The organism is Bacillus sp. 165, from assembly GCF_017742235.1.
Classification (GTDB): Bacteria; Bacillota; Bacilli; order Bacillales; family Bacillaceae_G; genus JAGHKQ01.
In genome coordinates, this window is the sequence record NZ_JAGHKQ010000007.1 from 1 (window position 1) to 230,686 (window position 230,686).

The window sequence follows — 230,686 nt, forward strand, 5'->3', positions numbered from 1 at the left end:
TCCATCAGACTTTTCGGACGTATAGTTAAGCTCGCACAGTGCAGCATGGCCCGTACCAGCATTATTCCATTCATTAGAGCTTTCTTCTCCCGCTTTTGCAAGTTTCTCAAATACTTTGATTTCCCATTCAGGTACTAACTCTTTCAGTAATGCTCCCAAAGTTGCGCTCATGACTCCTGCACCAATTAAGATCACGTCTGTTTTTTTCTGTAGGCTGCTCATTATAACCATCCTTATCCCCAATATTTGCAAAAAAAAAGAGTAGGCACTCCTGCTTAGATGTCACAAAAAGGAAGGCTCCAACTTGGAACACATCTTTTCTGTCTCAATTATACCCCTATCATAGTTCATTATAATTATTTATTGATTAAAATATCTACTGTTATCTGATAATTATAAACTATTTAAAGCTGGTAAAAAAGGAGAAATTCGCCCATATGCTCCTAAGAATACATAAAATATAAGGTTTTACCTCTACTTCTTACATGAGGATACTTTTAGTTTTCCGCTATATGGGCTATGATGCTAGACACTTAATAGACTTTAAAACGTTTTTTTAAAAAACTGTGTATACAATAGATACACCCTTTTATTCAGCCGCCATGGCATCAGCTTTTGTTACATGGACAGTACCATGTGGATGTTGTAAAGGTGCATATATCGAGTAAAGCTTTAGCGGAATATTCCCTGTATTAGTTACGTTGTGCCATGTTCCAGCCGGTATCATAATGGCAAAGTCATCATAGACTTTTCTTTCAAAGTTTAAATTATCTTTACTCTGGCCCATTTGCACAATTCCTTGACCTTGTTCGATACGCAAGAATTGATCAACGTTAGGATGAATTTCCAAGCCAATATCTTCGCCAACATTGAGACTCATTAATGTAACTTGCAAATGATTTCCTGTCCATAAAGCGGTACGATACGTATTGTTTTGCTTTGTAGCCTCATTAATATCAATTACAAACGGCTCTGGTCCATAATCTTTTAACTGCATTTTATTTCTTTCCTTTGATGATTGTAAAAATCGTGTAGCAGCCCCTATCTCACTAGGAATAGTCCAGTAACCAGGCTGTCTTCCATAGTTATACATTGGTAGGTTAACATAATAAGGATACGGATACATATAAGGAACAAAATACATTTTTCTCATTCCCTTCGCAAATTTATAACATTATACTATGCATTATGTATAAGCAATGTACTTAGATGCAGGATGACCTATTTAAAGGTCTAAAGCACATTCCTCAATAAAATGGGCTGTTTGTGATAGCCAGTTCCATCCCCTCGTTTTCATAGTAATCTCATCCTTAAACTCAATTACTTGTTAGTTTCATTTACTTACTTAAAATAAAAAGACCATCTTATGATATTATCCCCTTATAGTATTCTTAAAAAAATTAGATTAATTTTAAAAGATAGAAGGACAGGTTTCCTGTCCCTTAGCATCTTTGAAAGAATCAAACTATAAGAATGGTGAAAACATGGCTAAAGATAAAAATAATCAATTTAAGAATAATAAAAAGACTCTATCAAAAGCAGATGCAGAATTTGCGGGAGAAAACGGTCTTGAACAAGTAGTATTAAGAGCTCAAAAAAAGCCAAAGTAAGTACAAGCATTAACACTATATAAATATACCCAAGTAGTATTTTTTCATTACCGGCACTCAGGACTTTAGTTTGCTTTCTTTTTTGTAAGGTATGCTATTTGATGGTTTTCTTTATTTCTCTAAACTTTTCCTAGTTACCATAATTCTTAGTTGCTACACAGCAAACAGATTTATTTGAGAGTTACATAATTAAGCAAAAATAACACTATAAAAACACTAACCAATATCCCCACTCTTTGAATGGAAGATTTTTTTATAAACCATTTCCATCTCTTTGCCTCAGTATGAAACATAACGTAATCAATAAAACTTACTAGTACAGCCCCTAGTACGAACCAAGTAACAGCCAACACGAAAATTCCCCTTTATTATGTATTTTACCTATTAATAGTACTTTGATTATAAAAATCCTTTTGTCGTATTTATGGAAATTGAGCATACTATAAAGAAGCTATGTTGTAGACAGAGGCAGTATAAATCTGCATTAGAGACAGTACATATAAGTTTACATGGAGGGGATTTAGTATTGGATTGGAAATCTATTTTAATGTTTACAGTAATTTTAATTATATGTAGTATTGCATTCAGGCTATTTGACTTTATGATAGTTATTTTTCTAAAAAGATTTGCTCACAAGTTTAGGGAGGGCTCCATCATGTACCATTATTGTAAAATGAAGAAGATTATATAAACAAAAGAGGAAGGCTCAAAAGGTCGTTGTAACACGATCTTTGAGCCTTCCTCTTCTTCAACTTAATTCAATTCCTCTAGAATGTCCTCCAACCTTTTACCATGCGCATTTTCACTCGGCTTTTTGGAAGGCTGTACTGTAGGGTTTTCAAGCAAGTAGTTCAGCTTGATATATTCCATATCTTTCATATCCACTGTACCGTCAAAATTGATATCTGCATTGCGGTCTGATGTATTCCAATGATCTTTCACATAAACGGCATCTTGTATATCAATTACGTTATCTTTGTTCACATCGCCTGCTATGGCCGTTTTGAATGAAAAATATTGTAATTCCCCAAGACCTTGTTCACGACCGATTGTGAACGTCTTTTCTACTGTAAAGTGGCCTGGTATATCTAACTGGAATGTTAACGGCTTACGGTCAGAAGGCAGTCCGCGGATTTCGAATTTAGCATTCGGTAAAACTTTCCCTTCATACCAATTGCCTTCTCCATCCTTTACTCTGATCTTCGCGCCCAATGCAAAATAATCGACATACGTAGTAAGTAACTTTCCGTATGGATCTCTTGCATAAATCGCTTCTCCATCTATATTTGCTTGCAGTTCCGAATGTTTTGCCCAAATTTTTACGGATGGATGCGCAGATTCCGCTTTTGTATTTGTTCCTGTAGCATCTGTATAAACTGCATTCACTACTGCCATTGATGCATAATCATTGATAAACTTATCATCTTTCACTTTGGCTTTCACGTGTAATAAAGGAAGCATGTCTGCTGGTGAAATAGCTCCTTGCAACGCTTTAACAGTAACCGCAAGACCACTGCTTGTTTCTTTTGTTTCCACTGAGACCTTACCTGTCAACTCTTTAGAAACTTCAATTCCCTCTACTTCTAGATACGCTTTATTAAACTGATAGTTCCATTTTGCTTCCATCCAGCTGGTACTATTATGTGCTGTTGATGTAAAGCTAATGGTATCGCCTGTTTGTACTTCTTTTTGATTGGCAACGGTAGCGATATAGTTGGTACCTTTTTTGACGAAATAAAACTCCTTTTGAACAGTAGGAAGACCTACTCTGTCTTTCCCCTGGAAACTAACAGGAAGTACTTTTAAATAACTAGGAAAAGCTCTAATAAAATTGAAACTCCCATTTTCATCAAGACTAGTCTGTGTAGCAGAAGAGTTAGAGTAGCGATAATACAATCGGTTATTGCCTTGTTTAACTGCTGATCCTATTGCCACTGCATCATCGATTTGTTTATCATGTACTGTACCATTCACTTCAATAGTAGGCGTGGCAGAATCTACTTCAACAATCCCTTCTTCTAGATCTGTTTCCAACGTAGGCATCTCATTATCTAGTACAAAAGGTTTTTCAATAACCGTTTCTTTTCCTCGATCATCCGTAAAAACTAATTTCACTTTATATGTACCTGGCTCTGGTGCTTTTGCTTCATAGGCAATTGGATTTTCTTTATCATTAGTAAACGGATAGTACTTGCCAGCAAAGATTCCGTATAGTGATATCGTGGTATTTTCATTTATTACATTGCCATCCAACTGTCCGAGAAATCCAAGATCTTCTCCTGTTTCAGCATCTGTAAGAAACGTATCAATAGATTTCATATGAGAATTCAATCGGAAGGTACTAGATAAAGATGTAGTGACCGAATTTGATCCATCTTCTTTTATAGTTGTCACATTATCTCCCATTTGGACAAATTCAACACCCTCTTTTACTTTCCGTACAGCAAATGGAATTTGATATACCTCATCAGCGTTTTCTTTATTGGTAAATGTAACAAATCCTTCATACGTCCCGTTTTGCGCGCTAGATGGAATGTTAATACGAGCAGCTACAGTTTCTTTTCCTCCTGCCTTGATGGTAACGAAAGAAGGTGTTTCCAATACTACACCATTTTCCTCCGCATTAATAGAACCCCTAAGAGCTTGGTAATTCACCTTAACCTCATATGTTTTATCTTGATTTTCATAGTTTGTAACGGTTATGTTTTTCTCATCTTCTATCCCATTTTCAGTGCCGTAAAACGTTCCAAAACTTAATGCTCCCGTAATTTCTTTGATATTTTTTTCTTTGTCGCTATTACTTAATGTAATCGTCTTACCTTCCACTTCAAAGGAAGCAGCAGTATGGACAGCCTCATAAGCATCCACTCTTCCAGCACCAGATTCATATACACTATTTTTGCTTTGGAGAGCATCTGCTGTATTCATCAAAGAACTTTTGACATCGCCTGGAGTAAACTTCGGATTTGCCTGAAGCAACAGGGCTGCTACCCCTGCAACATGCGGCGTTGCCATGGAAGTTCCTGAAAGCTTAGTGTACGCATATGAATAATTCCCTACGTAATCTTTCCCTTGATAATAGCTTGGCACAGTAGACATAATAGTACCGCCTGGAGCTACAACTTCCGGTTTGATATCATATGTATTTCGCGCTGGCCCTCTTGAGCTAAAGTACGATAACACATCATCAGAAGTCAGTGTATTTTCCTTTACTTCATCAAACGTAAAGAATACTGCTTCTGTTTTTAAAGACTCCACTAATGCTTTTCCCTGTTTTCCATCCATGCTTTGAGCCGGAATATTATCAAGTGAATCTGGCAATTTATCCCCTATGTAACCAGATCCATATTGGCTATAGATGAAGATTGCCGCAGCTCCTTTTTCTTTCGCAATTTTCACTTTCTGTTGTACTGTAAGACCTCCGCCTGTCGAAACCAGAGCAATGTTCCCTTCAATATCAACACCGACATAGTCTTCCTCTTTTCCTACCTTCACATCTTTCATTTCAAGTGTTTGGCCTTTAAGTAATCTAGCATCCGCTAGGAACCCTGTTCCGATATAACGAGTTTCTGTTGTTATTTGTCCACTCTCTGATTTAATGGTTCCGATAAAATTCGGAAGAGCAATCTCCGTATCTGTTGACCCCACTGTAATAGCCAACGGAGAAGCTGCCGGTGAGCCAATTGTATACAGAGATGAACCTGCATTCCCTGCTGCCAACACGGCAGTCACGCCCGATAAAGCAGCATTGTTAATCGCAACAGAAATTGGAGATAATGGATCATTATAATCATTTCCAAGTGAAAGATTGATGACATCCATCTTATCTTTTACCGATTGTTCAATTCCCGCCATAATATCTTCTGTTGTTCCCCTTCCATAAGGACCAAGCACACGGTATACATATAGATCTGCATCAGGAGCTATCCCCTCCATCGCAAACTGTGCATCATTTTTGTGCTGCCCCGCGATAATACCAGATACATGTGTTCCATGAACTGTGTAATAGCTGTGGCTTCCCAAAAATTCAGGCTGCCCAGATTTTTGCCAATCTTCATAAGTTGCTTCCATTGGATCATTGTCTTCATCTACAAAATCGTATCCGCCTTTGAAAGCATCCTTCAAATCTGGATGGTTGTAGTCGATTCCTGTATCGAGTACAGCAACTTTGACTCCTTTTCCTGTAATCCCTTCTTTATGAAGCTTATCCACTCCTAATGTCTCGGACGGACTGTTTCCTGTATAAGGTGTGTAAGCTGGTGCTTTTTGCTCTTCTGAAGCAACCGGAAGCTCTGATTGAACTTCTTGGTTTTCCCATACATTTTTTACTGCTTTTGATTTTAGTAGATTCTTAATTTCATTAGCAGGTAGTGTAAGAGCAACGCCATTGTATACTTGACTATATGATTTTGTAATTTTTCCTTTAATATGTAAATCTTCTAAATCCTTTTTAAATGCACCGTGTTCTTTTTCAACCGCATCATTAGCTTCTTCTACAGACATTTCTCTTCCATTCAGCTTTTCTACTAAAACCGCTGTTTGAGCAGGTTTATTTTTGAATTCCACGATTACAGAAACCTCTTTATCACTTGATAAATCCATATCAGGTGATAACTGGAGACCAGATTGTACTGTACTTGTCAAATCTTGAATCGCCCTTCTCTGCTCTGATGTAAGCTGCTGCATAGCTTGTTCAATTTTGGATTGCGTCTGTGCATGTCCTACGGGCTGCAGCATAGCTGCAGGAGTAAATGTTCCAGCGAGCATAGCTGCTGCCAGCGCCGCTGAGGTAACTTTCTTTTTCAATTTTTTTCCTCCTTTTTAAACTCTATAAACTACTACAAAGTACTGAATATTCAGTTACTTAATAGTGCACAAGATTTATTCTATACTTTTTTCAATAAAAGAAATAATAAGCTATGGTTATTTTGATATAAGTAAAATATATACCAAAATTTAACAAAATATAATAAATAGATATATTTACATATTGATATTAGAAATATACAATGATTTGATTGTTGTTTCGGAGGAATTATGTTTTAAACGAAGACGAACATTTAGCTGTAACAATCGAATACTAGGGGAAATAAAAAATGAAAAGGACCATGAAACAGGTCCTTTGCTTTTACGTATAACATCTACATTATTATTTAACGGGTTATGATAAATAGTGATATCAACAATTCACCAGCCTCGGCTCGCACCTCCGCCCCCAGAAGAACCCCCGCCTCCTCTTCCACCGCCTCCTCTTCCACCGCCTCGAGAGATAATAGAAAGAAGGAAATAGGTAATGGTGCCGCCAAAGAACTTAAAATCAAGGAGTACAACAATAACAATAACTAAAATGATTAACCATGAAGGAATACCTATCCCCTCATTCGCAGCTGCTTCCTGTCCACCTTGACCATATTCTGCAAGAACTTCATTTGCTAATGCCTTATACGTTCGAACAATTGCTTCATTTGGTTGCTGATTTTTAAGATACGGAATGGCATATTCATCAAGAATTCTTCCTGCCTTTCCATCTGGGATTCTTCCTTCAAGACCGTACCCTACTTCAATTCTGATTTTTTTGTCGTTCATGGATAGCACAAGCAAGACACCATTATCTTTCTCCTCGCTTCCTAGCCCGTACTTCCGAAAAGCTTCATTAGCAAATTCTTCGATCGTTCCATTACCTATTGTTTTGACTGTCAGTACTGCTATTTGTGCAGTTGTCTTATTTTCAATCGTCCTGCCTAAGTTTGTTAATTCCGTTTTTTCCTGTTCGTTTAAGACGTTGGCAAGATCCTGTACATAAATATCCCCAACAGGGGCTGGAATCTGACCATCCGCAGCAAACACATTTGCTGCTATAAAGAAAAAAGTAAAAAAACCAAAAAGAAAGCTAAAAGCTCTCTTCCTATTCATTAGTCATTGCCCCCAAAGTCAACCTTTGGCGTTTCTGACGCTGTAGGGTCCGCTTTAAAATATTCTTTTTCATCAAATCCTGCAGTCCTAGCAATAATTGATCCCGGAAGTCGTTTCACTTTTTTGTTATAAACCGCGACTTGATCATTATAATCTTTTCTTGCTATAGAAATTCTATTTTCCGTTCCTGCTAACTCATCCATTAGTTGTGTAAACTGCTGGTCTGCTTTCAGATTCGGATAATTTTCAACAACTACAAGTAAGCGGCTTAGCGCACTTGATAATTCGGCATTAGCGGTAGCTTCTTCCTGTGGTGTATTCGCCCCGGCTAGCCTTGCACGTGCATCTGATATAGAGGCAATCACTTCTTTTTCGTGAGCTGCATATCCTTTCACCGTATTCACAAGGTTCGGTATTAAATCTAGCCTTCTTTGCAACTGATTTTCAATTTGAGCATAAGCCTGGTCAACATTTTCTTCTGAATTGACAAAGCCATTATAACTGGACATGAACATCAATCCAAAAACAACAATCACTGCTACAACAATTCCAATTCCTAAATAGCCTTTTTTCAAACAAACCACACTCCTTACTTATTAGTATGAAACAAATAAAGAAATTTCATATTCAGTTTGAATAAATAACCTTTGATTATGTATCAATCCTTCCTTTGTACTAATATCTAAATGCAGTTCTTTCTCTTTTGTACAATTCGATATAGATTCTCATAGAGTATATGCAGGTTTTTATAATTTTTTTCAAGATTTCATGCTGCAGTTGTCTTTCCAATTGCCATTCCACCTTGTAAAGATATTACAAATAGCATAATCCCCTTTATAAAGTACTTTGTTACTATTCCATATACCATTATAAAATCCTTGTTCAACTAAGGTTTTTCGTTAATTGTATTATTGGTAACATCCCCCTTGATAGCAGCCTTGCAGTAGCAAAATGCATTTCTATTTTTGGGTCATTCATGAAAATATATGGAAATATAAAAGCCTGTGTCGCAGACACAGGCAGTAGAAAAGAAATACAGCTTATATAACATTGATTCCTAATTGTCGAACAAGGAGATATTCTTACGAACACTCAACTCTTTACCAATTACCACGACATTTAAAAATTTGTCGAACTAATAGTACGAGTACTCTGCTCTCATTCCTTCTGATAAATTCCATTCTATTCTTCTTGTAAATATTTCTCCATACGGATATCAGACCACATTTTCCCTTCCCAATAGGTAAAATTATCGATACGGCCGATTTCCTTGTAGCCCTGCTTCCCATACAACTTCTGTGCCTGTATGTTAAATTCAAAAACACCTAATTCAATACGTTTCAGACCATGTTTCTTAATCTCTTCCTCTAAATATCGCATTGCCAGATAACCAATTCCTTTACCGCGGCCTTGGGGTTCACCAATTGTAATCCCTATCCAAGCAGTTCCTGTCTCTTTTTTATACAGATGGCTTGGATCAACCGTATAGTTCATTTCGCCAATCAATTTGTCATCCATATACATCAAGTATATATGATGATGTTCCAATCGTTTTGTTAAGTCATCAAGAGTCATTATTCTCTGACTTTCCAATTCTGACTTACTTCGGTTAGGCCGAGTCAACGGAACTAAGGCAGGATCATTGTCCCAACGATTAAACATGTCTACAATGGTTGAGGTAGGTTCAGTTAATTTGATGAAGTACGTATTCATGAGGCACTCCTTTCCAGTTAATTAAGAAGAAATCTAATTTCTTATTAACTGTTCATATTTTTGGGATATTGTTTATTTTCACTAGATTTTTTATATTTTACCATACATTCCCTATTCATTCTGAGCTTTTCCTTTAAAATCTGGAATAGACGCATAGCCCTTTATCTCTCCTACTTCCTTTAATAGCAACAGGCTTTCTCCTATTCAAAGAAAGCCTTTGATTAAATCCAAGCTTCTATGTTGGGGAATTTACTTAGACATCATATCTTGAATCAAAGTTTGGTCAATATAGGGAAGAATTGGAAGAATTTCATTCATTCCTCTTGTAGAAATAGTCTTTTTGGCAAGTTCATTCAGAATCTCTTTCTTAATAAATGGAGCTATGGCTACAAGTGATTGAATCCCTTGTAATTCATAGCTTTTTTGGGCACAAATACTTAATACCTCTCCACTTATAGAATGAGCCATAGATACTAAAGCAGCCAAACCGTTTGATTCAAACTCCTTCATAGCGCCCTCATCAATGACCTCTTGACTGATAAACGGTGCCATCGTGGTTAAATTTTTCAACCCATTTGCTTCAAATTCCTTCTTAGCACTTTCATCAATGATTTCTCGGCTAATAAACGGCGCCATCGTGGTTAATCCGTTCAAACCATGTAACTCAAGCTCTTTTTTGGCACTTTCATTAATAACCTCTTGGCTAATAAACGACGCCATCGTTGTTAAATTTTTCAACCCATTTGCTTCAAATTCCTTTTTAGCACTTTCATCAATGATTTCTCGGCTAATAAACGGTGCCATCGTTGTTAAGGCATTCAAACCACGTAACTCAAATTCTTTTTCTGCACATGAATCAATCAATTCTTGGCTTATATACGGTGCTATAGTCGATAATCCTTTTAAGCCCCTTACCTCAAATTCTTTCTTTACTAATGAGTCAAGTAAATCTTGACTGATGTACGGCGCGATAAATGATAAGTCTTTTGCAGAGATTTCTCCTTCTATATGCTGATAAACCTTATCTGCTTGGTCTAAAGAAAGTATGGGCGCTACATTTATAAATTCTTCTTTATCAATTGATTTTGACTTCTCTAATGTCTGATTTTCAACTAGATCTTTGACTAATTGTATTCCTTTACTACTACTTAAAATGTCGTCAATACTAACATGAAATATCCTTGCGAGTTCTGGAAGTTTAGAGATGTCTGGCATCGTTTCGCCGCGCTCCCAGTTACTAACAGCTTGAAAGCTTACCCCCAAAAGATCTGCAAGCACCATCTGTGTTATTTTATTTTCCTTTCTTAACTGCGCAATTTGTTTTCCTACTTTTTTCATATCGAACAACGCACTCACCTCATTTATTAATATAAATTCAGTGTAGCTTTTTAAATCCAGTATTTCTATCAAGTATTGCTTGAGTTTACGAATGAAGCTAATTCAAGAATCAGTTGAATTCGTGCTGTTATGGTCGATTGCCCGTATAATAAGGGCAATCGACCATAACTTTCTTTTCATACAAAGCCCCCTAACACTCATTGCTCTAAGTAAATCGTACTTTAGAGCATTCAAGTTCATTAAGGGACTCAACAACAATCTTCTCGCTAATTCAAATTTAGTCTATTTTAGAAACTAAAGCATGGTTATTTATCTTTGTTACATCAGTTTATTCCTATATTTTGCTTAAAATCTTCTAACTTTTGATATTACACATCTTACGATAAGCGAATCATATCTCGGCACTGAATACCATTTTCGTAGATTGCTATAGAGTAACCCCTCAAGAAAAAGTCTTTGTCGATACCCGTTATTCGAAAGCCACATTTTTGATAGGGACCGAGCTAGATTAAAAGCTACATTTTTATCCAAACTAACTATGCTCAATAACCAGAAAGGAGATATCTATGATTAAACTCGTACTTATCCGTCACGGCCAAAGTCTATGGAATGTCGAAAACTGTTTCACCCGATGAACTGACGCGGACTTATTAGAAAGCGGACTCACTGAAGCAAAAGAAGCCGGCATCATTTTAAGAAAGAACAGATATGCCTTTGATGTCGCTTATACGTTTGTTCTTAAAAGAGCCATTCGTACCTTATGGGATTATGTATGGGTGCCTGTCTACAAGTCATGGAGATTAGATGAACGGCACTACGGTTCACTGCAAGGCTTGAATAAAGCAGAAACAGCGAAACAATAGGAGAAGAACAAGTACAAATATGGAGACGCTCCATGGATGTGAGGTCGCCCGCATTGGAAGCAAATGATCCGAGGTATGAGATTAACGAACCTCGATATAAAGACTTGAGAGAAGGGGCATTTCCTCTGACCGAAAGCCTTGAGGATACAGAAAAGCGTGTGTTAAAATACTGGGAAGAGGCAATTGCGCCAGCCCTGAAAGCCAAACAAAGAGTGATTATCTCCGCTCACGGCAATACATTACGAGCTATCGTCTAATACCTTGACCAAGTTTCGCCGGATGGAATTGCTTCCCTCAATATCCGGACAAGCATACCGCTTGTCTATGAACTGGATGATAATCTTGAGCCTATTCGGCATTACTATTTAAGCATGGACGGCGGGCTTCCTCCAGATGTAGTTCCGAAGCATATCCCGCCTGAATTACTTGATGAGGAAGAAGCTGAGCATCCTTATATCGATCCGCAAGAAGAATAGTTATGATTACATATTCAAGAGGAGGTTTCTCATGACCGATGCAAAACTTCCTGGAAGAATTAATATATCCCTCGTAAGTAGATTAATCGCGGCGCAATTTCCGCAATGGGCAGACCTTCCCCTTGAACCATTCAACTCTACCGGGACTGTTAATGTAATTTATAGACTCGGTAAGGAAATGGTTGTGCGATTACCTCTTGACGAAGGGGGATCAGGACAGCTAAAAAAGGAGCATCACTGGCTCCCAATTTTGGCACCGCATCTACCGCTTACGATCCCTACCCCACTTGCCATGGGGACACCTATCGAAGGCTACCCATGGCACTGGTCGGTGTATAAGTGGATTGAGGGCGAGAACGCAATTACAGGACACATTAATAATCCATATCAAGTTGCCACCGATCTGGCTCAATTCATAGTTGCCCTGCAACAAATCAACCCTGCCGGCGGTCCGCCTCCTGGTCATCATAACTTTGGGCGCGGTTTGCCGCTTGCAACGCGCGATACTAATGTCCGGGACGCTATCACAAACCTGCATAATATAATTGATACCGATGCAGCAACCTCAGCATGGGAAGCTGCTCTCCAGACACCACCTTGGCAATCTCCTCCTGTCTGGATCCATGGTGATCTCCTTGCTGGTAACCTGCTTATCGAACAAGGACAGCTAAGTGCTATTATCGACTTTGGCGGGCTCGGTGTGGGAGATCCTGCATGTGACTGGATGTTTGCATGGAATTTGCTTTCCGTTGATACTCGAGAAATGTTACGCTCAGCACTTTCAATTGAACACGCAACCTGGGCAAGAGGACGTGGATGGGCTCTATCAGTAGGACTGATTGCCCTTCCTTACTATCAAAATCGGAATCCTGTGTTCGCTGGTGTTGCTCGGCGCTTAATTGATGAGGTTCTCGCAGATTACACGAAAAGTGTATAAACAGACAGTTTTTATTTATGCGGCAAACACCATTCTATGATGAAGACAGGAGAATATTTACTTTTGGAAAGTCATAACAGAAGTTGGCTTTCTTTTTCTTTGCCTACTATCTACTTAAGTAAAAAAGCCTATCTGTCGAAACAACCCTTCAAATAAATCTCACGCCTATGCTTATTTTTTCAATACGGGAATCCATATTTCACTTTTAAAGTTTGGTGAGGTTACGTCTTTATTTTCGTTCCACAGAATTTCTGGTCCTTCTATTTGTTCATAGTTAGAGGATGGGAACCATTCAGAATAAATACGCCCCCATACATCTTGCAGCGTACCAGGAAACGGTCCAACTGCTTCAAATACAGCCCATGTTGAAGCAGGCACTTCAAGCTGCATTAAATTATCTGGGCACTCCTTAGTTGTTGCAACACCTATATAGTGATCCAGCTCTCCTTTTTCCTCCATCCTGCCTTCGGAAAAATTTGCAGATGCACTAATCAACCCCCTCGGCTCTACATTTGAAAGACTTTTAAGCTCTCTAATTGTTTCACTATCTAAGCTTGCCCACATAGCAGCAATCTCGGGATTCACTCCATTAAAAATGATTGGTACCCTTTTCTTAATACCAATAATGTAAAATGCCTTTTTTTCTTTAATCCGATAGTTCATTTCACTTCCTCCTTTAATTGATAATTGGAAGGTCATTGGCGGATAAGCTTTAAGTGACTGGCCGTTATGCCTAGCTTCTGACGGTGTGATACCATGTAAATTTTGAAAAGCCCTTGTAAAAGAATCTGGTGAGTTGTACCCATATTTCACAGCAATATCAATGATCTTCACCTTGCTGTCTGTAAGGTCAAATGCTGCAAGAGTTAGGCGTCTGCGGCGGATGTATTCCGATAGCGTAATCCCTGCAAGGAACGAAAACATTCTTTTAAAATGGTATTCTGAGCAGAAAGTCCTCCTGGCCGCTTCTTTAAAATCAATATCGTTCGTAAGATTCTCTTCAATGTACTGTAACGCCCCATTCATGTTCTTAAGCAAATCCATTTATCTGACCCCCTTTATCAATAAAATATCAGGAATTGAATGCACCCATCCGACATTTCGTGCACCATTATGCAGGGTTTGCTTTGCTTAAGATGCTACCGCTTGCTTTGAATGATTGTGGGCGGCAAATTTTTCTCATTTTCAGCAAACTCCGCTTATCCTGTCATACAATATATAATAAGAAAGAAAAATGAAGTATAAACCTTAATATTGATACTCTGTTCTGTATGATATAATTATAGAAAGAACAAATGAAAGAGGTGGCAAAAAATGAACCATGGCACACATTCTCTTCATAAACGTTTCACGGCAGCATTTCACAAGGAACACAATCAACGCGTAGCAGAGTTTCACAAACATCATGCTGCACAAATAGCCAATGGTGAAAATGGAACTAGCTTGTTAGCCCAATGGGAGCGGTACGTCTATCACAAAGGCCTTCATATCTTCAAGACATTTAAAAAATTATTCTGGTAGGGACTGCTTGTCTGGGAGCAGTCTTTTTTATACTGACTGAATTTAAAATAAGGTAACACTTTCATCTAAGCACACGTTCTTCTCACCTGATGGAAATGTTACCTTAATTGCATTCATAAAATTACTGTTACATATGAGAGTAGTTAGGATAACTAGTAAATTTATAGTCGCGCCCAATTTTTGAAATATCCATATCTATGAGCTCAATAGCCTCACTCATTTTATCCAAACCTGCACCCTCTAAAAACGTTGAAGCATGTTTTCCTCCAATTAATTTTGGTGCAATGTATAATACAAGCTTATCCACCAAGTGTTGCTCCATAAACGATGCATTCACTTCTCCCCCGCCCTCGATTAACAAAGAGGAAATAGACTGTTCTCCAAGAATTTGCAGCGTTTCCACCAAATCTACTCGATCAGAGCCGCTTGTCACAAATACAGTTACACCCAATTCTTCTAATGCACTCTTTTTATAAGGTGAATGGGCCGCACTTGTAAATACCCATGTTTTTGCTTGTTTGTCTGTCACAACCCTCGATTGTAATGGAATTTTAAGTGTACTGTCTAATATGACCCGCACAGGATTTCGTCCATTTGGAATCCTGGTAGTTAATTCTGGATTGTCTTTCATTACAGTATTTACTCCGACCAATATAGCACCATGCTCATGTCGTAATTGATGTACATCGGCTCTTGCCGCTTCAGAGGTAATCCATTTGCTATCCGATGTGTGTGCAGCAATCTTTCCATCAAGTGTAGAAGCTGATTTCATCGTGACAAATGGTACTTTTTTCACAATATACTTATTGAATACTTCATTCATTTTTTTTGATTGCTCTTCACAAACTCCTATAACAACCTCAATACCCGCTTGCTCCAATATTTTAATGCCTCTACCAGATACAAGAGGATTCGGATCAAGGACAGCAACAACTGCTCGTTTAATTCCAGCCCGCACAATAGCTTCCGCGCAAGGTCCGGTTCTTCCGTAATGGGAACAAGGCTCTAGTGTTACATAGATTGTTCCTCCCTTCGCCTTATCTCCCGCCATTTGGAGCGCATGGATTTCAGCATGAGGTTCTCCTGCTTTTAAATGTGCTCCAATTCCAACAATGCGATTATGATTTACAATAACAGCCCCCACTAAAGGATTTGGATCCGTTTGGCCCTTCATCGACAAAGCATTTTGCAGAGCTAAATTCATATAAAATTCATGATTACTCACTTACACATCTCCCTACAGTATGAGAATCTCCTTATTTACTTACACATAATTCAATATAATTTCCTGAGGGGTCTTTTGTAAACAAGGCTCCATTTTTTTCTATTACAGACGCAGGAATTTGTTGGAGTTGTTGCATCACTTTCTTTCTCTCGTCTTCATTTGGAAACACCAATGAAAGCGACTTTAGGCCAACAGTGTTTCGCGCAGGCTGCGGTGCTCCTATACCATTCCACGTATTTAAACCAATATGGTGATGATACCCCCCATTAGATAAAAAAAGGGCTTGCGAGCCATACCTGCTTACCACATCAAGTCCAAGTCCCTTACAATAAAATTCTTCTGCTTTTTGTAAATCGGATACATGTAAATGAATATGTCCCATTACTGTTCCCTCCGGCATACCGTTCCAGCTTTTATCCTTCCCTTCTGCCAGAAGATTTTCTGCATTGATAGGTCCTGTACTCATCAAAACAGCGCCGTTTTCCCACTGCCACGTTTCGTTGGAACGATCTGCATAGATTTCAATTCCATTTCCATCAGGATCCGCTAAATAAATTGCCTCACTAACAAGGTGATCAGACGCACCTTGCAACGGATAACCAGTTTCAAGAAGATGGCGAAGTGCTACAGATAAGTCTATACGACTAGGAAGCAAGAGGGCAAAATGGTATAAACCAGTCGTACGTTTTTCTTTTGGCAGCACCCCTTGGGGCTGTTCCACAATCAAAAGAGGTGTTTTACCATCTGCAGTTAACACAATCTTATTATCAGTACTCGTTAATAATTGTAAACCGATAATCTCTTGATAAAAAGCTAACGAGCGATTTAAGTCCGTTACCAATAAATGAATCGGTCCAGTAAATGTAATTGGTTCCGCATGAAAATTCATATTTTTTCCCCCTTCTTTCCTGTTTTAATGAACATAAGCATCGTTTATATAAAGGAAACCTTCTATCTCTGATTTTAATTACACCGTTTTCTAAAAGGTTAACAAACATATAATAATTTAATTACTTTATATAAGTTAATTTATATTAATAACTTATATACGTCAAGTAATTCCGTGTTAGCAACCTTATAAAAAATATCGGAACGTCCTTATTCTTTCCCTCATTTCGAACAAGGTTAACGTTCGGCTTTATAACCTTTCCTTTAGAAAAAAGAAAAAGAGCAGATGCTCTGCTCTTTTTATCAACTGAATTACTTCTTATCCTCTTTTTAATCGAAAAACATCAATTTTCCAAGTCCACTACACGCACTTGACGTACTAAAGCAGCGTTAATAATGCACGTTCCCGCGTCCCCTTGTAAAGTGACAAATCTAGATCCTTCTAATCGATTTAATACTTCATCTGTAACTTCCTCAACTGATGTACCTAATTCTGTTGTCATCTGCTCCCACTGTATATTAGATTCAAATGTATAGCAAACACTAAATGCTTTCATATGTTCCTCTCCTTATACTCATCTATGTTTTCGTATATATCCAATTTTCATCAGTTTCATCTTTATTTTTTATAATATTCGAATGTATATCTTTTTTTAGGGGGGTAAACAAGCATTTTTCTTAAAAAATAAAAAAACTGCTCTAAGAGTATAAAGTTTGTACCCTTAGAGCAGTTACTAAAATCGATTAACTATGATTGTTTTCGAAGTATAACCATCGCTGCAGTAATAATGGTAAATGCAACAAAGGCTAGAGAAGGGATAGTGATAAAGCCTAACCAATTAATATATTGTCCGGAACAAGGAACACCGCTTGTACATGACTCGAACTTTTGCAAAAATGCAATTTTTTGGAGGCCATAGTGGTACCCTGAAACCAACATACCTATAAAGGAGAAAGGCAGCACATATCTATAAACAAATGTATCATTACGGTAAAAAGCAATCCCAAGTGAAATGGTTAATGGATACATTAAAATGCGCTGATACCAGCAAAAATCACATGGAATGAAATGCATCACCTGACTAAAAAACAGGCTCCCTAATGTCGCTATTATTGCTGTAATCCAAGCAAACAGAAGCGACTTATTCATCCTTCTTCTCCTTCGCAGCCTGCTCAACCATCTTTTTCAAATCTTCAAAAGAATTTCCTTCAAACTGCTTTCCATTAACAAATAAAGATGGTGTTGATTGAACATTTAGTTTTTGTACGTATGATTCATCCTTCTTTAATGCTTCTTTATACGGCTGTGTCTCGAAGGCTTGTACTACCTTTTCAACATCGTCTTCATTTGCCACTTCTTTTAAAGTATCTGTAAGAAACGTTTCTGTATATAAATCAATCTTCTCGTACTTCATATCCTCGGGCTGTTTACTATATAAACGCTCATGAAACTTCCAGAACATATCATTGCCAAGCACTTGATATACTGTCTCTCCGAACTGAGCCGCACGAGTGGAATCTACATTAATAAAAGCATAGTTGATAAAATAAAATTTCGCTTGGCCTGTCTCAATCAATTCTTTTTCAATTTGAGGAAGAAACAGTTCGTTAAAATTTTTGCAATACGGGCATTTATAATCGCCAAATTCTAAAATTTTCACTGGAGCTGTTTTGTCTCCTAAATAAGGCTGATCCTTATAATCAATTGCAACCTCTTTGCTTGAAGACCAGTTCCCCATAAAAAGTAAACCAAGTATACATACGCTGAATACCCCAATAGTCCAAAATATCCATTTGGAAGAACTTTTGGACGTATTTTTTTTCTTTTGCTTTCTGTTAGCTTGTCCCATACATTCACCCCATTATTTCTGTTCAATATAACTGTAAAAAATAAAGTACTTTCAGAATCCAAAGTTAGTATATAAAAGTTTAGCTGCTTTAACAAGGAACAAATAGTGACAAATCAATGTGGTATCTATATTTAAATTCACTTTTTTTCCAGTTATCTATTGCGGTCCCTTTTGAAAAAATAAGAAAAAAAAGACGGGGTCGTTATCATGAATATAAAAGTTATACATAAAACATTGCTTATGCTTGTAATTTTATTTTGCATGTTAAATCCTTCCACTTATGCAGCCTCATTGGAAGATATGGATTTACCCATCAGCTTTCGAGTAGAGATGCTTCCGTGGCAGCAAGTGGATAAAATCATTCCGAACAAAAGTATATTTACCATTATCGATATTGATACCGGCTTGCAATTTAAAGTCCAGCGTAGAGCTGGGAATAAACATGCAGATGTGCAGCCCTTAACAAGAAGTGATACTAAAATCATGAAAAAAATCTATGGAGGCAAATGGAGCTGGAAACGAAGAGCCATCCTGATTTTAGTCGATGATCAATTGTTAGCGGCTTCTATGCACGGCATGCCGCACGGAGCAGGAGCACTACCCAATGGATTTCCCGGGCATTTTTGCATTCATTTTTATGGAAGCACTACACATCGAACCCACCATACGGACCTTTGGCACAAAGTAATGATGTTAAAAGCTTCCAGTAAAATTGATAAATATATAAATAATGCCTCTCCGCATGAGCTGATTGAAATATTCGCAATCAGCATCAGCAGCAGAGATCGTGATTTATTAGATTTAACTCTTTCAAACAATAAAGAAGGCCTTGAAGCATTACACCACTCAATGAAAAATATTGATTACTTTGTTATTAAGACGATGTCCTTGTTACCGAAAAACGATATTATAAACTCTGTTTCAGTAAAGATTTCTGTGCAGGCAGACATGTATACTGAAAATCAACAAAGAACGAAAAAACTGATGGATTTTATTATTCAAAGAAACAGTGTAACAGCCCCTTGGAAAATTGACAGTGTTTCGTTAAGTAAACAATTGAAATAAGATAAGCGGACAATTTCCATTTTGGTTTTCATATTTGTTAAGAGCGGATATTCGATAACCTCTTAATCCATGAGAAAAGTGCCGAACCTGCATTTAGCACTTTTCTTACTATGTAAATTGGCTGTCAGTCTTGCTCTCGTTGCTTGTGACGTTTTTTCATTGATTTTGTCAAATAGCCCCCTGAAAGGAACGAATTTCGTAAGAAGCCAAAAATGCTTTCGGTGCAATTGTATTGACAATCTGTAAAAACTCTTTTTCCCTCGAACGCTTGGAAACAATATCAAGACGATAACGCGGTGAATTTATTCCTTCACCTGTAAAAACAGTCACTCCAAATCCAGCTTGCCGCAATGTATTCACCAAATCATCACATTGTTCGAGTAAACTGACATTGTATGTAACGTACCCGAATGCTAACTTTCTTTCTATGTAGCCCCCTAGTAGCAATCCTGCGCTGAATCCCACTACATATGCGCCTATATTCCATATATTCGAAAGATCTTGAAATACGATTCCCAAACTAACGATATAAATGATTCCTTCAAGTAAACCCACTCATGCGGCAGACTTTGTTTCGTTTTTAACCAAAAGAATAGTACGAATCGTCAAAATGGGTACATATATAATTTGCAGTAAAAAGATTAACACAGCTTGCAGCACTTGTAACACTCCTTAGGAAAAATGTTTTGTTCATGATATACGAGGCAGAATAAAGAGCCAGCACGACGCTAGCTCTTCTGGTTGTGAAACAGAATCAAGAAATCTCCATATCCCTCTTTTTCCAAATTTTCTTTAGGAATAAAACGCAAGGCTGCAGAATTGATGCAATAACGAAGTCCATTTTTCCCTGGACCATCAGGAAAAACATGCCCCAAGTGTGAATCTGCCTCTCGGCTCCTTACTTCTGTACGTGTCATATTATGACTAAGATCTACTTTTTCCTTTACACTAGCTGACATAACAGGCTTCGTAAAGCTTGGCCAGCCACACCCGCTGTCGTATTTATCCAATGAACTAAACAACGGTTCCCCTGAAACTATATCTACATATATGCCTTCATCCTCATGGTTGTAATACTCGTTTTGAAAAGGAGGCTCTGTTCCGCTTTCTTGTGTCACATAAAACTGCATTGTTGTCAGTTTTTCTTTTAGATGTGAATTGTCCCTGGGCCAATGCTCTTTAATAAAGGCATCCCTCCCCGATCCTTTTCGATACAGTGCATAACGAAATGGATTTTTCTTATGATAATCTTGATGGTATTCCTCCGCAGGATAAAACGTAGATGCCTGTATAATCTTTGTGACAATCGGTTTACGAAAACGTCCGCTCTCTTCCAGGGCCAGCTTCGATGCTTCAGCCTTTTGACGCTGTTCTTCACTATGATAAAAAATAACAGTTTGATATGACTGCCCCCGATCATGAAACTGACCTCCCGAATCGGTTGGATCGATTTGCTGCCAATATAAATCAAGCAGCTTATCATAAGAAAAAAGTGCGGGATCAAATGTAATTTGAACTGCTTCATAATGACCGGTTGTTTCTGAACATACTTCTTTATAAGTCGGATTTTCTTTATGTCCTCCCGTATAGCCGGATTCAACTTGTATAATCCCTTCCATCTCCTCAAACGGAGAAACCATACACCAAAAGCAGCCGCCTGCAAATGTCGCTAATTCATAATTAGATGTATTGCCCATCTTCTTCACCTCATCCTCGTATATTTAAACTTATTGCATATTATATCACCACAGCTGCTGCTTCTACATTTTAATGCTTCATATATCCTCTTCCCCTATATAAAATAACCTTCTTCAGATTAAACATGCTGAATTAATCAATACTTCAAAAATAATATAACGGCTTCCTTACTCTAGTAACGACAGAAGTGAATCCTTTTATAGAATTCGATATAATACCTCAAATTTTTTACGTTGTTTCTCTATAGTTATCTAACTATTCTAAAAAATGATATAATTCTATAGACATATATTTCGAAAGGAGCGATATATAATGCGGATTCAATCATTAGACGTAACCCGCCGTACGATACCATTAGTCGTACCATTTAAAACAGCACTTAGAACAGCGACAGAAGTAGAAAGTATAGAAGTAGAACTTACTTTAGATACAGGTATCAAAGGAAGAGGTGCTGCCGCTCCAACATACGTCATCACAGGTGATTCTGCACAAAGCATAGAAGCCGCTTTGCTTGGCCCCATCCAAAGCGCACTGATAAATGCTGATCTTGAGCATTTTCAAGAAACCCTCCGAAAAGTACAAGCATGCTGCATAGGAAATATGAGCGCTAAAGCTGCTGCTGATATAGCTTTGCATGATGCTTATAGTAAAGCTATAAATATTCCTCTGTATGCCTTTCTTGGCGGAAACAAAGCTCTTTCTACATGCATGACCATCGGCGTTGATAGTGTCGAAAAGATGACAGCAGATGCCAAGAAAAGTGTGATGGAAGGATTCGATGTACTAAAAGTAAAAGTAGGAGCTTCTCCTGAATTAGATATTGCACGTATTGAAGCGATTCGCACAGTTGTTCCCGCTCATGTGAAATTACGCCTAGATGCTAATCAAGGATGGTCGGCCAAACAAGCTGTTCAGCTTATTCAAGAGATGGAAAACCGCAGCTTTGGCATTGAACTGGTAGAACAGCCTGTGCCAGCCTATGATTTGGACGGCTTAAAATTTGTTACCGAACGTGTAGCAACCCCGATTATGGCAGATGAAAGCATGTTTTCTCCCCGTGATGCAATGAAGCTCGTAACAGGGCGTTACATAGATTTATTAAATATTAAACTTATGAAGTGCGGGGGTATTAACGAAGCTTGGAAAATTGCTAGTATTGCCGAAACACATGGTATCACATGTATGGTAGGGAGCATGATGGAAGCCTCTCTCTCTGTCAGTGCAGCGGCACACTTTGCAGCTGCTCACCCAAATGTTCGATATTTTGATTTGGATGCTCCTCTTTGGCTGTCTGAAAAACCGTCCGGTCTCATTTATAATGGAAAACACATTACTCTTCCTAAAGAACCTGGACTTGGAATCAAGGATTCAACGATACCGTTATCTTAATAATAAAAAGCAGCCTCTTACAAAATAAGGGCTGCTTTTTTATAAAGCTCCTATTCTAATCCGCCATTAGTAGCAAACTAGCCAGCTTACACATTAAGGTTTTGCTTTTGTACTTTATACTGCAGTGTTTGTCTTGGAATTCCCAACAGGACTGCAGCTTGCTGAACATTCCCATTCGTTTGCAGCAGCGCTCGCTGAATCAGCGATTTTTCTGTTTCCTGAAGTACCTTTCGAAGAGGCTGCAGCCTCTTATCTACTTCTCGTTTAATTCCCTGCAGTTGAATGGGTAAATGTTCGAGATGCAGCATATGTCCGTCTGCCATAATCATTGCATGCTCAATTGTATGCTTTAGTTCTCTCACATTTCCCGGCCAATCGTATTTATAAAAAAGCTCAAATACATCATTATCTACAATACGGACATGCTTAGCAAACTTTTTATTAAACTGTTCAACGAAGTGATAGGTTAATAACTCCATATCCTCACTTCGTTCTCGCAGGGGCGGAATAAATAAAGAAAATACATTTAAGCGATAATACAAATCAGAACGCAGCTTTCCTTCTTTTACACAGTCTAAGGGAGCTTCATTCATAGATGCAATAACGCGTACATGCACCTTTCTTGTTTTTTGATCACCAATACGCCGAACCATCCCATCCTCCAGCACCCGTAAAAGCTTCGCCTGCAATTCTAAAGGCATGGAGTTAATTTCATCTAAAAACAACGTACCCTCATCTGATAACTCAAACAACCCTGGTCTATCTACCGCTCCTGTATAGCTCCCCTTTACCGTTCCAAATAATAAGCTTTCTAAAAGAGATTCAGGCAACGCAGCACAGTTTTGTGCGATAAACGGGCCCTTAGCAGAAGATGAATTACAATGAATAGCTTGCACAAATAGCTCTTTACCTGTCCCTGTTTCCCCAAATACGAGCACTGCTGAGTCAGTGCATGCTACCCTTTCAGCATGCTTTTTCACTTCCATTAAAATAGGGTCTTTTGTTAATATATCTTCAAACGTATAGAGGCTTGTATGCTTCCTTTCCTTTTGAACCGAAGATTTTTGTATTTTCGCTTGTAAATCTAATACTTTCTCTCCTAATTTCTTGATTGTAGAATAGTCCTTTGCAATTTCAACTGCTCCTATAACTTCTCCTGCAAGAATAATAGGAATCGTTGTATTAATAGTATCAATATACTGGCCTTTTATATTTTGATAGCGCTGCGGCTGATGAATGATAGCTTGTTTTGTTTGTAATACATTCAATAGTGTGCTGCTTTGCTTTGTAAGTGAAGGAAAGGCCTCTAGCACATTCTTCCCTAGTACATCTTCGACAGAAAGACCATCGTGTCTCGCCGCTACCTGATTATAGAAAATAGTAATTCCATTCCTGTCAACGGCATGAATCGCTTCATCAATACTGTTTAAAATTGCATTAATCATCTCATTTGTTGGTATCGTAAGCAATTTCTTTCACCACCCTTAAAGCGCAAAATACAAGCGGAGCGCCGCATTTTCAACGCTTTTGCATTACTACAGCCTTATTGATAAGTCTTTAACCCAAACATTCATATCCTCTAGCTTATCAAAGATATAACAGTTATTAGTAAGTCTTCCTGTATAGGTGTATCCTAGCTGGTGAAATGCCGCATTCATTCCGTAGGATAAGGAACGCGCAATAGTATAAGAGCAATAAATAGCTCGGTTAAACAGCTCCTCTTCTAACTTCTTCAAAAGTTCTTTCATTAAACCATAATTTCGATGCTCTTCAAGCGTAGCGCAATTTGTAAGCTCAGCATTTCGCTGCACAACATCCAGTTCAGCAGAAGCTGCACTTACAATTCTTCCTTCTTTTTCATATACATAATAGATGGTTCCTTCTTCCATTGTTTTCTCAATATAATCCGCTTGATTAAGAGGCGTCGGATATACCTCGAAGACATGTCCATATAATGCTGCAAGCTCCGTCGCGTCTTCTTTCTTCGCTTTCCTTAATACATACTCTTTTGGAACTGATTTTTCCTTAAAAACAGTGGTGTGTAAAATAGCAGATACGATGTTATCTTCCTTTACCCATTCCCCACTGTTTCGCCTCTTCTCATCACGATATTTTGTAACAAAATATCCGTCGCTTCCCTGAAAATAGCTTTGCAGGAATGCTTCCATTACATATCCAAACTGTAAAAAAGTATGTAAATGTTCTTTTCTTACTTTAATAATAATTTTTGTATAGTTATACGCTTCCGCCAATGCTTCTACCTTCGTTACTAAATCAGAAATATTCCCTAGATAATAATCGATTCTAATCCGTTCATTGAAATGGTCAAGTGCTCCTTGTAAATAAAATGCTTCTTCTCTGTGTGTAATAGTTTCATAATATTGGTTGCTTGTCATAGTTCTTTTCCCCTCTCCTTATTCTTGTATACCACACCAATCCAGCAGTGTATTGGCAATAATTTCTGCAGCTAAAAACATTTCATTAAGGTCGATATATTCATTAGGATAATGTGCTATCTTAGTCTCTCCTGGTCCAAATACTATCATGGGAATAGCAGCCACTTGCGTAAATAATCCTCCATCTGTTCCCCAAGGGGCCGCTGCGATAATAGGCTCTTTATTCGTTGCCTGTATATAATTTTGCTTTAATGTTTCTACTAATGGATGATCCGCTTCAATAGCACCGGGTATCCATCTTGCTCCAAACCATTCGATTTCCACAGGGTGACTTCCAAACCATTCATCTTCTTTTGAAAGCTGCGCCATCCAGCTTTCAAATTCTTCTCTTGCTTCTTCAATTCTTTCATGCGGAGCTACTCCGAACCTTCCTTCTAGCACAACAAGATCCGCAACAGAGGATGGCCACGTTCCTCCATGAATCGTTCCAATATTGATGGGAATCGGTATCGGTATCCCTTCATATAAAGGATCGTCCACTCGATTATTTCTCAATTTTTCCAGCGCTTGAATTTTTTGAATGACTGCCAGACTTTTTTCGATAGCGCTAACTCCTTCATAACGTGTGCCCCCATGTGCAACACGACCTTTTATCTGAAGCCGGAACCACATAGACCCTTGTTGTTTAATGAAGAATTTCATATTGGTCGGTTCAGGAATAATGACTCCATCTGCCTTATATCCTCGTAAAATAGCAGCCAGTGTTCCTGTTCCCCCGCTCTCCTCTTCAATGACACTTTGAAAATATACATCTCCTTTTAATCTAATGCCGCTTTGTTTAATTGCTTCGATTGCTAAAATGAGGGCTGTATTTCCGCCTTTCATATCAGTGGCGCCCCGTCCATATAGCTTATTATCAATAATCGCGGCCCCAAACGGATGATGCTCCCACTGTTTTATTTCCCCTTCCGGCACGACATCAATATGACCGTTTAAAATCATAGATTTTCCGCCGCCAGTGCCTTTTAATGTAGCCACTATATTCGGACTGCCCTCGAAGCCCTCTCTTCTCGAAATAAAATAAGGATGGTCTTGCATGTCTTCAACCGACGGCTCCCAAATATCTAGCTGTAAGCCTAATTCTCTCAGCTTTTCAATCACAATCGCCTGTGCTGTACTTTCATTGCCAGACACACTTCTTTCCTGCACAAGTCTTTGCAGTAATTCCGTTGTCTTTTTTTTGCTGCGTTGTATATACTGATGTACCTTATCTTTGTAATCAGTCATCCTTTTCCTCCCACCTACATAATGGTTTTCAACTGTTCACTGATTTTTAGCTTTGCTCCGGTACACTGTATGACTTCTTCTGCTGTATAGGGATGCATTAACTCTTTTAGTACTAAAGCTTCTTCTGTTACTTGAAGTACAGCCATTTCTGTGATAATTAGGTCTACACATCGCTTTGAGGTCAAAGGCAAACTGCACTCTTCTACAATTTTGGGATTTCCGTTCCTATCTGTATGATTCATGACAACAATCACTTTTTTTGCTTTTTGCGCTAAATCCATTGCTCCTCCGATCCCGGGTACTCGTCTTCCAGGAACAATCCAATTCGCCAAATCTCCTTTTTCACTTACCTGTAATGCCCCGAGTACAGTCACATCAAGTAAGCCTCTTCGGATTATGCCAAACGCCATCGCACTGTCAAAATAACTTGCTCCTTTTATAACAGTGACCGGAAACCCGCCGGCATTACATAAATTTTCGTCTTCTTCTCCCTTTTTCGGACTTGGTCCCATACCAATAACACCATTCTCTGCATGGAACATTACATGCATATCTTTCGGCAAATGATCCGCAACAAGTGAAGGAATCCCAATACCTAAGTTAACAATCATACCATTTTTAATTTCTTGTGCCGCACGTTTGGCAATACGGTGACGAATATCTATTCCCACGCCCATTTCCAATTCACTCCTTCCGATGGAACGATATAATTGACAAACACGCCGGGAGTTACAATTTCCTCAGGATGCAACGAACCGAGCGGAACAATTTCTTCTGCTTCAACAATTGTAATATCCCCTGCCATCGCCATAAGAGGGTTCATATTTTGTGCACTTTTATCAAAGACCAAGTTACCGAATGGATCAGCTTTTTTAGCAAAAATGATACTGACCTCCGCTGTCAGTCCTGTTTCTACCAAATATTGCTTTCCATTAGCTGTAACTTTCTGTTTCTCACTCTCTACAATGCTGTCGAGCCCAACATCCACCAATATACCGCCAAGTCCGACTCCACCCGCCCGTATCCTTTCAGCCAACGTTCCTTGCGGAGAAAACTCCACTTGTATTTTCCCTTCTGTCATAAGCTGACCAGCAAATGGATTGGAACCGATATGGGAAGTAATAATAGACTGAACCCTTCCTTCTCGTACAAGAGGTCCAATTCCAATATCAGGAAACCCAGTATCATTGCCTATAAGGTGCAGATCCGTTATATCGCTTTCCAACAATGCCTGTAAAATTGTCGGTGGAGAACCTACTCCGCCAAATCCTCCAAACATTAATGTCATGCCGTTATGAAAGAACGGCATAATCTGTTCCATGGTGCTGATTTTGCGGTAGATGTTTTCAACTTTGTTCATAGCTCACTCCTCCTTTGCAGCACATGCAGCTAATTTCTGTTCTGTTTCTTTTACGCTTACCTCAAGAATGTTCACAAGTTCATCCATTTCGGCATATGTGATTGTCAGCGGCGGTGCCAGTAAGCACCCGGTTTCTTCTTTCCCATACCTTCCTGCTACTGCTGGATATAAAAGAAGCCCGTTTCTCATCGCCGTTTGGATTAATATGCTGGACTTAATTTCGGATAGCTCAATACCAATCAACAATCCTTTTCCTCTCACATCCTTCATAATAGAAGAATGCCTTTGTAATTCAGTAAGCTTTTTCATTAAATACTCGCCTTTTTCTTTTGCTGCTTGCACAAGGTTATGCTGTTCCACATATTCAATCACCGCTAATGAAACTGCTGCTGAAAGGGGATTTGCACTGAAGGTATGACCGCTCATCACGACTTTTGATCCTTGTAAAATAGGTTCCATTACTCTGTCGCTTGCAATAGCAGCTGCCATCGGTGTATAACCTGACGTTAACCCTTTTCCTAGAGCAACAATATCAGGCTGTACACCCCAGTGCTCCATTGCAAACATTTTTCCGGTACGCCCAAGTCCGGTCATCACTTCATCTGCTATAAATAAAATGTCATGCTTTTCACAAATATCTTTAATTCTTTGATAATAGTTTTGTGGGGGCACAATAGCTGCTCCTGCCGCTCCAATAATCGGCTCAGCAATAAACGCAGCAATATGCTCTGCTCCAATTCTTTCAATTGCTGTTTCTAATTCGGTCGCACATGCAGTATTACAAGAAGGATATTCTAAGTTGAATGGACATTGATAACAATAAGGAGGAGATACTGAAGGATATTCTTCTAATATGGAAACAAAGCGTTGCCGACGCAGCGGATGCCCTGACATGGAAAGGGCTCCCATTGTAATACCATGATAGCTCATCCAACGCGATACAATTTTATTTTTCCCTTGCCTGCCTTGCTCTTGATAATGCTGAATAGCAAGCTTCATAGCTGTTTCTGTCGCTTCCGTTCCGCTATTGACAAAAAAAGTCCAATTTAGATCACCTTGTGTAAGTTCACTGATCTTTTTAGCAAGCTTTTCAGCTGGGGCACTTGTGAACTGTGAACGATATACGAAGGACACTTGCTTTGCTTGTTTTATCATCGCTTCAATAATTTCATCGACGCCATGCCCAATTCCGACCGTAATAGCACCGGATGAACCGTCTATATATCGCTTTCCATCAGTGTCATACAAATATACCCCTTTTCCATGCGATATCATGGGGTAATGCTGCCCGACAAACGGCTTGATTAAATAATCACGCTTCATACTGCTCCCCCTTTCTATATCCTTACATCTTTATTTTATCACGAATATTCTTAATATTCTTTCTAAATTTCATTGTCCCTTTATTTTATGAATCCTCTTACGTCCAAACTTCCTTAGCATACGGAAGCAAGGTACACCACAGAACACATCTGATTTAAAAGTATGCAGGGGTTGGCAACCGTCAAGATGAAATAAAAAAGGGATAACCTTAATAGGCTTCCCTGAAGAAAGTATAAAACTAGTTACAACTTCTCGTACCTCACTTCAAACATCTTTAACAATCGTTTTGTTACTTCCATTTTCATCACATCTCTTCCGTATCGGTATGTCCTTTCATATCCTCGAACAATACAATTGTAGGAAACAAACAGGGCTTCTTGTTTTGCTTCTGAATGTAACTTGATTCCGGTCTTTAACATAGCTTGCTTTATACTTTGCAGCTGATGCCGCAAATGTAAAATATGTCTGCCAATCCATTCAGTATAGGGTATTTTAAGCTTAATACAGGATTGGTGAATCGCAAGCATATCCCGTTCTAAAACCCGAACAAGCAAATCGGTATAGACATACTCTTGGATAAGCTCTTCATCTCTCTGTTCAATCATCTTTATCGCTCCCTTAAACAAGAACATTTGTTCTTATTATATTCATAAAAAGATGATTTGAAAACTCAGGAAAAAGAAAAAAGATGATTTTGCTGGAAAATCATCTTTTTCTTTTCTATTTTATTAAGGACTCTGTATCTTTTTAAATATACCTATTCAATAGGAGCAACATGTGAAGCGACTATTTCATACTTATCCAGCTTGGCGCCAAGCATGTACTCACGGCTGTTGCCGCCTCGCCCAGCATGCGCTTGTTTAAAAGCATCGCTCTCTGTCCATTGACGAAATGCTTCTCCATTTTCCCAAGTGGTGCATACTTTAATTTCATCATGCTCTTCCAACCCTTTCGTTTGCCATAATTCCAAACGCACGAATCCTGGAGAATGCTGTACCCCTTTCGGGTTTTTAAAACCCTCTAATACTTGCTCTGCATAACCAAGCTTAATACGGATTGTATTTGTTACTACAAACATAAAAATTCCCCTTTCTATTGTAAGCTTTTTAAATATGTAAATATCTCTTTAGCTTGCTCTCCGCCCATCTTTGCATGATGCAGCAAAGAAATGCCATGCGGACCGGGCGCGTATATTACATTAGGCTGAACAGCAAGTACTGCTTTTACTATCTCTTCATATCCTAACATTGCTGCGGCAAAAATGTCCATACGCGCACCTCTCTCGAGCAAATAGAGGGCAATGTCCCTTCTCCCAACATGAGCAGCTGCCCCTAATGCGGTTTCCCAATCATCATTGCCCCAGTTATAGCTGGCATGCAAAAGCCCAGGTTCTTCCTCTAACAATTCCTGCACCTTGCCAAAATCCCCATGAGCCGCGATAACAAACTCTTTGATCAGCTCTATACTGATAGTTTGCTGCATCATATCCCTCCATTATCACATAGTTTTTAGCATAAAAGTCCATCATCATTTGTTTAGCTGTAAGCTGCTCTTTTTCCTTCTCTCATACAAAAAAAACACCCTTTTCGATAAAAGGGTGTTTTACATCTCTTCTACTTCTATATCACGCAGCTTTTTAACACGATAAAAGAAAAATAATGATGCACCTAACGCACCAAGACTTGCTCCTATCATCACCAACAACTGCGATAATTCTTTCTCATTGTCAGGCAGTATGATGCCAATAAACAGCAAGGTTCCTACTGCTAATAACACTTGACCAAAGCGTGTATAGTCTGCAATTTTATGTTGCAAAGAATTTAGTTTGTTTTTCATATAGCATCACCTATATTCACTATAACACACTCTTTAAAACTATAAAGCAAGTAAATATCACCAATGAAAATAGCTTTTTCCTTTCATAGAAAAGGCATCCTATAGACCCTAAAATACTGTGATTTTATGCCAACGCCTGTGCCAAGTCAGCAATCAAATCTTCTCCATCTTCAATACCGACAGAAATGCGGATTAACGTATCAGTAATCCCCAGCTCTGCACGGCGTTCAACTGGAATAGATGCATGCGTCATTTTTGCAGGAACGGAGATTAAGCTTTCTACTGCTCCTAAGCTCTCAGCTAATGTAAAGTACTGCAGCTTGCTCATCACGCGTGTTAATGTTTCCTCGCTATCTACATCAAACGAAATAATAGCACCGAAACCGCCTGCTTGCTTCTTTGCCGTTTCATGATTCGGATGCGCTTCTAGACCCGGATAGTACACTTTCTTTACTTTTTGATGCTGCTCGAGAAATTCTACAATAGCGCGAGCATTGACTTCGTGTTCTTCCATACGTATCCCTAGCGTTTTTAAGCCACGGAGCAACAGCCAACTGTCCTGCGGTCCTAAAATACCCCCTGTAGAATTTTGAACAAAGTGCAAATCAGTTGCTAATTGTTCATTATTTACTGCCACTACCCCTGCCACTACATCACTGTGACCACCTAAATACTTTGTCGCACTATGCAATACGATATCCGCTCCTAATGAGAGAGGGGTCTGCCAATACGGTGTTAAAAACGTATTGTCTACAATTGTTAATAACCCACGTTGTTTTGCCAGTACTGCAACTTCTTCAACATCCGTCACTTTCAATAATGGATTTGTCGGAGTTTCAATATATATAGCCTTTGTATTCTCTTGTATAGCGTTTATAATATTCTCTAAGCTCGTTGTGTCTACAAATGTGTGCTCTAATCCGAAACGATTCAGCACCTTTGACATTACGCGATACGTTCCACCGTATACGTCATCCGTTAAGATAATATGATCACCTTTCGAAAACAGCATCATGACCGCTGTGATAGCCGCCATACCCGACCCAAAAGCAAATCCTGCATATCCGTTCTCCAGTACTGCAATCATTTCTTCTAACGCACTGCGCGTAGGGTTTCCAGTACGGGAATATTCGTAACCACTGTGCTTTCCTACTTCTTCTTGTTTATAAGTACTCGTTTGGTAAATCGGTACCGTGACTGCTCCAGTATACGGATCTCCCATTTTGATTCCATGAATTAGTTTTGTTTTTGCTTTCATCTTACTCCCACCCTCTATAAATCTCTTTACTCAAATACCGTTCACTGCTGTCTGGAAAAATCGTAACGATATTTGTTCCGCTCTTTGCTTGCTGAGCTTCTTGCAAAGCTGCATACAGTGCAGCACCCGAAGAACTTCCAACGAGTAATCCTTCCTTTTGCGCCAGTTCCTTTACAAGCTGAAATGCATCTTTATCTTGTACTGTATAAATAGCGTCAAAATATCGTTGGTTCATGAACTGCGGCAAGAATTCCATACCAATTCCTTCTGTCATATGCGGACCCGGTTTTCCACCATTTAAAATGGATCCCTCCGGTTCTACGATTACAGTTTTAATGCAATTCTTTTGTTCCTTTAAATATGTTGCTGTTCCCATAAACGTACCGCCTGTACCGGCTCCTGCCACAAAAATGTGGATATTGCCGTCCAACTGTTTCCACAGCTCCGGTCCTAATGTTTTATAATACGTACGCGGATTCGCTTCATTAGCAAATTGCTGTGGACAGTATGAGTTAGGGAGTTCTTGCAGCAGTTCCTTCGCTTTAGCTATCGCTCCTGTCATTCCTTGCTCAGTAGGTGTATTCACTACAGTTGCACCAAGCGCTCTCATTAATTCTTGCTTTTCCATACTAAATTTTTGGGGCACACAAACAATGACCTTCAAATTATGCTGCAAAGCTGCGAGCGCAAGTCCAATACCTGTATTTCCTGCAGTTGGCTCTATAATGGTTCCTCCTGGACTCACTAATCCTTTCTTCAATGCATCTTCAATTAACTCTTTCCCCAATCTATCTTTTACGCTACCTCCCGGATTATAAAACTCCAGCTTCGCAAATAGCCGAACACCTTCCGGCAGCGAAAATTTTGTGATTTCTACTACTGGAGTGTTGCCAATCAGCTGATGTACTCCATGATAAACCTCCATGTTCTCCACTCCTTCAATCATAAAAGAAGACAACCGCCAGATCTTCCTTTTCTATTCGACAGTTGTCTTCCCTCCTCTTATTCTAACTCTTGAAGCATACTCACAATTAAATTTGTAGAATGAAGAGCCGCCTGGTCTAAAAACTGCTCGAAGGATACGTCAGATTCCTTCCCTGCTATATCCGATAATGCACGAATAATAACAAACGGAATTTTATACTGATAGCATACTTGCGCTACCGCAGCTGCTTCCATTTCTACTGCATGTAAATTTTCGAATTTGCTTCGAATGAACTCTACACGTTGCGGGTCATTCATAAAAGAATCGCCTGTCGCAATTGCTCCTTTTACAACTTGTATATCATCCATATTTCTCACGCACTTTTCAGCTAAGTTCACAAGCTCTTGATCAGCTTCAAACGCAGCAGGCATACCAGGAACTTGCCCGTACGCATAATTAAATGCTGTTACATCTACATCATGATGGCGAACCTCTGTGGAAATTACTACATCTCCCACATTTAAAGAATGATGAAATCCACCGGCAGAGCCTGTATTAATAACTTTCTCTGGTTTGTAACGCTCGAGCAAAATAGTTGTTGACATTGCTGCGTTTACCTTTCCGATACCAGATTTTAAAAGTACAACCTCATGACCGCCTAATTTTCCTTTTGTGAATTCACATCCTGCCACTGTTTCCACTTCTGCATTCTCTAGTTTGTCTCGTAAAATACGCACTTCTTCTTCCATTGCACCGATAATAGCAATTTTCAATGTTATCCCTCTTTCTTACTCCTTGATTGCTTCCATCACCCACACATAATGATTATAACGAGAGAATGTAACATGGAAGCCGTTGTTTTCAAATATGGAATGCATGATTGGAATAGTTGTATAATATTCCGTCTGCAAATCCTTTACTAAGTTGTGAAATCCTGCTTTAACTGCAGTTTCCACAGTCTTAGCATGTGCCTCTCGATCTGTAAATATAGTGTCAGCAAACACTATTTTACCACCTTTTTTCAGCAACTGACCATATTTACAAACCGCCTCATGCTTTTCCTCATCTGTAAGATGATGAAAAGCATATGTGCTAACAATCGTATCAATTTCGGTCACAGGAATAAGAAAGTTCAGAAAATCTCCTTCTATAATCTTTACTTTATTTTGAAGTTTCTGTTTTGCAATTTGTCTCATTTGTTTTGATGGCTCTACACCATATACATTTAGGCCGGCTTCAAGAAGCTTATGTGTAAGGTTGCCTGTGCCGATTCCAAACTCTAACACAGTACCAAATGATTTTGCCACCACGCTATTTAAAATGTCCTCATAATTCGCGAATGCTTCCTTATACTCTATATTTTCACCGGAGACGAAAGAGTCATATGTGTGTGCCCATTCGTCGAATAATTCGTTGAACTCTGTCCCCATTTTAATTCCACCTTTTCTTATAGGTTTTATAAGTATAGTATGTTGAAATATAAAAAAAGTCAACTAAAATGCGTTATAATAAAAAAAGGGAAATATATGAAAGGAGTGAATCAGCATGCAATTTTCCTTTGACATGATTGAAGACAAGATAGAATTTTTTGAGGCAGCAGAGTTAAAAACGTTAGAAAAAAAAATCACTGAAAAAATTGACGATAATCGTGCATTGCTCCTTGAAGTTCACCATGTCTCTCACGAAATGGTATTAGATCCTGAAAGCAAGCGTCCATACTATAGTGCGGTCGTTCATTTCAAACAAAAAAAGAAGAGCGCTTTTTAATCGCGCTCTTCTTTTTAATTTAGTTGTTGTACAAGAGTTGGTTTCCAGCCTTGCCCTTCTATCCACTCAATGTGCACTTTATATTTTTGTTTATCTTTTGTCATGATTGTTCCAACAGCTTTATTTACACCGTCATTCCCAAGAAATAGAATAGTAAAGTCCTGTTCATTACGCTCGATTGCATATGCGAGCGTTTGCGTCATTTCTCTCCAATCTTGGGAGGATTTCGAAAACTGTGTTGTATGCGGCTCACTTTGAGACGTTCCAATCGGCTGCCAAGATGGATTTGTATAGGCTTCTATTACACCAGATTCTTGCTGGTCTGTAACAACCACCTTTTCATCCTTTGGTGTCTCCGGTTGTACTGCCTCTTCTTTATTTGCTTGTTCTTCGTTTGTATCGCCGTTTTCTTTATTTTTTTTGCTTTTTACTTCCTTCACTTCTTTTTTCTCTGTTTCTGGTTGCTTTGCCGCTGGTTCGCTAGAAGAAGAAAACAATTGGTATGCCACTGTGGCAGCTAAAACAAGTACAATCCCAATGGCAAGACTTAAAATCATGCTCTTTTGACGTTCTTTTCTTTTTTGCTGGAATCGTGACCCGTCTTTATTTTGTATCATACCTTCCCCTCCGTTAACAATACTTCACATAGTTGCTATTTTAACACTAAACCTAGATGTCTTGAAGGAATATGACACGTTTTTTTAGAAATGTAACCAATTTGTTACATACCTTGTCCATTATATACTCGCTTTTGTTCTGCTTGATTTAATTCGTAGATTGCTTGCACATAGTCTCTATAAATATTTTTTGAAACACTTTCCGGGCTCGTTGTTTCTAAATCAACTACAACCAATGCATATTTGGGATTTTCATATGGGAAATAACCCGCAAACCATTTATTCACTACTTCCTCCTTGCCGCCTTCTGCAGTACCTGATTTTCCAGCTACACTGTAAGGCAGCCCTTGAAAAACAGCTCCCGTTCCATTAGATGTCGCTACAACTGCACGAAGCAGTTGTTGAAGCCGAGCAATCGTTTTATTCGAAAGATTATCCTCTGCTATTTTATGGGTTGGAAACTGATATAACTTTGTACCATTTTTATAATCAATTTCCTTGACTGCTTTCACCTCCAGCTTTTCTCCGCCTCTTGCGATAGTAGCCATCATGTTTGCGACCGCTAAAGGAGTCACCCTTACATCCTTTTGTCCAATTGAGGTTTGAGCAACAGCCTTCGGTACTCCCTTATCTTTTTCATCTGCCCATATAACGCCCTTTTCTTCTTTTGACAACTGAGAAAAGTTTAAAAAATGAAATACATCGCCTTTCCATCCCGTCGTATTGATTAACCCAAGCATATTTGCATACTTTTCAATCATATTGCTATCTTTTTTTAACAACTCCTGCCCCAAAACAGCAAATGTCCTGTTACAGCTTCTAGCAAAGCTTTGTTCAAAAGTCAGATTGCCCATAGGATGTTCAGGTTTTCCTGTGCCGTATAAATCTGTATCACAATTGAACGTTCTTCCTTCCTGTATCATTCCTTGATCTATAGCGGCGGCGGCGATTACGGTTTTAAATACTGATCCTGGAAACTGGGACATCAACATTTGATTATTCCAAGTTTCACCTTTTACATTAAAGGAAGGTTTACTCACCATTGCCAAGATTTCGCTCGTTTTTACATCGAGTAAAATAAGACCGCCCTTTTTCATATTATATTTACTCACAATATTTTCCGCTGTTTTTTGTAATTCCTTATCTATTGTTGCTTTAATGACCACAGGATAATAAGGATTTGCAGGTTGTGTATACTTCACATTTTTCCCAAAAATAGGATCTCCCTGTCTGTCTACGTGATATAAAAGCTTCGCTTCTCCATCGGTCAGCAAAAATTCATCGAATGCTTCCTGTAATCCTGTAATGCCGATGGACGTTGTTTCTGTAACTTTTCCTTCTTGTAGTTTTTGTGGATACCTTTCTTTGACTAAGTTTGCATTTTGAGCCACAATTCCAATTAAATGTTCAGCAATGGGCTGGTGTTCTTTCGTTTGTGCCTTGGCAGCCACCACTCCCGGAATTTGCAACGCATTAATTTTTTCCATTTGTGCTTGTGTAAGCCGGAGTGGCTTGCTGTCTCCATATGGAAAGGGAGCCTTAGCAACAGCAATTTTGGCAAGTAAATCATCTTTTTTTATATTAAGAATACTTGCAACCTGTTCTACTGGCCAATTCATCCCTTTCAAAAATGGAAATAATATAAGATTCGGATAAAAATCTTCCGAAAGTCCTTCCCCATTACGGTCCACAAACCTTCCTCTTCCATCATCAATTACAATGGTATGTGTACGCTGTGCTACACTCTTCTCAATCAAATTGATGCCTTTCTTTGTAAAAGATTCTGTGGACACAAGCTGTACTTGAATAAGTCTTCCAATCAATATACTCATCGCCGTCATAATGCATATCAATACAAATATGATACGTTTTTGAATTTTCATAAAAAAACACCTCGTCTTCAGTTTCGACGAGGTGTTTCTCTTTTAATCTTATTTGATAGATACAATTTTCACTTGCATATCTCCGCCTGGAGTTTGTACTGCAACTTCATCTCCAATTGTTTTGCCAAGTAAGCTTTTGGCAATTGGAGAATCATTTGAAATTTTGCCTTCAAATGGGTCTGCTTCTGCACTTCCTACGATAGTGTATGTTTCTTCTTCTCCGTCAGGAAGCTCAACAAATGTTACAGATTTCCCAAGAGAAACGATAGAAGAGTTAGCAGCATCTTCTTCAATAATCACTGCATTGCGAACCATGTTTTCAAGCGTTGTAATACGCCCTTCCACAAACGCTTGCTCGTCCTTCGCCGCATCATACTCAGAGTTCTCAGAAAGATCTCCGAAGCTGCGAGCGATTTTAATTCGTTCTACCACTTCTTTACGCTTTACCGTTTTTAAATATTCTAATTCTTGTTCAAGCTTTTGCTTTCCAGCTTGTGTCATTGGATACGTTTTCTCTGTAGCCATTATTATTCACTCCTTTTCAGTCTACCGATCCCCCACAGTTGAGGAGCTGAGTGCACTCATATATAAGAACGCCCTCACCTACACAGTAGGTGAGGCTGAACTTTGCATGTTCAAATGTATTCGCTCTATTTGCCGAAAATACCTTCCATAAGTGCATCTTTTTCTATGCTATTACAAAATTACTTTTTCTTCAAGGATTGTTCCAATTTTTGTTACCATTAAATCGACAGCAACGTGATTCTGTCCGCCTTCAGGAATAATAATATCAGCATATTTTTTAGATGGTTCAATGAATTGATTATGCATTGGACGTACAACCCTTACGTATTGTGTAATAACCGACTCCATTGTGCGTCCTCGCTCTTCGATGTCTCGCTGCATTCTGCGTAAAATGCGAATGTCCGCATCTGTATCCACAAAAAGCTTCATATCCATTAAATCGCGCAAGCCCTCATCCTCTAATACAAGAATTCCTTCTAAAATAATAACATCCTTTGGCTCTACATGAATGGTTTCTTTCGATCTTGTATGCTGCTTATAGTCGTATACAGGCTTTTCAATCGCCTCATAATTTTGCAGCTTTTTGATGTGTTCAATTAACAAGTCGTTATCAAAAGCAAGTGGATGGTCATAATTTGTTTTTAAGCGTTCTTTCATTGGTAAATCACTTTGGTCTTTATAATAATAATCCTGCTCAAGCATTAAAATGGAGTGCCCTCGAAAATGATCGAAAATCGCTTTCGTCACGCTTGTTTTACCAGATCCGGACCCTCCTGCAATTCCGATTACAACGGGTTTTTTCTTCCCCATAACACTACCACTCTTTCTTATTGAAGTATGCTTTTTCTCATCATGTTGTAAGGGTGTACAGGCTTATCTACTTTAATCTTTACAATTTGCAGTGGATGTCTTGCTGCATCTAGTTCATTTCCTTCTTCATCCCAAATCGTTTCCACTTTTTGTGTAAAGTTCTCGATTTCCGGACCAAAAAACTCCACTTCTTGTCCAGGTTTAAAATAATTGCGCTGCTGAATTGTAGCAATGCCTGTCTCTGCGTTATAGTCCAATACTAAACCAACAAAATCAAATGTTGTTTTCTTACTATGATTTCCATACATTTGCTCTTGATACCCTGGTGTCCCCTCAAAGAACGCTGGAGCAGTATCACGGTTTGCACATTTATCTAGCTCATCAATCCATTCCTGTTTGAACACAAAATTATCAGGATCTGCACAATACGCATCAATTACTTTACGATATACACTCACAACAGTAGCAACATAGTGTATAGATTTCATGCGTCCTTCAATTTTTAAACTGTCGATTCCGATTTCAATCATCTTTGGTATCGATTGTACAAGCGTTAAATCTTTCGGGCTCATTGCGAATGGAGCATCTTCTTCCGTAAATAACGGAAGTTCTTGTGCATTTTGCAATTGCGTCTCTGTTTGAATTAAATCATAGTCCCAGCGGCAAGATTGACAGCAGCCGCCGCGATTCGAGTCACGAGCTGTCATATGATTACTTAATGTACATCTGCCGGAATATGCGATACACATTGCCCCGTGGATAAAAGCCTCTATTTCAATATCCACTTTTTCTTTCATCTCTTTCATTTCCTCATAGCCCACTTCACGCGCTAATACAACACGTTCTAATCCTTCTTCTTTCCAATATTGGACTGCTTTCCAATTCGATAGCGATTGCTGTGTACTTAAATGAATTTCAAGCTTAGGTGCTGCTTGTTTACATGTTTCAATGATAAGTGGATCAGCGACAATAATCCCTGTCACACCAGCTCGTTCAATTCCTTGTAAATATTCTTCCAAGCCTTCCATATTTTCATTATGCGCAAAAATGTTCGTTGTTACGTATATTTTCGCACCATATTTATTCGCAAATTGAACACCTTCTGCCATTTCTTCCAAAGTGAAGTTATCTGCATTAGAACGCAAACCGAACTCCTGACCGCCGATAAACACAGCGTCCGCACCATACCGAACGGCAATCTTTAATTTCTCCAAGTTTCCTGCCGGTGCCAACAATTCTGGTTTTTTGGTGATGACACGTTTTCCGTCAATTACACGTGAAATTTCTTTTACAGTCACGTTTCATTCCTCCCTTTTTAATACACTGTCTCTTTATAGAAAAATCCTGTATCCAACGAGCGATTCACAGGCTGTATATCTTCAATTTCATTGTAAAGCTGACCTTTTATACTGTCATAAGCCTCGCGATCTTCCACACATAAGTCGATAGCTTTACGATACTTTTTGGTTACTTCAATAATATATTCAGAGCTTTTTAATACACCGTCGATTTTGAACGAATCAATTCCACCGTCGATAAGCTCTTCTAATTCATCAATCATACAAATATCATTCGGACTCATAATATGCGTGCCGTTGCTGTCTTCAAAAATCGGATATTTATTTTCACGTTCTTTATCGTGCAGGAACATATTTTCCTCGTATTTCTTTTCAAGTTCCATTTGTTTTCCTTGATATTCAAAATAGTTTCCAATCAAAGAACGCTTGGACTGAAACATACATGTCATTCCATGAACTTGCACTTCAATTTCTACGTGAGCATGTTCTTTTATTTCTAAGACAGCGTCTAAGCTTAATTCACGTGCCAGTACAGCTCGCTTTGCCCCTCTTTTTCCCCAATAATTACAAGTAAACCAGTTTGTCGCTGTTATTTCTGTGTTCCAGTGCAGCTTCATATTTGGCGCCATTTCACGAACTGCCATCACAACAGCTGGATCCCCAAATACAATAGCATCTACTCCTGCTTCCTGTAAGAAAGCGACATACTCCGTTACATCTTCAACCTTTTCATTGTGAAAAAGACCATTCATCGCTGCATATACTTTTACATTATGTTGATGTGCGATTTCTACCGCTTTTTTAATTTCTTCACGTGGAAACTCGCCTGCTAGACGCAAACCGAATTTTTGCTCACCCACAATTACTGCATCTGCCCCGGCTTTTGCCAGTTGTTCAATATCGTTTACTGTTTTAGGTGTTACTAACAGTTCAGGTTTCTTCACCATCGTTCATCCCTTCTTTTTGCTAACGGCTACTCCATCCCCAACCGGAAAGATTGTTGTATCGTAGCTTTCATGTCCCATTAGCCATTCATTATAGCTTCTTATCTTCGTTACTAAACTTCTTTTCCGTTTATTTTCAATCGTTCCCCCCGCAACAAGACCACGGAAGAGAACATTGTCGGTGATTATAACGCCATTTTCATCAAGCAATCCTTCATACAGTTCAAAAAAGCGTTGATACTGTCCTTTTGCCGCATCGATAAAAATAACTTGAAACGTCCCATGCTTTTTCACTTCTTCAAACGTTTCCAGCGCATCTCCATAGATTAATGAGAGTTGTTTTGCAGAATGAGAACGACCGACGTATTCCTTTGCTTTTTCATAGCGTTCCTCATCCCTCTCAATAGTAACAATACTCGCCTTCGGAAGAGCTTGTGCCATACGAATTCCTGAGTATCCTATTGCAGTTCCAATTTCCAAAATAGAAGACGGCTGAATTAATCTCAATAACTGCAGCATAAATTCCATCCCTAATTTGTCCATAATCGGGACAGTATGCAAGTGCGCGTATTCTTCCATTTCTACAATAAGCGGGTCCTTGTTATGAATAAAGGAAGACAAGTACTCATATATTTCATTTTGTTCCATAGGAACCTCCCTTAACAATACGCCAATAAAATAAAGAGCCCCGTTTTGCCATTTCGGCATGGAGCAAGGAACACAGATAGGAAAAGTACAAAAGGATTCTAAATCTTTCATTGTAGCTTTTGCTTTCCTTCTTTATATTAAATCCTTTCAAGAGAAAAGAGCCTATACAGCATTATATTGTAATTTCTTCCCTCATAAGGAAAGAGGACATTTTTTATTTTGAGCCCGATATATTTTAACATAAAACAAAAGGATATGCGAATTTTTCACACACCCTTTGTAATACATAACTATTTCTTTTGTGTAATATATTTTGCTTTTGCCGCGTTATGTTCAGCCAGTGTCTTCGAATAAATAACCTCACCTTCTGAAGTTGCCAAGAAGTAATAATACTCCGTTTTCGCAGGCTGCAATGCCGCCATTACTGATACTTTTGCTGAATTAGCAATCGGCCCAACAGGAAGTCCCTTAACGATATACGTATTATATGGAGAATTTACCTTTAAATCACTGTACAATACACGTTCTTTATGTTTGCCTACTGCATATAACACCGTAGGATCGGTTTGCAGAGGCATATTGACAGCAAGACGATTATAAAAGACACTAGAAATATTTTGGCGATCTGTTGTGCTCGTAGCTTCTTCCTCAATCAAAGATGCTAGAGTCAGTGTATCATGTACATCTAATTTCTGCTCGTCCATAAGCAATTTGTTCTTCTTAATTAGTTGATCAGTTTTAGTTAACATCGGTTTGATGATGTCTTCAATGGTATTTTCTTCTTTATAGAATGAATATGTTGCCGGGAATAAATACCCTTCCAGCGGATACTTAATATTCGGATTGAATATTTTATCCGTAATGAGTGTGGGATAACTAGCTTGCAGCTGCTTTAAGAAAGCTGGATCATTTAATTGCTGAATAACCTGCTCTTTTTCCATTTTAAACTCTGCTGCAATCTTCCCTGCAATTTCAACAAGCTGACTACCTTCCGGAATTATCAATTTATGCTTGATGGTTACATACGTTTTTCCAGACGCCAATATATCGATAATTTCTTGCACATTCATTCCAGGACTTAATAAATATGGCCCTGCCTGCAGTCCAGTTTCTGATTTATATTTGGCATAATACCGAAACACAGTACCGCTTTTGATAACCTTTTGTTCCTCAAGCAGCTTTCCAATAGAAGCAGTGGAAGTACCGGGCTGAATAGTAACTTCAATCTTCTCGTCACTATTCTTTGCTAGAGGCTGCAACGATAATATCACATAATAAACTGAACTTACTGCAATAATCACTGTAAGTAACAAGCTTATGAAAAAAAACATGCGCTTTTTCCTTCGCTTGTTATAGCTGTTGTTTATAAGCAAATAAGTGCCCCTCCTTAATATAATCTTCACCATTATACTATAAAAAAACGATAAATTTCGATATAATTTGACAACCTTAGTTTCACAAACATGTATTTCCTATATACACAAAAAAAGCGAGCTCATCAGCTCGCTTTTTTTGTTATTCCTCTATTCCTCGTCTTCTTCATCTTGGAATGTATTAAATACCTCTTGTACCATTTCCCATTCTTCTTCGGATTCAATTGGAAGAAGTTTTCCTCCTTCAACATCATCGCTCTCTTCAAAAATCATAGCATCGTATACAGGCTCTCCATCTTCGTCTACTTCTCCAACCGGAGAAAATACAACATAAGCTTTCGGCCCAAATTGCTCTGATTCGAATGTTAAAACGATATCACATAAAATTTCATTGCCGCTTTCATCAACGATAGAAAATTGATTTTCATCTATCATGTTTTTCACCTCATCATTGTTTGCTATCTAAGTAGCTTTGTAAAATTACCACTGCTGCCATTTTATCAATGACCTGCTTACGTTTCTTACGGCTTACATCAGCTGAAATTAACAACCTTTCTGCCGCCATAGTGGAAAGACGCTCGTCCCAAAGCACAACTTCCATATTGAGAACCTCTTGCAGGCGCTCTGCAAATTGCTGACACGCTTCGCCACGCGGGCCAATTGTACCATTCATATTTTTTGGGAGCCCCACTACTATGCTATCCACATTATAGCCTTTTACTAATTCTTCGATTCGCTCAAAACCAAATTGATTGCGTTCTTCATTGATTTTGATTGTTTCAATGCCTTGTGCCGTCCAACCCATTTCATCGCTGATTGCGACTCCAATGGTTTTCGTGCCGACGTCGAGTCCCATTATGCGCATGATTAGTCCTCACGATGATGTTTTAAGTATGATTTTACAAGCTCTTCAATCAGCTCATCGCGCTCCAGCTTGCGAATAATATTTCTCGCATCTTTATGACGAGGTATGTATGCCGGATCTCCGCTTAATAAGTATCCTACAATTTGATTAATCGGATTATATCCTTTTTCTTGAAGTGCATCATACACCGTAAACAAAACATCGTTAACATGAACGCTTTGTGTTTCTTCTTGAATGCTGAATTTCATTGTGTTATCGAATGAGTCCATACCAAGCACCTCACTTTAGTGGTATAGGGAGAAAAAACCTCTCCCTATAATCTTACACCAATACACCCTTAATTTGAAGCTGATTTGATATACTCTTCTACAAATGCGAGAGCATCATCGACTTGCTCTGGATTTTTCCCGCCTGCTTGCGCCATATCCGGACGTCCGCCGCCGCCGCCGCCGCAGCGAGATGCCACTTCCTTCACAAGCTTGCCGGCATGATATCCTTTTTCAACTAGGTCTTTTGTTACTCCTGCCAATACGTTTACTTTTCCTTCATTCGGAGAAGCCAGAACAATCACAGCAGAACCAAGCTTATTCTTCAAGTCATCTACCATTGTACGCAGATTGTTCATGTCAGCAGCATTTACTTTGCTCACAAGAACCTGAACACCATCGATGTCACGTACTTGATCTGCTAAGCTTCCAGCTTCAATATTGCTTAACTTCGCAGCAAGAGATTCGTTTTCCTTTTGCAACTGCTTCACTTCAGCAAATAAACCATCCACTCTTGTTAAAATGTCTTTTGGATTTGTTTTTAACTTTGCTGCTGTTTCTTTTAATAAATTCACTTGACCATTCATCAGCTCGTAAGCCGCTTTTCCTGTCACTGCTTCGATACGGCGTGTTCCTGCTCCTATACCAGATTCGGAGATCACTTTAAAAATACCGATAGAAGCTGTGTTATCTACATGGCAACCGCCGCAAAGCTCTAAACTGTAGCTTCCTACTTGAACAACACGCACTACGTCGCCGTATTTCTCGCCAAATAACGCCATTGCCCCCATAGTCTTCGCTTCATCTAACGATTTTTGTGAAATTTCTACAGCAATACTATCCCAAATTTTTTCGTTTACGATTCTTTCAATTTGTTCCAATTCCTCTGGCTGCACTTGTCCGAAATGAGAAAAATCAAAGCGTAAACGTTCTGAGGTCACTAACGAGCCCGCTTGGTTTACATGCGTTCCTAGTACATCTTTTAATGCTTGATGCAACAGGTGAGTGGCTGTATGGTTTTTTACGATGTTAACACGCTTTTGTTCATCAATATGAGCTGTTACTTTCGCATTTTCACATAATACTCCTTCTTGCACAAGAATTTTATGCAAATGTTGACCATTTGGAGCTTTTTGCACATCTTTGATAACCGCTTTTACGCCTTCGCCAATTAAATACCCTTGGTCTGCAATCTGACCGCCGCTTTCCGCATAAAAAGGAGTGGTATCTAATATAACATGAGCTTCCTGACCTTCCGACACTTCTTCTGCATAGTCTCCATTTTGTAAAAGAGCCACAACTGTACTGTCTGTTTGCAGATCGCTATATCCGACAAAACGGCTAGCTACTTTAATTTCTCCTAATACACCGCCTTGCACTTGCATGGAATCTACCTCTTGGCGTGCTGCTCTTGCACGCTCACGCTGTTTCTCCATCTCACTTTCGAATCCGTCATGATCCACTGTCATTCCCGCTTCTTCTGCATATTCATCTGTCAGCTCAATCGGGAAACCATATGTGTCATATAATCGAAACGCATCTTCCCCGGAAATAATACTGCTGCCCGTTTTTTTCGCTTTTTCTATAACATCTGACAAAATTGCTTCACCTTCATGAAGCGTTTCATGGAAGCGCTCTTCTTCGTTTTTAACTACCTTTTGGATAAATTCTGTCTTTTCTTTTACCTCTGGATAAAAATCAACCATGATTTCGCCCACTACTGGAACAAGCTCATACATAAATGGACGGTTGATATTTAATTTTTTCGCATAACGTACAGCACGACGCAGCAAACGGCGCAGTACATATCCGCGACCTTCATTAGAAGGAAGAGCTCCATCTCCTACTGCAAATGTTACTGTACGGATATGGTCAGCAATTACTTTAAATGCTGTATCCTTTTCTTGATCGCCTTTACGGTATTTTTCACCTGAAATAACTTCCGTAGCTTCAATGATTGGTATAAATAAATCCGTATCAAAGTTTGTCGGCACATCCTGTACAACAGAGGTCATACGCTCAAGCCCCATACCCGTATCAATGTTTTTCTTTGGAAGCGGAGTATATGTACCATCCGGATTATGATTGAATTGGGAGAACACTAGATTCCATACTTCTAAATAGCGTTCATTCTCGCCTCCTGGATATAATTCCGGATCATTTGAGTCGTTTCCATAAGATTCACCGCGATCATAGAAAATTTCTGTATTCGGACCGCTTGGACCTTCTCCGATATCCCAGAAGTTGTCCTCTAAGCGAACAATACGATCCTTCGGAACCCCGATATTTTCATTCCAAATCTGGAATGCCTCTTCATCTTCCGGATGAATAGTAACATGCAACTTATCTTTATCAAAGCCAATCCACTTTTCACTTGTTAAAAATTCCCAAGCCCAAGTGATTGCTTCTTCTTTGAAATAGTCTCCGATAGAGAAGTTTCCAAGCATTTCAAAGAACGTATGATGACGAGCTGTTTTCCCTACGTTTTCAATGTCATTTGTACGGATAGATTTTTGTGCATTTGTAATGCGCGGATTTTGAGGAATAACACGTCCATCAAAGTATTTCTTTAATGTCGCAACCCCGCTGTTAATCCATAATAGGGATGGGTCATCATGTGGAATAAGAGATGCACTTGGCTCTACAGAGTGCCCTTTTTCCTGAAAAAACTCTAAATACATTTGGCGAATTTGTGCGCCTGTCAGCTTCTTCATAATTTGTTCCTCCTTTATTCTAAATCAACCATTATAAAATGTTTTTCAAGTCGGCTCCGCTTTTTATAGACAAACAAAAAACTCCCGCCCCTGCTAAAGGGACGAGAGTTGACTCGCGTTACCACCCTAATTATGAACAAAAACTGTTCATCACCTCAAGTCGCCGTAACGTGGCAAGACGGCAGGGATTAGCTGCTCTCAGGATTAGCCTTCTGTTGCTCTTCATCTAGAGTTTCTTTCAGCCTGAGGAAACTCCTCTCTTAAGACGGGCTGCAACATACTCGATCCTTCATAGATTTGTTTAGTTCATTTATGCGCCATTATAAATAATTATTTGAATTTTGTCAATGCTTAGCGAGAAGTGTTCTTGTATGTATAATAACGACACGTAAAACTGCTAAAACCGGAACTGCTAAAATCAAACCAACAATTCCCCCTACTTCCCCTCCTACCAGTAAAGAAAGCATAATAACAATTGGATGCATATGCAACGACTTCCCTACTATGTATGGAGAAAGAATATTACTTTCTACAAATTGTAGTATAGCCAATACCACTACAGCTTTAATCACCATATTGGTTGAAATAGTAGCAGCCACAACCAAAGTTGGAATAGCTCCTAAAATCGGACCAAAGTATGGAATAATATCAGTAACCCCAATAACTACTCCAAGCAATAAAGGGTACTTAATTTTAATAAACCAAAGTGCAAGAGATGCGAAGCCGGCTAAAATCGAACAAATTAATAACTGACCGCGAATATAGCTGCCTAATGATTTATCTATGTCTGCTGCCACACGTTGTCCTTCACTTCTCCACTTCTGTGGTACCATTTTCCAAAAAATATGATAAAACTCTCCGTAGTCCTTTAACAAATAAAATACGATAAATGGAATAAGAACAATGATAAGAAGCGAATCAAGCAACCCGCGCGCTGTACTCACCATTCGATTAAGCAATGATTCCATTTTTGCTTCTATGCCTATAAAAGCGAGCTTAATTTTTTCATTAATAAAATGAGGGAAGTTCTTTGTTTCTGATTGAATGCCATCAGTCCATTTTTCGTACATCTCAACAAATTGAGGCAAATTTTCATTCATCTCTCTCATTTGAGACACAGCTATCGGAATGCCTTTATACACTCCGTATCCTATTCCCCCAAAGAATAAGATATATATTAATAAAATAGCCAACGTACGAGGCACTCCCTTTTGATGGAGCTTTTCGATAAGGGGATGAAGCAAATACGCTATAAAATACGCCGTTAAAAATGGAATAAGAACAAGCTTTACTAGTGTAAGAACGGGGGCCCACATGGGCTTTAACTTTAAAAAAACATAAAAACATAAAAAAAGGAGCAGCAATAAGCCTAGACGATATATCCAAATCAGCTTCAAGTTTTTCACATGTATCCCTCCGTTACACATATTGTGTAACCATATTGGAAATTTATACAAAATCCCTCATCTGTTATGATGAGGGATTTTTACTACATGTAAGACTTAATCATTTTTCGCATCTTTTTCATATTTCTTCGAGAAAATACACCGTGTTTAGCTGCATATTGGTAGGCTGCCGCTCCTACTCCAAGTGCAACTAGTGATGATTTCAATTTCAAGCTCCATCACTCCTTGGCTACATGCTGATTGTACGTTCGTCATCTCCGAATAAATCATCTAATGAGCTTAATGAACCATCTTCTTCTACCTGATGTGTATAGATAACCCCTTTTGCCACCGAAAGCTCAATAAAACAGTTCCAACAATAATATTGGTTGACACCGATTTTTCCAATATCTTTTCCTTTACAGTTGGGACACTTAAACAAACCGCTCCATCTCCTTATTCCGATGTTTTCTAATAGAGCAGTATTCCCAAACTGAACTGACTTTATACGAGGCAAAAGTGACGAGCATTTCTATACACTTATAATGTTACTCTGTTTACATAAAATCATAAGGCGAAATGTTTTCCATTTCATCTTCTTCCAAGGAAGGCATTTCCTCAAATCTTTCTTGTAATTTTTGGCATAACGATGTTTGACGTTCATTATCACTCTTTTTGTTTATTCCATATTGAAATGCTTCAGGCTCGCCGCATAAAATTAAAAAGCGTTTACTTCGAGTAATGGCTGTATAAATTAAGTTCCTCCGGAGCATTCGGTAATAGCTTTTGACAACGGGCAAAATCACAATAGGAAACTCGCTTCCCTGTGATTTATGGATAGAGCAGCAATAAGCATGCGTAATTTGATTAAAATCTGATTTTGTGTAAGTGACTTCAATTCCATCAAACGAAATAACCATCATATCCTGCTGTTCAACATTTTCCTTTGCATAAAAAACAGACACAATTTCACCAATATCCCCATTGAATACTTGGCTTTCCGGCTGGTTTACGAGCTGTAGTACCTTGTCTCCCACTCGATAAATAACTTCCCCATGATGAAGCTCTCGCTTTTTATTAACATTCGGGTTAAATACCTCTTGCAGCGAACTGTTTAATACATTAATTCCTGCCGGACCCCGATACATAGGAGCAAGAACTTGAATATCACGAGCTGTAAATCCTTTTGCTTGTGCATTTGTACACACTTGTTTTACTACTTCAACTACTTGGGCATTGCTGCACTGCAGAAAAGAGCGATCTCCTTGCTGCTTGCTAATATCTTGAGGAACTTCTCCATTTTTAATAGCATGAGCGAGCTGCACAATAGAAGAGCCATCTGCTTGCCTGTATATTTCCGTTAATCGTACTGTGGGAAGCAAACCAGAAGAAAGCAAATCCTTTAATACTTGTCCCGGACCAACAGACGGAAGCTGATCTTCATCTCCGACAATGATGACTTGAATCGTAGATGGAAGCGCCTTAAACAACTGATTTGCAAGCCAAATGTCAACCATCGAAAATTCATCTACAATCAGTAGTTTCCCTTGAATTGGGTCATGTTCATCCCGTTGAAACGATCCCTCCTGAGTATAACCAAGCAGTCTGTGAATTGTGCAGGCAGGCAAACCTGTTGATTCACTCATTCGTTTTGCTGCTCGTCCAGTAGGAGCTGCCAATAAAATAGGAAATGGCTTTTTCTCACCGTAATCTTTTGGATCTAATGAAATTCCATGAAGGGCTGCATACATTTCCACAATCCCTTTAATAACTGTTGTTTTCCCTGTACCTGGTCCCCCTGTCAAAACCATGACAGGATGATGAATTGCCGTTTGAATCGCTTCTTTTTGTAAAGGAGCATATTGCACTTGCAGGCTTTCCTCAATGTTTCCCAGCGTCAGTAAAAATTCAGATTCTGGAAATTCCTCTATCTCTTCTTCCCTATTCAATAAACGGTGAAGGGAAGAAACAACCCCTTTTTCTCCGTAATAAAGAGAGGCTAAATAGATGCGCTCTTCTTCTATTACTACCTTCTCATCTTGTGCCAATGATACTATTTCCTGCAAAATATCGTCATCTGTAACTTTTGTTTCTTGATTGTTCAGCAGCGACATCGTTTGGGAAAGCAACAGATTCTTCTCAAAGTATACATGTCCTTCTTGCAGAGAAACATGCTCTAGTGTATATAAGCATCCAGCCCGAATGCGGTCGGAATGATTACCCGAGATGCCAAATGCTTTCCCAATTTCATCTGCTCGTCCAAAGCCAATACCATCTACATCTTCAATCAATTGATATGGATTGGTACGAATAACCTCCAATGTTTGCTCGCGATAGGTTTGGTATATTTTAATGGATAATCGGGTTCCAAATCCGTATCCGCTTAAAAAGCTCATTACTTTTTCTAATCCTTGATGCTCTATAATGGTTTGATATATTTCCGTTGCTTTTTCTTTATTTACAATTCCGCTTAATACGGAAGCATCATCCATAATTTTAGAAATCGCTTCTTCCCCAAGTTCATTTACAATTTTTTCTGCTGTTTTTTTTCCAATTCCTTGAAATAGATTACTTGATAAATATTGGATGAGACCATTTTTCGTTTGGGGCATTTCTTTTTTAAAACTTTCAATATGGTACTGCACTCCGTAACGAGGATGATCTTTGAAACAGCCGTAAAGGGTGAACACCTCTTCTTCATGTATGCGCGGAAAGTGACCTGTTACAATAATTTCTTTTTCATTGTGATTTTCGTTTGTTTCGATAATCTTCATTCGCACAACAGAATACAAATTTTCTTCATTATGAAAAATAGTGTGCAAAGCCTGCGCTTTTATGTATTTTTGTTGTTCCTCAAACAGGTCCATTGAATCTTGCACATTGTCACCTTCCTTCATTTACACATGAGACTATTGTTTATCTTTCAGTAAGCGGACAGCGTTGCCCGCCAATAGATGATCCGCCTGATGAGCCAATGCTTTTTCAAACATATTCAGAGCTTGTTCTTCATTTTCCTCAAACGCATAGACAACCCCTAAATTATAATAAGCATCTGCGTGTGCTTCATCTTGTTGTACTACTTGTTCGAATATTTGTTTTGCTTCTTGAAGATGATTTATCTTCGCTAAACACAGTCCGTATTGAAATAATGCTTCAGTATCTTGCGGATTCAATTCTGTGGCACGCTGTAAAAATGGAAGCGCCAGTTTGTCATGTCCCAATTGTACATAGGAAAAGCCAAGCATGAAATACACATCGCCTTCTTGCAGGCCATGCTGCACGGCATGCTCAAACATCTCCTTTGCTTCTGTAAATCGTTCCTGTTGATAATACACATTGCCTAAGCTGTAATAAGCTGTTGCTGATGTTTCATCCAGCTCAATTGCTCTCTTATAAAACGATACGGCACGATCCAAATCTCCTAATGCATCCAACAAATTCCCAAAGTTAATATAGCCGACTGGATTATCCGGATGCTCCTCGATTTCCTCCGTAAACAGTTTGGCAGCTTCTTCAAATTTCCCTTCTTGCATATATTGAATTCCTTGTTCTAGTTTTGATTTCATTTTTTTCACCTCATTAATATGAATTATATCGGGAATTACTGTATTATGCCAAGAAAACCGTTACTCTTATCCATAGATACAGAAGAAACCTCAGCGCAAAAGCTGAGGTTTCTATCTCTTATCCTAAATACCATAATTTTTCGCTATTTCGGTATACTTCATCTATTGTAGCTCCACCTAAACACTCTTCTCCATCATAAAAGACAACTGCTTGTCCCGGTGTAATAGCACGAATCGGTTCGTCACATATAATACGAACAGTATCATCATCTGAAATATGAACAGTTACGCTGTTATCTGCTTGACGATAACGGAACTTTGCCGTGCATTTAAATTCTTTTTCTTTTGGTGTATCACTTACCCAGCTTATTTTCGTTGCAATTACCTCGTCTCCATACAATAAATCGTTATGGAAGCCTTGATCTACATACAAAATATTCTCTTTCAAATTCTTACCAACAGCAAACCATGGGTCGCCGTTTCCGCCAATTCCAAGGCCGTGACGTTGTCCGATTGTATAATACATGAGACCATCATGTTTTCCTTTTACTTCCCCTGATAAGGTTTGCATTTGTCCCGGCTGTGCAGGCAAATAGTTGCTCAAAAACTCTTTGAAATTACGCTCTCCGATAAAGCAAATCCCCGTGCTGTCTTTTTTAGAAGCTGTTGCCAAGCCCGCTTCTTTGGCCATTTCGCGGATTTCAGGCTTTGTATAGCCTCCTAATGGAAACATAACCTTAGATAGCTGCTCTTGAGTGAGCTGATTTAAAAAGTAGGTTTGGTCTTTATTATCGTCAACGCCGCGCAGCATTTTGTACTCATCATCACGGTATTCTACACGAGCATAATGACCCGTTGCCAAATAATCTGCTCCTAACGTTTTGGCATGCTCTAGAAACGCTTTAAACTTGATTTCCTTGTTGCACATCACGTCTGGATTAGGAGTACGGCCTGCTTTGTATTCCTCTAAAAAGTACGTAAACACTTTGTCCCAGTATTGCTTTTCAAAGTTAACTGCATAATAAGGGATTCCAATTTGGTTACATACCTCAATTACATCATTATAATCTTCAGTAGCTGTACATACTCCGTTTTCATCTGTGTCATCCCAATTTTTCATGAACACACCGATTACGTCATATCCTTGCCTCTTCAAAAGCAATGCAGCTACAGATGAATCAACGCCGCCTGACATCCCGACAACCACTCTTGTTTCATGCGGTAATTTGTTGTCCATCCCTTACACCTCCTGTAAAAACTGATCTATGCTGTTAATCGTTTGATAATTTTCACGGTCTCGTAGGCTGCTTTTTCAACTTGTTCTCTCGTATTACTATAGCCAAAGCTAAAACGAATGGACGAACGGGTTTTGTCGGAATCTTTTCCAAACATCGCCACTAATACATGAGAAGGGTCTATTGAGCCGGCTGTACATGCCGAGCCACTCGATACAGCGATACCTGCTAAATCTAAATTGACCAGGAAGGACTCGACATCAATTCCTTTAAAGCTCACATTTAGAATATGAGGCAAACAATAGTCTTGTCTTCCATTAATTTCAAACGAAATTCCTTCACTTTGGAAGATGGATAACATTATATCCTTAAACATATGGTATTGGTTAGTTTTTTGCTCACGCTCTTGTGCAGCTAGTCTGACAGCATGATGCAACCCTACTGCTCCTGGCACATTTTCAGTACCTGCTCTTCGTTTCCGCTCCTGTTCTCCCCCGGTTACCTGCGGGCTCAAAGCAACGTTTTGAGCAGCATATAAGAAGCCAAATCCCTTCGGTCCATTAATTTTATGGCTGGAGATAGACATTGCATCAATTTTTAATTCTTTTACATTAATCGGGAGCATGCCGTAAGCTTGTACCGCATCGGTATGAAAAACAGCTTGATGGTCTCGAAGCGCTTCTCCTATTTCTGCGATTGGCTGTATCATACCTACCTCATTGTTACCAAACATAATAGAAACCAATATAGTATTTTCAGTCAATGCTTGCTGCAAGTCTGTCACTGAAATTCGACCAGCCTGGTCTACTGGTAAATACGTCACCTCAAACCCTTCTTTTTCAAGTGCCTTACATGTATTTAAAACAGCATGATGCTCGATAGCACTCGTAATAATATGATTTCCTTTATGGCGATTCGCCCTTGCAATCCCAAGCAATGCCAAGTTATCCGCCTCTGTTCCCCCGCTTGTAAATACAATTTCGTTCGGCTGAGCACCAACGCTTGCAGCACACGCCCTGCGCGCTTCATCGATTGCCTGGCGGCTTTGTCGTCCAAAAAAGTGAATGCTCGACGGATTGCCAAACATCTCTGTCATATAGGGGATCATTTTTTGCACCACTTCTGGATGGGTGGGTGAGGTTGCCGCATGATCTAAGTAAATGCGTTCCATTCTATATTCCTTCTTTCTTTAATACTGAGCCCAAAACTAAATAAAAAACATATATCCTTGCTGATTTTCTTCATCATATCGTACTAAGTCTTCGAGCGTCGTGCTGTCTAATACTTCTTGGACTGCATCGCGAACACGCTCCCATAACTGCCTCTGAGCCGGTTTTTCTTCTTCCAGCATTTCAACCGGACTGATAGGTCCCTCCAGCACACGGATAATATCGCCTGCTGTAATATTGGCTGGTTGATCTGATAAAACATACCCTCCATATGCACCTCTTGTGCTTTTTACTAATCGAGCATTTCTCAATGGAGAAATGAGCTGCTCTAAATAATGCTCAGATAATTCATGTGCTTGTGCGATAGATTTTAAAGAGATTGGCCCTTCTCCATATTTTTTAGCAAGATCAATCATAATAGTTAAACCGTAACGGCCTTTTGTAGAAATTTTCAATCGTTCCACCCCAACTTTTTTATATCATCTATTTGTTATGTACATTTTCTCAGTTATATTTAGTGTTGCCAAAAGAACTGAATTTGTAACTTAGCTTCAAAATAAGCCCCTAAAATTATAACATACAATGACAGTCTAACAAATTTCAACTCTTGTTTGATAAATGATAAGATAAAGTGGGGCTTCCATCAGAGGAGGTTCTTTCTTCTTCAGTGATCTAAAGGAGCGGTTAAAATCACAGAAATAATCAATAAAAATTCTCTATCATGGAATCAATCCAGCCTTTCATACAGAGTTTTTGGATGAATGCTTGCTAGAGATACTATAAAAATATTGCACATTTTTTATATGATAAAAAGAAACTGTTGTTAGGAGAGAAAAAAATGAAGCAACCACTTGCCTTCAGAATGAGGCCAAACTGCCTAGAGGATGTCATAGGACAGCAGCATTTAGTCGGAGAAGGGCGGATTATACATCGCATGGTTCAAGCGCAGCATTTGCAATCTATGATTTTATATGGTCCTCCCGGTGTAGGCAAAACCTCGATTGCAAAAGCTGTTGCTGGCAGTACAAAAACGCCCTTTCGTATGCTCAATGCTGTTACTCATAATAAAAAAGATATGGAAATTGCCGTAGCAGAAGCAAAAATGTCTGGCCGTTTAATTTTAATACTGGATGAAGTGCATCGCTTAGATAAAGCGAAGCAGGATTTCTTGCTTCCACACCTAGAAAATGGACTGCTTATTTTAATTGGAGCTACCACTAGTAACCCATTTCATTCTATTAACTCCGCTATTCGCAGCCGCTGTCAAATTTTTGAACTGAAGCCTTTAACATCAAAGGATATTTTGATAGGATTGCAGCGTGCACTTGAAGATAACCATAACGGACTCGGTACATATCCTGCATCTGTTTCAAAAGAGGCGCTTTTGTATCTTTCAGAGCGTTCAGGAGGGGATATTCGCTCTGCCTACAATGCGCTTGAACTTGCTGTTTTATCAACTCCGCAAAATAAAAACGGGACAATTGAAATTACCCTATCTATTGCTGAAGAATGCCTGCAGAAAAAAAGCTTCGTTCACGATAAAGACGGAGACTCTCATTACGATGTTCTTTCAGCTTTTCAAAAAAGTATTCGAGGAAGCGATGTGAATGCTGCCCTTCACTATTTATCAAGGCTTATCGAAGCGGGCGATCTGCCTAACTTAACTAGACGACTCATTGTCATTGCTTATGAGGATATCGGCCTTGCGAACCCTCAAGCTGGACCACGCACACTGGCTGCAGTCGAAGCAGCAGAACGAATTGGGTTTCCAGAAGCACGCATTCCACTTGCCAATGCAGTAATTGAACTTTGCTTATCCCCAAAATCTAATTCAGCGTATCAAGCGATTAACAGCGCTCTGCACGATTTGCGAACAAAGAATATTGGAGATATCCCTGCTTATTTAAAGGATGCTCATTATGCTGGAGCCGCATCTCTTGGACGAGGAGTCGGCTACTTGTATCCTCATGATTTTCCAAATGGGTGGGTCAAGCAGCAATACCTGCCTGACAATATACACAATCGCGTATATTACGAGCCAAAAGAAACAGGAAAATTTGAACAGTCTCTAGCAGCTGTATACGCACGCTTACAGAAAAAATAATAATAGAATAAAAAACACTCTTGCGGTAAAGCTAAATGAAAACAAAAGCGATACTGGAGGATAAAAATCTATGAAAGTTCGCCAAGATGCATGGTCTCCGGAAGATGACTTCCTTCTTGCAGAAACCGTGCTCCGTCATATAAGAGAAGGAAGTACACAACTAAAAGCGTTCGATGAAGTCGGAGATCACTTGAATCGTACATCCGCTGCGTGTGGATTTCGCTGGAATGCAGAAGTGCGTCAAAACTATGAAGAAGCTGTACAAATCGCCAAGAAACAGCGTAAACAATTAAAACGTGAAGAGGTAGCTAAAGAAAAAAACAGGACGCCTCTACGGCAGTCACCCAAAAAACTCATCATTGATGCTGAATTCTCAGAAGAAATGGTACCAAAATCATTCGAACTTTCTATGGATGCCGTTATTTCCTATTTACAAGGCTTACAGGTGCACGATCAAAATATAAATGCCGTTCAACAGGAGCATACACAATTAACACGAGAAAATGATGAGCTGCGCAAGAAAAATGATGCTCTCGAAAAAAGAATACGTAAGCTTACTGAACAGCAAACAGCAGTTCAAGAAGATTATGAAACTTTAGTACGAATTATGGAACGTGCACGAAAGTTGGTGCTTCTTGATGAGACGGATAACCGCATTGCCCCTATTTTTAACACAGATCAAAATGGAGAGCTAGAAATTATATCAAAATAAAAATCCTCCCGAATCGGGAGAATTTTTATTTTATTCTTGTCCAACTCGCTGGAGCATTACATTTTTTAACAACTCACGTATAACATAGCTTGCCATAATCAATCCTGCTACTGAAGGAACAAAGGCATTTGAGGACGGCGGCATTTTCGCTTTGCGAATTTTTGTATTCTCATCAGGTACGATTGATTGACGAACATCTTCTCGAATTACAATTGGACTTTCGCCAGAAAATACTACCTTTACCCCTTTTTTAATCCCTTCTTTCCGTAACTTCGTACGAATTACTTTTGCAATTGGGTCAGTATGTGTTTTCGATATATCAGCAATTTGGAATTGTGTGGGATCCATTTTATTGGCTGCTCCCATGCTGGAAATAATTTTAATTTTGCGTCTTAAGCATTCTTTAATTAAATGGATTTTATACGTAATCGTATCAGAAGCATCTACCACAAAATCTAAGCCATGGGAGAAGAACTCCTCATATGTCTCTTCTGTATAGAACATTTGCAGCGCGATAACCTCACACTCTGGATTAATATCAGCAATACGTTGTTTCATTAGCTCTACTTTCGATTGTCCAACCGTAGATAAAAGTGCATGAATTTGACGATTGACATTCGTGATATCTACAACATCCTTGTCAACTAGCACCAACCGCCCCACACCTGAACGAGCTAAAGCTTCTGCTGCAAAAGAACCTACACCGCCAATTCCTAGCACACCTACTGTACTGTTTTTTAATATTTCAAGCCCTTCTTTTCCAAAGGCCAATTCATTACGAGAAAATTGATGTAACATACACTCTCACTCCTACTGCAAAATAGTCCAATTTGTATTTTACCCTCTTTTCCTACTATTTGTATAGAAAAAGTTACAAAGAAAAAGCCGAGTACAGACAAATCATCCATGCTCAGTCGTTATTAGATAGTTGTATCCCTAGTTGTTAAGTCTAGTGATAGTCCTTTCTCTACTATGTCATTCTTTTCATTACGCACCTGCATACATAAAAACACCTCAATAATACGTTCTTAACCAATAAAAAAATCCTATGTGAATTAGTATATCCACATAGGATCGTATTGATAGGTTATTCTTTTTCGATTCTTTTTAACTGCAAGTGAAGTTCATCTAACTGAGCTTCAGCTACTTCACCTGGAGCATTAGTTAACAAGCAGCTTGCACTTGCTGTTTTTGGAAAGGCAATAGTATCGCGAAGATTCGTTCTTCCTGCTAACAGCATAACTACACGGTCTAGCCCTAATGCAATTCCGCCGTGCGGAGGAGTTCCATATTCAAACGCCTCAAGTAAGAAGCCAAACTGCTCTTTTGCCTCTTCCTTTGTAAAGCCCAATACGCTGAACATTTTTTCTTGAATCTCGCGCTCGTAAATACGTAAAGAACCACCGCCAAGTTCATACCCGTTTAATACAAGGTCATATGCTTGCGCACGTACTCGAGCCGGGTCTGTATCTAATAACGGAACATCTTCACGCAGCGGCATTGTGAATGGATGGTGTGCTGCAAAATAACGGCCTGCTTCTTCATCGTACTCTAAAAGCGGCCAATCTGTTACCCAAAGGAAATTGAACTTGCTTTCATCTATTAATTCAAGCTCTTTTCCAAGCTTTAAACGCAACGCTCCTAAGCTGTCCGCTACAACTGATTTTTTGTCAGCCACAAACAACAATAAATCTCCTGCTTCCGCTTGTAAAAGCGTTGTAATTGTTGCACTGTCTTCTTCATTAAAGAATTTTGCAATTGGTCCTTTTAAACCGTCTGCTTCTACCTTTAACCATGCAAGCCCTTTTGCTCCGTAAATTTTCACAAATTCTGTTAAGGCATCAATATCTTTACGAGAATACTTATCTGCTGCTCCCTTTGCATTAAGCGCCTTCACTTGTCCACCGCTCTCTACTGCGCTTGTAAATACTTTAAAACCGCAGCTCGCCGCAAATTCAGAAAGGTCAGTCAGCTCCATTGAAAAACGAGTATCTGGCTTATCAGATCCATAACGGCCCATCGCTTCATCATAAGTCATGCGCGGGAACGGAGTTGGAATCTCCAGGTTCTTTGCCTGTTTCATCACAGAAACCATCATTACTTCCATCATTTCAATGAGCTCATCCTGCGTCAAAAAGGATGCCTCAATATCAATTTGCGTAAATTCTGGCTGACGGTCAGCACGTAAATCTTCATCACGGAAACAACGTGCTACTTGATAGTAACGCTCAAAGCCGCCTACCATAAGAAGCTGTTTAAAGATTTGTGGAGATTGCGGCAATGCATAAAATTCACCAGGATGCACACGGCTCGGTACTAAATAATCACGCGCTCCTTCTGGCGTGCTCTTCGTTAAAATAGGAGTTTCTACTTCTAAAAAGCCTTCGTTATCCAAGAAATTACGCATCGCCTTTGTTATATTGTGTCGCAGCTTGAAAGTTTCAAGCATAACCGGACGACGTAAATCCAAGTATCGATATTTCAAACGTACATCTTCTGAAACATCAGTTTGATCTGCAATAACAAATGGAGGAGTTTTCGCACTGTTTAAAATAGCTAGATCAGTGGCTTGGATCTCAATCCCCCCTGTCGCCAAGTTTTCATTGACTTGTCCTGTCGCACGCTCTACTACTGTCCCTGTAACTTGAAGAACATATTCATTTCGAACTGTTTCTGCTTTTTCTAAAGCTTCTTGTGAAACTTCAGGACTAAATACTACTTGCACAAGCCCCATACGATCACGCAAATCGATAAAAATTAATCCGCCTAAATCTCTACGCTTTTGCACCCAGCCTTTCAACTGAACTTGCTTGCCAATATCTTCTACTCTCACTTCTCCACAATGATGGGTTCTTTCAGCCATTTTTGTCTCCTCCTACAACGCTTTTTCTGCTAAATAAGAAACAAACAAATCTAATCCTACTTCCTCTTGTTGTCCTGTATTCATGTCTTTTACATTAATGATATTACGTTCCAGTTCATCTTCCCCTAATACAGCGACAAACTTGGCGCTTGCACGGTCTGCTGCTTTAAATTGCGCTTTTACTTTGCGGTCTTGATAATCCTTATCACAAGTAAGTCCTGCCTTGCGTAAGTCAAATAGCAGCTTCGCAGCTTGATCTTTTGCTTTCTCTCCTAATGCCACTACATAGCAGTCCATTTTTTGAAGAACAGGAAGCTCAATTTTCTCTGCTTGTAATGCCATCAACAAACGCTCAATACTTAATGCAAAACCAATCCCCGGTTCTTCTGGTCCGCCAATTTCTTGAACTAATCCATTGTAACGGCCTCCGCCGCTTAGTGTTGTGATAGCTCCAAATCCCTCAGCCTCACTCATGATTTCGAACACAGTATGCTGATAATAGTCCAAGCCTCGTACAAGATTCGGATCTTTTTCAAACGGGATTCCTACCAGGGTCAGCAGTTCTTGTACTTTTTCATAGTATACTTGAGAGCTTTCATTTAAGTATTCAGTAATGGATGGAGCAGTTTTCATCAGTTCATGATTGCGGTCTTTTTTACAATCCAAGATACGAAGCGGATTTTTGTGAAGCCTTGTTTGACAGTCGCTGCAAAACTCTTGAATTCGCGGCTCAAAATGATTTACCAATGCTTGTCGGTGCGCTTGACGACTCTCTGTATCTCCAAGGCTGTTAAGCATCAGCTTTACATTTTTTAGCCCGAGTCCTTTATAAAATTCCATGGCTAATGCGATTACTTCTGCATCAATGGCAGGATCATTGCTACCGATAGCTTCAATTCCGAACTGAACAAATTGACGATATCGGCCAGATTGCGGTCGTTCATAACGGAACATCGGCCCAATATAAAACAGCTTTGTCGGCTGAGAGGCATCTCCATACATTTTGTTCTCGACATACGAACGGACAACAGAAGCTGTCCCCTCTGGACGCAATGTTAAGCTTCGCTCCCCACGGTCCTCGAAAGTATACATTTCCTTTTGGACAATGTCCGTTGTATCTCCCACACCGCGCAAAAACAATTCTGTATGCTCAAAAATTGGCGTACGAATTTCTTTATAATTGTAACGACGGCAAATATTTCGGGCTTGTTCCTCGATATACTGCCATAACTCTACTGTTCCAGGAAGGATATCTTGTGTTCCTCTTGGAATTTGAATGGACATAACATTCTCCTCCTCATTCAACAAAACAATTTCTATACAAAAAAACTCTCGTCCCTACTTGAAAACAAGTAGGGACGAGAGTTTAATACCCGTGGTGCCACCCTAATTGAAGCTAAAAGCTTCCACTTTTTAGTTAACGCCTAACACGTTCTGCTCCTAATAAGCCATGCCTTTCAGAGCGAAACCTACGGAGTGTTCTTTCGATAAGTCATCATGTAGAAATGCTTGCAGCCTAAGGCATTCCCTCTCTATTCATGTGTATTCTTATGTACTCTTCTCCATCATCGGTTGTAGCTATGTACTTGTAAATTAGAATTTGTTTATTACTATACGTTTCCATTATAAAAATGTCAAGACTTTTATGAACGCTCTAATCTTTTTTTCAACTGTTTCACATCATTCAATGAAATCCCAAACTCACTTGCAAGCTCCATGGACGAAACGCTCGGATCTTTCGACGAAAAATCATGGAAATTCACATGAAACAGCTGATTAGCACTATTGATTACGTTATTGCCTCTTTCATTCATTCTCATACATTTTTCCCTCGCATTCTTGTAGACGTTATTTTTCTATCTTTCCATGTTTCCCACAGAGATATTCATCGTAAAGCATGTTTTCCGTTACTTTAACCTGTCAGTACTGCTATCTAATTTTTTACTAAGTGCTTAGGTGCGTAGCCCTACCTATAGCTTTCCAATGCCTTTAGCTTATATAAGGAAAACATATATAAATAAAAACACTGAACGGTAGCCGTTCAGTGTTTTTATTTACTTTCTACAATTAAGGTAACAGGACCATCATTGACAAGACGAACATCCATCATCGCCCCAAATTCACCAGTTTCTACATGAATCCCTTGCTTACGAAGTTCCTCATTAAAGACATCATAAATATGTTTTGCATGGTCCGGCCGAGCTGCTGCCATAAAATTCGGGCGCCTTCCCTTTTTACAATCTCCATATAAGGTAAATTGAGATACAGACAATATTTGTCCGCCTACATCCAATAAGGAATGATTCATTTTTTCTGCTTCATCCTCAAACACACGTAAGTTGACTATCTTTTCCGCTGCATAAGCAGCATCCGCTTCCGTGTCTTCATGAGTCACTCCAACAAGCAGCATAAAACCAAACGGAATTTGTCCTACTATGTTATTATCAACTGTCACGGATGCTTCTTTTGTACGCTGTACTACTATCCTCATTCTCGAACCCTTTCTAGTGCATTAATCTTCGTACTGAATATATATCCCGCACTTGCTTGATACGATCTACTACCTTCTGTAAATGATGCAAATTATTAATGGAAATGGACATGTGAATAGTTGCCATTTTATTTCGGTCGCTTCGCCCTGAAACGGCAGAAATATACGTTTTTGTTTCATTCACTGCCTGCATTACTTCATTCAGTAATCCCCTTCTGTCATACCCTGAAATTTCAATATCCACATTATACTCGATTTCTTTTTCAGGACTGCTTTCCCACTCTACATCTAAAAGACGGTCTTGTGCCTCCTCTATTTGCACATTCACACAATCTGTACGATGAATAGACACACCTCTTCCTTTTGTAATGTACCCAACAATTTCATCGCCTGGCACCGGATTGCAGCATTTTGACAAGCGAATCAATAAATTGTCCACACCACTTACTTTAATTCCGGAATCACGTCGCTTAATTTTCATCGGCATACGAACTTCGGTAATTGCCTTATCTAATAATAGTCCTTCCTGCTCCTGCTTCTTCCGAAACTTGTCTGCCAAACGTGTCACAATTTGTGCAGCAGTAATGCCGTTATAACCAACGGCTGCATACATATCTTCCTCATTTGCAAAATTAAATTTCTCAGCTACTCGTTTTAAATTTTCAGACGTTAATACTTCTTTTATATCGTATTCAAGTCCTTTTAGCTCTTTTTCAACTAATTCTTTTCCTTTTTCAATATTTTCATCACGACGTTGCTTTTTGAAAAACTGGCGAATTTTATTTTTTGCATGAGAAGTTTGGGCAAGCTTTACCCAATCTTGGCTTGGACCATACGAGTGCTTTGATGTTAAAATCTCAATGATATCACCAGTCTTTAGTTTATAATCTAAAGGAACCATTTTACCATTAATTTTTGCTCCAATTGTTTTATTGCCAATTTCCGAGTGAATGCGGTAAGCAAAATCAATTGGGACAGAGCCTAAAGGGAGCTCCAGGACATCTCCTTTTGGCGTAAACACAAATACCATATCTGAGAATAAATCGATTTTTAAAGATTCCATAAACTCTTCTGCATTGCTGGCATCATTCTGCCATTCCACGATTTGACGAAACCAGGTTAACTTTTTCTCTAATGACTCATTCTCTGTTACAGGTTTTCCTTCTTTATATGCCCAGTGAGCCGCGATACCGAACTCGGCAATTTCATGCATTTCTTTTGTACGAATTTGTACTTCAAGCGGCTCTCCCTTTGGACCAATTACAGTCGTATGAAGAGATTGATATAGATTTGCCTTTGGCATAGCAATATAATCCTTAAAACGTCCCGGCATTGGCTTCCAGCATGTATGGATAATCCCTAATACTGCATAACAATCTTTAATACTATTTACAATGACACGTACAGCTAACAAATCATAAATTTCATTGAATTGTTTATTTTGCAGCACCATCTTACGATAAATGCTGTAGATATGTTTCGGCCGTCCTGAAATCTCAGCATGGATGGATACTTCAGACAATTTGTCATGAATCCCTTCCATAACCGTTTCTAAATATTCCTCCCGCTCAGCTCGTTTCTTTTTCATTAAATTAACGATACGGTAATATTGCTGCGGGTTTAAATAGCGCAGTGCCGTGTCTTCAAGCTCCCATTTGACAGTAGAAATTCCAAGACGATGAGCAAGAGGCGCAAAAATTTCTAAAGTTTCATTTGCAATGCGCTGTTGTTTCTCACTTGGCAAATGCTTTAAAGTTCGCATATTGTGCAAGCGATCCGCAAGTTTAATTAAAATCACACGAATATCCTGTGCCATTGCAACAAACATTTTACGATGATTTTCTGCTTGCTGCTCTTCTTTTGATTTATATTTAATTTTGCCTAGCTTGGTCACTCCGTCCACAAGCATAGCCACTTCGTTGTTGAATTCTCGTTCTATGTCTTCTAATGTTACTGCCGTATCTTCAACGACATCATGAAGAAATCCAGCAGATACAGTCGCCGGGTCCATTTTTAAGTCTGCTAAAATTCCAGCTACTTGAATAGGATGAATTATATACGGCTCTCCAGACTTTCGATATTGCTCACTGTGTGCTTCCCGTGCAAATTCATACGCACGTTTCACCAGTTCTCTATCATCCTTATTCTCTAGATATGCATTTGCTTTTTCAATTACTTGTTCTGCAGTTAGAACTTGTTCATTCGCCATTGAATCACCTTTTTATTCCTGTTATTCGTAAAAGCTCCGCTTTAACAAGCAGTATAGTACCTAGTTATATCCGAATCGTTCCTTTTGAAACAGCTCTTATTAATATAAAAAGTTCAATTATATTTCTTCATTATAACGTAATTATTAGGAATTGTGAAAAAGAAAGAGCTTACAAAAACTGTAACAAAATATGGATAACAAAAAGAGCACTCATAATGAGTACTCAATTCTTTTAATACGTCATCAATGTTAATACATCGTAGTCTTTGAGTTTCTCTCTTCCGTTCAAATACGAAAGGTCTACTAAAAAGGCAATACCAGCAACTACTCCGCCAAGTTCCTCTACAAGCTTAATTGTAGCTTCAATTGTACCTCCTGTTGCAAGCAGGTCATCTGTAATTAAAATACGTTGGCCCGGTTGAATAGCATCCTTATGAATTGTTAAAATATCTTTTCCGTATTCTTTACCATAATCTACTTTCACCACTTCACGAGGAAGTTTTCCTTCTTTGCGAACCGGCGCAAACCCTACTCCCAGAGCATAAGATACAGGACAACCGATAATAAATCCGCGTGCCTCTGGTCCTACAACTAAATCAATCTGCTTATCTTTTGCAAACTCTACAATTTGATCTGTTGCATACTTATATGCTACTCCATCATTCATCAACGGAGTAATATCTTTAAATACAATTCCTTCTTTCGGATAATCCGGAACAATTGCAATATAATTTTTCAAATCCATTACTTTAAAGCCTCCTCATGTATAAAAGAACCATCTCGAAAGGTACTGAACCACTGCTTCAATTGCCCATAAGTAGAATACAGCAATTCTCGCTCTAACTGCAGTTGGCTTTGTTTTTTACGATACGCTTTCGATTCAGTAAGATCCCGTTTTTTTACATCTTTAGATATAAAAATAACACCATTCTTTATTGTAACAAATTCTAGCTCAAAAAACACCAGTGTCATAAAATTTACTGTATCTTTTGACCAGCCTCTATGTTTACAAAGCTGCTCTCCATATTGCGTAATATCGAACGAAGATTTCTGCATAAGAAATTTATAATACCAGCTGAATTGCTCTCGAGTAGGGTTCGTACTAAACATATGATGATTTTCTTGATAAAATACGGCATAAATCCGCGATGGAAATCCTTTAGATAAAAGCTGTTCGATATAAGACAACTCTGACGGCATATCTAGAAATACTACATATCTATCACGCATATCATCTGTTGCTTGTTCGAGTGAATCAATATGCAGCATGCATGATTCATATCCTTCAAGTGTAAAAGCCTGCAAGCTTTCTTCTTCGAAATATACGATAGTAAGCAGCTCTTTCGGTAATTTTTGTAAATCTTTTTTAATATTTTTAGCACTTCTTAAATCAAATAATTGCCACTCTTCCACTGCGATATCTTGAATCACAATTTGAGGCTTGCGGAAATTATTCCATTCATTAATAGCTGCTTCTCCAACGACAGACACACAGGAAGCTGGAGAAATCTCTTCTGCTAACGCCCCAAACCCAAACCCAATGCCGTCTAGCTTTACTTGTCCACTTTGTAAAACTAGTTTCAAATGGGTACCTTCAGCTCCAATTTGCCTAATATTATCTATGCCAGCATTTTTGATTTGTAAACGTGGCTTTGGATTTCCCATTCCAAATGGTGCCAGCATTTGGATTTGCTCAATTGTTGAAATAGTTACATCTTCTATCCCGCACGCAATATCTACTGATGTAATTGGAATTAAGTCTTCCTCAGTCAGCTGTTTGGAAGCCACCTCATTTAACCGGGTACGCAGCTCCTCCACATGCTCTAGGTTTAGAGTCATACCTGCAGCCATAGGGTGTCCGCCAAAATGCGGCAATATATCGCGGCAATCAGATAAATTGGCAAACAAATCAAAGCCTTCAATGCTTCTGGCAGAGCCTTTAGCAATTTGTTTATCTTGGTCAATGCTCAATACGATAGTAGGCCGATAAAAACGTTCCACGAGCTTAGATGCAACAATTCCTATAACCCCCGCATTCCACCCCTCTTTGGCCACCACAAGCACCTTATTCTCTTCAGGCGGATAGTATTGCTCTACTTCTTGAATCGCTTCTTCAGCAATTTCTTGCACAATTTCCTGTCGTTGGCGATTCAATCCATCAATTTCCTCTGCAAGTATACGTGCTTCCTCTGATGATTCAGTTAATAATAAATGAACAGCTGGTGCAGCATCCTCTAAGCGCCCGACTGCATTGATACGAGGTGCAATTGCGAACCCGACACTGTCTTCATTCAATTCACTTTGCTTGATATTTGCAATTCGAAACAATGCCTGCAGTCCAATCCGGCTTGTTTGCTGCAGCTTTGCAATTCCTCGTTTAGCAATCAAACGATTTTCCCCGTGCAAAGGTACCAAATCTGCAATCGTACCGAGAACGACAATATCCAGTAAATGCTCTGGCATCTCTCCCAACAAAGCATGCGCAAGCTTAAATGCCACTCCAACTCCAGCAAGCTCTTTAAAAGGATATTCACTGCCTTCTAGCTTGGGATGAATGATTGCATATGCATCAGGAAGTTTAGGAGGCGGCTCATGATGGTCGGTTATGATTAAATCAAGTTCTAGCTCCTTTGCAACTGCCGCTGGCTGTAAAGCTGAAATCCCTGTATCTACTGTAATAATAAGTGTAAAACCTGCTTCCTTTGCCCAACGAAAAGCCTTTTCGTTAGGACCATATCCTTCTGTGAAGCGATTTGGAATGTAAAACTCTACATGCGCCCCCAGTTGTTTGAGAGCAAGGAGCATAACTGTTGTACTACTCACACCGTCTGCATCATAATCCCCATACACGAGTATCTTTTCTCCGCTCTCAATAGCCTCTCTAATTCTGGTCACCGCGATATCCATGTCCTGTAATAAAAAAGGATCGTGAAAATCTTGATTTTCTATATAAAGAAATTGAGTTACTGCCTCTTCTGTATCCAATCCTCGGTTTACAAGTAACGAAGTAACGAGAGGGGGCAGCTGTAACGAATGTGCAATCCTAGTTACCAGCTTTATATTTTGTTCTTTCTGTCTCCAACGAGTTCTTGCTTTTAACAAAGAAATCCCCCCTTAACTTATCCATTATACTAAAGCCATTTTACAGTTACAATGTTCGCCTGCTATTTCAGCAGTATGAGTCTCAAAAGAAACGCCTTATTCTAAGTAACTCCTCTCATGAATAAATTGAACGGAACATAATTTGCGATAAAAAAAGACGATGCCTCTATCCATCAGAAGAGCATCGTCTTTTTACTGTTTGTATCTTGTACTTAGAAGAAAAAATATATCTATTATACTTGCGGCTCGTCTGTAAGTTCGACTCTAGTAGTCGTTTTCCCCTTTTTAAATCGTCTCGTTTCAAGCATCAGCCATATTTGAGAAGCTACGAAAACAGATGAATACGTACCAACAATAAGCCCTATAAATAATGCAAGCGAGAAGCTGCGAAGCGATTGACTTCCAAAAATCAATAATGCCGCTACAGGAAGAAGAACTGTAAGAACTGTATTCACAGAACGATTTAGTGTTTGGCGAATACTTTCATTTACGATTTCTTTCAAATCATCTACAGAGCGAATTTTTTTCTTCGCCTTGTAAAGCTCGCGGTTTCGGTCAAATGTAACGATAGAATCATTGATTGAGTATCCTACAATTGTCAATACTGCTGCGATGAACGGCAAATCTACCTCTAGGCGAACAATGCTAAAGAACGCAATAATAAAGAATGCGTCATGAAGCAGTGCTAATACTGCAGATACCGCATACGTAAAACGGAAACGCATGCTGACATACAAAATAATCCCAAGAGAAGCAATCATAACAGCGATAAACGCATTACGTGCCAACTCTTTTCCAACTGTTGGAGATACGGTGCTCACATTAGGTTCTGTACCGTATTCTTTCGTAAAGAAGTCTTTTGCCTCTGCAATTTTCTCTTTAGATAGAACTCCTATTGTACGAACAGCTGCGTTTCGATTATCAGTTCCTGTTAACACAATATCTTTTGCATCGATTCCGATACTTTTTAAATCGTTTTGAAGTTCTGTTGTGGTAATCGTTTCTTTACTTGCAATATCCATACGAGTACCGCTTGCAAAATCAATTCCAAGGTTCAGCTTAAATATTGATAATACAATTATACCCACAATTACAGATATAACAGAGAATACTAGGAACTTATGACCCAGTTTCACAAAATCAATCCGGTCGTATCGAGTTGGAACACGAGAAACACCTTTAGAAAGAGATGTAATTTGACTCGGTTTTACCCCGAAGTACCCTGGCTTCTTATCAAATAAACGACTCTTTACAAGTAAGTTCATCATAAAGCGCGTACCGAATACGTTTGTTATAAAGCCTATCAAAATACTGACTATCAAGCTTGTTGCGAATCCTTTAACAGAGCTTGAACCATATACAAACAGTACCCCTGCCGCTAAAAGTGTCGTGATATTTGCGTCCAATATGGTCGATAGAGAGCGCTGGTTACCAGAACGGTATGCTGACATAACCGACTTTCCAAGCCTTATTTCCTCTTTTATACGCTCGTATGTGATGATATTATTATCCACCGCAATTCCGACCCCTAATACTAGCGCAGCAATACCTGGAAGCGTCAAAACTGCATTCATCCAATCAAAAATAACAAGAGTTAAGAATAAATACGTCGATACCATAATAACGGCTATTACCCCAGGTAAACGATAAAATGCAAGCATAAACAGATAGATAAGAGCTATACCAACTGCGCCTGCAAACACAGTTTTTTGCAATGCTTGTTCACCAAATTTTGCTCCAACTGAAGTAGAATACAATTCTTTCAATTCAACTGGCAGCGAACCGGCATTTAATAAGTCCGCTAGTTGCTTAGCTTCTTTTGCCGTAAATGAACCAACAATTGAAACATCCGTTTGATTAAATACTTGATTTACCGAAGCTGCTGATAAATATTTCGGATCAGCCTTTCCTGATTCTGCTTTATAAGAGTCTTGTCCATCTTCAAAATCAAGCCAAATGACCATCAAGTTGTCTGGCTTCATGCCTAAGACTTTTTCAGTTACCGCCTTGAATTTGTCTGCACTTTTTAAAGTCAAAGCGACACTCGGTCTGCTTTGGTCATCAAATGTTTGCTTAGCACCGCCCTCTTTTAAGTCACTTCCATCCATCAATATATTATCATTTACATCACGGAATGTAAGCTTTGCTTGCGTAGAGAGAATTTCGCGCGCTTTATTTTGATCCTTTACGCCCGCCAATTGCACACGGATACGATCATTTCCTTCAATTTGAATATTTGGTTCACTTACACCGAGTACATTTACACGCTTTTCCAATGCTTGTACCGTACTCACAAGAACCTCATGATTCACTTTGTCACCTGGTTTTGCCGGCTTTACTTGATATAAGATTTCGAAGCCGCCCTGCAAATCCAATCCAAGACTGATTTTATTTGTTACGTTTTTGCTCGTTGTTCCAATAATCCCTCCAATAAGTAAAACAAGGAGAAAGAATGCAACGATTCTGCTTCTTTTTGCCATTATGATGTCTCCTCCTTCTGCCTTTCCCAAAGCACACGCATTACAATTAATTATACAGACTTTTCAGAATAAGTGTCAAATTCCCCCCTTATTTGTATTCATCAAACGACCATAGAGGTGCTTTATATGCCTCAACTGTCAAGAAATTCATATACTCGCTTGTCGATAACGTCAATACATCGTTAACCAATTGATGGATTTTGACATCACCGTGGATTTTCTTCCATTTTTTACTTTTTAAACAACTCCAAATATCATCATCTGTTACTCGGTCGTATCCTATCATTTTAAACTCATCTACCTTGCTTTCAATTACAATTTGCAACTGTTCACGATAAATATCTACTGGATGTTCTTTCACAACCATATTAGGGCCTCCCTTTATAAATTAGGTACGAAATGCGGCAAGTAAACAAGACATATTCTTCTAAAAAGTGCAAAAAAAGATTATAAAAAAATTTCGTTATGATATACCTTGTCATGCTTGCCCACTATCCGAGCATATAGATAATTGTAAATCATTCTATAGCATTTGAGAAGGTGGGAAAAGGATGACGAAGCAAAGCTTTTTACGAGGAACGTTCATTTTAATTCTTGCCGGTCTCCTAACAAGGGTGTTAGGTTTTGTTAATCGTATTGTTATGGCAAGAATTCTTGGAGAAGAAGGGGTCGGACTCTATATGATGGCTGTTCCGACTTTTATACTCGCTATTACTATCACACAGCTTGGTCTTCCTGTTGCAATCGCAAAGCTTATTGCAGAAGCAGAAGCTGTAGGCAATAAGCAAAAAGTGCAAAAAGTATTAACAGTATCTTTAACAGTCACTCTGACACTAAGCGTTATATTGACTGCAGCTCTGATTGTAGCTGCCCCTATCTTATCCCGCACCATGTTAACTGACCAGCGCACTTATTACCCTTTGATAGCTATTTTGCCTGTAGTCCCGATTATTGCTGTCTCCTCAGTTTTACGAGGATATTTTCAAGGAAAACAAAATATGAAGCCAAGTTCCTTTGCTCAAGTACTTGAACAAGTAGTTCGCATTACACTTATTGCTGTTTGCATCCGAACATTTTTACCCTTCGGAGTAGAGTATGCCGCTGCTGGAGCCATGCTTTCTGCTGTTGCGGGAGAACTCGCCTCTCTTTTATACATGTTCATTATGTTTAAAAAAGAAAAGCAAACGCACCTCAGCTTTGGATTTGCTCGCATAATAAGGGAAGGACAAGATACATTTTATTCCCTTATGAGAATCGGACTCCCTACTACTGGAAGCCGTTTTATAGGCTCTATTTCTTATTTTATGGAACCCATTGTTGTAGCACAGAGCTTGGCTGCAGCAGGAATAACGGCAGCCATAGCGACCAAACAGTACGGTGAACTAACTGGTTATGCCCTGCCCCTGCTCTTTTTACCTTCTTTTATCACTTATGCATTATCCACTTCCTTAGTACCTGCCATAAGTGAAGCGATGGCTAAGAAGCAATATCGTTTAGTAGAATATCGTATGCAGCAATCCATGCGTCTCTCTATGGTATCAGGTGGCTGGGCAACTGTCATACTTTATGTGTTTGCTTCTCCCCTGCTGATGCTTATGTACGGAACTGATCATGCAGTCATGTTCATTAAGATACTTGCTCCGTTATCCATCCTTTATTACTTTCAAGGTCCGTTGACGGCAGCTTTGCAGGCATTAGACTTGGCAAAAGCCGCTATGTTTAATAGTTTGATAGGGTCTATTGTTAAAATTATCGTTATTGTTGCTTTAGCTTCCCGTCCAGAGTTTCAAATTATGGGCGTTGCTATAGCGATTGCTGTCGGCTTTATTACTGTTACCCTGCTCCATTTTGCCACTGTCCTGAAGCGTGTCCAGTTCACTATTTATTTAAGAGAGTACTTATACGAGCTTATTTGTATCGCTCTGTCTGGGTATACAGGCTGGTATCTCTATAATGAAGTTGTATTTTCCGCATCACTCAGTATTCAGACTTTGTGTTCTATATTAATTACAAGCCTTGTATATTTCTTGCTCTTGATTACTTTCTCCCTTATTAAGAAGGAAGAATTACAACGATTGCCTCTCATTCGAAAGCTTTCGTCTTTATCTATTCTTAAATAAAGATATCTTAAACTGTACCTGTATAACAGTATACCCATAAGCTATGAATAGAAAAAGCATGCTCTCTAACCCGGCTTTCATTCTGCAGATACAAGCAAAAGATAAAAAGACATCCCTTCTTTCACAGGAAGGGGTGTCTATTCATCTTTTATATCTACAAAAAACTCTCCGTCCTGAAGCGTACAATATGAAATTTGCCGTACATCTTTATACCCTAAATTTCGAAGCTTTTGCCGCAGCCATAAATTTGTTTGTTCAATCATAGCCAAATGATCTTCTTGTATCACTCCATCTATAATTAACGGTAATGAAAATTTCGGTTTTGTCATCCATTTTTTGAGAGATCGATCTTTTTCAAATACAGACAGCTTTCCAGAAGGCTCCAATATAGCATATTCCACATCACGAATGTCTCCAATTTCCTTTTCGCGCAGCTGTAGCAGCAAATCATCAAAATTATAGCGTTGTTTTTTCATTTGTTTTTCATCAATTTTTCCTTCTTTAATAAGAATGACCGGTTCTCCATCTAATATTTTTCTCACCTTTTGACTTTTTAACGAAACCATCGCAAGTATAATTTGAACAAGCATTAGTATAAACATAGGAAGCATCGCATGGATTATAGATAACTTGGGGTCTTCAATGGCGATTACAGCAAGTTCAGCTATCATAATAAATACTACTAAATCCAAAATACTCAGCTCTCCTATTTCCCGTTTTCCCATTAAACGAAAGATAAAAAGAATAACACAATATACAAAGAAAGTACGAATAATTATCGGAAAAACTTCCATACAACTTCCCCCAATAACCGAAAAAATTTTGTACATTTTATAAGTTTCCCCAATTGTTTAGAATCATAATAATGCTCGTTCGATTTTTGTATTCTATCTTTATATTTCAAGAATATGCTTGTATAAAGGACAGAATCTCGAAGGGAGACAATGACATGACTGGAACGAAAAATCTTGGAAAAGCTGTTATCTTTGGATTATGTACAATTTTATGTTTGGCTGTCTTAATGAGCGCTTGCCTTTCATTACTTTTAAAGCTAACAAAAATTGATGAATCATCTTTAACCATTACCACTCTTGTCCTCGCAGTGTTATCCATGCTCATTTCAGGTTTTGTCTCGGGTGTAAAAGCTAAAGTTAAAGGGTGGCTTGCCGGCGGGGGAACAGGTGTTATTTTTTCTCTATTCGTTTTTCTTATTAATTATTTAGGTTACTCTCAAACTCTCTCAAAAGAAAATTTACTTTATCATGCATTACTTCTAGCTGCTAGTACTGTTGGAGGAATTTTTGGAGTTAATATTACGAAGAAGGCATAAAAAAAGCCCTTTGCATAGCAAAGGGCTTTTTTTATGCCTTCTTTACTTCACGAATCGCGTTACGCTCGAAAGTAAGATGGGATCCATTTCCAGCCTTTACAACAACGGTCGCATCTGTAACAGAATCTACAATTCCGTGTAAGCCGCCAATTGTTATTACTTGGTCACCTTTTTTCAGGTTATTTTGCATCGCTACAACTTCCTTTTGACGCCTTTGCTGCGGACGAATAAGCAGGAAGTAAAAAATTGCGAACATTGCTACTAACGGTAAAACATTCATTAAAATTCCATTCATAGTTATGTCCTCCTTTCCCTTATGTACAAATATTAAAAGTTTTTTGCATTTGGCTTGTTAAAGCCGTATTGCTCAAAGAATTCTTCCCGAAAATCTCCAAGTCGGTCTTCTCTGATTGCTTGTCTTACTTGCTCCATTAATTTTAACAGAAAATGCAGGTTATGGTAAGATGTTAAGCGAATTCCAAATGTTTCATCACAACGAATGAGATGGCGAATGTATGCACGAGAGTAGTTACGGCATGTATAACATTCACAATTCGGATCTAACGGACTAAAATCTTCCGCATATTTTGCATTTTTAATGACCACTCTTCCATTGCTTGTCATACATGTTCCATTACGTGCAATACGCGTCGGCAACACACAGTCAAACATATCGATACCGCGAATCGCACCTTCAATAAGAGAATCCGGTGACCCTACTCCCATCAAATAACGAGGTTTATTTGTTGGCAATAACGGTGTTGTGAATTCAAGCACACGATTCATAATATCTTTCGGTTCACCGACGGATAGTCCTCCCACCGCATATCCTGGAAAATCTAATGAAACTAAATCCTTTGCACTTTGTTTACGCAGCTCTTCAAACTCTCCACCTTGCACAATTCCAAATAATCCTTGATCGTGAGGGCGTTGATGAGCACTTAAGCATCGTTCTGCCCAGCGGCTTGTACGTTCTACAGATTTTTTCATATAGTCGAACGTTGCCGGGAACGGCGGACATTCATCAAATGCCATCATAATATCAGAGCCTAATGCATTTTGAATCTCCATTGCCTTTTCTGGAGATAAAAATAATTTATCTCCGTTTAGATGGTTACGGAAATGAACGCCTTCCTCTTCAATACGGCGGAAATCGCTTAAACTGAACACTTGAAATCCACCAGAATCTGTTAAAATGGCACGATCCCAGTTCATAAATTTATGAAGCCCTCCGGCTTTTTTCACGATTTCATGCCCTGGACGAAGCCAGAGATGGTAGGTATTACTTAAAATAATACCCGCTCCCATTTCTTTTAAATCTTCTGGAGCCATCGTTTTAACCGTTGCCAGCGTTCCTACAGGCATAAATACAGGCGTTTCAAACGTTCCATGCGGTGTGTGGACCTTTCCCAAACGAGCTCCCGTTTGCTTACAAGTTTTAATCAATTCATATGTAATAGCTGCCATTATATTGCTCCTTTCCTAAATTACAAAATCAACATGGCATCTCCAAAGCTGAAGAAACGATATTTTTCTTTTACGGCTTCGTTATATGCATGCAGAACATGCTCTCTTCCAGCAAATGCACTCACAAGCATAATAAGCGTAGATTTTGGCAAATGAAAATTAGTAATCAGCCCATCAATTGCCTGAAACTCATAACCAGGGTACATAAAGATGTCAGTCCATCCCGATTCCCCTTCAAACTTACCATTATGCTTTGTTGCTATTGTCTCCAACGTACGAGTGGAAGTTGTGCCTACTGTCACGATACGGCCGCCTTCTTCTTTAACGCGATTCAGAAGATGAGCTGTCTCTTGAGACATGTGATAATATTCTGCATGCATTTCATGCTCCAATACATTTTCGACAGCTACAGGCCGAAACGTTCCGAGCCCCACATGAAGAGTAATAAATGCTATATGCACTCCCTTTTCCTTCAACTTTTCAAGAAGGTCTGTTGTAAAATGCAACCCTGCCGTTGGTGCTGCAGCGGATCCTACTTCACGAGCAAAAACTGTTTGATAACGGTCGCGGTCATCGAGCTTTTCCTTTATATATGGCGGCAGTGGCATTTCACCGAGTTGGTCCAATATTTCATAAAAGATACCTTCATAAGTAAACTGTAGTTTTCGCCCTCCTTGCTCTCCCATACCGACACATGTTGCTTTTAACCTACCGTCTCCAAAAGAAAGAACCGTTCCTTCTTTCACACGCTTCGCCGGTTTAATGAGTGTATCCCAACAATCCTGTTCTTCCTGTTTGAGCAAAAGCACTTCAATATGGGCTCCTGTATCTTCTTTTACCCCATGCAGCCGTGCAGGCATAACTTTTGTTTCATTCAATACGAGACAATCTCCCTTTCTTAAATAAGAAAGCACTGCAGGGAAGTTCTCATGTTCAATATGACCGTTTGCACGATCTAACACCATTAGACGAGAGCTTTCACGTTCTAAAAGAGGAGTTTGAGCAATCAATTCCTCAGGCAAATGAAAATCAAATAAATTTACGTCCATAATTCCACCACTCGTTATTTTAGTCTATTTATAATATAAAGAATTGCCGATAAGATAATACTAATGATAATAGAGGTAACAATTGGAAAATAAAAAGTTGTGTTTCCTTTTTTTATAAGGATATCTCCCGGTAATCTGCCGACAACCTTCCAAAGCAAGCCCATCACAAGAAAAATCACTCCTAAGCTTACAAACAATTTCGAAAAATCCATCATGCTTCTGGAGCCTCTATATGAAAATGTTCGTATGCTGCACGCGTTGCAATCCTTCCTCTTGGAGTACGCTGTAAAAAACCGATTTGCAGCAAATACGGTTCATATACATCCTCTATCGTAAGGGCCTCCTCACCAATCGTAGCAGAAATAGTATCCAGTCCAACCGGACCGCCGCGAAACTTTTCAATAATCCCTTTTAAAAGCTTATGATCAATATGATCTAATCCAAGTTTATCTACTTGAAGCAGTTCAAGAGCCGTATCGGTAATGTTCAGGGTAATAATACCATTTCCTCTTACTTGTGCAAAATCTCGTACACGCCTTAATAACCGGTTCGCTATTCTAGGTGTCCCTCGTGCTCGCTTTGCAATTTCTACGGCAGCACTTCGCTCAATTTCAACTGCAAAGACTTCGGCTGTCCGCTCAACAATATGAGAGAGCTGATCTACACTGTAATACTCTAATCGGCATAGAACACCAAAACGATCACGAAGAGGAGCCGTTAAAGAGCCAGCGCGAGTTGTGGCGCCTACAAGCGTAAACGGAGGTAAATCAATTCGAACGGATTTTGCAGTAGGGCCTTTGCCAATAACAATATCTAAACAAAAGTCTTCCATTGCCGGATACAATACCTCTTCGACGGAACGAGGGAGACGGTGAATTTCATCAATGAACAACACATCTCCCGGTTGCAGAGCTGTCAACACTGCGGCTAAATCCCCCGGTCTTTCAATCGCAGGTCCTGATGTTGTTCGAAGGTTCACTCCCATTTCTTGTGAGATAATATTTGCCAACGTTGTTTTTCCTAATCCAGGAGGTCCATATAACAATACATGATCCAATGTTTCTTCTCGTAATTTAGCTGCCTCAATAAAAACCTCAAGATTGCTCTTTACTTTTTCTTGTCCAATATATTGCTTTAAGGTTTGAGGGCGCAAGGAAAACTCCAGTTCAGCATCTTCATATACCAATTCCCCTGATACAAGCCGTTCCTCCATTATATTCACCTCTTCCCGTTTAATAACAGCTGTAACGCTTTCTTAATATACTGATCTGTGGAAAGAGCTTCCTTAAGAAGTTCAGGTACAACACGAGCCACTTCTCTCTCGGCATATCCCAATGCTTTTAAAGCCTCCAGTGCATCATCAAGTTCTGCTGAGGTGCTGGCTGACTTCGTATCAAATACAGCGGAATCAGAAAATAAATCGGGTGCAGTATCTGTAAGCACTTCTCCAAGTTTTCCTTTCAAATCAAGTATCATTTGGCGCGCTGTCTTTTTGCCGACTCCCGGAAATTTAACTAAAAATTTTTCGTCCTCATTTTCAATCGCCTGCACAACTTGTTCCGTTTGTCCTGCCGCTAAAATTGCTAATCCACCTTTGGGACCTATTCCAGACACATTTAACAACTTTATAAATAATGAACGCTCTTGTCTTGATTTAAAACCGTATAAGGCAAGAATATCTTCTCTGACATATTGATATGTATAAATGCGAATAGGTTCGCTGCTTTTATGAAACACGTACGGATTGGGAGTGAAAATCTGATATCCAATCCCATTATGGTCGACTACAACATACTCCGGTCCTATAAATTCAATTTGTCCAGTTATATATTCAAACAACGTATGTTCTCCCCTTTTTGAGCATGTATCCTATTGTAACATAAACCGATAAAGTTAATCTATTTTTCTATAGAGAACTCTGAAAGAGAGGCTCGAAAAACAACAAGACCAGCAAAAGCTAGTCTCGTTTGATAGAATATGGTTTCATTTGGATTAATACTTTTTCATAACGCTCTTTTGATTTAATGCGGATTCCCTTTTCAAGTTGACGTCTTTGATAGCTTTTCATTTTTCGAGTGTCGATTTGAAAAAACGATTGAATTACGTTGTTTGTCTTGGGAACGCCTTTAAAAATTTGTAAAATCCCTTCCTTCGATACTCCAAAATACCCACTCGTTTTTAATAAAGGAGATATATCATCAATGCGCTTTTGCAGGACGATTTGCATATCATCTCGGTCCACAAGCTGCCAATCTGTACGCTGTTCCAAAAATTTTTCTAATGTGTGTACTCGCTGACTAAGTATTTCTTCACTGACTTCTCCATCTAAATACGTTCGCTGTAAAATAACTGTAATATAGGGTTCTGCCGTTTCATTCTTTGGTTCAGAAGAACTAATATCTGGCACTTGTGAAGTAACAGACTGGATAGTTAATTCATGAATAAACAACATAAAACATGTAGCGATAACTACTTTAACCAAGAACTTCATTTTCTGTCACCTCTTTGGAAAAGTAAAAATTTCTATTTCAATATCACACTTTTAGTGTGACCATAAATAGAAGTTTTATCCAATGAGTCCTCGCGCCATATCTTCTGCTTTTACTGTCTATTCAGTTACTAAATAAAAACAGAGAAGAGGAGCCTCTTCTCTGTTTTTATTTAGTACTTCAATTGGTTTAGCGTGTCATGTTATTATATTTTGTTCGCAAGGAATTAAACATATTGTCTAGGTCTTTATTAATACCATTTGATACTTTACCGTACCGTAAATCATTATTAAGGTCTTTAATTTTGTTATACATTGTTTCATCAACTTGCACGTGAACTGTCCGATTTTTCGCATACGGTTCAACAGCCTTACGGATCTCATTCTCCACCATATCTTTATTTGCTGTATTAGATTTTACAGCAACTAAAATATCGTCTCCATATACAACAGTTGATGCCTTATCAACATTAGTCATTTTTTCAATGCGATTAGAAATTTTTTCAGCAATTATCCCGTCTCCATTGCTGTAATTGCTCCAATTTACACGGCGCATGCCGTAATTATCATCCGTGAGGTGGCCATGAAAATTACGATCGGCATAATAATGGTAATCAGCATCATTATTATTATCATGGATTCGTTTATTGATTTCAGAATACCTAACATCGCCGTTATGATCATTTTTCACAAGGTTTACATCGCTTTTTTTCATACCGTATATATTTATATTGTTATTATCGCGATTGATAACCGATTTAGGTGCATATCCATATGCATTTGGATAATTGTTGAAGCTATAATACCCTACTCGATCATAACTATAGTTGGCAGGTAATTTTCCTATACGATTATTAACGTTACTCATATTCAATGAGTTATTTGTATATTGGTTTACGTTCGGGTAGTTATAGCTATAGTAACCTGTACGTTCAAAACTGTAATTAGACGGACGGTTGTTACGAACTTTTTTCATGCCATACATATCGTCGGTTCTATATTTATTTGCAAAAAAATCATTTACAGGCTTCGGTGCATAACCATATGAGTTCGGGTAATTGTTATAGCTGTAATACCCTACTCGATCATAACTATAATTGGCAGGGAAATTTCCTACATGATTATAGTTGTAAGCGGTATTCATTTGTCTGTCCATAGCGGTTTTATTATCCACATTACAAGCACTCAACGCACCAAATACTAATAAAGAAGTTGTCAATACTTTGATCTTTTTGTTCAAAACAAAAACCCCCTCTAATTAGTATGAAGCACCCTAATAAGGATGCTAATCATAGGTTGAGTTAGAAGGAGTTTTTTTAAACTGTAAGTACTTTCCTTAATACATCAGTTAAAACTTTGGAGGTGCTGCAGCTAAGTGGCGTTTATGTTCAGAACGAGCATGCATTCTTTCAATAATCAATCGGTCTTCTTCTGGAATTTCTCCGCCTTTTAAGTATTTATCAATCATGTCATACGTAGTGCCCATTTCATTCTCATCCGTTTGCCCTTCCCATAGCCCTGCGCTTGGTGCTTTATGTATCACTTCATCTGGCACGCCTAATTGTTTTGCCATTTCACGCACTTCTCCTTTTGTGAAATGCACAAGCGGAACTAGGTCAACTCCTCCGTCACCATATTTTGTGAAGTAACCTGTATGCCATTCCGCAGCGTTGTCTGTACCCACCACTAAGTAACCAAAGTTATTAGCTACCGCATACAAAGTTGTCATGCGAAGACGCGCTCTTGTGTTAGCATCACCAAGCTTTGCCTTTTCTTCGTCCCACTTTCCATTGGATTTAACTTGTGTTTCAATTGTAGAAAATAACGTTTGATGTGTTTCTGTTAAGTCCACCACATAGTAATCGATTCCAGAGCTCTCAACCACTCTTAAAGCATCTTCTTGATCTTTCGGGTTACTTTTACAAGGCATTATCACACCAAGTGATTGTTCAGGAAAAGCTCGCTTAATCAAATGGGTAACTACTGCTGAGTCAATACCGCCGCTAATGCCAACAATTGCTCCTTTTGCATTTGCTTCTCTTACTTTAATTCTCAGCCATTCAACTAATTTTTCAATTTGCTGTTCCATTTGTTACTTCCTCTCACACATTTATAGTAATAATCATGTTACCATATTATATAATTTTTGGACAAATTTAGCTCGTAATGCAAAATTTTTGTTTGTAAAAGTTACTAAATTTTTTTCGAATTTTACTTTTTCCTCCTCGGGCAAAGATAAAAAGTAGCTCCATTCACGTAATAAATCATTTGGGAGTAGCAAAGCCAGTAAAAACCACGGCTTTTTTAAAAATGGAATAAGAGGAGGATGCTCATATAATGCGTCGTATGACCAATTAATAAAAGGTAAAATACATTGACAATATTTAACATAATCATAAGCAACAGGACCTATACTAACACAGTCAAAATCAATAATGTATAAACCTTTGTTACTTTGTACAAAGTTATGGTCAATAATATCACCATGAATAAAGCTCAAAGGAAAGAGTTCGTTTTTTCCTATATTCCGTAATTTTTCTAATGCAAAAAAAGACCACGCCAATATGTCAGCAACCATTTGTTCTCCAATATATCTTTCTGCTTCCTTCCTGAATTTCAATATTCGTTGTACTCTGCTGGACCATTTTTCATACCAATTGAAATTTGTAATATAAGGAGACACAAAAGGCGGCATTTGAAACGCATAAAGGTGATATTGCTCTAATAAGAGGATGGCTTGTAAGCGATTTGATCTAGAAGAAAAATCAAAAGGCTGAAGATGTTCAATATAATCGGTAATAAGCCAATACCGATTATTTACTTCAATATAGGATGCTCCAGAAGGAAAAGAATCAGGATACGATGTAGATAGAAATCCTGTTCTTTTTAGAGTGTGTAAAAAATGCAATTGTTTTTGCAAAGACACAATTGATGAGTAGCCTTTTATCACTTTCTTTTTTTCTTTTGTGGTTATTGTAAACACATGGGGTTTGATTGTTTTACTTTCCTGCACCTCTACACCATGTTGTAAAAGCGATAAAAAAAGGCGATTCGGAAAGAAATCGCCCTTTTTATTATTTTTATACATCTTCTTCCTCGTCATCGATAATCGGCACACCGAACGCTGGGTTCGGCTCAGCACTATTATACATATATGGAGCGCCTGGTTGCTGGGCATACGGTGCAGGATATGGCGCATGCTGATAACCATAAGGTGCTCGATAACCGTAAGGCATTTGCTGATAACCATAAGGCGCCGCCGGGTAGCCATATGGCTGCGCGGTATAAGGATAAGGATATGGCTGCGGTCCTCCACAACCGCAATCATCACTTTGTGCCCCCATATACGGGTTCATATTTTGCATTGGGGCATGTGCATTTTCATCATACTTCGGCATATACATTGCAGATGATTCAGACTGTATATTGGCATTATTCGGCATATTAAATGAAGAAGAATCTGCACCATGCGACGCACTGTTAACATCATATGGCATATATGGTACCGGTGCTGGCATATACGCTCCTTGAACATACTCTGGTGCTGGCTGCATATATGGCATTGGCGGCATATACGGCATTGGTGGCGGACAATATGGCATTGGATACGGCTGCGGCATCGGTGGCGGATAATAAGCAGGCCCTGCATACGGCATATATGCAGATGGATCTGTATACATAGGCATTTGACTTGTATCTGCCGTTGGCATTTGATTCGCCTCTGCCATTGGCATTTGATTTGTATACATTGTTGGAGATACAAATGTATTAGTTGGAAAGACCGGTGGGATAAATGTATGATCGAATCCAGCCGGTGAAACAAAAGCAGGATCGGCTGCTGGTGATACCATCGGGTTTGACTGGTCTGCTACTGGCGATACCATTGCATTCGATTTATCCGCTGCTGGTGATGCCATTGCATTCGATTTATCCGCTGCTGGTGATGCCATTGCATTCGATTTATCCGCTGCCGGTGATACCATTGCATTCGATTTATCCGCTGCTGGTGATGCCATTGCATTCGATTTATCCGCTGCCGGTGATGCCATTGCATTCGATTTATTTGCTGCCGGTGATACCATTGCATTCGATTTATCCGCTGCCTTCTCCCCTACACTAAATTGTTTAGAAACATTAAATGGTGATTTCGGCGCTTGTGGTGCTTGTGGAAGAATATTAACAGAAAAATATTTTGATGTGTCTTTCTGAGCAGGTGGGTTCGCTTTAGAAACTGGTTCTGGCGTCTTCGTTTCTACTGGCTGCGCTTTCGGTACTTCTTTTTGTTTCATTTGTTGCGGCTGTGCTATCGGCATTTCCTTCTGTTTCGTTTGTGCAGGCGTTTTTGATGTATCGGTACTCTCCTCTAATGTAAGAGGTGTCGGCTGAGCAGATTGTTTCATCTGTACTTCTTTAACATAGCCTTTTGGCGGAGCAGAACCTGCCCCCATGCTGTTTTTCACTGGTACACCACCAGCAGGTACCTTCACTTTCATTCCCGGCATAATTAAATCTGGATTACTCAGCTGGGCGTTCGCTTGTTTCAATTGTTCCAAGTCCACATTATACTTTTTTGCAATTTTGAAAAGGGTATCCCCTTTTTGTACTACGTGAATTTTCACGTTTCTCCCCCTCCTACAAACAATATCTATAATGAGAAACTTTGAAGTTCATGTACACTACTGTTTCATCACAATGTATGCGTGAAAAAGTACAATTATGTACAAAAATTCCTTAAGCTCGTCCATATAATAAAAGAACATCATTGCGAGCTTGCTTACTTGTTATCAAAAAAAAAAACGGCGGAATATTCCGCCGTTTTTATGCAAGTGCCAGCATACGATCTAATGCCAGTAATGCTGTGCGCGCTGTGGTTTTATCCACTTTAATCACATTTACTTCTTCACTATTTTCTAACGATTCCAACGCCCAAAGAAGATGAGGCAAGTCAATGCGATTCATAGTTAAACATGGGCACATAAAGGGGTTTAATGAAATAATCTCCTTATCAGGATGTTGACTGATAATACGCTTTACTAAATTCATTTCAGTTCCGATTGCCCACTTGGTGCCTGCAGGTGCATTTTCAATTGTTTCAATAATATATTTTGTTGAGCCTGAGTAATCAGATAACGCCACTACTTCTCGTGAGCATTCAGGATGGACGATAATATTCATATCCGGATATTGCTTACGGACGTTTTCGATATTTTTAACTGTAAAATTTTCATGAACCGAGCAATGCCCTTTCCATAAAACTACTTTAATATCTTCAACGTTTCCTTTATATTCTAACGTATCTTTATGTGGGTCCCAAACTGCCATATGCTCAAGAGGCACACCTAAATCAAAAGCAGTATTTCTCCCTAAATGTTGATCTGGAAGAAATAGAATCCGCTCTTTTTGAGTGAAAGCCCAAGATACCATGGCTTTTGCATTCGAGGATGTTACAGTCGCTCCTCCATGCTGTCCACAAAAAGCTTTAATCGCAGCTGTAGAATTCACATACGTTAACGGCAAAATCGTATCACCGAATATTTCTTGCAGTTTTGGCCAAGCACGTTCTGTTTGATAAATATCGGCCATATCAGCCATAGAGCATCCTGCACGCATATCAGGCAAGATTACTACTTGCTCATCAGTTGTTAAAATATCAGCTGTTTCCGCCATAAAGTGCACTCCACAAAATACAATATACTTTGCCTTTGTGTTTTGCGCCGCTACTTGCGCTAACTGTAAAGAGTCCCCTGTTGCATCCGAAAATTGTACTACCTCATCTTTTTGATAATGATGTCCAGGTATAAACAGCTTTTCTCCAAACTTTTCTTTAATCTCTCGAACACGCTGCTCCATTTCTTCCCTTGACATGGTTGTGTAGCGTTCTGGAAGCTTCGCTTGTGCTTCATTCACCATTTCTAAAATATTCATAAGTTCCAGCCCCTCTTCCTGCAATTCTTTTTCTCTCTATTTCACTTCAATATTAAAACTAATATCCAATGCTTTTACGGAGTGAGTCAGCAGTCCGAGAGAAATGTAATCCACTCCTGTTTTTCCGTACTCGCTTAAATTTTCAATTGTTATACCGCCTGATGCCTCTGTGATAACGCCTTGCGGAACGAGATTGCAAAATTGCGCTACCTCTTCCGGTGTACGATTATCAAACATAATCACATCTGCCCCTGCCTCAACTGCTTCAAGCACTTGTTCTCTTGTTTCCGTTTCCACCTCTACCTTTACCATATGTCCCAGCTGCTTCTTGACAGCAGCGACTGCCTTAGAAATAGATCCAGCGAACGCAATATGGTTATCTTTTATCATGACACCGTCATATAGACCGAAACGATGATTATAGCCCCCTCCGCATGTAACTGCATATTTATCAAACATGCGTAGGCCCGGCATAGTTTTTCTTGTATCACAAACTCGCGTATGCTCACTATCCATTGCTGTCACTGCTTTATTTGTCATTGTAGCAATTCCGCTCATTCTTTGAATTAAATTCAAAATCACGCGCTCACCTGTCAATAGCTGTACAATCGGGCCTTTAATAGTCGCAAGGATATCTCCCTGCTGAACCATATCTCCATCTTTTTTATACAGTTCAATGACAATGCTATTGTCTAGTAATCTAAATCCTTCTTCAATGACCTTTACACCTGATAATATTCCATTGTCTTTAGCAAGGAAAGTTCCTTCAGCCTGTAAGTTATCAGGAAAGATAAGATGTGATGTTACATCACGGTCTCCAATATCTTCTAAGAAAAATTGCTGTAACGCTTGTTTAAGTTTTAGTTCGTTCATATCCTTCACTCCTTACACAAGTTGCAGTATCATCGTTTTTTTAGAAAGCTCCGTTCTGTTTCGCCCTTCCGCTCTCAGCGGATAGTCTATTCGATAATGTCCCCCTATACTTTCTTTCCTCTGTAATGCGGCGGAGGTAATTAACCAGGCTGTTGTAAGCATATTCACAATAACAATTTGTTCACTCGTTAACGAGTCAGAAGGCAGTGTCCCAAATCCATCTAATTGCACCATGTACTGCTCAAGCCATTGTTTTGCATATAATAATTGTTGTTCTGATCGAACAATGCCAACATATTTCATCATAATATCCTGAATATGTTCCTTTTGTGGTAAAAGGATTGAACACCCCGCAGTGCTTTCTCCGCTTATACTTTCTGTGATGCCTTCCACCTCTTGCGATAAGATGTGTTCACCAACTCTGCTGCCAAACACTAGTCCTTCCAACAAAGAATTACTTGCTAAACGATTGGCTCCATGAACGCCATTACAGGCTACTTCGCCCACAGCATATAATCCATGAATTCCTGTGTCTCCCTGTAAGTTTGTTTTCACGCCGCCCATATGAAAATGAACACCCGGCATGACAGGAATGAGTCCAGAATCAATCTGTATTCCATTCTCTTCACAAAGAGCTGAAATCGTCGGAAAGCGTTCCGAAAAATGTGGAATCATGGATATATCAAGATACACTTTTTCCTCCAAAAGGATTTGCTCATGTATAGCCCTTGCTACTACATCACGCGGAGCCAAATCTTTTTGTTCATGCACCCTCTCCATAAATTTTTCTTGTTTTGAATTAAGGAGAACTGCCCCTTCTCCGCGAACTGCTTCCGAAACAAGACCGCAGCAGCGGCCATTTACATATAGCATAGTCGGATGGAATTGTACGAACTCTAAATCAGTCAAAATCCCGCCTGCTCGGTACATCATAGCAATTCCATCACCCGTAATCGTACTGTCGTTAGAAGTATAAGTATAGAGAGCCCCGATTCCGCCAGCGGCTAATATAGTATGAGGAGCATAGTACGCTTTCGTCACTTGCTCTTTATCTCTTGTAATAACGCCTAGGCAACGCCCATTTTGAATAATAAAGTCCAAAACCATCTCATCTTCAACAAACGTCACTTTATCTTGCACACGCTTTAAAAGATGATCCATTAGATTAGCTCCTGTTGCATCTCCTCCGGCATGTAATATTCTTCGTTCTCTATGAGCTCCTTCTTGACCTAAACTCAGCTTCCCATTTCCATCGTAATCAAATTGCATTCCTTGTTGTATTAAACGCTGTACCTCTTTTGGTCCAGTTCCTACTAAAAGCTGTACTGCTGTTTCATCATTATGAAAACACCCTGCAATAAGCGTATCTGTGTAGTGCTTTTGCCAATGATCATCGTCGGCAATTGCTACTGCCACACCGCCCTGTGCCAGATTTGAATTATTATTACGCAGCTTTTTCTTTGTGATAATTATCACATTCTTTGTCTGACAAAGCTTTTCTGCTGCACTTAAAGCAGCTATCCCGCTACCGATGATAACTACGTCTGCAAAAGGCATATGAACGCCTCCCATTTACACTTTTTTAATACTGTCTTGACACCTATATTTACACATATTTAAATTAATGACAAGAACTTTTTTATTCGGCATGTACAGAAAGGGGAGTTTTCTTTATGATATATCTTGATTATGCAGCTACAACACCAATGAGCAATGAAGCATTGCAAACCTACTCGGAAGCTGCAAAGCACTACTTTGGAAACGAGCAAAGCTTACATGATATTGGCTCTACCGCATCTTCTTTACTGCAAACCTGTAAAAAAGCCTTCGCCGGCATGATTAATGGTAGACAAGAAGGAGTGTACTTTACAAGCGGCGGTTCAGAATCAAATATCTTAGCGCTTCATTCTTTACTTACAGCTCATAAAGAAAAAGGAAATCATATTATAACTACCTCTTTTGAGCATGCATCGATTCGAAACTATTTTGCAGAGTTAGAAACACAAGGATTTCGTATCACTTATTTGCCTGTGGATTGCTACGGCCTGCTAGATTGCAGCGAGCTGGAAAGAGCCATAACAGATCAAACGATTTTAGCCAGCATCCAGCATGGAAATTCTGAAATTGGAACCGTGCAAAATTTACAAAAAATAGGGGCGATTTTAAAAGAACACAATATCATTTTTCATAGTGACTGTGTGCAAACCTTTGGCAAGATTTCAATTGATGTACAAAACATGCATATCGACAGTTTATCGGTCTCTAGTCATAAATTGTATGGACCGAAAGGCGTAGGTGCTTGTTATATTAGTCCAAATGTAAAGTGGAAGCCAGCTATTGAAGGAACCACTCACGAAGGCGGGTTCCGTCCTGGCACAGTAAATATACCAGGTATCGCCTCCTTTCTTACTGCCGCACAGCACATGATGCAAAGTATGGATACAGAAGCTTTACGAATCAAGCAATTGCGGCGTATGCTATCGGAAGGACTAGAAAGCCTTCAGCATCCCATAGAGCTTGTCGGCCATCCTGAGCAGTGCTTGCCTTATATCGCTGGAATCATAATAAAAGGCATTGAGGGACAATATACTATGCTAGAATGTAATCGGAACGGTATCGCTATTTCAACAGGCAGTGCTTGTCAAATAGGCAAGCAAGCCCCTTCTAAAACAATGCTGGCTATCGGAAAATCAGCAGAAGAAGCAAAACAATATGTACGTCTTTCATTTGGAAAATACACAACCGAACAAGATATACAAAAAGTACTGACCATATTGCAAACAATGATTGTAGAGTATTTTAAAGGAGTCGTTAATTATGAGTAAAGAGAAAAAAATATTGGGAGAAGAACGGCGACAAGTAATTTTAAAGTGGTTAATGGAAGCAGATAAACCATTGTCAGGAAGTGAGCTTTCTAAAAAAACTCATGTGAGCCGACAAGTGATTGTACAAGATATTTCTCTTTTAAAGGCACGAAATGAACCTATTATGGCAACAGCTCAAGGATATGTGTTTTTAAAACCGCCTGTTCAGCAAAATAAATATGAAAGAGTCATCACTTGCTACCATCCACCAGAGAAAACACGGGAAGAATTAATCCTTCTCGTAGATCATGGTATTACAGTAAAAGATGTTAAAGTGGAGCATCCTATTTACGGAGACTTAACTGCCTCTATTATGGTCAGCAACCGTTATGATGTTGAGCAGTATTTAAAACAAATGAAAGACACTAATTCAACCTATCTCTCTCAATTAACTGGAGGGACTCACCTTCATACAATTGAAGCTGATTCTCTGAGTAAATTAGATGCAGCATGCGATGCGTTACAAGCATTAGGTTTTTTACTTGACTGATTAGAGGCTGGATTTTAAGAATGGGAAAAAGAAGCGCGGATATACATTTCGTGCTTCTTCTTTTCAAGTGATATATACTATCCACTTAGACCTCATTCATCATAAACCAGAGAACATTTAACAAAATTTTAATGCAATAGTCGCGTGAAACAAGATTCCCCCTAATTCAATAAGTAGCATGGATAGCTGCCAAGAACTTGTACAGAACAGCCTAATGCTTCTAACTCCATTTTCACACCAGGCAGCAGTACAGCATCGTAAGCCATGTCCACATCAATTAAAAAAAAGTAGTTGCCAAGTCCTGTTTTCATAGGTCTTGATTCAATCTTCGATAAATTTAATTTTCTCCATGCAAAAGCCGATAATACTTGATGTAATGCTCCGGCGTAGTCTGATGGTAACGTTACCATCAGAGTTGTTTTATCACTGATAAATTTTTCTCGGCTAGCCAATGGGACAGCTGCTTTATGCAGAATAACAAAACGTGTATGATTTTTCTTATATGTATGGATATCAGGTCGAGCAATACATAATGCATATTTCTCTGCAGCAGCTTCATTGGCAATGGCAGCAATCTTTTGATCAGGGTGTTCGCTGACGTATTTTGCTGCTGCACTCGTAGAAGTCATATTTTCAAATAACGCTCCTTTTAATTGCTGATGAAGGAATTTATGGCATTGAGCAATGGCATGCGGGTGAGAATAGACGTGTGTCACCTTGCTCCACTCTGTTTGATGGCATGGATGAACAAGCAAGTGCTGTCGGATCGGCACAATAAGTTCTCCTACAATATACAGTGGCTGCTCATGAATAAGATAATCGACCGTAATATTAACCGATCCTTCAATTGCATTTTCTAAGGGAACAACAGCAAAATCAATTTCATTGCTTGCTGCTGCGTCCATGCACTCCGGGATGGTTGCATATGGTACACTATCTTCATTGAAGAAAAAACGTGTTACTGCAATATTGGTAAATGTCGCTTCCGGTCCTAAATACCCCACTTTATACCTCATATTTCAATCTCCTTTTTTCTTCTACAGTATATTATCACTATTTATATCACGAAATATTTTTCTATTCCATAAAATTTTCTAAATATTACAAATAATATTCAAGAACTTCATATATACTGAGCAATCTAAAGAATCCGTTGTAATTTCTTATAAAAAAAAGACTGCTTCAGCAGTCTTAATCAATAAATTCAAACTCATAATCCATAATTTTAACAATGTCTCCGTCTTTCGCTCCGCGAGCACGCAACGCCTCGTCAATACCCATGTAACGCATCTGACGCGCAAAGCGACGGATAGAATCCTCACGAGAAAAGTTTGTCATCTTAAACAGTTTTTCAAGCTCCGGTCCAGATACCACAAATGTACCATCACTTTCGCGCGTAATCTCAATAGACGGATCGTCTTTTTGAAATTTGTACATAACACGTGTATCTGTATCTTCCTCCTCAACCTGATGAAGCGGGAATTCAGGTGTCGTTTCAAGCAAATCGGATACCGCGAATAACAAGTCACGTAACCCTTCTCGAGTAACAGCAGAAATTGGAAAAACTTTGGTGTTTTGCTCTAGCTTTTCCTTAAATATTCTTAAGTTCTCTTGTGCGTCCGGCATGTCCATTTTATTAGCAACAATAATTTGCGGACGTTCTGTGAGGCGTAAATTGTATTCTTTTAATTCCCTGTTGATAGTGAGATAATCCTCATACGGATCGCGCCCTTCCATTCCAGACATATCGATCACATGTACAATAACCCGAGTGCGTTCAATATGGCGTAAAAATTGATGACCAAGGCCAACTCCTTCATGCGCTCCTTCAATTAGCCCAGGCAAGTCAGCCATAACAAAGCCTCGGTTATCTTCTGTCTCTACTACACCAAGATTAGGTACAATTGTTGTAAAGTGGTATTCTGCAATCTTTGGACGAGCAGCAGACACTACAGAAAGTAACGTAGATTTTCCGACGCTCGGAAACCCTACTAGCCCTACGTCCGCAAGCACTTTCAATTCTAATGTAACATTGCGCTCTTTTCCCGGCTCTCCATTTTCAGCAATTTCCGGTGCTGGATTTGCTGGTGTTGCAAAACGACAGTTTCCACGGCCTCCACGACCTCCCTTTGCAATGACAGCCCGTTGTCCATGAGTTACTAAGTCTGCAATAATTTGCTGCGTATCATCATCAATTACAACCGTCCCAGGCGGTACTTTAACAAGCATATCTTCAGCATTTTTCCCATGTTGACTTTTGGACATTCCATGCTCTCCACGCGTAGCTTTGAAATGCCTTTGGTAGCGAAAATCCATAAGTGTGCGTAGCCCTTCATCTACAACGAAAACAACGTCACCGCCTTTTCCACCGTCACCGCCTGCAGGACCACCCTTCGGCACGTACTTTTCACGGCGAAAGGCAACCATTCCATTTCCTCCATCGCCGCCTTTAACATATACCCTGACCTGATCGACAAACATAGTATCACCATCCTTGTTATATTATTTTCTTTCCTTAAGTTCAATTGATACTTCTTCTTCTGTACAGGTATAGGAAATCTCTAACAGAGTTTCTTCCACATTCGCAAGCCAATGCTCAAGTCTTTCCCTATCTATTAGTTTCCCACGAAAATCAAAAAAGAAACAAACGTCTTTTTCTTTACATTCGATTGTGACACTTAAATGATTTTCCACATATGTATCCAGGCAAAGATTCAATACGTGTATAAATTGTTCTGACCAATTTGTTATAGATTCATCCATGTGCGATACGTTATGTATATGACCGAGCACTTCATATTCTAAAACACAAGGGTGCTTTTCCCAACTGTATGTGAGCAATAATTCCGTAAATAACGGTAATTTCAAGCTCATTAAACGCGCTTCGCTTTGTGATTCTGCAACGAAGCGTTCAATCAGTTCTCCAACCCGCTCCATTTGTCCAAGTGACAAGTGCCCTTTAATCAATTGTAAACGATTCAGCCAGTCATGTCTGGAGTGGCGTAAAGCATCAGTTACAGTCCACTGTTTTTTCATCTCCCCAACCCCTTAGACAGTAATTGGTTTCAATAATATAGAAAAACTCTAACCTGCACTTAGGTTAGAGTTCTCATTGGTTCCTTATGCTTCTTGAGCAACAGGGTATACGCTCACTTGCTTGCGGTCACGACCAAGACGCTCGAAACGTACAACGCCGTCAACTTTAGCAAATAGAGTGTCGTCGCCTCCACGGCCAACGTTCAAACCTGGGTAGATTTTAGTACCGCGTTGACGGTATAAAATGGATCCACCTGATACGAATTGACCATCTGCGCGTTTAGCACCAAGACGTTTCGCTTGAGAATCACGACCGTTCTTTGTACTACCTACTCCCTTTTTAGAAGCGAAAAGCTGAAGATCTAATCTTAACATATCTTACACCTCCTGCATTAATCATTTACTTTTATAAAATCACCGTAGGCTGTTTCAATTGAGCGCAGAGAAATCACCATGCCTTCAAGCAACACCTGTGCTTTTAGAAAAACTTCCTTCTCAAGCTCCGGTAATCGAAACTCTAAAAATCCGCTCTTCATCACAGTATGCTTTTCTGCTGGAATGGAGCATAATGTTTCAATCGCATTGACCGTTCCAACGGCTACGGCTGAAGCACCTGCACATATTATATCCTGACCATGCTCAGCAAAATTGGCATGTCCAGTCATTTTAAATGATTGAATAGTGCCTGATGGCGTTCTTTTTATCGTTGCTTTAATCATTTCAACCTTACGCGTTGATTGCTTCGATTACAAGCTTAGTGTATGGCTGACGATGACCTTGCTTACGACGCATGTTCTTTTTCGCTTTGTATTTGAAAACGATAATTTTCTTAGCGCGACCTTGTTTTTCAACTTTCGCTGTAACTGTTGCGCCTTCTACAACAGGGCTGCCAACTTTTACGTTGTCACCGCCTACGAAAAGAACTTTGTCGAAAGTAACTGTTTCACCTTCTTGAACATCAAGCTTTTCTACGTAGATTGCTTGACCTGCTTCAACTTTAATTTGTTTTCCACCAGTTTCAATAATTGCGTACATAATTGCACCTCCTCATAAGTACTAAGACTCGCCAAACTCAGGTAGACATATGTCTTTTAAACCTGTTTTGCGCGGTTGTAGCATATAGCATAGGTGCTATAAACTATAACATAGAGATACTATCACGAAATGCCGTATCATGTCAACTTATGTTTTTTTCCCTTCTCTTATTTATCCTTAGCTCTCAGCAGGATCTCTGTTTATTTTATTTTTTATTTCATTCTTTGTTCCCAGCTGACGAATCTGATATCCATTAAGACTAGCATCTTCTGTTACATAAATCATAAAGCCAAGCGCTTGTTCCATGCGTTTTTGATGCTCGCCTTCTTTTCCGGTAAATATCTTGAGCACTTCTCCAGTCGCTTCAATCCAAACAGCTTCATGCTCCATTCCTTTCAGTTCCCACAATTCCCGTTCTAAACGATAAGCAATGGTTTCAACTGAAAGAACTCGTCCGTTCCCCCCGCACTCAGTACATTGTTCCATAAGCTGTTCCTGTAAAGAAAGTTGTTTTCTCCTTCTTGTCATTTCCAATATACCAAGAGATGTAAATTGCAATATTCTTACTGCTGCTGAATCATGTTTAAGTGCGTTAATAAGCAGGCTGCGTATCATCTCGCGGCTCCGTTCATCATGCATATTAATAAAATCGATTAAAATCATCCCCCCAATATCACGTAAACGAAGCTGGCGGGCAATTTCTAAGGCAGCGATTTTATTCGTTTTCACTACCGTATCCTGTAAGTTTTGTTTACCGGTAAACTTTCCTGTGTTCACATCAATAACTGTCATCGTTTCTGTTTGTTCAATTAAAAGATAGGCCCCGTTTTCCAGCCATACTACTTTCTTTAATGCTTTCTCCAGCTCTTGTTCCACTCCAAAATAAGAAAAAATATTTTCTTTTCTAGGATAAAAAGATACCTTATCCTCCTGTATACGTTCACGCAACTCTTTAATTACTATCATATCATCTGCAACAATATGCTCAATTGTATCTTCCGGAAGCTGCTTCAATAATCGATCAAGCCATGAATGAGATTCACACACAAGAGCAGGGGATTTCATTGTTTCTTGCTTCTTTTTTATGTTATAAAACTGCGCCTGTAAATGCTCAATTTCAGAAACAATAGAATGCCGCGCCGCTTTTTCGCTGGCTGAACGAAAAATATATCCACCCTCATATGCGGCCCCGATTTTAAGTAATTCTTCTCTTCTTTCTTCATTTGTAATTTTACGCGAAACAGCAGTCGTTTGATCATATGGCATATAAACCACATATTTCCCAGTAAATTCAATCGTTTCTTTTACTTTTGGTCCTTTTGCTTCCATTTGCTCCTTCACAACCTGCAACAGAAGCTGCTGACCTTGATGTACAAGTGAGGTAATAGATGCATATTCTTTTTTTATATCAGGCAATACCTGAAATGCCACTATATCATCCCGATGAAGGTAAGCATTTCTCTCTCCTCCAATATCAACAAAGGCAGCCTGCATGCCTGGAAGTACCTTCACTACTCTACCTAAATAAATATTTCCTATTTTCTGCTCTTGATTTGGTCTATGTATGAAAGTTTCCATTATCTTTTTGTCTTCTACAACGGCAATTCGCTTCTCATTCGATAGCACATTCATATATATTGTTCTCAATCTGTCTTCCTCGCTTTTAATGTTTGTCTCAAAAGTATAAGAAAAGGTTAGTGCTGGCGTCAACACTAACCGATTAGTTCTCCTACTGAGGAGTTTATACGTTTTTCTGTAAAATACGCATATAAAAGCTCATTTTCATCTAACGTATATTGCTCTCGAGCCGCTCCTTGAATGATGATAGAATGCTTATAGCCTCTTCGAAATTGCGTAAAGATATTATATAGCGGTTCTTGTGCTGCGACTACAATAGGAGTAAGTTTACTTATATTCCTTTTATTTCCATAATAACGTTCCAGCAAGAAGCGAATAAAGGTATATTGCCGCTGCTTCCATTCCGTATACATGGAGATTGCAAGAAAACAAGTTATCATCCACATAGTGATATTTGTTGGATTTACTATCGTACTGATACTTATCATTATTCCGAATACAATCCCTGATATATACAGCATAATCCGATGCGCTTGTAAGAAAGGCAGCCAATTCGAAAGAATATTTAATACAATTTTGCCCCCGTCAAGAGGCCAAATCGGCAAAAGATTAAATACCAATATAATCATATTATTCCATAATAACAATTCATACCACTCTGCCTTAAGCCATCCATTCTGAAACAATACAATAGAAACACCAATCATCCACACATGTTGAAACGGACCTGCAAAAAGTACAATCATCTCTTCTTTTAACGGTTTGTTTCCATGCTCCTCCAGCTCAACAACCCCTCCGAACGGGAGCAGCTGAACTTGCTTAATACGCCAGCTATAATAAGCAGCAGCAAAGGCATGCCCAAGTTCATGAATGAAAACAATACCAAATAAAATCAGCAATTCTTTAAAATGAGCTGTCGCCACCCCAATTGCAATAACCACCCAAAACAACGGATGAATTCTCAACTTAGATAACATATCAATATACTTATTCAAAGGAAATCACCGGAATCGGATCAATAAATTTTTCATCCTTCTTTAAAGCAAAGTAAAACTTCCCAGATTTTCCGTCATTACTATTCGCTACCGTCCCTAATTTTTGTTCTTTTTGTACGTATTCATATACCGAAACAGACATATTTTCCAAGTTTCCATACCATGACTCTGTTCCATCTGCATGCTGAATAACAACTGTGTTTCCTAAATCCGGCTTACTCCCTACAAAAATAACAAGCCCTTCATTTACAGCATCTACAACAGCACTAAGTCCAGTCTGGACAAATACTCCCTGTCCATTAGCTTCAAACGTTTGCATAACCTTTCCAGATGCAGGAACCGCATATTCTTCCTTTTGTGTAACCGATTTTTCCTTTTTCTCTGAAGGAAAGAAAGAAAGAGGTTCTCCGAACTGCTGCTTATACCAATCAGAAACAGTTGCAAATTGAAACTCTTTCTTCATCGTATTTGTAACAACTGATCGAGCTTTATCAAAGTCCTCATTTGTATTTTTAAATAGAATAGCTACGAGCAGAACTAAGCACACGGAACACAACAGTTTAAAAAGAAATACTTCTTTTTTGAATAAGGGATGTGTTTCTTTATTATCCTCATCAAAAATGCTTTCACTATCTATGCTGAATTCTTCTGTATACTGCGGAGATGTTACAATATCCGTATACGCTTTACGTTGTTGCTGTTCTTTTCTTTTAGCAATACGCTTTCGAATATCATCGATTCTTTGTTTATCCATTCTTTTCCCTTCCTCTACTTACAGTTTGTACATTTTTATGAGTTGTCCAAGGAAGATATTACTTTTAATTGATACGTAATGATGATAAGTAGAGAACTTTTTATATTGAAATAATCCAGTACCCCTCTTATGACCTCAGTTAAACAGTGTGATTTTGCTTATCGTTTCACTTATCCTTCTTATTTTTCAAATACATGCCTTGCATATATTGTTTATAAAACTGATCGGATGCCTAGCTAACCATTTATTCATTCTACAAAAAAACACTTCGTTACAATAACGAAGTGTTTTAACGTATTCCAAAAAACTTTTTCATTTTTGTCAGTACATTAGGTCTCTCTTTTCCAAAAGCTTGTAAAGGGACAGATTCTCCCAGCAATCGGCGCGCAATGTTGCGGTAGGCAATAGCAGCTTTGCCCTCATTACTTAATGCAACAGGCTCTCCTGTATTTGTCGCTTTAATAACCGCATCATCATCCTCTACTACTCCTAAAAGCTCAATAGACAGCGTACGCTGAATTTCCTCTACATCCAGCATGTCATGATTTTGAAGCATATGACTACGAATACGGTTAATAATAAGCTTTGGCGGTTCTGTATCTTCTTTTTCTAACAATCCGATAATACGGTCTGCATCCCTCATAGAGGATACTTCAGGTGTTGTCACTACAATTGCTTTATCTGCTCCGGCAACTGCATTTTTAAACCCTTGTTCAATTCCTGCCGGACAGTCAATTAATATATAATCAAAATCTTGTCGTAATTCATCGATAATAGCTTTCATTTGTTCTGGAGTTACCGCAGACTTATCACTAGTTTGTGCAGCAGGTAAAAGATGTAAGGATTCACCAAAGCGTTTATCCTTAATAAGTGCTTGACGCAGGGCGCAATCACCACGTACAACGTCAACAAGATCAAATACAATTCGATTTTCAAGTCCCATTACAACGTCTAGGTTTCTAAGTCCGATATCTGTATCAACCAAGCACACTTTTTTACCGGATAGAGCTAGTGCTGTACCGAGATTAGCGGAAGTCGTCGTCTTACCGACTCCTCCCTTACCGGATGTAATAACTATTGCCTCTCCCACAGCTATATAACGCCCCTTTCTACCCTTGTTAAATTAGGTCTGAGATGAGTGAGAAGTTGAACACGGTCTACTACAATTTGATTTTCCTTATTAATGTATGCGCATTCCATTTCATGACCGTCTCCTGTATAATCAGGAGCACGGTTCGTAACATCACTAATTTTCAATTGCATAGGATTCATTAGCGATGCAGCAATAATCGCTTCCTTATTACCGTAATACCCTGCATGGGCAATCCCGCGCAGAGCACCTATTACAAAGATGTTTCCCCCGGCAACCACGGTTCCCCCTGGATTTACATCTCCTATTAATAACAAATCTCCTTTTACTTGAAGCACCTGCCCCGAGCGCACAATTTTGGTTACAGGAACGATCTCTGTTTCTCTCCTCCACTCCAATGCTTGCTCTTTAGACACAACATCACTGTCTATCGAATCCACCACTAAGTTTTTTTTATTTCTAATCAGGGTACGAAGTTCTTCTTCCTGCTGATCTGTTAGAAAACGTCGCCCCACTTTCACATGAACTTCGATAAGTGAGCGTTCTTCAGCACCATAATAGCTTGTTGAAAGCTTTTCATCAAGTTCTGTTAACAGTTCGCCAAAAGAACAAACATCGTCGAGGTGTAATGTTAAACCTTCTTTTGTACCTTTTATTGTTACATATTGCTGCTTTCTTTCTGTCATAATGAAGCTCACCCCATCGATTTAATTCGACATAAAACAGGGAATTCCTCTTTTATTTTTCGTCTCTTGCCTCCTTTAAACGTAACATTTGCTTTCTGAGAGGAAAACAAATAATAAGTAAAAAAATGGCATTGACTATTAGCGTAGGCAGCAGCCGATCTACAAAGAACATAGCTGCCGGCATATCTGTACGCTTCAGCAACATTAAAAACCCATATACATAATACTCCAATGCAGTAATGGTTAGTAAAATGAGCGTGAAGACAATAATCAAGTTAACCTGAAGTACTCTCATAGCATTATAGGCAAAGAACGTCAAAATTGGGTAAGCAAACAAATATACTCCAATGAGCTCTGTATAGACGATATCAAACAAAAAACCGAAGACCAAAGCATAATAAATAGCATGTGTCGGATTATAATAGACCGCAATGAAAAGTAAGACAATGATAAGAAAATGAGGGACAACAATTGAATCTGTTCCAAACGGCCGATACGGAAAAACAGATACAAATATATTTTCACTTATAAAAGTCAAAAACAAAAAGAGCGGAAGAATAATGCGCTTCATATTCAATTCCTCCTCACTTTTACGGTGTTTTGCTGACTTTCGGTATAATACGGTTTACGGCCATAACATGACTAATGTCGTTAAAATCTGCAGCAGGTTTTACATATGCCGTTTGTGTTAATCCGTAATCATCCGGTGTTACTTCTATTACCTTACCAATGACAAGATTGTCCGGAAAAACACCACCTAAACCAGATGTAACAACAATTTGTTTCTTCTCAACTTTTACATCAGATGGTATTTTGGTAAACAACAGCGCTTGTTTTTCTTTGTCGTAACCCTCGATTAATCCGAAAATTCTCGTATCTCCTTGCACCACTGCAGAAATACGATTTGTACGGCTGGCAGAGCTGAGTAATTCAACAGTAGAGGTAAACTGAGAAACATTTTTCACTTTTCCAATTAACCCCTTTGCTGTAATAACAGCCATATCTTTTTCAATCCCCTGCTGTGCCCCTCTATCGATCGATATGACATCTTCCCACTTATCTGGATTTCGTTCAATCACGGTTGCCTGTATGGGCTTAAAATCCCGCATAGACTCTTTCTTGTCCAAAATCTCTCGTAATTCCTGATTTTCTTTTTCTAAGTCTTTTACTTTTACAGAAAGTTCCACATACTCATCTAGCCTTGTTTTTAGCACCTTGTTTTCCTTATATGTACTCTTAATATCCTCTATATCTTGAAAGAAACCCGCGACATATTGTGCGGGTTTTTCAAACAATGATTGTACAGATCCAATAGAGTCCTTTACAAACTGCTCAGGCCAAGTCAGCTTTTGACGATCTTTCAAGGAAATCCCTATTAATGCCACCAAAAGAATGATACTCACTAATAATACAATTAATCTTTTGTTTAAAAAAAATTGTGGCACACTTACACCCTCTTAGCTTAACTTAATTTTGTTTTAAATAAATCAATGTTGTCCAGTGCCTTTCCTGTTCCAATCGCTACACAATCCAATGGATTTTCCGCTACAAAAACAGGCATTTTCGTTTCTTCACTGATCACCACATCTAAATTACGAAGCAGAGCACCACCGCCAGTTAATACTATTCCTCGATCCATAATATCCGCAGCCAACTCAGGAGGAGTTTTTTCCAATGTATTCTTAACAGATTCGATGATAGCGTCTACTGTATCTTTTAAAGCTTCTGCAATTTCTTCTGGTCTTATTAAAACTGTTTTTGGAAGACCTGTAATTAAGTCTCGTCCTCTAATTTCCATCGGCTCGATGCCTTCTGCAGAACCAGCAGATCCAACTTCAAGTTTTAACGCTTCCGCTGTACGTTCCCCAATCATAAGGTTGTAATTCTTTTTAATATATTGGATGATAGACTCGTCCATTTCATCGCCGGCTACGCGAATAGATTGACTTGTCACGATACCTCCCAATGAGATAATCGCTACTTCAGTTGTCCCGCCGCCAATGTCTACAACCATGCTTCCTGTCGGCTCCCATACAGGTAAATTTGCACCAATCGCCGCCGCAAATGGCTCTTCAATCGGATAAGCATCACGTGCTCCAGCCTGACGTGTCGCATCAATTACAGCACGTTTTTCTACTGCAGTAATTCCCGATGGCACACATACCATTACATATGGTTTACGGGAGAAAAAGCCATTTGATTTTTGTGCTTGCTTAATATAATACTTCATCATAGTAGCTGTTGTTTCATAGTCAGCAATAACGCCATCCTTCATAGGGCGTAATGCTACAACATTTCCGGGAGTACGACCGATCATCTGTTTCGCATCGTTTCCTACAGCAACGATATTTTTTGTATCTGTTTGCAGTGCTACAACCGAAGGTTCACGCACTACAACTCCCTTTCCTTTTACATAAACTAAAGTATTTGCTGTTCCTAAATCTATTCCCAGGTCACGTGTAAAACCGCCAATTCCAAACATACGTGTATCTTCCTTTCTAAAACGAAAATACTTTTCATTTTATTCAAAAACTAAACGTTTCATATTTCAACATTTCTTATTGTTAGCTAAACCCTACAAAAAACTCATAAACCACATTATAAAACAAAACAAAAAAAATAGATAGTATAAAATACAGCACTTTTTAATCTATTTTGAAAATATTCCCATATAAAAATTACTCGCGAGCTAAAGCCAATTTTTATTTTATGACTTGTTACTCACTAGGTCAAAAAAAATTATATGCAGACAAATACAGCTAGTTTAAAACCATAGAAATGATAGGGAAAAATGAATCTTCTCTCCTAGGCGTTCAATGAATATATCCTTTTTCCTTTAAACTGACAAATTTATGCTCTCCAATAATAATGTGGTCAAGCAGCTCAATGCCCATCATTTTACCGCATTCAACTAAACGCCTTGTAACCTCAATATCTTCAGGGCTTGGAGAGGGATCTCCCGAGGGGTGATTATGCAGACAAATAATAGAAGCAGCAGAGCGGCGGCATGCCTCCTTGAAGACTTCGCGAGGGTGTACTATAGAAGCGTTTAAGCTCCCTATAAATACAGTTTGCCGATGAATAATTTGATTTTTTGTATTTAAATATAGACAAATAAAATGCTCTTGTGTTAAAAATCGCATTTCTTCCATCATATATTTGGCACAGTCTTCTGGGTTACGAATGCTGTATCTTTGATCATATTGAAGACGAACCATTCTTCTCCCAAGCTCAAAGGCCGCAAGAAGCTGTGCTGCTTTGGCTTCTCCTACTCCTGGCAAGTCTGTAATTTCTTCTACTGCGGCATCTTTTAACAGCCGTAATCCGTCAAAATGATGTAAAATACGATTTGCTAATGTAAGAACCGATTCATTTTTTGAACCGGTTCTCAATAAAATCGCTAATAATTCTACATTAGATAAACTGCCTGCTCCTTCAGTAAGCAGACGTTCTCTAGGACGATCATCCTTCGGAACGTCTCGAATAAGAAATGAATGAGTGGTCACTTTCTTTTTCTCCTTTCTCTTAAAAGCCGAACTTCCTTAGTTCCCGAATGGTTCTAGCTACAGGCAGCCCTACAACAGAATAATAATCCCCAACAATTCGTTTCACAAGTGAAGCCCCGAAGCCTTGGATGCCATAAGCTCCCGCCTTGTCAAACGGCTCTTTGCTTTCGATATAAGTTTGGATTTCATGTTCTAACAGCTCCCAAAATGTAACCTCTGTCCGTTCAAAAAATGTTATAGTTTGCAGCGGAGAAATAATAGCAACTCCTGTGTACACTTCATGAGTTTGACCGGACAACATTCGTAGCATCGCTTGCGCTTCTTCGGTGTTTTTAGGCTTTCCTAAAACATGAGTACCGTATGTCACAATTGTATCAGCTCCAAGAACTATATCATGAGGAAAACGGCGACCTACATCCGATGCTTTTTGCAGGGCGAGTGACATGACCGTTTCATGCGGGGGAGCATGTTCATCAATGATTTCTTCTACTTCACTTACATAAACCTCAAAGGACAGACGAAGATTTTCGAGAAGTTCCTTACGACGCGGTGAGCCTGAAGCTAGGATAAGACGTTGCATGTTATCACCTTTCTTTTTTCGTTTTAACAGGAAGATACACAAATATCCTATCAAAAGTAAACAAAGCTAACAAATTTACAAAATATGATTTTCAATATGTTTTTATAAGGTTTAAATACAGCTAAACCCGGCACATAAACTACTCTAACAAAGAAAAATAAACCTATTCTTACTAGGAGCACCTGTATACAAACTATATGGACAAAGCGGCTCTCTCAAAATTAGTACAAAGTGAACCTTCTCTCTTATAGCTAAAACAAAAAAAGCAATGCTTTTTAGTGCTCCAGTATTTTAGATGCGACTTCTTCATATGCAGCAAAACCATCAAGCAAGAACTGCTGCAATTCTAAAAAATCAGCTTCACTTTTCGATTGTTTGTATGCTGCTAAAGCATTATAGGACAACGTACTGTACCCTAAAAATTTTTTAATTTCTCCTTGCTTGATTTCCTTACTTTGGCTCGAAAGACTCTTAAATTCATTTTGAAACTCGTCCCATTTTTGTTGACTTATCTTTCCACCCGAATAAAGAATGGAAGCAGCTTCAATCATATGTGTAAGAAAACTATTTCCTGCAGCAATTGTTTCCGCTTGCTTCTCATACTCCTTACGAACTGGTCCACCCGTTGTAGTCATGTTTTTCTCCCAAATGCTTATGCCCTTCTTTTTATAAGTGAGTTCTATAGCTTTAGCCGTTTCTTTTTCATTGAAAATCCCTATTAAAACCAGCATCTTATCTCCCGTCTTCATGATTGTTGCCGGTAGCCCTTGCTGCTTGATTTCTTGTAACGATTGATCAGCCTTCTCCATTGTCGTAAATGCCCCGCCTTGAATTATACGGAGAGAAAACGGTTCAATGGTTCGAACGGAACCTGACTTAGAGGATTCTGTTGCCGGAACCGCTGCTGATTGTTTTATCTCCTTTACAGAATTTTGGGAAGAGATTTGAGAGGCTGTTCTTTCATTTCCTCCGATTACATGTAATACAATAAACCCAAACCCGGTACCAAGAAGAGAAGCAGCTAAAATAATAGCCGTTATTTTCTTGCCTGCACCTCTCTCTTTTTGATGGATGAGACGAGGAGATGATTTTTCATGTTCATTTTTATGATAGAACGGAACCACATTACTATATTTCTTCTCTGCTACAGGCAGTACCCATTCAAAATCGGCTGTCTTAACAGCTCTCTGATTTTCCTCTTCCTCTTTGTTTACGTCTTCTGAAAAATTCTTTTCTACTCCGTTCAGCTTGACAGATATTTTCCTTGAATGCTTGTCCATATGCTCAGCTCCTTTACTGTATTCCGTTCAATTCATTGGTAGCATCGTAGCACATATAAGGAAAAAAATAACAAGATATTTGTCATCGCACTTTATAAGGTTTTCGTCAATTTCCTTTATCATTCCCAATGATTCTTTCTAAAGTTTGTACTATATGTATTCATTCCTTCCTTCTCCTAGAACTCCATCCTCCCTATATTTCCGCAAAAAAAAAGCAGACAGCATAGCATGTCTACTTTTTTTCACTTAATATGAATTTGCGTACTTCGGATATGAAGTAAAGAGATCCTGTAATGATGAGAGTTTCATTTTCTCCTAAATTATCTATCGTTTCAACAATTCCTTCTTTCCAATCCTCAAATACTTCCTTATTCTCTAATTGACCATAGGTAGATAGCATTTTTGCCGAAACTGCTCGCGGAAAGTCAAACGTTGTAAATATCATTTTGCTTGCTATCTCCTCAAGTTTACCCACCATGATTTCAATAGGTTTGTCAGAAAGAGCTGAAAATATAATGGTTATCCTGCTCGTACTGTAATGAGCTCGGATTGTCTGAACTAAACTGTCTATCCCTTCCGGATTATGAGCACCGTCTATAATAATAGACGGGTTCTCTGCAACCTGTTCGAATCGTCCAAGCCAAAATGCCTCCTGCAATCCGCTTCTTATATGCTGCTCTTCTATTAAAAAAGATAAATATGTTTGCAAATATTTAACGGCCATTACTGCTACTGATGCATTTTGAACTTGATGAACACCTTTCATGGAGATACTCAAATTCTTATATACACCAAACGGACATTGAAATGAAAAGCTTTCCCCGGTTTTAACAGATTTAATGTCCTCTACTGAAAAGTCCCGGTCTAATTCGTATACTTTCGCCCTTTTTCTCTCTGCTTGTTCTTTAATTACCTGCAACGCTTCAAACTGTTTCACCCCTGTAACAAGGGGAACACCCGATTTAATAATCCCTGCTTTTTCTCCCGCAATTTCTCCAAGGGTTTCTCCTAAAATTCGCATATGATCAAATCCGATAGTTGTGATAATCGTCAGAACTGGATGAATGACATTTGTTGAGTCCAATCTTCCGCCAAGCCCTGCTTCAAATAACACAAGGTCTACCGCATTCATTTTTCCAAAATAATATAGAGCCATTACCGTAATGACTTCAAACTCAGTTGCTGCACCCAAATCCGTTTCATCCAGCTCCTCTGTAATCGGTTTTACCACACTTACAAGCTGAATGATCTCCTCATCTGAAATCGGGATGCTGTTGATGCTGATTCTTTCATTAAATGATTCGATATAAGGAGAGGTGAACGTCCCTATCGTATAATCTGCTTTTTGCAAAATAGAACGGATATATGTTACTGTAGATCCTTTTCCGTTTGTTCCAGCAATATGGATGCACTTTATTCTTCTTTCTGGATTCTCCAATCGTGCAAGCATCCATTGCATGCGTTCTAATCCAGGTTTAATCCCAAACTGGAGACGATTATGAATCCATTCTACTGCTTCTTCGTATGTATGTACCATGCCAAAACCCTCACTTTTTAAGTATAAAATATTTGGCAAGCTTAACTTGCTTTTAAGATTGTAAGTATTATGGTGTAATAAAGAACCCGGCACGGGGTTGTTCCTAGCTTATTATACGCTATTTGAACGATACGTGTCGGGTTCTCTTTTATTATTTTGTTAATTCTTCTAATCGTTGATGCACTGTTTCGCGCTTTTCAAGATAATCGCGTTCTTTAGCACGTTCTTCTTCAATTACTTTTTCCGGTGCTTTCTTCACAAAGCCCTCATTGCTTAATTTTTTCTGTACACGTTCTACTTCTGCATTCAATTTATCTAATTCTTTCTTTAAACGTGCGATTTCTTCATCCAGATTAATTAAGCCTTCAAGCGGCAGGAATAATTCTGCACCTGTTATAACAGCAGTCATGCATTTCTCTGGTGCAGCTACATCAATTGCAATTACCAGCTCGCTTGGGTTACAGAAGCGTTCAATGTAGGAACGGTTATTTTCAAGCTTTGTAAGAATTGTGCTATCCTTAGCGTTCAGGTAAAGCTGAATTTTTTTGCTCATCGGTGTGTTCACTTCTGCACGGATATTACGAACAGAGCGGATAATCTCTACTAGCAAACGCATTTCATCTGCTGCTTCCTTGTCTGTGAACTCTTCACGTACTACAGGCCAGCTTGCAACTGTAATAGAGTCTCCTTGATGTGGAAGATACTGCCAAATCTCTTCTGTTACAAATGGCATGAACGGATGAAGCAATCTCATTGTATTATCTAAAACATATGCTAATACAGAACGAGTGGTTAGCTTCGCTGCTTCGTTTTCACCATACAATGGAAGTTTTGCCATTTCAATGTACCAGTCGCAAAGGTCATCCCAAATGAAGTTATACAATGCGCGGCCTACTTCACCGAACTCATATTTTTCAATATTCTTTGTTACACTTTCAATTGTTTCGTTTAAGCGAGTCAAAATCCATTTATCCGCTACAGATTTTTCACCAGATAAATCCAGTTCTTCATATGTCATGCCATCCATGTTCATTAATGCGAATCGAGATGCATTCCAAATTTTATTGATAAAATTCCAAGTTGATTCCACTTTTTCGATGCTAAAGCGTAAATCTTGGCCAGGTGCGCTTCCTGTTGATAAGAAATAACGCAGAGAATCTGCACCGTATTGATCAATAACATCCATAGGATCTACACCGTTTCCTAATGACTTACTCATTTTACGGCCTTCAGCATCGCGAACCAAACCATGAATCAACACGTCTTGGAACGGGCGTTGCCCTGTAAACTCAAGTCCTTGGAAAATCATACGAGATACCCAGAAGAAAATAATATCATATCCAGTTACTAACACATCAGTTGAGTAGTAACGTTTAAAATCCTCTGAATCTGTATTCGGCCATCCTAAAGTTGAAAACGGCCATAACGCTGAGCTGAACCAAGTGTCCAGTACGTCTGGGTCTTGTTTCCAATTTTCAATATCAGCCGGCGGATTGGTATCAACGTATACTTCTCCAGTTTCTTTATGATACCAAGCTGGAATACGGTGACCCCACCATAACTGACGGGAAATACACCAGTCACGTATATTTTCCATCCAACGTAAATACGTTTTTTCAAATCGCTCTGGTACAAAATTTACCTTCTCTTCTTGCTGCTGAAGAGCAATTGCTTTATCTGCCAGCGGTTGCATTTTTACGAACCACTGTGTAGATAAATACGGTTCTACTACTGCTCCGCTCCGTTCACTGTGACCAACAGAATGCATATGCTCTTCAATTTTGATAAGAACCCCTTGCTCTTGCAAGTCTTTTACAATTTGCTTCCGGCACTCAAAACGGTCCATGCCAGTATACTTTCCTGCATTTTGATTCATTGTACCATCTTCGTTCATTACCAAGATGCGAGGCAAGTTGTGACGGTTTCCAATTTCAAAATCATTCGGATCATGCGCCGGTGTAATTTTCACCGCACCTGAGCCAAATTCCTTATCTACATAATCATCGCCTACAATTGGAATCTCACGTCCCACAATCGGCAGAACCGCCGTTTTTCCGATTAAATGTTTGTAGCGATCATCTTCTGGATGAACTGCAATAGCAGTATCTCCCAGCATTGTTTCCGGACGAGTCGTTGCAACCTCAATATAACCAGAGCCATCAGCAAGCGGGTAACGCATATGATAAAATGCGCCTTGTACATCTTGGTATATAACTTCGATATCAGATAACGCTGTGCGTGTAGCAGGGTCCCAGTTGATAATATATTCGCCGCGATAAATCAACCCTTTTTTATAAAGAGTAACGAATACTTCACGAACTGCATCTGATAGCCCTTCATCTAGCGTAAAACGCTCACGTGTATAATCTAAGCCTAGTCCAACCTTTGCCCATTGCTGACGAATATGAGAAGCGTACTCTTCTTTCCACTCCCATGCTTTTTCCAAAAACTTCTCGCGCCCTAAATCATAACGCGTTACTCCTTCTTCACGAAGCTTTGCTTCTACCTTAGCCTGTGTTGCGATTCCTGCGTGATCCATACCTGGCAGCCATAAAACATCATAGCCCTGCATGCGCTTTACGCGTGTTAAAATGTCTTGCAGCGTTGTATCCCATGCATGACCTAAATGAAGTTTCCCTGTTACGTTTGGAGGCGGAATCACAATCGTATACGGCTCTTTTTCAGCTTCGCCTTTCGCGTTAAAATATTGGCCTTCGAGCCACCACTGATAGCGGTCTTGCTCTACGGATTTCGGATCATATTTTGTCGGTAAATTTCTTTCCGTATGTTCCATGTTTATCCCTCCTGTTTTTCATAAAAAATAAAAAACTCCATCATCCTAAAAGGACGAATGGAGTTATATTCGCGGTACCACCTTTTTTTGCAAACATACTATGTACATCTACACTCTCAATTCTGTAACGGGTTACAACCGACTTCTCCTACTAAAGGTTCAAAGAAGCTGCTCAAGGGCGACATTCCAACTCTGCCATCTAAGAAATCTCCCAGCTAATGATTTCTCTCTCTGAAGATGCAGGAAGCTGTACTCTTCCCTGTCCATGCATTTTTTGTATTCAGGTTATACACTATAGTCTAAAAAAGAAAAATCGAATCGTCAATAAGGTTAGCCATTTTTTTTACATTATATGCAGAAAAAAAGAAAAAAGTTCAGGATAGGCACATAAATCAAAAGTTGGGCATACCTTGATAGCACTTAATATCGGGAGGTATAACACTATGAAACGCTATCGTCGCCCGTATAATTTTGCTACCCCTCATTGGATGAGAAATATACAAAACGTACTTCGTGACTGTATTATTCCACTTACAATTTTCCAAGCTATACGTACCCTTCTTTTGCCCACCTTCTTTGATTTTATATTATTGGTTGTATTCATTTATTTAACCGTTCGTTCTCATTACAATCCGTTATAAAAAAGCTTTGTTCAAAGATCCTTAAAAATAAAGAACCCCCACAGAAACTTTACAATGGTCTCTTAAGGGGTTCTGATTGTCTCGGTTTCCTTCCTGCTTCAGAAAGTTTTGGATTTATATTAAATTAATTTCATTATGTCTTCAGTAAGAAAAGCTATACGGATAAAAACTTCTCTCTACTGCTGACTTTGTTCAGCCTGCTGCTCGGCTGCCTGCAATTGTGTAATAAAATATTCTGTATTACTGATAAGCCACTCTGAATGCTGCAGCAGCTTCGCATGGGAAAGTTCATTTCGTTCGTCTCTGGCATTTTCAGTATTGCTATAGCGAATAACTTGATTGATGAATTTCTGCGGATAGGCCATATATCCAAGCATAAGCGTCTTCTCTTCCTGTTGAAGAGGAAAGTTTTTTTCGTACTCCTGAAACCACTCGTATCGGTCATTTCTTGCAACAGGATAGGTCTGAAAGGTACGTAGGTAAAAAGTAACTAAATCTGTAATTGGTGAAGAATATCCAGAATTCTCCAAACTGATGAAATATCCATTACGTTGATAATCAAACAAAAAATGCTGACTGGATAGATTACCGTGAATAAGAGAAACTCGCGTCTTTTCTTTTTCTTTCATTGCCTCATACCACTGTTCCATTTTTTTTGTGGCAAATTCATGCGCTCTCATAACATGATGGTAATGAGACACAAACTGTAGTTCGAACGGCGACATATACCAGCTGCTTTCACAACCTGTTAAAAACTGATCCAATCCATTCCGCTCTTCTTCCCAGCGCTTTTGAATTACTTCATAATGTTGTGTTATCATTTTTTCATTGATCGTTTCTTCTCGCTGCGTTTTTTGATGCATGAGAGCCAATGTTCTAAACATTTTATGATAACGATCATTTTCGTCAGAGGATTGGTCCATTTGTTCTAGCCATGGCATTAAATAATAACTGTTTTCTTCATCATATAATACATATCGGCCGTCTTGCGTATGATAGATAGGAGCATAATGAGTAAACCCTTTTTCTGTCAACATCTGGATATGCCGCATAAATGGATTTCGACTCATTCGATCATGGTTGATTTTCTTTAAAGCGTACGCTCCTTGATTTGTATACACTTTAGTAACATTGCCATAATTCTCAAAATAGTCAGGCTTTAATTGATACATTTGCAAAAGACCGCTGTATTTCTCCCTCACTGCTGTCTCCATACCATTTTCCTTTCTGAAAAAATATGTCTGAAACAAAACAGGTGAGGAAGCAAGAGCTTCACTCACACTGTATTTAAGCTACGATTTCGATTTTGACTTCGGTACCGGAATATATAGCATTTTCCCTTCCTCTAAATGAAAATCATCCAATTGATTTACCCGAGTAATTTGTTGAACATTAAGTTCGTAACGCTCTGCAATAGATTCTACTGTATCACCATTTTGAACAAAGTAAATACGAAGTTTTGTAAAATCCTCTTCTCGTTCCTTTGAAAACAACTTCGTTAAATAAAGTGCATTTTCATCACGAGCAGAGTATGCAAACTCTTCTTCCTCAGTTTGTGCTTCTTTCTCTAATATCTCTTGCGCACGGCTAAATAATTCTACTTGAGGGAAAGTATCTTTTCTATTCACATGTAAATCTTGCGGTGCTTTTTCTTCCTTTTCGGCTACAGGAGCTTTTCTTATTTCAAGCTCAAATGGTTCAAATAACTCTTCTTCTTCTAATTCTTCTTCATACCGTTCTTGCTCAACTGGAACATAGAACTCTTCCTGATTTTCTTCTTCATATACTTCTTCTTCACGACCTTCCTGACATAGCCCCGAAATTTCAATGTCAGCTAGAAGCTGAAGACATCCTTTTTCCGGCATTTCGTAATCAAAGGATTCAATTGTTACATATAGATTATCAACTTGTTGTACACGAGCTTTCGGGATAGAAATTTCAAGCGGAAAGGCATGGGAAAGTTCATTCACTCCATCTTCCCTCACATTCACCTCATCTACTGTTCTCACTGGTGAAAGCTCGCGTAACGAAAAGGCTGCTTCTTCAGCTTCTTGCGGGATATATTCACCGCTTAGCTGTAATTCCCCTTTGACAACTACATCATAATCACGCTCGTGTATGACAATGTACGGATCTAACGAAATAGAAAGTAATTCCTCTACTTCCTGTCCTTTTTGAAACCATACAGACTCTTTTAAAGAAAAACGTAAAGACGTTTGATTGTCCGCAGTCACTGCATGAGTCCTCCTCTCAACGAACCTTTTTTCGTATGACATTACAGATTTATGAACAAAGACGAGGTTTTATGAATAAAAGTTGCAAGACAACTTAGGAAACTGACATCAGCAATGACTTCTTAGGTTCTTTACGGTAAAGAAGTTTTTGTTTGATTCGAGGACCGACATTTTCAAATCTGGGGGCAGGCTGCGGAAATTAGAAAAGATTATTTTGTATCATACTCATATATCTTTCTCGAATAATTGTCTCAAAATTACTGTTACATCCGCATTATAAGCTAAAACAAGCGCCCTTTTACAGGCGCTTGTTTTATTTCAACTTAGACATTGCGATTTCTGCAGCTTGAATGGTTCGTTCAATATCCTCGCTGCTGTGTGCAGTAGACAAGAACAATCCTTCAAACTGGGAAGGCGGCAAAAATACACCCTGCTCAATCATTTCTCGATAGTACGAAGCAAAATATTCTAGGTTTGAAGTTTTTGCTTGTTCATAGTTTGTTACTTTTTCATTCGTGAAGAAGAAACCGACCATAGAGCCAGCACGATTAATGCAGTGCGGAATGCTATATTTATTAGCTGCCTCTTTTAACCCTTCCTCTAAACGCTCTGCTTTCTTTTCAAATTCTATATACGATTCAGGTGTTAGCTGTGTCAATGTTTCATAGCCTGCTGTCATAGCTAACGGATTTCCGGATAAAGTACCTGCTTGATAAATCGGACCGCTTGGAGCAATTTGTTCCATAATCTCTGCCTTACCACCGTATGCTCCTACAGGCAAGCCACCACCGATTACCTTTCCTAAACAAGTTAAATCAGGAGTTACACCATAGTAGCCTTGTCCACAATTGTATCCAACACGGAACCCGGTCATAACTTCATCAAAAATGAGAAGTGCACCATATTGTGTTGTGATAGCACGCAAACCTTCTAAAAACCCAGGGAGTGGAGGAACAACACCCATGTTTCCAGCCACGGGCTCAACGATAACTGCTGCAATATCTTCTCCATATTGCTTAAACGCTACTTGTAAACTTTCTAGATCATTGTACGGAACGGTAATTGTATTTTGGGCTACTCCTTCTGGAACACCGGGACTATCCGGCAATCCAAGTGTAGCGACTCCTGATCCGGCTTTGATTAAAAGGGAATCACCGTGACCGTGATAACACCCTTCAAACTTCACAATTTTATTACGGCCTGTATAACCGCGGGCTAAACGCAAAGCACTCATAGTCGCCTCTGTACCAGAACTTACCATACGAACAATTTCAATAGAGGGCACACGCTCAATTACAAGCTTAGCCAGTTCATTTTCAATTTCCGTCGGTGCACCGAAGCTCGTTCCTTTTTCAGCTACTTTTTTTATAGCTTCTACTACTTTATCATTCGTATGACCATGGATAAGCGGCCCCCAAGAGAGTACATAGTCGATATATTCATTGCCGTCAATATCGTAAATTTTTGAACCTTTGCCGTATTCCATAAATAAAGGATTCATCCCAACAGATTTAAACGCACGAACCGGGCTGTTTACACCGCCAGGCATTAATGTCTTGGCTTCTTCAAATGCCGCAATAGATTTTTCAAAGCTTTTCATTTAACGATTGCTCCCTTCATCCAGCCATCTTGCTGCATCTTTAGCATGATACGTAAGAATCAGGTCTGCTCCTGCACGTTTCATACTTAGCAGCTTTTCAAGCACAGTTTCTTTTTCATTAATCCATCCGTTCGCTGCCGCAGCTTTGACCATAGCATATTCTCCGCTCACATTGTATGCAACGACCGGTACACTGAAGTTGTTTTTCACATCGCGTATAATATCCAAGTAGGAAAGCGCTGGCTTTACCATCAAAAAGTCAGCTCCCTCCATAATATCAGACTCCGCTTCACGCATTGCTTCTAAACGATTAGCAGGATCCATTTGATACGTTTTGCGATCTCCGAATTTCGGCGAACTGTGTGCTGCATCACGAAACGGACCATAAAACGCTGACGCATATTTGACTGCATAAGACATAATTGGAATATGTTCGTATCCCGCTTCATCCAATCCATGGCGAATGGCCGCCACAAATCCATCCATCATATTAGAAGGAGCGATGATATCTGCACCTGCTTTCGCTTGGCTTACTGCCGTTTTGGCAAGCAGCGCTAAGGTTTCATCATTTAACACATTCCCTTCCTCAATAACACCACAATGACCATGACTTGTAAATTGACATAAGCATGTATCAGCAATAACAACCAGCTCAGGAAACTCCTCTTTTAATTGAGCAATTGCTCGCTGCACAATACCGTGGTCACAATAAGCAGAAGAGCCCTCTTCATCTTTGTCATGAGGTACGCCAAACACGATCACTGACTTGATCCCTAAGTCTACTGCCTCTTTTATATCAGTATTCAATAAATCTAATGAAAGCTGATACACACCTGGCATAGAAGCGATAGGATTACGTTTATTTTCTCCTTCTACCACAAAGAACGGGTAAATTAAATCTTCCTTATGTAGATGTGTTTCACGAACGAGCGCTCTCATATTAGCACTTTGTCGCAAGCGACGATGACGTTGGAATTGCAAATGTTGCATAACTCTCCATCTCCAATACTGTTAATTTTTTACTATAATAACTGTTAGTATGAAGCTTCACTTCTATAATATTCTGAAATACAAGAAAGCAGCCCGCCTATTGTATACTCTTCTGGAATCATATGAGGATATAACTCATACATTTGTGCTGCTTTTGCTGTTATAGGTCCAATACATGCAATTTTACAATGACTTGTCCATTTTTTCCAATCTGTACCCTCCACCATCTTCATAAAAGTATGTACAGTTGACGGACTAGTAAACGTAATTACATCCAAAATTCCTTGGGACAAAACAGAAAGAAGCTCTTCTTTAGCGGCTTCATTCTCCAGCGTCTCATATACTAAAACATCGTCTACTATAATCCCTTGCTCACGAAGCGTTTGCGAGATGATGTCCCGTGCTAAATTCCCTTTAGGAAACAATACTCTTGTCCCAGACTTAAGTAATGGTTGGATTTCCTTCGCGAATGATTCTGCAACAAATTTTGAAGGAGTAAATATTGTCTCATAGCCATATTCTTGTATTGCTTGCTTTGTTTTTATCCCCACCGCAGCAATATGAATTCCTTTCGGCAAGGTCATATCATATTCATGCAAACGCTTAAAGAAATGGTGCACTGCATTTTTACTCGTAAAAAAAACCCACTCATATGTAGTAAGCCTTTTCAAAACACATTCAATTTCATGATCATTTTTTGAAGGAACTATACAAAGGAGAGGGATTACAAAGGGAATCGCATTGTATTCCCGAATTGTTTCTCCCGTCTCCTTCCCTTGTTCCGCCGCTCTCATAATAAGAATGGCTTTATGTTGAAGAGGAGAATCAGTCATTTAACCCCTGCTCCTCTTTTGCTTGTTCTACCAATTGTTTTGCCCCTCGCTTAATGAGCTTAGCTGCCGCTTCTTCTCCTACTGCCTTCGGATCTTGTCCTGTTACAATTTCCTTTAACAGAATAGAGCCGTCTTTCGAACCAACAAGAGCTGTCAAGGTGATTTCATCATTCTCGCCTAACGTTGCATACCCCGCAATCGGTACTTGGCAGCCACCTTCTAGCTGATGAAGGAACACACGCTCCGCGGCTACAGTTTTCTCTGTTGCTTTGTCAGTAAACAGTTGCAATGCCTCCAACAGTTCCGTATCATCAATGCGGCACTCAATTGCCAATGCGCCTTGTCCTACTGCTGGTACACAAGTTTCAGGCTCCACATAACTTGTAATGACGTCCTCTGCCCAGCCCATGCGCTTCAAGCCTGCTGCTGCTAAAACAATAGCATCGTATTCTCCATCTTTCAATTTCCCAAGGCGTGTATCAATATTGCCTCGAATCCACTTCATTTCAAAATCAGGACGCAGTGCCAGCAATTGGGAACTGCGGCGTAAGCTGCTTGTTCCAATGACTGCCCCCTCTGAAAGCTGCTCAAACGGTACTCCGTCCTTCGAAATAATAACATCCCGCGAATCTACACGCTTTGGTATACAACCGATCGTCAACCCTTGCGGCAGTATCGCCGGCATATCTTTCATGCTGTGAACAGCCATATCAATTTCTTTATTGAGCATAGCTTGTTCAATTTCTTTTACAAACAAACCTTTGCCTCCGACCTTTGAAAGAGTCACATCTAAAATAACGTCACCCTTTGTCACAATTTCCTTCACTTCAAATTCATAAGGAAGGCCTAACTGCTTTAATTGATCAATAACCCAGTTCGTTTGTGTTAGTGCTAATTTACTTTTTCTTGAACCTACAATAATTTTACGCATTTTTTTCTCTCCCTTAGAAATTCCAAAGATGAAATGAAGATAGATTGCCTAGTAAGAAAATATTAATCAACATAACAAGGAATGCCCCAACATTCCAATAGGCTAAATTTCTTCCTTGCAGTCTCTCAGATATTCGTATATACAAGCCTGTTCCATACACAAATAAGACGACAAATGACCCTATTACTTTCGGGTCATACCAATGAAAACTATCAAGCTTGGCATAAGCCCATATACTTCCAAGCAAAATAGCAAGCATAAAAAAAGGAACAGCGAAAACATTTGTGAAGTAGGACATCGTATCTAGCTTCATCAAATCTCCCAATCTTCGCAGCCTTGTATTCCATTTCTTTTGCTTTAATAATCGATATTGCAATAAATACATAATCGAAAAAATAAACGATACCGTAAACGCTGCATACGAGATAACTGCCATACCGACATGGACATACAGAAGCTCAGACACTAAACGATTAGCCAATACTGGTGGAGTTCGTCCAAATGGAGTAAACGTAGAAAATGCGCTTACACCGAATGCCACAACATTTAAAAAAAATACTAGAAAATCAACTCGTAAAGCCCGATTAATGATAAGTGAAAGCGTAATCAAGAGCCAGACATAAAAATAAACTCCTGACAACATTGTTAAAATAGGATTTGCATGTGTTTCCGTGTAACGGACGGATATAAAAATGGTTTGAAGAACCCAAACAATGGAAAGCAACCAAAAAGCAATCCGATTCGCCCTTTGGTTACTTTGTAAAAAATCTATGAAGTATAAGCTGATACTGAATGCATACAAAATAATGGCTATGTGATAAATAAAACTGTTTTGAAGCATTTTGTTCCTCTTTAGCTACGCATGTCGAGCAGAAGCAAGAAAGCGTTGCTCATGTTCTTTAAGTTCGCTTGCTCTATCCGTTGTTTTTGGAACAGAAGGCTCAATGTTAAAGATTTTCATGAACAATTGCAGCTGTTCAGATGCATTCGGCTCAGCTGCTAACTCTTTTGCTACTAAAATTGGATCTTTCAATAGCTGATTAATAATGCTTTTTGTATGCTTACTGATGACTTTCCGTTCACGATCTGTTAAGTTAGGCATTTTACGTTCAATGCTCTGCATAGTTTCACTTTGAATAGCCAGCGCTTTTTCTCGCAAAGAAGAAATCACAGGAACCACACCTAATGTATTCATCCATGCTTTAAAAATAACCATTTCCTCTTCAATCATAATTTCGATTTTTTCTGCTTCTTGCATTCGCTCTGCTAAATTAGCTTCTACAATACCTTGTAAATCGTCTATATCATAAAGAAAAATACTTTCCAGCTCACTGATTTTCGGATCTAAATCACGAGGAACTGCAATATCAACTAAGAACATCGGACGCCCGCGGCGCATTTTTTCTACCTTTGCCATCATGTCTTTAGTAATAACATAATCTACCGCACCTGTAGAGCTAATTAAAATATCCGCATCAAGCAGCGCACACTGCAATTCGTCCATCTGCTTTGCTTGTCCCGCATATTTTTGTGCCATCATTTCTGCTTTCTCAAAGGTTCTATTAATAACTGTTACCTTGCCGACACCGCTTCCATGAAGATTTTGCAATGCCAGTTCTCCCATTTTTCCTGCGCCCAAAATAAGTACATGACAATTGTTTAGCTGACCGAATATTTTTTTTGCCAGCTCTACTGCAGCATAGCTTACAGATACCGCATTTCCTCCAATTGTCGTTTCAGAATGAGCTTTTTTTGCTGTCGTCACTGCTTGTTTAAAAAGCTCATTAAAAATCGTTCCAATCGTCTTCACTTGCTGTGCTTGCATGAAGCTGGAACGAATTTGCCCTAATATTTGCGTTTCTCCTATAATCATAGAATCTAATCCGCATGTCACTCGAAATAAATGATCAATCGCACCATCATTTTCATAAATCGATAAGTATGGAGAAATTTGTTCAACATCTATATTAAACCAATCTGAAAGAAACTTTTTTATATAATAGCGTCCTGTATGCAATTGGTCTACAACCGCATAGATTTCTGTTCTGTTACATGTAGAAACAATAATATTCTCTAAGATGCTCTTTTGCTGCTTCAACTGCAGCATTGCCCGTTCTAACTCTGTTGCCGCAAACGTTAATTTTTCACGTATTTCAACAGGGGCTGTTCGATAATTCACACCAACAACAACAATATGCACTCTACGTGCCCCCCTTCATCAATCAATCCCTATCCTACCCATTATCATAATACAAACTTTCAGTCTTAAATCTAACAAATATGTGAACATATTTAAATAATTGTGCTATATTAACTGTATCATAATTTGTCTATGAATAAAATTTTTTTGGAATACAATACACTCTATTATGTACGTTATCAAAAAAACACCCGTGAATCAAGCAATGGAAAAATTTTAAGAGGTTGACACAAATGAAAAAACAGCAAATATTCTTAGGAACGATTTTACTTGGATTCGGTCTTATTTTCATATTGCAAAGCTGGAACATCCTTCTCTTTCGCACGATGTACGATTGGCCTACTGCCGCATGCATTATCGGAATTGCGTTTTTACTGCAAGCTTACGCAACGCGAGAGTATGCATATCTTCTTCCTGGAGGCTTACTGTTTTGTATTGGTGTTCATTTCCACATCATTGCCTATTTTCCTTCTTGGCCTTCCCATTGGTCCATAATTCTTTTCATCACCGGTGTTGTGCTGCTTATATATAACCATAAAACAAACATGGAACGCTTTACAGCTAGCTTACTCATTCTTCTTTCATTAGTATTTATCTTTCAGAAGAAAATTATGAATTCTATTTCTTCTTTTGGAGAAGATTTTGCAGCGTTCAGTACATATTGGCCCTTTCTTTTGGCTATTATTGGAACCTACCTTATTATTCGAAAAAAATAACCGCGAGACCATTTGGTCGTGCGGTTATTTTTTATTATTGATTAATATAATGCCAAATAGCTTTCCACGCTTCCTCTTTTCCCATCCCAGTTTCTGATGAAAATAAGACAAGTGTATCTTCTTTTTCGATATCGAGGGTTTCTTTGACAACTTTCAAGTGCTTTTGCCATTTTCCCTTCGGAATCTTATCAGCTTTCGTTGCAACGATAATGACTGGAACGTCATAATGCTTTAAAAATTCATACATCATAACATCATCATTTGTTGGAGGATGCCGCAAGTCAACAAGTAGAACCGCCGCTTTTAGCTGCTCTCTCGATGTGAAATATGTTTCTATCATCTTCCCCCATGCTTCTCTTTCCTTTTTAGATACTTTTGCATATCCGTAACCAGGAACATCCACAAAATGCATTTCATCATTGATAACATAAAAGTTCAGTGTTTGTGTTTTACCTGGCTTAGAAGATATACGTGCTAAGCTTTTTCGATGTAACATTTTATTGATAAAAGAAGATTTCCCCACATTGGAGCGGCCAGCTAATGCTATTTCAGGCAAGCCGCCTTCAGGATATTGTGCTGGTTTCACAGCACTGATTACAATTTCTGCTTTTGTTACATTCATTTCCTCACTCCTACTAGCGCATGTTCCAATACCTCATCCAAATGGGATACCGGAATAAAGGTGAGCTGTTCTCGTACACTTTCTGGAATATCATCTAAATCCTTAATATTCTCAAACGGTATAATTACTTTCTTTAACCCAGCTCGATGTGCGCTTAATGACTTTTCTTTCAATCCGCCAATTGGAAGTACTCGACCTCGCAGCGTAATTTCCCCGGTCATACCTACCTCTTTGCTTACTGGTCTGCCTGTTAGCGCTGATATAAGTGCTGTTGCCATTGTAATACCTGCTGACGGACCATCCTTCGGCACTGCTCCTTCCGGCACATGAATATGAATATCGTTCGTTTCATAAAAGTTCGGGTCAATATCCAATTCTTCTGCTCGAGAGCGAATGTAGCTAAAAGCAGCTTGCGCAGATTCTTTCATGACATCGCCAAGTTTTCCGGTTAAAATTAATTTTCCTTTTCCTGGATAAAGAGATACTTCAATAGAAAGCGTATCTCCGCCAACTGTTGTATATGCTAAGCCTGTAGCCACTCCGACTTGATCTTGAAGCTCTGCTTGTCCATAGCGAAATTGTTTCTTCCCTAAAAATTCCTCTATATTCTTTTCAGTCACAACAATCCGTTTTCGGTCTTCTGCCACAAGAATACGTGCTGCTTTACGGCAAATAGTGGCCAACTGACGCTCCAGTGTACGAACACCTGCTTCACGAGTATAATAGCGAATCACTTGCAGTAGTGCTTCGTCACGTATTTGCAGCTTTCCTTTCCGAAGACCATGCTCCTCAAGCTGCTTCGGAAACAAATGATCTCGTGCAATATTTACCTTTTCTACTTCTGTATACCCTGCAATCGAAATGATTTCCATACGGTCCAAAAGAGGAGCAGGAATCGTAGATAGGTTGTTTGCCGTTGCGATAAACATTACATTAGATAGATTATACGGTTCCTCAATATAATGATCACTGAAGTTATGATTTTGTTCTGGATCTAACACCTCTAGCATTGCAGCAGACGGGTCTCCTCGAAAATCACTAGACATTTTATCGATTTCATCCAATAAAAAGACAGGATTAATTGTTTTTGCTTTTTTCATTCCTTGAATGATTCTTCCCGGCATAGCCCCAACATAAGTTCTGCGGTGACCACGAATTTCCGATTCATCACGTACACCGCCAAGCGAGATACGAACAAAATTACGGTTCAATGATTTCGCAATAGAGCGGGCCAGCGATGTTTTTCCAACCCCGGGCGGTCCTGCCAAACAAAGAATCGGACCTTTTAAAGAGTTTGTCAGCTTTTGAACAGCTAAATATTCCAGTACACGTTCCTTTACTTTTTCCAGCCCGAAATGGTCTTCATGTAAAATTTTTTCTGCCCGGCGAATATCCAATCGGTCTTCTGTAACTTCTGTCCATGGAAGAGAAAGGAGCCAGTCAATATAGTTTCGAATTACTCCGCTTTCCGCAGAGCTGGCTGGCAGCTTTTCATAACGACCAAGCTCTCTGATAGCTGCGGCTTTCGTTTCCTCCGGCATTCCTGCATTTTCTATTTTCCCGCGAAGTTCTTCTACTTCACCAGCTTTTCCTTCCTGCTCACCAAGTTCTTTTTGAATCGCCTTCATTTGCTCTCGCAAAAAATATTCCTTTTGTGTTCGTTCCATGGAACGCTTCACACGCTGACCAATTTTTTTCTCTAAATTTAATAATTCTTTTTCATCTTGAATTAACTCAATAATAGCATTCAATCGGTCCTTCACATCAATAACACTTAAAATATCCTGCTTATCCTTCATTTTTAACGGTAAGTGTGAAGCAATCAAATCGGCAAGGCGACCTGGCTCTTCTACATCCACTACGGTTGCTAATGTTTCACCGGATACTTTTTTGGACAACTTCGTATATTGTTCAAAATGTTCCACCAATGAACGCATCAATGCCTTTTCTTCTAAATCCGCTTCTTCTCGTTCTTTTAGAATACGAATTTCCGCACTTACTACATCCTCTTCTTCCATAAAACGAAGCATTTCTGCTCTATGTAATCCTTCTACAAGCACCCGAATCGTGCCATTTGGCAGCTTTAACATTTGCTTTATATTCGCTAATGTTCCGATTTCGTATAAATCATCCTGTACAGGCTGATCCAAGTTCACATCTTTTTGTGTAACAAGAAAAATCAGATTGTCGTCCACCATAGCGTTTTCTAGTGCTTTAATGGATTTTTCACGTCCTACATCAAGATGCAGAACCATCGTTGGATACACTAAAATACCTCTTAATGGCAGGAGGGGAACGATTCGTTCGTTCTTGTCCATCTGTAAAACACCTCCAATTGTAAATTCCCTATTAAAATATTGTATATTACAACTAAACATTTATGCAATTATGGAGGGTTTCCTCAGCAAGCATTTCCGTTAATTTATTTCATGGAAAATGGAAATACAGGATAAACAAAATGGACTTCGTTTGAATAAAAAAACTCAAACGAAGTCAACTTACTTAAACAGACTGAGCATCCTCGTCTTCCAAATGCAATGTTGGTGATATATCCCCTGCTTCAAAACCTGGAAATTCTTGCACAAACACATTTGCAAATACTTCATGTAAATAAGTGACGGGAATAATAGTAATGCCTTTAATAGAGCGAAGAATAGGCTGCATGTTTTCTGCCGGAATTAGTACTGTTGTAGCACCTGCAAGCTTAGCCGCCTTCACCTTAGCATACACTCCCCCGACCGGCTTTACCAATCCATGTATACTTACTTCTCCAGTCATGGCTATGTCATGTTTTACTTGCTTACCATGTACTGCGGAATAAATACCAGTTGCAATAGCAACACCTGCTGACGGTCCATCAACTGGTATACCGCCAGGGAAATTAATGTGAATATCAAATCCGTCAGGAAACAGATTAAGTGCTCTTAGCACAGTAACAACATTATCAACAGATCCTTTCGCCATACTTTTTCGACGAATGGATTTAGATTGTGTTCCTATGTTTTCCTCTTCGACAATGCCTGTGATAGTGATTGTACCCTTTCCTTCTACAGGAATGGCCGCTACCTCAATTTCCAATAAAGCACCTGCGTTCGGACCGTAGACTGCGAGACCGTTAATCACACCAATTTTCGGCTGCTGATGTATACGCTTCTCGTATTTCGGGGTAAGCTGACTAGAATGAATCACCCATTCAATATCTTCTTCTCGAATAGATATACGATTTTCATTTATCGTCATACCTGCTGCAATTTGCACGAGGTTAATCGCTTCTCTCCCGTTCCTTGCATATTGCCCAATCATGGCCACACCTTTCTCACTGATCTTTAAATTCACTTTTTGTGCTGCATTTTTTACTACTGCTTCAATTTCCTCTGTATTCAGTTCACAGAAAAATATTTCTAAGCAGCGCGATCGAATGGCAGCTGGAATTTCTTCTGGTGAACGCGTAGTAGCACCGACAAGACGAAAATCTGCCGGTAAACCATTTTGAAAAATATCATGAATGTATGTAGGAATAAGTGTATTTTCTTCACTATAGTAGGCACTTTCTAAAAATACTTTTCGATCTTCCAAAACTTTCAGCATTTTATTCATCTGAATTGGGTGTAATTCACCAATTTCATCAATGAATAAAATCCCTCCGTGAGCATCTGTCACTGCTCCTTTTTTCGGTTGTGGAATTCCCGCTTGCCCCATTGCGCCGGCACCTTGATATATTGGATCATGCACTGAACCGATAAGAGGATCTGCAATGCCGCGCTCATCGAATCTTGCAGTTGTTGCATCTAGCTCAATAAAAACAGAAGAAGTACGAAATGGTGATTTCCCGTTCTTTTTCGCTTCTTCCAAAACCAGTCGTGCTGCAGCTGTTTTTCCTACCCCTGGCGGACCATAAATAATAACATGCTGTGGATTCGGTCCGCACAATGCTGCTTGTAATGATTTTATACCTTCCTCTTGACCTATAATATCTGCAAAACTGGAAGGGCGAACACGTTCTGCTAACGGCTCTGTTAAGGAAATAGCTCTCATTTTACGAAGTTGTTCCATTTCTTTTCGCGATTCTTTATCGATAGAAACCTTTTGTGTACGCTGGGTTCGCAACAAATGCCAAAAATATAATCCTACTATAACCCCAAATACTAACTGAACTAAGAGAATGATGTTAGTCCAACTCATTGTCTAACCTCCCAAACACTTCGATGCTATATTAATTGTAGTATCTCCTAGGAGGAAAGGTACTAAACAAGAATAGAGAAATTTATCATTTCTCTATTCTTGTTTAGTCGAAAAAACAAATCGCAAGAAAAGGCTGTACTCTAGAACAAGTAACACTTACACTAAGAAAACTCTAAAACCACAATAATGCTTAACCTTAAACTATACAGCTCCCATTCATATTTTCGGAGGTAATACTATTCCCACAAACATACTTTGAAATGGATACAATTTTCTTTTTTACTAGCAGAAATACACCTCTGAATACTCCCTTATCAAAAAAAGAAGCCATTAAATAATGGCTTCTTTTTTCTTATGCGGATGTTTTTTTATCGCTTTCCAAAACAGTTCCGTCATGAAGCACCAACTTTGGAGGTGCCTTTTCAGTCACTGTTTCTGCAGAAAGAATACATTTTTCAATATCCTCGCGGGATGGAAGTTCAAACATAACATCCAGCATAATACCTTCAATAATAGAACGCAATCCGCGAGCACCTGTTTTACGCTCAATTGCTTTTTTAGCAATTTCACGAAGTGCTTCCGCTTCAAATTCCAGCTCCACATCATCAAGCTCCAGCAGCTTTTGATATTGTTTTACTAATGCATTCTTTGGCTTTGTCAAAATTTCTACCAATGCATCTTCATCAAGCGGCTCTAGGTTTGCGATTACTGGAAGACGTCCAATAAACTCAGGAATTAGACCGAATCTCAATAAATCTTCCGGTAGTACAGAAGAAAGAATTTTTTGCTCATCTACATGACCTTTTTTCGTTTCAGAACCAAATCCGATAACTTTCTTCCCTAAACGACGTTTGATAATCTGTTCGATACCGTCAAATGCACCGCCGCAGATGAATAAAATGTTTGTCGTATCAATTTGGATAAATTCTTGATGAGGATGCTTTCTTCCTCCTTGAGGAGGAACACTTGCAACTGTACCTTCTAAAATTTTAAGAAGGGCCTGCTGTACTCCTTCACCAGATACATCACGCGTAATAGAAGGGTTTTCAGACTTACGAGCCACCTTATCAATCTCGTCTATGTATATAATTCCCTTTTCCGCTTTTTCAACATCATAGTCTGCTGCTTGGATGAGCTTTAATAAAATGTTCTCTACATCTTCTCCAACATATCCTGCTTCTGTTAGAGATGTAGCATCTGCAATCGCAAAAGGAACGTTCAAAATACGAGCCAAGGTTTGGGCAAGTAATGTTTTTCCGCTTCCAGTCGGTCCGATTAAACAAATGTTGCTCTTAGCAAGCTCCACATCATCAATTTTGCTGTTAGAATTGATGCGTTTGTAATGGTTATATACAGCAACCGCAAGAGCTTTTTTTGCTGCATCCTGTCCAATTACGTACTCATCCAAAATTTCACGGATTTCCATCGGCTTCGGAACATCTTTGAATTCTACTTCATCATCCTTCGCCAGTTCCTCTTGTACAATTTCTGTACAAAGCTCAATACATTCATCACAAATGTATACACCAGGTCCTGCTACCAGTTTTCGTACTTGCGTTTGTGTTTTACCGCAAAACGAACACTTCAATTGCCCTTTTTCATCGTTAAATTTAAACATCAACTTCACACCCCTTAAAAAGTGCTGACACTATGAATTTTTCGTAACCAATGTATATGTAATAATATTTACTGCTTATGTAAATAAATATTATGTCATTATGTTCCAAAGAATACAACTTATCTGTTTGGACATATACAAATTCATACTTCTTTTTAATTTGTAGAATATATATTCTCTATTTTTTCTTCAGTACCTTCTTAAGATACAAAGAAATTGATTACGAAAAATTGTCAATATTTCATACTTCACAAAGTCTTGATTGTATAAAACAAGGCACGATCAAGCATCGCGCCCTGTTTCTTTATGTTTATTATGCAACAGTTTTGCTGCTTTCTACAAGCAATTCAACTGCTTTACGAATCTTGATGTCTTCTTTCACACCTTCAAGATTTCCGATCATTTGCTTAATGTTTTCAACAGGAATGTTGTACATTGCAGCCATTTTTTCTACTTCTGCATCAACTTCTGCATCTGTAGCTTCAATGTTTTCAGCTGCGATAACAGCATCAAGAACAAGGTTTGTTTTCACGCGTTGTTGTGCATCGTCTTTCATTTGTCCTTTTAATGCAGCCTCATCCGTACCAGTGAACTGGAAGTAAAGCTCTAAGTTCATTCCTTGTTGTTGAAGGCGTTGTTCAAATTCTTTCACCATACGCTCTAATTCTGTTTCAATCATCGCTTCTGGAATTTCAACTTCAGCGTTTGCTACAGTTTTTTCTACTAAAGCATCACGCATATTTCCTTCAGCTGCATTCTTTTTGCTTACTTCTAAATCAGAACGCAATTTTGCTTTTAATTCTTCAAGAGTTTCTACTTCTTCGTTTACATCTTTTGCAAACTCATCGTCTAAAGCAGGAAGCTCTTGTGCTTTGATTTCGTGAACTGTTACTTTGAAAGTTGCAGGCTTTCCAGCTAAATCAGGAGCGTGGTATTCTTCAGGGAATGTTACTTCTACTTCTTTTTCTTCGCCTGCTTTTGTACCAACTAATTGATCTTCAAAGCCAGGGATGAATGTGCCAGATCCGATTGCTAAAGAATAGTTTTCGCCTTTTCCGCCTTCGAAAGCAACACCATCAACAAATCCTTCAAAATCGATTACAGCTGTATCTCCGTTTTCAACTGTACCTTCTTCTTTCACTACAAGCTCAGCTTGGCGCTCTTGCAATGCTTTTAATTCGTTTTCTACATCTTCGTCAGTTACTGCTGTATCCATCTTTTCAACTTCAAGACCTTTGTAGTCACCTAATTTTACTTCTGGCTTTACAGTAACCTTTGCAGTAAAGATAAGGTTTTTGCCAACTTCCATTTGCTCGATGTCGATTTCTGGACGGTCTACAGGGTAGATACCAGCTTCTTCTACCGCTTTTGTGTATGCTTCCGGTAAAATGATATCTAAAGCATCTTGATATAAGGATTCAACGCCGAATTTCTTTTCGAAAAGAGGACGTGGTACCTTTCCTTTACGGAAACCAGGAATATTAATTTGCTGTGAAACCTTTTTAAAAGCAGCGTCCAATCCTTTTTTAACGTCTTGAGCGTCAACCTCTACAGTTAAAACGCCAACGCTTCCTTCTAATTTTTCCCATTTTGTAGCCATTTATTCTTTCCCTCCAACTATATTGATTAAATAGGTATGTTTGTCCGAGAATAAAACGTGCAGCGATAGGACACTGCGCAGTTCACCCATCACTGTAAGTATATACAAAAAAGCATGATCACACCTTCTGCAACCATTACATTATAACATAGAATGCTCTCGTTTCAACATACAAGCTGTCTTTTTCATTATACGGTCATATAGGCATCTTTCTCAATATCCAAAAATAAACTATACGCTTCCAATAATTGCTTGCGCGTAATCTTGTACATACGTTCAATCTTTTCATCTGATAATTTTTCCGTAAACCGTTCATACCCTATTTTATGCAGAACTGCCGCCCATACAGATGCATCCGCCTGATTAGGTATAAAAGGATAGAAAATAAAGGAAATTTGATACCAGTGCTCTTTCATCGCTTCAAATAAGGTTGGGTTATCATTGGCAGCATTTCGTTCAAATGCAGCAATGACATCACGGCTAAACGCCCACTCCTTCACATTCTCCAACGAAGCAGGAATGATAGTTATTCTATCTCCGAACTTCTCAATCTCTATCTCTTTTTGCACTTCTGCTTCTATTAGCAAATTAATAATGAGTGACTTGATAAACGGATGCTTCATCTCGTCACGTAAAAATTCTAATAAAAACGGAACTGGTCGAACAGAGCCGTACTCTTTCATCTCATTCACAGCCTGAAGCTGCAGCATTACATCGTCCCCTTCGAAAATAGGAGCGAGTTCTTCATATTCCGTCGCAGTATTCACGTCGTTCCCGGCTGTCATCTTTTTTGAAAAAGAAAGTAGCGAATATAGTTTTTCACGTTGCGTATCGGCAAGCTTATATTCTTCTAACACTCTCTGCACTATTTCCGCTAATTCATCGTAGCGTTGCAATTGAATCAATATAGTCATATACATTTCGATTACGTCATAATGTGCTTGTTTGCTATTTTGAAAAAACAATTCACAATAACGCTTCGCTTCTTGTAATTCATTTAGCTCCATCAAACAAATAACAGTTGCAATTTCCGTACGCTCCTCTTGCAAACCATGCTCTGCAAGCTGCTTGAAGCATTGTAGCGCTTCTTCAAATCTTTTTTCATGGAGCGCTGCAAACCCTTTTTCCTGAAGGCGATGAAGCAAGTTAGGAAAAAGTATGACAGTATCTTGCTTCTTATTCATGTTTCCCCCCCTTTTTCACAGTGTATTTTTGTAAGGATTAGACAAATCCCCGCATACCTTAAATAACCGGATATGTTTGCATAAACGGATGAATAACAATCTGATCAATTGTAATATTCCCAGGTGCGCTCGCCATATAAATTACAGCATTAGCAATATCGTCGGCTTGAATCATCGTTTCTTTTCCAGCCGCTCCTTGTGTGCCCCCAGCAAAGTATGTATCTACCATTCCTGGATTAATAGTGCCTACACGCACATTGTACTCTCTCATTTCTTGGGCTAACGACCCGCAGAATCCCTGTACAGCATATTTCGTCGCTGTATACGCCCCGCCATTCGCAATAGTATAGCGCCCGACATCAGAAGATACGGTAATAATGCTTCCGCCTCTCTTTTCCTTCAAGTACGGCAATACCGCTTTTGAACATAAGAAAACACCTTGTACATTTACTTCAAATACGCGTTTCCATTCTTCTAAATTCGTATCTTCTACAAGCTTAAAAAATCCAATTCCTGCATTGTTTACGAGTACATCTATCGTACCAAATACTTCTACAGTTTTTTCAACCGCCGCTTGAACATCCTGTTCATTAGACACGTCTGCTTGAATCGTTTCTATCATCGTGTATCCTTTTTCTTTTAATTCCTGACCTACACTATGAATTTCATCGCTGCTTCCCCATAAGGACAGCTTCATTCCCTGTTCTGCTAAGCGCATGGCAATCGATTTTCCAATCCCTCTTGTTGCTCCAGTCACGATTGCTACTTGATTTTGTAACATTTTACTTCTTCCCTTCATTTTAAACTATAGTTAAGAATATACGACTGAATATTTGTTTGCAAATCCGAACCATTCATAGTCATAAAAAAAAGCCATACCATGACTCGACAGAACGCCTCCTTCCTTGTTATCTTTTGTCTCATAAATTTTATAGCAAAGATGCTCTGTACAGCTTAAAATATGTTTGTATCTACATATTAAATAGAAATAGAGGTGATACACAAAAGCTGTTATTAAAAATAGCAAACTACATAAAGGGGGAGAAAAATGAAAGTACTTTTACGCCTAAAAACTTCGGTGGCTGTCATTCTGTCTGCAGCATTGCTTTTTATGTTTGCAATTCCTGACGTATCACAAGCACAAACACTCACGAAAGAGACTATAAACTATGTAGCATTGGGAGATTCTTTAGCGGCAGGGGTTACCCCGTATAAAGCAATCAATAAAGGCTATCCTGTCTTCCTCTATGAGCGCCTTCAACAATCTAGTCAAAGGACTGTCACCTACCAAAACTTCGGTGTACCAGGGTATGCCACCAGCGATGTATTATTAGATTTCAAACAGAATCGAAATAACATTAAACAGGCCATCAAGAAAGCAAATATCATCACAATTGATATAGGAGCCAATGATTTGCTTCCTGTTGTGCTCTCAGGCTCTGGTGATGTAAAGAACACCCTCTCTCAAACATTTCTCAATACTCTATTAATCATAGCCAAAATTAAATCTTGGAATCCTAAAGCACAAATATATATCATGGAGTATTACAATCCGTTCCCTTATTTACCAGCAGCACAGCAAGCTCCTCTTTTAGGTGTATTGGCCCAATTAAACAATTCTATCTTGTTAATCTCAAAAATGAATCCATCAACATACTATGTTCCGACTGCCGCCATCGTTGCTCAAAACTACCTCACTTATCTGCCAAATCCTGCTGACATCCATTTGAGCTTGACAGGCTATGAGGCCGTCAGCAATCAATTCTTTGAAAAAATTAGCAGCGTCAATAACCTTCAAGCCGTAATTCAATAAATTAAGAGAAAACCGGGCGCAGATATATTTGCACCCGGTTTTCTCTTAAAAAATGAAGTAAGGTTTTTATTATTACGTAAATAAGAAATTATCTTACATATAAAAAAAAAGAAATTGAATAAAAATAGCGATAAGTGCTATAAAGCCTACCCATACGATGGTTTTTACATTTTCTTTCGCTTTTGGTTCTACTAAAGGATGCTCCTCTTGTTCCATCTGCTTGTGCTGTTCTTTATCCACGATGCCACACCCCTTTTTATATCCCGTTATCTTACTATATTTCTTTATAAACAAAAAAAGACGGAGAATTCACCCGTCTTTCGTATACGTATCTATTTCCCATGTAGGTTGAGTATTATGCGACTTAACTGTAACCGTGATAATGCTGCTCCCATGAAGCACCCCGTACACCATATAACCAAAGAGAAAAATGACTCCCGTCAACAAAATACAAAATATAATTTTCATATTATTCTTGGCAGCCGGATGAATTAACGGTCTTTGCTCCGTTCTCAGTTGTTTGTACTTTTCCAGTTCCATAGAATTCCGCCCTTTACATAGAATGGGTAGGAAGATTACATATTTGTAGTACAGTATATTCCAAAAGCAGTGAAGGGTTGCAGTTAAGTTATAAAGGTGTATCTATACAAAAAAAGCTGATACAAATGTATCAGCTTTTTTTGTGACGTCCCGGGAGGGATTCGAACCCCCGACCGACGGCTTAGAAGGCCGTTGCTCTATCCAGCTGAGCTACCGGGACATATTTGGAGCGGGTGATGAGAATCGAACTCACGACCAGAGCTTGGAAGGCTCTTGTTTTACCACTAAACTACACCCGCAATATGTTAAATTATTGAAATGTCCTATCGACATTCTTTATTATATTCTTATGGCTATATGAAGTCAATACCTTTTTTAAAAGGTTAGAGAAAAAATTCTCTAACCCAATATAAAAGACTGCATAGCTACTATACGACCGTCTAAGTCAAAAAATGTAACTGTCGCATTTTTTTCTTCCCATTCTAATACCGCATATGTTCTTTCTTTGCGAGAGCGCGGCAGCAATATGCTGCCGGGATTAATTAACAATATACCATCTAATAGCTCTGCTCCCATAATATGCGAGTGACCGAAGCATGCTACAGTTGCTTCTAATTCTTTAGCACGATACCAAAGAGATTGCACGGTCATTTTAATATTGTATAAATGACCGTGGGTTACAAAAAAACGAATTTCTCCTACATCTTTCACAATCTCGTTCAGAAACTCTCCGTTAAAGTCACAGTTTCCTTTCACAACCTCAAAGCCGGCCAGCTCTGTATTATGCACCGACAATTCTGAGTCTCCGCAATGAATCATAATATCAACATCATGTTCAAATTTCTTTTTTAAGGCTTCAAGTTCGCTTGTCAGGCCGTGGCTGTCACTGACAATCAATGCTCTCATTGCTTCTCCCCCAAAAACCATTGTGGAATCTTTTCTTCCAGCTTACGCAAAGCTCGGGCACGATGACTGATTTTATTTTTCTCCTCTTTTGTCAGCTCTGCCATCGTATTCTTCATTTCTTCTATGTAAAAAATCGGGTCATATCCAAAACCGTTTTCTCCTCGAGGCTGATCAATAATCTTACCTTCACATGTGCCGTTTACAATCACAGTCTTTTTATCTTCTTCTGGAAAAGCAACTGCTAGAGCACAATAAAATCTCGCTGTTCGCTTTGCTTTATCTACATCCTTGAGTTCCTCTAGCACCTTTTGAATGTTAGCTTGATCATCTTTTTGTTCTCCTGCAAAACGAGCGGAACGTACACCTGGCTTTCCGTTTAGTGCATCTACAATTAATCCGGAGTCGTCTGCAATCACAATTTCCTCAAGCTGCTTACACAAGCTTTCCGCCTTTAAAATAGCATTTTCCTCAAAAGTAGTTCCTGTTTCCTCAATTTCCTCAATGTAAGGAAAATCATGAAGGGATTTGACTTGCAGTTCATATTTTTCGAACAATGATGCAAACTCTCGAACTTTACCTAGATTTTTTGTGGCAATCACTACTGTTTTCATACAGAGCACCTCCCGTCATTTAATCGTTTCAGCTAATACCCCTAACGCTTCTTTCTGCATTTCAATCAGCTTCAAAATCCCTTCCTCTGCTGCACCAAGCAATTCATGAAGCTGATTTTTACTGAAAGTAGCTTCTTCGCCTGTTCCTTGCACTTCGACAAATTCTCCTTTGCCAGTCATCACAATATTCATATCTACATTCGCTTTAGAATCTTCTACATAATTTAAGTCTAACACTACACCCGTTTCCTCTAAAACCCCAACAGAGGTCGCTGCTAAATAATCTACTACTGGAAGCTTAGATAAACTTCCTTTTTCCATAAGTTTTCCAAATGCCAGCACCATTGCAACATAGGCACCTGTAATGGACGCTGTCCTTGTTCCTCCGTCCGCCTGAATAACATCACAGTCAATCCAAACCGTCCTTTCTCCCAGCGCTTCCAAGTCCACAACAGAACGGAGCGCGCGGCCAATCAGGCGCTGAATTTCCATCGTTCTGCCGGCTACCTTTCCTTTACTGGATTCACGGATTGTTCGTTGTTCAGTTGCTCGCGGAAGCATGGCATACTCAGCAGTAATCCAGCCTTTCCCCTCGCCCCTCATAAAAGGAGGAACACGCTCGTCTATACTTGCCGTACAAATAACTTTTGTATCTCCTACCTCTATTAATACGGATCCTTCCGGATGCTTTAAATAATTTGTTTGAATATGCACCTGACGCAATTCATTCGGTTGACGTCCATCAACTCTCATATAAAACCCCTCCTTAATTCTTACCAATGTATAGTATAGCCAAAAGCCCTTATGTATAGGAAAGAAAACTTGAAGCAAGCAGCACAAAAAGAAAAGGAAGCTGCTTCAAGCTTCCCTTTCTTTAATAAGTATAGCAAATTTTCTTCTTTAAAAACTACCTGTATTCACATTTTGCGGACGTGTTACCGGTTTTGTAAGTTTTTTCCCTTTTTCATTCAATACATTAGCTTTGCCGTCTACTTCAATTGCAACACTCTCTACTCCTTTTTGTTCCGTTAAAGACAGAACAAGGGAATCAAGTACATAGCTTGAAATAATATTTTTTCCTAGATTACCGTAAATATTTTCATTGAAGTTCAAGGTTACCTTACCATCTTGGTATTCTGGTGCATCTAGCAGTTTTACATCGGCATTAAAGTCGCTGACAAGGTTCGATTTATAAGAAGGTCCTTTTACAAGCTCTTGTATTACAACCGCAACTTCATCTTTGCTGTCGTTTGAAATACGGCGTGTTACCGGTACATAGTAATGGCTTTTACCGTTTTGCGCTACAAAATATAATGTAACAGGCTTTGTATTGTGTATATCCACTACTTCTTCGTCATCAAAGTTAATACCGTCTGCACGACTCAAACCTTTTCCAATCGGCGTTTTATCGACAGGCATAGCTGTTAAATCTTTTCCATTAATGCGGAACTTGACATTTCTTACATTTTCAAATTGCGTAAGCGTCCAAGTGACCGCTTCTACAATTTTCCGTTCATCTTCTTTTTTATAGTTTTTAAAGTCTGCTGAAAAGTCCGCTATAGCAGTTCCGTCTTTCGTAATATTGACTTGCTTTACTTCCGTATCTGCTGGCAATACTGCTTGGAAGCCATTTGGGAGAAGTTCAGTCACAGGACCATCCTTCACTAAATATTGCAAGGCTTGTTTCACAACTGCTCCATCCTTTGCAGCTGGAATTGGAATAGATTGCGGTACCACATACCCACTTTTATCAACCAAATACAATTCCCTTGTAACAGTTGCTTTCGCTTGCTTTTCTTGTGTTTTATTTGCACCCTGCTGCTCTTTTGTGTTTGCCGGAGTTGTCTCCTTATCTGTGTAAGTGACCTTTTGCGGCGGATCAACTTCTTTTACCTCTTTATCCTGCCCCAATAAGCTGCACCCTGATAGCATCATAGCGCCTGCGAAGACAGAAGTGATAAATTTCACCCCAGTAGCTTTACGCATAGCATCCCCCTCCTAAGCCGGTTTGTACTACTATGTATACGAGCCCTCTATTTTATTTAGACCAAGCTTTGTGAAAAAATTTAAAGAAACCTTATCCTCATATACCCTAAAAAATAAAGCCCTCCTTATACAGAGGGCTTTACAAAGTAATAGTTTTTACATTCTCAATCGGCTTCTCGAACCACCGAGAAGCAATTTGCTTGAACTTTTCAGTCGAGCCAGTTGTTAAGAAAAGATGGTCTTGTTGTTCTGTTTCTTCATTTAACAGCTTGCTGTGATACAGGATAGTGCTCACTTCTCGTGCAGTCTCATCGCCAGAGCTGATAAGCTGTACATTCTCTCCCATTACTTCCTGAATAACAGGACCGAGGATCGGATAGTGTGTACATCCTAAAATTAATGTATCGATATTTGTATTTTTCAAAGACATCAGCGTATCCGCTACAATTTCATAAGCTTTTTCTTCTTCATGCTCGCCATTTTCAACAAGCGGCACAAACGGCGGACAGGCCAAGCCTTTTACTGTTACACGATTATTGATCGCCTTTAATGCATGCTCATATGCCTTGCTTTCAATCGTTCCAATTGTTCCAATAACTCCAACCTGATGATTCTTAGTTACCTTCAAGGCAGTTCTCGCCCCCGGATGAATCACGCCAACAACCGGAATACCGAGTTCAGCTCGCATTTCTTCCAAAACTACAGATGTAGCGGTATTACATGCAATGACAAGCAGCTTAATATCTTGCTTCATCAGATAATCAGTCATTTCCCAGGTGAACCTCCGAACCTCTTGACTCGGACGCGGGCCATACGGGCAACGAGCTGTATCTCCTAAATATATGATTTCCTCTTTCGGGAGCTGACGCATTATTTCTCTCGCTACCGTTAATCCACCTACACCAGAGTCAATAACACCAATTGGTCTGTTCAAAAGATCGCCCCATTTTCTGTTAAAATACTGTCTGCTGATCAATGAGCTTTTTCCTCTCCATTGCGTGACAAACCATGCTTTATTTTCCTCCTTTTTCTCAAAAAATGCAACTGCGAAATTACTGAATATGTAACATGATAAACATAAAAACTAGCCGGCTTTCTTCAAGTGAAAGCCGGCCTTTATTATAGTTCAAGTTCTCCCATACGAAGAAGCTCAACTACTGCTTGTGAGCGCCCCTTTACTCCAAGCTTCTGCATTGCATTTGAAATATGGTTCCTTACTGTCTTCTCGCTGATGAATAGCTCACTTGCGATCTCCTTCGTTGTCTTATCTTGGACTAATAGTTCGAATACTTCTCTTTCTCGTTTCGTAAGTAACGGTTTGGATGAAAAGTCTTTTTCCTTCAACTGGTATAACCCTCCTTGCTTAAGCCAGAGCTGTCTGTGCGCATTGGGTATCTATTTAGTCATAGTATTCTATGACTATCTTCAGCTTTCGGTGATTACATTTGGATGAAAAAAATCCCCTTTATTCTTACTGCTGCGGTTGATTGAATCAGTCTCAAAGGTACAGAAAAAAACGTTTTCATCAAGAGTGAGTAGGACGTAGATATTTCTTGCTTATCTTAATTGAATATACGAAAAGCGGGCAGGTTATCCGCTCGCTTTCCTCTGTTCATATACTATTCAATCCTGATGTAAATGGCCGCTCATAAAAAATAAAATAACTACCCCTGTTTAAAAGCACATTTCTTGGACATACTAAATAGGCAAACTCAAATTGTAGTTTTGTGTATTTTTTACTTATTTAGGAGGCAATAAAATGGAACGCGGTAAAGTAAAATGGTTTAATTCTGAAAAAGGCTTTGGATTTATCGAACGTGAAGGCGGCGAGGATGTATTTGTACATTTCTCAGCTATCCAAGGCGAAGGGTATAAATCTTTAGAAGAAGGTCAAGAAGTTACATTTGATATTGAAAACGGTCAACGGGGTCCACAAGCAACAAATGTAAAAAAAGCATAATTGACTAAAAAGGCAGGCAGACTTGAATTTTCAAGTCTGTTTTTTATTTTTACAAACAGCACTTGGCTTCCATAAGCGCAGGAAAACACATCCAGCTTTTTACGGAAGCTCTATTTTATTATGTATCTTTTTTTCTTTGCAGCACCTGAGTAAAACTTAAAAATCCAATAGACAGCACAATTGTTGTGATAACCCAAAGCCATGCTAATGTCATATTTCCCGAGTCAATCGCAATATAAATAGCCATTGGAATCGTTTGAGTTTTACCAGGGATATTTCCTGCAAACATTAACGTAGCCCCAAATTCTCCTAAAGCTCGCACAAAGCTCAAAATAGCTCCGCCTATTAAGGAACGGAACGCTATTGGAAGTGTGATATACCAAAATACCTTCCATGCATTCGCTCCTAGATCCTGCGCTCCTTCTTCTATCTCTATATGCTCATTTGAAAATCCTATTTTGGCAGCTTGATACATAAGCGGGAACGAAACGACGACAGCTGCAATAATAGCTGCCCATTTTGTAAAAATAATGGGATGGTCAAACACTCTCTCAATCATTTGCCCTATAGGGCTATTTTTTCCAAATATAACAATTAACAGAAATCCAATGACAGTTGGAGGCAACACCATAGGGCATATAAAAAAGGTTTCCAAGACAAGCTTGCCTCGAAAAGAAGAACGGGCCATTATACGCCCTATTACCGTCCCAAGTATAATTACCACCACAGAAGCAAAAAGCGCAATTTGTAACGATAGCCAAACCGGTTCGAAAAAGTTCAAGCTCGTACACCTACTTTAAAATTGTAAATCCATATTTTTCAAAAACATGCAATGCTTCCTCTGTTTGAAGGTAGTGATACAATGCCGCTGCTTCTTTTTTATGACTTGTGGCCTTTATAATACCAAGAGGATATATAATGGATTCGTGCATACTAGCTGGTACTGTATCCACAATGTCCACCTTATTTGAAACCAGTGCATCTGTCTTATATACCAAGCCCCCATCAACATTATTTGTTTCCACATAGGTTAGTACTTGGCGCACATCTTTAGCATAAACCACTTTTTGTTCTACGGCGCTCCACAACTTTAAATTCATTAAAGCTTGCTGAGCGTATTTTCCAGCTGGCACTACTTCAGGCGTCCCTAATGCAAGCTGCTTAACATCTAGTTGTTCTAAAGATGTCAAACTTGTAATACGCTTCCCGCTGTTTTTCGGAACAATAAGGACTAGCTCATTTCCTAGCACTCCAGTTCTTTCTTCTTTATCAATAAATCCTTTCTTTACAAGTGTTTGAAATTTATCCTCCGCAGCAGAGAAAAACAAGTCTACAGGCGCCCCTTGCTCAATTTGCTGCTGCAAGGAACCGGATGCACCAAAATTGAACGCAAGCTCTATATTCGGCTGTTCTTCCTTATATTGCTTTTGTATATCTATCAAAGCATTTTGTAAACTAGCAGCGGCAGAGACTGTTAAAGTAACAGACTTTGCTTTCTTTGTTTGTACAGCCGTACATCCCGTAGCCGCACATATAAGTACCGCACCTGCCAATAATCCGAATAAAGCTTTCGCATAGTGTTTCATGCTCAATCTCCTTATAAATTCCAAAGTAGTTATACTTAATTATATCGAAAGCAAATTAAAACCACATCTATTTTATCCCCATTGCTGAAATATCCCTTTATACTACCATAGAGAAAAAAGGATACTCCCTCTTCATAGCCCTTTTCTTAAGTTTTGGTAGCATTCAGATACTTGCTTCAATTCACTAATTGTCATTTTATACAGATGACTATCCATTTCTTTATAAATCCCTGCACTCAATAGCCTTTCAATATATACTTGTTTTTCCTGTTCAACTGCTTTCTCAATATATTTGTTATGCCGCCCCCCTTATATCACCATACTCTTAACTCCTAGCGATTTTGCAAGTCTCTCAGCAATTCCAACGCAGCACTTCCGGTAAGTACCATTAATTCCTCTAATAATTCATCCCGCCGTATATCTAATTCAATAATTTTCTTTGCAAGCTGCACTGACTTCTCTTCTGTATTTTCCATCCCCGTTGCCTACCCTTCCCGTCATCTGAAATCACTTATTTTTGTAAAACCCTTCTACCCTTACCCATATGATATATTCTCATTGTATTCAAAACGCTCTTCTTCATCTCTAATTTTGTCAGAAAATCTTACACACATTTCTTTTCGGAATTGAAATTCATGTTAGAAATTCTTACACACAAGTCGCCATTTTCAGTTAATTCCTATATAGTATATAAAAGAACTTTAAAAAGGCGGGGGTAGGAGTGTCAGGAAACGATCATTCTTATAAAGAGAAAAAGGTAATTTCTATTGGCACTGTAAGTGAAATAACGGGATTGTCAGAACGGCAAATTCGCTATTATGAGGAACGAAAATTAATTTTTCCTGAACGAACAAAAAAAGGAACACGAAAATATTCATTTAACGATGTAGAACAATTGATGGAAATTATAGAAAAAATGGAGGACGGCGTTCAAACGCACGAAATCAGAAAGGATATACTAAAAAAAGAACGTAAGCTAGATGAACGGGCACTTCGTAACAGCATGATTCAAGGACAATTAAATGCCAGATTCGGATTCCCTAAATCTCCTTAAAATATCTATTTCCATATAAAATGAACCTTGAATCAACAAATGTCTCTGCTTAATTTTTTGAGCTCCTCCTGTCTTAAAATCTCCTTTAAGACAGAAAAAAGCTTACCCATCAAAGGTAAGCTTTTTCACCGTATATTACTCTAAAATCCCATGCCCTACTATCTTTATTTTCACTTTCGGCTTAATTTGAACATGTTGGTAATAATTCTTTTTATCAAGAGATTTCCATGTTTCAGGATGATACGCCATCAATTTCCTACCTATCCCCAAAAAGTCACAATTTGCTTCCTGCAACAGGTTAGCAGCCTGCTTTGTTTTTTTGGTAAACTGCTCGGACAAAAGTTTATTCAATTTCAGCAGCGTTGAATCCGTGTCAACAGCACCTTGCGGATGTTCTTTTACCGAAACGTTAAGATGTAAATTGAGGTCTACTTGGATTACTCCATCTTTTTTTGGAGTTATTTTCATATTCCTTTTCATTTTTACCGTCTGTATAGAAATAAATCGATTTCGATATTGCTTTTCTTTCGGATACGCTTTAATTGTAAAACGAGCCGTTTTTCCCATTTCATTTCTCATCAATAACAGTATAGTCGCCTCTGCTCCTTTTGCAGTAATTCCAGTAAACTTTTGATTATGGAACAGAGCAATCGCAGATAATTCCACCTCGTTATTCTTTGTTATATACATATAGGGAAGAGCAAAATCCTGTCCAGGATCGAGCATAACCGGACATATGGATTGAACGGTCTCTTTTGGAGTATTCGTTGCTTCTTCTCCCGATTCTATAATTTCCAGCAGCTCTTCAGCAATAAGGGTATCATTTACACTCTGCAACTTTAAAATATTGCCTGCCTTGCCTTTTGCTATAATTAATTTCGCTCCTAAAGAATTTTTCGGATCTCTATAAAGAATATCAAGAATAGGGTAAATATTATTTTCTGCCAGCTTTTCTCCCAATAAGATTACTCTCGCTTTGTTCGCTGCATACTCTCCCCCCAGTTTCCTTCCTATTTTCATTCTCATATCCCGCATTGTTTCCCCCTTAGCAGTAATCGTTAAATTGTCAATCTGGTAATTTTGTGCACCAGTGCTTCCAAGTTTGATTGTCCGAACCACTGCAGTCGACAATAGCTTTTGATTTTCTAGTAAATCCACTGCTACCCCATAGACCAAATTGTCATCTTTCAACGGCTGCTGATCCCAGCAGCCTGCTGTAACAAAGCAAAATAAGATTGCTGTCAATCGTAGCCATATCTTCACGATACACTGCCCCCCGTGTTTTTAGCCTTTTTAAACAAGAAGGAGAAGAGTAAAGTAATCGCAGGGATGCAGCCTACAAAAATGTAGGATAAATAGGCTATTATCTTACTTAACTGTGCCCAAGGCATAAAGTTATCCAGCGGCATACATAAAATAGTAATCAACAGAATAACAGCCATAAGCCTAACTATATTTCCATGATGTGTTCTGTTAAACACAACCTTGACTCCCATACTTAGGATAAAGAGATACGTAATACTCGACGTAATCATTGGGATGACCCATACAGATAGGAACAATAAATCCAGACGTTCTATTATGTCAAATGAGATTGCTTTTAGCATATATAAAATAGGTTCAGGCACTAATGTCAATTCCTCAGGACTAAATACAATCAAACCGGTAAACACAAAAAATGTATATAACACCGCAACAAATATATTCGCACCTATGGCAACCTTCAGCTTTTGGCTCGTTTTCCCTGCAGTGTCAGCAAAAGCGATAAACACGAATTCAAATCCGAGCATAGCAATGGTGCTCTCATGGACCCCACGCATAATGTTTTTCCATCCCATGTGTCCCACAGGTAAAATATATTCCAAATTTATATCTGCATAAGGACCTATCATTAAAATCAGTAAGAGGAAAATAAAAAGTGTGGCAAGCACATAAAAACGAGCAATAATGTGCAGGCTTTCTTTTGCTAAATAAGCGCTCGTGAATATGATAAGAAGAACCAAAATCCAGGATGGAGTATATGCTAAAATCCATCTTCTTATGATATCTACGTACATAGCAATTACTAGAAGAAACACCATTACAAAAAAAATAATGTACGTGCTTACCACAATTTTCCCTATAAATCTTCCATAAATATAAATAACAGCCTCAAAAAAATTAAGCTTAGGGGTTCTTCTATATAAAAGCCAGATGATTGTTGTGAAGACAACCACTACAACACCTGAAAGCATAGTAGAAATCCAGCCATCCCCTTGTGCGATGTTATGAACATTGTAAGGGAGAGCTAAAACGCCTATTCCTATTTGTGACTGTAAGATAATAAAAAATAACTGATGCAGTTCAATTGATATTTTAGGATGTTTCATTATTATCCCAGCCTCTTGGATTAAATAGCCGTTTTGCTTTTTTCGGTTGTAAACTCTTTGGTCTCTCTTTCATTTTACTAAAGGGCACTCTTAGTAAAGTGTCTTTTAAATCAACTATCCGTAATGGAGCAAAAGGAGTAAAATATGGCATGCCAAATGACTCCAATTTACATAAATGCATTAGTAAAATCATTAATCCAAACACAATACCGACAAACCCAAATAACGAAGCTGCAATCATTAAAGGAAAGCCTAGTAAACGAACCGTCGTCCCCATTTCATGAATTGGAACGACAAAGGAAGCGATTGCTGTAAGAGCCACTACAATAATCATCGTATTTGATACAAAATTAGCTTGTACGACCGCTGTACCAATAACTAAACCGCCTACCACCCCAATCGTTTGTGCAATAGGCTGCGGCAATCGAATGGATGCTTCGCGAAGCATCTCCAATGCAAGCTGCATCGCCATTGCTTCCACAAGAGGGGGAAACGGCACAAACTCCAATGATGCTTTAATCGCAAATACTAGTTCAATCGGAATTACTTCAAAATGATAAGAAACAACCGCAATATACAACGCCGGCAAAGATATAGCAATAATGAAGCTGATTAATCTTAATAGCCGAAAAAATGATCCTATATACCACCTATTTGAATAATCGTCAGAAGATCGATAAAAAGAAAAAAAAGTGGCAGGCATGATAAGAGCCGAAGGATCTCCTTCCACAATTAAAGCAACCCGGCCCTCCAACAAGTTATATGCCACTCTATCAGGACGTTCTGTATGCAGCAATTGAGCAAAAGGGGAATATATTTCGTCTTCAATAAGCTCTTCTACCTCTCCAGAGTTGCTGATATAATCTGTTTTTATAGATGATAAGCGCTTCTCCACTTCTGCAATTAATTCTTCATTTGCAATAGTATTTACGTAAATCATCGCCAGCTTCGTATACGCTTCTTGCCCATGGATTTGGTATTTGATCGTGAGATGAGGACTTTTGACTCGCCTCCGTATCAAATTGAGATTTATATTTAAATTGTCTATCAATCCCTCATGGGAACCTCTAATAACTTTCTCACTTACCGGTTCTTCAATTGCTTTTGATTCATACAATTCTGTTTTCAATATGTAAGCAAGGTTACAGCCTTCTTCTAATAACACGGAACTGCCATTGAGCAACTCAATCACAATTTGATGAAGCGTGGAGGAAGTTTGCATACTCAAAGCAGGAATTACATCCTGAATATCACCTTGTTTTATCCGTATGAGCGGCTTGATTATGCTAGATTCAATTTTTTGCTTATCCACAATAAGGTTCAAAAATAATAAACCATATCGAATATTATTGAAAACTAAATATCTTACAGTAAAATCATCAGCACTAATAAAGGATTGTTGAATTAGATTAATATTATCTTGTAATGACAGCCCTAGCTTTATTTCATTTGTACCTTTGGAACGACCATTGTCTTTTCTTCTATTTGTTTTGCTAGTTAGAAAAGAAAAGAAATCCACCGACTCTCCTCCTTACTTATACCTATTACACGTATTGTTCCGCAGTCCCCAGACAATATACTTGTTGCCTACAAACCGCTCTTTCTTCATGTCGCTGTCTAATGTCCTAGGCTATCAAATATGTTGGAAAATACAAACAATAAATAAACCCCAAAAAAAGATTGTGTTCTACAAAAAACAGTGTCATAATAAGTCGGAAATATAAATCTCTTATCCAGAGAGGTGGAGGGACTGGCCCTTCGAAACCTCGGCAGCGGACTATGTAAGTACTGTGCCAAATCCAGCAGGCTATATGCTTGAAAGATAGGGGGAAGCAAGGACATTAGTATGTCTAAGACTTCTTCTTTCATTTGAGAAGGAGTCTTTTTATGTTTATAAAAAGAGGAGGAACTTCAGTGAGTATACAGAAAAAAAGCGCAGTTGCCTTGCTACCGCTTATAATCTTTGTTGCTCTGTTTATCGGATCAGGAATTATTACCGGTGATTTTTATAAAATGCCCGTATTAGCTGCCATCTTGGCTGCAGTTGGAGCGGCTTTATTCATGAACAGAAAAGAAACCTTGACCGCTAAGGCAGAACGCTTTGCAAAAGGCGCAGGTCATCCTGATGTCATGATTATGGTACTTATTTTCATTTTAGCAGGTGCATTTTCAGAGACTGCTAAAGGTATGGGGGCTGTACAGTCAACTGTAAACATGGCCTTAACTATGTTTCCACAAAGCTTTTTAATTATTGGTTTGTTTATTATCGGTATCTTTATTTCATTAGCTATGGGAACGTCCATGGGAACGATTGCTGCCCTTGCTCCAATCGGTGTTGGAATCAGCTCCCAAACCGATATTTCTTCAGCTCTTGCGATGGCAACTATTATCGGCGGGGCCATGTTCGGAGATAATCTTTCGTTTATTTCAGATACAACGATTGCAGCTGTACGTACACAACGAACAGAGATGGCTGATAAATTTAAAACAAACTTTTTTATCGTTCTCCCTGCAGCTATTTTAACTGCTATTATATTATTTTTTATGACAATGGGAAGCTCTTCAGCTGTTCCGGCACAAGATTTTCATTGGGTTAAAATCTTGCCGTATGCAGGTGTACTCATCACAGCTTTACTAGGTCTTAATGTTCTTGGTGTATTAGCTGGTGGCACACTGCTTGCTGGTATCATCGGATTATTAGATGGAAGCTACACAATAAGCAGCTTTGCCCAAAGTGTAGCCGCAGGTGTGACAGGTATGGCAGAGTTAATTATTTTAGCTATTCTAATAGCTGGTATGGTCGAAATCATTAAATATAATGGCGGGATTCAATACTTATTGCACATCATGACCCGCAATATTCACTCTAAAAAAGGAGCAGAATTCAGCATTGCCGGATTAGTAGCAATAACAAACCTGGCAACGGCAAACAATACGATTTCTATTGTGACTACAGGTTCTTTAGCTAAGAATATCGCTGAAACATATGAAATCGATTCACGAAAATCAGCGAGTTTGCTTGATATATTTTCATCCAGCATCCAAGGTATGATCCCTTATGGCGCACAAATGCTTACAGCAGCAGGCTTTGCCTCTATATCGCCAATCAGCATTTTACCTTACTCATTTTACCCGCTGTTCATTGGCCTTTGCGGAATCGTCTCGATTTTAATCGGATTTCCAAAATTCGCTCTAAAGAAGCAAAAGCATCAAAAGCTATCGGCATAGTTGTTTCATGCAACAAAAAGGAGGCCTTCTCGTACTGAGAAAGCCTCCTTTTCTTATACATACATTTTCGATACACTAAACATGATCCTATTCAAAAATGAGGGATATTATGCGTACATTTTATATCAGTGACATACACGGTCATTACATTCCTTTAAGGAAGCTGCTCGATTCAGTTAACTGGAATCCTGAAGAAGACAAGCTTATTCTAGGAGGAGACCTTATCAACAGAGGACCTGATAGTGCAAAGGTTTTACAGTTTGCTCAAACACTCCAACAGCAGCAGCCTGCAAATGTTCATGTACTTTGCGGTAATCACGAGGAAATGCTGATATGGTATCTCCGAAACAAATCTCCCATGTGGCTGCAACACGGGGGGCTAGAAACATTATACAGCTTGCGTCAGCACTTTGAAGATGTGTGGAAAGCAGCTGAAGCTTATGCTTCATGGCTCGAGTCGCTTGCACTCGTCTATGAAGACAATAGTGCAATTTACACCCACTCAGGAATCAATCCCTCTTTCCCTAAAAGACAGCAGCCGCGTGAAATATTGTGGATGAATATACGTGAAGTGCTCTCACAAAACCCACAAAAATTATTAACATGGAGTGATGAAAAGCCTATTTTCCGAGGGCATAGTCCGGTTCGGACCGTACATACAAAAGGCGCCTATACACATTGCGACTTAGGTATGGGAGTCATCCCTTCTTCTCAAGCAGCACTTGCGTTAGTGAATGTTACAGAAGGAATCTATTACCGTTGCACAACAGATGGAATAATTACTGTACATTTTATTGAAAGCTTTACATAACCCCCTGCTTTATCATCAGGGGGTATCAAAACAATCAACTCAATTCTTTTATAATTCGTGCAGGATTTCCGCCTACAACCACATTATCAGGGACATCCTTTGTCACTACAGCACCAGAAGCAACGACCGCATTGTTTCCGATTGTAACCCCCGGATTAATGATCGCTCTTCCTCCAATCCAAACATTATCTCCAATTGTCACTGCTTTACCGTACTCAGCTCCGCTGATTCGCTCTGTAGCATCCAAAGGATGGGTAGCTGTATAAACGTGCACCCCAGGTCCCATAAAACAGTTTTCTCCGATAGTCACTGGGCATACATCTAACACTACACAATCAAAATTTGCATAAAAGTTATTGCCCACATAGATGTTGTATCCATAATCACAACGAAATGCAGGCTCTATGTACAAGTTTTTTCCTGTCGAACCAAACAATTGTTTTAACAAAGCTGTACGCGTATCATAGTCTGTTTCAATCGTTTGATTGTATGCACGTGTTAGTTTTCTAGCTGCCTCTCTTTCTTTTACAAGCTCTGGGTCGGATGCAAAATACAATTCTCCGTTTATCATTTTTTGTTTTTCTGTTTTCATAAGCTACATCCCTCTTGTTAGATTCAGTTAACCTTGCTTTCAAGATTGCTCCTTCTTCAGTTTTTCCATTATATTTTTATCTTTGCTAACACATTAAAAGTTGTTCTTTTTTCGCAAGTGCACTGACAAAATTTCCTCTGAAAGCCATAGCTATACAATTCATTGGTATTTCTCACTTCGCACTCGAAAAATTAATCCTTCTTCTCATCGTTTTAAAATCATCGTTGTAGTGCCACAAGAACCGTTTAGCTTTTCAGAAATATCTATTGTTCAAAATTTTGATTTCGTAACGTTACTTTCCCTACAGCTTGTCCTGATGCTAGAAATTCATGGGCTTTTGATACATCCTCAAACGAAAAGGAATGCGAATCAACAAGCGGTTTGATTTTTCCTTCGTCTACAAGATGCGCTAGTTTGTTTAAAATGGCACCATGATTTATACGTCCCTCTTGCGACATTTGGGCTAAAATCATAAAAACGACGTGCAATGTAAGCCCCTTGTTATGCAGTGGTGTTAAGTCATGAGTAGATCTTGCTGCAATAGCAGCCACCGTTCCTCTTGGTTTAACCGCTTGAAAAGAACGATCCAAATTCTCTCCGCCCACAGTATCAAATACCACATCGAAGCCTTGTCCATTTGTATGCTTTGTAACATACTGTTCTACAGACTGCTCACGATAATTGATGACTGTGTCTGCACCGAGCATCTTTGCAAGCTGCATTTTCTCATCCGTAGATGCAGTCGTGTATACTTGTGCACCTAAGAATTTTGCTATTTGGATTGCCACATGACCGACTCCGCCTGTCCCTGCATGAATAAGCACTTTTTGCCCAGGCTGCACCTTACATCGTTCTACTAATGCTTCCCATGCAGTAAGAGCTACAAGAGGGAGTGCAGCAGCTTCGGTAAAAGTTAAGGATTTCGGCTTTACAGCGACCAACGAAGCATCCACGAGTGTATAATCAGCAAGGGCACCTCCTAAACCGACAGTCGTATACACTTCATCTCCTGGCTGAAAAGAAGAGACTCCTTCTCCCACCTCTTCAATTACTCCGGCACAATCACTGTGCAAAATGAGAGGAAGCTCTAAGTTCATAGTATTTTGCAGGAGGCCGCCCCGAATCTTTAAATCAATCGGATTTACACTTGTTGCAGCTACTCGAATTAAAACATGCCCCTTCTTTATAGAGGGACGAGCCAATTCCATTGCCTGAAACACCTCAGGACTTCCATATTCCTTGATTACTTGAGCTAACATTTGTATTCACTCCTTATCTATTCTATTAGTTGGTAGTATATACACTATTATAAAGTAATTGTGACTGCCTAAATCTCTAATAGTCTTTATCAGCGAAGAACATTTCTTTTATATCTTTAACTTAAAAAAAGGAATCGATATCGATTCCTTTTTTGCTTATATGATTATTTAGTATCTAACGGCTTCAGCTTAGCTTCAATATTCTCCCGATACGGCTCTAAAAACGGAGGAAGTGCCAAGTTCTCGCCTAATTCTTCTAACTTTTCGTCTGCGGTAAATCCCGGTCCATCTGTTGATAATTCAAATAAAATTCCGTTTGGTTCACGGAAATACAACGCTTGAAAATAATAGCGGTCCACCATGCCAGACGTTGACAACCCTGTTTGTTCAATAATTTCCTGCCATCTTAATAACTCTTCTTTATTCTCTACCCGGAAAGCAACATGATGAACAGCACCGCGTCCTTGACGTTCCATCGGCAAATCGGTTCGTTCTTCCACGTGCACCTCTGCTCCTGAGCCGCCTGCACCGGTTTCAAATACTAAAATAGCAGGCTGATTCTCCTCAAGAGACAGATAGCTTTCTTTCTGCCGGAAGCCCAGAACATCAGTTAATACTCGTACTGTGGATTGAACTTTACGCACGGTTAACGTCACTGGCCCCAATCCAATAATGCCGTATTCATGCGGGACAGGGCTCTTAGACCAAGGAATCCCGCCCGGTACTCCTTCAAATTTACTGTCAGCAGTCAATATAACATGCTGGTTCTCAAAGTCACGAAATGCCAACGTTGCACGCCCTGCACGCTCTATTACCTCATCACGTTCAATTTGATAATCATCTAATCGTTTTGCCCAGTAATCTAAGGCATCGCGATTCGGCACACGCAGGGAGATGGAAGAAATGCTGCTTACGCCACGATAATGACGCCCCATCATCGGAATTTCAAAAAACGTCAGCTCTGTTCCCGGATTTGCTTCACCATCTCCGTAAAATAAATGGTACACAGAAGTGTCATCTTGGTTGACCGTTTTTTTAATGAGTCGAAGTCCCAAAACTTTCGTATAAAACTCATAATTTTTCACTGCATTTGCAGTTAAAGCAGATACGTGATGCAAACCTTTTAGCTCCATAAAGTAATCCTCCTTCAATATAATCTCATTTAAAAATAAACTTCATTTTAGTTAGTTACATACTATTATATAGTTTTGTTTATGTCAATAATTTGCCTCTTATGGTTAAACTACAGAGAAAGCTTATATGTTGAAAAGAATATAATAGTGCCTTTATAGTCCCGATCAGCAGAAGAAATACACAGAGTCACAATGTTGTCACTTTACTCATAATATTTCAATGTTAAAATGAAGAAAAACATGCTATAGGAGATATGAAAATGAGTAACACAAATAATCGCCCCACAAGTCAAAAAAACTATACTGGTATCGTAGTTACCCTTTCCATCGTCGTGAACGCTATAATTTTAATCCTGTTTTTCTCACCAATAGGTTACGCCGGAGAAGTTAGCTTTGATATCAAGATTTTCCCGCGTATGAACGCAATTTTAAATGCCTTTACGTTTGTATTTTTAGCCGCAGGACTGTATTCCATTAAAAAGAAAAATATTACCCTGCATAAACGATTCATTCTTGCCGCATTTACTACCACCTTATTATTTTGTATTTCTTATTTAACGTACCATTATTTATCTGTCGCTCCAACACATTATGGAGGAGAAGGAGCGCTCAAATATGTTTATTTCTTTATCTTGCTGACACACACGGTTCTTGCTGCCATTATCGTTCCTCTTGCTCTATTTTCTCTTATTTGGGGATGGACCAATCAATTAGACAAGCATCGAAAAATTGTTCGCTGGAGTATGCCAATTTGGCTGTATGTCAGTTTCACAGGAGTACTAGTGTACATTTTGATTTCTCCATATTACTAAGAAAAAAGCTCAAATCTGCGACAGATTTGAGCTTTTTTTTTCGACACTATCATTATTATTCCCCCTGCAATATTTACAGAAATCTTGTTTTTGCTCAACAAAATACGAGGGTTTTTAACTTACAAAAAGCAATCTTATCTCTAGTATTAGTTCTTACCTATAGTTTTTTGAGTATGATGACCTTTATGTTTCCCCTTCACTAGTACCTCCATCTGTCTATTATAAAACCGTGCTTCTGTCGCTGTTCCTGCCATTTTCACTTTCTTTTGGAGAGTATTTATTTGATTAGATTCTTCATCAGGAACTCTGTCTATTTTGAGTATTTCTTCTTCTTTCTCATCCGTTTGATGAGTATACATATCAGACTTTTCAAGCTCTCTCTGCAACGCTTTTTCCGCATAACTTTTCAAAAAAGCACTGCTGCCAAACCCAGCGATTAAAGCGCTTTGTACCGTAATAGCAAGAGAAGCATTTTCATACATAGATAAAGATACAAGCACTGCACCTAAAGCTCCTGCGATTGGTTCTTTAATAGAGCCGAATACAAACTTTTCTTGCGACCCATCCTCAGAAACGACTTTTTTACTTTGCACATAGCCCTCACTTACAACAATGTTAACGATTCCTCCAATTATCCCACAGCCCATCATTAGTAACACGTACCATCCCATATTAAAAGGGAAAGTAAAATCAGCCATACGCATCCCCCAAGCTGTATATTTCTATATCATCTCTCCTGCTACTTTATGAGGTTATTCACCATAGTATAACTGCTTTTTCATCAAGATACCTGTCGCTAATTCTCCTTAGGCATGTTTCATAAAAATGATATTTTTTCATTACTTTACTGGTCAGTGAATATTCTTTTTCCTTTGAGAAACTATAACACTAGGAAAGCAATCTACATCTTTCACAATACAGGAGGTATTCTCCAATCATGAAATTTATTATTTTCATACTTGGATTAGTCGTGACATTCGCATTAGCACTTTTGGCAAGCAATGGAAGGCGAAAAATTAAATATATGCCAATTCTTATAATGCTGGTAGTACAGCTGATCCTAGCCTACCTACTTTTAAATACAGAACTTGGCCTGATTCTTATCACTGGAATTGCCAATGTGTTCGGCAAATTACTTGAGTATGCCGCTGCCGGTGTAGACTTCGTATTTGGCGGAGTTGAAAATGAAGGAGCTATGACATTTTTCTTACGTGTATTACTTCCTATCGTTTTTATCTCTGTCTTAATTGGTATTTTGCAGCACTTTAAAATTTTACCTCTCATTATTCGCTGGATTGGCTGGGTACTAAGCAAGGTTAATGGATTAGGTAAGTTAGAATCTTACAATGCAGTTGCGTCTGCAATTGTAGGGCAATCAGAAGTGTTTATCACTGTAAAAAAGCAATTGGGTCAAATTCCCAAACACCGTTTGTACACACTCTGCGCTTCTGCTATGTCGACAGTCTCAATGTCTATCGTAGGCGCCTACATGAGCATGATTGAGCCTAAATATGTAGTAACAGCGCTAGTTCTAAATTTATTCAGCGGCTTTATTATTGTCAATATCATTAACCCCTACTCAGTAACAGATGAAGAAGACATACTGGAAATACAAGAGGAAAAGCAAACTTTCTTTGAGATGCTGGGAGAATACATTATGGATGGGTTTCGCGTAGCCGTTGTAGTAGGCGCAATGCTCATCGGATTTGTGGCTTTAATTAGCGCTATCAATAATGTGTTTGACTTAATTTTCGGTATTACATTCCAGCAAGTACTGGGATATATCTTCTCTCCAATCGCTTTCATTATGGGTGTTCCAGCTGCTGAAATTGTTCCTGCTGGGAGTATCATGGCGACCAAACTAGTATCAAATGAATTTGTAGCTATGATAGATTTAGGAACAAGAGCTCAGGATATGTCTGCACGCACAGTCGGAATTATTTCTGTATTCCTTGTATCCTTTGCAAACTTTTCGTCTATCGGTATCATTTCAGGAGCAGTCAAAGGACTCAATGAGAAGCAAGGCAATGTTGTTGCTCAGTTTGGATTAAAGCTTCTGTATGGTGCAACTTTAGTAAGCATTTGGTCTGGAATTATTGTAAGTGTTATGCTGTAAACTCAGCATCACCTAAAGAGAGAGGATGTCTCATAATCTTTGAATGAGACATCCCTTTTTTAATCACTTCATCTCTTGAATACTGTCAGATTCATAAATGTGAATTCCCGGCTTATTCTGCAATGCTGTAACATACATGCCAAGCGCTACTTGCTTTCCATAAATAGCCTTATATTTCCGAAGTGGTCCTATAAATAAAAAAGAAAACAACCGTGCAGCTCCTTCACCCATTTTCTCCCCCATCCGAAACTCTTGCCGTTCTCCTAGCAACAGTGACGGACGAAAAATATGAATGCCGTTTATGTCAAGCTTTTGGAGATCGCGTTCCACTTCTCCTTTTACACGATTATAAAAAATATTAGACTTTTCGTTTGCTCCCATAGCTGTAACAGTGAGGAAGTTTTTAACTCCTTGCTTTTCAGCAAGCCGAGCTGCCTGTAATGTATAATGATAATCCACTGTTGTGAAGTTTTCTCTGCTCTTGGCCTTCTTGATTGTTGTTCCGAGACAGCTATACACATCATCAACTTTAAAATAAAACTCGCAGCTTTCTAATTGATCGAAGTTTATAATAACTTGCTCCAGCTTCTCATGCTGAAATGGCAGGTAATTACGAACCAACACTGTTACTCGTTCATATTCATTAGACTTCAGCAGTATTCCCACAACTTCCTGGCCAATTAACCCTGTAGCCCCTAGTACTACAGCATGTCGTTTCATTGTTATACCTCCTTTACAGCTTGCATGTTGTTTCTATTCATTTCTTGCAATGCAGGTGAACAATATCCCTGTGTCCTCTTCTCTTCAATATTTATTGTATATCCTACAATGCTTTTAAGTGCTGTAATGCTCTGCTACTCCTTAACCGGTACCTGTTATGCCAACCGTAAAATCTACCCATACGTAAATACAAAAACGAAAAACATTTAGTATTTCTCTGGCCATAGATTGCTTCCCTCTTTGTTCAATTAATTTTTTGTATCGATTTCCTCTTGTACGCTTCGTACGATAGAAGTAACTATTTTTCGAGGCATAAAACGGACAAAAGCTGCCGTTAAACGATTTTTCATACCTGAAATGACAACCGTTTTTCCATCCATGAATCCTTTATAGCCAATTTCTGCTACATCTTTTACATCCATTACACCGCTTTTAAATAATTTTGATTTCCCTAAATTTGCTCGACTTGAAAACTCTGTTTTTGTCGCTCCTGGGCAAAAAGCTGTGACAGTTACATTCGTACCCTTTAATTCGTTTTCTAATGCTTCTGTAAAAGATAAGACATATGACTTTGTCGCATAATAGACTGCCATTAAAGGACCCGGCTGAAATGCTGCTGTAGATGCGACATTTAACACACGGCCTTTATTTCGTTCCACCATATGCGGTAAAAATAGCTTTGTAAAATGGGTTACTGTTTTTATATTTAAATCGATCATATTTAATTCAGCGTTAATATCTGTATTCACAAACTCTCCGAATAATCCAAATCCCGCATTATTGACCAGATAGTCAATTGTAATTCCTTTTTTCTGTACTTCTTCATATATCTCTTTTACTGCCTCTTGATCTGAAATATCTTTCGAAATAATCGTTACATGAACATTGTATGCTTTTTCTATATTTTGTTTTAACTCAATCATTTTTTGTTCACTTCGGGCCACCAATACAAGGTTATAGCCATCCTTCGCAAAATGATAGGCTAGCTCTTTTCCAATTCCATCTGATGCACCTGTAATAAATGCAGTTTCATGATTTTTCATTTCAATCTCCCTTTCTTGATTATACGTTTAAACATTTAAACATATAATTGTTTGAGTACAATTTACTATACTCCGTATAAGAAGTCAACAAAAAAAGCCCTACATTGCGGGCTCCTTATTTTCCCAATAATTTTGTTTTCCATGCCTCTGGCCAAGACTCGCTCTTTCCTGTTGCTTTGGACGCTTGCACCATTGTACTGCGGCCAACAATGCATATTTCTTCCTTTTCATTTGTAATCATATAATGCAAATCGGCTGAGGAATTTCCGACAGCTTGCACCTTTACATACACTTTTAATTCTTCATCAAAATAAACCTGCTTTATATAATCACACTGTAAATTGGCAACAACGATCATCAGTTCAGCATTCTTTTTTGTCCACTCCTGCATAAAACCAAGTTCTTTAAAAAATTCAATACGCGCTTCTTCGAAATATGTAAACGGCACTTTATTATTTAAATGGCCGAACATATCTGTTTCAGAAAAACGAACCTTTGTCGGCATATAAAAAGAAAACTCCTGTGCCCAGCTAACAGCATCTTCAATATAGGAAACCTGTTTCATACCCTTTCTCTCCTTTTATATAGTGTAAAAATGGCCTCTTCCATTTGAAGAGGCCATTTGCTATTAATAGTTGTTATCGCTGCCAAAGAAGTCTTTAAACATTTGAATCGTTGTATCACGGTTCAATGCTGCGATGGAAGTTGTCAATGGAATACCCTTTGGACAAGACTGTACACAGTTTTGAGAGTTACCGCAGTTAGCAAGTCCTCCATCTCCCATAATAGTACGTAAACGCTCCGCTTTATGCATAGAACCTGTTGGATGCGCATTAAATAGACGTGCTTGAGACAGTGGAGCTGGTCCGATAAAATCAGATTTGCTGTTTACATTCGGACATGCTTCCAAGCAAACACCGCAAGTCATGCATTTTGATAATTCATATGCCCATTGACGCTTTTTCTCAGGCATTCTTGGTCCAGGACCTAAATCATACGTACCGTCTATTGGAACCCATGCTTTTACGCGCTTTAATGCGTTAAACATACGGCTGCGGTCGATTTGCAAATCACGAACAACCGGGAATGTTTTCATTGGCTGCAAACGAATTGGTTGTTCCAATTGATCGATAAGTGCTGTACAAGATTGGCGCGGTTTGCCGTTAATTATCATAGAGCATGCCCCGCATACCTCTTCTAAGCAGTTCATATCCCAAGAAATAGGTGTTGTTTCATTTCCATGTCTATCTACTGGATTACGACGAATCTCCATTAACGCAGAGATTACATTCATATTTGGGCGATACGGAATTTCAAACTCCTGTTCATAAGGAGCCGCATCCGGTGTATCTTGTCTTGTAATAAGTAGGCGGACTGTTTTCTCAGACATGTTGCTTATCCCCCTTCTTCCCCTCTGTTTCTGCTTTCTTCTTAGAAGAGTAGTCACGCTTACGAGGCGCGATTAGAGAAGTATCTACTTCTTCGTAATGGAATACAGGAACTTTTTGTTCTGCATTGAATTTTGCCATAGTTGTTTTTAAGAAATTGTCATCATCACGATCTGGGAATTCAGGCTTATAGTGAGCTCCGCGGCTTTCGTTACGGTTATAAGCGCCCAATGTAATAACACGTGCTAAATGAAGCATATTTTCCAGCTGACGAGTAAAGGCAGCCCCTTGGTTGCTCCATTTCGCTGTATCATTGATGTTAATGCGCTCATAGCGCTCAAGCAGCTCTTGAATTTTTGCATCTGTCTGAAGCAGTTTATCGTTATAGCGAACTACTGTAACGTTATCTGTCATCCATTCTCCCAGCTCTTTATGAAGCACATACGCATTTTCATTTCCGTTCATGCTGATAATCTTATTGAATCTTTCCATTTCGATAATTTCATTATCTTCATATAGTGAAGAATTCATTGCGTCAGCAGATTTATCAATGCCCTTAATGTACTCTATTGCCTTTGGTCCAGCTACCATTCCGCCGTAGATTGCAGACAGTAAAGAGTTTGCTCCTAAACGGTTTGCTCCGTGCATAGAGTAATCACACTCACCAGCCGCAAACAGCCCTGGAATGTTTGTCATTTGATCATAATCTACCCATAGTCCACCCATAGAATAGTGTACTGCCGGGAAGATTTTCATAGGTACTTTACGCGGGTCATCACCCATGAATTTCTCATAGATTTCAATGATTCCGCCAAGCTTAATATCAAGCTCTTTTGGATCTTTATGAGATAAGTCAAGGTATACCATGTTTTCGCCGTTAATACCTAATTTTTCGTCAACGCACACATGGAAGATCTCACGAGTTGCAATATCACGTGGCACAAGATTTCCATACGCAGGATATTTTTCCTCTAAGAAATACCAAGGCTTACCATCTTTATATGTCCAAACGCGGCCGCCTTCTCCGCGTGCTGATTCACTCATTAAGCGAAGCTTGTCATCACCAGGAATAGCCGTCGGATGAATTTGGATAAACTCCCCGTTAGCATAGTATGCACCTTGGCGATATACAGCTGCCGCTGCTGAACCTGTATTGATAACAGAGTTCGTAGACTTACCGAAGATGATACCAGGTCCTCCTGTTGCCATAATAACTGCCTCTGCAGGGAAGCTCTTAATTTCCATAGAAGTTAAGTTTTGCGCTACAATCCCGCGGCATACGCCTTCATCATCTACTATAACTCTTAAAAACTCCCAGCCTTCAAACTTTGTAACAAGTCCAGCTACTTCATGACGACGTACTTGCTCGTCTAACGCATATAAAAGCTGTTGTCCTGTTGTTGCACCTGCAAATGCCGTTCTATGATGCTGTGTTCCTCCAAAACGTCGGAAGTCTAGTAGCCCTTCTTCTGTACGGTTGAACATAACCCCCATACGGTCCATTAAGTGAATAATGCCAGGTGCTGCATCACACATTGCTTTAATTGGCGGTTGGTTTGCTAGAAAATCGCCACCATAAACTGTATCGTCAAAATGCTCCCAAGGCGAATCTCCTTCACCCTTTGTATTCACGGCACCGTTGATCCCGCCCTGCGCACATACAGAGTGAGAACGTTTCACTGGTACTAATGAAAACAATTCGACGTTAACTCCTGCCTCTGCTGCCTTAATTGTTGCCATTAAGCCGGCTAATCCGCCGCCTACTACGATTACTTTCCCTTTCATTGTCTCTCACTCCTTACATATTTGCTAGCTGCGGGTCAACGAATGCGAACAATGTACGAATTGCCATAATGGCTAAAAGGAAGAATACAATCATTGTTGCATATGTTGAAATGCGTTGTGAACGCGGTGTTACAGTAATACCCCAGCTGATAAAGAACGACCATAATCCATTAGCAAAGTGGAAGATGGTAGATACAACCCCAACAGTATAGAACACGAACATTCCAGGATTGCTTAAAATACTTTCCATCATTTCATAGTCTACCTCTTGACCCATAGCTGCCTGAATGCGGGTTTGCCAAACGTGCCAAGAAACGAATACTAATGTTATAATGCCTGTTAAGCGTTGCAAATAGAACATCCAGTTACGGAAATAACTATAGGAAGTTACATTGTTTTTTGCAGTAAATGCAATGTACAACCCATATACCGCATGGTATAGCAGTGGTAAAAAGATAATAAAGATTTCTAGCGCATAGCGAAATGGAAGATTCGCCATAACTCCAGCAGCTTTGTTAAATGATTCTGCTCCTTTTGTCGCAAACTGATTCACGATCAAATGCTGCGTTAGAAAAATTCCGACTGGAATTACACCCAATAGAGAGTGTAATTTTCGATTGGCAAATTCACGACCGTTCATACTCCCTTGTACCCCCTTAGAAATTCACTGCAAGGTCATAAAATTATTACTTTCTAACTATAATTTTTTCCTTTTCCACACATTGAGTAAAAAATGAAAAAAGAATTCGCAATATTTAAGCGATAATTTATGACACATCCATTCTACTCCTATTGTAGCAGAAGCGTCAAGAAAACGGATACAGAATCTTGTCATAAAACCAAAAGAAATTGTTGGCATTTGCCGAATTTTAATTATTCATTTTATCTTCCCAAGAAATAGAAGTGTTACTTTCCCTCAAATGTTATATAATAACCTCATACAGAAAGAGGGGAAAATCGTGTGACTAGTAAAATAATTGAAGCTGAGAGTTTACAACATATACAAATTAATGCGTTTGCATACGAGCTTCTTCGAGAAGAGGTGCTCCCTGATTTAATGGGAAAAGAACTCCCTCGTATTTTATACTGGGCAGGTAAAAATATAGCCCGTAACCATCCGCTCAAATCTATGGATCAAGTTTCTGAGTTTTTCATACAAGCCGGTTGGGGAGAACTGACTATCTTAGAACAAAATCGGCATGCCATGATGCTGCAGCTTACGAGTCCGCTTATTAAAGAACGCTATCGAACCCGCACACGGCAAGCTAATACAACATATCAATTAGAAGCAGGATTTATTGCGCAGCAAATTCAGCAAATGCAAGGCATCGTTACCGAAGCTTATGAAGAACAGAAAAAACGTGCAGACAGTGTCCATTTTATTGTAAAGTGGGACCATAAGGATAAGATAGAATAAGAAAAAGGAGCACCAGCTGATGCTCCTTTTTCTTATTCTTCCAACTACATGTGTAAGGCTCTCACCTTCAAGGCTCTTTCTTCACTCACTTCTATTCCCGCGTGTCTCATAATCTTTCCCTGTCGTTGCAGCCTCTTCTACTTCATTTTTTCATATACTTTTTCCGCCACATTACGTGGCAAACCTGCTTCTACAAACTCATCTACAGAAGCTTCTCTCATTCTTTTAACAGAACCAAAGTGCTTAAGTAATGCTTTCTTGCGTTTTTCTCCAATTCCCGGAATATCATCAAGCATGGATTGAAACGCAGATTTCCCGTGAATTTGGCGGTGAAATGTAATCGCAAATCGATGCACTTCATCTTGTATACGCTGGAGCAAATAGAACTCTTGACTGTTTCTATCCAATTCGATCAATTGCGGCGGATTACCAAGTAACAGCTGGGAGGTTCTATGCTTTTCGTCTTTTACCAGCCCTCCAACAGGAATATACAGACCCAGTTCATTTTCCAGTACATCTGAAGCAACTGCCATTTGCCCCTTTCCCCCATCTATAATAATTAAATCCGGGAGCGGCAAGCCTTCCTTCAATACACGTGAATAACGCCGACGTACCACCTCACGCATGGATTCATAATCATCTGGGCCTTGAACTGTTTTAATTTTATATTTTCGATATTCTTTTTTCTCCGGCTTTCCATCAACAAACACGATCATAGCGGAAACTGGACTCGTTCCTTGAATATTAGAATTATCGAATGCCTCAATACGGAGAGGGGGATTGATACCTGCTTGTATTCCTAAGTTTTCTACTGCTTTAATGGTACGTTCTTCATCGCGCTCGATTAACAAGAATTTCTCTGTTAATGCAATGGTTGCATTCTTGCAAGCAAGGTCTACGAGCTCCTTCTTCTTTCCACGCTTTGGCTGTGTCACCTCTACTTCCAGTAATCGTTTAAGCAACTCTTGATCAATCTGATTAGGAAGAACGATTTCTTTCGGTTTAAAATGATTATCTTGCGCATAAAACTGGCCGATAAATGTCAAAAACTCTTCTTCTGGTTCATCATAAATCGGAAACATGGAAACATCACGTTCAATCAACTTACCTTGACGCACAAAAAAAACTTGGACGCACATCCAGCCTTTATCTACTGCATATCCAAACACATCTCGATCAACCAAGTCGTTCATAATCATTTTTTGTTTTTGCATGAGAGCATCCATGTATGCAATCTGGTCACGCAGTTCCTTTGCCCGTTCAAATTCCAGCTTTTCTGCTGCTTCCAGCATTCTTTCTTCTAACTCTTTCCGGATATCTCCATGACCTCCATTTAAAAAGCGGATGATTTGGTCTACAATGTCCTTATTCTGTTCATCCGTCACTTCTTTTACACAAGGGGCCAAGCACTGTCCCATATGATAATACAAACACACCTTATCCGGCATATTTGTGCATTTTCGCAGCGGATACATACGATCGAGCAACTTCTTCGTTTCGCTGGCTGCTTGTGCATTCGGATACGGACCAAAATATTTGCCCTTGTCTTTTTTTACTGTTCTTGTAATAAGGAGACGTGGCTGCTTCTCCCCTGTAATCTTAATAAAGGGGTAGCTTTTATCATCCTTTAAAGCAATGTTATATTTCGGGTCATATTTTTTGATTAAGTTCAACTCTAAAATAAGAGCCTCTAAATCAGAAGATGTGACGATATATTCAAAATCCTCAATTTCATTCACGAGCCGATATGTCTTTCCATCATGCGTGCCTGTAAAGTACGAACGAACACGATTTTTCAACACTTTAGCTTTCCCCACATAAATAACTGTACCGTGACGATCCTTCATTAAATAGCAGCCCGGCTGATCTGGCAAAATGGCCAATTTCTCTCGCAAATGTTCATGCATTCTTTTTCCTCCTCCCTCAGTTAGTCAATCCATTTATACAAAATAATATCGTTATAGACCGGATCAAATATTTCATTTGAATGAAAGCGCGCCTCTTCTTCAAGGTGACCTGATACCTCAATTCCCTGACGGCGAAATCCGTCTACTAAGTGATTTGTAACGTATATTGTATCATTAGTATGATATTTTTTGTCTTGTAAAAAATAGTCATATTTATAAAATCGTTTATGTTCATATGGTACGTGCAAGTACTCCATCACGCGTGTTTCTTCCCATGTATAGACAATAAATTCTCCCTCTTGCTTCTTCAAATATTGTGCTAATTGATATATTGCAGGATTTTCAATCGCTTGTTCCTTCATAAGCGAAATGCTCGTAAAAAGCTGAGCCATTGCCAAGCCAACGAATAGTATTCGTGTGCCCTTTCTATTTTTGGATAAAAAAACAATAAGGGAAAAAAGGAGCAGCATGACAATTGGAAAAGAGTGACGAGGCTTATCAATGTTTTGGGCAAGCAGATTCCAAACAAAATAAACCAAAAGCAGCAGTACAACTAACCAATGCTCTATCAAGTACTGTCTTAATGAAAACCTCCGCCAATATAACAGGAACGAAGTCAAGCCTATTACTGCGAGCCAAACTGATTGAACAAACATCCCCGTCCAGCCTATATTATGAACTACCAAACGGTACAATCGCCCATACAAAGGTTCTTTCGTCTGAGTAATCGCACCACCCCATTCTGTAAAATGCCCTTGAAGAAATCCATAGGAAAGCTTAAGAAAACCGACCAGCCCCCCTTCAGAAAATATAAGAGCCCCAAGCCATACACATTGAAGCAACAAGGCCAGTACAATGAATGCAATAAGGCGGGATGCCTTTTTATATCGTTTCCAATCTTGCCTCCACAGTATCAGAAGTGCTATACCAAATGGAGCATATGAGAGGCGAATTCCCATCAAGACGGCAAATAGAACTAGCGGCAGTATTTTCATAGTAGTTTCTTTTCTATGTAAAGCGAGAAAGAGGCTCCAAATATACCACCATAATACACCGAGCGCTGCTCCTTCTGACATTGGTTGCATTGTTAGTATCGATAAATAGCCGTTTGTCTGCATGACAAGCACGACTATGCTGGCTGAAATTCGACTTACATGCTGCCGTGCTAATAAATACATGGGGATAGAAGCAGAGGCAACTACGATACCATTAAAGACGGCAAGTGCTTGTGTTGGATTGTGTATAAATACATGAACAAGCATACCGCCCAAAATAAAAAACGGATAACCTGGAAAATGAGGCTGCATCGCCAGTAAATCGTAACGATGAAGAGCGAGGGCGAAATCCACTTCATCCCATGTTGCTGCAAAAGGGCTCGTATATCGAAAGCGGAAATAAAAAAGAACTGCTAATAATGCTATAACTCCAGTTACAATAAAAGAATGTTTGCGTACCATATGATCCTCTCCTGCTCTAAAGCCGAAAAAAGTACAAGGTCATGGACCTTGTACTTTTCATCCCGCATGCACCCTCACACGTCTGTGAAGGGACAACTGCTCGTAACAGCGAATCATCCATACAGGATTCGTGAATGTCACTTCACTTTATCAGCTTACGCGATTATTTACTTTTGCTTCTTTTCTCGATACCGTTTCTTTTTTCCTAGGAGACTTCTTTCCTGTAACAAGAAGAAACACTACTATAAAATACCCCAGGTAAGCAACAACCTCTTCAATAGAGGGCATAGATGAATACCCCAAAAAGGCTTTTAAGAAAATACCTATATCCCCTGAAAGAAGCGGAGCTGTACCATGATCACGCAAATAATGATCATAATCAATCGGATGCTCTGGAAGCAGCCATGTAATATCATATACATGAGGTATAATGCTCCCTAATATTTTCAAGTCCTGCAGCATGGCAATTCCTTGTACAAAAAGCCCTGCAGCAATTAGAACAATAAGCGCTCCTGTCACTTTAAAGAACGTTTTGAGTGAAATACGCATCGATCCTTTAAAAAACAAATAGCCTACTACAAAGGCAACAAGACAGCCTGAAATTGCTCCCCAGCCTTCTAAAGCTTTTCCGATGTTGCCTCCTGTAATGGCGGCGAAAAAAAACACGGTTTCTACTCCTTCACGAACCACTACCAGGAAGGAATGGATAACTAAACCAATTATATTTCCTGTCGTAATATAATGGCTCATTTTTCCTTCAACATTGGATTTAATGTTTTTGCTGTGTTCTGCCATCCAAAAGACCATTTGAGTGAGGAGAATAGCAGATATAAAGATAATAGATATCTTCAAATACATTTCGCTTCCCATGGCTGCAAAGCCAGTAAACACCACTTGGAACAAGAGGGCAACAAGGTAGCTGGCGGCAACAGCCAATCCTGCCCCAATATACACATATTTTACAAATTTCTTATTATCTGTGCGCTGCAAGTACGTCGTAATGATACCAACAACAAGCAATGCTTCCAATACTTCGCGAAATGTAATCAGAAATGCTTGTAATTGCATTTCCTTCCCCTCCCCAAACTATGTTATCTTCTTCTGCGAGCTGCATATACAATCCCAATAATGAGTACTCCGGCAATAATTAGAATCGGCAGCCAATTTTTGACCTTGCTTATATCTGTCCACTCTGTATTCTTTCCAGCATTCTCACTTGTTTTTGTATTTTCCTTCTCTTTGAAGTGCCCCACCTTGAATTCCTCTATTTTAAACTCTTTTTGCAACGAATCTACAATAAACTTTTTACTTTGCTTAAATGTCTCATAATCGGCTTCTTTTTGCCCTACTCCGAACAATCCGGGATTTCCAAGTGATTCTAGCGCCTTGTTAAATTCATTCGTCATTTGTGTATCAAGTTCTTTATCTTTCTCCGCTACTATCGGTGAAAGAGCTTGATAGGTAGCAAACGCTTTCGCAAGCAGACGCTTGCTTACATCGTAATCTTTAAAATTTTCATCTACATTTGTTAAACGACGATGTATGTTTAGCGCCAATGTTCTTTGCATGTCGTCAATCACTTGTTCTTTATCTTTCTTTTCAAAGCTTTGCATAATTGCTTTAGATGGTTCTGCCCCCATATGCATATCGATTTCTTCTTGAACTGTTACATAAATTTCCTTTGCTGCTGTAAAATTCGGAGGATTTTCATCTAGTTTGATGACCATTTCTTTATATGCCTCTGCAATCTTTTCTTCATTCGGATCTCCATATGAATATGCAAAAGCGCTTGTATGTATAGAGAATATTGCAACCACGAGCACTATAAATAATAATAAATTTTTTTTCATTAAATTCCCTCCTGTTTACAATGATAATGATTATCAGTTTCGAAGTCAATAAAAATTATGAAGAAATAGCAAACTAGAGCTGCTTTATACAAAAAGAAATGCCTTTTTACGAGCATTTCTTTTTTTGTATATCACTAGACATGGCGTGTGCATGCTTATTGATAGCTGCCTTTTTTACCGGACGTCCCATCTCTTTCATAATAGCCGGTAATACGGATGTCATATACTTACGAAATTTAATAAAGGATTTTCCAGTTGTTCTCACCTTGTAAGTGATAGGTATTTCTTTAACACGAAATCCCTTGCGCACGAGGTTTAACGTTAATACTTGCGCATAGTTATAATCATGAATAATTTCTGCATGTTCCATAGCCTGGCGAGAAAAGGCTCTCATGCCGGATTGTCCATCATAAATCCATTTCCTAAGCAATATCGACTGCAATAATGTGAAACAATAGTTTCCGAGACGGCGGTGCAGCTTCATTCCCTGTATAGTGCCTAAAAAACGAGACCCCATTGTATAGTCAGCTTCTCCGTAAAACAAGGGTTCCAGCACATTCGGAATTTCATCAGCTGGATATTCATTATCCGCATCGAGCATAACAGCAATATCTGCACCCATCTTATAGCATTCCTCCAAGCCTCTGCGAACGGCAGCTCCAAGCCCTCCATTTCTTTCAAGGGATACGACATAATCCGCACCAGCTTCCTTAGACACCTCCACTGTCCTATCGGTAGACCCATCATCAATGACAAGAACCTCTACAAATACACGCGGATGAAACTCTCTTGGAATATTGCGAATCACGTCACCAATAGCTTGCTCTTCATTATAAGCAGGTAAAAATACGACTACATGTTGTTTCATTTACTGCTCTCCTCCATTGCCTCCATTAAAACAGGGCCGCGGCTATGAGACGGGTACGGAGCCCCTAATAAATACGAAAGAGTTGGCGCCATTGAAACTAAGCTGTGTTTCGTCTCGACGATCTCACCTTTTTTTATAGAAGGACCATACATAAAGAATGGCACAATGCGCTCTCCTTCATCCAGGTGTCCGTGACCTCCGATACCGTCTGCTTGACCGTGATCGGCGCAAATAATGAAAGTAGCGTTCTCAGCTTGTCCTCTTGTTTGTAAATATTCAATAAATGATTGGACATGCTTGTCCGCTTCTTGTATTTTTTGAATATACTCGTCATATAATACACCGCGGCTATGACCTGTTTGGTCAGTAGATATTAACTGTACAATAAATAAATCTGGATTTTGTTCATCCATAATCTGTCTTGCTTTTTCCATGATTTTAAAGTCGACCACATCATTTTTCATAACAGCCGTAAACGTTTCCACATCTGTACCAAATGAATCAACTAAATGTGCGACAGCAAGCATCTTCCCCTTTTTCCCTATTTTGCGCAAAGAATCAAAAATACTTTCCGTCCTTACCCCCAGCTTCCATACCATATTCGACTTAATGCCATGTTCAAATGGATACGTACCAGTAAACATAGATGAAAAGCATACAACTGTCCGTGCAGGATATACAGTTTCCATTTTTGTGAATTCAGTTCCATTTTTACGCAAATAGTCTAAATAGGGCGTATGTGCTTCTTCAAAGCGATCTTTTCGCATCCCGTCAATAACTATAACAATAACTTTTTCATTAATTGCTTTTTTTGGCACTTCTATATTGCTTGTATATGTTTCAATCGGCTTTGGCTTCCAATCAAAAAGATTGCGGTGAAGTATCATAGTATATATAAAAATTCCTGCATAAAATATGAGCAGCATCGTCCAATTGACTTTATCTAAGCTACCGGTATCCAAATAATAGTTCCATACCGAAAGAATGAGCAGAAATTTCGGAAGCTGCTCCTGTGCATTACCGCTTGTAGAGTCGCTGTTTTTCAAGACGAGCTTCCAAAAGCGTGTAAAGTTCAGCCATGACGTTCCAATACGCAGATGATAATACAATGTTCCCCAAAAAAAGACGGTAAAAAAGAAATATAGCCCTAACGCAAATAATAATAAAGAAACATTAACTGTCTGAAATACTATTAAATATACAACAAACGGCAACCATAAGTAATTCCGTAAAAACAGCGGATAATCATATAAATAATAGACCGCTAATAAAGGTAACACGAGCATAAAACTTATAAAACATGCGCTCCAAAAACTCCCTTCCCCAAAGTGAGAAATATGAAATAACAAAAAGGTCCCTACTACAAAAATCGGAGTAAACGGCTTTCCCTCATTTAATAAATTCCAGCAGCGTGCTGCTATCTTTTCAAACTTTGAAGCTTTTTTTACTTCTGTCACTTCCCCTTCTCCCCCTTCTTTCTTAAAAATGTTGTTAGTTTTATAGGATACAGGAGCATCAGAATGATGCCTGCTCCGTAGGAAAATAGAAATTTAAAGCCATGACTGACCACCGCAAAGGCATAAGCATCAGTCAATGGCAGTCCGACTGCTTGCAGGGCAAATGTCATGACTGCTTCATACGTACCGATACCTCCTGGCGTCAACTGAAACAATTGTCCGGCAATGGTTACACTATTAACCCAAATCGCATCTAAAAATGAAAAAGAGGGAGAGTGTACCACCCCATAAATAACAAATGCTTCCATCCCCCAACTTGCTGCAATCAGTAAGAATATAGCAACCCCTTTTTTCCCTCGTAACGCATGCTTCAGCTGATTTAGCTGTCCCTTCATAAAGCTTGGAAATAATTTGTGTCCAAATATGAACAACCCCAATCCGCCAACACCGCCAAGCACGAGAATGGGGATATTAAAAGACAGGTTTCCAAATAAAATAAGTAGCCCAGTTCCAGCAAACAATCCTAGTATAAGCAAATCTAACATCCTCATGGCGATGACCGACTGTGCCGCTTCTCCTACTGATACTTCTTTTTCTTTCGTTATAACCGCAACCCGAACGGCATCTCCAATTTTTAAAGGTGTGATGTGATTGACAAACAGGCTATAAAATAAACCGTACAAGCTTTGTTGTATGGAGATTCTGTTCAGTAAATACAGCCGCCAAGCATACGCGCGAAGCAAAAAAGCACATCCATACGCAAAAACCAGCCAAACAAACAAAAATGGCCGTTGCAAAAAAGAAAGCAGCTGCTCATATAATGCTGCTCCCTTCATTGCATGAACAGATAAAACTAAAAAAAGCAACAGAAGAATAATACCTGCCGTTTTAAATAAGCTGCGGATGTTTTTTTGCCCAAGCAACAGTGCGCTCCAACCCTTCTTCAAAAGCTATATTTGGCTTAAAGCCCAGCTTTGTTTTTGCTTTTGTAATATCGGCCCAAGTTGAGGTAGCATCTCCTTTTTGACTCCCTCCCCAGTTCACCTGCATAGAAGGAAAGTGCCGTACAAGTTCCCCTAATACATCCGTCATCAATATGGGAGAATTGGAGCCAATATTATAAACATCGCTGTCTTTAGCATACAGTGCAAGAACGATTCCTTGTACAATATCATCCACATATGTATAATCTCGGCCTGTCCCCTTGCCGTATACTGTAATAGAATCCTTGTTCAACAGCTTACGAATAAAGCTCGCCATTGCCATATCTGGCCTTCCCCACGTTCCATATACAGTAAAAAAACGTAAAATAGTTGTTTGAAATCCATACATATGTTCATAAGCATGAACAAGTGCTTCCGCTCCGAATTTTGAAGCTGCATATGGTGAAAGCACTTTTCCATCAGCCATATGTTCAGCAAGCGGTTGGTTTTGTCTTTCACCGTATACAGAGGAGGATGAGGAAAATAAAACATGTGCCACTTGTTCCTCACCTGCACATGCTAACACATTGCTTAGCCCTTTCATATTGACATCAATGTACAACTCAGGCTTTTGAAGAGAGGTTCTTACTCCTGCCACTGCTGCCAAATGGACAATAGCATCCGGCTTTTCTTTCTCTATGACTTTCTTTACATCCAGTTTTTGTAAAATATCACATTCATAAAACGAAGCAAATCCTGCCTGCTCAATTTGTTGTAAATGATACAGCTTGCGTGATTTTAGATAATAGTCATGGAAGTTATCAAGCAAGGTAACTTGATGACCATCTTTGAGCAGGCGAATAGCAAGGTGGCTACCTATAAATCCGGCTCCCCCTGTAATCATTATCTTCATAAATGATCCTCCCATTCCTAAAAAGAAGAAACCTTGTCATCAACAAGGTTTTCTTCTTTTCTAACATTTATTTTGCTGCTTCAATTGCCTTATTTAGTACTTCTTCAATATTTTTCATATGCTGCTCTGCTTTTTCTTTATCTTTTGCCTTCGCTGCATCTAAATACACTTGGGCTGTTTGTACTAACGCTTGCGTTTCCTGCTCACCGATTACTGTCTTTAAATCATTTTCAATCATGTTAATGAATAATGCACCTTCAAGTGCCGTAATCACGCCTTTATCTTCACCGAAATCTTCCATGCTTTCTTCATACTCATGAAGTGCCACTTTTGCAAATCCACGAACGAATGCTTTATTAACAGCTGCTGCATCGAGTGCTTTCACATCTGTTTGAAGATCAAATTGTGTTAAGATGAAGCCCGCTTCTTCACTTGCGTTCTTGTTCAAATACGGATACACAGTTTGGTAGAATGCCCACCCTTCAGCTTGTTCCACCTTTGCTTCTTTTTCGTCTGTTTTTGCAGCAGCTGCAGCTTTTGTAGCATACCCATTTGGAAGCGCTCCTGTTGCAAAATAGAATGTCTTCATTAACGTTTTATCTACTACTTGCTTACCAAGAGCAAATGCAAGTTGATCACCTGTCTCAATCGCAGCTTTTATTTCATTGAAGCCGCCTTCAATTGCATCGGCCATATTCGTACCATAAGCAGTATCACGCTTACCAACAGTACCTTCAATTGCTTTATAGAAATTCAAAGCTTCTTCATATTCTTCTAGGACTTCTTCTTTATCGCCCCAGTTTTCATTGATTTCAGTGAATTCATGACGAATAGTTTGGAAGAACTCTTTTTGCATCAATTTATCAAATACTTGTTTAACAATCATTGGTTCCATTTCTTTGTTTTTCCCTGCTTCTAATGCAGCTGTAATCGTTTGATCGATTTGCTCGCTGAATTCTCCATCACGCTTTTGAACCAATGCTTGCAATTTGTCATTATATAATTTTGTTACAAATTCAAAATCTACCTCTTGCCCTTCTTTCGCTTTCTCAAGCTCAACAATTGCATCTTTATATGCTTGTACAACTTCTTCCTCTGTTACCTTTGCTTCTTCTTTTTCTTTTGCTTCTGCTTTAGAAGGTTCTTTTGTTTTCTTTGCTTCTGTATCTGTTTTTTCTTCTTTTGCGCATCCTGTAAATACAAGTGATGCAGCTAATACTGCAGATAGTGCTTTCCATTTGAAAGACATACTCCCGTTCCCCCTAAACCTCTTAATGACAATGATTTTCATTCTAAGCAAGTTTATTATATGTGAGAATAATTATCAATGTCAACCCTTTTTTCAAGAACATTTTTTTGGTGAATTGCGTTGCTTAAAAACAGCAAAAACCGCCCGGATATTGTCCAGACGGTTTCATTTCTTATAAATGCTTGGAAACTAGTGCTTCTAACGCTTCCTTTGGTTGGTATCCCAACGTTTTTTCAACCACTTGCCCATCTTTTAATACAAACAATGCTGGAATGCTCATTACCTCGAACTTAATTGCTGTTTCTTGGTTTTCATCAACGTCAACCTTAACAACTTTTACTTTTTCGCCCATTTCAGCATCTAGTTCTTCTAGTACAGGAGCAATCATCTTACAAGGGCCGCACCAAGGTGCCCAAAAATCAACTAACACAACACCACTATTAGTTTCTTCTGCGAATGTTTGATTTGTTGCATTTACAATAGCCATTTATTTTTCCTCCTTAATATTCCATTTAAAATACCCTATAACAGAGTATATCATTATCAAGATTGTCTTGCGAATAATATGTATCGTTATGTATTTTACGTTATTTTGTTGGGATTATACAGCAAGAGCATTGTGACAGAAAATACTAAAAAGCGAGAAGCAGGGGACTTCTCGCTTTTATTAAATAGGGATAGTATTACAGGAACAATTATATTGCTATTAAGAATGAACTTTTAACTTCTTGAATTCTTCAGTTAATAAAGGTATTACTTCAAATAAATCGCCTACAATCCCGTAGTCTGCAACCTTGAAGATATTAGCTTCAGGATCTTTATTAATAGCTACGATTACTTTAGAGTTGGACATACCTGCTAAGTGCTGGATTGCTCCAGAAATACCACATGCAATGTAAAGATCTGGAGTTACTACTTTACCTGTTTGTCCGATTTGCAGAGAATAATCACAATAGTCTGCATCGCATGCACCACGGGATGCGCCTACAGCTCCGCCTAATACGTCTGCAAGCTCTTGTAAAGGCTTGAAGCCTTCTTCACTCTTCACACCGCGTCCGCCCGCAATGATAACCTTAGCTTCAGATAAATCTACACCTTGAGCTGTTTTGCGAACAACGTCTTTAATAATTGTACGTAAATCTTTGATTTCAACTGATAAAGAAGCTACTTCACCTGTGCGAGCTGCATCTTTTTCAAGTGGTGCGATGTTGTTTGGACGCACCGTCGCAAAGATTAAACCGTCTGTTACAATTTTTCTTTCAAACGCCTTACCAGAGTAGATAGGACGAGTGAATACGATGTTTCCACCTGCTACTTCCAATGCTGTTACGTCAGAGATTAATCCTGCATCTAATTTAGCTGCAAGCTTTGGAGATAAATCTTTTCCTAATGCAGTGTGACCCATTACAAGGCCTTCTGGCTTTTCAGCATCCACTGCTACAAGTACTGCTTGAGCATACCCGTCAGAAGTATACGCATTTAACTTTTCATCTTCCACTGTTACAACGCGATCTGCACCGTAATTGATTAATTCATTTGCTAAAGAAGCTACTCCTTGTCCAACTAAAAGACCTACCACTTCTCCGCCTTCTGCAATTGTTTTTGCAGCTGCAATCGCCTCAAAAGAAACGTTTCTTAAAGATCCGTCACGTACTTCTCCTAATACCAATACTTTACGAGCCATTCGTTTCCCCTCCGATATATGCTGTTTCGTTTTTTAGATCGTCATTTAGATTACTTTCGCTTCTGTGTGCAATAAAGAAACAAGCTCTTTTACTTGATCTTGAAGCTCACCTTGCAATACTTTTCCTGCTTCTTTTTTAGGAGGCAGGTAAATTTCGATTGTTTTTGTTTTTGCTTCAACATCATCTTCTTCTAAATCTAAATCATCTAGCTCCACTTCATCTAATGGCTTTTTCTTCGCCTTCATAATTCCTGGTAAAGAAGGATAGCGAGGTTCATTTAATCCTTGCTGTGCTGTAACAAGAAGAGGCAATGAAGTTTCAATTACTTCTGTATCTCCTTCTACATCACGCTCAATCTTCACGTCTTTTCCGTTGATTTCGAGCTTCGTGATTGTAGTTACGTAAGGAATGCCTAAAGCTTCAGCAACACGAGGGCCTACTTGACCAGAGCCTCCGTCAATTGCCACGTTTCCAGCTAAAATTAAATCTACATCTTTCTCTTTCAAGTATTCAGTCAGTACTTTTGCTGTTGTATATTGGTCGCCGTTTTCAACATCGTCTTCGATATTGATTAACACAGCTTTGTCACAGCCCATTGCCAATGCTGTACGCAGTTCTTTTTCAGAATCTTCACCGCCGACAGTCACAACCGTTACTTCGCCTCCTTGTGCATCACGCACTTGGATTGCTTCTTCAATTGCGTACTCATCATAAGGGTTGATGATGAATTCAGCTTCTCCATCATAAATTGCGCCGTTTTTAATTACGATTTTTTCTTCTGTGTCGAATGTTCTTTTCAATAGTACATAGATATTCATCGTATTCCCTCCTAAAGTTAAAAACATTAAGTTAATTAGAAGTATTCAGTTAATTATTTTCAAAAAATAATGATTTACATTATTTTCCGCTGAAAACCGGCTTTCGTTTTTCAAAGAATGCCTTGACGCCTTCACGGCCGTCTTCTGTAACGAAAACTTCCCCGAACAGCTCGGCTTCTCGCTCCACGCCTTCATAGTACTCGGACGTTTTTGTTGTCTGCAATAACTCTAGCGCTGCTCGAACAGAAACAGGACTTTTACCCGCTGCTTTCTTTGCAAGGGTCATCGCTTCTTCTAATAACACTTCTTCTGCAACAGCCTTATTGGCAAGACCCCATTGCACCGCTTCTTGACCAGTAATCGGTTCAGCAGTAAGCAACAGTTCGCAAGCCTTCGCTTTCCCTACATAACGAGCCAAGCGCTGTGTACCTGCAAACCCAGGGATTAATCCCAAGTTTAATTCTGGTAAGCCAAGCTTTGCATTTTCTGTTACGATACGCATATGACAAGCCATCGCAAACTCCAGACCTCCACCTAAAGCTGCTCCGTGGATCGCTGCAATAATCGGCTTTGGAAACTTTTCCATGCGCTCAAACACAACTTGTCCGGTACGAGCGAGGCTGGATGCCTGTTTTGCATCTTGAACGGAAGTAAATTCGCGGATATCAGCTCCTGCTGAGAAAAAACGCCCCTCTCCATGCACTACTACCGCACGAATCGCATTATTTTTCTCTACTTCCTCCAATAAATTAGAAAGCTCGTGAAACACTTGAGAAGATACTGCATTTGCAGGTTGGTGATTCACCGTGATAATACCTACGTTTTCTTCAATCGCTAATGACAGAAAATTCATCTACTCTTCCTCCTCTTTGCTTTCACTTTGCGCTGCATGCACCGACTAAAAGCTGTTGAACCGCTTCAGAAAGAGCAACCAAATTGTATTTGTGATCATTCATCACCCAGTTTGTCACTACTTCATCAATCGTTCCAAATATCATTTGTCTGGTGACGCGAATATCTAAGTCTTTTCGAAATTCTCCGGTTTCCACACCGACTTTCAACATTTCATCAATCACTTGCAAATATCCCTTTAAAACTTCATTGATTTTAAAGCGCAGCTCTTTATTAGACTGTCTTAATTCAAGCTGCGTAACAATCGCAAGATGCTGATCTTCATAAAGCCATTGTAAATGTGTTTCTACCAACATTATTAATTTCGACACAGCGCTTTCAATTCCTGCTGTTTTATTACGAATTTTGTCAGTAAATTCTCCCATTTTTTCTTCAAATAAAGATATTAGGATATCTTCTTTATTTTTAAAATATAAATAAATGGTACCATCTGCTACTCCCGCCTGTTTGGCAATTTTGGAGACTTGCGCTTGATGATAGCCATTTTCTGCAATAACAATAACCGCCGCATCAATAATCTGTTTATATTTCGGTTTATGTTTCTTCATGAATATTATCCCCTTCATCATGAATGACTGTTCATTCACAGTATAATAATACTGATAATTTTAAAAATTGTCAATAATAAGAAACACATTTATAGTATAATACAAAAATATATTTTTGCATTAAGAAAAGGCCCGAAGGCCCAAGTTATGCATTCTTTCTCTTTTGCATTTCTTCTTCAACCAACACACGCCGTAAAATTTTTCCAATCGTTGTTTTCGGCAGCTCTTTACGAAATTCATAAACCCTTGGTACTTTATAGGCAGCTAAATATTTTCTTGTAAATTGATTCAGTTCTTCCTCCGTACACTCTGCCCCTTCCTTAAGAACGATATACGCCTTTACCGTTTCTCCTCTATATGGGTCAGGCACCCCCACCACAACCGCTTCCTGTACATTTTCATTTTCATATAACACTTCTTCCACCTCGCGCGGATATACATTAAACCCGCTTGCTACAATCATATCTTTTTTTCGGTCGACAATATAAAAGAATCCTTCTTCATCCATGTACCCCATGTCTCCTGTATAAAGCCATCCGTCCTTCAGTACTGCAGCAGTTTCCTCTGGTTTATTCCAGTATCCCTTCATAACTTGTGGCCCTTTTACGATAATCTCGCCGATTTCTTTGTGTTCAACAGGTTCTCCCGTTTCCAAGGATACGACTCTCGCAACTGTATCCGGCCATGGAACACCAATGCTCCCCGCCACTCGCCTTGACCATAGGAAATTACTGTGTGTAACCGGAGAAGATTCTGTTAGGCCGTAGCCTTCTACCAGTTTTCCTCCTGTCGCCTTCTCAAATTGCTCTTGCACCTCAACAGGCAGCGGTGCAGACCCACTTAAACAAGCACGAACAGAAGAGATATCATACTTTTCAAGCGCTGGATGATTCAACAAACCGATATACATCGTAGGTGCGCCCGGAAATAATGTTACATGATGCTTTTTAATAGCCTTCAGCATCTCTAACACATCAAACTTAGGTATAAGTACCATTTTATACCCTTGCATAATAGAAATGTTCATCACAGTAGTCATTCCGTACACATGGAAAAAAGGCAGTACACCAAGGAGAACCTCTCCCCCTTTTTCACAGTTATATAACCAATGAATGCCCATTACTGTATTGGATACAAGATTTTCATGAGTCAGCATCACACCTTTTGGAAAGCCTGTAGTACCTCCTGTGTATTGCAGAAGCGCTAAATCCTCCTTCGGATCAAAGGACATCTCCAGTTCTTCTTTTGAAGCCGTTTTCAATATATTTTTGAAAAGACGAATGTCCTCGGTTTCTTGCACTTTTATAATCATTTTTGTTTGCTTCTTTTGTACAAACGGATATAGTAGATTTTTAGGAAATGGCAGAAAATCTTTAATGCTTGTGACGATGACGTGTTGCAGATTTGTAGAGGATTTTACAGTTGTCACTTTCGGGTATACTAGGTCGAGGCAAAGAATGATTTTGGCACCGGAATCTTGCAATTGATATTGCAGCTCACGCTCTGTATACAGAGGATTCGTCTGCACAACGATGGCACCTGCTAAAAGAGTACCATAATATCCGATAACTCCTTGCGGACAATTCGGCAGCATAATGGCGACCCGGTCGCCTTTTTCAATACCTAATGATCGTAAATAATTCGCAAATTGCAGTGCTTGTGAATACACTTCCTGGAACGTAATATCCTTTCCCAAAAAATGAATCGCGATTTTATTTGGCAATTGCGCAGCTGTATCCTTCAAATACCATTGCAGCGGCTTACATTCCTGCTCAATTGTATACGGAATTTCTTGCGGATACTGCTTCAACCACGGTCGTTCCTGAAATAGTTCAGATGTCATAGGCTGTCTACCTCCCCATACTAAAAAAATGAATAAGACCCGTCATTATACACTCAAGTCCATACTTGAAATCCATTTCATTATAGTACACAGAAGTTACTGTTACAATCATAATATTTTAAAAATTCAGAAATTATTATACTGATTCAAATACGGACATATAAAAAGATTTCTATATAAGGTTAAGTATCTTTTGTATGGCTTGCTCCTTATACACGATTTCTTAAAATTAACTTTTCCATGCGCATCTGAAAAATGTGCTTCCTTCCTTCAAAAATACATATTATTACCCTCACTTCTTGTCCACCACCACATACAATATCGTAGGAGGTGATATCATGAGTTGTAAAAAACCTATCTGTCCCATCGCTTTTCCTGTTTTTGATTCCCATTGTGTTCCTTGTCCTCCCCGGCCGGTCAATCCTACCAAAACTCGAAAATGCTTTGAGAACTGTGTTCCATTTCGAGTAGTAGGAAATCAAAAAGGCTCAACGATTTTTACAGCAGGGACTTCCACATTCCCAAACACTATAGCAGCTACTGTTGAAAACACTTCAGACTTCTTAATCAACGTCATTGTTTCTTTTGAAGTTGGTCAACAAACCATTGGAATCCAACCACACTCCTCTTTATCCTTCGTATTTGACGATGTAACCCAAATCAATGTATTCGGCTCAAACCAATCCGGATTTAGTGATGGTATTTTCAAATTCGATGTGTGCTACACATTCGAGGTATAAAAAAACTGAGCACAGCAAACCAGCTGTGCTCAGTTCTTTATTTATTCCCCTCTTACTTGCTAAAAAATAACATATAAATAACACCTAACACTAAAAAAGTTCCACAAATGGCAAGGAGCACCTTTGCCAATTTTTCCATGAACATAGTTCCGTACCCCTTTATTTTAATTCTACGACCGTCACTCCGAGTCCGCCCTCACCAATATCTCCATAACGGAAGCTCTTAACTGCCCGATGCTTCTTCAAGTATTCTTGCACACCTTGGCGCAAAGCTCCTGTTCCTTTCCCGTGAATGATGGAAATACGCGGATAGCTTGCAAGAAGAGCATCGTCAATATACTTCTCAACCCTGTGCAAAGCATCTTCGTATCGTTCGCCGCGCAAGTCTAGCTCTAAACTAACGTGATAGTCTTTTCCTTTTACTGTCGCCAGTGCTTTTTTCTCTGTTTGCTTTGGACTGCTGATATATTCCATGTCCTTTTCTTTGACTTTCATTTTTAAAATTCCAATTTGGACTTGCCACTCCGTGTCAGTTACTTTTTCAAGCAGCTGTCCTTTTTGTCCAAATGTTAACACCTTAACTTCGTCCCCTAGTCGGAAGGTTTGCTTTGGTTTCGCTTCCGTGACAGCTTTTTTCTTCTCTACAAGCTTTGGCACTGCGCCTTCCAAACGGCTTTTTGCTTCAATCAATTCATGCTCTTTTACATTAACAAGCTGCTCTTTGCGCAGATGGCGAAGCTCTCGAATAATGGATTCCGCTTCCTTCTTAGATTGCTCTACCTTTTCCTCTGCTTTGCGCTCTGCTTCTTCAAACATTTTGTCACGCTGCTCATTAAACTCCAAGATTTGGCGCTGCAATTCTTTATGAAGCTTTTCAGATTCCTTGCGAAGCTCTTCAGCTTCCTTCCATTCTCGTTCAGCATTCTTTTTACTTTCTTCCAGCTTGGCAATCATATTTTCTACTTTATTAGCTTCTGAACTTGTATGGCTTCTTGCACGATCAATGACACGCTCTGATAAACCAAGACGCTTGGAAATTTCAAACGCATTACTTCGTCCAGGAACCCCTATTAACAGCCTGTATGTAGGACTTAATGTATTTACATCAAACTCCACACTCGCATTAATAACTTTTTCTCGGTTATAGCCGTATGCTTTCAATTCTGGATAGTGCGTTGTAGCAACCACACGTGCTCCACGGTGATATACTTCGTCTAAAATAGAGATGGCAAGAGCTGCTCCTTCTTGCGGATCTGTTCCTGCTCCCAGTTCATCAAACATAACTAAGCTTTCAAAATCTGCTTGTTCTAAAATATCAACAATATTCACCATATGAGATGAAAATGTACTTAAGCTTTGTTCGATAGATTGTTCATCACCAATATCAGCAAATACTTGCTTAAACACGCAAATTTCAGAACCGTCAAGCACTGGAATTTGCAAGCCGGATTGAGCCATAAGCACACATAACCCTATTGTTTTTAATGTAACAGTTTTCCCACCTGTATTCGGCCCTGTAATAACAATTGTCGTAAAATCTTCACCAAGCTCAATATCGTTCGGTACCACTATATCTTGTGCAATAAGTGGATGACGAGCTTTAAGCAGCTTCATATAACGATTGTTATTCAATTTTGGCTTAGAAGCTTTTAACCGTTTTGCATAAAGCGCTTTGGCAAAAATAAAATCAAACTCGGCTAACACTTCCACATTTTCTAAAATGATATCAGCTTCAGTTGCAACAGCTGCAGACAATTCAATTAAAATTCGTTCAATCTCCTGCTTTTCTTTTACTTTAGCTTCTTGCAGCTGGTTATTCAAATCAACAACAGACTGCGGTTCGATAAACAGGGTTTGCCCGGAAGCAGACTGGTCATGAACAATTCCTCCATACACATGACGATATTCTTGCTTTACCGGGATAACATAACGCTCGTTTCGAATTGTTACAATAGCATCAGACAGCATTTTGGACGCATTAGAAGAGCGAGTTAAGTTTTCTAGCTTTTCACGGATGCGAGATTCTGCACCGCGTATTTGCTGGCGGATGCTTCGCAGCTTTTCGCTTGCACTGTCAAGCACTTCTCCCCCATCTCCGATACAACTATTAATATTTCTTTCTAAATGATTAAGAGGCTCAATTCGTCCTGCAAATCCTTCTAAAATCGGCAGCTCGTGTTCATCTTCTACCATAGATTCAATAAAACGTTTCATCTGTCTACTCGCATACATGGTGCTGGAAATATCCACGAGTTCTTGCGGGCTCAATACACCACCGATTTGCGCGCGCTTCACATGCATACGAATATCGAAAGCTCCTCCCATCGGAGCATTTCCCTTTAACCGAATAACTGTGACAGCTTCATCTGTCGTTTCTTGTAAATGCACTACCTCTTCAAAATCTATGCTCGGCTGCAGCTTACGCACTTTTTCACGTCCTAAAGAAGAAGAAGTGTGTTCAAATAGCTGCTCTTTCACTTTGTCATATTCAAGTACTCGCAATGTACGTTCTAACATAAAAATCCTCCTACTACTTATGGCGGCGGATAAAATCTAAAAGCTTATCAATTTCCCATGTATTCACTACATTTTCTTTTTGAATCCAGCCCTTCCTTGCTGCCGCAACGCCGATCTCCATATGCTCCAACATATCCAACTGGTGCGCATCGGTATTTATCGCTATTTTCACGCCTGCATCCTGTGCTTTTTTTAATAAATCCGCTGATAAGTCCAAACGCTGTGGATTTGCATTCAATTCAAGCACCGTGTCTGTTTCTTTTGCAAGCTGAATTAATAATTCTGTATCTACATCGTAGCCTTCCCGGCGGCCAATCAGACGTCCCGTCGGATGAGCTATCATATTGACATGATTGTTTTCAATTGCCGTGCGAAGACGCTTCATAATCTTCTCTCGTTCCTGTGAAAAGCTTGAGTGGATCGCTCCGATAACAAAATCCAGCTGCTGCAATACCTCGTCATCAAAATCTAATGTAGCATCTGGTAAAATATCCATCTCAATTCCCCGTAAAATTGTGAAATCGGGGTATTTGTCGTTGATCTTTTTAATTTCCTCTCCTTGCTGAAGCAACCGTTCTTTTGTAAGGCCATTGGCTACCTTTAAATACTGAGAGTGATCTGTAATAGCAATATAGCTGTATCCTCGTTTGATTGCAGCCTGAACCATTTCTTCAATGGAAAATGCACCGTCACTCCATGTTGTATGCATGTGCAAATCTCCTCGAATATCCTCAAGCTCAATCAAGTTGCCATACTCATAAATCCACTCAATTTCCTTTCCGTCTTCTCTTACTTCCGGTGGAATATAGGGCAGGCTAAAATGCGCAAAAAACTCTTCTTCAGACTTGAATGTTTTTACTTCTCCACTTTCGAGATCTTCAACACCGTATTCACTTATTTTTTTATTTTGCGCTTTCGCAATTTGACGCATTTTTACGTTATGATCCTTAGATCCTGTAAAATGATGAAGTGTCGTAATATATTCATCCGGCTTCACTAAACGAAAGTCGACACCAAGGTCATATTCATACTGCAAACGAAACGATACTTTCGTATCGCCATTTGCAATAACCTCCACAATCTTATCCAACTTCAGCAATTCTTCCCTTACCGCTTGCGGCTCATTTGTCGCAATAATGAAATCAAGATCCTTCACAGTCTCACGTACGCGGCGCAAGCTTCCAGCACGAGAAAAACGCTCAATTGCTTCGATATGCGCAAGCCTTTTCTCTATTTCTTCTGCAATAGGAATAACAAACGCAATCGGCAAACGCTCTGGACGATTCCCAAATTGCTCGATCGCTTCCAATATTTTTTCCTCTGTTTTTTTACCAAACCCAGCTAGAGCTTGTACCTTCTTCTCATGGCAGGCCTGTTTTAATGTAACTAAGTCGACAACCCCGAGCTCTTTATAAAGCTTAGCAAGTTTTTTTCCTCCAAGACCGGGAAGCTTCAAGAGCGGAACCAGGCTGCTCGGCACTTCTGTTTGCAGCTCTTCAAGCGCTGCTGATGTTCCCGTTTCTATGTACTCTAAAATCACTGCAGCTGTCCCTTTTCCGATTCCGTTGATTTTTGTAAAATCTTCAATCTCAGATAAGCTGCGGTCATCTGCTTCCAATGCAGCTGCCGCCTTGCGAAATGCAGAAATCTTAAACGGGTTTTCCCCCTTCAATTCCATATATAAGCCTATTGTTTCCAACAGTTTGATTACTTGTTTTTTGTTTACGCTCATTTTTTCCACCTCTTTTTCAGAACGCCCTCTTTGCATACCTTTATGAAAAAACTTCCCTTATTAAAAGAGAAGTTATACCTTGTCCCCAAACACCCATAACTCTTTTACTGTTTCAGAAAGAATCGGTGTATCTTCTACGATTAATTTTGGCAATACAGATTTTTGAAACGACGCTTGTACATGTTGCTGCGGAAATAAAGATAACGCGAACATCACTATAAATAAAATTACATATACTTCTAGAAATCCTAAAAGGGCTCCTCCGAATGAATTTACTTGCTTCAAAACCGGAATTTGCGCAAACATATTGAGCAAATTCCCTGCCAACATAAACACGATTTTTGTTGCTATAAACAAAATAACAAATGCAATAGCCTGGTAGAAAACATCTTCAACATTCACCTGCTCAAGCCACGTATGCATTGTGACTGTCGTTTCTAACGGATAAGGAATAATTCCTTTAAGTACTGGTGCTATATCATCATAATACACATACGCCACTATATATGCCGCAACAAAGCCTGCCAAACGTACAACCTGAAGAATTAGCCCCCTCTTTAATCCAAAGAAAAACCCAAGCACCAATAAAAGGACTATGAGCACATCCAGCATTATTCCATCATTCCTTTTGTTTGAAGTCGTTCCCTTAGTCTTTCATGTTCTTCACGTAATTTTATGTAATCATGCACTACATTGACGGCTGTAAGTACTGCCAATTTATTTATATCAAGAGACGGGTTTTTAGCATTGATTTCCCGCATTTTATCATCTACAATCGCAGCAACCATACGAATATGGCTTGTACTTTCATCTCCTACGATTGAATATTGTTGTCCATATATATCAACGTTAATTCGTTTTTTATTTTGTTGTGACAAAGCAATGTCCTCCAATCAACATACAAAATCCTAAATTTAATCATACCATGAAAAAACGGTATATGGAAAGATTAACACCAATTCTGTATGATTAAAAGTAGAAGTCCAAAACAAAGGAGCGAATATTTTGTCAAATCAAGTCGTATTAAAAACAACTGCAGCTGCTATTGAAAAAATGAAAGCTTATTACGTATCCAGTCTGCAGCCCAAGGTACCGCAAGGAGGCATATTTTCCGCAAAAATTCCCGGCTGCACTATCACTGCCTATAAATCAGGAAAGGTGATGTTTCAAGGCCCTGAATCGACACAAGAAGCTAGCCGCTGGGGAACTGCTGAAAGCAATGAAATTCCTAAAGCTCCTACAGTTAAGAAAACGACAAACTATACTCCACCTGCTTCTATAAGCAGTATGTCCATTATTGGGTCAGATGAAGTCGGAACAGGAGATTATTTTGGCCCAATCACCGTTGTTGCAGTTTATGTTGATAAAAAACAAATTCCTCTACTGAAGGAGCTTGGAGTACGGGACTCCAAGAATTTGAATGATGATCAAATTAAAAAAATTGCCAAAGATCTGCTTACCGTTGTCCCGTACAGCTTACTGTCCTTGCATAACCCTAAATACAATGAATTGCAGCAACGCGGAATGAATCAAGGTCAGATTAAAGCCTGGCTTCATAACCAAGCCATTCGAAACGTATCAGAAAAAATCACACCTGAAGCACCGGAGGCTATCTTAATCGACCAGTTCGTGCAGCCAGATACATATTATAAATATTTAGCAAGGCAAAAGGATGTACAAAAGAAAAATGTCTACTTTGCTACAAAGGGAGAAAGCGTCCACGTCGCAGTTGCAGCTGCTTCCATTTTAGCCCGGTATGCTTTTGTAAAGCAATTTGACGAACTCAGCAAAAAAGCAGGCTTCTCTTTACCAAAAGGCGCTGGTGCACAAGTGGATGCAGCAGCAGCTAAACTGATTAAGAAATACGGAGAAGAAAGCTTGAAAAAGTTCACAAAGCTGCATTTTGCAAATACAGAGAAAGCCAAGCGCCTTATCTAATAACAAAGGAGGCACAGTATGGTACTCGAAACTGCCACGTTATATGTAAAAGAGGGGATGGAGCACGAATTTAAAGCTGCTTTTCAAAAAGCTTCTGTCATTCTCTCATCTATGAATGGTTACATTTCTCACAAGCTTCTTAAATGTATAGAAGCCGAAAGAAAGTATTTACTTTTAGTAGAATGGGAAACGCTAGAGGACCACACTATCGGATTTCGTACGTCTAAAGAATATCAAACATGGAGAGGGATGCTGCATCACTTCTATGAACCCTTTCCAGTAGTAGAACATTTTGAGGATGTTTCTTATAAGAAACATTAATAAGTATAAAAAAGAGCTGAATTCAGCTCTTTTTGTACTGCTTCTCTTCCTACGTAAAAAAGCAGCCCTCAAGCAAAGGGCTGCTTTTTATTATTTACGCAATGCTGCGCCAAACTTTTCTTCTACAGCTTGCAATACATTGTTGTGAGCAGCTGTTACTTCTTCGTCTGTTAGCGTACGTTCTGGATCAAAGTAGCGCAGAGAGAATGCAAGAGATTTCTTGCCCTCTTCCATCTTTTCACCTTCGTATAAGTCAAACAGCGTTACTTCCTTCAGTAGCTCGCCGCCTGCCTCAATGATTGTGCTGCGAATTTCACCTGCTACCGCAGCTTTATCTACTACAAGTGCCATATCACGAGTCATGGACGGGAAACGTGGAATGCTTGTGTATTGCACTTCTTCAATATTCGCTTGGAATAATTTTGCTAATGACAGCTCGAATACATAAGTCTCTTTAATATCAAGCTGCTTTTGTAATTCTGGATGTACTTGACCGACAAAGCCGATTTCTTCACCTTCTAATAAAATGCTCGCTGTACGCCCAGGGTGCATACCATCTCTATTAGCGGCCTTATATTCTACTTTGTCCGTCACTCCTAGAAGCTCGAACACACCATCAAGCACACCTTTTATAACGTAGAAATCAACAGCTTTCTTTTCACCTTGCCATGGATGATGAAGAGTAAAGCCTGTCATCGCGCCAGCCAAATGCTGATGCTCTCGCGGCAGGTCCTGTTCAGATGTCGGAACAAATACAGACCCAATTTCATATAAAGCCACATTTTCGACATTACGATTAGTATTGTAAGCTACCGCATCTAAGAGATGAGGAAGCAGGCTTAGACGAAGCTGACTGCGGTCTTCGCTCATTGGCAATGCCAAACGAACCGGCTCTTTGTCCCCACCTTGCAGTGCAAACTGCGCTGCTTTTGCTATATTTGTTAAAGAATAAGTAACAGCTTCGTAAAGACCCGCACCTTCTAAATAGCGGCGTACTTTACGGCGTTTTGCTTGGTTCTCAGTTAAACGTCCGCGAGTTGTTTCAGCAACCGGCAGCGTAGCAGGAATACGATCGTATCCATATAAACGACCAACTTCTTCCACTAAGTCCTCTGAAATAGTAATATCCGGTCGGCGCTTCGGTACATTCACTTGGAATGTTCCTTCTACTTCTGTATACGGGAACTTTAAGTTATGGAAAATTGTTGCAGTCTCCTGTGCTGTAATCTCTGTACCAAGCACACTATTGATTTTCTCAATGGAAACAGAAACAGTCGTTTGTTCTAAACGAAGATTATCTACTTCGGCAACACCTTCTAGCGCTTCACCACCCGCATATTTCGCCATTAAAGCGGCTGCATGCTGCATAGCTTCAAATGTACGAGTCGGGTCGATACCCTTTTCAAAGCGCGCGCTGGATTCACTGCGAAGTCCTAAATCTTTAGAAGCTTTACGCACTGTTGCACCTGTAAAGTAAGCTGATTCAATTAATACATTTGTTGTATCGGCATCTACTTCAGAGTTCGCTCCCCCCATCACACCGGCAACTGCTACTGCTTTTTTGCCGTTTGTAATAACAAGATGATCTCCTTGTAATGTACGTTCACTGCCGTCTAACGTTTCGATAGTTTCACCTTCCTCAGCAAGACGAACAACGATTTCCTTTGAATTTAGTTTATCGTAGTCAAATGCATGAAGCGGCTGACCGTATTCCATTAAAATGTAATTTGTAATATCTACTACATTGTTAATTGGACGAACACCTGCCGCCATTAAACGTGTTTGCATCCAAATTGGAGAAGGAGCCACCTTTACGTTTTTCACCATCTTCGCAATATAAAGCGGGTTTTGCTCTGGTGCATTTACCGTAACACGAATATAGTCTGATGTTTTTTCTTCAACTTCGTGCAATTCAACAGAAGGGCGTTTTACTTCTTGACCTAAAATAGCTGCAACCTCGTATGCTACACCGAGCATATTTAAGCAGTCTGCACGGTTAGGTGTCAAACCAAGCTCCAATACCTCATCATGAAGGTTTAATAACTCCAGAGCATCTGCTCCTACCTCTGCATCATTTGGGAATACGAAAATTCCTTCTGAATACTCTTTCGCAATTAGCTTAGATTCAATTCCAAGCTCTTGCAAGGAGCAAATCATCCCTTGAGATACTTCACCGCGGAGCTTCGCTTTCTTAATTTTAAAATTGCCTGGTAATACTGCTCCAATTTTCGCAACAGCTACTTTTTGACCTTGTGCTACGTTCTTTGCCCCACAAATGATTTGCAGTGGTTCGTCTTCGCCAACATCCACAAGACATTTGCTCAGTTTGTCAGCTTGCGGATGCTTTTCACGCTCTTGTACATAACCAACAACGACACCGCTGATGCCCTTATTTAAAACCTCAACACCTTCTACCTCAATACCACTCTTTGTGATTTTATCAGCCAGTTCAGAGGCAGTAATACCGTTTAAATCTACATATTCTTGTAACCATTTATATGATACGAACATTGGTTAATTCCCTCCTTTATTACAGTCGTTTGAATTGTTGTAAGAAACGAACGTCATTTGTATAGAAATGGCGAATGTCATCTACTCCGTATTTTAGCATTGCAATACGCTCTGGTCCCATACCAAAGGCAAACCCTTGATATTTTTCAGGATCATACCCAGCCATGCGCAGTACGTTTGGATGTACCATTCCTGCTCCTAAAATTTCAATCCATCCTGTACCTTTACAAGTACCGCATCCTTTTCCACCGCACATCATGCAAGAAATATCCATTTCAACAGACGGCTCTGTGAATGGGAAGAAGCTTGGACGAAGACGAATTTCACGCTCTTCACCAAACATTTTTTTTGCAAATGTTTGCAGTGTTCCTTTCAAATCGCTCATGCGAATATTTTCATCTATTACAAGACCTTCGATTTGCATGAATTGATGAGAATGCGTAGCATCATCATCATCACGGCGATATACTTTACCCGGACAAATAATCTTAATTGGACCTTTGCCCTCATGTTTTTCCATTGTTCTTGCCTGCACCGGCGATGTGTGAGTGCGAAGCAGAACTTCTTCTGTAATGTAGAAGGAATCTTGCATATCACGAGCTGGGTGACCCTTTGGTAAGTTCAGTGCTTCAAAGTTGTAATAATCTTGCTCAACTTCTGGTCCTTCTGCAATCTCGTATCCCATTCCGATAAATAAATCCTCAATCTCCTCAATGACAGCTGTCAGCGGGTGATGACCGCCTGTTGATACCGGGCGGCTCGGCAATGTTACATCAATTGTTTCTGCCGCTAATCTGCCTTCAATCTCCGCTTTCTCCAGCTGCTCCATTTTTGCTTCGAGCTGCTGTTGAATAGCTTCACGCACCTCGTTGACTAAAGCTCCCATACGCGGGCGTTCTTCTGCAGACAGCTTGCCCATACCTCGCAATACCTCTGTAATTGGACCTTTTTTACCTAAGTACGCTACGCGAACATCATTTAATACTTTCACGTCGTCAGAAGCTTGAATTTTCTCAAGGGCTTCTTGCTGTAACTCTTTTAAGCGTGCTTCCATGTTTGAAACCTCCTATATTTAAAATAAAAAAATAAACATAAAAAAACCTCATCCACATAAGGGACGAGGTTATCTTCGCGGTACCACCCTAATTAGCAAAATACATCTGCTCACTTCATTGATTTAACGGCTTTCAGCCGGAATGCCTTTACATTTTCATGGTCCTGGCATCAACTCCAGAGGTGAATTCACTTGTTTCCTCCATAAAAATGCTTTCAGTCTGCGGCATTTTCTCCCTGAATGGCGAGCGACAAGCTACTTTTCTCTATCATCGTTTTTTTCATTATTTCACTTTTTACTATTATAGAGAGTTTTTTTTCAATTAGCAACATGAGTACGTAAATAATATGTTAAAATTCCTGCTGCTACGGATACATTCAGTGATTCTGCTTGTCCATAAATCGGAATATACAGGTTTTTGTCACACTGCTCAAGCAGCTCTCTTCGTACACCGCTGCCTTCGTTTCCAACAAGAAGTGCAAATGATTCAATCGGCTGTACTTCTTGGTACGGAACTGCATCTTGTAAAGACGTTCCAAATATTGCTATTCCCTCATGCTTTAGCTTCTGAATCCATTCCAGCAGGCTTCCTTTAATGATTGGCAAATGAAAGACAGCACCTTGTGTAGAACGGAGCACCTTGCTGTTGTATACATCCGCGCAGCCCTCTCCGATAATCACGGCGCCTATCCCGGCTGCATCTGCCGTACGAATAATAGTTCCAAGATTCCCAGGATCTTGCACACCGTCAAGCAATAAAAACGTTCCACCCTGTAAAGGTACGTTTTGATAGTTGCTTTTCTCACAGACCGCGGCTATCCCCTGCGGTGTTTCTGTTGCGCTAATAGCTTCCATTATATAAGAGGGTACTACATATATTTCTACATTGTCGACGTTCCAGCCAGCAGGAAAAGTTACTTCTTCGCTTATGATAATCTCTTGAATACACTCTTTCCTTTTTAACGCTTCTTCTACAAGATGAAAGCCTTCCACAAGAAACTTCCCTGCTTTATCACGTTCCTTTTTCATCTGCAGCTTTTTCCACTGCTTTACTCTTTGGTTTTGAATTGAATCAATCTTTTTCATGAGACGTTCCTTTCTTTCCTAACATGCTCTCATTATAGCCTAACTCGCATACATATTTACAAGAAAATTAACGGAAACTATCGATAAAATGAAACTTCCATCCATCTGCTCTCTCAGAACAGATGATTTGGATTCATTATTTTTATTACATAAAAGAGGTGTATACAATGAGTTTTAATTTACGTGGTGCTGTTCTGTCAAATGTGGCTGGAAATTCTCAACAAGAGTTAGAGGCGACCATTGTGGATGCAATTCAAAGCGGAGAAGAAAAAATGCTTCCAGGACTTGGAGTATTATTTGAAGTCATTTGGCAGCATGCCAACCAAGATGAAAAGCATGAAATGCTGGCAACATTGGAAAGCGGACTAAAAAAGAGCTAAGGCGCCTCAGCCTTAGCTCTTTTGATTAATTAAATGTAATTTGGTGAACAGCATCTGTATCCAAACGTTTAATAACCTCTACAACTAACTTCACAGCATTTTCATAGTCGTCACGGTGAAGCATGGAAGAATGAGAGTGGATATAACGAGTTGCAATACCGATAGATAATGATGGAACCCCGTTCATAGAAACGTGGATAGCACCAGAATCTGTGCCTCCTCCAGGGATTGCATCGTATTGATAAGGAATATTAAGCTCATCTGCTACTCCTACAACAAAGTCACGAAGACCTTTGTGAGATACCATAGACGCATCATACAGCACGATTTGCGGGCCATTGCCCATTTTTCCTTGTGCTTCTTTTTCAGTCACACCTGGCGTATCTCCTGCGATGCCGACATCTACAGAAAAAGCAATATCAGGCTGAATGAAGTTTGCAGATGTTTTTGCACCGCGAAGCCCTACTTCTTCTTGTACAGTTCCTACACCATATACAATGTTCGGATGCTTTTGGTCTTTTAATTGCTTTAATACATCGATCGCAATTGCACAGCCAATACGGTTGTCCCATGCTTTTGCAAGCAGCATTTTTTCATTTTTCATAACTTGGAATTCAAAATAAGGCACAACTTGGTCGCCTGGACGTACGCCCCATTCCATTGCTTCTTCCTTGCTCGCAGCACCAATATCAATAAACATATCTTTAATATCTACTGGTTTTTTGCGCGCTTCAACTGGCAAGATATGCGGCGGTTTAGAGCCTATTACGCCTGTAACATCTCCATTTTTTGTCACGATTGTCACTCGTTGTGCAAGCATAACTTGGGACCACCAGCCCCCAACAGTTTGAAAGCGAAGGAATCCCTTATCATCAATTTGCGTAATCATGAAGCCAACTTCATCTAAGTGGCCCGCAACCATAATTTTAGGACCATTTCCATCTCCCACTTTTTTTGCTACAAGACTTCCAAGATTATCTGTTGTAACTTCATCTGCATACGGAGCTATGTATTTTTTCATCACTTCACGAGGTTCACGCTCATTGCCCGCAACCCCTTTTGCGTCTGTTAATTCTTTTAACATAACTAACGTGCTGTCTAATTGTTTCATGTTACAGACCTCCTTTTTCACTATCCCTTCAATTATACAAGAGTTATCAGAAATGTTCAAAATTAGTTTAAAAGTGCGGCAAGATTTACTTATACAAAAAACCAGCAGCGATGCGTCGCTGCTGGTTTCACATACCCTTAATACCCTTGTGTTTGACGTGCATGATTCACTTCATTCTTTGCCAAGTAAGCACCTTCAATATCTGATTCTGTGAAATTCAATGCCTGTCCTAGACGAAGATAACCTGTAAACATTTCAATATAGTTTGTAATCGACGGCTGTTCTCTGAATCGATTGATCTTCGTATATACATCTAAAAAAACTTCCACTGTTGTTTTAGTTGTTTGTGCACACTTATAAAACAAAAAGTTTTTATCGATTCCGAGGTCAATACCAATAGATAAAATAAAATGAAGGCCGTCTACGTACTCTTCCAGCACGACTTGACGCTCAGAGGACGGCTTATTGCTCCAATATTTGAAACAGCGTGTTTCATTTGCTAGTTCACCCACTTCTACAAGAAGTGCCAGCATTTTTTCTTTTAGTAATTTTTTAGGCTCTAAGTTATGTTCACGTAGAATACGCTCATCCAATTCCCGTTGCAATTTAAATAGATGCAGTAAATCCATTTTCATGCCCCCTAATTTCGACATGAAACCATTATAACAATGGAGGGCACCTGAGAAAAGATAATTTACATAAAAAATATAAACTTATGTATTGGTTAAAGAGGAAAAAACAAACAGAAAACAGCATATCTTCTCTAAACTTCTAATAAATGCAATATATGCCGTCCTACATTGGTAGTATCATTATAAAAATTATGCCAAAATGACATCGAATTGATCCAAAATAAGAATTAATTGCTCCAAATCCAAAATTAATTGCTCCGAAACAACATCGAATTGATTCAAAACCAGAATTAGTTGATCCAAACATGGCTTTTTCCTACAAAAAAATCCTTCAGGTATTCACCCAAAGGATTTTTATATCATTACTTATTTACGCTGTTTTTTGCAACTGTTGCTAATTCAGCGAATGCTTTTTCGTCAGTGATCGCTAAGTCAGCAAGCATTTTGCGGTTAACTTCGATACCAGCTAATTTTAAACCATGCATTAAACGGCTGTAAGAAAGACCGTTCATACGAGCTGCCGCATTGATACGAGTGATCCATAATTTACGGAAGTCACGTTTCTTTTGACGGCGGTCACGGAATGCATACATTAAAGACTTCATAACTTGTTGGTTAGCAACTTTGTATAAAGTATGTTTGGAACCGAAATAACCTTTCGCTAATTTTAAAACTTTTTTACGACGTTTACGAGTAACTGTACCACCTTTTACTCTTGGCATATTGTTTCCCTCCTAGATAATCTATATAAACCGAGATATTATTTAATGTTGTCTAACATTTGACGGATACGTTTGAAGTCACCAGCACTTACTACTGCAGACTTACGTAATTTACGTTTAGCTTTTGTAGATTTGTTAGCGAATAAGTGACTTGTGTAAGCATGAGAACGCTTAAGCTTACCAGATCCTGTTTTTTTGAAACGCTTTGCAGCGCCGCGGTGAGTTTTTTGTTTAGGCATGAAGGTTTCCTCCTCTATCTATTACTTATCGTTTTTAGGTGCTAAAATTAAGAACATGCTGCGGCCTTCCATTTTCGGCGCAGATTCTACCGTACTTACTTCTGCACAAGCTTCTGAAAAACGGTTCAATACACGTTGTCCGATTTCTTTATGAGTAATCGCACGTCCTTTAAAGCGAATAGACGCTTTAACTTTGTCGCCTTTTTCAAGAAACTTGATTGCATTACGAAGCTTCGTATTGAAGTCATGCTCGTCAATTGTCGGGCTTAAACGAACTTCTTTAATGCTAATAATTTTTTGGTTTTTGCGTTGTTCTTTCTCTTTCTTTTGCTGCTCAAAGCGGAACTTTCCATAATCCATAATACGGCATACCGGCGGTTTCGCATTTGGAGCAACCATTACTAGATCAAGATTCACATTTCCAGCTATTTCTAATGCTTCTTGGCGAGTTTTGATTCCAAGTTGATCACCGTTAGAACCAACTAAACGTACCTCACGAGCACGAATTTGCTCGTTGATCATCATGTCCTTGCTAATAGTAAGCCACCTCCAAGGTTTCTTTAGAATACGTCTCTGGCTATAAGGATTTACACCCAATAAAAAAGTGCGGGCATATATACACCCACACTTTTGACGTCATAAATTTATCACGATCATCATCTATACCTGTCAACTGCTTATTTGCGTCGTTCAGGTGAGAAGCGGGTGCTCCTGCTTTCCATAAACAAGTATTCTGTTTTTCCCTAGCAACTATATCACAATACATAAAGACATGTCAAGAAGCGAATAGCTTTCATAACAACAAAAAATATTGTAACAAACTATTTGCAGGATGGCAATAGTTTTTTTGATGTATTTTAAAATGCCTCTCTTAATAGATATGTTGCGGCACAGCTTCTTTCTTCAATTCTTGACCTTAGGCAGACAAAAACCACCTATTGTTTGTGTATCAAAAAGCTGCGGCAGCAGCCGCAGCTTCTCTTGTTAACGCTTCGCCTCTGCAGCAATCATATCCACAAATGCAGCAAGTGGCATTGTTTCTGATTTTTGTTCACCGTATTTGCGCACATTCACACCATTGTCTGACACTTCATTGTCGCCGACAACAAGCATGTATGGAATTTTTTTCATCTGTGCTTCACGAATTTTGTAGCCAATTTTTTCATCTCGAGTATCGACTTCTACACGAAGACCAGCCAGTTGCAATTCATCTTGCACCTTCTTAGCATAGTCTAAATGCACTTGCGGTGAAACAGGAATCACTTGCACTTGCACTGGTGCCAGCCAAGTTGGGAATGCTCCTTTGTATTCTTCAATTAAGAAAGCGACAAAACGTTCCATTGTTGAAACTACACCGCGGTGAATAACAACCGGGCGATGGTGTTTACCATCTTCACCGATATAAGTTAAATCAAAGCGTTCAGGTAACAAGAAATCCAGCTGAACAGTAGATAATGTTTCATCTTTCCCCAGCGCTGTACGCACTTGTACGTCAAGCTTTGGTCCATAGAACGCTGCTTCGCCTTCTGCTTCGTAATACTCCAGACCCATATCGTCCATCGCTTCTTTTAGCATGCTTTGTGCTTTGTTCCACATGTCATCATCATCATAGTACTTCTCTGTATCTTCCGGATCACGGTATGAAAGACGGAAGGAGTAATCATTTAAACCAAAATCTTTGTATACTTCTAACACCAAACGGACAACGCGGATGAATTCTTCTTTAATTTGATCTGGACGTACGAAGATGTGAGCGTCATTCAACGTCATCCCGCGTACACGCTGCAAACCGGATAATGCTCCAGACATTTCATAACGATGCATTGTACCAAGCTCCGCAATACGAATCGGCAATTCACGATAGCTGTGAATATCATTTTTGTACACCATCATATGATGGGGACAGTTCATTGGACGAAGTACAAGCTGCTCATTATCCATCTCCATTGGAGGAAACATACCGTCACGATAATGGTCCCAGTGACCAGAAGTTTTGTATAACTCTACACTTCCCATTACAGGAGTATATACATGATCGTAGCCTAAGCTTACTTCTTTATCGACAATATAACGCTCAATAATTCGGCGAATAGTTGCTCCTTTTGGAAGCCAAAGCGGCAACCCTTGTCCTACCTTTTGAGAGTTAGTAAACAAATTCAACTCTTTGCCCAACTTGCGATGGTCACGCTCTTTCGCTTCTTCTAATAAGCGTAAATGCTCATCCAGTTGTTCTTTTTTAGCAAATGCTGTACCGTAAATACGCTGCAGCATTTTGTTTTTGCTGTCCCCGCGCCAATACGCACCGGCAATGCTCAATAATTTAAATACTTTTGCTTTTCCTGTAGACGGAAGATGCACACCGCGGCAAAGGTCGAAAAATTCACCTTGTTCGTAAATAGAAATTGTTTCTCCTTGCGGCAGCTCGTTAATCAGCTCTAGCTTCAAATCATCACCGATTTCTTCGTAGCGGCGAAGCGCTTCTTCACGGCTTACCTCCAACCGAGTGATTTCAAAATTTTCTTTAATGATGCGCTCCATTTCTTTCTCAATTTTCGGAAGATCCTCTGGAGTTAATGACTCCTCTAAATCCACATCATAATAAAATCCATTTTCAATAACTGGCCCAATTCCGAGCTTCACATTTTTATACAGACGCTTAAGAGCCTGTGCTAAAATATGCGCAGAAGAGTGGCGCAAAATCTCTAACCCATCTTGGGAATCCAACGTAATGATAGAAATGCTTCCATCTTCTTGGATTGGTGTTCTTAAATCAAGTAATGTATCGTTAAGCTTACCTGCCACGGCTTTTTTCTTTAAGCCTGGGCTGATTGAAGCTGCGATATCTTCTGTAGTCGTCCCCTTCGGAAACTCCTTCACTGCTCCGTCAGGAAATGCGATTTTTACTAATTCTGACATTACGGTTCACTCCTTTTAGATAAAATAAAAAACACCCGTCCCCCAAAAAGGGACGAGTGTTGATTTCGTGGTTCCACCCTTGTTTCAGCCAATTCACTTTGACTGCTCAAGTTCAAATAACGGTCGCATCCGTCAGCAATTACTATATGTTCACTGCTGAAGTTCAGAGGCGGTAAGACAATTTCCCGTATTAGGAAGCTTCCAGCCAAGGCTTCCCTCTCTAAAAATCGTAGAAAATGCTCATGTCCTCATCATAACTGTTCAATATCTTATTATGTAGCATATTATATGATTATCTGTATAGAAAATCAAGGTGTTATCTGCCTATTTTTATTCTGCTCGAAACTTTTTTTCAAATTCTTGCACAGAGTATACTTTCACACGTTCCTGAAACACGTTTTGAATAGTAACTACCATGTTGTCGTCCAAATAAGCTGTGTACAGATGGATTTTCTCTGGAGCAATCGATACAAGCGGAGCAATAACATTCGCATCAATGTAAAACTCATTGTGCTTGACGATTTTCTCATCTATATATTGGACAAGCTTTTCTTGATTTAAACATCCTCCCTTTTCATCGTAAAAAATAAAATCACCATTAAATACGAGATGAATACTAGACAGTCTTGCCTTACGATTGCTTACATGCTGCCTTAATGTTTCAATGAAGGTTTGATAATCTTGTTCAAGCTTATATTCATCTATCGCTAATTCCGTAACCCTGAGTAGATACATCATATATGGCTTCAATCGAAAACGTACAAGCGATTCAAATGAGAAAGAAATAGGATTTTGAATAAAGCCTTGGAGGGCTTCAAATAAAAGCTCGTCTCGCGATTTACCTGTCCCCTTTTTCGGTATATCCTTTCGACTTCCGTTCATGATGCTATGAGCAATATGTAAAATCTCATTATGTTCTTCTATATCATGATAATAGAAGACTCGAGACAAAACTGACATAATCCATTTATATTCCTTTGTTTTCAAAATAAACTGTATGAGTACTGGTATTAAAACCACTTGGATATAGACATCTTCCTCAAAAGGAAGATCGATAAGAACAGTATATTCTTGCAGCCTCACACTTCCTGTATTTGAAACACCAGAATGGTATTTTTCTAATTGTGCGTACACGAATGCAGCATCATTTAGTTCTTCAAAGTGGATTTCGATCACTTTTGTCCCCCCTTCAAGGTTAAACATCTGTTCTTATGTATATTAAAGAGATGTCCAAAAAATGATAAAGGGAATAAGAAAAGCTTTTTAAATCCCCAAAATACGATATAGAAAAAAGAACCACTGTTCAAAAGAGTGTTTGATTCACCACTTGCCTTATGAGAGTTACATTCATAAAAAAAGAGAATGACAACATGTCATTCTCTCCGATTTTTTCCGGATAGCTTTACCGGTGTTGCTAAATATTTAATACGCTCCATGACACGGGCTGCCTTCAGTTTTTCTTCTTCTCCGCGCTGCGTATAGGTTAAATGATGCTCTAACGCCTTCATGTCAAAATTCGAGGTGAAAAACGTCGGAAGATTTTCAAGCATACGGAACTGTAGAATAGATCCGATGATATCATCCCTGACAAAGCTAGACATTGCTTCGGCCCCTATATCATCTATCATCAGTACAGGGATTCGTTTTACGACTTCAATTTTCTCATTCATCGTATTATCTTGCATAGACCCTTTTAATTCCCTTAAAAATTCCGGTAGATAGACGAGCATAGAAGCAATATTACGCGAAGCAAGTTCATTGGCAATTGCACCTAAAATATAGGTTTTTCCCACACCAAACGAACCGTACAAATACAGCCCTTTTGTCATTTTTCCAGGTTCATACGCATCTAGAAATGCCTGTGCCGCTTGGATAGCCTGAAAACGCTGCGGATCAGAAAGATCCATTTCACCCATAGAAGCACCTAAAATTGCTTTTGGAACATACAAGCTTTGAATAAGAGATTCATGCTTTTTCCGTTCGTCATGTACAACTTTTTTAGGGCAGCGATCATATTGAATATCGATCATCTTCCCTTGTATAACTAAGTGCGGATGATAACCTTGCAGCATATTTTTACATTGTGCTAAACTGCCGCATCCTTCACACTCTATACTTTGTCCAATGTATTCATATAGCTTAATTAAGCTGCGTTCAATCATTTCATTTGTTACGGTATCCTTATGCTCCGCCAGAAATAACTGAATACGCGGATGAGACATGACCTCTTCCTTTAGAGCTTCATATCGATTTTTAAAATTTTCATTTTTAATTAACTTTGCAAAAGCATTCTGCATTCGTTCCATTTTCTTCACCTCAAAGGGTCATTTCCTTTGTTAGTTTTTCTTATACTTCTTTAATGCCTCTTCCAGCATTTTTCTCTGCGCCTCCACATCAACCTCTTCCTGAACTGTTTGGTCACTAGTCAATTCTTGACCAAGCCATTCTGGTACCAGTTCTTTACGAGTCGGCTTTGAGGATGCTGTTCTCTTTTCTTTATTTTTTGATTCCGCCCATGTTTGATATTGACGATGCTCTTGTTTAGCCAGCTCCATAGCCTCAGTTACTGTATTAATTTTTTTACGAGCCCAATGACTTGCAATTTTTTCTACGTATGTTTTTGAAAGCTTCATATCTGATTTTAGCATCACATAATGAATCAACACATTCACCACACCAGGAAGCAGCTTTTGTTTAAACATCACTTCTTCAATGATTTGTAAATCTGCGACAGCAGGTTCAGCCCCGCCGGAAATTTCAATAAGAAGCTCTCGAGGTGAAAGAACTTCTAGCTGCTGGATAAGCGCCTCCTCTTGACTTACAGGTACTTTCCCCTGCATAAGCCGTTTCTCTTGCGGCTGTGTACGTTGGCTGAATTGAGGCAAGACGCTGCCGTGTTCGAGTTGATACCAATCCCTTGCATTTTTTCTTAGCTGCTCTAAATTGATCGTATTACTTTCTGTGATGGCCCCCATGATGATATTCTTCATGTTAATCGTATCAATTCCGTATACAAAAGAAAGCTTCATGATACACTCTTTTACCGGTTTAGTAATAGATCGTTTTGGAATAACTGCACCTGCTATCCCTTCAAAAAACAGTTCAAAATTAAAATGAAGGTTAGTGACCGGTGGGGCAGATGCTTCGCTTCTTCCCATTACCTGAGGCTCACGAATCACTTCACCGGTATCAGACTGCAAAGAAGCCGAAAGCTGAGAGGGAGTAACAGAATCAAACACATCATTAAATGCGTGTGTCACTTCTTCATACGAAGTCATGTCCCTTTCAGGCTCTGCAAAATATTGCTTTACTTTCATATACTTCGTCTTTCCAAGACGGTTATATAGAAAAATATTTAATACAATATCATCAAAAAATTGCTTTGGATTCAAAGGAGGCTGAATCTCATAGAGAAATTTCCGGACATCTTCTTCCTTCTTTACATATACCTTCAATAAACCGATTGCTTCCAGCTTCCTGCGCTCAGCAAAAATATCCGGTAAATTCATATCCATGCTGACAAGCAATGAATGATGGGTATTTTCTTGCCCATACAATTCATTTTGTTCAAGCTCTCCCCACAGTGTCATATATAAACTGAAGGCTCGAGCACCGATTAAAGGCTGATACAGCATAGTCAATACTTTGCGATCATAACTATGGAGCAGGCCGCCTGTGCATACCATATATCGATCTACTGGAAGTAATTCCATCCAAGATTGTCTTTCCATAATACTCTAATTCCTTTCTATATTAGAAAAGCAGACACGATTTCCATGAGAAGCCGTATGGTAAAAAAGAGCTGACAGCCTGGGCTTGCAGCTCTTCTTTTATTTTCGTTCTTTTTGTAAGATATCTCTAAGCTCGTCAATAAATACGTTTAAATCTTTAAACTGACGATAGACAGAAGCAAAGCGGACATACGCCACTTCATCAATTTCTCGTAAGTGATCCATAACCATTTCACCGACATGCTCACTATTCACTTCTGATGCTCCTAAGTTACGGAGTTCCCGTTCTACACTTTGCGTCACTTCTTCAAGCTGTTTCAAAGATACAGGGCGTTTTTCACATGCTTTAATAAGCCCCCGTAATATTTTTTCTTTACTGAACTCCTCCCGTGTTCCTTCCTTTTTAACAACAACAAGAGGCGTTTCTTCCACTCTTTCAAATGTCGTAAAACGATGCGTACACTTCTCGCATTCTCTTCGTCTTCTAATCGAGCGCCCCTCATCTACAGGACGTGAATCTAACACTCTGGTTCCGTTATGAAAGCACGTTGGACAACGCATACAATCAACTCCATCCCCTTAATCCATAATGTCCCCTTACATCTTTTCGCTCAAGCTTGTTCCAATGAAAATCAATTGTTTGTCTAATCGTTCATACATATCTAGTATAACACGTTTACTAAATCCAAAATCAGTCGGCAGCATAGTTGTATCGGTAGAAACAGAAAAATCAACAGCAGTTTCAAACGGCCGAATCGTAATAACGGTAATAATCATAAGCGCTTGTTTACCAGAGGAAACTAAAACACTGATCTCTCCGCGTTCTTCTGAAACAGAAGTGATCTTATATCCGTTCAATCCTGTCAAAATCTCTTGTACAACCTTTAATGCATTTTTTGTATTCGTTTTATAATAACGGCTTTTTAATTGTTCATCATGATGATTGTCATTCGTTTCGGCATGAGCGCTGAAGAAATTTTGCGCTTTTTGAAACAATCCCATATGTACACCTCTTCTAGTGTTAGTACGTATTTTACAGTGAATCTTCTGAAAGCATAGCATACCGTATTGATATTTCCAGTATTAGCTAACCCTCCGCTGTTTAGCAGGGTAAAATTAAAAAGAGGTGTATAATACACCTCTTTACATTTTAAAGCAATTATTTTCTTTTTTAAAGAACTTTTGCATCTCGTTGTTTAATTTCAATAGATCCCATACCGCGAGGAAGCTCAATGCTCTCTCTCGTTTCAGCACCTAAGCCTTCAGCAATAAAGTCTGCTGCAACATTCGGATCAATGCGATCTCCACAAGTATAAACATCAATGCTTGCATAACCGTGCTCAGGGAAGCTGTGAATTGTTAAGTGAGATTCAGAAATAATAACAACTCCGCTTACTCCTTGTGGTGCAAATTTGTGAAACGCAACTTCTCGTACTTCCGCACCTGCGCGCAGTGCAGCATCTACAAATAACTGTTCAATATAAGGCATGTCATTCAATTTATCAAAATTGCAACCCCAAAGCTCTGCAATTACGTGACGACCCATAGTTTCCATTGTACAGTTCCCCCTTTAACTATTATGAGTTTAGCATAGATAGGTTGAACCACCACGGGGGAAAGTTAGTCCAAAGAGGTCCTAACCCTTTAAGTAGTTACTTTACCCATGCATTTAAAGTTTACGAAAGATAGTATACTTCGTTTAGTTTTATTTTGCAATAAGTGTTTTTAATTTTTTTACTATATACACAACGAGAAGACACTTCTCTCTAGATACAGCTATGTATAACACTATAAAAATGCCTAAACATTTTTTCAATGTTTAGGCATTTTTTGAAATTAGATATGCTGTACACTTTCTTGCTTCGCAAATTGTTCCACTACAATTTTCACAAGATCTACTACACGACGGGAGTAGCCCCACTCATTGTCATACCAAGCAAGTACTTTAACTTTGCGATCCCCCATTACCATTGTAGATAGTCCATCAATGATAGCAGAATGAGGATTTGTATTGAAATCAATAGATACAAGCGGCTCGTTACAGAATTCGACAATACCTTTCATCGAACCTTCAGACGCTGCAAAGAATGCATCGTTGATTTGCTCTACTGTTACATCTCTCTTTAAATCTACTACAAGGTCTACAAGCGACACATTTGGAGTCGGTACACGAAGAGCCATACCATGCAGCTTTCCAGATAAATGCGGCAGCACTTTTGATAGCGCTTTCGCAGCACCCGTCGTTGTAGGAATAATAGATTGTGCACATGCGCGTGCTCTGCGTAAATCTTTATGTGGATTGTCGATATTTTTTTGATCGTTTGTATAAGAATGTACAGTTGTCATTAAACCGTTTTCAATTCCGAATTGCTCATCTAATACCTTCACAACAGGAGCTAAACAGTTCGTTGTACAGGAAGCATTAGAAATGACATCATGATGAGTAATATCTAGTGTCTCATCATTTACCCCTACTACGATTGTCACATCTTCATTTTTTCCTGGAGCTGTTAAAATAACCTTTTTTGCACCTGCTTCAATATGAAGACTTGCTTTTTCTTTTGAGTTAAATTTTCCTGTTGCTTCGATTACAACATCCACGTTTAACTCTTTCCAAGGCAATTCCTTCGGATCTCTTGAGTTTAAAAGGCGAATCATTTTTCCATCTACTAGTAAATGATCGTCAAACGCCTCAACCGTTCCCTCAAATTTACCGTGAATTGTGTCATATTTAATCAAATGTGCTAACGTTTCTGCCGGATAGCTGGCGTTAATTGCTACAATTTGAAATGTATCCTCTTTTACCGCTTGACGGAACACCATTCTTCCGATACGACCGAAACCGTTAATTGCAACATTCATCATGTGATTATCCCCCTTGATTGAGTTATACTATTCATCCTGAACTCCAATATTAGTATAGCACAAAATGAGTATAAGTCACTAAACAATTTCATTAATTTTAATAAATTTACCTAATTATTTTTAATAAAAAATTCCCCATTTTCTAAAAACACCCTGTAGCTGCTTTTCTGTTTCTTTTAGCAGTCCATTATTATTAATGATTTCATCAGCAAGGGCAACCTTTTCCGAAAGGGGCATTTGAGATGCAATGCGCGCCTTTGCTTCTTCTTCAGATAAATTATTCCGCTTCATCAACCGCTCCAATTGTATATCCTTATCAACATATATAAGTAACACTTTCTCTACAAGATGCTTCAAGTTACTCTCAAACAACAAGGGAATATCCAATATAACGGCACGCTCTCCTGCTTGAATGCATAAGTCTTTTTGCTCATTCATTCGTTTTCGTACGGCTGGATGTACAATACTATTCAATAAGAGCCGTTTGTCCTCATTATGAAAAATAATGCTTCCGAGCTTTGCTCTGTCAATTTCACCATTAGATAACAAAATTGTTTCTCCGAATACTTGTACAATTTGTGAATAAGCTTCTTCCCCAGCTTCCACTACTTGACGAGCAATAATATCTGCATCAATAACCGGAATACCCATCTCTCGTATCATATTTGCCACCGTGCTTTTCCCACTAGCGATTCCGCCTGTCAATCCAATAACTATTGTCATAGTTCTCTCCTCTTCTACTGTATAGTAAGCTTTCTATCCCTGTTAATGTTACTTTCACCCCACTCATTACCTGTTCATAAAGAAAAACGCGAAAATGAGCATCTCATCTTCGCGTTCCGCTACACTACATTTTCCATATTCCAATCATAATCAACAACACACCCGGTAAAAATGTCAGCTTTTGCAACCATGCACTGTGAGAAAATAATTGTCCAGCCTTCATCCCTGCAGCCAGAAAAACGGAACTCATCACCGCTACCAAAGCAGCCATAATTAATGGAGAGTATCCTAACATGGATGCTCCGATTCCTGCACCGAACGAATCAAGCGACAAAGCTAAACCAAGCAGCAATGCTTCAATTCCAGAAATGGTCCCTGACTTATCAAAGTCAGCCATAGTCGGTTTGCGTAAAATTTGAATGACGATTCCCAATGATTTGATTTCAAACTTTAACAATGTTTTTTCCTCTATAATTTGCTCACTGTCTTTTTTATCGCTTTGAAAAAATTGATAAAGCACCCAAGCTCCAATAGCTATGAGTACAATACCCCCAATTCTCTTTGCAATCACAGGAGAAAACACTTGAGCAATGCCATGACCAATCCCCATCGATATCATCATGACAACAGCTGAACAGAGTGCTATGACAACAATCGATTTAATAGGGATGCGTAAATTTCGCAATCCATACGTAAACCCTACGCTACCGCTGTCTAGACTCAATGTAAATGCTAAAAGAAGAAGTGATAAAGAATGAGACATCGTCCAGCTCCTCTCATACATAATGTATATGTATATATATGACAGAAGCCTATCCGATGTTATTCATCTATGAAATTTTGACAAACAGGACAAAAATGAGTACCTCGTCCCCCCACAACAGTTTTTTCAATCGCCGAGCCGCACCTTACACATGCCTCTCCTTTTCTTCCATACACATAGAGACTATTTTGAAATGAACCGATTTGTCCTTGTGAATTAATATAAGTACGAATTGTGCTGCCGCCTTTTTCGACTGCTTCTGTGAGAGTCGCAACAATTTCTTCATAAAGCTTTTGAGTTTCCGCTTCCCCTAATGAAGATGCAGGGCGTTCAGGATGAATCCTTGCTCGAAATAATACTTCATCTACATAAATATTACCGAGTCCGACAAGCACCCGCTGATCAAGCAAAACAACTTTCAGCTTTCGGCTTGTTTTTTCGAGTTGCTCTGTTAAATACTGAGTCGTCAAATATTCAGGAAACGGTTCTGGTCCTAAGTCAGAAAGCGGGAGCGATAATTCTTCCTCACCCTTTCGAAATAAATGCATCGTACCAAATTTCCTTACATCGTTATACTGTAATTCTGTTCCATCTGTGAATAAAAAACGGATATGGGTATGCTTATCTATCGGTTCACCCGTTTGATTCAAGCGATACTTTCCTTCCATGCGCAGATGAGACACGAGAACATAATGTGTGAAATAAATAAGCAAAAACTTGCCTCTTCGTCCTACCTTTTCTATCGTTTCTCCACGCAAGCGCTCCTTAAACTCTTCTACATCATCTGGCTCTTTTACAAGCTTTGGATAATCCACTAGCACATCTTCTATCATCTTACCCTTAACGAGCGCTTCAAGCGTTCGTCTCACTGTTTCTACCTCTGGTAGCTCTGGCAATACTCTCACTTCCTTATTTTGCGTCGTACCAAGTCGGACCATAGGAGTAATCTACTTTTAACGGAACAGACAATGCGATCGCATGCTCCATAACTTCAGGAACAAGCTGCTCCAGCTTTGCGATTTCTTCCTTCGGTGCTTCAAAAATCAATTCATCGTGTACTTGAAGCAATAATCGCGTTTGCAAATTTTCTTGTTTTAGCCTTTCTGCCATCACAATCATCGCCTTTTTAATAATATCAGCCGCACTTCCTTGAATAGGTGTATTCATTGCAGTTCGCTCTGCAAAACTCCGCAAGTTAAAATTTCTACTCGTAATTTCCGGAATGTACCGGCGGCGCTTAAGAAGTGTCGTTACATATCCATTCTGTTTCGCTTCTTGAATGATAGAATCCATATATGCTTGTACACCTGGGAAGCTTTCTAAATACTTTTCAATAAATTCCGCAGCAGCCTTCCTAGTAATGCCTAAATTTTGTGATAATCCATAATCGCTGATTCCATATACGATTCCGAAGTTAACTGCTTTCGCTTGCCGTCTCATATTAGATGTAACCTCATCTTTAGATACCTCAAAAACGTCCATTGCCGTTTTTGTGTGGATGTCCATATCATGCAAGAAAGCATCCTTCAGTCCTTTATCACCTGCAATTTCTGCCAGTACACGAAGCTCAATTTGAGAATAGTCGGCTGCGAATATCACCCAATCACTCTGTGACGGAATAAAAGCCTGACGAATTTTCCTTCCCTCCTCCAATCGAATCGGAATGTTCTGCAGATTAGGATCAGTTGAACTTAATCGTCCCGTTTGAGTTAATACTTGATTAAAACGAGTATGGATTTTTGACGTATCTTCGTGCACAACCTTTAAGAGCCCTTCAATATATGTAGAATATAATTTACCGAGCTGACGGTAATTCAAAATTTTAGAGATAATTTCATGGCGATCCATCAGCTTTTCCAATACATCTGCTGATGTTGAATACCCTGTTTTCGTTTTTTTAATAACAGGCAAATTTAATTTATCAAACAATACCGCACCAAGCTGCTTAGGCGAGTTAATATTGAAAGTCTCCCCCGCCAAATCATGGATTTCTTTTTCAATCTCTTGTAACTGTGCTGCCAATTCCTCTCCCATTTTTCGCAGCCGGTTTGCATCAACAGAAACCCCGGTATATTCCATGTCTGCCAACACAATAGCAAGGGGCATTTCCAACTCTGTAAATAACTCATATTGTTCATTCTTCTGCAGTTCTTCAATAAACGATTCTTTAACCTTATACAATGTGCCTGCTTTTCGTACAATGTGATCAGCCAGTACCTCGAGATTCGGCACTGCTTTCTTTGCACCTTTTCCATATACTTCCTCATCCGATTTAATTGCTTGAGAGTCCTTCATCTTTGCTACTGCCCGAAAATCCTTATCTGTCTCTGCAGGATCAAGCAAATAAGCGGCAATAAGCAGATCAAAATCCACTCCCCGCAGTTCGATGCCCTTCCACTTTAGTGCGACTGCTGCACCTTTTACATCGAATGTGGATTTAGTGACTGCTTCATCTTGCAGCCACTCTACAAATCGTTCTGACACTAAAGCAACATCAGTCGGGATAAAATAGTAACCCGTTTCATTGGCAATTCCGAAGCCTTGAATCGGTGCATTATGATAATTATCATCATTTACTTCTACAATGAGAGCCGAATTCGGACGTAACACATCATCATTTATTTCTTCTACTATTTCAAACGAGATATCATCGAGCGGTGCAGCTTCCTTCATCTCAACTCCCGCTCCCATTTTATCAAGCAGCGAGTTAAAGCCTAGATTTTCAAATAACGGAACAACCTCTGATGGATTATATGAGCTATAGTTAATATCATTGAGCTGCATTTCAATTGGAGCATTTGTATTGATAGTAGCCAATTCCTTACTCATGAAAGCTTGTTCTTTATTTTCTTCAAGTTTTTCTTTCAGTTTCTTTCCGCTGACACCCCCTAGATTTTCATAGAGGCTTTCTATCGTTCCATACTCCTTTAAGAGTTTAATTGCCGTTTTTTCTCCAACCCCCGGCACACCCGGAATATTGTCAGAAGCATCTCCCATGAGACCCTTCATATCAATAATTTGTTCTGGTGATAAACTGTACTTTTCATATAATGCGTCTGGTGTATATTCATCTACTTCTGTAATGCCTTTTCGAGTAATGCACACACGTGTTGTGTCTGATACAAGCTGAAGTAAATCCCGGTCTCCGGAAATGATTTTCACTTCCATCCCTTGTTCACCTGCTTGCTTAGCTAGCGTACCGATAATATCATCAGCTTCATAATTTGGAAGCTCATATCTGGAAATATGGAACGCATCTAAAAGCTCCCGAATAAAAGGAAACTGTTCAGATAATTCAGGAGGCGTTTTTTGACGTCCTCCTTTATATTCACTAAACGTTTGATGGCGAAACGTTGTTTTTCCCGCATCAAATGCCACTAGTATATGTGTCGGCTTCTCTTCTTCTAAAATTCTCATCAGCATCATCGTAAAACCGTAAACCGCGTTCGTATGTATTCCTTTGTCATTATTAAGAAGCGGCAAAGCAAAAAAAGCTCGGTATGCAATGCTGTTTCCGTCAATTAAAACTATCTTTTCTTTCACGTCACGTACCCCCATTCAAAATGCTAAATACCGTTCTTTCCTTCTTTATATTATCATGACCTGAAACAAGAAGGAAAATAACGGTTTTCTGAAAAGAGATATTTTCTGGTAAAAAACGGTTAAGACTCGTAGCGATTATACCCCATCAGGTATAAAAAGAACAGACAGCTTTAGATTACAGAAAAAACCCCCAGTCCTATAGACAGGGGGATCGCTCGCTAAACAAAACGAAAACACTTGTACATCAAAAAGGAAGTGACGAGAATAGAAGGGAATCTACTCTCGTCCAAAACTACTCCTTGGATGAAGGGGTTTTCGTTAATTAGAATAACAGAATATTATTAACGAAAAATGAATGTAATGTTAATATAATGTAAACTAGCTATTTTTTTGGTATTTCGGCAATATGACTATAAATGTCGTACCTATCCCAACCGTGCTCTTCACCTTAATCCTTCCATTATGCGCCTCTACAAGATGCTTTACGATCGACAACCCAAGCCCAGTTCCTCCTGTATTGCGGCTACGGGCCTTATCCACACGATAAAATCGTTCAAATATGCGCGGAATTTCCTCCTGGCTGATTCCGATTCCTGTATCGCGTACAGTAACACAAATCTGTTTCTCTTGATTTTCAAGAGAAACTTGTACTTGTCCTTCAACAGGAGTATACGAAAGCGCATTGCTCATTAAATTAATAAAAATTTGCTTTAAGCGAAACGCATCAGCTGAAATGATAATATGTTCATCTGCTTGTAAATCTAACTGAATCTGCTTATCATCTGCTTTTCCCTGCAAGATAACCGTAACTTCTTCCAGAAGCAGCTTCATATCCACTTCTCCTATATTAAGCTTAAAGCCCTGCTGCTCAATTTTGGAAAGCTCAAGCAAATCTTGAATTAATCCTTGCATTCGATCGCTTTCTTTCAAAATAATGGATAAAAAGTATTCACGCAGCTTTTGATCTTCCATAGCACCATCCAAAAGTGTTTCTGAAAATCCTTTTATCGATGTAATAGGTGTTTTAAGCTCATGAGATACATTAGCAAGAAAATCTTTTCTCATTTGCTCCAGCTTTTTCAGTGCAGTAATATCATGGAACACAAGCACGATTCCCTTCCACTCATGGTTCGTCCCAATAATCGGTGCTCCATACACCTCAAAATGTTTCCGTTCAATCTTCACCGGAAGCAGGATTTGCTTGCGCACTTTTACTTCTGTCATAAAAATTTCTTCAACCAGTTCAATAATCTGCGTATGTTGAAATGCTTCATAATATAGTTGATCTAAGTATTCATCGTTATTTACATGAAAGGTTTCCTTAAACGAACGATTCACAAGGTTAATATAGCCCCGGCTGTCAATTAAAATCATGCCGCTTCCCATATTTTCAATAAGAGTATGAAGGCGGTCCTGCTGCATTTCCTGAGCTGATGTCATCCGTTGCAAATTCCGTGCCAACACATTAATAGCTTCACTAAGCATTCTTGTTTCATCTACATGATCTTCATAAGCCCTTGCTTTATAATTTCCTTTGGCAAGCTCAATGGCAACCGCCGTTACTGATTCTATCGGCTTTGTATACTGAGCTGCGATTTTTATTCCTAAAAAAACAATAACTATAAAAGCAATGCCAAGACTTCCTATTAACAAGCCCCATATTTTTTGATTAATATTCATCAAAGACTCGACAGAAAGACTTGTAATTAAATACTCCTTTTCGTTCCCTTTACTTCCTATTACTATCCCATAATAATGCTTTCCGCTATTCGTATCGACAACGTGCACTTTATCCCCATCATTTTTCATTTGCTGCAGCAACTGCTGTATTTGTTCAGTTTGCTCAGCCTTTCCTTCTATACCATTGGAGTCATATACGATGCGTTCTCTCTCATCAAGCAACGTAAACTTTACCTTCAAATCTTCCTCTATATCCCTAAGACGCTGTGGTTGTTCCGTCTTTGATATTCTTGTTTCCTCAATTAACGAGGAAACAAGTTTCAATTCATTCTCTATACGTTTATCTAACGTATCCGTATAGAAACCTTTAAATAATTGTCCTAGTAACAAACCAAGTCCAATGAGAACGGTTATGATAAGAGAAATTAAAGCAAAAAGAAGCCGGGAGCGAAATTTATTCATCACCCTTCGGCTCCTCCAGCTTGTATCCTAGTCCCCTGATAGTCTTTATATAAATTGGCTTTTTCGTATTTTTTTCAATTTTGTCTCGCAAATGGCTAATATGTACATCTACGATGCGCGTATCCCCTGCAAAGTCGTAATTCCACACAGCACTTAACAATTGATCTCTTGTTAGAACACGACCTTTATTTTTAGCCAAATACATCAACAATTCAAATTCTTTTGGAGTCAACTCGAGCCTCTCTTCTTGAAAATATGCTTCATAGTATTCAGGCATAATTTTCAAATCAGCAATATTAATTGTGCCGTCTGCCTTTTCATCCGGCGTATTTTCTTCGCTCAACTTAGTACGGCGCAAGATAGCCTTCACACGTGCAACAACCTCTCTCGGGCTAAATGGTTTGGTCATATAATCATCTGCCCCAAGTTCTAACCCTAGCACTTTATCAAATTCGTCATCTTTTGCCGTCAGCATTAAAATTGGTGTCATCACACGCTGTAACCGAAGTTGCTTGCATACTTCCATTCCATCCATTTTTGGTAGCATCAAATCGAGGACGATTAAATCAGGACGCTCTTCCATAGCCCTCTGTAATCCTGTCTCCCCATCCATCGCCGTTATAACTTCGAACCCCGCCTGTTGCAGGTTAAATTCGATTAACGTTGAGATAAATTCTTCATCATCTACCACTAAAATTCGATTACCCATTCTGTTCCTCCAGCCTATATTGTAAAACCACACTTCATCCGTATATTATCTATCTATTTGTACATTTTAATCATACTATTAAACACTACATTTGTGAACTACTGACTATTTGCTTGAGTAGCATTCTCATACAAAATGAAGCTACTATCAAAGGAAAGGTTCTCCGCTGACAGAAGCGGGCTATTACGAGCTATTATCTCCTTTTCCCCTCACACTCTTGTATCAAGGTCATTGAAACAAAATAAAAAAGACGCAGACAGCGTCTCTTAAAAATTATCCATTGCTTTTTCCATAATAGAAGAAAGTTGGTGCGGCGGGCATACTGTTAACATTCCTTTAATAACTGTATGTCCTTGTTCATCCTCACCAAATATTCTCATCTCAATCAGATTTTCTTCAGGATAAGCGGCTACTACTTCAAACTCTAATTGAAGGGTTGCATAGTGATATACTGGCTTAGAAAATTCAAGCTCTTGCCTTACTACATGACTGCCCGGTCCTGGTAAATATTTTGTAACAGCAGTCGTTACAATTCCTGTAAGCATTGAACTCGGCACAATCGGTTTTTGGTATGGCGTTTGAGATGCATAATCATGTTGAATATACAAAGGGTTGGCATCATCAGTCAAACCAAGGTAAAGAAGCAAATCCTTATCTTCTATCTTTTCTGTTAACGTAAGCTTTTCTCCAACTGAAATCTCTTCCATTTTACGACCAAGCTTGCCTTTTTTTCTTAGCATATGAGCACCTCCGTTGTCTTTACCAAAACTAGCTAACTCTTTCCTATAGCAATGTAATATTTTCTAAAAATTAAGTCTTTTAAAGCTAGAATCCATCTAATTACGAAACTCTCATATCAAGATGATAGCGGTTTCAAATTATATCAAAAAAATAATGTTTTATAGTTGGAAAAAGATTCGGAAACATATTCCCGAATCTTTTCCTTTATGTCCAAAGTTATTCTAAAACCTTCATGACGTTCTTAACGGATTCAGCAGAGCGGTCTAATGCTGCTTTTTCTTCTTCCAAAAGATCCAGCTCGATGATCTTTTCAAGGCCGCTTCCGCCAAGGATTACCGGTACACCTAGGTAAAGATTACTGTAGCCGTATTCACCTTCTAAATAAGCGATGGCAGGAAGAACGCGACGTTGGTCTTTTAAAATAGCCTCTGTCATCTCTACTAGGGAAGCTGCAGGGGCATAATATGCGCTGCCATTTCCTAATAGATTTACGATCTCACCGCCGCCTTTTCTTGTACGTTCAACGATTGCATCGAGACGCTCTTTTGGAATTAATGTTTCAAGCGGAATACCGCCCGCATAAGAGTAACGTACAAGAGGAACCATTTCGTCACCATGTCCTCCTAATACGAAACCTGTAACATCCTTCACGGATAAGTTTAATTCTTGTGCTACAAAGGTACGGAAACGAGCGGTATCTAATACGCCAGATTGTCCGATTACACGCTCTTTCGGGAAGCCAGACTCTTTAAACACTGTATATGTCATCGCATCTACTGGATTTGTTAATACGATAATTGTACAGTTTGGAGAGTATTTTACAATTTCTTGTGTAACAGTTTTCATAATTTTGGAGTTTGTTGTCACAAGATCATCGCGGCTCATGCCCGGTTTGCGTGCGATGCCGGCAGTAATAACAACTACATCCGAATCAGCAGTGTCAGCATAATCAGAAGTACCGATAACATTTGCATCAAAGCCTTGAATCGGACTTGCTTCTAACATATCTAACGCTTTACCCTTTGTCGGATTTTCTAATTGTGGAATATCAACTAATACCACATCACTTAACTCTTTTTGAGCTAATAAGAAAGCAGTTGTTGCACCTGTAAAACCTGCACCGATTACGGAAACCTTTTTACGTTTGATCGCCATATTTTTCCTCCCCTACATTCTTATACGTTTTCTACTGCTGTTTTTGCATCCATGTTTTTAATTAATTCATTTGCAAACTCAGAGCATTTCACTTCTGTTGCTCCATCCATTAAACGAGCAAAGTCATAAGTTACCACTTTAGAAGCAATTGTCTTCTCCATGGAATTAGTGATTAATTTTGCCGCTTCGTTCCAGCCCATATGCTCAAGCATTAACACGCCAGACAGAACGACAGAAGAAGGATTCACTTTATCTAAGCCTGCATATTTTGGAGCAGTACCGTGGGTTGCTTCAAAGATAGCATGTCCTGTTACATAGTTGATGTTTGCTCCTGGAGCGATTCCAATACCGCCCACTTGAGCAGCTAATGCATCGGAAATATAGTCTCCATTTAAGTTCATTGTAGCAACTACATCAAACTCGCGCGGACGAGTTAAAATTTGCTGTAAGAAGATATCCGCAATGGAATCTTTCACAATAATTTTACCAGCAGCTTCTGCATCAGCCATAGCTTGGTTCGCAGCAGCTTTGCCTTCCTTTTCTACAATGCGATCATACTCAGCCCATGTGAATACTTTATCAGCGAATTCTTGTTCTGCTACTTCATAGCCCCAGTTTTTGAACGCGCCTTCTGTATACTTCATGATGTTTCCTTTATGAACTAATGTTACAGATTTGCGGTTTTCGTTAATTGCATATTGAATTGCGGCACGCACAAGACGTTTTGTTCCTTCTTCAGAAACAGGCTTAATACCAATTCCAGAAGTTTCAGGGAAGCGAATTTTTTTAACTCCCATTTCATTTTGTAAAAATTCTACTACCTTTTGTACTTCTGCGCTTCCTTTTGCATATTCGATTCCAGCATAGATATCCTCTGTGTTTTCACGGAAAATAACCATATCAGTGTCTTCTGGACGCTTTACAGGAGAAGGAACTCCTTCAAAATAGCGTACTGGACGCAAGCATACGTACAAGTCAAGCTCTTGACGAAGCGCTACGTTTAAAGAACGGATACCTCCGCCTACCGGAGTTGTTAACGGCCCTTTGATTGCCAGTAAATATTCATCAATTATATTCAAAGTTTCTTGCGGAAGCCATTCCCCTGTTTGATTGAAGGCTTTTTCACCCGCTAATACTTCTTTCCAAACAATTTTCTTGTCACCGTTATATGCCTTTTCAACAGCTGCGTCTAATACGCGGGAAGCAGCTGCCCAAATGTCGGGACCAGTGCCATCTCCTTCAATAAAAGGAACGATAGGATTATTAGGCACATTCATGATGCCGTCAATTACTGTAATTTTTTGCCCTGTAGTCAATGCGATTACCCCCATATGTCAAAAATATATGCATGAAGCCAAGGAAGGCAAGGTTGCCTCCCTAGCTCAAAACAATTAATCAATTTCAAATGTTGCAATGATTAAATCTATCCGAAAGAATCAGAATTCTCCAGACGAATTAACCTCTTTGTTCTAATGGTACATATTTTTGGTGCGTTGGCCCAGTATAATCTGCACGCGGACGGATTAAACGATTATTTTCATATTGTTCTAGAATATGAGCCAACCAGCCAGATGTACGGCTTACAGCAAAGATAGGTGTAAATAAATCGTGCTCGATTCCTAAACAATGATATACGCTTGCAGAATAAAAGTCTACGTTTGGCGGTAAATTTTTAGAAGATGTTACAATCTCTTCAATTTTTACAGACATATCATACCATTTTCTTTCACCGTTCATAATACATAGTTGTTCGGACATTTGTTTCAAATGCTTCGCACGCGGATCGCCGTTTTGATATACGCGGTGACCAAAGCCCATGATTTTCACTTTATTGTTAAGCGCATTCAAAATATAAGGCTCTACATTTTCAACCTCACCAATCTCTAATAACATCTTCATTACATTTTCATTTGCTCCGCCATGAAGCGGGCCTTTTAATGCTCCAATGGCAGCTGTAATGCCAGAGTATACATCAGACAATGTTGCTACACAAACGCGTGCAGTGAATGTAGACGCATTCAATTCATGGTCTGCATGCAATACTAATGCTTTATCAAAAGCTTCAATCTCCACTTCATTTGGAATACGCTCATTCAGCATGTACAAGAAATTAGCTGCGAAGCCTAAATCAGCATGAGGTGCTACTGGCTCTAACCCTTTTCGGATTCTTGCAAATGCCGCTACTAAAGTAGAAATTTGCGCCTGTAATTTAACCGCTTTCAAATAATTAGATTGCTTGTCCATTGCTTCAGCATTTTCGTCATATAATGCTAGCATGGAAATAGCTGTACGTAACACTGTCATCGGATGTACATTATCTAATTTTGTTGTTTTTAAATAATGGAGAATTTCTGTAGGAACGCTGGTATTCTCAGACAATTGTTGCTTTAATTCTTGTAGCTCAGCTTTATTTGGAAGCTTTCTATGCCATAATAAATAAACAATCTCTTCAAAACTAGCATACTCTGCTAAATCATCAATATTGTATCCTACATATGTTAATGTATCATCAATAATAGAGCTGATTGATGATGTTGTAGCAACTATCCCTTCAAGACCTCTAATAACCGTCATAATGATCTCTCCTTTTCTCCAATGTCCCCATCCTACGCTCACCCTTCTTAATATTATATCTGGGCTAGAGCATCATCTTGTGCAATTGTTACTCTTCTCGCATATTCTACCTTATTAACTATTGAAAAATGTAGAAGGGGCATATCCCTATAATCATTATAAACAATTATCTGACTTTTGTGAATGAAAAGAATTCAATAAATTTATATTAAAATAAAATATTTCTATTTCCATAGGCTCACAAGATTCATAAATACGTACGCAATCCCTGCTCCGATTAACGGTCCGACAGCAACTCCTCGGAATAAAGCGACAGCTAAAATGGTACCAAATACAAGAGCAGTTGTAATATGCGGATCCTTTGCAAGAAGCTGAACTCCCCCTTTAGCCAATAACGCGACCAGGATCCCTGAAATAAGGGCGATCCAAGCGTAATATGATTTTACCGCTTCTGTAAGCTGCTTAAAACCAATCTCTCCCGTTGCAATTGGCACTAATACAGCAATTGTGATAACTGTTACTCCTAAATTGATTCCCTTTTCCTGTAAATAAGGAAATACCTTGTCCCCGAGCATAGTCCATTTAATTGCCAACAAAATCATAACTGCTACGGTTAACGACTGGTTTTTAGCAAAGTATCCGATTGCCAATAAAACTAATAAAAAGATTGTGGATTGGCTCATGATGTTCATCCTTTCAATATTTTATATAAAGTTGCACACACTGCTTTTCTTTATTTTCAGAACATTGTAAAATTAAGCCATATATACTAGAGTATACACATTCGTGCCAGCATTACATCGTAAATTCGTATGAACTATATACAAGCAGGGGAGGATATATTTGAATAAAAATTATGTCTTCGGAACCATTCGATTTGCTGTTGTACTCGTTATTGCCGTTACAGGATTTTACTTAGCATGGTATGTATCCGGTTTGATCTATCCCTTTATTATCGCCTTTCTTTTGGCTTATATTATGAATCCAATCGTAAATTTTTTAGAAAGAAAGGTTCGGTTTCCACGCGCTTTAGCAGCTTTTTTTTCACTCATTCTTATGTTTGGAATATTAGCAGGATTAGTGACTCTCTTAGTTACAGAGATTATTGCAGCCTCTTCTTATTTATTAGAAGTACTGCCGGATAACTTTGCCAAACTGATTACTTATTTACAGGAATTTACTGTCAATACTATTATGCCGCTTTATAATGATTTGTTGGCAAAGTTTAATCGTCTCGAAGATTCACAACAGCAAACCATCATGGATAATATACGAAATTTCGGTACAGATTTAACTGAAAAAGGACAGGAAATATTAACAGATATTCTACGAGGGCTCAAAACATTTCTTGGCGCTTTACCTAATACAGCAACCGTATTAATTTTCGTTCTGCTCGCTACCTTTTTTATCAGTAACGACTGGTATCGAATAGGCAGATGGCTTAAACGCTTTATGCCAAATCGAGTGCAAGGCTATAGTCATTACATCACAGAAGACTTAAAGAAGGCTCTGTTCGGGTTTGTAAAAGCTCAATTCACTTTAATTTCTATGACCACTGTTATAGTGCTAGTGGGATTACTTATATTACATGTTCCCTATGCTATCACAATCGCTCTTATTACCGGTCTGGTTGATTTACTCCCTTACCTGGGGACAGGCGCTGTGTTTGTACCATGGATCATTTATTGCTACTTTACCGGGAATACAACGCTTGCTATCGGCTTACTTATTCTGTATATTGTAGTGATTGTCCAACGTCAACTGATGGAACCAAAAGTTTTATCTTCTAATATTGGATTAGACCCGCTTCCGACTTTAATTGCTCTCTTTGTCGGATTTAAACTGTTTGGATTTTTCGGGTTAATTATCGGTCCTGTTAGCCTTGTTATTTTAAAAACATTATATAACGCAAATATTTTTAGTGATTTATGGAGATTTATTAAAGGGAAAAGCGTATAAACTTGCATAAAAAAACGCTCGCAATAGTCGAGCGTTTTTCATTTATTCATCTCCAAATAATTTTCGTGGATCCGTCACGAATTTTCTTTTCCATCCATTTTCCGATTAACACTTTAAATGGCTTGCGTGTAACTGGAATCAACAACAAAAATCCTAAAATGTCAGTCGCATATCCTGGAGTCAGCAATAGCGTTGCTCCTATTAAGATACATACGCCATCCAGTAGCGAATCTGTAGGAAATTGCCCCCGGCTCATACGGTAACGTATTTCTCGAACCACTTCTACCCCTTGCTGTTTCGCTAAATATGCACCGATAATCCCTGTTCCCAAAATAATGAGAAACGTTGCCCAAATTCCAATAAGATGACTGGAAGTAACCAGCAATGTCACTTCTATAGCAGGTATTAAAATAAAGAAAAATACAAGAATTTTATACATAGTATCCCTCCATATAAATAAGACGAACGAAACCTGTGCCAAGTTTTACATATCCTTGTGTTTACATAAAAAAAGAGAAGGATATCTCCTTCTCTTATTATATGCTTACAGTACTACTGCATGTCCATTATAAATAATTCCGCGAGCCGCATCTACAGTGATATCTTGTCCATCTTTCAATAGAACCGTTGCATTGTTTACACCCACGATTACCGGAATGCCAAGTGTTACACCAACTATAGCTGCATGACTTGTCAATCCACCTTCTTCAATGACAAGAGCACCTGCTTTTTCTACAGCCGGCATCATATCTTTTTCCGTTGTGTTTGCGACAAGGATGTCACCTTTGTTCATTTTTGCCATTGCTTCCTCTGCTGTTTTTGCGACAACGACTTTTCCTGTTGCTGTTCTACGGCCAATCCCTTGACCTTTCACAAGCGGCTCACCAACAACATGCACTTTCATCATATTTGTTGTACCTGTTTCTCCTACTGGAACGCCTGCAGTAATCACAACAGTGTCTCCAAAGCCAATCAAACCGGTATCCATGCTTGTATTTATAGCAGTCTCAATTATTTCATCTGTAGAGCTTGCCTTTTCACTAGCCAAGAGAGCATGTACTCCCCAAACAAGAGCAAGCTTACGGCATACTCTCTCATCAAATGTAACAGCAATAACCTGAGATTTTGGACGGTATTTTGAAATCATCTTTGCTGTATAGCCACTTTCTGTTGGCGTTAAGATAGCTGCTACATCTAATGCGATAGCCGTATGTGCAACTGATTGACTAATAGCATCTGTAATAGTTGATTTTGCTTCCTTCATTCGCTTTCTGAACAAATCTTGGTATTGTAGAGAGCGCTCTACACGAGAAGCGATAGTTGACATCATCTTTACCGATTCTACTGGATAAGACCCAGCTGCCGTTTCACCGGACAGCATAATAGCATCCGTACCATCAAAAATAGCATTCGCCACGTCACTTGCTTCTGCGCGTGTTGGACGAGGATTACGCTGCATAGAATCTAACATTTGCGTAGCTGTAATCACCGGCTTGCCTAATAGGTTGCATTTTTTAATTAAGCGCTTTTGTACAAGCGGCACTTCTTCGGGGGGAATTTCCACACCCATATCTCCGCGTGCAACCATCAAACCATCCGATACTTCCAAAATAGAATCGATGTTATCGATTCCTTCTTGATTTTCAATCTTAGGAATGATTTGAATGTGAGATGCTTTATACTCTTCCAGCAGCTCTCGAATTTCTAAAACATCTGACGCCTTACGCACAAAAGAAGCTGCAATGAAGTCTACTCCCTGCTCGATACCAAATATAATATCCTTCACGTCTTTTTCTGTAATCCCCGGAAGCTTAATGCTGACGTTTGGTACATTTACACCTTTTTTATTTTTTACTATTCCGCTGTTCAGTACTTTTGTACGAATTTCATTATTTCCCTTTTCTAGTACTTCCAGTTCAATTAAACCATCATCAATTAAAATACGAGATCCGGGCTCGACATCATCATAAAGACCAGAATAAGTTACAGAAAACTTCTCTGCTGTCCCAAGTACTTCGTTCATAGAAATAGTGACTTCTGCACCCATTTTCAATTCTGCTTGCCCGTTCTCAAAGTCGTTCGTACGAATTTCTGGTCCTTTTGTATCAAGTAAAACCGCTACTGTTTTACCTGTTTGTTTCGCAGCCTCACGAATGCTTTGAATTCTTGCCGCATGCTCCTCATGATTTCCGTGTGAGAAGTTCAAGCGAGCTACGTTCATTCCTGTTTCAATTAACTGAGTTAACTTTTCAATACTTTCACTTGCAGGTCCAATTGTACATACAATTTTTGTCTTGCGCATTTTTTTACCTCCACTTTTATGGAAACGTTCCCAAACAAGGGACAATATCCTGAATAAATTATTAAATAGACAGCTCTTGAGATAATCGATACATCTCTAAATCGATTGTATGCTTTTGTGCTAAGGCTTCAATAATATCATGATCTACAACCTTATTATTTTGAATACCTACACAGCGCCCGCCTTTTCCTTCTAATAACAGTTCTACCGCTCTTGCACCCAATCGGCTTGCCAATACTCGATCAGCTGCGCTTGGGGAACCACCGCGCTGTACATGACCTAACACGGTCACACGCGTATCAAAGCTTGTCGCCTCTTGAATTTTCTTTCCGAAATCAATAGCACTGCCTACACCTTCTGCTACAACGATTATGCTATGTTTTTTCCCCCGTTCATGACCTCTCTTTAAACGTGTAATCACGTCCTCTAGGTCAATATCTACTTCAGGAACTAAAATAGTTTCCGCACCATCAGCTAAACCAGCCCATAAAGCAATATCTCCTGCATGTCTGCCCATTACCTCGATAACATATGTACGCTCATGAGAAGTAGCTGTATCACGAATTTTATCAATTGCATCAATAACAGTATTTAATGCTGTGTCAAAGCCAATTGTAAAGTCTGTGCCCGGAATGTCGTTGTCAATTGTGCCGGGAACTCCTACACAAGGAAAGCCATGTTCTGTCAATTTTTTTGCGCCTTGATATGAACCGTCTCCACCAATAACAACCAAGCCCTCAATTCCAAATTTCTTTAGCTGTTCAATCCCCTGCTTTTGTCCTTCTAATGTTTTAAACTCTGGACACCTTGCTGAATACAACATAGTTCCACCACGGTGAATAATATCACCAACAGAGCCCAGCTCTAATTTTTCAATATTTCCACCAATTAACCCTGAATAGCCGTGATATACTCCGTATACCTCCAAGTTATGGTAGATAGCTTTACGGACAACTGCACGAACAGCTGCATTCATACCCGGTGAATCCCCACCGCTTGTAAGAACACCTATTCTTTTCATTTTCTTTCACCTCAATAATTTATTTGCTTGATATAAAAATACCATGAAGCTGTATGGAACACAATGTGCAGGCTGGGTCAATTAAAAAGGGAAAAAACGTGCACTCCTACAACAGAATGCACGCTTTTATTATTGTACCCAAACCGATTCATTTAAAAACGAAATTTGACCCATTTGCATATATTTATTGTATCGCTGTTCCATAAGTTGTTCTTGTGTCATGTTTTCTAATTGCTGGAGCGAATTGGAAAGTGCTTTATCGATAAATTCCGCTTGTGCCTTCAAGTCGCGGTGAGCTCCTCCCTGCGGTTCCGGAATAATTTCATCAATTATGCCTAAACGCTTTAAGTCTCCAGCTGTAATGCCCATTGCTTCCGCAGCTGTTTTTGCCAAGCTTGCATCTTTCCAAAGGATAGAGGCCGCTCCTTCAGGAGAGATAACAGAATACGTGGAGTTTTCCAGCATATGGATGTAATTTCCAACCCCTATTCCTAATGCGCCTCCGCTTCCCCCTTCTCCTATAACCACACAAATAACTGGAACAGTCAAACCTGCCATTTCAAATAAATTGCGAGCAATTGCCTCGCTTTGTCCCCGCTCTTCAGCTGCTTTCCCTGGATATGCACCCTTTGTATCAATGAAACAAATAATCGGACGGTCAAATTTTTCCGCCTGCTTCATTAAGCGGAGTGCTTTTCTGTATCCTTCTGGATGCGGCATAGCAAAATTACGACGAATATTTTCCTTTGTATCTTTTCCTCTTTGATGCCCGATGACTGTAACCGGTTTGCCTTTATATTTAGCAATTCCTCCAACAATAGCTTGATCGTCTCCGAAAGCGCGATCCCCGTGACATTCAAAAAAGTCAGTAAAGAGCTGTTCAATATAATCGAGAGTTGTCGGTCGTTCTGGATGGCGAGCGATTTGAACACGGTCCCATACTTTCATATTGCCGTATACCTCTTTCTCCAGATTCTCCAATTTGCGTTCTAAAATCTGGATTTCATTGCTGAAATCTACATTACTGCTCTTTGTATATTCTTTTAGCTCTGCTATTTTTTTTCGCAACTCTAAAATCGGCTTTTCAAATTCCAGTTCAGCCATGTGTTATCCCTCCTTGATGTATTTCAAGAATGGTGCCCAGCTTCTCTTTCATATCCAATCGGTTAATAACTGCATCTAATTGTCCATGCTCCAAAAGAAATTCTGCCGTTTGAAAGTCCTCTGGCAATTCTTCACGAACAGTTTGTTCAATTACACGTCGTCCAGCAAATCCGATTAAAGCACCCGGCTCAGCTAAATTATAATCTCCAAGAGAAGCAAAACTTGCAGATACACCACCAGTTGTCGGATGAGTCATAATAGAAATGATTAATCCGCCTTCATTGCTGAATCTTTTCAAAGCTACGCTGGTCTTAGCCATTTGCATCAGACTTAGCACACCCTCTTGCATCCTTGCTCCTCCTGAAGCTGTAAAAATAAGAAACGGTACTTTCATTTCTCTTGCTTTTTCAACCGCACGAGCTATCTTTTCTCCTACAACAGAGCCCATACTACCCATACGGAAACGAGAATCCATTACTGCAACAACAGTCAGCATATCATTAATTGTTCCTTCTCCAGTCACAATTGCCTCGTTTATATTCGTTTTTTTGCGGTCGCTTTCCAGCTTCTCTTCATAATCTGGGAAGTTAAGAGGGTTTAAAGAAATCATTTCCTTGTCATATTCTACAAAAGTATTTTCATCTAATAAACTTTCAATTCTTTCGTATGCATTCATAGGGTGGTGATATCCGCAGTTCATACATACTTTCAAGTTTTTTAACAGCTCTTTCGAATATATAATTTTCTTACAGCCCGGGCATTTTGTCATAACACCAGTCGGTACGTCTTTTCTAACTTGTTCTGAAGGAATAGCTGCATACTTCTTTTTCTTAACAAACAAATCTCTTATTATCACGTTGACCCCTCCTTTAGATGATAAATTATCAGGATGCTTCTTTTTTCCTTTTCTCAACAGAAACTAATAGAAGCAGTTACGATCTTTTTATATTAATCAAAGGGCAAATTGACCTGCTTGTCTGCAAGCCAACCGTCTATCTACTACTTTAAGCATTTCCAAGAAAAATGTGTGTCGCAATCTGTCACGTTTTTCTAAAGAAATATAATTATAACTTTTTTATAAAACAGGGCAGTCTTTTAATTAGAAACTATCTTCTCCGTTAACGCATTATATAAAACAATAGCCTCTGTCTCATTCTTTCTTTCTATCGCTCTATAAATATTCCAATAGTCGCTTTTTTCTTCAACCATAAAACTATACTGCAATGAAGAAAAATAATCGCTAGCAATACTCCAAATGCGGTACAGTAAATAGTTTTGCGTTTTCTCTACAATTTTGGCAAAGAAAATCTGATGAAATTGCGGAGCAGGGAAGCTGTCGTCTGACAACAAATCCTTTAATTCCTGCAATGCACCTTCCGAACTATGTTCACATAAAAGACGAAGAGCATCTTTTTCAAGCAAAAGCTTAGTTTGCAGCAAATCCTTCTTTGTCTTCTCATCTTGCAGCAAAAACGTTCCGATCAATTTCACAAGTCCATGCTCATAAAAGTTTTTAACAAAAGTTCCTTCACCGCGTCGAGTTTCAATTAAACCGAGCAGTTCCAACGCTCTGAGCGCTTCTCGTACGGAAGATCGTCCTACTGCGAGCCGGGAGCTTAGCTCCCGTTCAGACGGCAGTTTGTCTCCCGCCTCTAAGGCATCTTCCGTAATGATTGCGCGAATCTTATTTACTATCTCAAGATATACTTTCGTTTGTGTATCCGTCAACGAGCATTCCTCACTTATCTTATCTGATAGTCGCTAACCTTCTTGTCTTTTCAGCTACTTCATTCGGGTCTACCTGACGGCGAGCTACTCCTGTTTCCATCGCTGCTCTTGCTACGTAAGCGGCTACTTGCGGAGCCACACGAGCATCAAATGGAGCTGGAATAATGTAATCTGAACTTAATTCCGCTTCTGTTACAAGCTCTGCAATTGCTTGTACAGCAGCCACTTTCATTTCTTCATTAATCTGTGTTGCATGAACATCCAATGCACCGCGGAAAATACCAGGAAAGGCCAATACGTTGTTTACTTGGTTCGGGAAGTCAGAACGCCCTGTACCTACTACTGCTGCTCCCGCTTCCTTTGCATCTGCCGGCATAATTTCCGGATTTGGATTTGCCATGGCAAAGATAATTGCATTTTCATTCATAGAACGAACCATATCCTTCGTCAATGCACCTTCTACAGAAACGCCGATAAAGACATCTGCTCCCTTAATTACATCTTCAAGAGTGCCTTCTGCTCTGCTTCTGTTTGTATACTTTGCAACTTCATCTTTCACTGCATTCATTCCTGTAGGTCTTCCTTCAAAAATTGCACCTTTTGTATCACACATAATAATATCTCGAACACCATAGCGGTATAAAAGCTTGATGATTGCAATACCTGCTGCACCAGCTCCATTTGCTACCACTTTTATTTCAGACATTTTTTTACCGACAATTTTCAATGCATTTACAAGACCTGCTACCGTTACAATCGCTGTACCATGTTGATCATCATGGAATATAGGAATATTTGTTTCTTTTTTCAAGCGTTCTTCAATAATAAAACAGCTCGGAGCTGCGATATCCTCAAGATTCACGCCGCCAAACGTCGGTTCCAACAGCTTTACAGTTTCAACAATCTTGTCTACATCATTTGTTTTTAATGCAAGAGGAAACGCATCTACTCCTGCAAAGCTTTTAAATAATACTGCTTTCCCTTCCATAACAGGAAGTGATGCTTCAGGACCGATGTTCCCTAATCCAAGAACCGCGGTTCCATCTGTTACAACGGCTACCATATTGCCTTTCATTGTATATTCGTATACTTTGCTTTTATCATCATAAATAACCTTACAAGGTTCAGCTACTCCAGGAGAATAAGCAAGGCTCAAATCTCTCGCATTTTCAACCGCAACCTTGGAGACAGTTTCCAATTTCCCTTGATTTACTCGATGCATATGAAGCGCTTCTTCACGAAGTGTTGACAAATCATTCACTCTCCTACAACTTTCTCATGCTACATTCTTGTTCAAATAAGTGGTCTGACCACATAAGCTATTATTACTATATAAAGAATGCAGAAAAAAGTCTATCTTATTTTTAATACAACATTTTCCTCTCCTGCTAACTCTTTTAAGTTTTGTAAGCAATTATCCACAGGATGAATAGAAAATCCCCGCGCTAATTGTACCATTTTATGCTCTTTTTCATAATAAATATATACTGCGGCATAACCAGGATATTGAAATAAGGTTTTGGTAATTGTACTTATAAGCATTTTATCGTTCTCTGAAGGCAATTTTATATAAACAGACTTGGCTTTATCTGTTTCATATTCTTCTGCTTTGTCCAAAGCATATATACCATTTACAATAAATTGGGAAGTATCATTTCTCCTAGTCACAGTTCCCTCTATTAAAGCAACTTTTCCTTCTGCCACCAAAGAGAAATTAGAAAGATAGCTGTCTGGAAATAATACAGCTTCCATTTCAGTACTTTCATCACAAATTGTAAGGAACGCCATCTTTTGCATTTTTTTTGTCCGAATAATCCGACACCCGCTAATATAAACAATCGCCCTTGCAAATTTTGGCTTATGCTCCACAGCTTCTGCTAAAGAAGGCATTCTGAGTTCCTTTGCAAGCGGACGATATACACTTGTCGGATAGCTTGAAAGATACAGTCCTAATGCTTCCTTTTCCAACGTAAGCTGTTCAAGAGAACCAAGTTCCTCCATTTTCACATAATTCGGCTTTGGGATGATATCGTCTAAAAACATATCGATTTGTCCAGACTCATCCGGTCTTACAAGCTCTGCATATTCCAAAGCAGCATCAATACTGGCCAGCAGCGACGCTCGGTTTTCACCAAATTCATCGAAGCACCCTCCAGAAATAAGAGCTTCTAATGTACGTCTATTCATGGATTTAGGAGGAATACGGACACAAAAATCAAATAAGTCAGTAAACCGTTTTTTATTCCGTTCTTCTATAATGTCTTTCACTGTCGCCATTCCAATACTACGAATAGCTAAAAGTCCATAGCGAATTTTTCCCCCTTCTACCGTAAATCGGTATCCGCTTTTTAAAATAGACGGCGGCAATACTGAAATCCCTTTTCGCTGCGTTTCTCGAATATAGGACGCAACTTTATCTTCATTTCCCACTGCACTTGAAAGCAGTGCTGCAGCAAATTCAGTTGGATAGTTTGCTTTTAAATAAGCTAGCTGATATGCAATCATACTATAAGCAACTGCATGACTGCGGTTGAATCCATAATTTGCAAAACGCACAATTAAATCATATACGTCATGAGCAGTTTTTTCATTATAGCCCTTATGTAAACAGCCTGTAACAAAATGAGCTCGTTCACTGTCGAGTACTTCTTTATCCTTTTTGCTTACCGCCCTTCGAAGCATATCAGCTTCTCCAAGAGAAAATCCTGCCATCACTGAAGCGATTTGCATAATTTGCTCTTGATAGACAATCACACCATATGTTTTCTGTAAAATAGGTTTTAAATCAGGATGCGGGTAAGTAATAGGACGTTTGTTATGCTTCGATTCTATATAGAGTGGTATCTGCTCCATTGGTCCTGGACGGTACAAAGCGTTAACTGCCACTATATCTTCAAATTCCGTCGGCTTCAGCTCCATTAATACCTTTCTCATCCCAGCTGATTCAAACTGGAAGACACCTGTTGTATCTCCGTTACACATCAAAGCAAAAGTATTTGCATCATCAAGCGGGACCTTGCGAAGATTCTGTTTCTCTTTTATCGAATTTCGAACAGTTTCCAGTAACGTTAAATTGCGGAGTCCGAGGAAATCCATCTTCAGCATACCAAGCTCTTCTAATACTTCAGCAGGATACTGGGTAAGAAAGACATCTTGATGACCTTCTTGAATCGGTGCTATATCCGTAAGCGGAGACCTACTCATAATAACCCCAGCTGCATGGATAGAAGTATGACGCGGCAAGCCTTCCACTTTTCTTGCGATTTGAAAAACTTGTTCGTACAAAGGACTATATTCCACATGCTCCCTTAGCAAGACTGATTCATCATACGCCTCCTGCAATGTAATCCCAATGCGAGATGGGATTAATCTAGCGAATGTATCCAGCTCCCTTTGAGACAAACCCATAACCCTTCCTGTATCCCGAATTGCAGCCTTGGCTGCTAAAGTACCGAATGTTACAATTTGTGCCGCATGCAATTGACCGTACTTATTGACGACATATTGTATGACTTCATCTCGGCGGATATCTGGAAAATCAATATCAATATCTGGCATAGTAATACGCTCTGGGTTTAAGAATCGTTCAAACAACAGATCATACTGCAGCGGGTCAATATCCGTAATCTCCAATACATAAGAAACAAGAGATCCAGCCGCCGATCCACGACCTGGCCCTGTTAGGATACGATGCTCATGCGCATACTTCATAAAATCCCATACAATAAGAAAATAATCACTGAATTTCATCCGCGTAATTATATCCAGCTCATGCTGTAATCTTCGCAAGTGTATCTCCTTTACTTCCCCGTACCTCTTCTGTAACCCTTCCTTACAAATACGTTCTAAAAACTCTTCTGAAGTTTCTTCCGTAGGAACAGGGTACTTAGGAAGCTGACTCTGACCGAATGGAATGTCTACATTGCATAAGCTTGCAATCTTTTGACTATTTTCTAGAGCTTCTGGTAAATAGTCAAATAGTTCCTCCATTTCTTCAGTCGTTTTTAGGTAATACTGGTCTGTATGTAAACGAGGACGTTGCACATCTGACAGCTTAGTTCCCTGCCCGATAGATAACAAACATTCGTGAACAAGAGCATCTTCCTTCTGAATATAACGAACATCATTTGTTACCGTAAGCGGTATGTTCAGTTGCTCACTCAGCTTAAGCAATTTTGCATTAATCAAGCGCTCTTCTTTGATCAAATGATTTTGCAAATTCAAATAAAACTCTGGAAACATCTGCTGGTATTGTTTCACATAGCTTGCGGCCTCTTCATCCTTATTCGAAAGCAGCAGCTGTTCAATCTCTCCTTCCATTCCGGGAGTAACAGCAATAATCTCTTCCGCATAACGAGCAAGCCATTTTTTAGGAATGCCTTGCTTTGACTTTGTTGCTATACTGCTGGAAATTTTAATTAAGTTTCGATATCCCGTATAGTTTTTTGCCAGCAAAATAAGCGGATATGCCTTCTCCTCTTCTTCATTCCAAACAGAAGCTGTAAGTCCAATAATCGGCTTGACCCCTTCTTTCTTACACATCTTATAAAAAGGAAGGACCCCATACATCACGTTCTCATCAGTAACAGCAAGCGCTTGAAATCCAAGCCTCTTAGCTTGCTTTACAAGCGATTCAATACTGCAGGTACTGCTGAGCAAACTGAATGCCGTGCGCACTTGCAGATGTACAAAACTCATGGTTCTCCCCCCTTAGTCTTTTATCTCGTTCCTTCATTATATTTGATAAAACTGCAGTAAATCAAAACATACCACCTGTTGTTTGTCCATATATATGTAATAGAGAGGGTGATTCAAGTGGAGGTTAAACAAGGTTTTTTGTCGCTGCTTATCACAAGCTATTTTGTTGCATTCGGAGTGATGCTTGGCGGCTCGTTAATCGGTGGTATCGGCTCCTTTGTAGCAGGCGAGCCTCCTTTAACTGCCATCAGGCGGCTTTCTAACACTTTACGCATTTGGGCGCTGATAGCTGCGATTGGGGGGACATTTGATACTTTTTACAGCTTTGAACGCGGCATTTATCAAGGGGAAACTCGGGATATTATTAAGCAGATTGTACTTATTTTATTTGCCATGGGCGGGACACAAACAGGGTTGATTATCATTAAATGGTTGACACAGGAGCATGTGTAAATGCGTATTCCACCACTGTATAAATCAAAAAGTTGGCAATTATTGTTTGGCGGAGCCGCTATCGGCTCCATTATTAGCTGGGGTATTTTCCTTCACGTTTACGGAGAGCTACGAGAAAAACAAGCCAAAACAATCATTGAACAAAAACAGGAGATTGAGCAACTAGAGCATGATTTACAAATTTGGAAAGATGAAGAAAAAAAACGTAACAATCAAATGAAGCGCACATTAACGATTCAGGATATTAAAATTAAAATCATTAATCATGAACAATATGACCTAGATGAATTAGCAGTCTATAGCCTCACTGCAGCAATACGCGGAGATTTACGGAATCTATTAAAAGAAAATATTCAGGGAGTAGCTAGAAATAAAGAACTTCTCAAAAAAGTGATTGAAAATAAAACATACGAACGTGACAACAGAACATATCAATTTAAAGTCGACACAATCTACTTTGATACTGTCCTTGAAATCACTTTGAAAATTCAGCAAAAAAAATGAGTGGAATTTTTGTTTCACCGATATATGTAGGGGAGCTTTATGGCGATATCTTCGGTGGGGCCTCCCATATAACCCTAGTTATGAAGAAAGCAGAGTTTTCTCTGCTTTTTTTATATTTCCTCCTCTTTTTACAAATACTAGCTTTATCTTTGAACATATACATGGGGAGGATATAGATTTGAAATGGCAATCGATTTTTATTGCTTCTCTGATTATTATGCTTATACGTAGCCCTTCCGCTTCTTTTGCTGAAAAAGGAGGAGATGCAAAGGTGAAACTGCGCTTGCTGGAAACTACGGATTTACACATGTTTTTAGCAAACTATAACTACTATCAAATGAAAACCGATAACACAGTCGGTCTCGTGAAAACAGCGAGTCTTATTAAACAAGCACGAAAAGAGGTAAAAAACACGCTTTTATTTGATAACGGTGACTTTCTTCAAGGCAATCCTTTGGGAGATTATATAGCAAAGACTCCAAGCGTGAGAGTTCACCCGGCTATCCGTGCCTTTAATTTACTGAATTATGACTCCATTACTCTTGGAAACCATGAATTTAATTATGGCCTGCCTTTTTTAAATCGCGTACTCAGCCAAGCAAAAATGCCTATCATTAATGCAAACATTTACTATCCAGACAGTAACAAGCACTACTATCAGCCATACGTTATTTTAAAACGTATGCTCGAAGATGCAATGGGTACAAAACATTTGATAAAAATCGGGGTCATTGGCTTTGTTCCTCCACAAATCACTCAATGGGATAAAGAACATTTATACGGAAAAGTGGAAACACGTTCCATCGTGGAAACAGCTAAACAATACGTTCCCATCATGAAACAGCAAGGGGCTGATGTTATTATAGCTCTAGCACACAGCGGAATTAGCAATGAGCGGTACAAACCAGGCTTGGAAAATACGGCTAATTTTTTAACGCGAGTGGACGGCATTGATGTTGTGTTCGCGGGGCATGCTCATAGATTATTTCCTAGCCCATCCTATGCTGCTGAAAAGCATGTAAATATAAAGAATGGTACCATAAATGGAAAACCGGTTGTGATGGCTGGAAGCTTTGGAAGCCACCTTGGGGTAATTGACTTGGATTTAACTTATAAGCAGAGCAAATGGACAATAACAGATGCAAAAGCATCACTTCGGCCAATTGCTGATGATAAAGGAAATACACTTACCGAAACAAACCAAGCGCTCTTTAATGCTATTAAACCAGAACATGAAGCCACTATTGCATACATAAATCAGCCAGTAGGAAAAACACGTGCACCCATCCATAGCTTTTTCGCACTAGTGCAAGATGATTCCTCTATTCAAATTGTAGCAAACGCACAAAGATGGTATGTAAATCAAGCATTGCAGGATAAAACATTTAACAAATATAAAGGGATTCCTATTTTATCAGCAAGTGCACCATTTAAAGCCGGCGGCCGCGGCGGTGCAAGCTATTACACTGATATTGAGGCAGGAACGCTAACAATTAAGGATATAGCAGATATATATGCTTATCCAAATACTCTTCAAGCTGTTCTTATAAACGGAAAGCAGCTAAAAGAATGGCTGGAAATGAGTGCTGGACAATTTGAGCAGATAGATCCATCTACAAAAGGGGAACAAAATCTCATTAATCCTAACTTTCGTTCTTATAATTTTGATGTAATTGATGGTGTACAGTATCAAATCGACGTTACACAGCCGGCAAAATACGACTATAAGGAACAGCTTATCCATCAGAAAACAAGTCGAATTATTAATCTGACATACAAAGGGAAACCGGTTACATCTCACCAAAAATTCATCGTCGCAACAAATAATTACCGAGCAAACAGCCATACCTTCCCTGGGGTAAGTAAAGGAGCCGTCATCTTGCAAACGCCTGATGAAATACGGCAAATTCTTATGGACTATATCAGCCAACTGCAGACAATCAATCTAAGTGCCGATAATAACTGGTCACTTGCATCCGTTTACGGAAATGCCATACCGATTTTTTACTCTTCATCGAAAGCTCAAAAATATGCAAATTCACTCAACAATATTACATATTTAGGGCCATCTTCTGCAGGCTTTGCCAAGTATTCACTTAACTTGAAGAAGAGCTAAGATTTCACTAGCATGGAAATTACTTGCTGTTCATTCAAAAAAGGGGTACGGGAAATATCCCGTGCCCCTTTTTTATCCTTTACATATTTCCTTTAAGTCTGCAATCAAGCTGTCTGCTTCTTCCCATGAATATACAGAGGCGCCAGAAGCCATAGGGTGGCCGCCGCCATTATATTTCATCGCCAATCGATTAATGACAGGCCCCTTCGAACGCAAGCGAACACGAATAACATCCTGCTCTTCTAAAAACAGCACCCATGCTTTTAAACCTTCAATATTCCCTAATGTACCGACAACTGCAGATGCTTCCCTTGTCGTTACATCAAACTGTTTCAAGATTTCCTTTGTAATTTTCACATAGGCTGCGCCTTCTTCCGATATCTCGACATTTTGTAAAATATAACCGTTCAATCGAGCAACGCGAATATTAGTCTTATACATCTCATTATAAAGTTCTGGAAAAGAGATTCCCGTTTCTACAAGCTGTGCGGCATATGAAAATGTCTTGGAGGTTGTACTCGGAAATAAAAAGCGTCCTGTATCTCCAATAATACCAGCAAAAATAAGACGCGCTGCCTCTCGTGAAAGAACAAGCCCCTTATCCTGCCCGTATAAATATAATTCATAAATCAGTTCGCTTGTTGAGCTTGAAGTAGTATCCACCCAAACGATATCACCATAAGGCTCTTCATTCGGATGATGATCAATTTTAATAAGTTTCTTGCCGGTTTTATAGCGTTGGTCGCACACTCTTTCTTGATTTGCCGTATCACAGACAATCACAAGCGCATCTTCATATACGCTATCATCAATTTGATCCATTAGGCGTAAATAAGACAGTGATTCATCATTTTCCCCTACTACATAAATTTCTTTATCTGGATAGGATTCTTGTAAAATCGCACCTAAACCACATTGAGAACCTAATGCATCCGGGTCTGGACGAACATGGCGGTGAATGATGATTGTACTAAATTGTTGAATTGCCTCTAGTATACTTTGTTTCATACAGTTTTCTCCTTTTCTGGAACTCTTCTTTTTTTCATTATATACGAAAAGTTGTCTGATATAAGTGGAATTGTGTCGAAAGAATCGTTAGAATAGTAGATAGATTAGACAAAATGGGGGAAAGTAAACATGTTAGTATTGGTGTCACTTATTCTAATTTCACTGATTTTATATGTGTTTTATAAAGCAAAATATTTTCGTACACATCGTCCGATGGAAAAAGGCTGGGTAGCCGGAAAGTCTTCTATGGCGCTTGGAGCGTTCATAGGGTTTTATGGGCTAAACCAATTAGCAGCGTATTCATCCTCAAAGGTAAGCCTGTTTGTCGGTATCGTCTTTTTATTATTTGGTGCACTGCACGTTTATAAAGGAATTCGTCAATATAAACATTTTTTACCTTTAGCTGTCGAAGAAGCTGAAAATACTAAGTAAAAAAGCTTGGCTTGCTCCTGTCTCTTCAGGTGCCGGCCAAGCTTTTTTATTTCTCCTCTTAACTTCATTACCGGTCGATTAATTGTACCATCAACAATGCTTTTCCAACCACGTTTCCTTCTTGATACACTTCCACATCTACTTTTCCAAACTTTCGTCCAGTTTCTAATACCTTCGGCTGTACTTCAATCACAGTGTCAATTTGAACAGGCTTAACAAAGTAAATCGTTATATTCTCGACTATCAAATCTCCTTTTTTATGAGAACGAAGTACGCGATTGCTTGCTTCTGTTACGATTGTTGTGAATACCCCGTAAGACAGCGTACCGATGGAATTTGTCATTTGAGGAGTAACAGAAAAACGATAGCTATTTTCAAGTTTCGCTTCCCTACTGTCGATAAATTGGTTTGTCACAATATCTTCAATCGTTTCTCCGACTTGCGGCTGACGCTGAATCATCTGCAAGGCTTGCAGCACATCCTGACGGCTGATAATCCCTTGAAGCTTGTTATTGTCATCCACAACCGGCAAAACTTCAATTCCTTCCCATACCATCATGCGGGCAGCAGAAGCCACAGAGATTTTCCCACTTGCTGTAATTGGGTTTTTTGTCATAATCTTTTCAACCGGTGTTGTTTTAGACACACCGATAATATCCTTAGCTGTAATAATACCCGCTACTTTCAAGTTTTCATCTAAAACAGGATAGCGTCCATGCATCGTTTCTTGGCTATATTCATGCCATTTCGCTACTTGGTCCTTTACTGTTAAATAGACGGTTTTCTCTAAAGGCGTCAGCACATCTTCCACAAGAACAATTTCTTTTTTTATTAACTGATCATAGATTGCCCGGTTAATCATTGTTGCAACAGTAAATGTGTCATAGCTGCTTGAAATGATTGGAAGCTGTAATTCATCTGCAAGCTTTTTAACATACTCATCTGTGTCAAAGCCTCCTGTGATTAACACAGCTGCTCCCGCTTCTAACGCAAGTTCATGTGCTTTTACACGGTTTCCAACAATCAGCAAGTTTCCTGCTTCTGTATAGCGCATCATTGCTTCTAGCTTCATAGCCCCGATAACAAACTTATTTAGCGTTTTATGTAAACCTTCGCGTCCCCCAAGTACTTGTCCATCTACAATGTTAACGATCTCTGCATAAGTGAGCTTCTCAATATTTTCTTTTTTCTTTGTTTCAATGCGAATCGTTCCCACACGTTCGATTGTACTGACATACCCTTTGTTTTCAGCATCTTTGATCGCACGATAAGCTGTTCCTTCACTTACATTTAAATCCTTTGCGATTTGCCGCACAGAGATCTTATGTCCAATCGGTAAACTATTAATATGTTCTAATATTTGATTATGCTTTGTAGCCAAACAGCTTCACCATACCTTCAATTTCTTTCTTTATTTTAATCTGTCTTTAACCAGTATACTACAAAATGAAAACTGTTACACTGAAAGGACGGAAAACTGTATTAGTATTTTTAAAACAACTATCTTAAGTTTAACAAAAAAGGAAAATGCTCTGTACCGGCATCTTCCTTTTGTCTATCGAATATATCACCAACAATGAACAGTTACGTCTGTTTGCTTTTTCAATGATAAAACATGAATTTTGCATATGGATATGACTATAATTCAACAGCCTCACCCGGAGCCAGCACTCTTCCTACATTGTGTGGTAATAGACTGACAAACTGCTCTGGATCTTGTTTGATAGGTGGGAATGTATTGTAATGAATGGGTACAACGATTTTTGCTTTCAGCCACTCTGCAGCCAATGCCGCATCTGCCGGCCCCATTGTAAAATTATCACCAATTGGTAAAAATGCAACTGTAATGTCGTTGCGAGAACCGATAAGCTGCATATCAGAAAACAATCCCGTATCTCCAGCATGATAAACAGTTTGTCCTTCGGCCTTAAAAAGAATTCCTGCCGGCATACCAGTATATGTAATCGTTTTTGTTTCTTCATCAATATAGCTTGATCCATGGAACGCTTGTGTGAATTTAACGGTACCAAAATCAAATTGATGTGATCCGCCAATATGCATTGCATGTGTTTTCACACCTTGCCAGCTTAAAAGGGTTGCCAATTCGAATGGAGCTACAACAACAGCATCATTACGCTTTGCCAGCTCTACAGTGTCACCAACATGATCACCGTGACCGTGTGTTAATAAAATAGCGTCTACTTTCAATTCTTCTGCTTTTAAATCTGACAGCTCATTTCCTGTAATAAATGGGTCAATGATAATGGTTTTTCCGTTCGTTTCGATTTTTACTACTGAATGGCCATGATAAGAAACTTTCACGATGGTTCCCTCCTGATTTAAAATAGTCCACATACTCCATTCTATACGAAGCTGCATTTTCCTTCCTTCAAGATAAAGGCAAGAGATTTGCAACAAACGTTTTCTAAGAGTAAAGTATAACTATAACTACCACGAGAGGTGATTTAGATGCATCAACGATTAGAAAAACTTACACACTGGTTAAAGGAAAACGATATTCAAGCAGCATTCCTTTCCTCAACACCTAGCGTATTTTATATGAGTCAATTTCATTGTGAGCCGCATGAGCGCTTGCTTGGTTTATTTGTATTTCAAGAAGCAGAGCCGCTTTTAGTTTGTCCGAAAATGGAAGAAGCAGCGGCTAAGAAAACATGGAAATATGATATTCTTGGTTATACAGATACAGATAATACATGGGACATGATTGGAAAGGCTTTGCAAGCTCGCGGGATTAAAGGGCATTCCATCGCGATTGAAAAGGAACATCTAAATGTTGAGCGCTATGAGTATCTGCGTTCTTTATTTCCAGAAGCTTCGTTTATTTCAGCAGAATCTCAAATCAATGAGCTGCGCTTAGTTAAAGATGAACAAGAATTAACGATTCTTCGTCAAGCCGCATCTATGGCAGATTTTGCAATAGAAATTGGTGTAAATGAAATTGCAGAGGGCAAAACTGAACTAGAAATTTTAGCGACCATCGAGAACGAAATAAAGAAAAAAGGTATTAACAAAATGTCCTTTGACACTATGGTCTTAACAGGTGCAAACTCTGCATTACCTCATGGTGTACCTGGCCTCAATCGTATTGAATCAGGTGATTTTGTTCTCTTTGACTTAGGAGTCGTAATTGACGGATATTGCTCAGACATTACACGTACTGTGGCTTTCCGCAGTGTGAATGAGGAGCAACAACGTATTTATGATACTGTTCTTGCAGGTCAGTTAAAAGCAATTGAAGCCTGTAAGCCTGGTGTAGCAATTGCAGAAATCGATAAGGCAGCACGTTCTACTATCGCAGATGCTGGCTATGGCCAATACTTCCCGCACCGTCTTGGTCACGGTTTGGGCATCAGTGTTCACGAATACCCATCAATTACAGATGTAAATGAAACTCCTTTGAAAGAAGGTATGGTCTTCACTATTGAACCTGGTATTTATGTACCAAATGTCGGCGGTGTTCGTATTGAAGACGATATATATGTAACAAAAGATGGGGTAGAAATTTTAACAAAATTCCCAAAAGAATTGCAGCTTATTAAGTAACACGATATTTCACAACAGAGGCAGATTCCGAACCAACGGGACTTCAGCCTCTGTTTTTTTGTGTGATACGTTATCTGATTTCAATAAGCCAAATTGATACTGTTTGGAGTTGATTCATCTCTTTTCCCCAACTATCCATTTACAAATAGAATCAAAGACTGCATATAGAATGAAGAAATAAATTATCAGTACAGAAAATATGGTGTTAGCCTCATCTGTAGAAAGTGCTAAGGCAGGAATAAAAGACAATGCTTTAAAGAAATAGAAGCTATACGCAATTGGAAGTAAAATAAAGGAAAGAAGAAAAAAGAAGAGATGCGGATGTTCTGTTTTAGAGGTTATCTTTGAAAAAAAAGCACAAATAAGAATGTAAGGGCCCATCAGTATCGCTGCTATACGAAGAATAACAAAAAACTCATCCCATTCCAGCGGATTATTGTATTCTGGTGTAACCAAAGCAGAAAAAATATAAAATAGACCCGCAACTCCTGTAAGGAAACTTAGAACAGCACTTATCCATCGACCCAATTGAATCACCTTCCGCCTGTTTTTGTTTCCATACTATGTCCTCCCCTAGTAAAAAATGTAAAATATTACACTTAAAAGAATCCCGTTTTTAAAGAAAGTTATCCCCAGCATTAGTGAAATGTGAATTAACATATATGAAT

Annotated in this window: 222 protein-coding genes, 2 tRNA genes, 3 pseudogenes, 1 riboswitch and 7 other annotated features; of the genes and pseudogenes, 33 read left to right on the plus strand and 194 right to left on the minus strand. The window is 39.2% G+C overall.

Going from position 1 to position 230,686, the window contains the following annotated elements:
- Both J7Q84_RS11930 and J7Q84_RS11935 read right to left on the minus strand, forming a co-directional pair.
- Nucleotides 1–222, minus strand: a 222-nt coding sequence (locus tag J7Q84_RS11930) for a malate:quinone oxidoreductase (protein ID WP_209094795.1), incomplete at its 3' end; no start/stop codon positions are given.
- A gap of 367 nt (nt 223–589) precedes the next feature.
- Nucleotides 590–1,144: a cupin domain-containing protein gene (locus tag J7Q84_RS11935; protein ID WP_209094796.1), complete on the minus strand. Its 555-nt coding sequence runs from the start codon at nt 1,142–1,144 to the stop codon at nt 590–592.
- A 340-nt stretch (nt 1,145–1,484) separates the two neighbouring features.
- Here J7Q84_RS11935 and J7Q84_RS18590 point away from each other — a divergent pair, with 340 nt between their 5' ends.
- The gene (locus J7Q84_RS18590) at nt 1,485–1,610 is read left to right on the plus strand and encodes a hypothetical protein (protein WP_280635587.1); all 126 of its coding nucleotides are present in this window, start codon (nt 1,485–1,487) and stop codon (nt 1,608–1,610) included.
- A 753-nt stretch (nt 1,611–2,363) separates the two neighbouring features.
- On the opposite strand, the gene J7Q84_RS18595 is transcribed toward J7Q84_RS18590, so the two are convergent.
- The 6 genes and pseudogenes from J7Q84_RS18595 to J7Q84_RS18380 all read right to left on the minus strand — a co-directional run.
- The gene (locus J7Q84_RS18595; protein ID WP_209094797.1) at nt 2,364–6,416 is read right to left on the minus strand and encodes a S8 family serine peptidase; all 4,053 of its coding nucleotides are present in this window, start codon (nt 6,414–6,416) and stop codon (nt 2,364–2,366) included.
- A 381-nt stretch (nt 6,417–6,797) separates the two neighbouring features.
- Nucleotides 6,798–7,523, minus strand: coding sequence for a TPM domain-containing protein (locus J7Q84_RS11945; RefSeq protein WP_209094798.1), 726 nt, complete (start codon nt 7,521–7,523; stop codon nt 6,798–6,800).
- Nucleotides 7,523–8,038, minus strand: a complete 516-nt coding sequence (locus tag J7Q84_RS11950) for a LemA family protein (protein WP_481747550.1) — start codon at nt 8,036–8,038, stop codon at nt 7,523–7,525. The genes J7Q84_RS11945 and J7Q84_RS11950 overlap by 1 nt, the downstream gene beginning before the upstream one ends.
- A 667-nt stretch (nt 8,039–8,705) precedes the next feature.
- Entirely contained in the window at nt 8,706–9,236 is a 531-nt protein-coding gene (locus tag J7Q84_RS11955; protein ID WP_209094799.1) for a GNAT family N-acetyltransferase, read from the minus strand.
- Between the two features lie 249 nt (nt 9,237–9,485).
- Nucleotides 9,486–10,574 (minus strand): helix-turn-helix domain-containing protein, encoded by a 1,089-nt coding sequence (locus J7Q84_RS11960; protein WP_247739241.1) that lies wholly within the window; start codon nt 10,572–10,574, stop codon nt 9,486–9,488.
- Nucleotides 10,575–10,951: 377 nt separating this feature from the next.
- Nucleotides 10,952–11,077 (minus strand): annotated as a pseudogene (locus tag J7Q84_RS18380) (GNAT family N-acetyltransferase); the annotation flags it as partial.
- Between the two features lie 63 nt (nt 11,078–11,140).
- On the opposite strand from J7Q84_RS18380, the pseudogene gpmA reads away from it, so the two are divergent.
- Together gpmA and J7Q84_RS11970 are read left to right on the plus strand one after the other, a co-directional pair.
- A pseudogene (gene gpmA / locus J7Q84_RS11965) lies at nt 11,141–11,913 on the plus strand (2,3-diphosphoglycerate-dependent phosphoglycerate mutase).
- A 31-nt stretch (nt 11,914–11,944) separates the two neighbouring features.
- Nucleotides 11,945–12,850 (plus strand): aminoglycoside phosphotransferase family protein, encoded by a 906-nt coding sequence (locus tag J7Q84_RS11970; RefSeq protein WP_348519851.1) that lies wholly within the window; start codon nt 11,945–11,947, stop codon nt 12,848–12,850.
- 171 nt (nt 12,851–13,021) lie between these two features.
- Here the strand turns inward: J7Q84_RS11970 and J7Q84_RS11975 are convergent, their stop codons facing one another.
- On the minus strand, nt 13,022–13,894 hold the full coding sequence (locus tag J7Q84_RS11975) for an AraC family transcriptional regulator (protein WP_209094802.1): 873 nt from the start codon (nt 13,892–13,894) through the stop codon (nt 13,022–13,024).
- A 270-nt stretch (nt 13,895–14,164) separates the two neighbouring features.
- Between J7Q84_RS11975 and J7Q84_RS11980 the strand changes: the two genes are divergently transcribed.
- Nucleotides 14,165–14,371, plus strand: a complete 207-nt coding sequence (locus J7Q84_RS11980) for a hypothetical protein (RefSeq protein ID WP_209094803.1) — start codon at nt 14,165–14,167, stop codon at nt 14,369–14,371.
- A 127-nt stretch (nt 14,372–14,498) separates the two neighbouring features.
- Here the strand turns inward: J7Q84_RS11980 and ribD are convergent, their stop codons facing one another.
- The 5 genes from ribD to J7Q84_RS12005 all read right to left on the minus strand — a co-directional run bounded on the left by ribD (nt 14,499) and on the right by J7Q84_RS12005 (nt 18,334).
- Entirely contained in the window at nt 14,499–15,596 is a 1,098-nt protein-coding gene (ribD, locus tag J7Q84_RS11985; protein ID WP_209094804.1) for a bifunctional diaminohydroxyphosphoribosylaminopyrimidine deaminase/5-amino-6-(5-phosphoribosylamino)uracil reductase RibD, read from the minus strand.
- Between the two features lie 31 nt (nt 15,597–15,627).
- On the minus strand, nt 15,628–16,485 hold the full coding sequence (locus J7Q84_RS11990) for a VOC family protein (protein WP_209094805.1): 858 nt from the start codon (nt 16,483–16,485) through the stop codon (nt 15,628–15,630).
- A 343-nt stretch (nt 16,486–16,828) separates the two neighbouring features.
- A complete protein-coding gene (locus J7Q84_RS11995) occupies nt 16,829–17,041 on the minus strand; it encodes a hypothetical protein (RefSeq protein ID WP_209094806.1) in 213 nt (70 codons plus the stop codon).
- A 191-nt stretch (nt 17,042–17,232) separates the two neighbouring features.
- Nucleotides 17,233–17,634, minus strand: a complete 402-nt coding sequence (locus J7Q84_RS12000) for a disulfide oxidoreductase (protein ID WP_209094807.1) — start codon at nt 17,632–17,634, stop codon at nt 17,233–17,235.
- Nucleotides 17,627–18,334, minus strand: coding sequence for a DsbA family protein (locus tag J7Q84_RS12005; protein WP_209094808.1), 708 nt, complete (start codon nt 18,332–18,334; stop codon nt 17,627–17,629). The genes J7Q84_RS12000 and J7Q84_RS12005 overlap by 8 nt, the downstream gene beginning before the upstream one ends.
- Nucleotides 18,335–18,541: 207 nt before the next feature.
- Here J7Q84_RS12005 and J7Q84_RS12010 point away from each other — a divergent pair, with 207 nt between their 5' ends.
- Entirely contained in the window at nt 18,542–19,399 is an 858-nt protein-coding gene (locus J7Q84_RS12010) for a hypothetical protein (protein ID WP_209094809.1), read from the plus strand.
- A 124-nt stretch (nt 19,400–19,523) separates the two neighbouring features.
- Here the strand turns inward: J7Q84_RS12010 and J7Q84_RS12015 are convergent.
- Nucleotides 19,524–20,059 (minus strand): annotated as a pseudogene (locus tag J7Q84_RS12015) (DUF2179 domain-containing protein).
- A gap of 68 nt (nt 20,060–20,127) precedes the next feature.
- Complete coding sequence (msrB, locus tag J7Q84_RS12020) at nt 20,128–21,096, minus strand: peptide-methionine (R)-S-oxide reductase MsrB (RefSeq protein ID WP_209094810.1); 969 nt, start codon at nt 21,094–21,096, stop codon at nt 20,128–20,130.
- Nucleotides 21,097–21,409: 313 nt separating this feature from the next.
- Here msrB and J7Q84_RS12025 point away from each other — a divergent pair, with 313 nt between their 5' ends.
- Nucleotides 21,410–22,486, plus strand: a complete 1,077-nt coding sequence (locus J7Q84_RS12025) for a dipeptide epimerase (protein WP_209094811.1) — start codon at nt 21,410–21,412, stop codon at nt 22,484–22,486.
- A gap of 86 nt (nt 22,487–22,572) precedes the next feature.
- Here J7Q84_RS12025 and J7Q84_RS12030 read toward each other — a convergent pair whose 3' ends face one another.
- The 14 genes from J7Q84_RS12030 to J7Q84_RS12095 all read right to left on the minus strand — a co-directional run bounded on the left by J7Q84_RS12030 (nt 22,573) and on the right by J7Q84_RS12095 (nt 34,301).
- On the minus strand, nt 22,573–23,955 hold the full coding sequence (locus tag J7Q84_RS12030; protein ID WP_247739231.1) for a sigma-54 interaction domain-containing protein: 1,383 nt from the start codon (nt 23,953–23,955) through the stop codon (nt 22,573–22,575).
- A gap of 66 nt (nt 23,956–24,021) precedes the next feature.
- Nucleotides 24,022–24,882 (minus strand): putative beta-lysine N-acetyltransferase, encoded by an 861-nt coding sequence (gene ablB / locus J7Q84_RS12035; RefSeq protein WP_209094812.1) that lies wholly within the window; start codon nt 24,880–24,882, stop codon nt 24,022–24,024.
- An 18-nt stretch (nt 24,883–24,900) separates the two neighbouring features.
- Nucleotides 24,901–26,169 (minus strand): peptidase, encoded by a 1,269-nt coding sequence (locus J7Q84_RS12040; protein WP_209094813.1) that lies wholly within the window; start codon nt 26,167–26,169, stop codon nt 24,901–24,903.
- Nucleotides 26,170–26,183: 14 nt separating this feature from the next.
- On the minus strand, nt 26,184–26,846 hold the full coding sequence (locus J7Q84_RS12045) for a 3-oxoacid CoA-transferase subunit B (protein ID WP_209094814.1): 663 nt from the start codon (nt 26,844–26,846) through the stop codon (nt 26,184–26,186).
- The gene (locus J7Q84_RS12050) at nt 26,831–27,457 is read right to left on the minus strand and encodes a CoA transferase subunit A (RefSeq protein ID WP_280635590.1); all 627 of its coding nucleotides are present in this window, start codon (nt 27,455–27,457) and stop codon (nt 26,831–26,833) included. The genes J7Q84_RS12045 and J7Q84_RS12050 overlap by 16 nt, the downstream gene beginning before the upstream one ends.
- 75 nt (nt 27,458–27,532) lie before the next feature.
- Entirely contained in the window at nt 27,533–28,852 is a 1,320-nt protein-coding gene (locus J7Q84_RS12055; RefSeq protein WP_209094816.1) for an aspartate aminotransferase family protein, read from the minus strand.
- A gap of 242 nt (nt 28,853–29,094) precedes the next feature.
- Nucleotides 29,095–29,457: a YhjD family protein gene (locus J7Q84_RS12060; protein ID WP_209094817.1), complete on the minus strand. Its 363-nt coding sequence runs from the start codon at nt 29,455–29,457 to the stop codon at nt 29,095–29,097.
- 152 nt (nt 29,458–29,609) lie between these two features.
- Nucleotides 29,610–29,930: an antibiotic biosynthesis monooxygenase gene (locus J7Q84_RS12065; RefSeq protein WP_209094818.1), complete on the minus strand. Its 321-nt coding sequence runs from the start codon at nt 29,928–29,930 to the stop codon at nt 29,610–29,612.
- A gap of 14 nt (nt 29,931–29,944) precedes the next feature.
- Nucleotides 29,945–30,334 (minus strand): ankyrin repeat domain-containing protein, encoded by a 390-nt coding sequence (locus J7Q84_RS12070; protein WP_247739232.1) that lies wholly within the window; start codon nt 30,332–30,334, stop codon nt 29,945–29,947.
- Nucleotides 30,335–30,454: 120 nt separating this feature from the next.
- Nucleotides 30,455–30,688, minus strand: coding sequence for a YrhC family protein (locus J7Q84_RS12075; RefSeq protein ID WP_209094820.1), 234 nt, complete (start codon nt 30,686–30,688; stop codon nt 30,455–30,457).
- A 124-nt stretch (nt 30,689–30,812) separates the two neighbouring features.
- Complete coding sequence (locus J7Q84_RS12080; protein WP_209094821.1) at nt 30,813–31,946, minus strand: bifunctional cystathionine gamma-lyase/homocysteine desulfhydrase; 1,134 nt, start codon at nt 31,944–31,946, stop codon at nt 30,813–30,815.
- A 1-nt stretch (nt 31,947) separates the two neighbouring features.
- Nucleotides 31,948–32,871 carry an O-acetylserine dependent cystathionine beta-synthase gene (locus J7Q84_RS12085; protein WP_209094822.1) on the minus strand — a complete coding sequence of 308 codons (924 nt, stop codon included), beginning with the start codon at nt 32,869–32,871 and terminating at the stop codon, nt 31,948–31,950.
- Between the two features lie 77 nt (nt 32,872–32,948).
- Entirely contained in the window at nt 32,949–33,644 is a 696-nt protein-coding gene (gene mtnN / locus J7Q84_RS12090) for a 5'-methylthioadenosine/S-adenosylhomocysteine nucleosidase (RefSeq protein ID WP_209094823.1), read from the minus strand.
- A gap of 15 nt (nt 33,645–33,659) precedes the next feature.
- Entirely contained in the window at nt 33,660–34,301 is a 642-nt protein-coding gene (locus tag J7Q84_RS12095) for a class I SAM-dependent methyltransferase (RefSeq protein ID WP_209094824.1), read from the minus strand.
- Between the two features lie 115 nt (nt 34,302–34,416).
- Here J7Q84_RS12095 and J7Q84_RS12100 point away from each other — a divergent pair, with 115 nt between their 5' ends.
- Nucleotides 34,417–34,638 carry a YrzA family protein gene (locus tag J7Q84_RS12100; RefSeq protein WP_209094825.1) on the plus strand — a complete coding sequence of 74 codons (222 nt, stop codon included), beginning with the start codon at nt 34,417–34,419 and terminating at the stop codon, nt 34,636–34,638.
- Nucleotides 34,639–34,652: 14 nt separating this feature from the next.
- Here the strand turns inward: J7Q84_RS12100 and J7Q84_RS12105 are convergent, their stop codons facing one another.
- From J7Q84_RS12105 to cymR, 20 genes are all read right to left on the minus strand, one after another.
- On the minus strand, nt 34,653–35,255 hold the full coding sequence (locus J7Q84_RS12105; RefSeq protein ID WP_209094826.1) for a YrrS family protein: 603 nt from the start codon (nt 35,253–35,255) through the stop codon (nt 34,653–34,655).
- A gap of 104 nt (nt 35,256–35,359) precedes the next feature.
- Complete coding sequence (locus J7Q84_RS12110; protein WP_209094827.1) at nt 35,360–37,138, minus strand: peptidoglycan D,D-transpeptidase FtsI family protein; 1,779 nt, start codon at nt 37,136–37,138, stop codon at nt 35,360–35,362.
- 48 nt (nt 37,139–37,186) lie between these two features.
- Nucleotides 37,187–37,663, minus strand: coding sequence for a transcription elongation factor GreA (gene greA, locus J7Q84_RS12115; RefSeq protein WP_209094828.1), 477 nt, complete (start codon nt 37,661–37,663; stop codon nt 37,187–37,189).
- Between the two features lie 171 nt (nt 37,664–37,834).
- Nucleotides 37,835–38,473 (minus strand): uridine kinase, encoded by a 639-nt coding sequence (udk, locus tag J7Q84_RS12120; RefSeq protein WP_209094829.1) that lies wholly within the window; start codon nt 38,471–38,473, stop codon nt 37,835–37,837.
- A gap of 17 nt (nt 38,474–38,490) precedes the next feature.
- Nucleotides 38,491–39,771 (minus strand): peptidase U32 family protein, encoded by a 1,281-nt coding sequence (locus J7Q84_RS12125; RefSeq protein ID WP_209094830.1) that lies wholly within the window; start codon nt 39,769–39,771, stop codon nt 38,491–38,493.
- 17 nt (nt 39,772–39,788) lie between these two features.
- Nucleotides 39,789–40,715 carry a peptidase U32 family protein gene (locus tag J7Q84_RS12130; protein WP_209095007.1) on the minus strand — a complete coding sequence of 309 codons (927 nt, stop codon included), beginning with the start codon at nt 40,713–40,715 and terminating at the stop codon, nt 39,789–39,791.
- A 6-nt stretch (nt 40,716–40,721) separates the two neighbouring features.
- Nucleotides 40,722–41,363, minus strand: a complete 642-nt coding sequence (locus tag J7Q84_RS12135; RefSeq protein WP_209094831.1) for an O-methyltransferase — start codon at nt 41,361–41,363, stop codon at nt 40,722–40,724.
- A gap of 290 nt (nt 41,364–41,653) precedes the next feature.
- Entirely contained in the window at nt 41,654–42,694 is a 1,041-nt protein-coding gene (mltG, locus tag J7Q84_RS12140) for an endolytic transglycosylase MltG (protein ID WP_247739245.1), read from the minus strand.
- Between the two features lie 192 nt (nt 42,695–42,886).
- Nucleotides 42,887–43,168 (minus strand): DUF1292 domain-containing protein, encoded by a 282-nt coding sequence (locus J7Q84_RS12145; RefSeq protein ID WP_209095008.1) that lies wholly within the window; start codon nt 43,166–43,168, stop codon nt 42,887–42,889.
- 16 nt (nt 43,169–43,184) lie between these two features.
- Entirely contained in the window at nt 43,185–43,601 is a 417-nt protein-coding gene (gene ruvX, locus J7Q84_RS12150; protein ID WP_209094833.1) for a Holliday junction resolvase RuvX, read from the minus strand.
- A gap of 2 nt (nt 43,602–43,603) precedes the next feature.
- Nucleotides 43,604–43,870, minus strand: coding sequence for an IreB family regulatory phosphoprotein (locus tag J7Q84_RS12155; RefSeq protein ID WP_209094834.1), 267 nt, complete (start codon nt 43,868–43,870; stop codon nt 43,604–43,606).
- A gap of 68 nt (nt 43,871–43,938) precedes the next feature.
- Nucleotides 43,939–46,581, minus strand: a complete 2,643-nt coding sequence (gene alaS, locus J7Q84_RS12160; protein ID WP_209094835.1) for an alanine--tRNA ligase — start codon at nt 46,579–46,581, stop codon at nt 43,939–43,941.
- A 94-nt stretch (nt 46,582–46,675) separates the two neighbouring features.
- Nucleotides 46,676–46,883 (minus strand) — a binding site (T-box leader).
- A gap of 42 nt (nt 46,884–46,925) precedes the next feature.
- Entirely contained in the window at nt 46,926–47,987 is a 1,062-nt protein-coding gene (locus J7Q84_RS12165; RefSeq protein WP_209094836.1) for an AI-2E family transporter, read from the minus strand.
- Between the two features lie 83 nt (nt 47,988–48,070).
- Nucleotides 48,071–48,199: a YrzQ family protein gene (locus tag J7Q84_RS12170; RefSeq protein ID WP_209094837.1), complete on the minus strand. Its 129-nt coding sequence runs from the start codon at nt 48,197–48,199 to the stop codon at nt 48,071–48,073.
- A gap of 17 nt (nt 48,200–48,216) precedes the next feature.
- Nucleotides 48,217–48,408, minus strand: a complete 192-nt coding sequence (locus J7Q84_RS12175) for a hypothetical protein (protein ID WP_209094838.1) — start codon at nt 48,406–48,408, stop codon at nt 48,217–48,219.
- Nucleotides 48,409–48,523: 115 nt separating this feature from the next.
- On the minus strand, nt 48,524–50,863 hold the full coding sequence (recD2, locus tag J7Q84_RS12180) for an SF1B family DNA helicase RecD2 (RefSeq protein ID WP_247739235.1): 2,340 nt from the start codon (nt 50,861–50,863) through the stop codon (nt 48,524–48,526).
- 12 nt (nt 50,864–50,875) lie between these two features.
- Nucleotides 50,876–51,532: a tetratricopeptide repeat protein gene (locus J7Q84_RS12185; protein WP_209094839.1), complete on the minus strand. Its 657-nt coding sequence runs from the start codon at nt 51,530–51,532 to the stop codon at nt 50,876–50,878.
- Nucleotides 51,533–51,650: 118 nt separating this feature from the next.
- The gene (gene mnmA / locus J7Q84_RS12190; protein WP_209094840.1) at nt 51,651–52,769 is read right to left on the minus strand and encodes a tRNA 2-thiouridine(34) synthase MnmA; all 1,119 of its coding nucleotides are present in this window, start codon (nt 52,767–52,769) and stop codon (nt 51,651–51,653) included.
- Nucleotides 52,770–52,795: 26 nt separating this feature from the next.
- On the minus strand, nt 52,796–53,938 hold the full coding sequence (locus J7Q84_RS12195; RefSeq protein WP_209094841.1) for a cysteine desulfurase family protein: 1,143 nt from the start codon (nt 53,936–53,938) through the stop codon (nt 52,796–52,798).
- A 36-nt stretch (nt 53,939–53,974) separates the two neighbouring features.
- Nucleotides 53,975–54,391 carry a cysteine metabolism transcriptional regulator CymR gene (cymR, locus tag J7Q84_RS12200; protein ID WP_209094842.1) on the minus strand — a complete coding sequence of 139 codons (417 nt, stop codon included), beginning with the start codon at nt 54,389–54,391 and terminating at the stop codon, nt 53,975–53,977.
- A 383-nt stretch (nt 54,392–54,774) separates the two neighbouring features.
- Between cymR and J7Q84_RS12205 the strand changes: the two genes are divergently transcribed.
- Together J7Q84_RS12205 and J7Q84_RS12210 are read left to right on the plus strand one after the other, a co-directional pair.
- On the plus strand, nt 54,775–56,040 hold the full coding sequence (locus J7Q84_RS12205; RefSeq protein WP_209094843.1) for a replication-associated recombination protein A: 1,266 nt from the start codon (nt 54,775–54,777) through the stop codon (nt 56,038–56,040).
- Nucleotides 56,041–56,110: 70 nt separating this feature from the next.
- Nucleotides 56,111–56,752, plus strand: coding sequence for an RsfA family transcriptional regulator (locus tag J7Q84_RS12210; protein WP_209094844.1), 642 nt, complete (start codon nt 56,111–56,113; stop codon nt 56,750–56,752).
- 30 nt (nt 56,753–56,782) lie between these two features.
- Here the strand turns inward: J7Q84_RS12210 and J7Q84_RS12215 are convergent, their stop codons facing one another.
- The 10 genes from J7Q84_RS12215 to J7Q84_RS12260 form a co-directional block, all read right to left on the minus strand.
- A complete protein-coding gene (locus J7Q84_RS12215; protein WP_209094845.1) occupies nt 56,783–57,550 on the minus strand; it encodes a tRNA threonylcarbamoyladenosine dehydratase in 768 nt (255 codons plus the stop codon).
- A 289-nt stretch (nt 57,551–57,839) separates the two neighbouring features.
- Nucleotides 57,840–59,615, minus strand: coding sequence for an aspartate--tRNA ligase (gene aspS, locus J7Q84_RS12220; protein WP_209094846.1), 1,776 nt, complete (start codon nt 59,613–59,615; stop codon nt 57,840–57,842).
- Nucleotides 59,616–59,627: 12 nt separating this feature from the next.
- Entirely contained in the window at nt 59,628–60,899 is a 1,272-nt protein-coding gene (hisS, locus tag J7Q84_RS12225) for a histidine--tRNA ligase (protein ID WP_209094847.1), read from the minus strand.
- A 67-nt stretch (nt 60,900–60,966) separates the two neighbouring features.
- Nucleotides 60,967–61,193 (minus strand) — a binding site (T-box leader).
- Nucleotides 61,194–61,258: 65 nt separating this feature from the next.
- Nucleotides 61,259–61,435 (minus strand): hypothetical protein, encoded by a 177-nt coding sequence (locus tag J7Q84_RS12230; protein WP_209094848.1) that lies wholly within the window; start codon nt 61,433–61,435, stop codon nt 61,259–61,261.
- A gap of 230 nt (nt 61,436–61,665) precedes the next feature.
- Nucleotides 61,666–62,106: a D-aminoacyl-tRNA deacylase gene (gene dtd / locus J7Q84_RS12235; RefSeq protein ID WP_209094849.1), complete on the minus strand. Its 441-nt coding sequence runs from the start codon at nt 62,104–62,106 to the stop codon at nt 61,666–61,668.
- Nucleotides 62,107–62,119: 13 nt separating this feature from the next.
- A complete protein-coding gene (locus tag J7Q84_RS12240; protein WP_209094850.1) occupies nt 62,120–64,315 on the minus strand; it encodes a RelA/SpoT family protein in 2,196 nt (731 codons plus the stop codon).
- A 232-nt stretch (nt 64,316–64,547) separates the two neighbouring features.
- Nucleotides 64,548–65,060, minus strand: coding sequence for an adenine phosphoribosyltransferase (locus J7Q84_RS12245; RefSeq protein ID WP_209094851.1), 513 nt, complete (start codon nt 65,058–65,060; stop codon nt 64,548–64,550).
- Nucleotides 65,060–67,417, minus strand: a complete 2,358-nt coding sequence (recJ, locus tag J7Q84_RS12250; RefSeq protein ID WP_209094852.1) for a single-stranded-DNA-specific exonuclease RecJ — start codon at nt 67,415–67,417, stop codon at nt 65,060–65,062. Before recJ ends, J7Q84_RS12245 begins: the two co-directional genes overlap by 1 nt.
- A 233-nt stretch (nt 67,418–67,650) precedes the next feature.
- Nucleotides 67,651–69,897, minus strand: a complete 2,247-nt coding sequence (gene secDF / locus J7Q84_RS12255; RefSeq protein WP_209094853.1) for a protein translocase subunit SecDF — start codon at nt 69,895–69,897, stop codon at nt 67,651–67,653.
- Between the two features lie 88 nt (nt 69,898–69,985).
- A complete protein-coding gene (locus J7Q84_RS12260) occupies nt 69,986–70,264 on the minus strand; it encodes a post-transcriptional regulator (RefSeq protein WP_209094854.1) in 279 nt (92 codons plus the stop codon).
- A gap of 184 nt (nt 70,265–70,448) precedes the next feature.
- Between J7Q84_RS12260 and spoVB the strand changes: the two genes are divergently transcribed.
- On the plus strand, nt 70,449–72,017 hold the full coding sequence (gene spoVB / locus J7Q84_RS12265) for a stage V sporulation protein B (protein ID WP_209094855.1): 1,569 nt from the start codon (nt 70,449–70,451) through the stop codon (nt 72,015–72,017).
- Between the two features lie 137 nt (nt 72,018–72,154).
- Here the strand turns inward: spoVB and J7Q84_RS12270 are convergent, their stop codons facing one another.
- Nucleotides 72,155–72,811 (minus strand): DUF421 domain-containing protein, encoded by a 657-nt coding sequence (locus J7Q84_RS12270; RefSeq protein WP_209094856.1) that lies wholly within the window; start codon nt 72,809–72,811, stop codon nt 72,155–72,157.
- 155 nt (nt 72,812–72,966) lie between these two features.
- On the opposite strand from J7Q84_RS12270, the gene J7Q84_RS12275 reads away from it, so the two are divergent.
- Nucleotides 72,967–73,347: a TIGR04086 family membrane protein gene (locus J7Q84_RS12275; RefSeq protein WP_209094857.1), complete on the plus strand. Its 381-nt coding sequence runs from the start codon at nt 72,967–72,969 to the stop codon at nt 73,345–73,347.
- 31 nt (nt 73,348–73,378) lie between these two features.
- Here the strand turns inward: J7Q84_RS12275 and yajC are convergent, their stop codons facing one another.
- The 14 genes from yajC to nadB all read right to left on the minus strand — a co-directional run bounded on the left by yajC (nt 73,379) and on the right by nadB (nt 86,706).
- Nucleotides 73,379–73,642 carry a preprotein translocase subunit YajC gene (gene yajC, locus J7Q84_RS12280; RefSeq protein WP_209094858.1) on the minus strand — a complete coding sequence of 88 codons (264 nt, stop codon included), beginning with the start codon at nt 73,640–73,642 and terminating at the stop codon, nt 73,379–73,381.
- A gap of 32 nt (nt 73,643–73,674) precedes the next feature.
- Nucleotides 73,675–74,814 (minus strand): tRNA guanosine(34) transglycosylase Tgt, encoded by a 1,140-nt coding sequence (tgt, locus tag J7Q84_RS12285; protein WP_209094859.1) that lies wholly within the window; start codon nt 74,812–74,814, stop codon nt 73,675–73,677.
- A 20-nt stretch (nt 74,815–74,834) separates the two neighbouring features.
- The gene (gene queA / locus J7Q84_RS12290) at nt 74,835–75,863 is read right to left on the minus strand and encodes a tRNA preQ1(34) S-adenosylmethionine ribosyltransferase-isomerase QueA (RefSeq protein WP_209094860.1); all 1,029 of its coding nucleotides are present in this window, start codon (nt 75,861–75,863) and stop codon (nt 74,835–74,837) included.
- A gap of 14 nt (nt 75,864–75,877) precedes the next feature.
- Nucleotides 75,878–76,078, minus strand: coding sequence for a DUF2905 domain-containing protein (locus J7Q84_RS12295; RefSeq protein ID WP_209094861.1), 201 nt, complete (start codon nt 76,076–76,078; stop codon nt 75,878–75,880).
- Complete coding sequence (gene ruvB, locus J7Q84_RS12300; RefSeq protein ID WP_209094862.1) at nt 76,075–77,076, minus strand: Holliday junction branch migration DNA helicase RuvB; 1,002 nt, start codon at nt 77,074–77,076, stop codon at nt 76,075–76,077. Before ruvB ends, J7Q84_RS12295 begins: the two co-directional genes overlap by 4 nt.
- Nucleotides 77,077–77,081: 5 nt before the next feature.
- Nucleotides 77,082–77,702 carry a Holliday junction branch migration protein RuvA gene (gene ruvA / locus J7Q84_RS12305; RefSeq protein WP_209094863.1) on the minus strand — a complete coding sequence of 207 codons (621 nt, stop codon included), beginning with the start codon at nt 77,700–77,702 and terminating at the stop codon, nt 77,082–77,084.
- A 118-nt stretch (nt 77,703–77,820) separates the two neighbouring features.
- The gene (locus tag J7Q84_RS12310) at nt 77,821–78,354 is read right to left on the minus strand and encodes a BofC C-terminal domain-containing protein (RefSeq protein WP_209094864.1); all 534 of its coding nucleotides are present in this window, start codon (nt 78,352–78,354) and stop codon (nt 77,821–77,823) included.
- 187 nt (nt 78,355–78,541) lie between these two features.
- Nucleotides 78,542–79,591 (minus strand): YhcN/YlaJ family sporulation lipoprotein, encoded by a 1,050-nt coding sequence (locus tag J7Q84_RS12315; RefSeq protein ID WP_209094865.1) that lies wholly within the window; start codon nt 79,589–79,591, stop codon nt 78,542–78,544.
- Between the two features lie 108 nt (nt 79,592–79,699).
- Nucleotides 79,700–80,440, minus strand: a complete 741-nt coding sequence (gene nadE, locus J7Q84_RS12320; protein WP_209094866.1) for an NAD(+) synthase — start codon at nt 80,438–80,440, stop codon at nt 79,700–79,702.
- Between the two features lie 33 nt (nt 80,441–80,473).
- Nucleotides 80,474–81,439 (minus strand): phosphotransferase, encoded by a 966-nt coding sequence (locus J7Q84_RS12325; protein ID WP_209094867.1) that lies wholly within the window; start codon nt 81,437–81,439, stop codon nt 80,474–80,476.
- The gene (gene safA / locus J7Q84_RS18600) at nt 81,432–82,970 is read right to left on the minus strand and encodes a SafA/ExsA family spore coat assembly protein (protein ID WP_209094868.1); all 1,539 of its coding nucleotides are present in this window, start codon (nt 82,968–82,970) and stop codon (nt 81,432–81,434) included. Before safA ends, J7Q84_RS12325 begins: the two co-directional genes overlap by 8 nt.
- A 199-nt stretch (nt 82,971–83,169) precedes the next feature.
- Nucleotides 83,170–84,276, minus strand: a complete 1,107-nt coding sequence (gene nadA, locus J7Q84_RS12335) for a quinolinate synthase NadA (protein WP_209094869.1) — start codon at nt 84,274–84,276, stop codon at nt 83,170–83,172.
- 36 nt (nt 84,277–84,312) lie between these two features.
- A complete protein-coding gene (nadC, locus tag J7Q84_RS12340) occupies nt 84,313–85,149 on the minus strand; it encodes a carboxylating nicotinate-nucleotide diphosphorylase (protein ID WP_209094870.1) in 837 nt (278 codons plus the stop codon).
- 12 nt (nt 85,150–85,161) lie between these two features.
- On the minus strand, nt 85,162–86,706 hold the full coding sequence (gene nadB / locus J7Q84_RS12345) for an L-aspartate oxidase (protein ID WP_209094871.1): 1,545 nt from the start codon (nt 86,704–86,706) through the stop codon (nt 85,162–85,164).
- Nucleotides 86,707–86,822: 116 nt separating this feature from the next.
- Between nadB and J7Q84_RS12350 the strand changes: the two genes are divergently transcribed.
- Both J7Q84_RS12350 and J7Q84_RS12355 read left to right on the plus strand, forming a co-directional pair.
- Nucleotides 86,823–87,974, plus strand: coding sequence for an IscS subfamily cysteine desulfurase (locus J7Q84_RS12350; protein WP_209094872.1), 1,152 nt, complete (start codon nt 86,823–86,825; stop codon nt 87,972–87,974).
- Nucleotides 87,967–88,503 (plus strand): transcription repressor NadR, encoded by a 537-nt coding sequence (locus J7Q84_RS12355; RefSeq protein ID WP_209094873.1) that lies wholly within the window; start codon nt 87,967–87,969, stop codon nt 88,501–88,503. Before J7Q84_RS12350 ends, J7Q84_RS12355 begins: the two co-directional genes overlap by 8 nt.
- 161 nt (nt 88,504–88,664) lie before the next feature.
- Here the strand turns inward: J7Q84_RS12355 and pheA are convergent, their stop codons facing one another.
- The 19 genes from pheA to J7Q84_RS12450 all read right to left on the minus strand — a co-directional run bounded on the left by pheA (nt 88,665) and on the right by J7Q84_RS12450 (nt 107,374).
- Entirely contained in the window at nt 88,665–89,519 is an 855-nt protein-coding gene (pheA, locus tag J7Q84_RS12360) for a prephenate dehydratase (RefSeq protein WP_209094874.1), read from the minus strand.
- 175 nt (nt 89,520–89,694) lie between these two features.
- Nucleotides 89,695–90,984: a GTPase ObgE gene (obgE, locus tag J7Q84_RS12365; RefSeq protein ID WP_209094875.1), complete on the minus strand. Its 1,290-nt coding sequence runs from the start codon at nt 90,982–90,984 to the stop codon at nt 89,695–89,697.
- Nucleotides 90,985–91,005: 21 nt separating this feature from the next.
- The gene (locus J7Q84_RS12370; protein WP_209094876.1) at nt 91,006–91,539 is read right to left on the minus strand and encodes a sporulation initiation phosphotransferase B; all 534 of its coding nucleotides are present in this window, start codon (nt 91,537–91,539) and stop codon (nt 91,006–91,008) included.
- Nucleotides 91,540–91,623: 84 nt separating this feature from the next.
- Nucleotides 91,624–91,914 carry a 50S ribosomal protein L27 gene (gene rpmA / locus J7Q84_RS12375; protein WP_209094877.1) on the minus strand — a complete coding sequence of 97 codons (291 nt, stop codon included), beginning with the start codon at nt 91,912–91,914 and terminating at the stop codon, nt 91,624–91,626.
- Between the two features lie 17 nt (nt 91,915–91,931).
- Complete coding sequence (locus J7Q84_RS12380) at nt 91,932–92,258, minus strand: ribosomal-processing cysteine protease Prp (protein ID WP_209094878.1); 327 nt, start codon at nt 92,256–92,258, stop codon at nt 91,932–91,934.
- A gap of 7 nt (nt 92,259–92,265) precedes the next feature.
- Entirely contained in the window at nt 92,266–92,574 is a 309-nt protein-coding gene (rplU, locus tag J7Q84_RS12385) for a 50S ribosomal protein L21 (protein WP_209094879.1), read from the minus strand.
- A 14-nt stretch (nt 92,575–92,588) separates the two neighbouring features.
- Nucleotides 92,589–92,661 (minus strand) — a sequence feature (ribosomal protein L21 leader region).
- 90 nt (nt 92,662–92,751) lie between these two features.
- Nucleotides 92,752–94,221: an Rne/Rng family ribonuclease gene (locus tag J7Q84_RS12390; protein ID WP_209094880.1), complete on the minus strand. Its 1,470-nt coding sequence runs from the start codon at nt 94,219–94,221 to the stop codon at nt 92,752–92,754.
- A gap of 65 nt (nt 94,222–94,286) precedes the next feature.
- Nucleotides 94,287–95,147: a M50 family metallopeptidase gene (locus tag J7Q84_RS12395; protein ID WP_209094881.1), complete on the minus strand. Its 861-nt coding sequence runs from the start codon at nt 95,145–95,147 to the stop codon at nt 94,287–94,289.
- Nucleotides 95,140–95,901 (minus strand): M23 family metallopeptidase, encoded by a 762-nt coding sequence (locus J7Q84_RS12400; RefSeq protein ID WP_209094882.1) that lies wholly within the window; start codon nt 95,899–95,901, stop codon nt 95,140–95,142. Before J7Q84_RS12400 ends, J7Q84_RS12395 begins: the two co-directional genes overlap by 8 nt.
- Before the next feature lie 289 nt (nt 95,902–96,190).
- Nucleotides 96,191–96,991: a septum site-determining protein MinD gene (gene minD / locus J7Q84_RS12405; protein ID WP_209094883.1), complete on the minus strand. Its 801-nt coding sequence runs from the start codon at nt 96,989–96,991 to the stop codon at nt 96,191–96,193.
- A gap of 2 nt (nt 96,992–96,993) precedes the next feature.
- Nucleotides 96,994–97,677: a septum site-determining protein MinC gene (gene minC / locus J7Q84_RS12410; RefSeq protein WP_209094884.1), complete on the minus strand. Its 684-nt coding sequence runs from the start codon at nt 97,675–97,677 to the stop codon at nt 96,994–96,996.
- A 52-nt stretch (nt 97,678–97,729) separates the two neighbouring features.
- Nucleotides 97,730–98,248, minus strand: coding sequence for a rod shape-determining protein MreD (mreD, locus tag J7Q84_RS12415; protein WP_209094885.1), 519 nt, complete (start codon nt 98,246–98,248; stop codon nt 97,730–97,732).
- 19 nt (nt 98,249–98,267) lie between these two features.
- Nucleotides 98,268–99,122 (minus strand): rod shape-determining protein MreC, encoded by an 855-nt coding sequence (gene mreC / locus J7Q84_RS12420; RefSeq protein ID WP_209094886.1) that lies wholly within the window; start codon nt 99,120–99,122, stop codon nt 98,268–98,270.
- 17 nt (nt 99,123–99,139) lie between these two features.
- A complete protein-coding gene (locus J7Q84_RS12425) occupies nt 99,140–100,159 on the minus strand; it encodes a rod shape-determining protein (protein WP_209094887.1) in 1,020 nt (339 codons plus the stop codon).
- Between the two features lie 331 nt (nt 100,160–100,490).
- Nucleotides 100,491–101,162, minus strand: coding sequence for a RadC family protein (radC, locus tag J7Q84_RS12430; protein ID WP_481747551.1), 672 nt, complete (start codon nt 101,160–101,162; stop codon nt 100,491–100,493).
- A gap of 40 nt (nt 101,163–101,202) precedes the next feature.
- Nucleotides 101,203–101,763 carry a Maf family protein gene (locus tag J7Q84_RS12435; RefSeq protein ID WP_209094889.1) on the minus strand — a complete coding sequence of 187 codons (561 nt, stop codon included), beginning with the start codon at nt 101,761–101,763 and terminating at the stop codon, nt 101,203–101,205.
- Between the two features lie 275 nt (nt 101,764–102,038).
- The gene (locus J7Q84_RS12440) at nt 102,039–103,043 is read right to left on the minus strand and encodes an SPOR domain-containing protein (protein WP_209094890.1); all 1,005 of its coding nucleotides are present in this window, start codon (nt 103,041–103,043) and stop codon (nt 102,039–102,041) included.
- A 232-nt stretch (nt 103,044–103,275) separates the two neighbouring features.
- On the minus strand, nt 103,276–104,580 hold the full coding sequence (locus J7Q84_RS12445; RefSeq protein ID WP_209094891.1) for a bifunctional folylpolyglutamate synthase/dihydrofolate synthase: 1,305 nt from the start codon (nt 104,578–104,580) through the stop codon (nt 103,276–103,278).
- A gap of 151 nt (nt 104,581–104,731) precedes the next feature.
- A complete protein-coding gene (locus J7Q84_RS12450) occupies nt 104,732–107,374 on the minus strand; it encodes a valine--tRNA ligase (protein WP_209094892.1) in 2,643 nt (880 codons plus the stop codon).
- 46 nt (nt 107,375–107,420) lie between these two features.
- Nucleotides 107,421–107,649 (minus strand) — a binding site (T-box leader).
- A 168-nt stretch (nt 107,650–107,817) separates the two neighbouring features.
- On the opposite strand from J7Q84_RS12450, the gene J7Q84_RS12455 reads away from it, so the two are divergent.
- Nucleotides 107,818–108,015 carry a hypothetical protein gene (locus J7Q84_RS12455; protein WP_209094893.1) on the plus strand — a complete coding sequence of 66 codons (198 nt, stop codon included), beginning with the start codon at nt 107,818–107,820 and terminating at the stop codon, nt 108,013–108,015.
- 176 nt (nt 108,016–108,191) lie between these two features.
- Here J7Q84_RS12455 and ysxE read toward each other — a convergent pair whose 3' ends face one another.
- From ysxE to hemA, 8 genes are all read right to left on the minus strand, one after another.
- Nucleotides 108,192–109,229 carry a spore coat protein YsxE gene (gene ysxE, locus J7Q84_RS12460; RefSeq protein ID WP_209094894.1) on the minus strand — a complete coding sequence of 346 codons (1,038 nt, stop codon included), beginning with the start codon at nt 109,227–109,229 and terminating at the stop codon, nt 108,192–108,194.
- Nucleotides 109,230–109,307: 78 nt separating this feature from the next.
- Entirely contained in the window at nt 109,308–110,249 is a 942-nt protein-coding gene (gene spoVID / locus J7Q84_RS12465) for a stage VI sporulation protein D (protein ID WP_348519852.1), read from the minus strand.
- A 313-nt stretch (nt 110,250–110,562) separates the two neighbouring features.
- Nucleotides 110,563–111,849: a glutamate-1-semialdehyde 2,1-aminomutase gene (hemL, locus tag J7Q84_RS12470; protein WP_209094896.1), complete on the minus strand. Its 1,287-nt coding sequence runs from the start codon at nt 111,847–111,849 to the stop codon at nt 110,563–110,565.
- On the minus strand, nt 111,850–112,839 hold the full coding sequence (gene hemB, locus J7Q84_RS12475) for a porphobilinogen synthase (protein ID WP_209094897.1): 990 nt from the start codon (nt 112,837–112,839) through the stop codon (nt 111,850–111,852).
- Nucleotides 112,840–112,883: 44 nt separating this feature from the next.
- The gene (locus J7Q84_RS12480; RefSeq protein WP_209094898.1) at nt 112,884–113,672 is read right to left on the minus strand and encodes a uroporphyrinogen-III synthase; all 789 of its coding nucleotides are present in this window, start codon (nt 113,670–113,672) and stop codon (nt 112,884–112,886) included.
- The gene (hemC, locus tag J7Q84_RS12485) at nt 113,665–114,603 is read right to left on the minus strand and encodes a hydroxymethylbilane synthase (protein ID WP_209094899.1); all 939 of its coding nucleotides are present in this window, start codon (nt 114,601–114,603) and stop codon (nt 113,665–113,667) included. Before hemC ends, J7Q84_RS12480 begins: the two co-directional genes overlap by 8 nt.
- A 13-nt stretch (nt 114,604–114,616) precedes the next feature.
- Entirely contained in the window at nt 114,617–115,444 is an 828-nt protein-coding gene (locus J7Q84_RS12490; protein WP_209094900.1) for a cytochrome C assembly family protein, read from the minus strand.
- A 15-nt stretch (nt 115,445–115,459) separates the two neighbouring features.
- Entirely contained in the window at nt 115,460–116,803 is a 1,344-nt protein-coding gene (gene hemA / locus J7Q84_RS12495) for a glutamyl-tRNA reductase (RefSeq protein WP_209094901.1), read from the minus strand.
- Nucleotides 116,804–117,036: 233 nt separating this feature from the next.
- Between hemA and J7Q84_RS12500 the strand changes: the two genes are divergently transcribed.
- Nucleotides 117,037–117,519, plus strand: a complete 483-nt coding sequence (locus J7Q84_RS12500; RefSeq protein WP_209094902.1) for a hypothetical protein — start codon at nt 117,037–117,039, stop codon at nt 117,517–117,519.
- 34 nt (nt 117,520–117,553) lie between these two features.
- On the opposite strand, the gene yihA is transcribed toward J7Q84_RS12500, so the two are convergent.
- The 7 genes from yihA to J7Q84_RS12535 all read right to left on the minus strand — a co-directional run bounded on the left by yihA (nt 117,554) and on the right by J7Q84_RS12535 (nt 127,506).
- A complete protein-coding gene (yihA, locus tag J7Q84_RS12505) occupies nt 117,554–118,141 on the minus strand; it encodes a ribosome biogenesis GTP-binding protein YihA/YsxC (RefSeq protein ID WP_209094903.1) in 588 nt (195 codons plus the stop codon).
- The gene (lon, locus tag J7Q84_RS12510) at nt 118,138–120,459 is read right to left on the minus strand and encodes an endopeptidase La (protein WP_209094904.1); all 2,322 of its coding nucleotides are present in this window, start codon (nt 120,457–120,459) and stop codon (nt 118,138–118,140) included. The genes yihA and lon overlap by 4 nt, the downstream gene beginning before the upstream one ends.
- A 184-nt stretch (nt 120,460–120,643) precedes the next feature.
- Nucleotides 120,644–122,323, minus strand: coding sequence for an ATP-dependent protease LonB (lonB, locus tag J7Q84_RS12515; RefSeq protein ID WP_209094905.1), 1,680 nt, complete (start codon nt 122,321–122,323; stop codon nt 120,644–120,646).
- A gap of 352 nt (nt 122,324–122,675) precedes the next feature.
- Nucleotides 122,676–123,941, minus strand: coding sequence for an ATP-dependent protease ATP-binding subunit ClpX (clpX, locus tag J7Q84_RS12520; protein WP_209094906.1), 1,266 nt, complete (start codon nt 123,939–123,941; stop codon nt 122,676–122,678).
- A 313-nt stretch (nt 123,942–124,254) separates the two neighbouring features.
- A complete protein-coding gene (gene tig / locus J7Q84_RS12525; RefSeq protein ID WP_209094907.1) occupies nt 124,255–125,541 on the minus strand; it encodes a trigger factor in 1,287 nt (428 codons plus the stop codon).
- Between the two features lie 188 nt (nt 125,542–125,729).
- A complete protein-coding gene (locus J7Q84_RS12530) occupies nt 125,730–126,725 on the minus strand; it encodes a tetratricopeptide repeat protein (protein ID WP_209094908.1) in 996 nt (331 codons plus the stop codon).
- Nucleotides 126,726–126,783: 58 nt separating this feature from the next.
- Nucleotides 126,784–127,506: an SDR family oxidoreductase gene (locus J7Q84_RS12535; RefSeq protein WP_209094909.1), complete on the minus strand. Its 723-nt coding sequence runs from the start codon at nt 127,504–127,506 to the stop codon at nt 126,784–126,786.
- Between the two features lie 267 nt (nt 127,507–127,773).
- Between J7Q84_RS12535 and J7Q84_RS12540 the strand changes: the two genes are divergently transcribed.
- Nucleotides 127,774–128,538, plus strand: a complete 765-nt coding sequence (locus J7Q84_RS12540) for a GDSL-type esterase/lipase family protein (protein ID WP_209094910.1) — start codon at nt 127,774–127,776, stop codon at nt 128,536–128,538.
- 93 nt (nt 128,539–128,631) lie between these two features.
- Here J7Q84_RS12540 and J7Q84_RS12545 read toward each other — a convergent pair whose 3' ends face one another.
- The 10 genes from J7Q84_RS12545 to gerE form a co-directional block, all read right to left on the minus strand.
- Nucleotides 128,632–128,778: a hypothetical protein gene (locus tag J7Q84_RS12545; RefSeq protein ID WP_209094911.1), complete on the minus strand. Its 147-nt coding sequence runs from the start codon at nt 128,776–128,778 to the stop codon at nt 128,632–128,634.
- Nucleotides 128,779–128,847: 69 nt separating this feature from the next.
- Nucleotides 128,848–129,078, minus strand: a complete 231-nt coding sequence (locus tag J7Q84_RS12550) for a hypothetical protein (RefSeq protein ID WP_209094912.1) — start codon at nt 129,076–129,078, stop codon at nt 128,848–128,850.
- Nucleotides 129,079–129,224: 146 nt separating this feature from the next.
- Nucleotides 129,225–129,298 (minus strand) — tRNA-Arg (locus J7Q84_RS12555).
- Nucleotides 129,299–129,303: 5 nt separating this feature from the next.
- Nucleotides 129,304–129,377: transfer RNA gene (locus tag J7Q84_RS12560), tRNA-Gly, on the minus strand.
- A 100-nt stretch (nt 129,378–129,477) separates the two neighbouring features.
- Nucleotides 129,478–129,984 (minus strand): metallophosphoesterase, encoded by a 507-nt coding sequence (locus J7Q84_RS12565; RefSeq protein WP_209094913.1) that lies wholly within the window; start codon nt 129,982–129,984, stop codon nt 129,478–129,480.
- The gene (locus J7Q84_RS12570) at nt 129,981–130,595 is read right to left on the minus strand and encodes an XTP/dITP diphosphatase (RefSeq protein ID WP_209094914.1); all 615 of its coding nucleotides are present in this window, start codon (nt 130,593–130,595) and stop codon (nt 129,981–129,983) included. The genes J7Q84_RS12565 and J7Q84_RS12570 overlap by 4 nt, the downstream gene beginning before the upstream one ends.
- A gap of 15 nt (nt 130,596–130,610) precedes the next feature.
- Nucleotides 130,611–131,348, minus strand: a complete 738-nt coding sequence (gene rph / locus J7Q84_RS12575) for a ribonuclease PH (protein WP_209094915.1) — start codon at nt 131,346–131,348, stop codon at nt 130,611–130,613.
- Nucleotides 131,349–131,495: 147 nt separating this feature from the next.
- A complete protein-coding gene (locus tag J7Q84_RS12580; RefSeq protein ID WP_209094916.1) occupies nt 131,496–132,581 on the minus strand; it encodes a GerMN domain-containing protein in 1,086 nt (361 codons plus the stop codon).
- A gap of 139 nt (nt 132,582–132,720) precedes the next feature.
- A complete protein-coding gene (racE, locus tag J7Q84_RS12585; protein WP_209094917.1) occupies nt 132,721–133,515 on the minus strand; it encodes a glutamate racemase in 795 nt (264 codons plus the stop codon).
- 185 nt (nt 133,516–133,700) lie between these two features.
- Nucleotides 133,701–133,925 carry a spore germination transcription factor GerE gene (gene gerE / locus J7Q84_RS12590; protein WP_209094918.1) on the minus strand — a complete coding sequence of 75 codons (225 nt, stop codon included), beginning with the start codon at nt 133,923–133,925 and terminating at the stop codon, nt 133,701–133,703.
- A gap of 415 nt (nt 133,926–134,340) precedes the next feature.
- Between gerE and J7Q84_RS12595 the strand changes: the two genes are divergently transcribed.
- On the plus strand, nt 134,341–134,541 hold the full coding sequence (locus tag J7Q84_RS12595) for a cold-shock protein (RefSeq protein WP_209094919.1): 201 nt from the start codon (nt 134,341–134,343) through the stop codon (nt 134,539–134,541).
- 118 nt (nt 134,542–134,659) lie between these two features.
- On the opposite strand, the gene modB is transcribed toward J7Q84_RS12595, so the two are convergent.
- The 4 genes from modB to J7Q84_RS12615 form a co-directional block, all read right to left on the minus strand.
- Entirely contained in the window at nt 134,660–135,322 is a 663-nt protein-coding gene (gene modB, locus J7Q84_RS12600; protein ID WP_209094920.1) for a molybdate ABC transporter permease subunit, read from the minus strand.
- A gap of 10 nt (nt 135,323–135,332) precedes the next feature.
- On the minus strand, nt 135,333–136,127 hold the full coding sequence (gene modA / locus J7Q84_RS12605) for a molybdate ABC transporter substrate-binding protein (RefSeq protein ID WP_209094921.1): 795 nt from the start codon (nt 136,125–136,127) through the stop codon (nt 135,333–135,335).
- Nucleotides 136,128–136,259: 132 nt separating this feature from the next.
- Nucleotides 136,260–136,415 carry a Fur-regulated basic protein FbpA gene (locus J7Q84_RS18765; protein ID WP_481747552.1) on the minus strand — a complete coding sequence of 52 codons (156 nt, stop codon included), beginning with the start codon at nt 136,413–136,415 and terminating at the stop codon, nt 136,260–136,262.
- A 44-nt stretch (nt 136,416–136,459) separates the two neighbouring features.
- Nucleotides 136,460–136,603, minus strand: coding sequence for a hypothetical protein (locus J7Q84_RS12615; protein ID WP_209094923.1), 144 nt, complete (start codon nt 136,601–136,603; stop codon nt 136,460–136,462).
- A 245-nt stretch (nt 136,604–136,848) separates the two neighbouring features.
- Between J7Q84_RS12615 and J7Q84_RS12620 the strand changes: the two genes are divergently transcribed.
- Nucleotides 136,849–137,181: a MerR family transcriptional regulator gene (locus tag J7Q84_RS12620; protein WP_209094924.1), complete on the plus strand. Its 333-nt coding sequence runs from the start codon at nt 136,849–136,851 to the stop codon at nt 137,179–137,181.
- 135 nt (nt 137,182–137,316) lie between these two features.
- Here J7Q84_RS12620 and J7Q84_RS12625 read toward each other — a convergent pair whose 3' ends face one another.
- The 3 genes from J7Q84_RS12625 to J7Q84_RS12635 are packed head-to-tail and all read right to left on the minus strand — an operon-like array spanning nt 137,317 to nt 141,069.
- Complete coding sequence (locus J7Q84_RS12625; RefSeq protein WP_209094925.1) at nt 137,317–138,444, minus strand: Ger(x)C family spore germination protein; 1,128 nt, start codon at nt 138,442–138,444, stop codon at nt 137,317–137,319.
- Nucleotides 138,441–139,550: a GerAB/ArcD/ProY family transporter gene (locus tag J7Q84_RS12630; RefSeq protein WP_209094926.1), complete on the minus strand. Its 1,110-nt coding sequence runs from the start codon at nt 139,548–139,550 to the stop codon at nt 138,441–138,443. The genes J7Q84_RS12625 and J7Q84_RS12630 overlap by 4 nt, the downstream gene beginning before the upstream one ends.
- Nucleotides 139,537–141,069: a spore germination protein gene (locus tag J7Q84_RS12635; RefSeq protein WP_209094927.1), complete on the minus strand. Its 1,533-nt coding sequence runs from the start codon at nt 141,067–141,069 to the stop codon at nt 139,537–139,539. Before J7Q84_RS12635 ends, J7Q84_RS12630 begins: the two co-directional genes overlap by 14 nt.
- A 207-nt stretch (nt 141,070–141,276) precedes the next feature.
- Nucleotides 141,277–141,379, plus strand: a riboswitch (SAM riboswitch).
- A 58-nt stretch (nt 141,380–141,437) separates the two neighbouring features.
- Here J7Q84_RS12635 and J7Q84_RS12640 point away from each other — a divergent pair.
- Together J7Q84_RS12640 and J7Q84_RS12645 are read left to right on the plus strand one after the other, a co-directional pair.
- Entirely contained in the window at nt 141,438–142,778 is a 1,341-nt protein-coding gene (locus tag J7Q84_RS12640; RefSeq protein ID WP_481747549.1) for a Na+/H+ antiporter NhaC family protein, read from the plus strand.
- A 109-nt stretch (nt 142,779–142,887) separates the two neighbouring features.
- A complete protein-coding gene (locus J7Q84_RS12645; protein ID WP_209094929.1) occupies nt 142,888–143,589 on the plus strand; it encodes a metallophosphoesterase family protein in 702 nt (233 codons plus the stop codon).
- Between the two features lie 34 nt (nt 143,590–143,623).
- On the opposite strand, the gene J7Q84_RS12650 is transcribed toward J7Q84_RS12645, so the two are convergent.
- From J7Q84_RS12650 to J7Q84_RS12660, 3 genes are all read right to left on the minus strand, one after another.
- Nucleotides 143,624–144,181 carry a maltose acetyltransferase domain-containing protein gene (locus J7Q84_RS12650; RefSeq protein WP_209094930.1) on the minus strand — a complete coding sequence of 186 codons (558 nt, stop codon included), beginning with the start codon at nt 144,179–144,181 and terminating at the stop codon, nt 143,624–143,626.
- A 263-nt stretch (nt 144,182–144,444) separates the two neighbouring features.
- Nucleotides 144,445–145,440 carry a zinc-dependent alcohol dehydrogenase family protein gene (locus J7Q84_RS12655; protein ID WP_209094931.1) on the minus strand — a complete coding sequence of 332 codons (996 nt, stop codon included), beginning with the start codon at nt 145,438–145,440 and terminating at the stop codon, nt 144,445–144,447.
- A gap of 164 nt (nt 145,441–145,604) precedes the next feature.
- Nucleotides 145,605–146,573, minus strand: coding sequence for a ring-cleaving dioxygenase (locus J7Q84_RS12660; protein WP_209094932.1), 969 nt, complete (start codon nt 146,571–146,573; stop codon nt 145,605–145,607).
- A gap of 260 nt (nt 146,574–146,833) precedes the next feature.
- On the opposite strand from J7Q84_RS12660, the gene J7Q84_RS12665 reads away from it, so the two are divergent.
- Nucleotides 146,834–147,385 carry a DUF420 domain-containing protein gene (locus J7Q84_RS12665; RefSeq protein WP_209094933.1) on the plus strand — a complete coding sequence of 184 codons (552 nt, stop codon included), beginning with the start codon at nt 146,834–146,836 and terminating at the stop codon, nt 147,383–147,385.
- A gap of 146 nt (nt 147,386–147,531) precedes the next feature.
- On the opposite strand, the gene J7Q84_RS12670 is transcribed toward J7Q84_RS12665, so the two are convergent.
- The gene (locus tag J7Q84_RS12670) at nt 147,532–148,083 is read right to left on the minus strand and encodes a hypothetical protein (protein ID WP_209094934.1); all 552 of its coding nucleotides are present in this window, start codon (nt 148,081–148,083) and stop codon (nt 147,532–147,534) included.
- 239 nt (nt 148,084–148,322) lie between these two features.
- On the opposite strand from J7Q84_RS12670, the gene J7Q84_RS12675 reads away from it, so the two are divergent.
- Nucleotides 148,323–149,501, plus strand: a complete 1,179-nt coding sequence (locus J7Q84_RS12675) for a NupC/NupG family nucleoside CNT transporter (protein ID WP_209094935.1) — start codon at nt 148,323–148,325, stop codon at nt 149,499–149,501.
- A gap of 63 nt (nt 149,502–149,564) precedes the next feature.
- Here J7Q84_RS12675 and J7Q84_RS12680 read toward each other — a convergent pair whose 3' ends face one another.
- The 6 genes from J7Q84_RS12680 to J7Q84_RS12705 all read right to left on the minus strand — a co-directional run bounded on the left by J7Q84_RS12680 (nt 149,565) and on the right by J7Q84_RS12705 (nt 155,077).
- Nucleotides 149,565–150,221 carry an oxidoreductase gene (locus J7Q84_RS12680; RefSeq protein WP_209094936.1) on the minus strand — a complete coding sequence of 219 codons (657 nt, stop codon included), beginning with the start codon at nt 150,219–150,221 and terminating at the stop codon, nt 149,565–149,567.
- 248 nt (nt 150,222–150,469) lie between these two features.
- Complete coding sequence (locus tag J7Q84_RS12685; RefSeq protein ID WP_209094937.1) at nt 150,470–151,264, minus strand: SDR family NAD(P)-dependent oxidoreductase; 795 nt, start codon at nt 151,262–151,264, stop codon at nt 150,470–150,472.
- Nucleotides 151,265–151,379: 115 nt separating this feature from the next.
- Nucleotides 151,380–151,829: an acyl-CoA thioesterase gene (locus tag J7Q84_RS12690; RefSeq protein WP_209094938.1), complete on the minus strand. Its 450-nt coding sequence runs from the start codon at nt 151,827–151,829 to the stop codon at nt 151,380–151,382.
- Between the two features lie 63 nt (nt 151,830–151,892).
- Nucleotides 151,893–152,654 carry a succinate dehydrogenase iron-sulfur subunit gene (sdhB, locus tag J7Q84_RS12695; RefSeq protein ID WP_209094939.1) on the minus strand — a complete coding sequence of 254 codons (762 nt, stop codon included), beginning with the start codon at nt 152,652–152,654 and terminating at the stop codon, nt 151,893–151,895.
- A complete protein-coding gene (gene sdhA / locus J7Q84_RS12700; RefSeq protein ID WP_209094940.1) occupies nt 152,647–154,437 on the minus strand; it encodes a succinate dehydrogenase flavoprotein subunit in 1,791 nt (596 codons plus the stop codon). The genes sdhB and sdhA overlap by 8 nt, the downstream gene beginning before the upstream one ends.
- 13 nt (nt 154,438–154,450) lie before the next feature.
- Nucleotides 154,451–155,077: a succinate dehydrogenase cytochrome b558 subunit gene (locus tag J7Q84_RS12705; protein WP_209094941.1), complete on the minus strand. Its 627-nt coding sequence runs from the start codon at nt 155,075–155,077 to the stop codon at nt 154,451–154,453.
- A 321-nt stretch (nt 155,078–155,398) separates the two neighbouring features.
- Here J7Q84_RS12705 and J7Q84_RS12710 point away from each other — a divergent pair, with 321 nt between their 5' ends.
- Entirely contained in the window at nt 155,399–155,854 is a 456-nt protein-coding gene (locus J7Q84_RS12710) for a DUF2507 domain-containing protein (protein ID WP_209094942.1), read from the plus strand.
- Nucleotides 155,855–155,991: 137 nt separating this feature from the next.
- Here J7Q84_RS12710 and uvrC read toward each other — a convergent pair whose 3' ends face one another.
- The 15 genes from uvrC to J7Q84_RS12785 form a co-directional block, all read right to left on the minus strand.
- Nucleotides 155,992–157,761, minus strand: a complete 1,770-nt coding sequence (gene uvrC / locus J7Q84_RS12715) for an excinuclease ABC subunit UvrC (RefSeq protein ID WP_209094943.1) — start codon at nt 157,759–157,761, stop codon at nt 155,992–155,994.
- A gap of 20 nt (nt 157,762–157,781) precedes the next feature.
- Nucleotides 157,782–159,218, minus strand: coding sequence for a hypothetical protein (locus J7Q84_RS12720; protein WP_247739236.1), 1,437 nt, complete (start codon nt 159,216–159,218; stop codon nt 157,782–157,784).
- Between the two features lie 150 nt (nt 159,219–159,368).
- Nucleotides 159,369–160,286 carry an FTR1 family iron permease gene (locus tag J7Q84_RS12725; protein WP_209094944.1) on the minus strand — a complete coding sequence of 306 codons (918 nt, stop codon included), beginning with the start codon at nt 160,284–160,286 and terminating at the stop codon, nt 159,369–159,371.
- Between the two features lie 23 nt (nt 160,287–160,309).
- Nucleotides 160,310–161,068, minus strand: a complete 759-nt coding sequence (locus tag J7Q84_RS12730; protein ID WP_209094945.1) for a hypothetical protein — start codon at nt 161,066–161,068, stop codon at nt 160,310–160,312.
- 106 nt (nt 161,069–161,174) lie between these two features.
- A complete protein-coding gene (locus J7Q84_RS12735) occupies nt 161,175–161,936 on the minus strand; it encodes a glycosyltransferase family 2 protein (RefSeq protein ID WP_209094946.1) in 762 nt (253 codons plus the stop codon).
- Nucleotides 161,933–163,393 (minus strand): alkaline phosphatase family protein, encoded by a 1,461-nt coding sequence (locus J7Q84_RS12740; RefSeq protein WP_209094947.1) that lies wholly within the window; start codon nt 163,391–163,393, stop codon nt 161,933–161,935. The genes J7Q84_RS12735 and J7Q84_RS12740 overlap by 4 nt, the downstream gene beginning before the upstream one ends.
- Nucleotides 163,390–164,316, minus strand: coding sequence for a lysylphosphatidylglycerol synthase transmembrane domain-containing protein (locus tag J7Q84_RS12745; RefSeq protein ID WP_209094948.1), 927 nt, complete (start codon nt 164,314–164,316; stop codon nt 163,390–163,392). Before J7Q84_RS12745 ends, J7Q84_RS12740 begins: the two co-directional genes overlap by 4 nt.
- Nucleotides 164,282–165,229: an SDR family NAD(P)-dependent oxidoreductase gene (locus J7Q84_RS12750; protein ID WP_209094949.1), complete on the minus strand. Its 948-nt coding sequence runs from the start codon at nt 165,227–165,229 to the stop codon at nt 164,282–164,284. The genes J7Q84_RS12745 and J7Q84_RS12750 overlap by 35 nt, the downstream gene beginning before the upstream one ends.
- A 67-nt stretch (nt 165,230–165,296) precedes the next feature.
- A complete protein-coding gene (locus J7Q84_RS12755; RefSeq protein WP_209094950.1) occupies nt 165,297–166,478 on the minus strand; it encodes a hypothetical protein in 1,182 nt (393 codons plus the stop codon).
- 172 nt (nt 166,479–166,650) lie between these two features.
- Nucleotides 166,651–166,965, minus strand: a complete 315-nt coding sequence (trxA, locus tag J7Q84_RS12760; protein WP_209094951.1) for a thioredoxin — start codon at nt 166,963–166,965, stop codon at nt 166,651–166,653.
- 219 nt (nt 166,966–167,184) lie between these two features.
- Nucleotides 167,185–168,162, minus strand: a complete 978-nt coding sequence (locus tag J7Q84_RS12765) for an electron transfer flavoprotein subunit alpha/FixB family protein (protein ID WP_209094952.1) — start codon at nt 168,160–168,162, stop codon at nt 167,185–167,187.
- A gap of 45 nt (nt 168,163–168,207) precedes the next feature.
- Nucleotides 168,208–168,981 carry an electron transfer flavoprotein subunit beta/FixA family protein gene (locus J7Q84_RS12770; protein ID WP_209094953.1) on the minus strand — a complete coding sequence of 258 codons (774 nt, stop codon included), beginning with the start codon at nt 168,979–168,981 and terminating at the stop codon, nt 168,208–168,210.
- 79 nt (nt 168,982–169,060) lie between these two features.
- Nucleotides 169,061–169,834 (minus strand): enoyl-CoA hydratase, encoded by a 774-nt coding sequence (locus J7Q84_RS12775; protein WP_209094954.1) that lies wholly within the window; start codon nt 169,832–169,834, stop codon nt 169,061–169,063.
- Between the two features lie 22 nt (nt 169,835–169,856).
- Nucleotides 169,857–170,441, minus strand: coding sequence for a TetR/AcrR family transcriptional regulator (locus J7Q84_RS12780; RefSeq protein ID WP_209094955.1), 585 nt, complete (start codon nt 170,439–170,441; stop codon nt 169,857–169,859).
- A gap of 145 nt (nt 170,442–170,586) precedes the next feature.
- Complete coding sequence (locus J7Q84_RS12785; RefSeq protein WP_209094956.1) at nt 170,587–172,284, minus strand: AMP-binding protein; 1,698 nt, start codon at nt 172,282–172,284, stop codon at nt 170,587–170,589.
- A 338-nt stretch (nt 172,285–172,622) separates the two neighbouring features.
- On the opposite strand from J7Q84_RS12785, the gene J7Q84_RS12790 reads away from it, so the two are divergent.
- On the plus strand, nt 172,623–173,024 hold the full coding sequence (locus J7Q84_RS12790; RefSeq protein WP_209094957.1) for an S-Ena type endospore appendage: 402 nt from the start codon (nt 172,623–172,625) through the stop codon (nt 173,022–173,024).
- Between the two features lie 159 nt (nt 173,025–173,183).
- Here J7Q84_RS12790 and J7Q84_RS12795 read toward each other — a convergent pair whose 3' ends face one another.
- The 4 genes from J7Q84_RS12795 to zapA all read right to left on the minus strand — a co-directional run bounded on the left by J7Q84_RS12795 (nt 173,184) and on the right by zapA (nt 178,151).
- Nucleotides 173,184–175,541, minus strand: a complete 2,358-nt coding sequence (locus J7Q84_RS12795) for an endonuclease MutS2 (protein WP_209094958.1) — start codon at nt 175,539–175,541, stop codon at nt 173,184–173,186.
- A gap of 13 nt (nt 175,542–175,554) precedes the next feature.
- The gene (gene polX / locus J7Q84_RS12800; RefSeq protein WP_209094959.1) at nt 175,555–177,273 is read right to left on the minus strand and encodes a DNA polymerase/3'-5' exonuclease PolX; all 1,719 of its coding nucleotides are present in this window, start codon (nt 177,271–177,273) and stop codon (nt 175,555–175,557) included.
- A gap of 72 nt (nt 177,274–177,345) precedes the next feature.
- A complete protein-coding gene (locus J7Q84_RS12805) occupies nt 177,346–177,885 on the minus strand; it encodes a CvpA family protein (RefSeq protein WP_209094960.1) in 540 nt (179 codons plus the stop codon).
- Nucleotides 177,885–178,151, minus strand: a complete 267-nt coding sequence (zapA, locus tag J7Q84_RS12810) for a cell division protein ZapA (RefSeq protein ID WP_209094961.1) — start codon at nt 178,149–178,151, stop codon at nt 177,885–177,887. The genes J7Q84_RS12805 and zapA overlap by 1 nt, the downstream gene beginning before the upstream one ends.
- Nucleotides 178,152–178,278: 127 nt before the next feature.
- On the opposite strand from zapA, the gene rnhC reads away from it, so the two are divergent.
- Together rnhC and J7Q84_RS12820 are read left to right on the plus strand one after the other, a co-directional pair.
- Nucleotides 178,279–179,211 (plus strand): ribonuclease HIII, encoded by a 933-nt coding sequence (gene rnhC, locus J7Q84_RS12815; protein ID WP_209094962.1) that lies wholly within the window; start codon nt 178,279–178,281, stop codon nt 179,209–179,211.
- A gap of 18 nt (nt 179,212–179,229) precedes the next feature.
- Nucleotides 179,230–179,532: an antibiotic biosynthesis monooxygenase family protein gene (locus tag J7Q84_RS12820; protein WP_209094963.1), complete on the plus strand. Its 303-nt coding sequence runs from the start codon at nt 179,230–179,232 to the stop codon at nt 179,530–179,532.
- A gap of 90 nt (nt 179,533–179,622) precedes the next feature.
- Here J7Q84_RS12820 and pheT read toward each other — a convergent pair whose 3' ends face one another.
- The 3 genes from pheT to J7Q84_RS12835 form a co-directional block, all read right to left on the minus strand.
- Entirely contained in the window at nt 179,623–182,043 is a 2,421-nt protein-coding gene (pheT, locus tag J7Q84_RS12825) for a phenylalanine--tRNA ligase subunit beta (protein WP_209094964.1), read from the minus strand.
- Between the two features lie 19 nt (nt 182,044–182,062).
- A complete protein-coding gene (gene pheS, locus J7Q84_RS12830; protein ID WP_209094965.1) occupies nt 182,063–183,097 on the minus strand; it encodes a phenylalanine--tRNA ligase subunit alpha in 1,035 nt (344 codons plus the stop codon).
- Between the two features lie 56 nt (nt 183,098–183,153).
- Nucleotides 183,154–183,378, minus strand: a binding site (T-box leader).
- Between the two features lie 37 nt (nt 183,379–183,415).
- Nucleotides 183,416–184,183, minus strand: a complete 768-nt coding sequence (locus J7Q84_RS12835) for a TrmH family RNA methyltransferase (RefSeq protein ID WP_209094966.1) — start codon at nt 184,181–184,183, stop codon at nt 183,416–183,418.
- 167 nt (nt 184,184–184,350) lie between these two features.
- On the opposite strand from J7Q84_RS12835, the gene sspI reads away from it, so the two are divergent.
- On the plus strand, nt 184,351–184,563 hold the full coding sequence (sspI, locus tag J7Q84_RS12840) for a small acid-soluble spore protein SspI (RefSeq protein ID WP_209094967.1): 213 nt from the start codon (nt 184,351–184,353) through the stop codon (nt 184,561–184,563).
- Nucleotides 184,564–184,588: 25 nt separating this feature from the next.
- Here sspI and J7Q84_RS12845 read toward each other — a convergent pair whose 3' ends face one another.
- The 24 genes from J7Q84_RS12845 to J7Q84_RS12960 form a co-directional block, all read right to left on the minus strand.
- A complete protein-coding gene (locus tag J7Q84_RS12845; RefSeq protein ID WP_209094968.1) occupies nt 184,589–185,674 on the minus strand; it encodes a M42 family metallopeptidase in 1,086 nt (361 codons plus the stop codon).
- Between the two features lie 137 nt (nt 185,675–185,811).
- Entirely contained in the window at nt 185,812–186,303 is a 492-nt protein-coding gene (locus tag J7Q84_RS12850; RefSeq protein ID WP_209094969.1) for a dUTP diphosphatase, read from the minus strand.
- 365 nt (nt 186,304–186,668) lie between these two features.
- On the minus strand, nt 186,669–187,028 hold the full coding sequence (gene rplT / locus J7Q84_RS12855; protein ID WP_209094970.1) for a 50S ribosomal protein L20: 360 nt from the start codon (nt 187,026–187,028) through the stop codon (nt 186,669–186,671).
- 38 nt (nt 187,029–187,066) lie between these two features.
- The gene (gene rpmI / locus J7Q84_RS12860) at nt 187,067–187,267 is read right to left on the minus strand and encodes a 50S ribosomal protein L35 (protein ID WP_209094971.1); all 201 of its coding nucleotides are present in this window, start codon (nt 187,265–187,267) and stop codon (nt 187,067–187,069) included.
- A 21-nt stretch (nt 187,268–187,288) separates the two neighbouring features.
- Complete coding sequence (gene infC / locus J7Q84_RS12865) at nt 187,289–187,792, minus strand: translation initiation factor IF-3 (RefSeq protein WP_209094972.1); 504 nt, start codon at nt 187,790–187,792, stop codon at nt 187,289–187,291.
- A gap of 67 nt (nt 187,793–187,859) precedes the next feature.
- Nucleotides 187,860–187,990: a sequence feature (ribosomal protein L20 leader region), on the minus strand.
- Nucleotides 187,991–188,251: 261 nt separating this feature from the next.
- On the minus strand, nt 188,252–190,183 hold the full coding sequence (gene thrS / locus J7Q84_RS12870) for a threonine--tRNA ligase (RefSeq protein WP_209094973.1): 1,932 nt from the start codon (nt 190,181–190,183) through the stop codon (nt 188,252–188,254).
- 45 nt (nt 190,184–190,228) lie between these two features.
- Nucleotides 190,229–190,447: a binding site (T-box leader), on the minus strand.
- Nucleotides 190,448–190,513: 66 nt separating this feature from the next.
- Nucleotides 190,514–191,359 (minus strand): putative sporulation protein YtxC, encoded by an 846-nt coding sequence (ytxC, locus tag J7Q84_RS12875; RefSeq protein ID WP_209094974.1) that lies wholly within the window; start codon nt 191,357–191,359, stop codon nt 190,514–190,516.
- A gap of 197 nt (nt 191,360–191,556) precedes the next feature.
- On the minus strand, nt 191,557–192,489 hold the full coding sequence (gene dnaI / locus J7Q84_RS12880) for a primosomal protein DnaI (protein ID WP_209094975.1): 933 nt from the start codon (nt 192,487–192,489) through the stop codon (nt 191,557–191,559).
- Nucleotides 192,490–192,519: 30 nt separating this feature from the next.
- Nucleotides 192,520–193,914, minus strand: a complete 1,395-nt coding sequence (locus J7Q84_RS12885) for a replication initiation and membrane attachment family protein (protein WP_209094976.1) — start codon at nt 193,912–193,914, stop codon at nt 192,520–192,522.
- Nucleotides 193,915–194,013: 99 nt separating this feature from the next.
- Nucleotides 194,014–194,475, minus strand: coding sequence for a transcriptional regulator NrdR (nrdR, locus tag J7Q84_RS12890; protein WP_209094977.1), 462 nt, complete (start codon nt 194,473–194,475; stop codon nt 194,014–194,016).
- 36 nt (nt 194,476–194,511) lie between these two features.
- On the minus strand, nt 194,512–194,916 hold the full coding sequence (locus tag J7Q84_RS12895; protein WP_209094978.1) for a cytosolic protein: 405 nt from the start codon (nt 194,914–194,916) through the stop codon (nt 194,512–194,514).
- A 169-nt stretch (nt 194,917–195,085) separates the two neighbouring features.
- Complete coding sequence (gene speD / locus J7Q84_RS12900) at nt 195,086–195,469, minus strand: adenosylmethionine decarboxylase (protein ID WP_209094979.1); 384 nt, start codon at nt 195,467–195,469, stop codon at nt 195,086–195,088.
- Between the two features lie 281 nt (nt 195,470–195,750).
- On the minus strand, nt 195,751–196,779 hold the full coding sequence (locus J7Q84_RS12905; protein ID WP_209094980.1) for a glyceraldehyde-3-phosphate dehydrogenase: 1,029 nt from the start codon (nt 196,777–196,779) through the stop codon (nt 195,751–195,753).
- A 120-nt stretch (nt 196,780–196,899) separates the two neighbouring features.
- Nucleotides 196,900–197,502 carry a dephospho-CoA kinase gene (gene coaE, locus J7Q84_RS12910; protein WP_209094981.1) on the minus strand — a complete coding sequence of 201 codons (603 nt, stop codon included), beginning with the start codon at nt 197,500–197,502 and terminating at the stop codon, nt 196,900–196,902.
- A 124-nt stretch (nt 197,503–197,626) separates the two neighbouring features.
- Nucleotides 197,627–198,265 carry a sporulation membrane protein YtaF gene (ytaF, locus tag J7Q84_RS12915; protein ID WP_209094982.1) on the minus strand — a complete coding sequence of 213 codons (639 nt, stop codon included), beginning with the start codon at nt 198,263–198,265 and terminating at the stop codon, nt 197,627–197,629.
- Nucleotides 198,266–198,324: 59 nt separating this feature from the next.
- Nucleotides 198,325–199,161, minus strand: coding sequence for a DNA-formamidopyrimidine glycosylase (gene mutM, locus J7Q84_RS12920; protein ID WP_209095011.1), 837 nt, complete (start codon nt 199,159–199,161; stop codon nt 198,325–198,327).
- A gap of 13 nt (nt 199,162–199,174) precedes the next feature.
- Nucleotides 199,175–201,808: a DNA polymerase I gene (gene polA, locus J7Q84_RS12925; RefSeq protein ID WP_209094983.1), complete on the minus strand. Its 2,634-nt coding sequence runs from the start codon at nt 201,806–201,808 to the stop codon at nt 199,175–199,177.
- A 378-nt stretch (nt 201,809–202,186) separates the two neighbouring features.
- Complete coding sequence (pnpS, locus tag J7Q84_RS12930; protein WP_209094984.1) at nt 202,187–203,950, minus strand: two-component system histidine kinase PnpS; 1,764 nt, start codon at nt 203,948–203,950, stop codon at nt 202,187–202,189.
- Complete coding sequence (locus J7Q84_RS12935) at nt 203,943–204,659, minus strand: response regulator transcription factor (protein ID WP_209094985.1); 717 nt, start codon at nt 204,657–204,659, stop codon at nt 203,943–203,945. The genes pnpS and J7Q84_RS12935 overlap by 8 nt, the downstream gene beginning before the upstream one ends.
- 266 nt (nt 204,660–204,925) lie before the next feature.
- Nucleotides 204,926–205,399, minus strand: coding sequence for a MaoC family dehydratase (locus J7Q84_RS12940; protein WP_209094986.1), 474 nt, complete (start codon nt 205,397–205,399; stop codon nt 204,926–204,928).
- A gap of 217 nt (nt 205,400–205,616) precedes the next feature.
- Nucleotides 205,617–206,555 carry a malate dehydrogenase gene (gene mdh / locus J7Q84_RS12945; RefSeq protein WP_209094987.1) on the minus strand — a complete coding sequence of 313 codons (939 nt, stop codon included), beginning with the start codon at nt 206,553–206,555 and terminating at the stop codon, nt 205,617–205,619.
- 20 nt (nt 206,556–206,575) lie between these two features.
- Nucleotides 206,576–207,871, minus strand: coding sequence for an NADP-dependent isocitrate dehydrogenase (icd, locus tag J7Q84_RS12950; protein ID WP_209094988.1), 1,296 nt, complete (start codon nt 207,869–207,871; stop codon nt 206,576–206,578).
- A 139-nt stretch (nt 207,872–208,010) separates the two neighbouring features.
- Entirely contained in the window at nt 208,011–209,129 is a 1,119-nt protein-coding gene (gene citZ, locus J7Q84_RS12955) for a citrate synthase (protein ID WP_209094989.1), read from the minus strand.
- Between the two features lie 224 nt (nt 209,130–209,353).
- Nucleotides 209,354–209,815, minus strand: a complete 462-nt coding sequence (locus J7Q84_RS12960; RefSeq protein ID WP_209095012.1) for a DUF441 domain-containing protein — start codon at nt 209,813–209,815, stop codon at nt 209,354–209,356.
- Between the two features lie 157 nt (nt 209,816–209,972).
- Between J7Q84_RS12960 and ytvI the strand changes: the two genes are divergently transcribed.
- The gene (ytvI, locus tag J7Q84_RS12965) at nt 209,973–211,088 is read left to right on the plus strand and encodes a sporulation integral membrane protein YtvI (RefSeq protein ID WP_209094990.1); all 1,116 of its coding nucleotides are present in this window, start codon (nt 209,973–209,975) and stop codon (nt 211,086–211,088) included.
- Between the two features lie 46 nt (nt 211,089–211,134).
- Here the strand turns inward: ytvI and J7Q84_RS12970 are convergent, their stop codons facing one another.
- The 8 genes from J7Q84_RS12970 to dnaE form a co-directional block, all read right to left on the minus strand.
- Nucleotides 211,135–211,527 carry an FxsA family protein gene (locus J7Q84_RS12970; RefSeq protein ID WP_209094991.1) on the minus strand — a complete coding sequence of 131 codons (393 nt, stop codon included), beginning with the start codon at nt 211,525–211,527 and terminating at the stop codon, nt 211,135–211,137.
- Between the two features lie 105 nt (nt 211,528–211,632).
- Nucleotides 211,633–213,390 carry a pyruvate kinase gene (pyk, locus tag J7Q84_RS12975; RefSeq protein WP_209094992.1) on the minus strand — a complete coding sequence of 586 codons (1,758 nt, stop codon included), beginning with the start codon at nt 213,388–213,390 and terminating at the stop codon, nt 211,633–211,635.
- A gap of 61 nt (nt 213,391–213,451) precedes the next feature.
- Entirely contained in the window at nt 213,452–214,411 is a 960-nt protein-coding gene (pfkA, locus tag J7Q84_RS12980) for a 6-phosphofructokinase (RefSeq protein WP_209094993.1), read from the minus strand.
- A gap of 129 nt (nt 214,412–214,540) precedes the next feature.
- Nucleotides 214,541–215,515, minus strand: coding sequence for an acetyl-CoA carboxylase carboxyl transferase subunit alpha (gene accA / locus J7Q84_RS12985; protein ID WP_209094994.1), 975 nt, complete (start codon nt 215,513–215,515; stop codon nt 214,541–214,543).
- Nucleotides 215,508–216,368, minus strand: coding sequence for an acetyl-CoA carboxylase, carboxyltransferase subunit beta (accD, locus tag J7Q84_RS12990; RefSeq protein ID WP_209095013.1), 861 nt, complete (start codon nt 216,366–216,368; stop codon nt 215,508–215,510). The genes accA and accD overlap by 8 nt, the downstream gene beginning before the upstream one ends.
- Nucleotides 216,369–216,610: 242 nt before the next feature.
- Nucleotides 216,611–217,243 (minus strand): FadR/GntR family transcriptional regulator, encoded by a 633-nt coding sequence (locus tag J7Q84_RS12995; RefSeq protein ID WP_209094995.1) that lies wholly within the window; start codon nt 217,241–217,243, stop codon nt 216,611–216,613.
- A 19-nt stretch (nt 217,244–217,262) separates the two neighbouring features.
- Nucleotides 217,263–218,465 carry an NADP-dependent malic enzyme gene (gene ystJ / locus J7Q84_RS13000; protein ID WP_209095014.1) on the minus strand — a complete coding sequence of 401 codons (1,203 nt, stop codon included), beginning with the start codon at nt 218,463–218,465 and terminating at the stop codon, nt 217,263–217,265.
- A gap of 131 nt (nt 218,466–218,596) precedes the next feature.
- The gene (gene dnaE, locus J7Q84_RS13005) at nt 218,597–221,941 is read right to left on the minus strand and encodes a DNA polymerase III subunit alpha (RefSeq protein WP_209094996.1); all 3,345 of its coding nucleotides are present in this window, start codon (nt 221,939–221,941) and stop codon (nt 218,597–218,599) included.
- A gap of 60 nt (nt 221,942–222,001) precedes the next feature.
- Here dnaE and ytrH point away from each other — a divergent pair, with 60 nt between their 5' ends.
- From ytrH to J7Q84_RS13020, 3 genes are all read left to right on the plus strand, one after another.
- A complete protein-coding gene (ytrH, locus tag J7Q84_RS13010) occupies nt 222,002–222,394 on the plus strand; it encodes a sporulation membrane protein YtrH (protein WP_348519853.1) in 393 nt (130 codons plus the stop codon).
- Entirely contained in the window at nt 222,395–222,898 is a 504-nt protein-coding gene (gene ytrI, locus J7Q84_RS13015; RefSeq protein ID WP_209094997.1) for a sporulation membrane protein YtrI, read from the plus strand.
- Between the two features lie 178 nt (nt 222,899–223,076).
- Nucleotides 223,077–225,014, plus strand: a complete 1,938-nt coding sequence (locus J7Q84_RS13020; RefSeq protein WP_209094998.1) for a bifunctional 2',3'-cyclic-nucleotide 2'-phosphodiesterase/3'-nucleotidase — start codon at nt 223,077–223,079, stop codon at nt 225,012–225,014.
- Nucleotides 225,015–225,086: 72 nt separating this feature from the next.
- Here the strand turns inward: J7Q84_RS13020 and J7Q84_RS13025 are convergent, their stop codons facing one another.
- A complete protein-coding gene (locus tag J7Q84_RS13025; protein WP_209094999.1) occupies nt 225,087–226,022 on the minus strand; it encodes a DHH family phosphoesterase in 936 nt (311 codons plus the stop codon).
- A gap of 129 nt (nt 226,023–226,151) precedes the next feature.
- Between J7Q84_RS13025 and J7Q84_RS13030 the strand changes: the two genes are divergently transcribed.
- Entirely contained in the window at nt 226,152–226,454 is a 303-nt protein-coding gene (locus tag J7Q84_RS13030; RefSeq protein WP_209095000.1) for a YtpI family protein, read from the plus strand.
- A 67-nt stretch (nt 226,455–226,521) separates the two neighbouring features.
- On the opposite strand, the gene J7Q84_RS13035 is transcribed toward J7Q84_RS13030, so the two are convergent.
- On the minus strand, nt 226,522–227,835 hold the full coding sequence (locus J7Q84_RS13035) for a DRTGG domain-containing protein (protein WP_209095001.1): 1,314 nt from the start codon (nt 227,833–227,835) through the stop codon (nt 226,522–226,524).
- Between the two features lie 257 nt (nt 227,836–228,092).
- Nucleotides 228,093–228,776 carry a metal-dependent hydrolase gene (locus J7Q84_RS13040; protein ID WP_209095002.1) on the minus strand — a complete coding sequence of 228 codons (684 nt, stop codon included), beginning with the start codon at nt 228,774–228,776 and terminating at the stop codon, nt 228,093–228,095.
- 147 nt (nt 228,777–228,923) lie between these two features.
- On the opposite strand from J7Q84_RS13040, the gene J7Q84_RS13045 reads away from it, so the two are divergent.
- A complete protein-coding gene (locus J7Q84_RS13045; RefSeq protein WP_209095003.1) occupies nt 228,924–230,018 on the plus strand; it encodes a M24 family metallopeptidase in 1,095 nt (364 codons plus the stop codon).
- 114 nt (nt 230,019–230,132) lie between these two features.
- On the opposite strand, the gene J7Q84_RS13050 is transcribed toward J7Q84_RS13045, so the two are convergent.
- Complete coding sequence (locus tag J7Q84_RS13050; protein WP_209095004.1) at nt 230,133–230,546, minus strand: hypothetical protein; 414 nt, start codon at nt 230,544–230,546, stop codon at nt 230,133–230,135.
- Nucleotides 230,547–230,686: the final 140 nt, after the last annotated feature.

What these genes read in the sequence shown, in the direction of transcription:
- ruvX (WP_209094833.1), bottom strand. Translation starts at nt 43,601, where the DNA reads ATGCGCATAATGGGACTCGACGTCGGCACGAAAACCATTGGAGTCGCA.
- sdhA (WP_209094940.1), bottom strand. Translation starts at nt 154,437, where the DNA reads ATGAAAGGGAAAGTAATCGTAGTAGGCGGCGGATTAGCCGGCTTAATG.
- J7Q84_RS12155 (WP_209094834.1), bottom strand. Translation starts at nt 43,870, where the DNA reads ATGGACTCATTCGATAACACAATGAAATTCAGCATTCAAGAAGAAACA.
- queA (WP_209094860.1), bottom strand. Translation starts at nt 75,863, where the DNA reads ATGGACGTAAATTTATTTGATTTTCATTTGCCTGAGGAATTGATTGCT.
- yajC (WP_209094858.1), bottom strand. Translation starts at nt 73,642, where the DNA reads ATGAATGGAATTTTAATGAATGTTTTACCGTTAGTAGCAATGTTCGCA.
- J7Q84_RS12640 (WP_481747549.1), top strand. Translation starts at nt 141,438, where the DNA reads ATGTTTATAAAAAGAGGAGGAACTTCAGTGAGTATACAGAAAAAAAGC.
- J7Q84_RS12055 (WP_209094816.1), bottom strand. Translation starts at nt 28,852, where the DNA reads ATGAAGCGTGATTATTTAATCAAGCCGTTTGTCGGGCAGCATTACCCC.
- J7Q84_RS12670 (WP_209094934.1), bottom strand. Translation starts at nt 148,083, where the DNA reads ATGGCTGATTTTACTTTCCCTTTTAATATGGGATGGTACGTGTTACTA.
- J7Q84_RS12455 (WP_209094893.1), top strand. Translation starts at nt 107,818, where the DNA reads ATGAAACGCTATCGTCGCCCGTATAATTTTGCTACCCCTCATTGGATG.
- nadB (WP_209094871.1), bottom strand. Translation starts at nt 86,706, where the DNA reads ATGCCTTTTGCAGACGTAGTTATCATCGGTAGCGGGATAGCTGCTTTA.
- thrS (WP_209094973.1), bottom strand. Translation starts at nt 190,183, where the DNA reads ATGTCAGAATTAGTAAAAATCGCATTTCCTGACGGAGCAGTGAAGGAG.
- mnmA (WP_209094840.1), bottom strand. Translation starts at nt 52,769, where the DNA reads ATGGACAACAAATTACCGCATGAAACAAGAGTGGTTGTCGGGATGTCA.
- pheS (WP_209094965.1), bottom strand. Translation starts at nt 183,097, where the DNA reads ATGGAAGCACGCTTAAAAGAGTTACAGCAAGAAGCCCTTGAGAAAATT.
- J7Q84_RS12025 (WP_209094811.1), top strand. Translation starts at nt 21,410, where the DNA reads ATGCGGATTCAATCATTAGACGTAACCCGCCGTACGATACCATTAGTC.
- J7Q84_RS12895 (WP_209094978.1), bottom strand. Translation starts at nt 194,916, where the DNA reads ATGGGATTGTTTCAAAAAGCGCAAAATTTCTTCAGCGCTCATGCCGAA.
- ytaF (WP_209094982.1), bottom strand. Translation starts at nt 198,265, where the DNA reads ATGTCTCATTCTTTATCACTTCTTCTTTTAGCATTTACATTGAGTCTA.
- hemC (WP_209094899.1), bottom strand. Translation starts at nt 114,603, where the DNA reads ATGCGTAAAATTATTGTAGGTTCAAGAAAAAGTAAATTAGCACTAACA.
- lon (WP_209094904.1), bottom strand. Translation starts at nt 120,459, where the DNA reads ATGGACAAGAACGAACGAATCGTTCCCCTCCTGCCATTAAGAGGTATT.
- J7Q84_RS12065 (WP_209094818.1), bottom strand. Translation starts at nt 29,930, where the DNA reads ATGTTTGTAGTAACAAATACAATCCGTATTAAGCTTGGTTATGCAGAG.
- J7Q84_RS18590 (WP_280635587.1), top strand. Translation starts at nt 1,485, where the DNA reads ATGGCTAAAGATAAAAATAATCAATTTAAGAATAATAAAAAGACTCTA.
- J7Q84_RS12775 (WP_209094954.1), bottom strand. Translation starts at nt 169,834, where the DNA reads ATGAATTTTCTGTCATTAGCGATTGAAGAAAACGTAGGTATTATCACG.
- J7Q84_RS12435 (WP_209094889.1), bottom strand. Translation starts at nt 101,763, where the DNA reads ATGCAACGTCTTATCCTAGCTTCAGGCTCACCGCGTCGTAAGGAACTT.
- rplU (WP_209094879.1), bottom strand. Translation starts at nt 92,574, where the DNA reads ATGTACGCAATTATTGAAACTGGTGGAAAACAAATTAAAGTTGAAGCA.
- J7Q84_RS12310 (WP_209094864.1), bottom strand. Translation starts at nt 78,354, where the DNA reads ATGAAGTTCTTGGTTAAAGTAGTTATCGCTACATGTTTTATGTTGTTT.
- J7Q84_RS12685 (WP_209094937.1), bottom strand. Translation starts at nt 151,264, where the DNA reads ATGAAAAATCATGAAACTGCATTTATTACAGGTGCATCAGATGGAATT.
- J7Q84_RS12185 (WP_209094839.1), bottom strand. Translation starts at nt 51,532, where the DNA reads ATGAAATCAAAACTAGAACAAGGAATTCAATATATGCAAGAAGGGAAA.
- J7Q84_RS12240 (WP_209094850.1), bottom strand. Translation starts at nt 64,315, where the DNA reads ATGGCGAATGAACAAGTTCTAACTGCAGAACAAGTAATTGAAAAAGCA.
- nadE (WP_209094866.1), bottom strand. Translation starts at nt 80,440, where the DNA reads ATGGAACAGCAAATTGAAAAATTAGTTGAATGGCTGAGAATTAAAGTA.
- mreD (WP_209094885.1), bottom strand. Translation starts at nt 98,248, where the DNA reads ATGAAGCGCATTATTCTTCCGCTCTTTTTGTTTTTGACTTTTATAAGT.
- tig (WP_209094907.1), bottom strand. Translation starts at nt 125,541, where the DNA reads ATGGCTACAAAATGGGAAAAATTAGAAGGAAGCGTTGGCGTTTTAACT.
- pheT (WP_209094964.1), bottom strand. Translation starts at nt 182,043, where the DNA reads ATGTTCGTATCATATAAATGGTTACAAGAATATGTAGATTTAAACGGT.
- J7Q84_RS12705 (WP_209094941.1), bottom strand. Translation starts at nt 155,077, where the DNA reads ATGAACGGTCGTGAATTTGCCAATCGAAAATTACACTCTCTATTGGGT.
- J7Q84_RS12270 (WP_209094856.1), bottom strand. Translation starts at nt 72,811, where the DNA reads ATGGAAGTTTTTCCGATAATTATTCGTACTTTCTTTGTATATTGTGTT.
- J7Q84_RS13045 (WP_209095003.1), top strand. Translation starts at nt 228,924, where the DNA reads ATGCATCAACGATTAGAAAAACTTACACACTGGTTAAAGGAAAACGAT.
- J7Q84_RS12100 (WP_209094825.1), top strand. Translation starts at nt 34,417, where the DNA reads ATGCAATTTTCCTTTGACATGATTGAAGACAAGATAGAATTTTTTGAG.
- J7Q84_RS12040 (WP_209094813.1), bottom strand. Translation starts at nt 26,169, where the DNA reads ATGACTGATTACAAAGATAAGGTACATCAGTATATACAACGCAGCAAA.
- J7Q84_RS12380 (WP_209094878.1), bottom strand. Translation starts at nt 92,258, where the DNA reads ATGATTAAAGCAACGATAAAAAGAACGCCATCAGGCACTATTCAATCA.
- J7Q84_RS12725 (WP_209094944.1), bottom strand. Translation starts at nt 160,286, where the DNA reads ATGCAATTACAAGCATTTCTGATTACATTTCGCGAAGTATTGGAAGCA.
- msrB (WP_209094810.1), bottom strand. Translation starts at nt 21,096, where the DNA reads ATGGGCAATACATCTAATTATGAATTAGCGACATTTGCAGGCGGCTGC.
- secDF (WP_209094853.1), bottom strand. Translation starts at nt 69,897, where the DNA reads ATGGCAAAAAGAAGCAGAATCGTTGCATTCTTTCTCCTTGTTTTACTT.
- hemL (WP_209094896.1), bottom strand. Translation starts at nt 111,849, where the DNA reads ATGAAAAGCTTTGAAAAATCTATTGCGGCATTTGAAGAAGCCAAGACA.
- J7Q84_RS12935 (WP_209094985.1), bottom strand. Translation starts at nt 204,659, where the DNA reads ATGGGTAATCGAATTTTAGTGGTAGATGATGAAGAATTTATCTCAACG.
- J7Q84_RS11960 (WP_247739241.1), bottom strand. Translation starts at nt 10,574, where the DNA reads ATGAAAAAAGTAGGAAAACAAATTGCGCAGTTAAGAAAGGAAAATAAA.
- J7Q84_RS12805 (WP_209094960.1), bottom strand. Translation starts at nt 177,885, where the DNA reads ATGCTGGATGTGCTCATAGTCCTTTTATTGGTGCTTGGGTTTTTCTTT.
- infC (WP_209094972.1), bottom strand. Translation starts at nt 187,792, where the DNA reads ATGATGATCAACGAGCAAATTCGTGCTCGTGAGGTACGTTTAGTTGGT.
- aspS (WP_209094846.1), bottom strand. Translation starts at nt 59,615, where the DNA reads ATGGCTGAAAGAACCCATCATTGTGGAGAAGTGAGAGTAGAAGATATT.
- J7Q84_RS12110 (WP_209094827.1), bottom strand. Translation starts at nt 37,138, where the DNA reads ATGAAAATTCAAAAACGTATCATATTTGTATTGATATGCATTATGACG.
- J7Q84_RS12010 (WP_209094809.1), top strand. Translation starts at nt 18,542, where the DNA reads ATGAATATAAAAGTTATACATAAAACATTGCTTATGCTTGTAATTTTA.
- J7Q84_RS11945 (WP_209094798.1), bottom strand. Translation starts at nt 7,523, where the DNA reads ATGAATAGGAAGAGAGCTTTTAGCTTTCTTTTTGGTTTTTTTACTTTT.
- sspI (WP_209094967.1), top strand. Translation starts at nt 184,351, where the DNA reads ATGAGTTTTAATTTACGTGGTGCTGTTCTGTCAAATGTGGCTGGAAAT.
- J7Q84_RS12820 (WP_209094963.1), top strand. Translation starts at nt 179,230, where the DNA reads ATGGTACTCGAAACTGCCACGTTATATGTAAAAGAGGGGATGGAGCAC.
- J7Q84_RS12105 (WP_209094826.1), bottom strand. Translation starts at nt 35,255, where the DNA reads ATGATACAAAATAAAGACGGGTCACGATTCCAGCAAAAAAGAAAAGAA.
- rpmA (WP_209094877.1), bottom strand. Translation starts at nt 91,914, where the DNA reads ATGTTAAGATTAGATCTTCAGCTTTTCGCTTCTAAAAAGGGAGTAGGT.
- J7Q84_RS12690 (WP_209094938.1), bottom strand. Translation starts at nt 151,829, where the DNA reads ATGAAACAGGTTTCCTATATTGAAGATGCTGTTAGCTGGGCACAGGAG.
- dnaE (WP_209094996.1), bottom strand. Translation starts at nt 221,941, where the DNA reads ATGAGTTTTGTACATCTGCAAGTGCGCACGGCATTCAGTTTGCTCAGC.
- J7Q84_RS12665 (WP_209094933.1), top strand. Translation starts at nt 146,834, where the DNA reads ATGAGTAACACAAATAATCGCCCCACAAGTCAAAAAAACTATACTGGT.
- minC (WP_209094884.1), bottom strand. Translation starts at nt 97,677, where the DNA reads ATGACAGAAAGAAAGCAGCAATATGTAACAATAAAAGGTACAAAAGAA.
- J7Q84_RS13030 (WP_209095000.1), top strand. Translation starts at nt 226,152, where the DNA reads ATGTTAGTATTGGTGTCACTTATTCTAATTTCACTGATTTTATATGTG.
- trxA (WP_209094951.1), bottom strand. Translation starts at nt 166,965, where the DNA reads ATGGCTATTGTAAATGCAACAAATCAAACATTCGCAGAAGAAACTAAT.
- ablB (WP_209094812.1), bottom strand. Translation starts at nt 24,882, where the DNA reads ATGACAAGCAACCAATATTATGAAACTATTACACACAGAGAAGAAGCA.
- J7Q84_RS12720 (WP_247739236.1), bottom strand. Translation starts at nt 159,218, where the DNA reads ATGGTACGCAAACATTCTTTTATTGTAACTGGAGTTATAGCATTATTA.
- J7Q84_RS12655 (WP_209094931.1), bottom strand. Translation starts at nt 145,440, where the DNA reads ATGTTAGCTCAAGTAATCAAGGAATATGGAAGTCCTGAGGTGTTTCAG.
- accA (WP_209094994.1), bottom strand. Translation starts at nt 215,515, where the DNA reads ATGGCTGAACTGGAATTTGAAAAGCCGATTTTAGAGTTGCGAAAAAAA.
- speD (WP_209094979.1), bottom strand. Translation starts at nt 195,469, where the DNA reads ATGGAAACTATGGGTCGTCACGTAATTGCAGAGCTTTGGGGTTGCAAT.
- J7Q84_RS12750 (WP_209094949.1), bottom strand. Translation starts at nt 165,229, where the DNA reads ATGAAGATAATGATTACAGGGGGAGCCGGATTTATAGGTAGCCACCTT.
- J7Q84_RS11980 (WP_209094803.1), top strand. Translation starts at nt 14,165, where the DNA reads ATGAACCATGGCACACATTCTCTTCATAAACGTTTCACGGCAGCATTT.
- citZ (WP_209094989.1), bottom strand. Translation starts at nt 209,129, where the DNA reads ATGACGGTTATTAGAGGTCTTGAAGGGATAGTTGCTACAACATCATCA.
- J7Q84_RS12645 (WP_209094929.1), top strand. Translation starts at nt 142,888, where the DNA reads ATGCGTACATTTTATATCAGTGACATACACGGTCATTACATTCCTTTA.
- greA (WP_209094828.1), bottom strand. Translation starts at nt 37,663, where the DNA reads ATGGCTACAGAGAAAACGTATCCAATGACACAAGCTGGAAAGCAAAAG.
- pheA (WP_209094874.1), bottom strand. Translation starts at nt 89,519, where the DNA reads ATGAGGTATAAAGTGGGGTATTTAGGACCGGAAGCGACATTTACCAAT.
- pnpS (WP_209094984.1), bottom strand. Translation starts at nt 203,950, where the DNA reads ATGAATAAATTTCGCTCCCGGCTTCTTTTTGCTTTAATTTCTCTTATC.
- J7Q84_RS12400 (WP_209094882.1), bottom strand. Translation starts at nt 95,901, where the DNA reads ATGGATAAACAAAGAATCGATGATATTCGAAAGCGTATTGCTAAAAGA.
- J7Q84_RS12615 (WP_209094923.1), bottom strand. Translation starts at nt 136,603, where the DNA reads ATGGAAAATACAGAAGAGAAGTCAGTGCAGCTTGCAAAGAAAATTATT.
- J7Q84_RS12940 (WP_209094986.1), bottom strand. Translation starts at nt 205,399, where the DNA reads ATGCTAAGAAAAAAAGGCAAGCTTGGTCGTAAAATGGAAGAGATTTCA.
- J7Q84_RS12070 (WP_247739232.1), bottom strand. Translation starts at nt 30,334, where the DNA reads ATGCAGCAAACTATCAGTATAGAGCTGATCAAAGAGTTTGTTATCGCG.
- ruvB (WP_209094862.1), bottom strand. Translation starts at nt 77,076, where the DNA reads ATGGAGGAACGGCTTGTATCAGGGGAATTGGTATATGAAGATGCTGAA.
- J7Q84_RS11970 (WP_348519851.1), top strand. Translation starts at nt 11,945, where the DNA reads ATGACCGATGCAAAACTTCCTGGAAGAATTAATATATCCCTCGTAAGT.
- tgt (WP_209094859.1), bottom strand. Translation starts at nt 74,814, where the DNA reads ATGGCAGCTATTACATATGAATTGATTAAAACTTGTAAGCAAACGGGA.
- nadC (WP_209094870.1), bottom strand. Translation starts at nt 85,149, where the DNA reads ATGAACGAACTAAAACTTAAACAAGCGTTACAGCAATTTTTCTTAGAA.
- J7Q84_RS12660 (WP_209094932.1), bottom strand. Translation starts at nt 146,573, where the DNA reads ATGGAGCTAAAAGGTTTGCATCACGTATCTGCTTTAACTGCAAATGCA.
- rplT (WP_209094970.1), bottom strand. Translation starts at nt 187,028, where the DNA reads ATGCCAAGAGTAAAAGGTGGTACAGTTACTCGTAAACGTCGTAAAAAA.
- J7Q84_RS12260 (WP_209094854.1), bottom strand. Translation starts at nt 70,264, where the DNA reads ATGGTTGTGAAAGAACATCCAGTAGATATTTATCGTGAACAGTTGCAA.
- J7Q84_RS13025 (WP_209094999.1), bottom strand. Translation starts at nt 226,022, where the DNA reads ATGAAACAAAGTATACTAGAGGCAATTCAACAATTTAGTACAATCATC.
- J7Q84_RS12730 (WP_209094945.1), bottom strand. Translation starts at nt 161,068, where the DNA reads ATGAAAAAAAATTTATTATTATTTATAGTGCTCGTGGTTGCAATATTC.
- J7Q84_RS12595 (WP_209094919.1), top strand. Translation starts at nt 134,341, where the DNA reads ATGGAACGCGGTAAAGTAAAATGGTTTAATTCTGAAAAAGGCTTTGGA.
- ystJ (WP_209095014.1), bottom strand. Translation starts at nt 218,465, where the DNA reads ATGCATCGAGTAAATCAAGGGAAATTGGAAACTGTCTCCAAGGTTGCG.
- rph (WP_209094915.1), bottom strand. Translation starts at nt 131,348, where the DNA reads ATGAGAGTTGATGGACGTCAACCGAATGAATTGCGTCAGGTGCATATT.
- J7Q84_RS12370 (WP_209094876.1), bottom strand. Translation starts at nt 91,539, where the DNA reads ATGAAAAAACAGTGGACTGTAACTGATGCTTTACGCCACTCCAGACAT.
- nrdR (WP_209094977.1), bottom strand. Translation starts at nt 194,475, where the DNA reads ATGCGTTGTCCAACGTGCTTTCATAACGGAACCAGAGTGTTAGATTCA.
- J7Q84_RS12500 (WP_209094902.1), top strand. Translation starts at nt 117,037, where the DNA reads ATGAAAAAACAGCAAATATTCTTAGGAACGATTTTACTTGGATTCGGT.
- hemB (WP_209094897.1), bottom strand. Translation starts at nt 112,839, where the DNA reads ATGCAACATTTGCAATTCCAACGTCATCGTCGCTTGCGACAAAGTGCT.
- J7Q84_RS12550 (WP_209094912.1), bottom strand. Translation starts at nt 129,078, where the DNA reads ATGGAACTGGAAAAGTACAAACAACTGAGAACGGAGCAAAGACCGTTA.
- clpX (WP_209094906.1), bottom strand. Translation starts at nt 123,941, where the DNA reads ATGTTTAAATTTAACGATGAAAAAGGGCAATTGAAGTGTTCGTTTTGC.
- J7Q84_RS12245 (WP_209094851.1), bottom strand. Translation starts at nt 65,060, where the DNA reads ATGGATTTGAAAAATTATATTGCAATTGTTCCGGATTATCCGAAAGAA.
- J7Q84_RS12005 (WP_209094808.1), bottom strand. Translation starts at nt 18,334, where the DNA reads ATGGGACAAGCTAACAGAAAGCAAAAGAAAAAAAATACGTCCAAAAGT.
- J7Q84_RS12135 (WP_209094831.1), bottom strand. Translation starts at nt 41,363, where the DNA reads ATGGAACAAAATGAAATATATGAGTACTTGTCTTCCTTTATTCATAAC.
- spoVB (WP_209094855.1), top strand. Translation starts at nt 70,449, where the DNA reads ATGACGAAGCAAAGCTTTTTACGAGGAACGTTCATTTTAATTCTTGCC.
- J7Q84_RS12845 (WP_209094968.1), bottom strand. Translation starts at nt 185,674, where the DNA reads ATGAAACAATTAGACAGCACGTTAGTTATGTTAAAAGAATTAACAGAC.
- J7Q84_RS12210 (WP_209094844.1), top strand. Translation starts at nt 56,111, where the DNA reads ATGAAAGTTCGCCAAGATGCATGGTCTCCGGAAGATGACTTCCTTCTT.
- ysxE (WP_209094894.1), bottom strand. Translation starts at nt 109,229, where the DNA reads ATGGAGACAGCAGTGAGGGAGAAATACAGCGGTCTTTTGCAAATGTAT.
- J7Q84_RS12970 (WP_209094991.1), bottom strand. Translation starts at nt 211,527, where the DNA reads ATGTATAAAATTCTTGTATTTTTCTTTATTTTAATACCTGCTATAGAA.
- J7Q84_RS12770 (WP_209094953.1), bottom strand. Translation starts at nt 168,981, where the DNA reads ATGAATATCTATGTACTATTGAAAAGAACATTCGACACAGAAGAAAAA.
- J7Q84_RS12095 (WP_209094824.1), bottom strand. Translation starts at nt 34,301, where the DNA reads ATGGGGACAGAGTTCAACGAATTATTCGACGAATGGGCACACACATAT.
- J7Q84_RS12790 (WP_209094957.1), top strand. Translation starts at nt 172,623, where the DNA reads ATGAGTTGTAAAAAACCTATCTGTCCCATCGCTTTTCCTGTTTTTGAT.
- J7Q84_RS12765 (WP_209094952.1), bottom strand. Translation starts at nt 168,162, where the DNA reads ATGGCTCGTAAAGTATTGGTATTAGGAGAAGTACGTGACGGATCTTTA.
- J7Q84_RS11935 (WP_209094796.1), bottom strand. Translation starts at nt 1,144, where the DNA reads ATGTATTTTGTTCCTTATATGTATCCGTATCCTTATTATGTTAACCTA.
- J7Q84_RS12205 (WP_209094843.1), top strand. Translation starts at nt 54,775, where the DNA reads ATGAAGCAACCACTTGCCTTCAGAATGAGGCCAAACTGCCTAGAGGAT.
- lonB (WP_209094905.1), bottom strand. Translation starts at nt 122,323, where the DNA reads ATGAGTTGGACTAACATCATTCTCTTAGTTCAGTTAGTATTTGGGGTT.
- uvrC (WP_209094943.1), bottom strand. Translation starts at nt 157,761, where the DNA reads ATGCATGAACATTTGCGAGAGAAATTGGCCATTTTGCCAGATCAGCCG.
- J7Q84_RS12680 (WP_209094936.1), bottom strand. Translation starts at nt 150,221, where the DNA reads ATGAAACGACATGCTGTAGTACTAGGGGCTACAGGGTTAATTGGCCAG.
- J7Q84_RS12445 (WP_209094891.1), bottom strand. Translation starts at nt 104,580, where the DNA reads ATGGTACATACATACGAAGAAGCAGTAGAATGGATTCATAATCGTCTC.
- recD2 (WP_247739235.1), bottom strand. Translation starts at nt 50,863, where the DNA reads ATGAAGGAAGGTGACAATGTGCAAGATTCAATGGACCTGTTTGAGGAA.
- J7Q84_RS12565 (WP_209094913.1), bottom strand. Translation starts at nt 129,984, where the DNA reads ATGAGAGCATTGATTGTCAGTGACAGCCACGGCCTGACAAGCGAACTT.
- J7Q84_RS12425 (WP_209094887.1), bottom strand. Translation starts at nt 100,159, where the DNA reads ATGTTTGGAATTGGCGGTTTTACACGTGACCTGGGAATAGATTTAGGA.
- J7Q84_RS12490 (WP_209094900.1), bottom strand. Translation starts at nt 115,444, where the DNA reads ATGCTTCAAAACAGTTTTATTTATCACATAGCCATTATTTTGTATGCA.
- sdhB (WP_209094939.1), bottom strand. Translation starts at nt 152,654, where the DNA reads ATGTCTGAGAAAACAGTCCGCCTACTTATTACAAGACAAGATACACCG.
- J7Q84_RS12000 (WP_209094807.1), bottom strand. Translation starts at nt 17,634, where the DNA reads ATGAATAAGTCGCTTCTGTTTGCTTGGATTACAGCAATAATAGCGACA.
- yihA (WP_209094903.1), bottom strand. Translation starts at nt 118,141, where the DNA reads ATGAATGTAACAAAAGCAGAAATTGTAATCAGTGCTGTGAAACCAGCA.
- J7Q84_RS12795 (WP_209094958.1), bottom strand. Translation starts at nt 175,541, where the DNA reads ATGTTAGAACGTACATTGCGAGTACTTGAATATGACAAAGTGAAAGAG.
- ytrI (WP_209094997.1), top strand. Translation starts at nt 222,395, where the DNA reads ATGCGTATTCCACCACTGTATAAATCAAAAAGTTGGCAATTATTGTTT.
- J7Q84_RS12580 (WP_209094916.1), bottom strand. Translation starts at nt 132,581, where the DNA reads ATGCGTAAAGCTACTGGGGTGAAATTTATCACTTCTGTCTTCGCAGGC.
- J7Q84_RS12085 (WP_209094822.1), bottom strand. Translation starts at nt 32,871, where the DNA reads ATGGAGGTTTATCATGGAGTACATCAGCTGATTGGCAACACTCCAGTA.
- mdh (WP_209094987.1), bottom strand. Translation starts at nt 206,555, where the DNA reads ATGGCGATCAAACGTAAAAAGGTTTCCGTAATCGGTGCAGGTTTTACA.
- J7Q84_RS12450 (WP_209094892.1), bottom strand. Translation starts at nt 107,374, where the DNA reads ATGGAACATACGGAAAGAAATTTACCGACAAAATATGATCCGAAATCC.
- J7Q84_RS11955 (WP_209094799.1), bottom strand. Translation starts at nt 9,236, where the DNA reads ATGAATACGTACTTCATCAAATTAACTGAACCTACCTCAACCATTGTA.
- J7Q84_RS12350 (WP_209094872.1), top strand. Translation starts at nt 86,823, where the DNA reads ATGATATATCTTGATTATGCAGCTACAACACCAATGAGCAATGAAGCA.
- J7Q84_RS12535 (WP_209094909.1), bottom strand. Translation starts at nt 127,506, where the DNA reads ATGTTACAAAATCAAGTAGCAATCGTGACTGGAGCAACAAGAGGGATT.
- J7Q84_RS12230 (WP_209094848.1), bottom strand. Translation starts at nt 61,435, where the DNA reads ATGAGAATGAATGAAAGAGGCAATAACGTAATCAATAGTGCTAATCAG.
- coaE (WP_209094981.1), bottom strand. Translation starts at nt 197,502, where the DNA reads ATGACAATAGTTATTGGATTGACAGGCGGAATCGCTAGTGGGAAAAGC.
- rpmI (WP_209094971.1), bottom strand. Translation starts at nt 187,267, where the DNA reads ATGCCTAAACAAAAAACTCACCGCGGCGCTGCAAAGCGTTTCAAAAAA.
- J7Q84_RS12735 (WP_209094946.1), bottom strand. Translation starts at nt 161,936, where the DNA reads ATGAAACAACATGTAGTCGTATTTTTACCTGCTTATAATGAAGAGCAA.
- dtd (WP_209094849.1), bottom strand. Translation starts at nt 62,106, where the DNA reads ATGAGGATAGTAGTACAGCGTACAAAAGAAGCATCCGTGACAGTTGAT.
- J7Q84_RS11990 (WP_209094805.1), bottom strand. Translation starts at nt 16,485, where the DNA reads ATGAATTTTCATGCGGAACCAATTACATTTACTGGACCGATTCATTTA.
- J7Q84_RS12785 (WP_209094956.1), bottom strand. Translation starts at nt 172,284, where the DNA reads ATGACATCTGAACTATTTCAGGAACGACCGTGGTTGAAGCAGTATCCG.
- dnaI (WP_209094975.1), bottom strand. Translation starts at nt 192,489, where the DNA reads ATGGAACGAATGCAGAATGCTTTTGCAAAGTTAATTAAAAATGAAAAT.
- J7Q84_RS12570 (WP_209094914.1), bottom strand. Translation starts at nt 130,595, where the DNA reads ATGAAAACAGTAGTGATTGCCACAAAAAATCTAGGTAAAGTTCGAGAG.
- J7Q84_RS12675 (WP_209094935.1), top strand. Translation starts at nt 148,323, where the DNA reads ATGAAATTTATTATTTTCATACTTGGATTAGTCGTGACATTCGCATTA.
- J7Q84_RS12650 (WP_209094930.1), bottom strand. Translation starts at nt 144,181, where the DNA reads ATGAAAACAGAAAAACAAAAAATGATAAACGGAGAATTGTATTTTGCA.
- J7Q84_RS11975 (WP_209094802.1), bottom strand. Translation starts at nt 13,894, where the DNA reads ATGGATTTGCTTAAGAACATGAATGGGGCGTTACAGTACATTGAAGAG.
- J7Q84_RS12195 (WP_209094841.1), bottom strand. Translation starts at nt 53,938, where the DNA reads ATGGAACGCATTTACTTAGATCATGCGGCAACCTCACCCACCCATCCA.
- J7Q84_RS12630 (WP_209094926.1), bottom strand. Translation starts at nt 139,550, where the DNA reads ATGAAACATCCTAAAATATCAATTGAACTGCATCAGTTATTTTTTATT.
- J7Q84_RS12075 (WP_209094820.1), bottom strand. Translation starts at nt 30,688, where the DNA reads ATGAAAAACAAACTAAATTCTTTGCAACATAAAATTGCAGACTATACA.
- J7Q84_RS12905 (WP_209094980.1), bottom strand. Translation starts at nt 196,779, where the DNA reads ATGATGAATGTTGCAATTAACGGTTTCGGTCGTATCGGAAGAATGGTG.
- J7Q84_RS12755 (WP_209094950.1), bottom strand. Translation starts at nt 166,478, where the DNA reads ATGTCTTTCAAATGGAAAGCACTATCTGCAGTATTAGCTGCATCACTT.
- mltG (WP_247739245.1), bottom strand. Translation starts at nt 42,694, where the DNA reads ATGTTTTTTTTCATAAGCTTGTTACTTACAGTGATTATTGCAGTAAGT.
- udk (WP_209094829.1), bottom strand. Translation starts at nt 38,473, where the DNA reads ATGGGGAAGAAAAAACCCGTTGTAATCGGAATTGCAGGAGGGTCCGGA.
- J7Q84_RS12835 (WP_209094966.1), bottom strand. Translation starts at nt 184,183, where the DNA reads ATGAAAAAGATTGATTCAATTCAAAACCAAAGAGTAAAGCAGTGGAAA.
- J7Q84_RS12045 (WP_209094814.1), bottom strand. Translation starts at nt 26,846, where the DNA reads ATGGGCGTGGGAATAGATATTCGTCACCGTATTGCCAAACGTGCGGCA.
- J7Q84_RS12885 (WP_209094976.1), bottom strand. Translation starts at nt 193,914, where the DNA reads ATGGAAAGACAATCTTGGATGGAATTACTTCCAGTAGATCGATATATG.
- J7Q84_RS12780 (WP_209094955.1), bottom strand. Translation starts at nt 170,441, where the DNA reads ATGAAGAAACATAAACCGAAATATAAACAGATTATTGATGCGGCGGTT.
- hisS (WP_209094847.1), bottom strand. Translation starts at nt 60,899, where the DNA reads ATGTCCATTCAAATTCCAAGAGGAACACAAGATATCCTTCCTGGAACA.
- J7Q84_RS12060 (WP_209094817.1), bottom strand. Translation starts at nt 29,457, where the DNA reads ATGATTGAACAGAGAGATGAAGAGCTTATCCAAGAGTATGTCTATACC.
- J7Q84_RS12050 (WP_280635590.1), bottom strand. Translation starts at nt 27,457, where the DNA reads ATGACATTAATGTTTGGAGGATTTGGCGGAGTAGGTTCTCCACCGACA.
- pfkA (WP_209094993.1), bottom strand. Translation starts at nt 214,411, where the DNA reads ATGAAAAGAATAGGTGTTCTTACAAGCGGTGGGGATTCACCGGGTATG.
- pyk (WP_209094992.1), bottom strand. Translation starts at nt 213,390, where the DNA reads ATGCGCAAGACAAAAATTGTATGTACAATTGGACCTGCAAGTGAAAGT.
- J7Q84_RS12295 (WP_209094861.1), bottom strand. Translation starts at nt 76,078, where the DNA reads ATGATGGATTTTTCGAAATTGTTTGTAAGCTTAGGAGTGATTTTTCTT.
- nadA (WP_209094869.1), bottom strand. Translation starts at nt 84,276, where the DNA reads ATGAATATTTTAGAAATGGTGAATGAAGCACAAGCGAAGCTTCCAGAA.
- modA (WP_209094921.1), bottom strand. Translation starts at nt 136,127, where the DNA reads ATGAAACACTATGCGAAAGCTTTATTCGGATTATTGGCAGGTGCGGTA.
- alaS (WP_209094835.1), bottom strand. Translation starts at nt 46,581, where the DNA reads ATGAAGAAGCTGACAGGCGCACAAATTCGCCAAATGTATTTAGAGTTT.
- J7Q84_RS12540 (WP_209094910.1), top strand. Translation starts at nt 127,774, where the DNA reads ATGAAAGTACTTTTACGCCTAAAAACTTCGGTGGCTGTCATTCTGTCT.
- J7Q84_RS12530 (WP_209094908.1), bottom strand. Translation starts at nt 126,725, where the DNA reads ATGAATAAGAAGCAAGATACTGTCATACTTTTTCCTAACTTGCTTCAT.
- J7Q84_RS12215 (WP_209094845.1), bottom strand. Translation starts at nt 57,550, where the DNA reads ATGTTACATCAATTTTCTCGTAATGAATTGGCCTTTGGAAAAGAAGGG.
- J7Q84_RS11950 (WP_481747550.1), bottom strand. Translation starts at nt 8,038, where the DNA reads ATGTTCATGTCCAGTTATAATGGCTTTGTCAATTCAGAAGAAAATGTT.
- polX (WP_209094959.1), bottom strand. Translation starts at nt 177,273, where the DNA reads ATGAGCGTAAACAAAAAACAAGTAATCAAACTGTTGGAAACAATAGGC.
- obgE (WP_209094875.1), bottom strand. Translation starts at nt 90,984, where the DNA reads ATGTTTGTCGATCAGGTCAGGGTATATGTTAAAGGCGGCGATGGAGGA.
- J7Q84_RS11995 (WP_209094806.1), bottom strand. Translation starts at nt 17,041, where the DNA reads ATGAAAGCATTTAGTGTTTGCTATACATTTGAATCTAATATACAGTGG.
- J7Q84_RS12480 (WP_209094898.1), bottom strand. Translation starts at nt 113,672, where the DNA reads ATGACTGATTCTCCTCTTCAACATAAAGCCATTCTTATTATGAGAGCG.
- J7Q84_RS12440 (WP_209094890.1), bottom strand. Translation starts at nt 103,043, where the DNA reads ATGGACAAGCATTCAAGGAAAATATCTGTCAAGCTGAACGGAGTAGAA.
- J7Q84_RS12080 (WP_209094821.1), bottom strand. Translation starts at nt 31,946, where the DNA reads ATGAAAGCAAAAACAAAACTAATTCATGGAATCAAAATGGGAGATCCG.
- J7Q84_RS12325 (WP_209094867.1), bottom strand. Translation starts at nt 81,439, where the DNA reads ATGTATAAAAATAATAAAAAGGGCGATTTCTTTCCGAATCGCCTTTTT.
- J7Q84_RS12850 (WP_209094969.1), bottom strand. Translation starts at nt 186,303, where the DNA reads ATGGATTTACTGCATCTATTTAAATTGCAACGGGAATTGGATGAGCGT.
- J7Q84_RS12355 (WP_209094873.1), top strand. Translation starts at nt 87,967, where the DNA reads ATGAGTAAAGAGAAAAAAATATTGGGAGAAGAACGGCGACAAGTAATT.
- J7Q84_RS12275 (WP_209094857.1), top strand. Translation starts at nt 72,967, where the DNA reads ATGACTGGAACGAAAAATCTTGGAAAAGCTGTTATCTTTGGATTATGT.